Origin of the sequence: Sphingomonas sp. CFBP8993, assembly GCF_034044895.1 — a bacterium.
Taxonomy (GTDB): Bacteria; Pseudomonadota; Alphaproteobacteria; order Sphingomonadales; family Sphingomonadaceae; genus Sphingomonas.
Genome location: NZ_JAXCWU010000006.1, coordinates 173,015 through 373,147 on the forward strand (window position 1 = coordinate 173,015; position 200,133 = coordinate 373,147).

A 200,133-nucleotide genomic window follows, 5' to 3' on the forward strand; every position below is an offset into this window, starting at 1 on the left:
GGCTTCACCCGCGTTCGCATCGACGGCCAACTCCATGAGATTGACGAGGCGCCTGCGCTCGACAAGAAGTTCAAGCACGACATCGAGGTGGTGGTCGATCGCCTGGTCGTGCGCGAGGATATCGCGACCCGCCTGGCCGACAGTTTCGAGACCGCGCTTAAGCTGGCGGATGGCCTGGCCTATGTCGATCCCGCCGATCCGGTCGAACCTGCCACACCCAAATCCGCGGTGCTGGGCAACAACGCGCCTGAAGGTCGCATCGTCTTTTCCGAGAAGTTCGCCTGCCCGATTTCCGGCTTCACCATTTCCGAGATCGAGCCGCGCCTGTTCTCGTTCAACGCGCCGCAAGGGGCGTGCCCGGCCTGTGACGGTCTTGGCGAAAAGCTGATCTTCGACGAGGATCTCGTCGTCCCCAACCACGAATTGTCGATCAAGAAGGGCGCGGTCGTGCCCTGGGCCAAGTCCAATCCGCCCAGCCCCTATTATATGCAGGTGCTGGGCAGCCTGGCGCGCGAGTTCGGCTTCTCGCTGGAGACGCCGTGGAAGGATCTGGACGCTTCGGTGCATCAGGCGATCCTGCACGGCACCAAGGGCAAGGCGGTCACGCTGACCTTCGTCGACGGCAAGAAGTCGTATGACGTGAAAAAGCCGTTCGAGGGCGTGATCGGCAACCTCAACCGCCGGATGCTCCAGACCGAGAGCGCCTGGATGCGCGAGGAACTGGCCAACTACCAGTCGTCGCAGCCTTGCGAGGTCTGCCACGGCGCGCGGTTGAAGCCCGAGGCGTTGGCGGTGAAGATCGCCATGCAGGACATCAGCTATGCCACGCATCTGTCGGTGGTCGATGCGCTGGCCTTCTTCACCGGGCTACCCGAGCATCTGACCGACCAGCAGCGCGCCATCGCCCAGCCGATCCTGAAGGAAATCGTCGAGCGGCTGGGTTTCCTGAACAATGTCGGGCTCGATTACCTGAACCTCGATCGGACCAGCGGCACGCTGTCGGGCGGCGAGAGCCAGCGCATCCGGCTGGCGTCGCAGATCGGATCGGGCCTGTCGGGTGTGCTGTACGTCCTCGACGAACCGTCGATCGGCTTGCACCAGCGTGACAACGACATGCTGCTCGCCACGCTGCGGCGGCTGCGCGACCTGGGCAACACCGTGCTGGTGGTCGAGCATGATGAGGATGCGATCCGCACCGCCGATTATGTCATCGACATGGGGCCGGGCGCGGGCGTGCATGGCGGAAAGATCGTCGCGCACGGCACGCTCAAGCAGTTGCTCAAGTCCAAGACCAGCGTGACTGCCGATTATCTGAACGGCACGCGCGAGGTGGCGGTCCCGACCAAGCGGCGCAAGGGGTCGGGCAAGAAGCTGACCGTGCACAAGGCGACCGCCAACAACCTGCAGGGCGTGACCGCCAGCATTCCGCTCGGCACCTTCACCTGCATCACCGGCGTGTCGGGTTCGGGCAAGTCGAGCTTCACCATCGACACCCTCTATGCCGCCGCCGCGCGGTCGTTGAACGGCGCGCGCATCCTGGCGGGCAAGCATGAGAAGATCACCGGGCTCGACCATCTCGACAAGGTGATCGATATCGATCAGTCGCCGATCGGTCGCACGCCTAGGTCCAACCCGGCGACCTATACCGGCGCCTTCACGCAGATTCGCGACTGGTTCGCCGGGCTGCCCGAGGCGCAGGCGCGGGGGTACAAGCCCGGCCGGTTCAGCTTCAACGTGAAGGGCGGCCGGTGCGAGGCATGCCAGGGCGACGGCGTGCTCAAGATCGAGATGCACTTCCTGCCCGACGTCTATGTCACCTGCGACGTGTGCCACGGCGCGCGCTACAATCGCGAGACGCTGGAGGTGAAGTTCAAGGGGCACTCGATCGCCGATGTCCTCGACATGACGGTCGAGGATGCCGCCGAGTTCTTCCAGGCGGTGCCGCCGATCCGCGACAAGATGGCGATGCTGGTCGAGGTGGGCTTGGGTTACGTCAAGGTCGGCCAGCAGGCGACGACCCTGTCGGGTGGCGAGGCGCAGCGGGTGAAGCTGGCCAAGGAATTGTCGCGCCGCGCGACCGGCAACACGCTCTACATCCTCGACGAGCCGACCACGGGGCTTCACTTCGAGGACGTCCGCAAGCTGCTCGAAGTGCTTCATGCCTTGGTGGAGCAGGGCAATACGGTGGTGGTGATCGAGCATAATCTCGACGTCATCAAGACCGCCGACTGGATCGTGGACCTAGGGCCGGAAGGCGGCGTCAAGGGCGGCGAGATCGTCGCGGTCGGCACGCCCGAAGTGGTCGCGGCGGAACCGCGCAGCTTTACGGGCAAGTATCTGAAGCCATTGCTCGAGAAGCGGCAGGCGCAGGCGGCGGAGTGATGCTGGCCCTCTTGGACATCTGACAAACCATCCCGGTGAAGGCCGGGATCCAGTTGGGTAGGCGTCGGCGTGTTACGTTGATCGCGTTGCAACTGGACCCCGGCCTTCGACTTCGGGTGCGAGGCTAAGGGGACTCCGTCGGCATCGAGCGACGTCGAGGTGCGCGTTCTGGCCCCAAACCTGCCACCCCCCATTCCCCGCAACCCACTTAACGTATCGCAACTTTTCCCCGCGCCGCGCGCTTCTGCCCGCATCACCCACAAGGGAGGATGAAATGCGTGCACTGACCCTCGGCCTGGTTGCGGCCGCGACGCTGGTTTCCGGATGTTCGACCTATGGTGGCGGTTTTGGCGGCGGCTATGGCGGCCCCCGCTACGCCTATGACTATAATCGGCCCGACCCGGCCTATGGCGGCTATTATGCCGACCGATATTATGTCGACAACCAGCGCTATCGCGAGCGTCGCCTGAGCCGCAACGACCGCGTCTATGTCGGCCAGGACGGCCGTTATTATTGCCGCCGCAATGATGGCACCACCGGCCTGATCGTCGGTGGCATCGCGGGCGGTGCGCTGGGCGCGGCGATCACTTCGGGCGGTTCGCAGACGCTGGGCACGCTGCTCGGCGCGGCGGGCGGTGCGCTGGCGGGTCGTGCCATCGAGCGGGACAACGTGCGCTGCCGCTGACGCCTCTGCGGCACATTGGCTGATGAAGGGCCGGTCGGTCGCCTCCCATTCGGATGCGGCGGACCGGCCCTTTTTGCGTATCGGGGTGAGCCCGTGGACGATGGCCGGGTGCGCGAAGATGAACGAACCCGCCCGACTTGCGACACTTGGTGACACTTTCGTCATGTTGCTGGCATGGCTTTGGGATGAGCCGCCCCCATATTGCGGATCGGGCCAGTTTTTGCCCGCTTATCAATGGGAGTAACATCATGAAGGCCATGATTCTTGCCGGTCTGGGGATCGCCACCATCGCCGTTCCGACGGTTGCCGATGCGCAGCGCTGGACCCCGATCGCCCAGCGCCAGGGCCAGCTGAATGCCCGGATCGACCAGGGTATCCGCTCGGGCGCGCTCAACCGGCGCGAGGCGGTTCGCCTGCGTTCGCAGCTTCGCGACCTGAGCCAGATGGAGTATCGCTATCGTCGTTCGGGCGGCCGCCTCGACGTGCGCGAGCAGCGCGACCTCGATCGCCGCTATGACGTGCTGAGCCGTCAGGTCCGCTTCGAGAAGAACGACCGCAACTACCGTCGCTGATCCGTTGCGACGGCCGCGCCCGGATCGATCGGGCGCGGTCCCGTCGGCCGGTCGATCGGACGGCCGCTATCCTTCCATTTGTCGAGGATCTGCCCCGATTGCGCGAGCTTTTCGGTGATGCCCGTGGTGCCGGTCGGTGCCACGGGCGTCGTCATTTGAGCCAGTCGCCGCGCGGTGGGCGACGGAGATGCCGCCGGGGCCTGGCCGGACAAGGGCGGGACGGGCAGGCTGTTCGACATGGGCGGCAACGTCTCGGGACTGGCGGCCAAGGTCGGCTGAGGCACTGCGGCCGGAGGGGGCGGCATTTCGCCACCGGCATAGACGCGGTTCATCGCGGCCGCCGTTCCCCAATAGCCCTTCCAGCGGTGGAACAGATGCGCGCCGACCATGACGGTCATCACCATGGCCCGGTTCCAGGCCGGGGCGACGGCATAGGTGTGGTAATGGGTGGCGAGCCCGACCGGCGCGAAGACGCTGCCCGACAGGGCCGCCGCCGCGATCCGCGCGGCGCGCGACCACCCCGATGCGGCAGGCGTACGCGACAGGGCGCCGTCACACACGAAGCTGAACTGGCAATGCGCGCGCTCGACGCCCTGATAGACGACGCCGCACACCGTCGCCGGGAAGGCAGGGTGGCGGGTCCGGTTCAGCACGACCTGCGCCACGGCGCGCTGTCCATCGACGCTTTCACCGCTTGCCTCGTAATAGAGCGCCGCGGTCAGGCACTGCATGGCGCGCGCCTTGTCGATCGCGGTCGCACGACCCCAGCGGAATGGCGGTGCCGCGACGACGCCATTGTCGCTCAGCACCGCGCCCGGCGGAATGGGCAGGTCGGGGAGGGCGACCGTGCCGGTGCTGCCGTCGCTCGCGGGAAAGACCAGTGGCGCGGGCGGGGCTGCGGCGGGCGACGGTGACGTCGCGGTTGCGACGGGGCGGCCGCTACCCTGCGCCTTTGGTCGCTGCCCTCGCGCGACCAGCACCAGGCCGAACGCCAGCATCAGGCCGACCAGCACCAGCCAGCCCTGCACCATCCGCCTTACCGTTCGCTTGGCCACTCGCAAGGCGTGGGATTCCCCTGATCGTCAATATTCGCCCCAGTCCCTATACCCGACAAGGTTAAGGATTGTGCGTATCGGCCGGGCGGCATCGCCGTTCTCCGCATGGGGCAAGCCTCTGACGGCAACACCCCTCCACCTGCCTCGACGGGGTAGGTGGAGGGGGGCGCCGGGATCAGCGCAGCTTGGCCGAGTCCAGATTGACGGCGGCCGCCGGGATGACCTCGACATTGGGATGCGTGGTCTTCAGTGCGGGTAGGAACTGCTTGGCATCGCCGACGATGACGATGCTCGCCGCCTTGGGATCGAGGAGCGCGGCAGAGGCGGACTGGACCGCCGCCGGGTCGACCGCCTGGACGCGCGGGATGTAGCGGCCCAGTTCGTCGAGCGGCACACCCTGCAGCGTATAGCCCGCCAGGATATCGGCGATGCCGTCGGTCGTCTCGATCGTCCGGCCGAACCCGCCGACCAGCACCGCCTGGCGCGTCGCCAGTTCGTCCTGCGGCACGGGCGTGGAGCCCAGCCTGGACATCTCGGCATCGATCAGCCCGACGACTTCGGCGGCAGAGGGGTTCTTGGTCTGGGTGCGTGCCGAGATCATGCCGATGTCACGGCCCGCCTGCACCCCGCTGCCCGCGCCATAGGCCAGCCCGCGCTTGATGCGGATTTCCTGGTTCAGGCGCGACGAGAAGCCGCCGCCGAGCACGGTGTTGGCGACCGCCAGCGGATAATAGCGGTCATCGGCGCGGCGGATACCCGAGCGCGCGACGACGACGCCCGCCTGTCCGGCATCGGGCATGTCGACGACGATGACGCGCGGCGCGGGGAAGGCGGGTTCGGCGGGCTTTGCGGCATTGGCCGTGGCGCCGGTTACGCGCCAGCCGCCCAGGTGGCGTTCGGCCAGGGCGCGCGCCTGGGCCGGGGTGACGTCGCCGACGAACACCAGCGTTGCCTGACCGGGCTTCCAGCTGCGCGCATAGGCGGCGGTCAGGTCGGCGCGGCTCAGCGCCTTCAGCGAGGCGGGCGTGCCCGACAGCGGCTGGCCATAGGCGCGCGTGCCGTACACGACACGGTCGGCGACCATCGCGGAGAGCTGGGCGGGGTTCTTCATCGCCACGTTCAGGCCGTCGATCGACTGGGTCCGGGCGCGGTCGATCTCGGCCTGCGCAAAGGCCGGGTGAGTTGCCACATCGGCCAGGATCGTCATCGCGGTATTGGCCTGCGCCGAGGGGACCGTCATGTCGATCGTCGCACCGTCGTCCGATGCTCCGGCCGCGATCGATCCGCCCAGGCTTTCGACCGCGCGCGCGATCTCGGTCGCCGAGCGGGTCGTGGTGCCCTTGGTCATCAACTCGGCCGACAGGCTGCTGGCGCCCGCCTTGCCCGCCGGATCGGTCGCCGCGCCGCCCAGCGCGACCAGCGAAGCGGTGACGAGCGGCAGTTCGTGGCGCTCGACCGTCACGACGCGCAGGCCGTTGGCCAGGGTGGCGACGACCGGCTTTGGCAGGGTGGGGGCGATGGCGGCGCCCGGCGCGGGCGGCAGGATGCGCTGCCCTTCGGCGGCGGGGGTGACCACCGCGATATCGGCGGGCGGCGTCAGCGCGGCGACCTGCACCGTCGGCGCGATCTCGATCGGCATGACGCGAACGTTGGCGGGGCGATCCGATTCGGGAAGATAGCGGATCGTCGCGCTCTGCTCGTCCTTCAGATAGCGGCGCGCGACACGCTGGATATCCGCCGCCGTGACCGTCTGAACGGCCGCGATCTGGCGATCGGCGGCGCTGGGGTCCCCGTCGACGATCACGCCGTTGGCGATCAGGTTCGCCCGGCCCTCGGCGGTTTCGCGCTGCTTCAGCGCGGCGGTCAGCAATTCGTTCTTCGCTTCGGCCAGTTCGGCGGCTGAGACGGGCGCGTCGCGCAGACGGGCGATCTCCTTCTTCAAAGCCGCCTCACCCTCGGCGACCGGCTTGCCGCCCGCCATCATCGCATAGACGGCGAGGTTGCCGGTCGACTGCTTGGTGTCGAGGAAGGTCGAGGCCGACTGTGCCAGCTGGTCGCGGTACACCAGATCCTCATACAGCCGCGAGCTTTCTCCTGCCGACAGGATGGCGTTCAGCACCATCAGCGCGGGCGTGTCGGCGCTGCGCTCGGGCGGGATGTGATAGCTGACCAGGACGGCGGGAAGCGGGACATTCGCCTCATAGACGCTGCGGGTGACCGCCTCGGTCCGCGGCGGTTCCTGCACGGTCACGCGCGGGATCGGATTGGTGGGGCGCTTGATCCCCGCGAAATACTGGTCGACCCAGCGGTCGAGCTGCGCGGGGTCGAAATTGCCCGATACGACCAGCACGGCATTGTCGGGCCGGTAATAGGTGGCGTGGAAGGCGCGGACGTCATCGATCCCCGCCGATTCCAGTTCCTCCAGGCTGCCGATACCCGGCCGCGCATAGGGGTGCGTGGTGTAGGCGAGCTTGGGGTAATAGATGGAGAACAGCTTGCCATAGGGCTGGGCGAGCGTGCGCTGGCGAAGTTCCTCCTTCACCACGTCGCGCTCGCTGGCGAAGCTCTTGGGCTCGACAACCAGCGCGGCCATGCGATCCGCCTCGGCGAACAACAGGCGCTGCAGGTGGTTGGCGGGCACAACCTCGAAATAATTGGTATAGTCGTCGGCGGTGGAGGCGTTGTTATAGCCGCCGACATCCTCGGTCAGGCGATCCATCTGTTCGGGGACGAGGTTGCGCGTCGCCTTGAACATCAGATGCTCGAACATGTGGGCAAAGCCCGAGCGGCCCTTGGGATCGTCCTTCGATCCGACATCATACCAGACCTGGACCGAGACGTTGGGCGTCGCGGTGTCGCGAATGGCATAGACGCGCAGGCCGTTGGGCAGGGTGCGCGTGGTGAACGCGATGGGCTTCACGCTTTCCGTGCGCGCCGGACTTGGCGCGGTTTGCGCCCCGGCCAGCGAGGGAAGGGCGGCGACGCCGAGCAGGAGCGCGGCACGGAAAAGGCGCATGAAGATCCTCGTTACTGGAGACGGATTATTTGGACTTGTTGCGCGTGCCGTACAACACGGCGGCCGCGATCGCGGCCGAACCGATGCCGACACCCAGGCCGATCTTGCCCATCGGCCAGTTGCGCGTCTTTTCCTTGATCGAATCGGCGGTGGCTTCGGCGGCAGCCACGGCGTGATCCTTGGCCTCCTTGGCGGCGGCGAGGATCTCGTTGGGGGCGTCTTCGATACGATCGGTCATGTTACTCTCCTACTCGACCTGATTAATCCCGGGCAGCGTAGCGCGCTCGGAAGTCGTCCGCAAAGGCCGTGAGGCGTCCCTCGGAAATCGCGGCGCGCAGATCGGCCATCATCTGCTGGTAGAACCAGATATTATGCTCGGTCATCAGCATCGCGCCCAGGATTTCCCCGGCACGGACCAGATGATGCAGATAGGCGCGGCTCCAGGTCGAACACACCGGGCAGCCACAAGCGGGGTCGAGCGGGCCCTGATCCTCGGCAAAGCGCGCGTTGCGGATGTTGATCGGGCCCTGCCGCGTGAAGGCCTGACCCGTCCGCCCCGAGCGGGTCGGGAGCACGCAGTCGAACATATCGACCCCGCGCTCGACCGCGCCCACGATATCGGTCGGCTTGCCCACACCCATCAGGTAGCGGGGTTTGCTGGCAGGAAGCTGGCCCGGCGCGAAGTCGAGGCAGCCGAACATCGCCTCCTGCCCCTCACCGACCGCCAGGCCGCCGATCGCGTAACCGTCGAAGCCGATGTCGATCAGCGCGTCCGCTGACGCCTTGCGAAATCCTTCATCCAGCGCGCCCTGCTGAATGCCGAAGATCGCATTGTCCTCGGCATGTTGCCCGCCCGCGTCAAAGGCATCGCGGCTGCGCCTGGCCCAGCGCATCGAGCGTTCCATCGCGCTGGCCTGCACCTCGCGGGTCGAGGTGGTGGGCACCAGTTCGTCGAACGCCATGACGATGTTGGAGCCGAGCAGCCGCTGGATCTCGATCGAGCGTTCGGGGCTGAGCAGATGGCGGGTGCCGTCGAGATGGCTCTTGAACGCGACCCCATCCTCGGACCGCTTGGTCAGCTCGGCCAGGCTCATCACCTGATAGCCGCCGGAGTCGGTCAGGATCGGCCGGTCCCAGCCCATGAAGCCGTGTAGGCCGCCCAGCCGGTTCACCCGCTCCGCGCCGGGGCGCAGCATCAGGTGATAGGTATTGCCCAGGATGATGTCCGCCCCGCTGGCGCGCACATCGCCGGGCTTCATCGCCTTGACGGTGGCGGCGGTGCCGACGGGCATGAAGGCGGGGGTGCGGATCTCGCCCCGCTTCATCGAAATAGTGCCGGTGCGGGCGCGGCCGTCGGTGGCGTGGATGGCGAAAGAGAAGCGGGCGGTCATTTTCTTTTGTCTCGGGGACGCAAGGGGCCGGTGGGGCCGTTGGCGTCGACGGGGGTGGTGCGGATGGTCAGTGCCTCGGCCCGGCTGATCGTGCCGTCCTGATCGCGGTCGAAGCGCGAGAACAGGCGCGAGAAATGGGCCTGAAGCTCAGCCAGGGTGATCCGATTGTCACTGTCCTTGTCGACGTCGAACGGGCTGGGCAGCGCGTTGCGGTCGCCCAGCCAGCGCTCGGCCCAGTCGGCGAACTGGAGATAGCCGATCGACCCCTGATGGCGCGTGTCGATCAGGTCGTAGGAACGCTTGACCCCCGCCTCCATCTCGGCACGCGTGGTCTTGCCGTCGCCGTCCGCGTCGAAGGCGGCGATCATCATCGCCACCGGCTCGACAACCATGGTAGCGGGCGTCTGCGCAAAGGGGGCGGGGCGGGCGGTGACCGTCACCGTCTGGTCGCTACCCGGCGTCGCCGCCTGGAGCAGCAGCGCCAGCCACATCATGCGGTACGTTCCGGCAGCAGCAACGAGGCATCGCCATAGGAATAGAAGCGATAGTCGTTCGCGATGGCATGGGCATAACCCGCCTGCATCCGATCGAGTCCCATCAATGCGGAAACCAGCATGAACAAAGTCGAGCGCGGCAGGTGGAAATTGGTCATCAGCCCGTCGATCCCGCGAAAGCGATAGCCCGGCGTGATGAAGATCGCCGTATCACCCTCGAACGGACGGATCACGCCGTCCTCTCCGGCCGCGCTCTCGATCAGGCGCAGCGAGGTGGTGCCGACCGCGATCACGCGGCCGCCCCGCGCCTTGACGGCATTCAGCCGGTCGGCGGTCGCGGCGTCGATGCGGCCCCATTCGGCGTGCATCTTGTGGTCGACGGTGTCCTCCGCCTTGACCGGCAGGAAGGTGCCCGCGCCGACATGCAGGGTCAGCGTGGCATGGTCGATCCCGGCCGCCGCCAGCGATTCCAGCAGGCCCGGCGTGAAGTGCAGCGCCGCCGTGGGCGCGGCGACCGCGCCGGGTTCGTTGGCGAACATCGTCTGATAGTCGTCGGCATCCTGCTCGGTGATGCCGCGCTTCTGGGCGATATAGGGGGGCAGGGGCATGGTGCCCGCCCGCTCCAGCAGCAACTCGACCGGCTCGTCCCCGGCGAAGTCCAGCGCGAAGCTGCCATCCTCGGCCCTGTCGCGCGCGGTCGCGTTGACCCCGGAGCCGAAATCGATGACGTCGCCGTCACGTAAGCGCTTGGCGTTGCGGATGAAGGCGCGCCAGCGGCGCGTGCCCTCGCGCTTGTGCAGCGTCGCGCCGATCTTCGCCTCGCCGCGGATACCCTCGAGCTGGGCGGGGATCACGCGGGTGTCGTTGAAGACCAGCAGGTCCCCGGGGCGCAGGCACGCGGGCAGGTCACTCACCCGCGCATCGCGGGTGGCGGCCCCTTCCAGAACCAGCATCCGCGCCGAATCGCGCGGGGATGCCGGGTACAGCGCGATCCGCTCGGGCGGCAGCGCGAAGTCGAAAAGATCTACGTTCACTTGGTGGCCGTTGCCGCCTTCTTGGCCGGGGTGGCCTTGGGTGCGGGGCGGCGTGCGGGAAGCGGCTTGGCCGCCGCACCCGGCAACGTCACCGGTGCGCCCAGGCTGGGCGCCGCCACGGGGGCGGGGACGAAGGCGGGGGGATTGTCCGCCGCGACATAGGCGTGGATGATCTTGCTCGGGTTCGCGGGCGGCTCGCCACGTTCGATCTTGTCGACATATTGCATGCCGTCGATCACCCGGCCGAAGACCGTGTATTTCTTGTCGAGCGCGAAGCGCGGCTGGAAGACGATGTAGAACTGGCTGTTCGCGCTGTTGGGATCGTCGGCGCGCGCGGCAGCGACCGATCCGCGAACATGCGGCAGATAATTGAACTCGGCCGGGATGTTGGGCAGCGACGAACCGCCGGTGCCGTCGCCCTTGGGATCGCCGCCCTGCGCCATGAAGCCGTCGATCACGCGGTGAAAGGCCAGGCCGTCATAGAAATGCTGACGGGTCAGCGTCTTGACTCGCTCGACCATCTTGGGCGCAACGTCGGGACGCAGCCAGATCGTCACCCGCCCGCCGGTCGACAGGTCGAGCACCCACAGATTCTCCTTGTCGGTGATCGGTGGCGGCGGCAGCCGGTCCGCGACATTGGTCTCCAGCACCTGCGCCGCCTTGGCGGGGGTGCTGAACTTGGGTAGCACTTCGGCCTGTTTCTGCGCCTGCGCCGGAACGGCGATCGGGCTGGCCATCATCACGGCAAGAGCGGCGAGAACGCGCATCATTTCTCTACGACTAGGGGAAGAATGGGGAGGCTGTAGAGCATATCGCCCCTTGCGCCAATCTGAACCTTCAGGCTGATTTTCCTCCCCTGAAAGGGGCGGTGGCAGGCCGAAGGCCTGACGGAGGGGTGTCCGGTTTGGAGAGGGAGGCGTGCCTTCTGGGGCGGTGACGCCCCTTCACCATCCTTCGGTTGGTCCCCCTCCTCTTGAGAGGATCGTCGCAAAACCCGTCACACCACCCCGGCGAAGGCCGGGGTCCAGTTGGGTGGACGACAGTAAGCGACGGAAATCATTCAGCATCTGGACCCCGGCCTACGCCGGGGTGGGAGATGAAGAGTGCAAAGTCTCAAATTTCGCAGCGAACCCCTGAAGGGGAGGAATGGGTCAGGAACCCTTGCGGCCGATCTTTTCCACGCGCTCGGCAACATCCTGGCAGACGGACGGGGTGACGAACTTGGAAATGTTGCCGCCGTACATCGCGATTTCCTTGACCAACCGGCTGGCGATGGGTTGCAGCGCGACGTCGGCCATCAGGAAGACGGTCTCGACCCGCGGATTGATCTGCTGGTTCATGCCCGCCATCTGATATTCATATTCGAAGTCGGCGACCGCGCGCAGGCCCCGGACGATGACCTTCGCGCCCTCGCGCTCGGCGAAATCCATCAACAGCGAATCGAAGGCGACGACATGAATCTCGCCCGCCACACCGGCGACCTCGCGCCGGACCATCGCCATGCGTTCTTCGAGGGTGAACATGGGCGATTTCGACGGATTGGTGGTGACGCCGATCACCAGCCGATCGACCAGCTTCGCGCCGCGCCGGATGATGTCCATATGACCCAGCGTCACGGGATCGAAGGTGCCGGGATACACGCCGATGCGGGTCACCGGTCGCGCTCCACCACATAGGCGGCGATGGCGCGCAGAAGATCGGCCTCGGGACCATAGGCGCGCAGATGCTCGATCGCCTGCGCGACCAGCATCCGGCATTGTTCGCGGGCGCGCTCCACGCCCATCAGGCTGAGGAAGGTCGCCTTGCCCGCATCCTCGTCCTTGCGCAGCTTCTTGCCCGCCGTCGCTTCGTCGCCCTCGGCGTCGAGCAGGTCGTCGGCAATCTGAAAGGCCAGGCCCAGATCATGGGCATAGCCGCGCAGGTGGGTACGGCCCTCGGGCGGGACGCGGCCCAGGATCGCCCCCGCCTCAACCGCGGCGCAGATCAGCGCGCCGGTCTTCATCTGCTGAAGCCGGGTGACGGTGGCCAGATCGAACACCTGTCGCTCGGCCTCCAGGTCCATCTGCTGCCCGCCCGCCATGCCGCTGGGGCCGGAGGCGCGCGCGAGGTCGAGGATCAGCTCGGAGCGGACGAAGGGATCGGCATGGGTCGCGGGATCGGCCAGGATCTCGAACGCCAGCGCGTGGAGGCAGTCGCCCGCCAGAATCGCCGTCGCCTCGTCGAACGCCTTGTGCACGGTCGGCTTGCCGCGCCGCATATCGTCATCGTCCATCGCGGGCAGATCGTCATGGATCAGCGAATAGACGTGGATCGCCTCCAGCGCGGTCGCGACCCAGCCCGCCGTGTCGCGGTCGACCGCGAACAGACGGGCGGTGGCGAAGACGAGGAGCGGGCGCAGCCGCTTGCCGCCGCCGATCGCGGCGTGGCGCATCGCGGCATAAAGCGACGCGCGCGGATCGCCGGGATCGGCGAGCAACTGGGCAAAGCGGCGGTCGATGTCCTCGGCGACTTCGGCCAGGGCATCGGGCAGCGCGGCGGCGGTCAGCGTCACGCCTCAGCCTGCCTGAAACGGGCGGGTGCCGGCAGCCTTGCCCTCGGTATCGAGGCGGATCGCCTCGATCCGGGCCTGGGCGGCGTCGAGCCGTTCGGCACAGCGCTGGCGCAGACGATCGCCGCGCTCGTACAGGCGGATCGACTCGTCCAGCGTCGCTTCACCGCTTTCCAGGCGGCCGACGATGCGTTCCAGTTCCTTGAGAGCGTCCTCGAACGTCAGTTCTTCGATGGGCGTATCCATGACGTCGCTATGCGGCACACCCGCGACCCGCGCAAGGCGGCTCGCGCTTATCGCAGCCGGTTGACCGTCCAGGTGTAGAGAAACGAAACACCGAACAGCCCCAGATCGATCGCCGCCTGCACGCGGTGGGGAGACCGGTCGCCCAGGTCATGCGTAATCAGGCGGATATCCGCGGTCGGATGGCGACACGCGAGCGCGATCAGCGCCAGCGTCAATCCCGCCATCATGATCCGTCGTTCGCGCAAACGCCCTTCTCCCCCGCCTGACAATACGCCTGGCGCGCGATGTCGGCAAGAGCGGCGCGGCCCCGACCAGGCCGGGCGTCAGGCCGGGTGGCGGCATGGGAATGGTCGTGCCCCGGCAATGGCGGTCGCGGCCGCTCTTCTTGGCGGTGTACAGTGCTTGGTCGGTTTCGCGGTAGAGGTTGCGCCAGTCCGCCTCGTCCAGCATCGGTCCGGTGCACAGCCCCAGGCTGGCGGTGACCTTCAGCCCGGAGGGGTAGGTCGCGGCACGCAAATGGGCCAGCAGCGTCTCGGGGTCGGGCGCGCGCTCGGCATCGGCGAGCAGCGCGAACTCCTCGCCCCCGACGCGCGCGATCAATATGTCGGGGCCGACCGCTTCGCCCAGCGTGCGGGCGAAGATACGCAGCACCTCGTCGCCGCCATCATGACCCAGCGTGTCGTTGATGCGCTTGAAATGGTCGATATCGGCCAGGATCAGCATCTGCGGCCCGCTGCGTCCGATCGCCTGATCCAGGAAGGCGCGGCGATTATAGAGTTCGGTCAGCGGATCGGTATCGGCCAGCCGCCGGGCGACGCGCTCATCGGCGCGGGCCAGGTCGCGTTCGCGGCTGAGCAGATAGATGCGGTACGCCACGCCCAGGCTGGCGATCAGCGCCTCCAGGCCCATCGACAGCACGGTCGACTGGTCGATCCAGGGCCGCCACGCGATGATGTGCATGGCATGGAGCACGCGGAACATGCCCAGCGCGATCGGTATGCTCCAGGCGATGGCGAAGGCCCACAGGAAATTGCTCCGCAGCCGCGACGCGCGGACCAGCACCACGATCAGGAAGGCGAGCAGTATCAGGAAACCCATGACCACCGCCTGGTCGAGCGGTATGATCCAGCGCGGCGCGAGGATCGCGAAGGCGATGTTGGGCAACGCGATCAGGGCAAAGGTGACCGCCGCCAGCCTGTCCAGCCACCCCTCGAACACCTTGCGCTCGAAGAAGTGGCGCGAAAAGATGACCAGGGTCAGCGCGATCGCACCCAGCATGATCGCGTTCAGCCGATGTCGCTCGTTATTGTCGAGCCAGGGCAGCCACTGGCCGATCATCCCGGACGACGACAGGGTATAGCCGGTGATGACGAACAACAGCAGGCAATAGACGGGCTGGAGCGGCTGGCGCAAAGCGGGCCACAGCGCGATATTGTACACCGCCAGGCCGATGACCACGCCGATGATGACGCCGTAGACCAGCCCCAACGAGGATTCGACCGCCAGCATGTCGGCACGGATACCGATCCGCGCACCGCGCACGACGCCGCGCATATTGGCCGCCCCGTGCGCCTCCCACAGCACCCTGACCGGCTGCGTCCCCTCGCGCGGCAGCGGAACCGCGATCATCGCGCCCAGCAGCAGATACGGCGCGGTCGTCGCGCTGGTGAAGGCGACGGTGCGGATGCCGCCATCGGCATACAGGATGTGCAGCGCCGTCGCGTCCTGCCACGTACTGGCGAAGCTGACCGCCAGCAGGTCGCGCAGATCGCGGGATAGTCTGGGCAGGGGTTCGGACATCACCCAGTAATCGCCGACGCCGTAACGCGACTGGTCGTGGGTGCAGTCGAAGCCCCGCGGGCGGGTCAGCTGGATACGGGCGTCGTCGCCGGGCTGAATTCGGCGGATACAGGTCGATAGCGGCTCGCCAGCCTGCGCGTGCGCCTCCGCCAACGGCCACAGGACCGTCAGCAGCGCGAGCAGCAACGCGCCTATGGTGATCGCCCCCGGCCCCTTCATATGTCCCATCTGACGGCGCAAGGCCCCAAAATACGGTTAACGGCCTATAGTATAAATCAACTATTCCGCCCAGCCCGACCGGCGAGGCATATGAAAAAGGCCGGGTGTCGCCACCCGGCCCCATTTCGATTGCCGTCGATCCGGTCGCCCGGATCGGTCCGTCATGCTCAGTCCGCGTCGACCGAGGCGGGCTTGCCGCCCTTCTTGCGCGGCTTCTTGGGCGCGGCGGGCTCGATCGCGAAGGACAGCGCGCCGTCCTTCATCTTCACCGTCACCTCGCCGCCATGGACCAGCTTGCCGAACAGCAGTTCCTCGGCCAGCGGCTGCTTGATCTTCTCCTGGATCAGGCGGCCCATCGGACGCGCACCATAGAGGCGGTCATAGCCCTTTTCGGTGAGCCAGCTCTTCGCCGCCTCGTCCAGACTGATATGGACATGCCGGTCGGCCAACTGGAGTTCGAGCTGGAGGATGAACTTGTCCACCACCCGCGCCACGACTTCGGGCGGCAGGTAGCCGAAGGGCACGATCGCATCCAGGCGGTTGCGGAATTCCGGCGTGAACATCTTCTGCACGGCCTGCTCATCCTCGCCCTCGCGAGTGAGGTTGCCGAACCCGACCGTCTCGCGCGCCATGTCGGCGGCGCCCGCATTGGTCGTCATGATGATGATCGTGTTGCGGAAATCGACCGTCTTGCCGTGGTGATCGGTCAGCTTCCCATTGTCCATCACCTGCAACAGGATGTTGAACAGGTCGGGATGCGCCTTCTCGATCTCGTCGAGCAGCAGCACCGAATGCGGATTCTGATCGACCGCATCGGTCAGCAGCCCACCCTGGTCATAGCCGACATAGCCCGGAGGGGCACCGATCAGACGGCTGACCGAGTGACGCTCCATATATTCGGACATGTCGAACCGCTGGAGCGGGATGCCCAGGATCGTCGCCAGCTGCCGCGCGACTTCGGTCTTGCCGACGCCGGTGGGGCCGGTGAACAGATAGTTGCCGATCGGCTTGTCCGGATCGCGCAGGCCTGCCCGGCTGAGCTTGATGGCCGAGGACAGGTTCTCAATCGCCGCATTCTGGCCGAACACCACGCGCTTGAGGTCCGTCTCCAGCATTTCCAGCTGCTGGCGGTCGTCGGTCGACACGCTTTTCGGCGGGATGCGCGCCATGGTGGCGATCACGGCCTCGATCTCCTTGGGCGTGATCGTCTTCTTGCGCTTGCTGACCGGGACCAGCATCTGCATCGCGCCGACCTCGTCGATCACGTCGATCGCCTTGTCGGGCAGCTTGCGGTCGTTGATGTAGCGCGCCGACAGCTCGACCGCCGACTTGATCGCATCGGGCGTGTACTTGACCTGATGGTGATCCTCGAACGCCGAGCGCAGGCCGGCGAGGATCTTGATCGTGTCCTCGATCGTCGGCTCGTTCACGTCGATCTTCTGGAACCGGCGCAGCAGCGCGCGGTCCTTTTCGAAGTGGTTGCGGAACTCCTTGTAGGTGGTCGAGCCGATGCAGCGGATCGTGCCGCCCGACAATGCGGGCTTGAGCAGGTTCGAGGCGTCCATCGCCCCGCCGCTAGTCGCACCCGCGCCGATGACGGTGTGGATCTCGTCGATGAAGAGCACCGCATGCGGCAGCTTCTCCAGCTCGTTGACGACCGCCTTCAGACGCTCCTCGAAGTCGCCGCGATAGCGGGTGCCCGCCAGCAGCGCGCCCATGTCGAGCGAATAGATGACGGCCGGCTTCAGCACCTCGGGCACATCGCCCTCGATGATCTTGCGCGCCAGGCCCTCGGCGATGGCAGTCTTGCCGACGCCGGGATCGCCGACATAGAGCGGGTTGTTCTTCGACCGGCGGCACAGGATCTGGACGGTGCGGTCCACCTCGGGCCCGCGCCCGATCAGCGGATCGACCTTGCCTGCCTTGGCCTTTTCATTGAGGTCGACGGTGAACTGCTTGAGCGCGCTCTCGCCCTTGCCCTTTTCGGCGGGCTTGGCGGGCTTTTCCTCCTCTACGCCCTTGGGCGGGGTCGCATCAGCGGCTGCGGCACCCTTGCCGACGCCGTGGCTGATGAAGCTGACCGCGTCCAGGCGGCTCATATCCTGCTGCTGCAGGAAATAGACGGCATAGGATTCGCGCTCGGAAAACAGCGCGACCAACACGTTCGCGCCCGTCACCTCGTCGCGGCCCGACGACTGGACGTGCAGGATCGCACGCTGGACGACGCGCTGGAACCCGCTGGTGGGGGAGGGGTCGGTCGCCGCCTCGACCTTCAGCGCGTCAAGCTCGGTGTCGAGATACTGGGCGACCGTCGCCTTCAACTCGCCCAGGTCGACATGGCACGCTTCCATGACCTTCGAGGCATGGTCGTCGTCGATCAGCGCGAGGAGCAGGTGCTCCAGCGTGGCATATTCATGGCGCCGCACGGTCGCGGCTTCCAGCGCCTTGTGGAGCGTGGTCTCGAGCGCGGGGGCGAAAGATGGCATCTACGATACTCCTGACGAGGCGCTTGGGACTGGCGCTTCGTTTCGACCAATGTCGGGATGGTGGGGCCCGGCATCAAGCGGGGGTAACGCACGGCCGCTGAACAAAGCGTATCGTGCGCAAAAGGAAAAGATCGCGGCACGGCGCGGCAGGCGATCGGCGAAGCGGCGATGGCACGCCCGGCCGGTCGCGTCGCCCTCACCGCCTGAAAAGCGCGTCGGCGCTGGCGCGGTGGAGCGATGCCCGCTCGATATGGCGGCGGGTGCGATCGATCTCGCCCTGCAGCGCCGCGATCCGCGCCTCAAGCTCGGCGATCGACAGCGGATCCAGGTCGACGCGGGTCAGCGCCGTCAGGCTATCCGGGATGCGGAGGGGGGAATCATCCTGGTCCATCACGGGATGCAGCGTTGACCCCAACGCCGCCGATGTCAATAACGGTACGGAACAGGCCAGGGCAAAGGGGCGGTAATTGGTGCACGCCGATAGCGATGTGAGGACAATGACCGACATTCCCGTCAGGATGACCGCGATCGACCCGGAAACGGCGGGCGGTCCAGAGGTTCTGGTGCCGGTCGAACGCCCGACGCCGACGCCGGGCGAGGGTGAGGTGCTGGTCCGCGTGGCCGCCGCCGGGGTCAACCGACCCGACGTCATGCAGCGCCAGGGCCTCTACCCGCCGCCGCCGGGCGCACCGTCCATTCCTGGGCTGGAGATTGCGGGCGAAGTCGTCGCGGTCGGCGCGGGCGTCGGCCCGGAAATGCTGGGCCAGCCGGTCTGCGCGCTGATCGGCGGCGGCGGCTATGCGCAATATGCGATCGCGGTCGCCGACCACTGCCTGCCCGTGCCACATGGCCTGTCGATGGTGCAGGCCGCCGCTATCCCCGAGACGCTGTTCACCGTGTGGACCAACGTGTTCGAGCGCGCCTATGCCCGCGAAGGCGAGACGCTGCTCGTGCATGGCGGGACCAGCGGCATCGGCACCACGGCGATCGCACTCGGCGCGATCTTCGGGTTGACGGTAATCGTGACCGCGGGTTCGGACGAGAAATGCACGGCAGCCGAGAAGCTGGGCGCGGCCAAGGCGATCAACTACCGGACGCAGGATTTCGTCGAGGCGGTGAAGGACTTTACCGGCGGCAAGGGCGTCGACATCGTGCTCGACATGGTCGGCGGCGACTATCTGCCGCGCAACCTCCAGTGCCTGGCGGAGGATGGCCGCCACGTGTCGATCGCGGTGCAGCGCGGGGCCAAGGCCGAGATCCCGATCTGGGAAATCATGCGCCGCCGCCTGATCCTGACCGGCTCGACGCTGCGCGGGCGTGACCGTGCCTTCAAGGCGATGGTCGCTGACGAGCTGTCGCGGATCGTCTGGCCGCATGTCGAGGAGGGGCGGCTGCGCCCCGTGATCGACCGCAGCTTCCCATTTGCGCAGGTCGCCGAGGCGCATCGGCGGATGGAGGCGGGCGACCATGTCGGCAAGATCGTCCTGACCTTCGACACCTGATCCCCCGCACCCCGCTTTCCCGCGACGGACTTGATCCCGCTGCAAAAGATTGCAACGGATCGAACGACCGGATGGGTCGTTTTTCCGGCACGGAATTGGGGGTATGTCGAGCATGCAGGTTGGTGGTCGGCTGGCGATCGCAATTCTGGTCGGGACGGCGGCAGGCATGGTCGCCCCGCCGGTGCAGGCCCAATCCGCCCGCGAAATCCTGACTCAGGCCTCCTTTGCCGATAGCGACGAAGTCAGTGCGCTGCGGCGCGTGACGAGCGCCTATAACGCGGCGCAGGCCGCTTTGCGCCGGTCCCCCGACGATCATGAGGCGCTGCTGATGCGCGCAACCGCGCTCGGCTACCGCGCCAAGCTGACCGGCAATCGTAGCGACGCGGTATCGGCGCGCCGCCAGTTCGAGGCGCTGGTCGCGCAGAATCCGCGCGATGCCGAGGCGACGCTGGCGTTGGGTGCCTGGCATATCGGCGGCGTCAAGAAACTGGGGGCGATCATGGGGCGCGCGGCAATCGGGGCGCAGCGGGGCGTGGGGCTCTCCGCGCTCGACCGGGCGGTGGCGCTGGGCGGCGACCGAGCGCTGTTTCCCGGTCTGGCGGCGCTGCTCCGGCTGGAGGTCGATCCCCGCGATCCGCGCGGGCGGACCCTGGTCGAGGCGGCGGCACGGGCGGGGGTGTCGAGCCCCATCGACCGGATCATGCAGCATGCGGCGGTGGCGATCCTCACCCCGCTGCGTGCCGGCGATACCCAGGCGACCCGCAGGCTGGCCTCGCAACTGCTGCCGTTCGGGCGATTCGACGACGATAATTGAGTCCGTGGCGGGCGCGACACCGGCCGGGGTGCCACTGGACGGCGTGGTAATGCCACTCTATGGGCCAATGTTCAGGCAGTCTGTGTCGCCGCACCTTGCTCTTGAGGGCGGTTTTCACTAGATTTGACCCCATGACGGCCGCTCCGCGAGGGGCGGCCCTTTTATTTTCCGACTGGAGTGATCCCCGTGGCCCAGCCGCTCATGCCCCATGCGACCGCTTCCTGGCTGGTCGACAACACGTCGCTCTCGTTCGAGCAGATCGCGGATTTCTGCGGCCTCCACATCCTGGAAGTCCAGGCGATCGCCGACGATACGGCAGCGACCAAGCTGACCGGTCGCGATCCCGTGCGCGCTCACGAACTGGCGCAGACCGAGATCGAGAAGGCGCAGGCCAATCCCGATTATCGCATGAAGATGATCAAGGGCCCCGAGCAGGTCCGCCGCACCAAGGGCCCGCGCTACACGCCGGTCAGCAAGCGCCAGGACAAGCCGGACGGCATCGCCTGGATCATCCGCAACCATCCGGAAATCTCGGACGGGGCGATCTCGAACCTGATCGGCACCACCCGCACGACGATCGCGGCGATCCGCGACCGCAGCCACTGGAACATCGCCAACATCACCCCGAAGGACCCGGTGACGCTGGGCCTGACCACCCAGCGCGAGCTGGACTCGGCGGTGGCCAAGGCGGCCAAGGCGACCGGCGGCAATGCCGAGGCTCAGCCGACCGACACGCGCCTGGAGGGTGATCGCGAGGCGCTGCTCGCATCGCTGCGCGCCGAGCGCGACCAGCAGAGCCGCGACGTCGACTCGGTCAGCCACAATGGCGACATAATCGATCCACACTCGCTGTTCCGCAGCTGATCGACGGGCCCAGGCCTGGTGAAGGGGGCGTCCACCGACCGGGTGGGCGCCCCTTTTGCGTTGGGGGGAACGGCGGCTGGCCCATGCTGTTGAGCCTGATCGAAGGAGATCATCCATGACCGATCAGGAAAAGCGCAACCTCCAGTCCGTCGCCTCCAATCGTGGCGACAGCGGCGAAGTCTATGACCGTGCCGACGAGCGGGCGCTGGGACGGAAATTGCCTTCGGGGCGTGTCGCGCCCGAAGCCCCGGCGCCCGGTAACGGCAACGCCGGCACCGATCTGCCCGAAGACAATGGTAAGCGCGCCTCTGTCGATCCGAAGACCGGCGAGGTTCATGGCAGCGGGGCAGGGGCCGGTGGCGGAAACCCCGGTGACGAGATCGACGAGGTGGACCCCGCAACCCCGCCGGGCGTGGGTCCGCGCCCGGTGAACTAACCCCATTCCTCCCCTGGCAGGGGAGGTGGCAGGCCGAAGGCCTGACGGAGGGGTGTCCCGGTCGGTTGGGATATACGCGATCGCCAGCGGGTTGCACCCCTCCACCAGCTTCGCTGGTTTCCTTCCCCTAGCAGGGGAGGGCCGGATGCAGGCACGGAGGCCCAAACACCGCCCAAGCGATGTCGCCAAATCCAACGATATCATGAAAAGTGGCAGGAGTGCACGGACTCGAACCGTGGGCCCTCGGTTTTGGAGACCGATGCTCTACCAACTGAGCTACACTCCTGCGAGGCGGTCGCCACTAGCCCGACTGGCGGGGCGAGGCAAGGGGCAAGTTTCGGTTTTTCGTCTCGCGCTGGAAAACAGGTCCGCGGCCGGTTCTCCGGCGCGACATTGACCGCCGGGCGACTCCGGCGTATAGCCCGCCGCTGCACGAAGGCGATTTCTCGAGATTCGGGACTTATCCGTCGGGCAAGCTTGAACATTGCTGGATGCGAATGAGGGCCGGGCGAAAGCCGCGATGGCCCCTTTTTGTATTCCGAAGTGCTGTGATGGCTCCAGCAAAGTAACCTCATGGAAAGGTGAAGGCTTCAATGCCGACGATCAACCAGCTGGTCCGCAAGGGCCGCGAACTGCAGAAGGCCAAGTCCAAGGTCCCTGCAATGGAGCAGAACCCGCAGAAGCGCGGCGTTTGCACCCGTGTCTACACGACGACCCCGAAGAAGCCGAACTCGGCACTTCGCAAGGTGGCCAAGGTTCGCCTGACCAACCAGCGCGAAGTCATTTCGTACATCCCGGGCGAAGGCCACAACCTGCAGGAGCACTCGGTCGTGCTCATCCGCGGCGGTCGTGTGCGCGATCTTCCCGGCGTGCGCTACCACGTGCTGCGCGGCGTCCTCGACACGCAGGGCGTGAAGGATCGCAAGCAGTCCCGCTCGAAGTACGGCGCCAAGCGTCCGAAGTAAGCCGGTCGGGCCTGTCCGCAGGCTCCTCGACCATCCAAGGCTGAAGTTTTGTAAGGAAATACGAGAATGGCTCGTCGTCGTCGTCCCGAAAAGCGGGAAATTCTGCCGGACCCCAAGTTCGGAGATGAGGTCCTGTCGAAGTTCATGAATTCGGTCATGCTGGACGGTAAGAAGTCCGTCGCCGAATCCATCGTGTACGGTGCTCTGGAAACCGTCGAGACGCGCGCCAAGCGCGATCCGATCGGCGTGTTCCACGATGCGCTGAACAACATCAAGCCGGGCATCGAAGTCCGTTCGCGCCGCGTCGGCGGTGCAACCTACCAGGTTCCGGTCGAAGTCCGTCCGGAGCGTGCCCAGGCCCTGGCCATCCGTTGGCTGATCGGCGCGTCGCGCGCCCGTTCGGAGAACACGATGGCCGCGCGTCTGTCGGGTGAGCTGATGGATGCCGCCAACAACCGCGGCAACGCGGTCAAGAAGCGCGAAGATACGCACCGCATGGCGGAAGCGAATCGCGCCTTCTCGCACTACCGCTGGTAATGGTCTTGCGGCGGACCGGAATTATTTCCGGTCTGCCGCAGCCTTTTCAGGGTGCGGTGCCGGCGGTCTTCCGCTGGTCACGCAAACAGCCTATATAAGGGGGAGCCGGGCCAACCGGCTCCCCCCTACGCTTGAGGAAGATCGATCATGGCCCGCAGCCATCCGCTCGAGAAGTATCGCAACATCGGCATCATGGCGCACATCGATGCCGGCAAGACGACCACCACCGAGCGCATTCTTTATTACACCGGCAAGTCCTACAAGATCGGCGAAGTGCACGAAGGCACCGCCACCATGGACTGGATGGAGCAGGAGCAGGAGCGCGGCATCACCATCACGTCGGCCGCGACGACCTGTTTCTGGAACGACAACCGCATCAACATCATCGACACCCCCGGGCACGTCGACTTCACCATCGAGGTGGAGCGTTCGCTCCGCGTGCTCGACGGCGCGGTCGCCTGCTTCGACGGCGTGGCGGGTGTTGAGCCGCAGTCGGAAACCGTGTGGCGTCAGGCCGACAAGTACGGCGTGCCGCGCATGTGCTTCGTCAACAAGCTCGACCGCACCGGCGCCGACTTCTATTTCTGCGTGAACTCGATCATCGAGCGCCTGGGCGCGCGTCCGGCGGTCCTGTACCTGCCGATCGGCATCGAGGGCGGCTTCAAGGGTCTGGTCGACCTGGTCGAGAACCGCGCGATCATCTGGCTCGAAGAGTCGCTGGGCGCGAAGTTCGAGTATCAGGACATCCCGGACGACATGGCCGAAAAGGCCGCGAAGTACCGCAGCGAGCTGATCGAAATGGCCGTCGAACAGGACGATGCCATGATGGAAGCGTATCTCGAGGGCAACGAGCCGTCGGTCGCCGACCTGAAGAAGCTGATCCGCAAGGGTACGCTCGAAATGGCGTTCGTGCCCGTGGTCTGCGGCTCGGCGTTCAAGAACAAGGGCGTGCAGCCCCTGCTCGACGCGGTCATCGACTATCTGCCGTCGCCGCTCGACGTTCCGGCCATCAAGGGCGTGAAGCTCGACGGCGAGACGCCGGACGAGCGTCCTTCGTCGGACACCGAGCCCTTCTCGGCGCTGGCGTTCAAGATCATGAACGATCCGTTCGTCGGCTCGCTCACCTTCGCGCGCATCTACTCGGGCAAGCTCGAGACGTCGTCGCAGGTCCTGAACTCGGTGAAGGACAAGAAGGAAAAGATCGGTCGTATGCTGCTGATGCATGCGAACAGCCGTGAGGACATCCAGGAAGCCTATGCCGGCGACATCGTCGCTCTGGCGGGCCTGAAGGACACGACGACCGGCGACACGCTCTGCGCGCAGTCGGCTCCGATCATCCTAGAGCGCATGGAATTCCCCGAGCCCGTGATCGAGCTGTCGGTGGAGCCGAAGACCAAGGCCGACCAGGAGAAGATGGGCGTCGCGCTCAATCGTCTCGCACGCGAGGACCCCTCGTTCCGCGTGACCTCGGACGCCGAATCGGGCCAGACCATCATCAAGGGCATGGGCGAGCTCCATCTCGAGATCCTGGTCGACCGCATGAAGCGCGAGTTCAAGGTCGAGGCCAATGTCGGTGCGCCGCAGGTGGCGTATCGCGAATACCTCAAGAAGCCGGTCGATATCGACTACACGCACAAGAAGCAGTCGGGCGGCACCGGCCAGTTCGGCCGCGTCAAGGTCAAGCTGACCCCGGGCGAGCGTGGTTCGGGCTTCGTCTTCAAGGACGAGATCAAGGGCGGTAACATTCCGAAGGAATATATCCCCGCGATCGAGAAGGGCTTCCGTGAAACCGCGGAAACCGGTTCGCTGGTCGGCTTCCCGATCATCGACTTCGAAGTCCTGCTGTATGACGGCGCGTACCACGACGTCGACTCGTCGGCGCTGGCGTTCGAAATCTGTGCCCGCGGCGCGATGCGCGAAGCGGCCCAGAAGTCGGGCATCACGCTGCTCGAGCCGGTCATGAAGGTCGAAGTCGTGACCCCGGAAGACTATCTGGGCGACGTCATCGGCGACATGAACAGCCGTCGTGGCCAGATCCAGGGCACCGACACGCGCGGCAACGCGCAGACGGTCGAGGCGATGGTCCCGCTGGCGAACATGTTCGGCTATGTGAACGCGCTCCGCTCGTTCACCCAGGGTCGTGCACAATACTCGATGCAGTTCTCGCACTATGACGAAGTGCCGCAGAATGTTGCGGACGAGGTCAAGGCGAAGATGGCCTAAGCATCCCCCGCGCCTCCGGGCAGCCGGAGGCGCGGGAAGACGCTAGGGGCTGGCAATCGCTTCAAACACCCGCTATGGGGCCGCGTTCGCGTGGCCTCGGATGCGGCACCGAATTCGATTCAGAAGGTAGGAAAATGGCAAAGGCAAAATTCGAGCGGAACAAGCCGCACCTCAACATCGGCACCATCGGTCACGTCGACCATGGCAAGACCTCGCTGACCGCCGCGATCACCAAGGTTCTGGCCGAGACCACCGGCGGCACCGCTGTCGACTTCGCGAACATCGACAAGGCTCCGGAAGAGCGTGAGCGCGGCATCACCATCTCGACCGCGCACGTCGAGTACGAGACGACGAACCGCCACTATGCGCACGTCGACTGCCCCGGCCACGCCGACTATGTGAAGAACATGATCACCGGCGCGGCGCAGATGGACGGCGCGATCCTCGTCGTTTCGTCGACCGACGGCCCGATGCCGCAGACCCGCGAGCACATCCTGCTCGCCCGCCAGGTCGGCGTGCCCGCGATGGTCGTGTTCATGAACAAGGTCGACCTGGTCGACGACGAGGAAATCCTCGAGCTGGTCGAGCTGGAAATCCGCGAGCTGCTCAGCTCGTACGAATTCCCGGGCGACGACATCCCCGTCGTCAAGGGTTCGGCGACCTGCGCTCTGTCGGGTTCGAACGACAAGTTCGGCAAGGAAGCCGTTCTCGAGCTGATGAAGCAGGTCGACGAATACATCCCGCAGCCGGAGCGTCCGCTGGACAAGCCGTTCATGATGCCGATCGAAGACGTGTTCTCGATCTCGGGTCGTGGTACGGTCGTGACCGGCCGCGTCGAGACCGGCATCGTCAAGGTTGGCGAAGAAGTCGAGATCGTCGGCATCAACGACACCCGCAAGACCACGGTCACCGGCGTCGAAATGTTCCGCAAGCTGCTCGACTCGGGCCAGGCTGGCGACAACATCGGCGCGCTGATCCGCGGCGTGGCCCGTGACGACGTCGAGCGTGGCCAGGTGCTCTGCAAGCCGGGTTCGATCAAGCCGCACACCGACTTCAAGTCGGAAGTGTACGTCCTGTCGAAGGAAGAAGGCGGCCGTCACACCCCGTTCTTCGCGAACTACCGTCCGCAGTTCTACTTCCGCACGACCGACGTGACCGGCACCGTCGAGCTGCCTGAGGGCACCGAGATGGTCATGCCGGGCGACAACGTCGCTCTGGGCGTGAAGCTGATCGCTCCGATCGCCATGGACATCGGTCAGCGCTTCACGATCCGTGAAGGCGGCCGTACCGTCGGCGCTGGCGTCGTCAGCTCGATCGACAAGTAAGGCTCGGGCGAAAGCCTGAAACTGCTTAGGAAAGGGCCGCTCCCGGCGACGGGGGCGGCCTTTTTCGTTTTGGGACTGGAAAGGGCTGTCCTCACCCTTCCGGCGCTAAAGCGTCTCCCTCCCTCTTCCACCGGGGGAGGAAAGGGGCCCGCCCCCCAGCGGCGGGTGGGAAGGGTGAGGGCGGTGCTTGGCCCAAACCTCCGTTCGCATTGAGCGAAGTCGAAGTGCACGCCCGGCAGCCCGACCAGGGCATGGCCTTAGACTTCGCTCAGGCTGAACGGCGGGTGGGACTCAAGGCGTTTCGGGACGGGTTCCATCCCTCCCGACAAAAACCCGCCGCCACCCCCTTGCGGCACTCCGGGCATATGCGTATAGGCACACGCCTTGAGGGAATCGGCTGGCACCGGAAACACCGGAGTCGGCCTTTTGCTTTTAGTGAGGGCAGGGGTGGTTCGCCGCTCTTGCCGTAACCCAGAGTTTGTTTCGGCCCAGGGTCGCCTTCACGGCGGACGGTCGAGTGCCCGGTCGGATCGCCGATCGCACTCCTCGTCTATCGTGATGGAAACCGGACGGCCCGCTCTTTCGCATCGGTAGGGATCATGGACAGCAACATCCGCATTCGTCTGAAGGCGTTCGACCATCGCGTGCTCGATCAGGCGACCGGCGACATCGCCGACACCGCGCGCCGTACCGGCGCTCTTATCCGCGGTCCGATCCCGCTTCCGACGCGCATCGAGAAGTTCACGGTCAACCGTGGTCCGCATATCGACAAGAAGTCGCGCGAGCAGTTCGAGGTCCGCACCTACAAGCGGATGCTCGACATCGTGCAGCCGACCCCGCAGACCGTCGATGCGCTGATGAAGCTCGACCTCGCCGCAGGTGTTGATGTCGAGATCAAGCTGGCGTAAGAGAGCCGGCATTCCCGTGGTCGACGATTCCGTCCCACGGGATTTTGGCGTTTCCCGGCTCTGAAGCTGCCGGAAAACGCGCCGAGGTCGCTCCCGCGATCCGGCACTCTTAGGGATACCGCCCGGTGGTTTCGCGCAAGCGAGATGGTGCCGGGGCAGCGTCCCCCGTCTGACCGGTTCGCCGGTCGCCAGCCCGGGACGGGGGCTCGTTTCGCTTTAATCGGGCTGGATATGCCCCCCTTGAATGGTTCTTGGGGGCCTCTGTCGAGGAAGGAACAGGATCATGCGTACCGGCGTGATCGCGAAGAAGCTGGGGATGACCCGCCTGTTCCAGGACGATGGTCGGCACGTGCCGGTCACCGTCCTGGCGCTTGAAGGCGTACAGGTCGTCGCTCGCCGCGAGATGGATCGTGACGGCTATACCGCCGTCCAGCTTGGTGCAGGTGTCGCCAAGACCAAGAATGTTGCCAAGCCGCAGCGTGGCCACTTCGGCAAGGCCGAAGTCGAGCCCAAGCAGGTGATGGTCGAGTTCCGTGTGAACGAAGACGGCCTGCTGGACGTCGGCGCGGAAATCTCCGCCGACCACTTCGTCCCCGGCCAGTATGTCGATATCCAGGGTCGTACCCAGGGTAAGGGCTTTGCCGGTGCGATGAAGCGCTGGAACTTCGGTGGTCTGCGCGCGACCCACGGCGTCTCGGTCTCGCACCGTTCGCATGGTTCGACCGGTAACCGTCAGGATCCGGGCCGCGTCTTCAAGAATAAGAAGATGGCCGGTCACATGGGTGACAAGAACCGCACGCAGCAGAACCTGGAAATCGTGTCGACCGACGTCGAGCGCGGCCTGATCTTCGTCAAGGGCTCGGTGCCCGGCTCGAAGGGTGGCTGGCTGATCGTCAAGGACGCGGTCAAGGTTTCGCGCCATGCGGACGCCCCGTTCCCCGCCAGCATCAAGGCGGCCGCCAACAACAATGCTTCTGCCGAGCCTGCTCCGGAAGCCACCGAGAGCCAGGAGGGCTAAGTCGTGAAGGTCAAGGTTCAATCCTTCGCCGGCACCGATGCGGCGGATATCGAGCTCAACGACGAGGTCTTCGGCCTCGATCCGCGCGCCGACATCCTGCACCGCGTAGTGACCTGGCAGCTGGAAAAGCGTCGCGCCACCGCGCGCGGCACCCGTGAGCGCGCCGATGTCGCGCGTTCGGGCAAGAAGCTCGGTCGCCAGAAGGGCGGCGGTGTCGCTCGTCACGGCGATCGTCGGGCCCCCGTCTTCATCGGCGGTGGTAAGGCGCACGGCGCCCGCGTCCGCGACTTCAATCCGGGTCTGAACAAGAAGGTTCGCGCCCTGGGTCTGAAGATGGCGCTGTCGAGCCATGCCAAGGCCGGTTCGCTGATCGTGATGAACGATCTGGCGGTCGCTGGTAACAAGACGAAGACGCTGCAGGGCGATCTGGTGAAGCTCGGCTTCGGCAAGACCGCGCTGGTCATCGATGGCGACGCCGTCGAGACGTCGTTCGCACTGGCCGCAGGCAACCTGAAGGAAATCAACATCCTTCCGGCCGCTGGCGCCAATGTCTACGACATTCTGAAGCATGACACCCTGGTGCTGACGCGCTCGGCTGTCGAAAAGCTGGAGGCCCGTTTCCATGGCTAAGCAGCAGAAGGCGATCGATCCGCGTCATTACGACGTGATCGTGGCGCCGCACATCACCGAGAAGGCGACGCTCCTCAGCGAGCACAACGCCGTGGTGTTCAAGGTCGCTTCGGGCGCTACCAAGCCCGAGATCAAGGCGGCCGTCGAGGCTCTGTTCGACGTGAACGTCACCGGCGTGAACACGATCGTCCAGAAGGGCAAGACGAAGCGTTGGAAGGGTGCGCCCTATCAGCGTTCGGATATGAAGAAGGCGATCGTCACCCTCAAGGACGGTCAGTCCATTGATGTGACGACGGGGGTCTGAGGCGATGGCACTCAAGCATTATAACCCGACGAGCCCGGCCCGCCGCGGCCTGATCCTCGTCGACCGTTCGGCGCTGTGGAAGGGTGGGCCCGTCAAGGCCCTCACCGAAGGCAAGCGCAAGACCGGTGGCCGCAACAACAAGGGCCATGTGACCAGCCGCGGTATCGCGGGCGGCCACAAGCAGCGCTATCGTTTCATCGACTTCAAGCGTCGCCAGTGGGACGTCGAGGGCACCGTGGAGCGGATCGAATATGATCCCAACCGCACCGCCTTCATCGCGCTGATCAACTACGGCGCCGATGCCGAAGGCAAGGACAACGTTGCCTACATCATCGCGCCGCAGCGTCTGGCTGTCGGTGACAAGGTCATCGCGGGCAAGAAGACCGACGTGAAGCCGGGCAACGCGATGGAACTGGGCCAGATGCCCGTCGGCACCATCGTCCACAACGTCGAGATGAAGCCCGGCAAGGGCGGTCAGATCGCACGTTCGGCCGGCACCTATGTGCAGGTCGTGGGCCGCGACAAGGGCATGGTCATCGTCCGCCTGAACTCGGGCGAGCAGCGCTACATCCATGCGAACTGCATGGCGACGGTCGGTGCCGTGTCGAACCCCGACAACGGCAACACCAACCTGGCGAAGGCTGGTCGCAACCGCTGGAAGGGCCATCGTCCGCTTACCCGCGGTGTGGCGAAGAACCCGGTCGACCACCCGCACGGCGGTGGTGAAGGCCGGACCTCGGGCGGCCGTCATCCGGTCACCCCGTGGGGCAAGCCGACCAAGGGTGCGCGCACTCGTCACAACAAGGCGACGGACAAGATGATCATCCGTAGCCGTCACGCCAAGAAGAAGGGCTAACACGCAATGGCTCGTTCCGTTTGGAAGGGTCCTTTCGTGGACCTCCATCTCCTGAAGAAGGCCGAAGTGGCTCAGGACGCCGGCAGCCGCGCAGGTCCGATCAAGACCTGGTCGCGCCGCTCGACCATCCTGCCGTCGTTCGTCGGCCTGACCTTCAACGTCTACAACGGTCGCAAGTTCGTTCCCGTCTCGGTGAACGAGGACATGGTCGGCATGAAGCTCGGTGAATTCGCGCCCACGCGCTACTTCCCCGGCCACGCTGCCGACAAGAAGGGTAAGCGCTGATGTCCAAGCCCGCATCCCCCCGCAAGGTCGGTGACAAGGAAGCGCTGTCGGTCGGCACGCAGATCCGCGGTTCGGCGCAGAAGCTGAACCTGGTCGCGGGCCTGATCCGCGGCAAGAAGGTCGGCGACGCGATGAACATCCTCGCCTTCTCGACGAAGGCGATGGCCGTCGATGCGCGCAAGGTGCTCGCCTCGGCGATCGCCAATGCCGAGAACAACCACAACCTCGACGTCGACGCCCTCTTCGTCGCCGAGGCGTCGGTCGGCAAGTCGATCACGATGAAGCGTTTCGCGACGCGCGGTCGTGGCAAGTCGACCCGCATCCTGAAGCCGTTTTCGCGGCTCCGCATCGTCGTCCGCGAGCAGGAAGAAGCATAATGGGTCAGAAGAGCAATCCGATCGGCCTGCGTCTCCAGATCAACCGTACCTGGGACAGCCGCTGGTTCGCCGAAGGCCATGACTATGGCCGCCTGCTGCTGGAGGATCTGAAGATCCGCCAGTTCATCATGAAGACGCTGCCCCAGGCCGCGATCTCGAAGGTCGTCATCGAGCGTCCGGCCAAGCTGTGCCGCATCTCGATCTTCGCGGCGCGTCCGGGCGTGATCATCGGCAAGAAGGGCGCCGACATCGAGAAGCTTCGCAAGAAGCTTGGCGCGATGACCTCGTCCGACGTGTCGCTGAACATCGTCGAGATCCGCAAGCCCGAAATCGACGCCAAGCTCGTCGCACAGGGCGTCGCCGACCAGCTCGAGCGCCGTATCGCATTCCGTCGCGCCATGAAGCGTGCGGTGCAGTCGGCTCTCCGCCTGGGCGCGGAAGGCATCCGCATCACCTGCGGCGGCCGTCTGGGCGGTGCGGAAATCGCGCGTACCGAATGGTATCGTGAAGGCCGCGTTCCGTTGCACACGCTGCGCGCGAACGTCGACTATGCCGAAGCGCAGGCGCACACCGCTTATGGCGTGTGCGGCGTGAAGGTGTGGATCTTCAAGGGCGAGATCCTGGGCCATGACCCCATGGCGCAGGACCGGCTGATGATGGAGGCTCAGACCTCCGGCGTGCGCCCGGCGCGCGACGATCATCGCCGCTAAGGAACATAGAACATGCTGCAACCAAAGCGCACCAAGTTCCGCAAGGCCTTCAAGGGCCGCATCCACGGCGATGCGAAGGGCGGCACGAGCCTGAACTTCGGTTCCTATGGCCTGAAGGCCATGGAGCCGGAGCGGATCACCGCTCGCCAGATCGAGGCGGCTCGCCGCGCGATCACGCGTCACATCAAGCGCCAGGGTCGTCTCTGGATCCGCATCTTCCCGGACGTGCCCGTCTCGTCGAAGCCTGCCGAAGTCCGCATGGGCTCGGGTAAGGGTTCGCCGGAATTCTGGGCCGCCCGTGTGAAGCCGGGTCGCATCCTGTTCGAACTCGACGGTGTCGACGGCCCGCTGGCCGCCGAGGCATTCGAGCGCGCAGCGATGAAGCTGCCCATCAAGACCAAGGTCGTCGCCCGTCTGGGTGACACCTCGCACCTCGGAGGCGAGTAATGGCCAAGACTGAATATACCGGCCAGAGCGACGACCAGCTCGTCGAGGCGCTGGGCAACCTGAAGCGTGAGCAGTTCAACCTGCGCTTCCAGGCGGCCACGAGCCAGCTCGAAAAGCCCAGCCGGGTCAAGGAAGTCCGTCGCGACATCGCACGGATCAAGACCATTCAGGCGCAGCGCTCCGCTGCGGCTGCCAAGTAAGGACCGAGACACATGCCCAAGCGCGTGCTGACCGGGGTGATTGTCTCGGACAAGACCGACAAGACGGTCGTCGTCAATGTGGAGCGGAAGGTTAAGCACCCCCTCTACGGCAAGATCATCCGTCGGTCGAAGAAGTACCACGCCCATGACGAGGCGAACGAGTACAAGGCCGGTGAGACGGTGCGGATCGAAGAGACCGCCCCGATCTCGAAGCTGAAGACCTGGAAGGTGGTCGAGCGGGTCGATACCCACCTGACACCCGAGCGGGCCTCGGCCGAAGGCTAAAAGCCTTTGATTTTCGACCCCGCCCCTTCGCTACGGAGGGGCGGGGTTCGGATTGAAGGCTGCCCTTCGGGGCAAATGAGCGGATTGGTCGAAGGGCATGGCGACTCGCTTGCCTTTCGTACCAGGAGTGGCTATGGGGCCTCTCCCCCTGGCGCGGTCCTCCGCGCCGGGGGTCGTTTTTTAAGGCGGGGTCGGGTCGGTATCCACCCCAGAAGAGAGAAGGAAGCGGATCCATGATCCAGATGCAGTCCAATCTCGACGTCGCGGACAACAGCGGCGCGAAGCGGGTGCAGTGCATCAAGGTGCTGGGCGGCTCGAAGCGCCGTACCGCATCGGTCGGCGATATCATCGTCGTCAGCGTCAAGGAAGCGCAGCCGCGTGGCCGCGTGAAGAAGGGCGACGTTCACCGCGCGGTGATCGTGCGTACCGCCAAGGACATCCGTCGTGCCGACGGTTCGGTGATCCGTTTCGACGGTAACGCCGCCGTGCTGGTCAACAAGAACGAGGAGCCGATCGGCACCCGTATCTTTGGCCCGGTCGTGCGTGAGCTTCGCGGCAAGAAGCACATGAAGATCATCTCGCTGGCTCCGGAGGTGCTGTAATGGCCGCCGCCAAGATCAAGAAGGGCGATCGCGTCATCGTCCTGTCCGGCAAGGACAAGGGCAAGACCGGCACCGTGTCGGTGTCGATGCCCAAGGATGGCAAGGTCGTCGTCGACGGCATCAACGTCGCGACCCGTCACCGCAAGCCGACCCAGGCGAACCCGCAGGGTGGCCTGGAGCGCACGGCAGCTCCGCTGCACGTCTCGAAGGTTGCGCACGTGACCGCCGATGGCAAGCCGACCCGCGTTCGTTTCGAGACGCAGGATGGCAAGAAGGTCCGCGTGGCCGTCAAGACCGGGGAGAAGATCGATGGCTGATTACAAGCCCCGCATGAAGGCTATCTACGAGGATAGCATCATCAAGGCGATGACCGAGAAGTTCGGTTACAAGAACGTCAACGAGATCCCCCGGATCGAGAAGATCGTGCTCAACATGGGCGTGGGCGAAGCGACGCAGGACAAGAAGCGCGTCGACCAGGCCGCTTCCGAGATGGAGCTGATCGCGGGTCAGAAGCCCGTCATCACCAAGGCGAAGAAGTCGATCGCGCAGTTCAAGCTGCGTGAAGGCATGCCGATCGGTGTGAAGGTCACGCTGCGTCGCGAGCGCATGTACGAGTTCCTGGACCGCTTCATCACGATCGCGCTGCCGCGCGTTCGCGACTTTCGCGGCCTGAACCCGAAGTCCTTCGACGGTCGCGGCAACTATGCCTGCGGCATCAAGGAACAGATCATCTTCCCCGAAATCAACTATGACCGCATCGACAAGGTGCGCGGCATGGATGTGATCGTGACCACCTCGGCGAAGACCGACGACGAAGCGCGCGAGCTGCTGCGTCTGTTCGGCTTCCCGTTCCCCAAGGAAGACGCTGCCGACGAGAAGAAGGCAGCGTAACCGGACTGCCCCCTCTCCACGCCGGGGAGGGGGTCCTTACAGAAAGAGCTTAAGTCCATGGCGAAACTGAGTTCAATCAACAAGAACGAGAAGCGTCGTGCTCTCGTCAAGAAGTATGCGGGCAAGTACGCGAAGCTGAAGGCGATCGCGAACGACCAGAGCCTCGATGAGACCGAGCGTCTGATCGCGCGCCTGAAGATGGCCGAGATCCCCCGTAACGGCAACCCGACCCGTATCCGCAATCGCTGCGAGATCACCGGTCGTCCGCGTGCGTATTACCGCAAGTTCCGTCTCGCTCGCGTCATGCTGCGTGAACTGGCCAACAAGGGCCAGATCCCCGGCGTCACGAAGTCGAGCTGGTAAGGACCATTTGAGATGGCAGTGACCGATCCCCTGGGTGACTTGCTCACCCGCATCCGCAACGGCCAGCGCGCGCGCAAGGACTCCGTCCTGACGCCTGCGTCGAAGCTGCGCGTCCGCGTGCTCGACGTGCTTCAGCGCGAAGGCTATATCCGTGGTTACAGCGAAGAGCAGATGGGCCCCGCGGCCGGCATCCGCATCGAGCTGAAGTATTTCGAGGGCCAGCCTGCGATCAAGCATGTTGCGCGCATCTCGAAGCCTGGCCGCCGTATCTATTCGGGCGCGCAGGAGCTTCCGCGCGTTCGCAACGGCCTGGGCATCACCATCGTGTCGACGCCGCGTGGCGTTCTGTCGGACGCCGAAGCGCGCGAGCAGAATGTCGGCGGCGAAGTCCTGGCGGAGGTGTTCTGATGAGCCGCATCGGTAAGAAGGCGGTCCCGGTTCCGGCCGGCGTCACCGCAACCATCGCCGACAAGGTGCTGAGCGTGAAGGGTCCCAAGGGCACCCTGACCATGCCGCTCGCCGACGAGATCACCTATGACGTCCAGTCGGACGCCATCGCGGTGCAGCCTGCCAACGCCACGAAGCGCGCTCGCGCGTTCTGGGGCATGCAGCGCACCATGGTGCAGAACCTCGTCACCGGCGTGACCGCGGGCTTCTCGAAGAAGCTGGTCATCACCGGCGTCGGCTACCGCGCCGCGGCACAGGGCAAGAACCTGAAGCTGCAGCTCGGTTACAGCCACGACGTCAACATCGAGGTGCCGGAAGGCATCGAGGTGAAGACGCCGGACGCCACCACCGTCGAAATCAGTGGCGCGGACAAGCAGAAGGTCGGCCAGCTGGCCGCCGAGATCCGCCGCTGGCGCAAGCCCGAGCCGTATAAGGGCAAGGGCATCAAGTACGACGGCGAGTTCATCTTCCGCAAGGAAGGGAAGAAGAAGTAATGACCAAGGGTCTCTCTCTTTTCGAGAAGCGCCGTCGGCGCAACCGTACCGCGCTGCGTGCGCGTGCGGGCACCCGTCCGCGCCTGTCGGTGCATCGCTCGGGCAAGCACATCTATGCCCAGGTGATCGACGACGAGGCAGGTCGTACCGTGGCTTCGGCCTCGACGCTGGAAAAGGACGCACGCGGCCAGTCGGGCGCGAACGTCGCAGCGGCGACCGAAGTCGGCAAGCGCGTGGCCGAGATGGCCAAGGCCGCCGGCGTCACGCAGGTCGTTTTCGACCGTGGCGGCTTCCTGTTCCACGGTCGCGTCAAGGCGCTGGCCGAGGCGGCACGCGAAGCGGGATTGGAGTTCTAATATGGCTGACGAGAACAACGTAGCCGTTGCCGGTGCCGAAGGCGCCGCGCAGGACGCGACCCAGGGTCGTGGTCCCCGGGGCGGCCGTGGCCGTGGTCCGGGCGGCGGTGATCGCGGCCGCGGTGGCCGCGACGGCAACCGTGGTCGTCGCGACGATCGTCGCGGTGGCACCGAGGAGCAGGGCGAAGAGCTGATCGAAAAGCTCGTCCACATCAACCGCGTCTCGAAGACCGTGAAGGGCGGTAAGCGTTTCGGCTTCGCCGCGCTCGTCGTGGTCGGCGATGGCAAGGGACGTGCGGGCTTCGGTCATGGCAAGGCACGCGAAGTGCCGGAAGCCATCTCGAAGGCGACGGCCGCCGCCAAGAAGGCGATGGTCCGCGTTCCGCTGAAGGACGGTCGCACGCTGCATCATGATGGCAACGGCCATTTCGGTGCGGGTCGCGTGACGCTGCGTTCGGCGCCGCAGGGCACCGGCATCATCGCTGGCGGTCCGATGCGTGCGATCTTCGAGTCGCTCGGCGTGGCCGACGTGGTGACCAAGTCGGTCGGCACCTCGAACCCGTACAACATGATCCGTGCCACCTTCGAAGCGCTGGGCGACCAGTCCTCGCCGAAGGCGGTGGCGCAGCGTCGTGGCAAGAAGATCGCCGACCTTCTGGGTCGCGGTCACGGTGCCACCCAGCAGACTGCCGAGGCGGAAGCCGCGGCCGTCGTGGAGTAAGCGACCATGGCTACCATCAAGATCAAGCAGACCGGTTCGCCGATCCGCCGTACCAAGGACCAGCGCGCGACCCTCGTCGGCCTGGGCCTGAACAAGATGCACAAGGTCGCCGAGCTTCAGGACAGCCCTGAAGTCCGCGGTATGATCCGCAAGGTGCAGCACATGGTTCAGGTGGTGGACTGAGCCCTGTCGTCACGACAGACTCACATCCGTCACATTGAACAGTGACAAACACGGGGAAGGGGGCTATGCGGCCCCCTTCCTTTTATCCAGCGGTCGTGATTCTGCGGAGTGACGGCCATGCGCGAAACAAGCGAAAGCGAGTGCAAATCATGAAGCTGAACGAACTTTTCGACAACCAGGGTGCCCGCAAGTCCAAGATCCGCGTCGGTCGCGGTATCGGTTCGGGCAAGGGCAAGACCGGTGGTCGCGGCGTCAAGGGTCAGAAGAGCCGTGAGGGCGTGTCCATCGCGGGCTTCGAGGGCGGTCAGATGCCGCTCCACATGCGCCTGCCGAAGCGTGGCTTCAACAACATCTTCGCCAAGGACTATGCCGAGGTGAACCTGGGCGCGATCCAGAAGGCGATCGACTCGGGCAAGCTGAAGGCCGAGGGCACGATCGACCACGCCGTGCTGAAGGCTGCCGGCCTGGCCCGTGGCGGCAAGGACGGCGTTCGTCTGCTCGGCAAGGGTGAGCTGACCGCCAAGCTGTCGTTCGTCGTGCAGGGCGTGTCGGCCTCGGCGCGTGAAGCCGTCGAGAAGACCGGTGGTTCGGTCGACGTGCCGCACGTCGTACCCGCCGCCGAGAAGGCCGCTGCGAAGAAGGGCAAGACCCGCGCCGCGAAGCTCGCCGCCAAGGCCTGAATCGGATAATTCCGCCGCTGTTGCAGGCAAAACGCCATGACGACAGCGGCGGATTTTTCATCCGGGTTAGACAAGCGCGTCTTCGCGCCTATATGAGCGGCGGGGCGGTTAAAAACGCATCCCGCCGTTTTTCGTTTCCAGGATAACGCAACAGCTATGGCATCCGCAGCCGACCAGATGGCGCAAAGCATCAGCCTGGCGAAATTCGCCAAGGCCACCGACCTCAAGAAGCGGCTGTGGTTCACGATCGGCGCGCTGATCGTCTTCCGCCTGCTCAGCTATGTTCCGCTGCCGGGCGTCGACCCGACCGCGCTGGGCCTGCTGAGCCAGAAGACCACGGGCGGCGTGCTCGACTTCTTCAACACCTTCTCGGGCGGTTCGCTCAGCCGCATGTCGCTGATCGCGCTCGGCGTGATGCCGTACATCACGGCGTCGATCGTCGTGCAGCTCGCGACCTCGCTCAGCCCGCAGCTCGCCGCCATCAAGAAGGAAGGCGAGAGCGGTCGCAAGAAGCTGAACCAGTATACCCGCTACGGCACGGTGTTGCTGACCGCGATCCAGGGATATTTCATCGCCGCAGGGCTCGAGACGCTGGGCGCCAGCCAGGGCATCCAGGCGGTGATCGAACCGGGCATGACCTTCCGCATCGCGGCGGTCATCTCGCTGATCGGCGGTACGATGTTCCTGATGTGGCTGGGTGAGCAGATCACCAGCCGCGGCATCGGCAACGGCGTGTCGCTCATCATCATGGCGGGCATCGTCGCCCACCTGCCGACCACGCTGATCAACCTGCTGGAAGGCGGTCGGTCGGGCAGCATCGACCCGATGCGCCTGATTCTCATCATCCTGGCGGTCGTCGTCCTCGTCCTGTTCATCTGCTTCATGGAGCGCGCCCAGCGTCGCATCCTGATCCAGTATCCCAAGCGTGCGACGCAGCGGGGCATGCAGGCCGATCGCAGCCACCTGCCGCTGAAGATCAACACTGCGGGCGTGATCCCTCCGATCTTCGCCTCGTCGCTGCTGCTGATGCCGCTGACCATCTCGCAGTTCGCCGGACAGCGCGTGGCGGGCGAGAGCCGCTGGGGCGACTTCATCATCAGCCTCAACCAGTATCTGCAGCACGGCAGCCCCGTGTACATGCTGCTCTACGGCGCGGGCATCATCTTCTTCTCGTTCTTCTACACCGCGGTTGTCTTCAACCCGGAGGAGACGGCGGACAATCTGAAGCGCTATGGCGGCTTCATCCCCGGCATCCGTCCGGGCAAGAACACCGAGACCTATCTGGATTATGTGCTGACCCGCATCACGGTCATCGGCGCCGGCTATCTGACGATCATCTGTCTGTTGCCGGAATATCTGGTCTCGGCGCTTCAGATCCCCTTCTACCTGGGCGGCACCAGCCTGCTGATCGTCGTCAACGTGACGATGGACACGGTAACCCAGATCCAGAGCCATTTGCTGGCGCATCAATATGGCGATCTGATCAAGAAGGCGAAGCTGAAGGGCGGTCGCCTGCGCTGAGGCGCGGGCGGATTACAGGGTAAAGAGGGGAGAGTGACGTGGGCGTGAACATCATCCTGCTGGGTCCGCCGGGCGCGGGCAAGGGAACCCAGGCGCAGCGGCTGGTGGCCAATCGCGGCATGGTGCAGCTGTCGACCGGCGACATGCTGCGCGCGGCGGTCAAGGCGGGCAGCCCCGTCGGGCTCCAGGCCAAGGCGGTGATGGACGCGGGCGAGCTGGTGTCGGACGCCATCGTCTCTGCGCTGATCGGCGAGCGGCTGGACCAGGCGGATGCGGAAGGCGGCGCGATCTTCGACGGCTATCCCCGCACGGCAGCCCAGGCCGAGGCGCTGGACGTTCTGCTGGCCGAGCGTGGCAAGTCGCTGGACCATGTCATCGAACTGGCGGTCGACGAAGAAGCGCTGGTCGAGCGCATCACCGGCCGCTTCACCTGCGCGTCGTGCGGTGCCGGCTATCATGACAGCTTCAAGCCAACCCAGGTCGAGGGCGTCTGCGACGTCTGCGGCTCGACCGAATTCAAGCGGCGTCCCGACGACAATGCCGAGACGGTGCGGACGCGCATGGCCGAGTATCGTGCCAAGACCGCGCCGATCCTGCCGATCTATGAAGCGCGCGGCATCGTGACGCGGGTCGACGGCATGGCGGCTATGGACGCGGTGGGTGCCGAGATCGATTCGATCCTGGATCGCTGATCCGGGTTTTTCCGGATGACGGGAGGGGCGTTGCCGGTTGGCAGCGCCCCTTTTTCATTGGGGCTGCTGACCGTTTTTCGCCTGAGTGCCTTCGCGGGTTATGGTCATGTCCGGGAAGAATGGGGAGTTCGACGAGCGCTGGTCTCGGTGAGACGTCTTTCCCTCCCCCAGCCCCTCCCGCCTGCGGGAGGGGAGCGGACTGCGGCGGGTGTTGGACTTGCTGGAGGGGGTGCGTTGATCTTTCCGTCGCTCCGTTCAGCCTGACCGAAGTCGAAGGCCGCGCTACAACCTTTGGCGGGGCTCGGGTAATCGACAAGCGCTGCCTCTCGCGCTCGGCCCTTGCGTCGCCTAGACCGCTGGCATGACCGCCCTGATCGCCGACTATTACCGCCACCTCACCGTCGACCTGCGAAGGTCGGACCATACCGTCCGGGCTTATGTCACGACGGCCGAGCGGTTGTGCGGTTTCCTGAGCGAGCATTGGGGGCAGGCGGTGGATCAGGCCGCGCTGGCGCGGATCACGGCCGCCGACCTGCGCGCTTATCTGGCGCGGCGTCGGGGGGAGGGGCTGGCGGCTGCCTCGGCCGCACGCGAGTTGTCGGCGGTGCGGACCTTCCTCCATTGGACCGGGGTCGAGCCGCCCGCGCTGAAAGGGCCCCGTCGCAAGCGCAGCATCCCGCGTCCCCAGTCGCCCGCCGACATCATGGCGCTGGGCGAAGAGGTGGCGGAGGCGGCCGCCGAACCGTGGATCGCGGCGCGAGACTGGGCGGTGTTGCTGCTGCTCTATGGCGCGGGCCTGCGCATCGGCGAGGCGGTGGCGCTGCACGCCGATATCATGCCGCTGGGCGAGACGATCCGGGTGACCGGCAAGCGGGGCAAGACGCGGATCGTGCCGCTGCTCCCCGAATTGCGCGCGGCGATCGAGGCCTATGCGGCGCAGACGCCCTATCCGCTGCCGTCCGACGAGCCGCTGTTCCGGGGAGCGAAGGGCGGGCCGCTGTCGCCCGCGATCATCCGGCGTGCGGTGCAGGGTGCGCGGGAGCGGCTGGGGCTGGGCGGGCGGACCACGCCCCATGCGCTGCGGCACAGCTTCGCCACGCATTTGCTGGGGCGCGGGGCGGACCTGCGCCAGCTTCAGGAACTGCTCGGCCATGCCAGCCTGAGCTCGACGCAAATCTATACGGCGGTCGATGCCGCGCATCTGCTCGACGTGTACCGGACTGCGCATCCACGGGCGTGACGCGTTATCGCTCGCCGTGCGGCTTCCAGCGGATCACGCGCCATAGGTAACCGATCACGATCGCCACCGTCATGACGATGGCCGCCGGGCCGACATACCGGTTGATCGCTTCGAAATTGGCGCCCAGCCACAGCCCGGCATAGGCCAGGATCACGTTCCAGATGGTGCTCCCCGCAAAGGTCCAGACCAGGAACCTGGCCAGCGGCATCCGCGTGATCCCGGCGGGGAGAGAGATCAGCGTGCGGAAGGCGGGCATGAAGCGGAAGACGAAGACGACCCACCCGCCATGCCGGACGAAGAACAGGTGCAGCCGCTCGACATCGCGCCACTCCATCGTCAGCCAGCGGCCATGCTTGTCGATGAAGGGCCGGAACCGCTCGTAACCGATATAGCGGCCGACCGCGTACCAGGCGTAATTGCCCGCCGTCGTGCCCGCCGTGCCCCACAGGATCAGCGGCACCATCTCCATCTGTCCGCGCGCGACGGCCATGCCGCCCAGGCCCATGATGACCTCGGACGGAATGGGAGGGACGATATTTTCCAGCGCCATCAGGAGGAAGATGCCGAAATAGCCGCCCCAGGCGATCAGGTTCACGATGAAATCGGTCATGCGTGCAGGGATGTACCGATAAGGGGGAAGGGCGGTTCCCCTAACCCCGCTTGGGCGACGACGAAAGGGCTGGTTGGCATGTCGCGCCCCTTGACGGCGGGTGCCGCTTTGCGCGAACCCGCTGGGCATGGCCGATACCTCCCCAAAGTCGGAGACAAAGGACACGCTGCGCTTCTTTCTGAAGCTGGCGCTGTTCGTCTTCATCCTGCGCAGCTTCATCGTGACGTCGTTCGTCATCCCGTCGGAATCGATGCTGCCGCGTCTGTTCATCGGCGACTATCTCTTCGTGACGAAGTGGAATTACGGCTATTCGCGCTGGTCGCTGCCGTTCGGCGTGCCGCTGTTGCCGGGCCGTATCCTGGGGCGCGATCCGACGCGCGGGGACGTTGTGGTGTTCCGCTCGCCCGGCCCGGACGATCATGACGTCATCAAGCGCGTGATCGGCCTGCCCGGCGATACCATCCAGGTGACGAACGGCCAGGTCATCCTGAACGGCCGCCCGATCCCCAAGCAGCGCATCGCCGACTTCGTCCTGCCGCTGACGCCGAATTTCGGGTTCAAGGAATGCGGGCCGTTCGTCGACACGGTCGATGGCAAGCCCGTGTGCCGCTATCCCCGGTTCCGCGAGACGCTGCCGAACGGCAAGGCGTATGAGGTCCTGGACCAGGGCAATTTCCCCGATCGCGACGACACGGTGCTGTACACCGTGCCCGCGGGCCATGTGTTCCTGATGGGCGACAATCGCGACGACTCGGCCGACAGCCGGTTCGCGCCGCCGGAGGGCATGGGCATGATCCCGATGAACCGGCTGGAGGGACGCGCCGCGATCACCTTCTTCTCGACCGACGGGTCGGCGGAGTGGATCAAGCCGTGGACCTGGGTGTCCGCCGCGCGCTGGAACCGGATCGGAGAAGGGTTTTGAGCCCGGTCGACACGTGGCTGGCGGGCGTGTTCGGCCGTGCGCCCGGCGACCCGACGCCGTTCCACCGCGCGCTGACCCATGGCAGCCAGGCGGCCGAGAATTACGAGCGGCTGGAATTTCTGGGTGACCGGGTGCTCGGCCTCGTCATGGCCGAATGGCTGTGGGAGCAGTTCCCGGCCGAGCCCGAGGGGCAGTTGTCGCGCCGTCTCAACACATTGGTGACCGGTGCGGTGTGCGCCGATGTCGCGCGCGACCTGGGCGTGCGCGATCATCTGCGCCTGGGCAAGCAGGCGCGTGACGACGGCGCGTCGGACAGCGACAATGTGCTGGGCGACGTGATGGAGGCGCTGATCGGGGCCTGGTATCGCGAGGCGGGGCTGGACGCTGCACGCACCTTCATCCGCAAGGCCTGGGGTGACCGGGTGCACGCGCAAGGGAAGGCGCCGCAACATCCCAAGTCCGCGCTTCAGGAATGGGCCGCCGCGCACAATCGCAAGGCACCGGAATATGTGGTGACAGACCGTTCGGGGCCGCATCACGCGCCGCGCTTTACCGTGACGGTACGGATCGGGCGGACGGCGGAGGCGAGTGCGTCGGGGGCCAACAAGCAGGAGGCCGAGACGGCGGCTGCCAAGGCGTTGTTGGTGAAGTTGAAGGCTTGAGGGAAGGGGCCGGGCGTGGGCTTCCACTTCGCTCAGCCTGAACGGGGGGTAGGATTGGGCGGCTATGACAATGGCCGTTCGGCCTGAGCGGAGTCGAAGGCCAAGGGAAAGCCTCGCCCCGCTCAGGTGGAACCTGGGATCAGCGCTTGGCGGCCGCCGCTTCCTTCTTGGCCTGCGCCTTGGCCCGGTGGTGGCCGATCGCACAGCCCGCCGCCGCGCCCAGCACCGCATGCCCCTTGCCGACGAAATGTCCGCCGACGCCGCCGACCGCCGCACCCTTCAGGCAGCCCTTGGCCGAGGCCGGGCCGGCAACCGTCAACAGCGCGGCGGCCGACAATGCGGTGAGAAGGGTCTTCATGGCATCTCTCCTTGCTCGGATATCGTGGAGGAAAAATGCGCGCCCGGGCTTGGCCGTTCCGTGATCGGACCATTACATTGTGTCCATGTTGGCTGGCCGTTGCGGGAAGGGGGCAGGACCTGTACCGCTGGTCGCCATGACTGAACAACGTTGCGGCCTCGTGGCCGTCGTCGGCGCGCCCAATGCCGGCAAATCCACCCTCGTCAATGCACTGGTCGGCCAGAAGGTCGCGATCGTCAGCCCGAAGGCGCAGACGACCCGGGCCAAACTGCTCGGTGTCGCGATCGAGGGGGATGCCCAGATCCTGCTGGTCGACACGCCGGGCATCTTCGAGCCCAAGCGCCGCCTGGACCGCGCGATGGTCGCCGCCGCGTGGGAAGGCGCGGAGGGTGCCGACATCCTGGCGCTGGTCGTCGACGGCAAGGGCGGGATCGGTCCCAAGATCACCGCCATCGCCCAGTCGATCGCGCACCGGCCCGAACCCAAGTACTTGATCCTCAACAAGGTCGACATCGCCGACAAGGCGCGGCTGCTGACCCATGCCGAAAAGCTGAACGAGGTCGTCAAGTTCGACGAGACCTGGTTCGTCTCGGCCCAGACCGGCGATGGCCTACCCGAGCTGAAGGCGCATTTCGCCAAGCTGATGCCCGTGGGGCCGTGGCATTACCCAGAGGACCAGGTGTCCGACGCCACCGAACGCGCGCTCGCCGCCGAGGTGACGCGCGAGCAGCTCTATCTCCAGCTCCATGCCGAGCTGCCCTATGCCAGCGCGGTCGAGACGGAATCCTACAAGGAGCGCGAGGACGGATCGGTCGAGATCCACCAGCAGATCCTAGTCGAACGCCCCACCCAGCGCGCCATCGTGCTGGGCAAGAACGGCGTGCGCATCAAGGAGATCGGTGCACGCGCACGCGCGCAGCTATCCGAGCTGCTGGGGCACAAGGTGCACCTGTACCTGCATGTGAAGGTCAAGCCGGGCTGGGACGAGGATCGCTCGGTCTACAAGGATATCGGGTTGGATTGGGTGGATTGATGTTTGGGGGGTGGGGCTCGGTGAGACACCGGGGCCCTCCCCCATCCCAGTTTCAGGTAAACGATGCCCCGCATCGTTTAGGTCATGCCGGGGGCATGACCGACCTGAAACTCGCCTGCGGGAGGGCCGGTACTAGGCGATCACCCCGCCCAACCGCCCCAAAGCCCACTTCGCCGCCTCCACCACCACCGGATCGGCGTCCCCCAGCAACCCGCGCAACACCGGCACCAACTCCGCCGCCCCGCTATTGCCCGCCGCGATCGCCGCATTGCGCATCATGCGGTTCCGCCCGATCCGCTTGATCGGCGACCCCGAAAAAACCTGCCGAAACGCCGCATCGTCGAGCGACAGCAAATCCCTCAGCTCCGGCGCGGTCAACTCGGCACGGGGATGGAAGGCCATGTTCGCCTGCGCCGCCGCCGCGAACTTGTTCCAGGGGCACACCGCCAGGCAATCGTCGCAGCCATAAATGCGGTTGCCGATGGCCACCCGGAACTCCTCCGGAATGGGCCCCGCATGTTCGATCGTCAGGTATGAGATGCACCGCCGCGCATCCAGTTGATAGGGCGCGGGAAACGCATCGGTGGGACAGGCCCGCTGGCACGCATCGCACCGGCCGCAGGTGTCGCGCGCCACCGCATCGGGCTCCAGCTCCAGCGTGGTATAGATCGCCCCCAGGAACAACCAGCTGCCATGGTCGCGGCTGACCAGATTGGTGTGCTTGCCCTGCCATCCCAGCCCCGCCGCCTCGGCCAGCGGCTTTTCCATGACCGGCGCGGTATCGACGAAGACCTTCAGGTCGCACCCCGCTTCCTGCGCCAGCCAGCGTCCCAGCGCCTTGAGCTGACGCTTCACGACATCATGATAATCCGCCCCCTGCGCATAGACCGAGATGCGGCCGATCCGCCCGTGATCGGTCAGCCGCATCGGATCCTCCGCGGGCGCATAGCTGACCCCCAGCGAGATGATGCTCTTCACCTCGGGCCAGAGACTTGCCGGGCTCTGCCGCTGGTGCGCGCGGTCGGCCATCCAGATCATCGATCCGTGCCGCCCCTCGGCCAGCCATTGGTGAAGCCGCGCGGTCGTCTTGGGCGCGGCATCGGCATGGGTGATGCCGACTGCGGCAAAGCCCAGTTCGGCCGCCTTCGCCTTGATCCGGGTTTCCAGCTTGTCTTGCGCCACATCCGCCCGCTACCACAGGGGATTAGGGAGGGACAATCGCGTGGATCATAACGGGCGAGTGGATCATCGCTGGGCGGTCAGCGCCTCGGGCCTCGCCAAGCGATTCGGAGACCGGCGCGTCGTCGACGGCGTGGATATCGCGGTGCCAGCGGGCGCGGTGTACGGGGTTCTCGGCCCCAATGGTGCGGGCAAGACGACGACATTGCGGATGCTGCTGGGCATCATCGAGCCGGACGAGGGGCAACGCAGCCTGCTGGGTTATGCCCATCCGCGCGATGCCAGCGATCTGGTCGGCTATCTGCCCGAGGAGCGCGGCCTCTATCCGGCGATGAAGGCGCGCGAGGCGATCGCCTTCATGGGCTCGCTGCGTGGTCTCGACTGGAAGACCGGGCGGGTCCGCGCGGGCGAACTGCTCGAACAGGCCGGGCTCGGCCATGCCGCCGACAGCAAGATCCGCAAATTGTCCAAGGGCATGGCGCAGCTCGTCCAACTGCTCGGCTCGGTCGTGCACCGGCCGAAGCTGCTGGTGCTGGACGAGCCTTTTTCCGGGCTCGACCCGGTCAACCAGGAACGGCTCGAGGCGCTGATCCTGGGCGAGCGCGACCGGGGGGGGACAATCCTGTTCTCCACCCATGTCATGGCCCATGCCGAACGTCTGTGCGACCGGCTGGCCATCATCGCCGGGGGGCGCCGCCGGTTCGAGGGGACGGTGGACGAGGCGCGCGGCACGTTGACCGCCCGCGTGCGCTATCGGCCGCGCGACCCGGACCGGGTGACGCCCGAACTGCTGCCCGCCGATGCGGTGCGCGAGGGCGGGGACTGGCGTTTCCCGATGCCCGATGAGGGGATCGAGCCGGTGCTCGGTCGCTTGCTGGCGGCGGGGGCGGGCATCCTGAACCTGTCGATCGAGCGGCCCAGCCTGCACGAAGCCTTTGTCCGTATCGTCGGCGAACAGCCGCAACAGGAGATCGCGGCATGAGCCCGACCCGCCGTCTGATACGTCAGACCATGACGATCGCACGCCGCGATTTCATCGCGACCGTCTTCACCCCGATCTTCCTGCTGTTCCTGTTCGCGCCGCTGATCATGGTTGCGTTCAGCACCATCGGCGCGATGGGCGCGGCACAGGCGGCGGACCATGGCACCGACCGGGTGCGGATCGTCGCGATCGTGCCGGGCACGGCGGCCACCGCCTTCGTCGCCGCCGATCGCGAGGCCCGCACCATCTTTCGCCGCGACGAGGAACCGCCCGAGCTGGTGACCCTGGCCCCGTCGCGCGATCCGGCGGCACAGGCGCGGGCGGCGTTCGAATCGCGTGATTACGACGCGACCGCCGTCCTTTATGGTCCACTCGATCGACCGACCATCCTCTACGGCGCACGGGGTGCCCGCGCGGCGGATTATCTGGTGGTGCTGGCCGGTGATGCGCTGTCGGCCGAACGGCTGGGCGGCGCTTTGCCCAAGGTCACGCCGCAGAAACTGTCTTTCTCGCGCCAGCGGGCGACGTTGGGCGGGCAGAATCAGACCGCCTTCCTGGCGGTGTTCGGCGTGTTCTTCCTGACCCTGTTCCTGGCGGGGCAGGTCGTCGGCACCATGGCGGAGGAACGGTCGAACAAGGTGATCGAGGTGCTGGCCGCCGCCGTACCGCTGGAGGCGGTGTTCCTGGGCAAGCTGCTCGGCATGTTCGGCGTCGCGGTGCTGTTCATCGGTTTCTGGGGCACGGTGCTGGGCCAGGTGACGAGCGTGCTGCCGCCCGCCTTTGCCGGGATGGTCGGCGAATTGTCGCCCGCCATCGGCCTGCCGATGTTCACCGTGCTGTTCGTCACCTATTTCACCATGGCCTATCTGCTGCTCGGCTCGGTGTTCCTGACGATCGGTGCACAGGCCTCGACGATGCGGGAGATCCAGATGCTCTCGCTGCCCATCACCATCGTGCAGGTGGGCATGTTCACCCTGACCCTGAGCGGCCTGTCGCAGCCGGGTAGCTGGCTGGCGCTGGTGGCCGAGATATTCCCGCTCTCGTCGCCCTTTGCGATGGCGGGGGTGGCGGCGGCCAGCGATACATTGTGGCCCCACGCGGTGGCGTTGGCCTGGCAGGCGTTGTGGGTGGCGCTGTTCGTGACGCTGGGCGCGCGGCTGTTCCGGCGCGGGGTGCTGCAATCGGGGAGCACGCGGCCCTTCTGGCGGCGCAAGGGGGCGTAACAGTTCATTCCTCCCCAAGCCCTGCTTGGGGAGGAATGAGAGTTGGGGCCTTATCTAGCTGGCATGGCCTTCCTATCTTCTGCCTATGACCGCATCGCCTTCCGATCGCCGCGCTTTTCTCTCGCTGATGGGGCTTGGTGCCCTAGGCGCGGGGCTGTCCGCCTGCGGGCGTGAGGCGGAAGCGGCGGAGCGCTTTCCCGTTGCGATGAGCGATGCGGCATGGAAGGCGAAGCTTGGCCCGGCGGCCTATGATGTCCTGCGCAAGGAAGGGACCGAGCGACCCTATTCCAGCCCGCTCAACAGCGAGCATCGCAGCGGCATCTTCGCGTGCAAGGGCTGCGCGCAACCGCTGTTTTCGTCCAAGACCAAGTTCGAGAGCGGCACCGGCTGGCCCAGCTTCTGGGCACCGCTGCCCCGTGCGGTGGGCACGCATAGTGACCGTTCGTTGATGATGGAGCGGGTCGAGGTGCATTGCAGCCGCTGTGGCGGGCATCTCGGCCATGTCTTCGACGATGGGCCCAAGCCGACGGGCAAGCGCTATTGCATGAACGGCGTGGCGATGACGTTCCGGGCGGGCGGCTAGGTTTTCCGTGGCCTTCGACCACGCTCAGGCTGAACGGAGTTTGGGGATTATGGGCGGAGGGGCATCGTTTGCCGCCAGTCTCGACCGTCGTTCACGCTGAGCAAAATCGAAGCGCACATTCCGCGCTATGGGCTGGGCGCTCTCGATCCCGCCGGGAAAAACGCGAAACTTACTGGATCGGCGCTGCGAAGGTCAGGACGCCCGAGACGCGGCCGCTGTCGCGCGAGGCGATCTGGGTGGCGGGCAGGTCGGCGACGCCGCTCTTGTGGCCCGAATAGATGAAGCCCTTGGTCGGATAGGCCGAAGTGCCCAGGCCGCCATTGGGACCGTACCAGACCTTGACCATCGACCAGTCGTTGTTCGGCGAGACGTCGACGGCGCGGACGTCGCGCTCGATACCGCCGCGGCGCGACCAGTTGGCGTGGGTCAGGAGCACTTCGCGGTCGCTGACGACCTTGCTGACCATCGCGACATGGCCGACGCGCATCCGGTGGGTGGCGTCGAAGGCGAGGACCGAGCCTTCCTGTGGGGTGTGGCCACGCTCGTATCGACCCTCGGCCTGGCCCCACCAGGTGTTGGCGTTGCCGTGAAGATCGATGCCCGAGACTTCGCGGGCATAGGGTGCGCACTGCCAGAACTGGGCGGCAGCGGGAGCGGCCATCATCAGGCCGCACGATGCCATCAGCGCGAATCGCACTGCAAATGCCTTGAACTTCACGGTGACCCCCCGGTCGGAATGTCGGTGTGAGTGTCGATTAACCGGGGCTAAACGAGATGGAAAGGTGGCCGGGAACCATATCCGGTGAACGGTGTTGCGGCGGCGGTGACCCGAAAAATCGACGGCGAAACGAGTTTTTGGTTCCTCGTTTCGCCGCCGACAGGGCTCGGTTTATCGTCCTAGCAGGCGATCCACCGTTACCTGCGTCACCGAATGATAGCCGGGCCGCGCCTCGTCATAGATTCGCTTGGCCAGCGTCTGGCCCCATTCGCCCTGTCCCTGAAGCTGCTGGAACAGTGGCGCGACGAACTTGCGGCGTCCCTGCGATGTCAGGAACTGCTCGGCCGACGCCTCGGCGGGCGGATAGCGATTGGCGAGCGCGAGGCGCAGCCAGGCGAAGCGGATTTCGCTATTGCCCGTCTCGTTCCAATGGAACCGGCCGTCGAGTGTGGCGAGCCGTTCGGCGGACAACCGGCGGGGCAGCTGGTCGAGGAAGCGGACATATTCCTGCGTCGTCACCTTGTCCGGCACTGCCGAGACGGGGCCACCGGCGGCGAACGCCTTGGCCGCCGCATCGATCGCGGGGAAGGCGTCGGAACGGACATGGACCGCATTGGCGGGGATGCCGGGCTGATAGACCCATTGGTCGACGCCGATCCTCGCGTCCTCACCGGGCTTCAGCAAATTCTTGCGCAGGTCGGCCAGGAAGCCCGCGCTGGTCTGCGGCTGGAAGGCGTGACGATCGAAATAGCCGCGCAGATAAGCGTCCCAGCGGGCGCGGCCGACGACCGATTCGATGGTGCGCAGGAACGTCGCGCCCTTGTCATAGGCGATCTGCGTCATGCCGTCGTCGGGATCGCGCTTCGCATCCAGATCGAGGTGCAGCTTGGTGTCGGGAGACTGCGGACCACCGGCTTCCTTCACCGCGTTCTGCATGTCGGTCCAGGCCAAGTCGGCCTCCATCGCGGCGCGGCGCTTGCCGTACATCGACTCCATGATCCGGTTCTCGAAATAGCTGGTAAAGCCTTCGTTGAGCCAGAAATCGTCCCAGGTCGCATTGGTGACGAGGTTGCCCGACCAGCTATGCGCCAGTTCATGCGCGATCAGGCTGACGAGACTGCGGTCGCCCGCCAGGACGGTCGGCGTGGCGAAGGTGAGCATGGGGTTTTCCATGCCGCCGAACGGAAAGCTGGGTGGCAGGACCAGCACGTCGTAGCGGCCCCAGCGATAGGGGCCGTACAGCCCTTCGGCCGCGGTCACGAACTTGTCGAGCCCGGCAAATTCCCATGCGGATTTGTCGAGCATGGCGGGCTCGGTCCAGATGCCGGTATGCGCGCTGAGCGGCTTGAACTTCAGGTCGCCGATGGCGAGCGCGATCAGATAGGGGGCTACGGCCTTGTCCATGCGATAGCTGGCGGTGTGGCGGCCATCCGCGCAGGGCGTCTCGCCGGTCCGCTCGCCACTCATGACGACGGTCAGTGCGCAGGGGGCGTTGACGGTTGCGTCCCAGGTCTGGCGGATGCCGGGGGAGTCCTGGGTCGGGATCCAGCTGCGGTTGAGGATCGCCTCACCCTGGCTGAACAGATAGGGTTGTTTCTTACCCGCCGTCTGTTCGGGCGACAGCCATTGCAGCGCCTTGGCACCGGGCGCAGAGGCATAGGCGATCTTGACCGTGCGATTGCCGTTCAGTGTGATGGTCAGCGGCGCACCGTGCACCTTGTCGGCGGCACCGACCATGTAGGGCAGGGGGCGGTTCTGCGCGTCGGTCACGGTGACGATGCGCAGGCCATTGTCGTCGACGACCAACTGCTTGGCGTCGGGCTTGGCATCGACCGACAGGGTCGCGATCCCGCGCATCACGTGCGTTTCGAAATCGGCATAGAGGTTCAGCGAGACATGCGTGACCCGCGCCTCCAGCGGACGGGCATGGCTGTGTACGTCGCGCGCATCGGGGCTGGTCAGGATCGGTGCGACAACAGGCGCGGGCGCAGGGGATTGGGCGGCGAGCAGCATCGCCAGGGAAGCCAGGGACATGGGCACTCCGAATGGGACAGGATGATTGCACCATAGCCGGATTGCGGGCGAATGGGAGGGCTCTGGAACGGCCCGGCCGTCATCACCAACTAAGGCAGATGGACGAGATGACATTGGCGGTGGTCGGGATCGACTTTCCCAACGAGGACAAGGCGCGGAGCAATCGGCGGTTCGAACTGCTGGCGTCGGCGGCAGGCGATCCGGTCAGCCTGCGTCTCGAACCGCGCAATCGGCACGATCCCAATGCGGTCGCGGTGTTCAGCGCACGCGACGTGCAGGTCGGTTATCTCTCGGCCGAGCGCGCGCCGATGGTCGGCGCACGAATCCGGCGCGGGGAGGCGGTCGCGGCGATCCATCAGGGGATCAGGGGATCGGTCGCCTATATCCGGGTCCGCTTCGGTGGACGTATGCCCACCTTGCCGGAGATGGTCGAGGCGCGATCGGAGCCGGTCGCGCCGGAGGAAGACTTTCATCCCGATCCCGATGGACCCGAATGGGGCGCATGAACACGACAACAAAAAAGGGAGCCGAAATCGGCTCCCTTTCCCTCCGCCGGAGCGGTGAAGGTCCGGGCGGGGGGAGGCCCCCGCCCGCGACGATCAGTTGCTGTCCGCGTTGTCGTCCTTGACGATCGCGACGACACCGATGGCAACGACGCCAGCAGCGATCAGGGCAGCCAGGATGCCACCGCCGGCGAGCTTGTTGCCCTTGGCGGTCGGAGCCGACGCGCGGACCGACTTCGAAACCGACAGGCTGGCAGCCGGGTTGGTCGGAGCAGCGGCAACCGGAGCAGCAACCAGAGCCGTAGCAGCGACGGCAGACAGGAACTTCATCATACTCATTCTCCCATGGCGAACGACCGCCAAGACGCGGCGTTGTTCGTCGTCCCACTAGCGCATACGCACGTGCACGTAAATTTGTTCCTGCGCTGCACCATTTTTTTTGAAACAACCGGGAACATTTTGCCACAGTCGGATTGTGTTAACCAATGCGTCAGCCGCAGCGCCCGTATCTATCGGCGGACCGCCCCGACCTCACCTAGATGCATCGCGCCTGTCCATTTCGACAGGCCGAACGGCGGGGGCGATGGTCGGGAACGTGCCCAGGCCCGCCACACCCGCGATCGCGGCGAGCGTGCTAACGACCATCAATCCCGCGGCGAAAAAGGCGATCCGGAGATCGCCGCGTATCAGCGCCCGCCGTCGCGCCGGGTCAGGGCCGCGACACAGCTTGCCCGGTCGATCGCGCTGCCGTCGGGCTCGCGTGCGTCGATATAGGTCACGCGCGGCTCGGCCCCGTCCTTGGGATAAAGATAGGCGTCGAGGACGCAGAAGCTGCCCAGGAACTGTAGCTTGCGCGCGGTGCCCTCCCGCACATCGGCATCCGGCGTGCCGAACAGTTTGGTCAGCGCGGCCGCGTCCTGGCCGATGACACGTTCCAGTCCGACATTGGTATAGGGGACGGGCACCGGGGCCATGCCGCCGCGCACCGGGGCGGCGGTCTGCGGCACGGTACAGCCGCCAAGGATGAGCAAGGGGATCAGGGCAAGCGCCGGAATGCGGATCACGCCTGTCGTCTCCTGTGAAAATAATGGGTCGCCATGCTGGCTCCCAGGACGGGGGCCAGCAGATTGAGCACCGGAACCACGAACAGGGCCGCCGCGGCAAGCCCCAACAGGAAGCGCGACGGACCGGTCGCCTTGCGCCAGCGTCGCATCGCCGCACCGTCCATGTGCCGCGCCGCGACCATGTCGCCCAGATCGCGCGACAACAACCACGCATTGACCAGCAGGAACGCCGCCGCCGTGCCCACGCCGGTGACCAGCAGGGCGATATAGAGCGGCAGCAGGATCAGGTTGACCGCGACGACTCGCAAGGCCGAGCCCAGTCCCATCGCCATGCCCCGGACGACGGGCACCGGCCGGGCCTTGGCGAGGGCATCGGGATAGTGGCGCGCCTCGACCGCCGCGACGATATCGTCGGCGAAGACGCCGACCACCGCCACCGCCACGGCGCGAAACGCCAGCCACAGCGCCAGGAGCTCGACCACCAGCGTCAGCGCCGCCGACCATTCGCCCGCCTGCGCGCCCAGCCACTGGCTCAGCGCGGCGCGCACCGCCCACCACAGCCCGGCGCCCGCCGCGGCGAACAGCGCGAAGGTGACGGCCAGCGAACGGAGCAGCACCCGTCGGATCGCAGGATCGCCAAGCTGGCCGATCGACAGGAAAAAGGCGTGGAGCATGGTCCACGGGATGACGCCGGGCGGGTGGCAAAGTCAATGCGCGGGGAAGGGGTGCGACAGGGGGCTCCGAAGGCCAGCTTGCGCGGGGGATGCGCCCTGACTAGGGCGGCGACATCACAGCCATTTTTCCCGGAGCCCCTTCCTTGACCAACCCCACTTACGACGTGGTGGCGATCGGCAATGCCATCGTCGACATCCTGAGTTCCGCCGAGGACGATTTCATCGCCGAGCAGGGCATGACGAAGGGCGCGATGCAGCTCGTCTTCTCGACCGAAGAGGCCGACGCGCTCTATGCGAAGATGGGTCCGGGACGCGAGATTTCCGGGGGCTCGGCCGCCAACACGCTGGCGGGCATAGCCGCGCTGGGCGGCAAGACCGCGTTCATCGGCCAGGTCGCCGACGACCAGCTGGGCGACGTCTTCGCGCACGACATCCGTGCGGCGGGCGTCAAGTTCGACACGCCGTCGCGTCCCGGCCAGCCGACCACCGCGCGCTGCATGATCTTCGTCAGCCCCGATGGCCAGCGCACGATGAACACCTTCCTGGGCGCGTCGCACTATCTGCCCGCCGAAGCGCTCGACAAGGCGCTGATCGCCGATGCGGCGTATCTGTACATCGAGGGCTATCTCTGGGATCCCGAAGAGCCGCGCGCCGCGATGCGTGCCGCCATCGACGTTGCCCGCGCGGCGGGTCGCAAGATCGCCTTCACCGCCTCGGCCGAGTTCGTGATCGACCGTCACCGTGCCGACTTCCACGCGCTGATCGAGGGCGGCATGATCGACGTGATCTTCGCCAACGAAACCGAGATCGTCGCGCTGACCGAAACGGCCGATGTCGAGGCCGCCATCGCCTCGCTGAAGGACAAGGTCGAGACGCTGGTCGTCACGCTGGCCGAAAAGGGCGCGCTGGCGCAGCAGGGCGATGTGCGCGTGACGGTGCCTGCCCAGCCGGTCGACAAGGTCGTCGACACCACGGGCGCGGGCGACCTGTTCGCGGCGGGCTTCCTCTATGGCCAGACGCATGGCCAGGACCTGAAGGGCTCGCTGACCCTGGGCGCGGCTTGCGCGGCGGAAATCATCAGCCACTTCGGCGCACGGCCCCAGGTCGACCTGAAGGCGCTGGCCGCCAGCCTCTGAACGTCGATCCTCCCCAGGCGCCGCTTGGGGAGGGGGACCATCCCAAGGATGGTGGAGGGGCAGGGCCCCAGACGAAAAGGCCCGGAGGATCGCTCCTCCGGGCCTTTTCTCGTGCCTTGCGTCGGTCGATCAGCGATCGAGCGGCTTGGCGACTTCCGGCTGCATCGCGGGATCGTCGACCACGTCGATGATGCCACGCCCGACATAGCTGCGGCGACGGCTATAGCCGAAATAGATGACCAGGCCGATCGCGCCCCACACCGGCAGGACCAGGATCGAGCCCCAGTCGAGCGAGAGGAACAGATACAGGCAGCCGACGATCGCGAGCGGCGCGACGATCCACACCAGCGGGGTGCGGAAGGGGCGGCGACGATCCGGATCGGTCCGGCGCAGCACCAGCACCGATACGGCCACCATCAGGAAGGCGAACAGCGTGCCCGAGTTGGAATAATTGGCCAGCTTGCCGACCGGCAGGAAGGCCGAGGCGAAGGTCGCGGCCAGGCCGGTGACGATCGTGACCACATGCGGGGTCTTGTACCGGGGATGGACCTTGGCGAAGGCCTGCGGCAGCAGGCCGTCGCGTGCCATCGTGAAGAACACGCGGGTCTGGCCGAACATCATCATCAGGACGACCGAAGGCAGCGCCAGCGTGGCGGCCAGGCCGATCAGGTTGCCGATCTTTTCCCAGCCGATGGTGCGCAGGACATGCGCCAGCGCCTCCTTCGAGCAGGACAGCGGCTCCGCCACGCCGCCCGCGACGATCGCCTGGCAGCGCGCGGTCAGCTCCGACGTGCCGGGCGACAGCACGACACCGGCGGCATCGCGCACCGGCTGCGCGCCCAGCGGCGAGCCGATCGCCCCGGCCGAGACGAGCAGATAGAAGACGGTGCAGAACATCAGCGAGGCGATCAGGCCGATCGGCACGTTGCGCTGCGGGTTCTTGGTTTCCTCGGCGGCGGTCGACACCGCGTCGAAGCCGACATAGGCGAAGAAGATCGAGGCGGCGGCGCCCGCCACGCCGGTCAGGCCGGTGGGCATGAACGGGTGGAAGTTTGCACCGTTGATCACCGGCACCGACAGCGCGATGAACAGGGTCAGCGCGGCGACCTTGATGGCGACCAGGATGGCGTTGACGCGCGCACTCTCGGTCGTCCCGACGACGAGCAGCCAGGTAACGAGCAGCGAGATGATGACGGCGGGCAGGTTGATGTAACCGCCCGACGACGGGCCGTTGACCCACTCCATCGGCACGTCGATGCCCAGCAGGCTGCGGATCTGCCCCACCACATAGCCCGACCAGCCGACCGCGACGGCGGAAGCGCCGACCGCATATTCCAGGATCAGCGCCCAGCCGACCATCCAGGCGAGCAGCTCGCCCATGACGGCATAGGTATAGGTATAGGCCGAGCCCGCGACCGGCACCATCGAGGCCAGTTCGGAATAGCAGAGCGCCGCCACCGCGCAGACGAAGCCCGCCAGCACGAAGGACAGCATCATGCCCGGCCCCGCCTTCTGCGCGGCTTCGGAAGTGAGAACGAAGATGCCGGTGCCGATGACGGCGCCGACACCCAGCATGGTGAGCTGGAACGCGCCTAGCGATCGTTGCAGCCCCTTCTTCTCGGCGGTCGCCAGAATGGCGTCCAGAGGCTTAACGCGCCCGAAAATCATGAATGTCCAATCCCCCCGAGGGAAGGGCGGCCCCGACATGGAGCTCGCCCGGCGTTTCGTGAATGATCCGGGAAGTTAGCTGCAATTTTATTACGTGCAATCCCTAAGACGCAGGGGATGCGGTAAGGGGAGGAGAAAGGCGGTGATTGCCGCCCCCTTCTACCGTCAGCACTGAGGAATGGGATCACCAATCCATCTCGTGGCAAGCCCCTCCCGCAGGCGGGAGGGGTTTGGGGAGGGCATCGGGCCTCACCGAGCTCGTCGCCCGTGGCTTTCCCTCCCCCATCCCCTCCCGCCTGCGGGAGGGGCGTGCCAAGAGGCGATTTTAGCGCGCCAGCATCGGGCCCAGCGGCTTGCCCGCCAGGATATGCACATGGAGATGCGGCACTTCCTGCCCGGCATCCGGGCCGACATTCGCCAGCAGCCGATACCCCGGCTGAACCACGCCCGCCTCGCGTGCGACATGGCCGACCGCGCGGACGAAGCCGGCGATCTCCGCGTCGCTGGCCCGCGCAGAGAAATCGTCCCAGGATACATAGGGGCCGCGCGGGATCACCAGGATATGGGTCGGCGCGTGCGGTGCGATGTCGTGGAAGGCGACCGCCCATTCGTCTTCATAGACGCGGCTGGACGGAATCTCGCCGCGCAGGATCTTCGCGAAGATATTCTGGTCGTCATAGGGAAGCGTGGCGTCGATCGGCATCGATGGTCTCCGTCGGATTCAGCGCGGGCGCGCGGCCTTTTCGTCATGCCCCGACACGCCCTCGCGCCGCGCCAGTTCGGCGCGGACGTCGTCCAGCGTGTGGCCGGTATCGGCCAGAAGGACGATCAGGTGGAACATCAGGTCGGCCGCCTCGGACACGATCTTGTCGGGTTGGGCCATGGCGGCGATGACGGTTTCGACCGCTTCCTCGCCCAGCTTCTGCGCGATCTTCGGCCGCCCCTTGGCGAACAGGCTGGCGGCATAGGAGGTGGCGGCATCGCCTGCGTCGCGGCGTGCGCGGATCGTGGCTTCGAGGCGGTCGAACATGTCCATACCGGGCTGGGTGGCGCGACGCGGCGTCCGCGTCAATCCTTGCGGTTCCGGCGGCGCAGCGCACGACGCAGCAGCCAGATCGCGCCGATCGCGAAGACGAACAGCGCGATGTCCGACAGTTCCGGGTGGGTGCGGACGCGGATGATGCCGCTATGGCCGTTGGCGGGGGTCATGATCGCTAGGGGCATGGGGCGAGTTTATCAGCGTCCGCCCGCCCGGTCATCCCGGGGATTTTGGTTCGCGCGGAGGCGCGGACGCGCGGAGAGTCTGGTTTCTTGGCGGATGTTCGCCTGCGTTTTTTTTAGAAGGGAATGTCTCCCGATCGAAGGCTCGTGCCCGACAACCCAACCGCCGTTCAGCCTGAGCGAAGTTTAAGGCCAAGGGGATCCGGTTAGACAAGGGGCGGGGCGTGCGCTTCGACTTCGCTCAGCGTGGACGGAGTGGGGCGAGCGCCACGATCGGGAGACGAAAACGTCCCTTGGCTTACCCAGCCACTCGCCCCTTACCCAAACTCTCCGCGCCTCCGCGCCTCCGCGCGAACCAAAAACCTTCGCGTCCTCGCGGCTTCGTACGAAACTCAATGCGCCCGAACGGGCACCCCCGCCGCCGCGAGGGCCCGGTGTGCATCCGCGATCGAGGCATCGCCGAAGTGGAAGATCGACGCCGCCAGTACCGCCGAGGCATGACCGTCGCGCACCCCTGCGACCAGATCGTCCAGCCCGCCGACGCCGCCGCTCGCCACCACCGGGACGCTGGTCCGGTCGGCGATGGTGCGAATCAGGTCGAGGTCATAACCGCCCCGCGTGCCGTCGCGGTCCATCGAGGTGATCAGCAACTCGCCCGCGCCCAGCTTGGTCAGCCGCAAGGCATGTTCGACCGCGTCGATGCCGGTCGCGCGCCGCCCGCCATGGGTGAACACCTCCCAGCCAACCGCCGTGCGTCGCGCGTCGACACTGGCGACGCAGCACTGGCTGCCGAATCGCTCGGCGATGTCGGAGACGACTTCGGGACGGCTGACGGCGGCGGAGTTGACCGCCACCTTGTCCGCGCCCGCCAGGAGCAGCGCGCGCGCATCCTCCGCCGTGCGCACCCCGCCGCCGACGGTCAGCGGCATGAAACACACCGCCGCCGTCCGCCGCACTACGTCCAGGATGGTGCCGCGCGCCTCGTGGCTGGCGGTGATGTCGAGGAAGCAGAGTTCGTCCGCGCCCGCCGCGTCATAGGCGCGCGCCTGTTCGACCGGGTCGCCCGCGTCGATCAGGTCGACGAAGTTGACGCCCTTGACCACCCTGCCATTGGCGACGTCCAGGCAGGGGATGACGCGCGCGCGGACGGTCATGCGGACGCCGCCACCGACAGTGCCGCCGCGAGGTCGAGCCGCCCGTCATAGAGGGCCCGGCCCGTGATCACGCCCTCGACCCCGTCCTGATGATGGAGCGCCAGCATATGAATGTCGCCGATCCCCGCCACGCCGCCGCTGGCGATGACCGGAATCCGCACCGCGCGGGCGAGGTCGACGGTCGCGGACACGTTGCAGCCCTTGAGCATTCCGTCGCGGCCGACATCGGTGAACAGCAAGGCGGCGACGCCCGCATCCTCGAACCGGCGCGCCAGATCCTCGACCGACACGGTCGACACGTCCGCCCAGCCGCGCGTGGCGACCATGCCGTCCTTGGCATCGACCGCGACGACGATGCCGCCGGGATAAGCCTTGGCCATGTCGCGCACGAAGTCGGGGTTCTCCAGCGCCGCGGTGCCGATCACCACGCGCGACACGCCCAGATCGAACCAGCGCTCGACATTCTCCGGCTTGCGGATGCCGCCGCCCAGCTGAACATGACCGGGAAAGGCTTTGACGATCGCCTGCACTGCTTCGCCATTGACCGATTCGCCCGCGAACGCGCCGTCCAGGTCGACGACATGGAGATGCTGTGCACCGGCCTCGGCGAAGAGCATCGCCTGATGGGTGGGGTCGTCGCCATAGACGGTGGCGCGGTCCATATCGCCCTCGGCCAGACGGACCACCTGGCCACCCTTCAGGTCGATGGCGGGGAAGACGATCAAGCTCACGGATGCCACTCCAGGAAACGGGTGAGGAAGGAGAGGCCATAACGCTGGCTCTTCTCGGGATGGAATTGCGCGCCGACCATCGTGTCGCGGCCGATCGCGGCGGTGACGGGGCCATCATGGTCGGTGGTCGCCAGCACATGCTGACCGGTAAAGGCGTAGCTGTGCAGGAAATAGGCCTCGCCCGGCACGATCAGCGGGTGGTCGCCGACGGGCCGGACATCGTTCCAGCCCATATGCGGAACCTTGGCCGAGGGATCGGTAGGCGCGAGTCGGGTCACGCGACCGGGAATCCAGCCCAAGCCCCGATGTTCGCCCATCTCGTCGCTGGCATCGGCGAGAAGCTGCATACCGACGCAAATGCCCAGGAAGGGCCGCGCGCGGGTGAGGGCGGCGTCGCGCAACGACTCTTCCAACCCGTCGACGGCGCGCAGGTTCGCCGCGCACGCCCCGAACGCGCCGACACCGGGCAGGACGATCCGGTCGGCACGCGCGATCACGTCCGGATCGGCGGTGATGACGACATCCTTCGCCCCCGCCGCGCGCAGCGCATTGTCGACCGAGTGGAGATTGCCCGACTCGATATCGATCAGCGCCAGCGTCACAGCATGCCCTTGGTCGATGGGATGGCGTCCGCTTTGCGCGGGTCGATCTCGACCGCCATGCGCAACGCACGGGCCAGGCCCTTGAAGATGCTTTCGGCGATGTGATGGTTGTTGTGGCCGTGCAGCAGCTCGACGTGCAGCGTGATGCCCGCCTCCTGCGCGAAGCTGTGGAACCAGTGCTCGATCATCTCGGTCTGGAGCGTGCCCAGCATCGGATTGGTGAACGGCACCTTCCACACCAGCCAGGGGCGGCCCGAAATGTCGAGCGCGGTGCGGGTCAGCACCTCGTCCATCGGCGACAGCGCCTCGCCATAACGAGTGATGCCGCGCTTGTCGCCCAGCGCCTTGGCAAAGGCCTGTCCGATCGCCAGCGCGCTGTCCTCGGTGGTGTGGTGCCCATCGATATGCAGGTCGCCCTCGACCTTGACCGACAGGTCGATCAGCGAGTGTCGCGACAACTGGTCGAGCATGTGATCGAGAAAGCCGATCCCGGTGGCGTTCTGATAGACGCCGGTGCCGTCGAGATTGACGGTGACGTCGATGACGGTTTCCGCGGTGGCGCGGTGGACGGTGGCAGTGCGCATGGCCTCCCCATAAACACCTATCCGTCCCATGCAATCTTGACCCGCGATCAAAGGCCGCTAGTCCAAGGGGCATGACCGAAGGATTGCCCGACAGCCTCATCCCCTATGACGACATCGTGCAGGAGGCCCTGCGCGCCGTGGTGGGGCGTGTGCTCGGCCCGGTGGCGGAGACGGGGCACCTGCCCGGCACGCACCATTTCTACATCACGTTCAAGACGCAGGCGCCCGGGGTGGACATCCCGCAGCGGCTGGTCGAGCGATTCCCGGACGAGATGACCATCGTCCTGCAGAATCGCTTCTGGGACCTGACGGTGGACGAGAATCGCTTCTCGGTGGGGCTCAGCTTCAACCAGGTGCCGTCGAAGCTGGTGATTCCCTATTCGGCGATCACCCGTTTCCAGGATCCCGAAGTCCAGTTCGAACTGGGCTTCCACGTCGCCGACGATCCGCAGAGCGATCCCGATCCGCACGGCTCGGCCGAGAATGACGAGCCGGTCGCCAAGCCGGTCGAGGACGGCAGCAACGTCGTCGCGGTGGATTTCAAGCGCAAGAAGTAAGGGGCTGCTGCTCCCCAACGGGAGGGGCCCCTCCGCCTATTCCTCCCCTGCAAGGGGAGGTGGCGCGCGAAGCGCGTCGGAGGGGTGTCCCGCTCTCGAGAGGGTGATACCCCTCCGTCAGAACTGGCGCCCTGCCACCTCCCCGTAAAGGGGAGGAATTTACATTTTTCCAGATAACGGACCGAAGCCCGGCGGCGATCAGCCCCGGCCTTCCTCGCGCGCACCGCGACCGCGGCGTTCACCGCGGCGTTCCTTGCGGTACTGCTTGGCATGGGCCTTGGCGCGCTGCTTCAGCACTTCCTTGGGCGGCGGGCCGCGATCCTCGTCCTGCGGCAGGACGTCGCCGCGAATCTCGTCGAAGCCCAGCTGGTTCATCGATTCGGCGAAGTGGGTGGGCAGCTCGGCGGTCTGGTCGATGCGGCCGCCATCGGGATGGTCGACGCGGATGCGCCGCGCATGCAGGTGCATCTTGCGGCTGATCCCGCCGGTCAGGAACGCCGCGGCCCCGCCATATTTGCCGTCGCCGACGATGGGGTGGCCGATCGCCGCCATATGCACGCGCAGCTGGTGGGTGCGGCCGGTGAAGGGCTGCAACTCGACCCAGCAGCAGCTGTTGCCCGCGCGCTCGATCACGCGGTAGCGCGAGCGGGCCGACTGGCCGTTTTCCTCGTCGACATGCATCTTCTCGCCGCCGGTGCCCGGCTGCTTGCCGATGGGCAGTTCGATCGTGCCATCGTCGATCGACGGCACGCCGATGACCAGCGCCCAATAGATCTTTCGGGCGGTGCGCCCCGAAAACGCCTTGGCGAAGAACGCCGCCGACCGCGCGTTGCGCGCGACGAGCAGCGCGCCCGAGGTATCCTTGTCGAGTCGGTGGACCAGCTTGGGCCGCCCCTCCGCCTCGAACTGGAGGGCATCGAGCAGGCCGTCGACATGGGTGGTGGTCTTGGTCCCGCCCTGGGTCGCCAGGCCCGGCGGCTTGTTCAGGACCAGCGCGTCGCGATCCTTGTGGATCACCATCTCGCGCGCGAACGACTCCTCGTCCTCGGACAGGACGTTGCGCGGGCGCATCGTCGGCTTGCTGTTCGCGACCAGGGCCGGTTCGGCCGGGGGCACGCGCAGCACCTGGCCCGCCGTGATCCGGTCACCCGGCGTCGCGCGCAGGCCATCGACACGCAACTGGCCGGTGCGTGCCCATTTGGCGACGGTGGTGAAACTGGTGTCGGGCATGTGCCGCTTGAACCAGCGATCCAGCCGGATGCCGTCATCGTCATAGCCGACCGTGAATTGGCGGACAGAGTCCGTCATGCGAAAATCCTCGTTATCCAGAGCCCCGCCCACAGCGCGGCCAGCGAACCGAACAACGAGAGCGCGACATAGGCCAGGGCCCATGTCACCTGACCGCGTTCGATCAAAGTGATGGTATCGAGCGAGAAGGAGGAAAAGGTAGTATAGCCCCCCAATATCCCGACACCGATGAACATGCGCCACCCTTCGGCCCCGCCCGTCCGCGCCAGCACCCCGGCAAGGATGCCCATCGCGAGACAGCCGACCCAGTTGACCGCAAGCGTGCCATAGGGAAAGCCGGGGCCGAGCGCATCGGTGAGCACCCGTCCCGTCAGATACCGCCCCCCCGAGCCCAGCGCGCCGCCCAGCATCACGAGAAGAAGTGGTGTCATGATCCTGTCGCCCTTAGCGCAACCGGGCTCGCTGCGCAAAGGACAAGCGATGGGGCAGGGGACGCCCCGGAATCGCTCCAGGCCAGGGCAGGGAAAAGGCTATCCGCCCCGCACCACCAGGTCGATGTCGGTGCCGCCGTCGCGTGGTGTAGCATAGACGATATAGGCCCCGTTGCCGCCGGTGCCGCCCAGCACATGCTGCGTGCCGTCCATCTTGTGCTCGGCCGACAGGCCTGCGCCGCTGGCCTTGGTATAATAATAGTCGATCACCTTCGCGGGCGGTGCGGGGGTGCGCAGGCTGACGATCCGCAGCGCGCAGCCGTTGGCGTCGTTGCCCGCCGCCTCCGCCACCTGCGCGCCGGGATAGGGGGGCAGGGCGGCGGGCAGGCGCTGGGCCCATCCGGCGGAGTAGCGCAGGCCCGACAGGCACGCGGCATTGGCGGCTTGCTGCCCCGCCTTGGCCGCCAGCGTATAGGCAATGGCCGAGGCGCGGCATTCCGGGCAGTCGCGAGCCGCCGCGGGTGCCGATTTCAACGTGCGGGCATCGACCGGATCGGCGGGCGGCGGTGTCGAGGGCAGCTGGTCGCTGGGCGGCCGGTTCGGCGGGCGCAGCGCATTGGCGTTCGATGTCTGGGTCAGGCCGGGATCGACCATGATCTGCCCCGCCAGCGCCTCGCGCAGTTGCGGATCACGCGCAGGATTGCCGTCGTTCATCGCGGCGAGTTCGTTGTCGAGCGCATTGAGCTGCGCATCGTCGTCCGGCCTGCCCCCGCATCCACCAAGGACCAGGCAAGCCAGCAAGATCAGAGTCGGTCGCATCCGGGCCATCATGGGGCGACCATAGCATGGGGATGCGACCCGTTCCTTAACGTTTCCCCGATCGCGGCGGTCGAATCGCGATGAATGGAGCGCGGGCCGAACAACTTACGGCCGAACCGGTGCTTGTGCATCGCCGTGGCGGTTGCCATCTTGGGCGACATGCTGAACCTCTTCTCGATCCTTATCGGCCTGGTCGCGCTCGTTCTCGGGATCGTGCCGTTTCTGCCCTTTTTCGCCTGGGGCTATTGGTTCGTCATTCCGATCGCCGTGGTCGGCGCGGCGGTCGGCGCATTGTCGTCACGCGATACCGGGCGAAACCTCAACCTGATCCTGATCCTGATCTTCGGCCTGCGCCTGATGCTGGGCGGCGGCTTCATCTGATCAACGAAGGCCTGATGGTCTCCGCACGCGAAACGGCCCGGCGGGTTTCCCCACCGGGCCATGCCCTTCGTCGAGCGGCCGTTTAGCGGCAGCGTACCTGGCCGCGGTCGATCTGCTGGCCCAGCAGCGCGCCGCCGCCCGCACCGATTACGGTGCCCAGCAGGCGCGAACCGCCGCCCGCGATCACATTGCCCAGCGCGCCGCCCGCCAGACCGCCGATGACCAGACCGGTCGTGCCGTCATTGCGGCGGCAATAATAGCGCCCGTTCATGCCGCGATAGATGCGGTCGTTGCGACCGAGCGCACGCGGCTGGTAGTAGCGGCCGTCGCGATAATAACGCTCGGGATAATAGCCGCGCTGGCCCGGCTCGAACCGGTTATAGTCGTAGTTGCGCCAGCGGACATTGCGCATATCCTTGCGATAATCCTGGCGGGCATCGCGAATATCCTCGCGATATTCACGGCGCGCCTCGCGCACGTCGCGCGGTGAGTCGGCCCTGCGGACGTCGCGATTATAGTCGCGACGGGCGTCGCGAACGTCCTCGCGATACTCCTGACGAGCTTCCCAGCCATTGCGCTGCGCCTCGGCAGGAATGGCGGTGAAGGCGGTGGCGACGATGGTCGCCGACAAGAGAGCGATACGCATTACTATACTCCCGGTGATGATGGTTGTTAGAATGCGTGGTGATCGTTGTTGTTGCGTGAACGCAAAACTACTTGCCGTTCACCGGGCAGACAGCCGTTTTTGTTTGTTCTTGGGAAACGGAAGCTGAAAAAGAAAAGGGCGCCACCGTAAGGTGACGCCCCGTCTTTCCCACGCGTGGGATGATTGCCTTAGCGGCAGCGGCGGTTGCTGGTGCTGCGCTCGACCTCGCGACCGGCCAGCGCGCCGACGGCGGCGCCACCCAGCGTGCCCAGCGTACGGTCGCCGCGCGTGTCGATCGTACGACCCAGCAGCGCGCCCGCGACGCCACCCACGACCAGACCGGTCGTGCCGTCCGGCTTGCGGCAGCGGACGCGGCCGCGATCGTCACGCCATTCGCGGTACTTGTAGCGGCGCTGCGCGTCGGCGGCGGTGGCGGGCAGGACCAGCGAGGGAACGACCATGGCGGTGCACCCCAAGGCAAGCATCAATTTGCGCATATGGAACTTCCTTTCGAATTGATCTGATGCCGTAACGTCCCAATTCTACTGTCCGTTGCATGAACAGAAGATAACGTCGCGTTCATGTTCGGGACGCCCTTTCCGCAGGGGCAAAGCCGCTTTAGGGTCGCTCCCGATGCTGCCTCAACCCACCGCCATGCTGCCCGCCGTGATGCCCTGGCTCGACTTGGCGGGACTGGCCGTCTTTGCGGTGTCGGGCGCGCTAGTCGCGGCCAAGCATCGCCAGACGATGGTCACGCTCGTCTTCTTCGCGCTCATTACCGGGGTCGGCGGTGGTACGTTGCGCGACCTGTTGATCGATGCGCCGGTCTTCTGGGTCCATGACGCGCGTGTGCCGATCGTCTGCCTGGTGGCGGCGGTCGCGGTCTGGATGACCCCCGCACGCTGGTGGCGGGGCAGCGCGCTCGACTGGTTCGACGCGGTCGGGCTGGCGGCCTATGCGGTATACGGCGCGGCCAAGGCCACCGGCTATGGGATACCGCCGGTGGCCGCGGCGATGCTGGGGGTCGTCTCGGCCTGTGTCGGCGGCATCATTCGCGACGTGATCGCGGGTGAGCCGTCGATCCTGATGCGGCCCGAACTCTATGTCACCGCCGCCGCGCTGGCCTCGACCAGCTATGTGGCGCTGATGCTGCTCGGCGTGCCGGGGGCGGGGCCGATGGCGGCACTGGCCGGGTTCATCCTGCGCGGGGCGGCGATCCATTACCGGATCGCCTTACCTGCGTATCCCGCCAAGGAGCGAGACGGAGGGTGATGGCCTTGGGCTTCGACTTCGCTCAGCCTGAACGGGGGTTCGGGAAAACTACCCCCACGCTCCGCTCAGGATAAACTTCGGCGCACAGCGCCGAAGTCGAAGGCTACGCCCGAAACCTCACCGCCCCAGCATCAATTCCGGCCGCACCACCCGGTCGAAGGTCGCCTCGTCGACCAGCCCCAGTTCCAGTCCCGCTTCCTTCAGCGTCTGCCCCTTCTGGTGCGCGTGCTTGGCGATCTTGGCGGCATTGTCATAGCCGATCTCGGGCGCCAGCGCGGTCACCAGCATCAGCGACCGGTCGAGCAGATCGGTGATCCGGTCGCGATTGACCGTCATCCCCTCGACCGTTCGCTCGGCGAAGCTCTCCATGCCGACCGCCAGCAGATGCACCGACCGCAAGACATTCGCCCCGATCAGCGGCTTGAAGACGTTCAGCTCCAGATGTCCCTGCAGACCGCCGACCGTGACGGCGGCGTTGTTGCCGATCACCTGCGCGGCGACCATGGTCAGCATCTCGCACTGGGTGGGGTTGACCTTGCCCGGCATGATCGAGCTGCCCGGCTCGTTGGCGGGCAGTTCCAGCTCGCCCAACCCCGAGCGCGGCCCAGAGCCCAGCAGACGGATATCGTTGGCGATCTTGGTCAGCGCCACCGCCAGCACGTTCAGGGTCCCGTGCAGGTCAACCAGCCCGTCATTGCTGGCCAGCGCCTCGAACTTGTTGGGCGCGGTCACGAAGTCGATACCGGTGGCCTCGGCGATTTCTGCCGCGATCGCCTCGGCAAAACCGTTGGGCGCGTTCAGTCCGGTGCCGACGGCCGTACCGCCCTGCGCCAGCGGCAGGATATTGCGGTGAAGCGTCCCCTCGATCCGGTCGCGGGCATTGGCCAGTTGCTGGACATAGCCGGAGAACTCCTGACCCAGGGTCAGCGGGGTCGCGTCCTGCAAATGGGTGCGCCCGATCTTGACGATGTCGTCCCACGCCTTCGCCTTTGCGTCCAAGGCGGCGTGGAGGCGGTCGAGCGCCGGAAACAACTGCTTCGTCACCGCCAGCGCGGCGGCGACATGGAGCGCCGTCGGGAAGGTGTCGTTCGACGACTGGCCGCGATTTACGTCGTCATTGGGGTGAACCGGCGACTTGCCGCCACGCGTGCCGGTCAGCATCTCGTTCGCGCGACCAGCGATCACCTCATTGGCGTTCATGTTGGACTGGGTGCCAGAGCCCGTCTGCCAGATGACGAGCGGGAACTGGTCGTCATGCCGCCCGTCGATCACCTCCTGCGCCGCCGCTTCGATGGCGTCGGCCTTTTCGCCGGAGAGGCCGTGGCCGCGATTGATCCGCGCAGCGGCCTTTTTCACGATGGCCAGCGCATGGACGATGCCGATCGGCATCTGCTCGCGCGCGCCGAACGGAAAATTCTCGAGGCTGCGCTCGGTCTGGGCGCCCCAATAGGCGCTGGTGGGAACCTCGATCGGGCCGATCGAATCGGTTTCGGTGCGGGTCTGGGTCATGGAGTGAGGGACTCACCGGCGCGCGATGGGTTCCGTACGAACAAAAACCCCGCCGACCGAGGTCGACGGGGTTTTGAAGCCAGGGGAGGGGACTTGCGGCCCCATCCCGTTAGCGGCGGCAATAGCCGGGGTTGTTCGACTTTTCGATCGCGTTGCCGGCCAGGGCGCCTGCGCCACCACCCAGGATCGTGCCGAGCGTACGGTCGCCCCGCGTGTCGATGGTGCGGCCCAGCAGGCCACCGGCGATCGCGCCGACGATGGTGCCCGTGGTGCCGCTGTTGCACCGCTGCGGACCGCGATAGGCATAGCCGCGCTGGTCGTAATAGCCGCGATCACTACGATAGCCGCGATCGTAACGCGGGCCACGGTTGTAGCCGTCGGCATAGGCATCGCCATAAGCGCGGCTGTCGCCATAGCCACGATCATAATAGCGCTGTGCCGAGGCAACGTTCGGAACCATGGCCGTGGCGCCGATGGCAAGGGCGGCGGCAGCGAGCGAGAGCTTCTTGAACATCACAATCTCCCTTGATCTTCAAACCGGCGGCGGCGGGATGATTCCCGTCGTCGTTGAAGAGCTTTTGCCCGATTCGCGATGTTTCAATGCTGAATGCGCTTGTTAGCTGTTGTTCATGCGAAACGTCATGCTTCCCCCGCCACGCCCTTGCCGATAGGAGGGGGCGATGACGCGCCCGCGCCTTGCCCTGTTCGATTGCGACGGCACCCTGGTCGACAGCCAGGCCAATATCTGCCTCGCAGCGGTCGAAGCCTTTCAGCTGTCCGACCTGACCCCGCCACCCGCCGCGGCGATTCGCCGGATCGTCGGCCTCAGCCTGGTCGAGGCGATGCGCGTGCTGGCCCCCGATACGACCGACGCCGTGCACCACCGGCTGGCGGCGGATTACAAGGCCGCCTTCTTCCGCCTGCGCACGGCGGGCGCGATGGAGCCCGAGCCGCTGTTCGAGGGGATCCCCGCGCTGCTCGACCATCTGGCGGGTCAGGGCTGGCTGATGGGCGTGGCGACGGGCAAGTCCGATCGCGGGCTGGCACGGGTGCTGGCCGAACATGGGCTGACGCATCACTTCGTCACCTTGCAGACCGCCGACCGGCATCCCTCCAAACCCGATCCGTCGATGGTCCTCGCGGCGATGGCGGAGGCGGGGGTCGCGGCGGGCGACGTGGCGATGATCGGCGATACCAGCTTCGACATGGCGATGGGCAAGGCGGCGGGCGCGTTCGCGGTCGGCGTCGCATGGGGATATCATGACGTGCACGATCTGGTGAACGCGGGCGCCGACGTCGTCGCGCAAGAGGTGGCGGACTTGCCCGCCCTGCTGGTGCGGACATGAGCGGCGGCGACCGCACGGCACGGCGCCACTGGTTCATCATCATGGCCGTCCGCCTGGTCGGCGTGGCGGGTGCGCTGTTCGGCGTGGTGCTCGCCTCGCGCGGGGTCACCTGGCCGCAAAAGGCGTTGGGGGTGGCGATCATCTTCTCCGCGCTGGGCATGATCGCGATCGTACCGGCCGGGCTGGCGCATCGCTGGCGGAGTGGCGGGGAATGAGGCGGTTCTGGACCGACGTGACCGTCGATGCCGAGCGCGTCGTGCGACTGGACGACAAGCCGGTGCGCACGCCCGGCCGCGTGCCGCTGGCCCTGCCGACGCCCGCGCTGGCCGAGGCGGTGGCCGGTGAATGGCGCGACGTGACCGAGACGGTGGACCCGCGCGCCATGCCGCTGACCGGCCTCGCCAACGCCGCGATCGACCGGATCGCCGCCGATCCCGCGCCCTTTGCCACCGGGCTGGCGCGTTATGCCGAAAGCGATCTGCTCTGCTACCGCGCCGATTCACCGCCCGAACTGGTGGAGCGGCAGGATGCGGTGTGGAACCCGCTGCTCGACTGGGCGCGCGATCGCTATGACGTGCATTTCACGCTGGTGACCGGCATCATGCATCAGGCGCAGCCGCCCGCGACCGTCGAGCGACTGGCGCAGGCGGTGGCGGCGCTCGATCCGTTCCGGCTCGCGGCGCTGTCGCCGGTGGTGACGATCACCGGCTCGCTGGTGCTGGCGCTCGCGCTGCTGGAGGGCGCGGCGGAGGCGGACGCGATCTGGACTGCGGCGCATGTCGACGAGGATTTCCAGGCCGAGATATGGGGTGAGGATTATCTCGCCATCGAGGCGCGCGAGGCGAAGCGGCGCGAGTTCGACGCTGCGGTCCGGTTCCTGGGCGCGCTTGGGTAAGACGGGTGCGGGATCGGGTTCTGGCTTCGATTGCACCGGGCATTCCTCGGCAAGCCTGAAGCCCTCCCCCCATACCGGCCGCCACACATGTGCCCGTTCCGCTCACACTGAGCGCAGTCGAAGTGTACGGGATGCGCTTGGGGCCAGGCTCTCCCCTGGGCTTCGACTTCGCTCAGCCTGAACGGAAGGGGGGTGAATCAGTGAGGGGTGGGGCGGCTCACTCGATATGCGACTTCACCGATGCACTCCTTCGTTCGCACTGAGCGAAGTCGAAGTGTATGGGACAGCGCTCGCCGCCTCTCTTACTTCGTCGTCAGCTTGCGGATGAACCCGATCAGCCCGGTCTGGCGCGAGCGCTTCAGGCGTTCGGCCTGCAGGATGGTCTTCACCCCCTGGAAGCACTGCTCGACATCGTCATTGACCAGGACATAGTCATAGCCGTCCCAGTGGCTGACCTCGTTGGTCGCGCGTGCCATGCGGGCGTCGATCACCGCGACCGTATCGGTCGCGCGACGCTCGAGGCGCTGGCGCAGTTCTTCCATCGAGGGCGGGAAGATGAACACGCGGACCACGTCGCCGCCCGCGATCTGGAACAGCTGTTGCGCGCCCTGCCAATCGATATCGAACAGCACGTCCTTGCCCGCCGCCAGCATCGCCTCGACCTGCGCGCGCGGGGTGCCGTAGCGGTTGTCGAAGACATGCGCCCATTCGAGGAACTCGTCATTCGCCACCATGCGGCGAAATTCCTCGAGATCGACGAAATGATAGTCCTTGCCGTCCACCTCGCCCGGCCGGATGCCGCGCGTCGTGGCCGACACCGACATTTGCAGGCCGTCGTCATCGGCCAGCAGCTTGCGCGCGATCGTCGACTTGCCCGCGCCCGAGGGTGAGGACAGCACGAACAACATGCCGCGGCGCTTCAGCTTGTGGAGATCGTCGGGGTGGGCGTGCGAGTTGGGCATGTCTGCCTTTGACGCACGCAGTCGCAGCGCGTCAAGAGATGCTTGACGCGCTGCGACATAAGCTGGCCGAGAGGCGAGGCTTAGAAGCGGTCGCCCGTGACCTTGCTCGCCTTGCGACGGTCATAGGCCTTCTTGGCCGCATAACCGCCACCGAGCAGCAGGCCGAGCGGACCCAGGCGACGCATGCCGCCGACGGCCAGCGCACCCAGCGCCGCGCCCTTCAGGCCGTTGTTGCCGTCGCGGCGGCCGACTTCACGCCCGACGAGCGCGCCAATGATACGTCCGATCATGCTGTCTCTCCGAATAGCTGGTTCTTGATCTCGCCCGCGCCGCGCAACACCGCCCAGCCCACCGCATAGGTGATGGCGAGCGGCAACACGACTTTCAGGACGTTGGCGGTCACCGCGCCGATGATCGCGCCGTCGGCGACACCGTCTTCGCCCGACATACCGTCGATGGCGGCGCCCACCATGGCGCCGATGGTCGTTGCACCCATTGCCTATGCCCTTCGTTGCTCAGGGCGAACAAAGCATGGAAGGGGCGATGGGTTCCGTCGATCATATCCTCCCCGGCACGGGGAGGTGGCAGGGCGAAGCCCTGACGGAGGGGGCGTGCGGCATAGGAAGTCCTTTGCGGCAATGCCCCTCCACCACCGCTTCGCGGAGGTCCCCCTCCCCAAGCATAGCGTGGGGAGGAATATGTTCAGCCCTTGGCCGCGACCTTGGCCTCGATCGCGTCCCAGATCAGGCCCGCCACATCGGTGCCGTCGAACTTTTCGATCGCGACGATGCCGGTGGGGGAGGTGACGTTGATTTCGGTCAGCCATTCGCCGCCGATCACGTCGATGCCGACGAACAACAGCCCGCGCCGCTTCAACTCCGGCCCCAGCACCGCGCAGATCTCGCGCTCGCGCTCCGTCAGTTCGGTCTTTTCCGCCGATCCGCCGACCGCCAGGTTGGAGCGGATCTCGCCCTCGCCGGGCAGGCGGTTGATCGCACCGGCGACCTCGCCGTCGATCAGGACGATGCGCTTGTCGCCCTTGGCCACCGCCGGAAGGAAGGCCTGCACCATATGCGGCTCGCGATAAGCGGTGTTGAACACCTCGATCAGCGCCGACAGGTTCGCACCGTCGCGGCCGACCTTGAAGATCGCCTTGCCGCCATTGCCGTGCAGCGGCTTGATGACGATCTCGCCATGCTGCGCCAGAAACGCGCGCGCCTCGTCCAGCGAGCGAGTGACCAAAGTCGGCGGCATGAACTGCGGATAGTCGAGGACGAAGACCTTTTCCGGCGCGTTGCGCACGCTGCGCGGATTGTTGACGACCAGGGTCTTCTCGGCGACCCGCTCCAGCAGATGAGTGGCGGTGATATAGCCCAGGTCGAAGGGCGGGTCCTGCCGCATCAGCACGACATCGGCCTCGTCGCCCAGATCCAGCTTCACCGGTTCGCCGAAGCGGTAGTGATCGCCCGTAACGCGCTGCACGGTGACGGGATGCGCTTTGGCCCACAGATGCCCGTCCGACCAGTTGAGGTCGCCCGCATCATAATGGAACAGCCTATGCCCGCGCGCCTGCGCCGAAAGCATCAGCGCGAAGGTCGAGTCCCCGGCGATGTTGATCTGGTCCATCGGGTCCATCTGGACGGCGACGGTCAGCGGCTTGGACAGCGGCTCGGACATGGGGGTTTCCTTCGTTCGGACGGGTCTTGGCCACGGCAGGTAATCGCTCCCCCGGCCGCTGTCACCCGCACCATGCGTTTTCGATGTGACGGGGCCGCGTGCCCGGCGCGAGCAGGATGACGTCGACCCGGATATCGTCGCCCGGCCCGACATAGCTCGGCATCAGCACCTCGGCCGCCGCCGCCACCCGCGCCAGCCGCCGTTCGTCGATCGCGAAGTCGAGCTCGGCGGCGGTCTTGCGCGTCTTCACCTCGACAAAGGCGACCAGCGACCCGCGCCGCGCGATCAGGTCGACCTCGCCAGCGGGCGTCCGCACGCGGCGGTCGAGGATCGACCAGCCCTTGAGTCGCAGCCACCAGGCGGCGAGACGCTCGCCACGTCGGCCCGCCGCTTCGGCTCCGCGTCGCTGCACGCTATTGCGCATCCGTCATCCCCAGCATCTGGCGTGCAGATAAAGGGCAAGTTCGCGCGCATGTCGACCCCAATGGGGGAACAGCAGACGGAACGACCATGCGGCATCGTCCGCGCCTAAATTTGTAGCGTGCCACACGACTTCGCGCAGATCGCGGGTGATGTCGGCCAAATCGTCGATCGCATCCGCCATCATCAACGCCTCGTCGATCGAGGCCAGCGGATCGGTGACACGGTACAGGCCCAAATCTGGGAAACGCTGAGCCACGTCACGATATAGCGCCGCGCCATCGACGGGCGGGGGATCGTGGTCTTCGTCCGCGCAGTCCGCCATCGGGACGTCATGCGACCGAGCCAGCAGTCGATCGAGCGCCTGGGCCAGGGCCTCGATTGTCGGCACCTCGTCGCCCCACAACACAGACAGGAAATCATGCGCGACCTCGGCGGCGGATGGTGCATGACCAGGCTCAGGACGAGGCGTCATGCCGGGATTACGCTGACCATAGTGTCGATGGGTTCAGCATTGCGATGACCATCGGCGCTATGGCTGAAGCGGAAGCGTGGCATCCGATAGGCTTGCTACCGGACTATCCCGCCGACAAGTCCAAATCGGGAAGGGCGCCAGGTTGGTTGATGGCCACTTATCGTCAGGACCGAAGGTGCGGCTTGACGCCTTCCTATACGATGGGGGCGAACCGACGTCTGAATTATAGGTGGTCGTTCATTGTTGGCTAATAATCGGCGATTGACGCCGAGGCCATGTCGATCAGGCTGCCATTTCCTCCGGCGCGGTCAGCCAGGCCAAGCTGTCCTCGGCATTGTCGAAGACCCGCAGATAGGGTTGGGTCATCAGGCGTCGGATTTGTTGCCGCCCGATTGCGCTGCGGTTGACCATCGCGATGCGGCTGGCGCGGGGGAAGCCTTGCAGGGCGTGGTGGACCGTCATGATCGCATCCTTGGGCTGAACGGTCGTCGCGTTCATGTCGATGCGCAGGCGATAGCCGGGCCGAAAGCCGCTGCGCCGGAACGCATCGATCAGTTCGCGGGCATAGCGTGTCGCGATCTCGGGCGTGAACAAGCCGGTCCACTGGATGTCGAGCAGGTTGATGTCGTGACGAAATTCAAAGGCGTACAAGATGCGGCTCCCCAGTCCCATCCTGGACCGGGAAGCCTTGAGAAATCGCTAACGCCGCGCGGCCTGTTAGTCGGACTTGCCGTCCTTCATCGCCAGCGCGCGCGTGTAGAGCGTCTTGCGGTCGAGCCCCAGCGCCTTGGCAACCTCGCTCGCCGCGCGGCCGACGGGCAGGCGGGTCAGCGCTTCCGCCAGCGCGGCGTCGGCGTCCTGTTCGGTGGCGGGCGGCGCTTCGCCCGGCGGCGCGACGACGATCGCGATCTCGCCCTTCGGCCCGCCCTCGGCATAGCGGGCGGCGAGGCTGGAGAGCGTGCCGGTCACGGCCTCTTCGAACTTCTTGGTGATCTCGCGAGTGACCGCCGCCTCGCGGTCGCCCAGCCCTTGCGCCAGGGCGGTCAGCGTCGCGGCCAGGCGGGGGCCTGATTCATAAAGGACCAGGGTGGCGCGGATCGACGCGATCTCGGCGATGGCGTCGGCGCGGGCCTTTTCCTTGGAGGGCAGGAAACCGGCGAACAGGAAGCGGTCGGTGGGCAGCCCCGCCAGCGTCAGCGCGGCAATGGCGGCGCACGGGCCCGGGATCGTCACCACCATGTGCCCCGCCGCGCGGGCATCGCGCACCAGCTTGTAACCGGGGTCGGAGATCAGCGGCGTCCCCGCGTCCGACACCAGCGCCACCGCCTGGCTGGCCATGCGCGCGATCAGGCCGGGGCGGACATGCTCGGCATTATGATCGTGATAGGGCTGCATGGGCCGCTTGATGCCGATGTGGCGGAGCAGTCCGGCGGTCACCCGGCTGTCCTCGACGGCAATGAGATCGGCGTTCGTCAATATGTTGGCCGCCCGCGGCGACAGATCGCCGAGATTGCCGATCGGGGTCGCGACGATGTACAGGCCGGGTTCGAGAGTGTGTTTGGTTTGGGTCACGGGGATCGTCATGACAGAGGCAAGGCTGTTCGTACAACCGGGGGCCGCAGATTCGGGCGCTCCCAAAATCCGGCTGCAGCCTCTGGGGCGCAGCCTGGCGCTGGCCGCCACGCTGTTCCTGGGTGCGTGTCAGACGATCGTCCCGCGCGGGCCCGTCGAGCCGCAGCCGACCGGGCCCAGCTCGGCCACGCCGCGTCCCTCGCGCGATGTCGAGGCAGGCCTGCCGCGCGATACCGCCCGCCACCGCGTCGCGCTGCTCGTGCCGCTGTCGGGCAGCAATGCCGGGGTCGGCCAGTCGATCGCCAATGCCACGATGCTGGCGCTGCTCGACGCACAGGCCGACACGATCCGAATCACCAATTACGACACAACGTCCGGTGCGGCGGCGGCGGCGCAGAAGGCGATCGCGGAAGGTGCGCAACTGATCCTCGGGCCGCTGCTGTCCGAGGATGTCCGCGCGGTCGCCCCCGTCGCACGCGCCGCGCGGGTGCCGGTCATCAGCTTTTCCAACGATATCGGCGTGGCGGGCAATGGCACCTACCTGATGGGCTATACCCCGGCCCAGTCGATCGAGCGGGTCGTCGATTATGCACGCGGGCGCGGCGTCACGACCTTTGCGGGGCTGGTGCCCAACGGCCTGTATGGCGAGCGGGCGTCAACCGCCTTCCTGCGCGCGGTCGAAGGGGCAGGGGGGCAGGTCGTCTCGCTCCAGCCCTATGGCCGGGTGGCGGGCGGCATTGCCTCGGCGGCGCAGCGCCTGACCGCCAAGGCTCCTTATGATGCCGTGCTGATCGCCGATGGGGGCGCGACGGCGGCGGCGGCGGCCCCGATCCTGAAGCGCGGGGCGGGCGCACGGACCCGGCTGCTCGGCACCGAATTGTGGAATTCCGAATCCGGCATCGCCGCGCGTGCGCCGCTCAACGGGGCCTGGTTCGCCAGCGTCTCGAACAATCTCTACCGCCAATATGCCACCAAATATCGTGCCCGGTTCAGGGCGGCGCCTTATCGGTTGTCGAGCCTGGGCTACGACTCGGTCCTGCTGACCGTACGCATCGCGCGCGACTGGCGGATGAACGCACCCTTCCCGGAAGCGCGACTGCGCGCGTCGGACGGTTTCTCCGGCATCGACGGCGCGTTCCGCTTCGGCCGCGACGGCGTGGCCGAGCGCGCGCTCGAGGTGCAGGAAATCCGCGATGGTAGCGCGGTGACGGTCAGCCCGGCGCCGAGCGGCTTCGACGGCTGAGCGCGGTTTACTCGAATCTGGCAGGTAAAAAAACAGGCCGGGATGACGAAGCATCTCGGCCCAAGTCGAGGGACGTCCGGGCCGACCGGCTTTTAGCGCTCGTCGTGTCGGCCGTTGCGAAGTTGTCAGGGCTCGACAGGCTCAGGACATGGAGCACGGACAAGCGCAATGTGCCGGTCGAATATCGACCGGGATGTTCCTTGATCTGTCGATGTCGGCGGTGGGGAGGCGGCGACCAACAATGCGTCCCCCCCCCCCCCGGTCAGACCACCAGATCGCGCAGGATCGCGTCGAGAAGCAGGGCTCCTGCATCGGTCACGATCAGGCGGTCGGTTTCCTGACGGACAAGGCCCTGTCGCGACAGACGGGCGAGCGCGTCGGCGTCCACCATGATGCGTCCCTCCGCCAGCGCGGTGATGCGCGCCATCTCGACGCCCTCCGTCAGGCGCAGGCCCATCACCAGCGCCTCGGTCGCGCGGGTGACGGGGGCGAGGGTTTCCTCCGCTTCGATGCCATGGCCGTTGCGATCCACCGCGGCCATCCAGTTTTCAGGCTTCTTGCGCCGGACGGTCGCCGTGCCCTGACGGCGGCCATGTGCGCCTGGGCCGATCCCGGCATAGTCGCCGTAGCGCCAATAGGTCAGGTTGTGGCGGCTCTCCGCGCCGGGCCGGGCGTGGTTCGACGTCTCATAGGCGGGCAGGCCGGCCGCGGCGGTGATGGCCCGCGTCGTCTCGAACAGGTCGGCGGCGGCGTCGCCGTCCGGGATGACCAGCCGCCCGGCGGCCGCCTCGGTATGGAAGCGGGTGCCCGGCTCGATGGTCAGCTGGTAGAGCGACAGATGCTCGGTGCCATAGCCGATCGCGCGGGTCAGTTCCGCCTCCCAATCCGCCAGTGGCTGGCCGGGGCGGGCGTAGATCAGGTCGAAGCTGACGCGGCCGAACACGCTTTGCGCCGTCTGCAGCGCGCGGAGCGCCTCGTCGACACCGTGCGCGCGGCCCAGGAAGTGCAGGGCCTCGTCATCGAGCGCCTGCACGCCCAGCGAGGCCCGGTTGACCCCGGCGCCCGCCAGGTCGGCGAAGCGGGCCGCCTCGACCGAAGAGGGATTGGCCTCCAGCGTGATCTCGATCCCCTCGGCAAAGCCCCAGTGGCGCTCGGCCGCGTCCAGGATCGCCGCGACCGTGGACGGCGGCATCAGCGAGGGGGTGCCGCCACCGAAGAAGATCGACGTCAGCCGCCGTCCGGGCAGCATCGTGGCTTCATGCGCCAGATCGGCGAGCAGCGCGTTTGCCCAGGCGGCCTGGTCCACCGACTCGCGGACATGGCTGTTGAAGTCGCAATAGGGGCATTTGGAAACGCAGAAGGGCCAATGGACGTAAAGGGCGAGGGGCGCGGCGGTCGGTGATATTGCGGAGGACATGATGTGCTCCGATATGGCCGTGATGCGTGCGCTTCGCCATCTCTTATCGCTTTGCCTGCCCGCCCTGCTCGCGGCGTGCGGGCCCCTTGGGGCGTCGGAGGCGGTCCGCGCCGAGGAGCAGCCTCCGCGTGTCGTCGAGGAAATGGCCTCGGGCGTGGCGGCGCCGCGCGGCGTCGGCCTGCTGCGCCAGGCGATGATGGACGGTCATCGCGGCGCGCGCACAGCGCTGGGGCAGGCGCCGTTGCGGTGGGACGAGGGGCTGGCCGCCAGCGCGCTGACCTATGCGCGGGAAATGGCGCGGACCGGCCGGTTCGAACATGCGCAGCAACCGCAGGGGCCGACGCGGCAGGGCGAGAATCTGTGGACCGGCACGCGCGGCGCGTATCGTTACGACGAGATGATGGGCCATTGGCTGGCCGAGCAACGGCTGTTCACGAACCTGCCCGTGCCGCAGTCCAGCCGGACCGGCAAGTTCGGCGATGTCGGCCATTATAGTCAGATCGTCTGGGCGCGCAGCACGGCGGTCGGCTGCGCGATGGCCAGCAACAGGCGCGACGACTTCCTCGTTTGCCGCTATAGCCCCACGGGCAACGTCTTTGGCGAGCGGGCTTTCTGATTTCGCCGGGACGGACGAAAGGTGTGACGCACATGGCGAATCCGTATGACCCGATGGCATGGCTCGCCTTCTGGACCGCACCCGCCCGTTTCGCGGTGATGGCGGGTGAGGCGATGATGAGTGCGCAGAGCGTGATGGCGACCCGGATGGAGGCGATGGCGACCGGCACCTCGTCGGCGGCCGAGATGACGCTGATGGTCAGCGAGAAGGTCAAGGCGTTCGACCAGTCGGCCAGGGTCTGGAATCGCGACCAGGCGGCGCTGTCGAAGCTGTCGCGTCGCGATCCGCGGGGCGGGATGCTCGACGTCTGGGAATCGATGGCACGTGCGATGCTGATCGGCGCGTCGATGCCGGTCCAGGCGATGACGCCGGTGCACCGGACGGTCACGGCCAACCAGAAGCGGCTGGCCAAGCGGTAAAATCTCTCCCTCCCCGGAGCGGGGAGGGAGACCAGCGGCAGGCTGGTGGAGGGGGATCACTGCAAAGGGTTCACCTCGCGGAAGCCCCCCTCCGGCAGGCCTTCGGCCTGCCACCTCTCCGAAGCGGGGAGGATGTTTTTAGAACACCGCCTTCACCATCTGTCCGAATGCGTCGGCGCGGTGGCTGATGCGGTTCTTTTCGTCCTGGTCCATCTCGGCGAAGGTTTCGGTCCCGCCGATCGGCTGGAAGATCGGGTCGTAACCATGGCCCTTGTCCCCGCGCGGCGGCCAGACGATCGTGCCGTCGACGCGCCCCTCGAACCATTCGACATGGCCATCGGGCCAGCCGACCGCGAGTGCGCAGACGAAGTGCGCGGCCCGGCTCATGTCCGGCTCCTCGTTCAGCCGGTCCTCGACCGCGCGCATCGCCATGGCGAAGTCCTTTTCCGGCCCCGCCCAGCGTGCCGAGAACAACCCCGGATCGCCGCCCAGCGCCTCGACGCACAGGCCGCTATCGTCCGACAGGGCGGGCAGGCCGGACAGGTCGGCGGCGGCCAGCGCCTTCAACTCGGCATTCGCCACGAAGGTCGTGCCGGTTTCCTCGGGCTCGGGCAGGTCGAGGTCGCCCGCCGCGATCACCTCCATGCCGTAAGGTGCCAGGAGTTCGCGAAACTCGACGATCTTGCCCTTGTTGTGGCTGGCCAGCACCAGCTTGCCGGGCGTCAGCTTGCGGATCGCCTGGCGGCCATTGCCTTCGCCGCTCATGCGCGGATCGCTTGCTCTTGCGCGGCGAAGATCTCGGTGCAGCCCATGCGCGCCAGACGGAGCAGGCGGAGCAGCGCTTCCTCGTCATAGGTCGCGTTCTCGGCGGTCGCCTGGACCTCGGCGATGTGGCCGTTCTCGATCAGGACGAAGTTCGCATCCGCGTCGGCGGCCGAATCCTCGATATAGTCGAGGTCGAGGACGGGCGTGCCCTTATGGATGCCGCACGAGACGGCCGCCACCTTGTTGCGGATCGGGTCGCTGGTCAGCTTGCCCTCGGCCATCAGCTTGTTGACCGCCATGCGCAGCGCGACCCACGCGCCCGAAATCGCGGCGGTGCGGGTGCCGCCATCGGCCTGGATCACGTCGCAGTCGATGGTGATCTGACGCTCGCCCAGCGCCTTGAGGTCGCAGACGGCGCGCAGGGAACGGCCGATCAGCCGCTGGATTTCCTGGGTGCGGCCCGACTGCTTGCCCTTGGCGGCTTCGCGGCTGCCGCGGGTATGGGTGGCGCGGGGGAGCATGCCGTATTCGGCGGTCACCCAGCCTTCGCCCTTGCCGCGCAGGAAGGGGGGCACGCGCTCTTCGACGCTGGCGGTGACGAGCACCTTGGTATCGCCGAACCCGATCAGCACCGAACCTTCGGCGTGGCGGGTGAAGTTCGGCGTGATGGTGATGGGACGCATCTGGTCGGGCATCCGGCCGGACGGGCGCATAGTCTTCTCCTTGTTCCTTGGCGACTGCCCTAACCGCCCCCCGCGCGATGCGCCAGAGAGGACGGCGGCGATCGGAAGACGACGACCTTCTTCTCTGCGTCCTCTGCGCCTCTGCGCGAAATTTTCTCACGCGGAGACGCGGAGCCGCGGAGATTGTTTGGTTCTTCCTCCGCGTCTCCGCGCCTCCGCGTGAACCAATCTTTCCTTTTGCGCGCAGAGGCGCAGAGGACGCAGAGAGAAGAGTGTCTTCCGATTGCTTGAGCGGGCGGGCTGGCAACCCTACATTCGCGTCATGGCCACCCCACCGATCACCGAGTTGACCGACCGGGCGCGCGATATCTTTCGCGTGGTGGTCGACAGCTATCTGACCAGCGGCCAGCCCGTGGGGTCGAAGACGATCGCGCTGTCGGGGATCAACCTGTCGCCCGCCTCGATCCGTAACGTCCTTCAAGAATTGGAGGAGCGCGGGTTGCTGGCGGCGCCGCATACCAGTGCGGGGCGGATGCCGACCGATGTCGGATTGCGACTGTTCGTCGACGGCATGATGCACGCCATGGAGCCCAGTGCGCAGGAACGCGCCGCGATCGAGGCGCGGGCGGCGCGCACCGGCCCGGTCGAGGAGGCGCTGGCGGCGACGACGGCGGTGCTGTCGGGCCTGTCGGCGTGCGCGGGACTGGTGATGGTGCCCAAGCGCGAGATGAAGCTGCGCTCGATCGGCTTCGTGCCGCTCTCGCCGAGCCAAGCGCTGGCCGTGCTGGTCGCGGAGGACGGGGCGGTCGAGAACCGGGTGCTGGAATTGCCGCCGGGCATGACCGGCTCGGCGCTGATCGAGGCGGGCAATTATCTGTCCGCGACGCTCTCCGGGCTGACGCTGGCCCAGGCGCGCGAGCGGCTGGAGCGTGAGCTGGCGGCGGGGCGCGCGGCGCTGGACGGCGCGGCGCGGGCGCTGGTCGAACAGGGGCTGGCGGTCTGGAGCGAGGATGGCGAGCGGCGCCCGATCCTGATCGTGCGCGGGCAGGGGCGGTTGATCGATGCCGCCGCCGCTGCGGACCTGGAGCGGGTCCGCGACCTGCTCGACGATCTGGAGGGCAAGCAGGAGGTGGCGCACCTGCTAGATTCGGCGCGGGCCGGGGATTCGACGCGAATCTTCATCGGCGCGGAGAACAAGCTGTTCGCGCTGTCCGGATCGTCGGTGATCGCACGACCGTTTCGTGGCCTTGACGGCCAGGTGGTCGGTGTGGTCGGCGTAATCGGGCCGACGCGGTTGAACTATGCCCGCGTCGTGCCCATGGTGGATTTCACGGCGGCAACGCTCGCCCGCATGATGGGCTGAACAGGGATTATGATGAGCGACAATACGACCAACGAGACCCAGGACCTGCGCGAAGAGACGGCAGAGGCCGCGCCGGAAGTGGCGGTGCAGGACCGAGTGGCCGAGCTGGAGAACCAGCTGGCCGAGGCCAAGCAGCAATATCTCTATGCCCAGGCCGAGAACCAGAATGTCCGCCGCCGCGCCGAGAAGGAAGCGGTCGACGCACGCAACTATGCCGCGACGTCGTTCGCGCGCGACGTCCTGTCGGTCGCCGACAATCTCCAGCGCGCGCTGGCGGCGATCCCGGCCGATCTGCGCACCGACGACAAGTGGAAGGGGCTGGTGACCGGCCTGGATGCCACGGGTCGCGAGATGGACAGCGTGCTGGGTCGTCACGGCATCACCAAGATCGAGGCGATGGGCCAGGCGCTCGACCCCAACAAGCATCAGGCAATGATCGAAATGCCCTCGGACCAGGAGCCGGGCACGATCGTCCAGGAAATGCAGGCGGGCTATATGATCAAGGACCGACTGCTGCGCCCCGCGCTGGTTGCGGTGGCGAAGAAGCCCGACTGATCGGGCGTTCGTCGGCAAAACACGAAAGGGCGGTCCGATGGGCCGCCCTTTTTTTATTGGTTGAGCAGCTTCAACACGTCTTTCTGGCTTTGCTGTGCTTGGGCCAGCATGGCGATCGCCGATTGCGACAGGATCTGTTCGCGCGCCAGATTGACCGACTCCTGCGAAAAATCGGTGTCGGTGATGCGCGACCGCGCTTCGGACAGGTTCGTCGACGCATTGCCCAGATCATTGGCCGCCGATTGCAGCCGTGTCGCGCTGGCGCCCATCTGCGCCCGCACCTCGCTGACCGTGCCCAGCAGCGCGTCGATGCGAGTCAAGCTGTTGTCGATCCGGTAGCGATTGGTGACGTTCAGCTCCTCGGCCATCGTGAAATGCCGCCGCTCGGCATATTCCGCCGTGCTCTGCTGGGAGAAGTAGCCGCCCTTTTCCGGATCGTACCACCGCGCCCCGCTGAGGTTCAGGACGGTCGTGCCGATATCCTCTCGCTGGATGGGACGACCGTTGAAATCGCCGCCCGCCATATAGTCCTGCGCGGTCACGACATGCGACTGGGGCGGAATGGTGGCGGATTCGAACGACAGATAACGGCTGTCGTTATTGTCCACGCGGGTCGGATCGAACCACTGGTCGCCATAATTCTGCGAAACGGTGGTGCCGATATCGTCCCATGTGACCGGCCGTCCGGCGACCTTGGCCTTGGCCATGAAATCCTCGACCGTGATGGCGTGAAAATTGGTGGGGGAGATGGTGGTCGAGGGTGATGTCAGCAGGAAGGGAAACTGCTTCGCCGCGCCATCGGGGTCGTGCCACTGGTCGCCGATCTGTTGGGTCACGGTGGTGCCGATATCGTCGCGGGTGATCTCGCGCCCGGCGATCTTGCCCTTCGCCATATAGTCATCGAACGTCACCAGATGGGTCTCGGTCCCCGCCGCCGTGGCGGGACGGGTCAGGAAGATGCTGACTTCATAGCCCGGCCCCGGATCGCGCGAGGCGTGGAGCAGCGGATAGTCCCAGGTCTTGGCGGTCTTGTCGCGATCGAACTCGGTCGACACGGGATTGATGACCAGGGGAACGGTATTGGCCGCACCCGGCCCCCCCTGGATATCGAGCCGCACGGCATTGTCGATCACCTGGCCCTGGTCATCATAGACCGGCGCCTGGGTCCGGAACAGCGAGATGCCGTTGAACGAGGCGTTCTTGAGCGTGGCGTCGATATGGCTCGACAGCGCGGACATCTCGGTCTGGATCGCCAGCCGGTCCTTCGGCCCGTACGTGTCCGATCGCGACTGGATGGTCAGTTCGCGCAGGCGCTGGAGGATGTTGGTCGTCTCCGCGAGAAAGCCGTCGGCGGTCTGGACCATCGAGATGCCGTCCATCGTGTTGCGCACGCCCTGGGCCATGCCCATGATCTGCGCGGTCATCGAATTGCCGATGGCCATCCCGGCGGCATCATCCTTGGCGGAGGTGATCCGCTGGCCGCTCGACAGTCGGGCCATGACGTCGCTGATCGAGGTGTTGGCCCGCTGTGACGCCGCCAACGCCCGCAGCGCCGCACCGTTGGTGTTGATGACCGTCATCGCTCTTCGCATCCCCAACTCGCACGCGCCTTGCGCGTGAGGGCCCAATTCGCACGCGTACCGCGCGTGAGAGGATGGTGATGACGGCGTTAACCAAGGTTCTGCAATCCGGGGAAATTCCGGCCGGGTTTTTCCCGGATATCAGGGGCCTGGAAAAGGGATCAGGCTGTCATATTGGGCTTTCGGCGGCGCGCCCGCGACCCGCACGCCATGGGCCAGCAGAAAGGCATGGCGCACGATCTCGGCCTGCTGCTCCAAGCCATAGCGGCCGAAACCCTGGCCCGGCTTCAGCGCATAGCCATAGCGGCAAAAGGGATGGCGCTTCAGCGGCAGGAAGATGCCCTGCTGATGCTGCCAGATATGGACCATCTCGTGGATGAAAAGCCCCTGTTCGTGGAGCGGGCAGGCGCCGAAATCCTCCCGCCACAACCCGCCATCGGGATGGAAATGGATACAGCCGGTCGGCGCCATCACCGTGTCGCGCGGCTGGAAGAAGATCCATTTGGTCGGCGACAGGCGGACCTTCGCGTAATCGATCGCATCGCCGAAGACGCTGCGCGACAGGGCTTCCTCGGCCGGGGTGAGGGGGCGTTTGGTCATGGCGGCGGCGATCAGCTTTCCGGCGCGGGATCGCCCGCCGCGATCACCCGTGCCCCCTGGCGCAGGCGCGTGCCGTCCGAGAAGGTGAGCAGCAACGACAGGATGCGTCCGGGCTTCACGCCCGGATTCATGTTGTAGAACATCACATGCCGCCCGCCCGGCTGAAAGGTGACGGTGCCGCCCGCCGGGATGGGCACCGCATCGACCTTTTTCATGGCCATGCCGCCCTCGTGCATCTCGCTGCCGATCGCAACGTCGCTGCTGACGTCGATCAGGCTGACCGGCCTGGCGCCGCCCTTGATGGTGAAATAGGCGGCCGCAGGGCGTCCCGCCACGGCGGGCAGGCGGACCCAGCCATTGTCGCTTTCCAGCTTGGGCTGGGATTGGCACCCGCCCAGCAGGGCCGCGGCCGACATGGGCAAAAGCCCCCAAAAAAACGCTAGCCGCATGGCAAACCCTCCCGTTTCGGCAAATCCTGAGGCGACCCTAGGTTCCATCCAATCTTGCGGCAACAAATCGCCCACCTATATCCGGCTTCGTGAACGGGGTTTTCGGTTGCCGCTTTCGGGGCCGACGGGCCCCGGCATCTGACTTCCAGACTATGTTCTTGAGGGGCATTTAGAGACTTATGGCAAAAGTGATCGGCATCGACCTCGGCACCACCAACAGCTGCGTCGCTGTCATGGAGGGCGGCAAGCCCAAGGTCATCGAAAACGCGGAAGGCGCGCGCACCACGCCGTCGATCGTCGCCTTCGCCAAGGATGGCGAGCGCCTGATCGGCCAGCCGGCCAAGCGCCAGGCGGTGACGAACCCCGACAACACCATCTTCGCGGTGAAGCGCCTGATCGGTCGTCGCTTCGACGACCCCGTCACCAAGAAGGACACCGAGCTGGTTCCGTATTCGATCGCGCGCGGTCCGAACGGCGACGCGTGGGTCAATGCGGGCGGCAAGGATTACAGCCCGTCGCAGATCTCGGCCTTCACGCTCCAGAAGATGAAGGAAACCGCCGAGAGCTATTTGGGCGAGACGGTGACCCAGGCGGTCATCACCGTGCCTGCGTACTTCAACGACGCACAGCGCCAGGCGACCAAGGACGCCGGCCAGATCGCGGGCCTCGAAGTGCTGCGCATCATCAACGAGCCGACGGCGGCGGCGCTGGCGTACGGCCTGGAGAAGCAGGACGGCAAGACGATCGCGGTCTATGACCTTGGCGGCGGCACGTTCGACATCTCGATCCTCGAGATCGGCGACGGCGTGTTCGAGGTGAAGGCGACCAACGGCGACACCTTCCTGGGCGGCGAGGACTTCGACAACAAGATCGTCGAGTTCCTGGCGTCGGGCTTCCAGAAGGACGAGGGTATCGACCTTGCCAAGGATAAGCTGGCGCTCCAGCGTCTGAAGGAAGCGGCCGAAAAGGCGAAGATCGAGCTGTCCTCGGCCCAGTCGACCGAGGTGAACCTGCCCTTCATCACCGCCGACCAGAACGGCCCGAAGCACCTGGTCAAGACCATCACCCGCGCCGATCTGGAGCGTCTGGTCGAGGACCTGATCCAGCGCACGCTGGAGCCCTGCAAGAAGGCGCTCGCCGATGCGGGCATGAAGGCCGACGAGATCGCCGACGTGGTGCTGGTGGGCGGCATGACCCGCATGCCGCGCGTCCGTGAAGTCGTGAAGAACTTCTTTGGCAAGGACCCGCACACCGGCGTCAATCCGGACGAAGTCGTCGCCATGGGTGCCGCGATCCAGGCGGGCGTGCTGCAGGGGGACGTCAAGGACGTGCTGCTGCTCGACGTGACCCCGCTGTCGCTGGGTATCGAGACGCTGGGCGGCATCATGACCAAGATGATCGACCGCAACACGACGATCCCGACCAAGAAGAGCCAGGTCTATTCGACCGCCGACGACAACCAGAACGCGGTGACGATCCGGGTTTTCCAGGGCGAGCGGGAAATGGCGCAGGACAACAAGATGCTGGGCCAGTTCGACCTGGTCGGCATCCCGCCCGCGCCGCGCGGCGTGCCGCAGATCGAGGTCACGTTCGACATCGACGCCAACGGCATCGTCAACGTCTCGGCCAAGGACAAGGGCACCGGCAAGGAGCAGCAGATCCGCATCCAGGCATCGGGCGGCCTGTCGGACAACGACATCGACCAGATGGTGCGTGACGCCGAGAAGTTCGCCGAGGACGACAAGAAGCGTCGCGCCGAGGCGGAGGCCAAGAACAACGCCGAGTCGCTGATCCACACGACCGAGCGCCAGCTGGCCGACAATGGCGACAAGATCGACGCGTCGCTGAAGTCGGAGATCGAGGCGGCGATCGCCGAGACCAAGACGGCGGTCGAGGGTGGCAACCCCGACACCATGAACGAGAAGGCGCAGGCCCTCGCCCAGGTCGCGATGAAGATGGGCCAGGCCATCTACGAGAAGCAGCAGCAGGCCGAATCCTCGCCCGCTGCCGACGCTGGTCAGACCAAGCAGGACGATGTGGTCGACGCCGAATTCTCGGAAGTCGACGACACCAAGTAAGACCATCGGCCCGGTCCGCCTTCGGGTGGGCCGGGCCTCTGGCTGTTATTGCGAATACCGCCCCGGCATTTCCTCGGGGCATGAAGTGGCGAAGCGCTTGGGCGGTCGCTCCGTCCGGCCTGACGGCACGGTCGGCGGCCGCACCATCCACCAGCGCAGGGGCGAGACCGGGCATGAGCACGACGATCGACTATTATGAACTGCTCGAATGCGAGCGCACGGCGGACGATGCGACGATCAAGTCGCGCTACCGCAAGCTGGCCATGCAGTACCATCCGGACCGCAATGCGGGCTGCAAGGACTCCGAGGCCAAGTTCAAGGCGATCAGCGAAGCCTATGACTGTCTGAAGGACCCGCAGAAGCGCGCCGCCTATGACCGCTACGGCCATGCCGCGTTCCAGCAGGGCATGGGCGGCGGTGGCGGCGGCCATGGCGGCCAGGACTTCGGTGCCTTCTCCGATATTTTCGAAAGCGTCTTTGGCGAATTCATGGGCGGCGGACGCGGCGGCGGGCGGCAATCGCCCCGGCGCGGCGCGGACCTGCGCTACGACATGGAAATCACGCTGGAAGAGGCGTTTCACGGCAAGCAGACGGAGATCACCGTCGACGTCTCAGCGGCGTGCGACACCTGCGACGGCACGGGTGCCAAGGCCGGGACCAGCGCCAAGACCTGCCAGCAGTGCGGCGGTCATGGCAAGGTGCGCGCGCAGCAGGGTTTCTTCGTGGTCGAGCGGACCTGCCCGGTCTGCCAGGGCGCAGGGCAGATCATCGCCGATCCGTGCCCCGATTGTCGCGGCGAGGGGCGCGTGGAAAAGACCAAGACGCTGGCCGTCAACATCCCGGCGGGTGTCGACGAGGGCACCCGCATCCGCCTGTCCGGCGAGGGCGAAGCGGGCGCGCGTGGCGCCCCGGCGGGCGACCTTTACATCTTCCTCCATGTGAAGCGGCACGCCATCTTCGAGCGTGAGGGCACGACCCTGTTCGCGCGCGCGCCGATCAGCTTCACCACGGCCGCGCTGGGCGGTTCGCTGTCCATCCCCGGACTCGACGGGCGCACGCACGAAATCAAGATCCCCACGGGCATCCAGTCCGGCAAGCAGCTTCGCCAACGGGGTGCGGGTATGCCCGTGCTGCAAGGACGCGGCACCGGCGATCTGGTCATCCAGATCGAAGTCGAAACCCCGACCAAGCTGTCGACCCGCCAGCGCGAATTGCTCGAACTCTTCCGCGAAACGGAGACGGGTGACGAATGTCCTGAAAGCCAAGGCTTTTTTGCTAAGTTGAAGAGTGTCTTCGCGGGCGAGTGAATGGTGTTGGCAAGAGGGTCAGGCGGCTGTCGCGCTCGCGGCGCGCGTCTTGGCTCTTTGTCGATAAACACCCCAGGCCATCATGAGGGCAAACGGCGTACCGGCGGCAAAAAAAATAAGATTGATGACGAGCACGAAACCCCACATTTTGCGGGGAGATGCCCTGTTCGCGATTTCATCGCGCCAGAAGAACATGGCACGGCTTGGATCGCGGGCATCATATAGGATGGGCACGACGTTCGTTGCCGTCACATAATCATATTGCTCATGGTCGCGATGGCTGGTCGACAAGCTCAGCCTGCCCTCGACCGATTGACTTTGCCCGCGCGGGGTAAACCGATAGACGACCTTCTGGGTGCATGCCGCTTTGCCGCAGCCCGCCGTGAAGCTGCGGACGAGTTGCGCATTGGCGGCCACGCCATGGGCGACCAGATCCGCCGCCAGCTTTTGATCGAGTATGGTCGGTATGATGATCCAAGCCTCCGCAATGACGACGATCGCGCCGATGATCGCGAGGCATCCGTAATTGAAGGTCCGCGCCGGATCATGGGTACGGGCGTACATGGCGGTCAGTTTCAGGCCCATGCTGAGGACGAGGAGCAAGACCATGATCCCGGCCGGAAACAGAAGCGCCGTGCCCTGTATGAGGTCCGACCAATGCCGGTTCTTGGCAAACAGGATCGGCAAGGCGCCTTGGCCAAATGCCATGATGCCGCCGACGAGCGGCAGCATGAGGGCTTGTTGAAACGACCCCTTCTTGCCCAACAGACGCTCCGATACGGGGGGATCTTCGTCCATCGGTGTCACTCCACGACACGCGACCATGGCGTGTCGGACGAGGTGTGGCAGGTCGAAGATCACAGGACGCTGACGGACGGATGACGCGATCGGCGGCAAGTGCTGGTTCTTGCCCTCGGAGCATGGAAAACTTCCGGTTTGTGCGTCACATAAGAGCATCGCTTGCCATGGCAGCAGGCTTGAGGAACATTTGCGTCCTGCCTTTCATAGGGAATGCCTCCATGTCCTATCGTTTAGTGATCGTCCCGGCGCTTGCCGTCATCGCCATGATCTCGACCGCCGCCGGACCGGTTGCCGCGCCGCGTGTCGGCATCGCCAGCTTCGAGGCGTTGGCCAAGCCGTTGCCGCTGCCTTATCACGCCGGGGACGCCAAGGCGGCGATCGCGGCGGCGCGGGTGCGGGCGGTCAAGGCGCACAAGCGGGTGTTGATCGATCTAGGCGGCAACTGGTGCCTCGACTGCCGTTTGCTGGCGGGCGTGATGGAAACGCCGCAGATGCGGCCCTTCGTCGCGAAGCATTTCGAGGTGGTGACGGTCGATGTCGGCCGCTTCGACCAGAATATGGATATTCCGGCATCCTATGGGATCAAGGGGCGCCTGGCGGGTGTGCCCGCCGTGCTGATCGTCGATCCGAAGACGAACAGGCTGGTCAATGCCGGGCGTGAGACTGCGTTGGCCGATGCGCGGGCGATGACGCCGCAGGCGGTTGCGGACTGGTTGGCCGGTTGGGTGGGATGAGGATCACCGGCCGGTTGATTTTCGTCTGACCGAGTTCCCTCCCCCAGCCCCTCCCGCCTGCGGGAGGGGAGAGGTTATGGGAAAGCGGTTCCCTATATAACTCCCCTCCCGCAGGCGGGAGAGGTTGGGGGAGGGGAGTCCGCTTCCAGCGTCACGACGCCATCGGGACTCCCCAAAACGTCACGACTCGCCGAACACCCGTGCGAAGATCGTGTCGACATGCTTGTAATGATAGCCAAGGTCGAAGCGCGCCTCGATCTCGTCCACCGACAGCGCCGCCGTCACGTCGGCATCGGCCTTGAGCAGCTCCATCAGTGACAGCTCGCCGTCGGACTCCCAGACCTTCATCGCGTTGCGCTGGACCAGGCGATAGCTGTCCTCGCGGCTCACGCCCGCCTGGGTCAGGGCGAGCAGAACGCGCTGCGAATGGACGAGGCCGCCCATCTTGTTGAGGTTCTTCTCCATCCGCGCCGGATAGACGACCAGCTTGTCGATCACGCCGGTCAGGCGGGCCAGTGCGAAGTCGAGGGTGATGGTCGCGTCGGGGCCGATATAACGCTCGACCGACGAGTGGCTGATGTCGCGCTCATGCCACAGCGCGACATTCTCCAGCGCCGGGGTGACGTAGCCGCGCACCATGCGGGCCAGGCCGGTCAGGTTCTCGGTCAGCACCGGGTTGCGCTTGTGCGGCATCGCCGACGAGCCCTTCTGGCCGGGCGAGAAATACTCCTCGGCCTCCAGCACTTCGGTGCGTTGCAAATGACGGACCTCGGTGGCCAGGCGCTCGATCGAGCTGGCGATCACGCCCAGCGTGGCGAAGAACATCGCATGGCGATCGCGCGGGATGACCTGGGTCGAGACGGGCTCGACGCTCAGCCCCATCTTCTCGGCGACATGCGCCTCGACGCTGGGGTCGATGTTCGCGAAGGTGCCGACCGCGCCCGAGATGGCGCAGGTGGCGACATCGGCGCGCGCCGCGACCAGACGGGCGCGGTTGCGATCGAACTCGGCATAGGCCTGGGCCAGTTTCAGGCCGAAGGTGACGGGCTCGGCATGGATCCCGTGGCTGCGCCCGATGGTCGGGGTCAGCTTGTGCTCCAGCGCGCGGCGCTTGATCACCGCGAGCAGTGCATCCAGGTCCTCGATCAGGATGTCGGACGCCCGCGCCAGCTGTACCGCCAGGCAGGTGTCGAGCACGTCGGACGAGGTCATGCCCTGGTGCAGGAAGCGCGCTTCCGGCCCGGTCCGCTCGGCGACATGGGTCAGGAAGGCGATGACGTCGTGCTTGGTCTCCGCTTCGATCGAATCGATGCGGTCGATGTCGAAGTCGCCGGCGGCCTTGTCGGCTTCCCAGATGCGCGCGGCGGCTTCCTTGGGAACGACGCCCAGTTCGGCGAGCGCGTCGGTGGCGTGGGCCTCGATCTCGAACCAGATGCGGAAACGGGTCTGCGGATCCCAGATCCGGGTCATGGGGGCTCGGGAATAGCGCGGAATCATGGGGTACCTCTGGTCGTGGAATCGGCACGGGCGACCGTGCATCCCTTCGCGGAATCACGGTGTGCCGTGCCGTTAGCAGGGACGAGCCGAGCCTTCAAATCCGAAGATGCAATGCCCATATGGCATAATGTCGAACGGAATCGTATCACTAACGTTGTAGATGCGTGACCGATCTTCACAGTCATCGATCGAACCAGATCAAGGGAGAGACGAGATGATGAAATATGCTTTTCTTGCCGGCGCCATGATGGTGTCTGCCCCGGTGCTTGCGCAGGTCGCTCCGACGCCAGCCCAAACCACACCGGCGGCGCCACAAACCGCACCGGCAACCGCCGCTGATCCGACGCAGACTGCGCAGCCAGCCGCAGGTGCCGCCACGCCGACCCAGGCGGCCCCGGCCGATGGCCAGGTCCAGGCGACGGGCAGCCAGATCGCACAGGTCGTGGACACCCAGTTCCCGACCTATGACAAGGATGGCGACGGCAAGCTGAACAAGACCGAGTTCGGCCAGTGGATGGTCGCGTTGAAGTCGCAGACCGATCCGTCGACCAAGGCCGATGCCCCCGCGACCAAGAAGTGGGTCGGCACCGCCTTTGCGCAGGCTGACACGGACAAGGACAAGGAAGTGTCCAAGACCGAGCTGACCGGCTTTCTGAGCCAGGGTCAGGGCTGATCGGCCTGACGACATCGGAACACCCCCTCCGTTCTGACCATCCCTGATCCGACAATTTTTGGGCGGGGATGAACGGGGCCGTCGGACCGAGAGGTTCGGCGGCCCTTTTGCCTCTCGCACCCTCCAAATCCTCCCCATCGCCGGCGCGATGGTCCCCCTCCCCAAGCGAGCTTGGGGAGGATTTGGGCACGAAAAAGGGCAGGGGCGTCGCCGCCTCCTGCCCTTCCTCTATCGTCCGTGCTCCCGTGGGGAGCAGCGACCGGCAATTACGCCTTGTCTTCGTCCGACTCGCCTTCGGCCGCAGCCTCGGCTTCGTCAGCGGCCTGCGCCTCGGCGTCGATCGCCTCGTCCTCGGCGGTCAGGACCGTCGGCGGAACGATGGTGGCGATCGCGAAGTCGCGGTCGTCGATGGCGGGCTCGGCACCCTTGGGCAGCTTCACGTCCGAGATGTGGATCGAGTCGCCGACTTCCAGGCCCTTCAGCGAGATCGTGATCTCGGTCGGGATATTCGCGGCGTCGACCACCAGCTCGATCTCGTGACGGGTGACGTTCAGAACGCCGCCAGCCTTCTTGATGCCGGGGCATTCGTCTTCGTCAGCGAACACGACGGGCACGGCGACCGTGACGGTCTCGTGCTCGCCGATGCGCAGGAAGTCGACGTGCAGCGGGCGATCGGTGACGGGATGGAACGCGACGTCCTTCGCCAGCGTGCGCTGGCCGTCCACCATGATGACCGAGGTGAAGAAGTGACCGGTCATCAGCGCCTTGACGAGGGCCTTCTCTTCGAGATGGATCGACGCGGCGGCCTTGTTCTGGCCATAGATCACGGCGGGGACGCGGCCTTCACGACGCAGCGAACGGGAGGCTCCCTTGCCAACCTGATCGCGCGTCTCGGCGGCGAGCGTAAGGGTGTCGCTCATTCCAGTTACTCCGAAACAAAATGAATAGGATTTCCCGACCACGCCTCCAGGGATGACCATGACCGGAAGCGGAGGCGCTTAGCGGCAACACATGCAAAAGGCAAGCTGTGCGCTTGCCATGCAACGGTCTTGCGGGGCAGACTGTTCGGCAGACGATCACGGCAAGGGAGAAGGCCATGTTCGCTTGGGTCTCGGCATTGATGCTGGTGCAGACGGCACCGGCCATTCCCTCTTCGGAAATCCTGGTGCGCGGCGAACGCGCGGAAAATGCCTTGGCCAAATGCCTGAGCCGGTCCTGCACGGTGCCCGACGACGTGCGCCTGAGCATGGCGGTGGCCGAGGCCCAGTTCGGGCTCGGCCGATACCACGACGCGCGCGAAACGCTCCGCCGGTCGCTTGCCCGGACGCAAGGAGAGGTCGCGCGCTATCCTCGGCTGGTGGCCGCGCTGCATGAGGCGAATGCTACCGTCAATCGTCATATCGGCGACCAGGAAGCGTATAGCAGCGCGGTCGCCGCCCAGGCCGCTACCCTGCGCCGTTACCTGCCCGCCGACGACATGCAGCGTCGGCTGCTGCCGCTGACCCTGGCCGATGCATGGCTGGAGCGGGGCAATGTGAAGGCTGCGATGGGGCTGTACGGAGATGCCCAGCGACAGTTCACCAAGCAAGGCGACACGCGTCTGGCGGCCATGGCGGGATTGCGTCGCGTCGCCATTTTGTTGGGGCAGAAAAAGGTGACAGAGGCTCGGAATGCCCTGGCAGCCTTGCCCGACGATGCGGTGGAGGATTCCTCGATCAAGGCGGTGCACGCGGTCCTGGCGTCCCGCATCGCGAAAGCCATGGGCGACGAGAGCGGCATCGACCGGCTGATCGGAACGCTGCGCACGGCCTCGGGCGAGGCTCCGATCCTGGTGCGCGAGGGACCTCCGGTTGCCGACCTGCGGGTGCAACCGCGTGACCGACAGACGCCGTTCGATCTGTCCGTCGACCAAGGCGCCGCCGTATCGAGTGATCCGATCCGCTGGGTGGACATCGGCTATCTCATCCGCCCCGACGGCACGGTCGGCGATGCCCAGATCCTGCGCGGGAAGGGCGATAGCGGCTGGGCTGAGCCCTATATCGAGTCCCTTACCCAGCGTCGCTATGCGCCGCCGACGCTGACCGATGGCCGCCCCGGCCTCTACCGGGTGGAGCGGCTGACCCGGCGAGCCAGGCTGATTGTGCCGACCGGCAGCTTCATTCGCCAGCCTGTGGGCCCGGTGACGGTCGAGCGGCAGGACCTGACCTATCCGGAAGTCGCCAGCAAATAGCCGGGGCAGGCCATCCGTCGCTCATGCGGGCGGCGGATGGCCTCGACCGGTCGACAGGCCCGGTCAATAGGCGATACGCTGTGCCTTGATGCCTTGCTTGGCGAGTTGCGCCTGGACGCTGTCGCTGCCCGCCAGATGGCCCGCGCCGACGGCGATGAAGATGGTGCCGGGCTTGGCCATGCGCTCCTTGATCCACGTCGCCCAGCGGGCGTTGCGGTCGGTCAGCAGCGTCTTGGCGACCTCGGGCGAGTCCTTCAGGCTTTCGTTCATCGTCTTGGCCAGCGCGTCGGGATCGCCCTTGGCCCATTCGTCGACCATCTCGGCCATTTCCTCGCCCGCCTTGGGCAGGTCGTCGACCGTCGAGGTCAGGAAGTCGATCTGCGCCTTTTGCGACAGGCCGTTGAAATAGCCGATCTGCTGCTCGGCGGTTTCCAGCCCCGCGACCGGCTTGCTCGCCGCCTTGGCCGCGTCGGCCAGCACCGTCTCCGGCCCGTTCTTCGGATCATAGCCCAGCTTTTGGATCGGCATGAGCGACAGGGTGACGCCGGCGAGCCACGGCTTCATCCGGTCGAACGCCTGGGGCGGCAGGCCTGCGTCGGTCACCGCCTTGAGATACGCGCCGCGCTTGTCGGCGGGCAGCTGTTCGGTCAACGACGGACCGGACGTGATGATCCCGTTCTTCAGCACGATCTGCTGCATCGTTGCCTGGTCGGGCTGCACCATCTCCAGGACCAGCTGGTCGGACTTGTCGAAGGCGGTCTTCACCGCCTCGTCGAACCAGGAAAGGCCGGGTTTCAGGACGTGGACGGTGCCGAACAGATAGATGGTCGTGTCGGCATCCTTGACGACCCACAGGGCGGGATCGGCGTCGTTGGCGGCGGGCTTGCTCTGGGCGCAGGCGGGCAGGGCCAGCATCAGCGCGAGCGAGGTGAGGGCGGCTTTCATGATCGTCTTCATGGGATCAGGCTTTCGGAAAAGGAAGGGGCCGGATGGGAGGAAAGGCCGCAAGGGATAGGGGCGAGGGATCAGGCGTATTTGCGCCACAGCCAGACGATACTGCCAACCGTAAGCATCGCGCCGTACACCCAATCGACCTGAACCGGGGGCAAGACACCGCCGCGCCACAGGAGCCACCAGACGGGCACGCCCAGCCCGACCGTGTAAAAGCTGGCGACCGCGCCGTCGCGATAGGCCTGGCGCTCATGCTCGTCGACCACCCGGTGCCAGCGCCACGAGATGATCGGTATGACAACGCCCCATAGTAATGCCATCACGATGGCGAACCAGAGCGGCAGTGGCGAGGTCCAAACGGCATGGTCGTCAAGTTTCCGGCCGTGGGGCATGGACAGAAGCGATACGGTCGCCAGCGCCAGACCGATCAAGCCACCCACGCCTCCCGAAAGTACGAGCAACCGGTGATTGGCGCGTTCGCTCGGGCCACGAGTGTCGCTTTTGCGGCTGTCGCGTTGGGATAGGTCGGTCATGGCCGTACCTCGATGGAAAGATGAACGGAGACATGCGGAATGATGGCCTCGCGCGCCACGATGCTGGCGGCCGGGATGTCGGCGGGGAGCAGGTGAACCGCCACCTCGCCCAGGCGACCGGTACCCCAGCCGAGCAGCGACAGCGCGATGCCGCCGCCGATCGCCATATGGGTCAGGCGGCAGCTCATGACCGCACCCGCCGGATGACGTAGAAGGCCAGCCCGATCATGACCGAGACACCCCAGCTATAGTCCTCGAAATCGGTCTGGCCGGTCTGCGCGCCGATGATGGTCAGCAGCGGGTGGAGGACGAAGTTCGCCACCCCGATCATGGCCCAGGTCTCAATCGCCAGCCGTCGCTGCATCTCATCCGTTTCGCGCCAGTTTCGCCACGTCACGATACCGCCGACGATCAGCATGACGACGGCGGCAACCTGAGGCATCGGCCGGGGCAAGGGGGCCCGGGGACGATGGAGGAACCCGTCGATGAATCCCTCCAGAAAGGGCAGGCCGACCACTATCATGATCGCCACGGCGATCAGCAGCATCCGCCGCCGCGTCCGGCGTGCCGCCCGCGCGGCCTCGCGGCTCTCGCCCCACAGGGCCTGCGCCTCACTCACCGTCTTGCTCGTCATCGAAAATCTCCTCGATCGGCATGTCGAACAGCCGTCCGATGCGAAAGGCGAGCGGCAGCGAGGGGTCGTACTTGCCCGTCTCGATGGCGTTCACGGCCTGGCGCGACACGTCCAGCCGCCCGGCAAGCTCCGCCTGGCTCCAGTTGCGTTCGGCGCGCAGCACTTTGAGGCGATTTTTCATGTCCACCTCCTCTTGCATGGTTGGCCTCCCTTGTCATCATTCCATGACCTTATGTCAGGTGACCATGACAAAGTGACAGTGAGTCGCGACTATGTCAACAACACCTGACAAAATATCATGGGTGGCTGACCATGCTCCGGGTGGCGCGGCGGCTCGCCTTGACCGCGAAAGGACCATCCGCCAAAGCCTGCCCCCATTATGCAGACCCGAAACGGAACCCCGGAAGGACCCCAGAGCGGGCCCATGTCCTTCCAGCGCATGATCCTCACCCTCCATGATTATTGGAGCGAGCGGGGATGCGTGATCCTGCAACCTTACGACATGGAGATGGGGGCGGGCACCTTTCACCCCGCGACCACGCTGCGCGCGCTGGGCCCGGACAGCTGGAACGCCGCCTTCGTTCAGCCGTGCCGCCGCCCGACCGACGGCCGCTATGGCGAGAACCCGAACCGGCTCCAGCATTATTACCAGTATCAGGTGATCCTGAAGCCCTCGCCCGCCGACCTGCAGGACCTGTATCTGGGCAGCCTGGCGGCGATCGGTGTCGACATGACCAAGCACGATATCCGCTTCGTCGAGGACGATTGGGAAAGCCCGACGCTGGGCGCCTGGGGCCTGGGCTGGGAGGTCTGGTGCGACGGGATGGAGGTGACGCAGTTCACCTATTTCCAGCAGATGGGCGGATACGACATGAAGCCGGTCGCGGGCGAGCTGACCTATGGGCTCGAACGGCTGGCCATGTATATCCAGGACGTCGACAATGTGTACGACCTGCGCTTCAACGATGCGGGCGTGAGCTACGGCGACGTCTATCTCGAAAACGAGAAGCAGATGTCGAAATGGAATTTCGAGATCGCCGACACCGACACGCTGTTCGACGCCTTCCGCAAGGCGGCGGCGGAGTGCGAACGCTGTCTGGAGGCCAAGCTGCCCATCCCCGCCTATGAACAGGCGATCAAGGCCAGCCACACCTTCAACCTGCTGCAGGCGCGCGGCGTGATCTCGGTGGCGGAGCGCCAGGCCTATATGGGCCGCGTCCGCGACCTCGCGAAGGGCGCATGCGGCGCCTGGATGGACAAGAACGGCTGGGCCGCGTGATGACCGATTTTCTGCTCGAACTCCGCTCCGAAGAAATCCCCGCCCGGATGCAGGCGGGCGCGCGGGAGAACCTCGCCAAGCTGTTCGCCGCCGAACTGGCGAAGGCCGGACTGTCGGCGGGTGAGATCGTCACCTATGCGGGCCCGCGTCGCCTGGCCCTGATCGCGCGCGGCCTTCCGGCTGCCACCGAAGCGGTGTCCGAGGAAGTGAAGGGCCCGCGCGCTTCGGCACCGCCGCAGGCGCTGGAGGGCTTCCTGCGCAAGACCGGGCTGACCCGCGAGCAACTGACCGAGCGGGACGGCGTGCTCTTCGCGATCACCGAAAAGCCGGGCCGCGCGACGGCGCAAGTCCTGGCCGAGGCGATCCCCGCGATCGTCCGCGCCTTCCCCTGGCCCAAGTCGATGCGCTGGGGTGCCGAGTCCACCTCGACCGAGTCGATGCGCTGGGTGCGTCCGCTGCACGCCATCGTCGCGCTGTTCGGCGGTGAGGTCGTGCCGTTCGAGGTCGCCGGGATCACCAGCGGCAACACGACGCGGGGTCATCGCTTCCATGCGCCCGCCGAGATCGCGCTGACCGGTGCCGATACCTATGTCGAGCAGCTCCGCGCCGCCAGAGTGCTGGTCGATCAGGACGAACGTGCCGCGATCATTCGCGAGCGCGCCTCCGCACTGGCCGCCGAGGCCGGGCTGGAGCTGGTCGAGGACGAAGGGCTGGTCGCCGAGAATGCCGGACTGACCGAATGGCCGGTGCCGTTGCTCGGCCGGTTCGACGAAGCGTTCCTCGACGTGCCGCCCGAGGTCATCCAGCTGACCGCGCGGGTGAACCAGAAATACTTCGTCTGCCGCTCGGCCGACGGAAAGCTGGCGAATGCGTTCGTCTGCACCGCCAATATCGAGGCGACCGATGGCGGCGCGAAGATCGTCGAGGGCAATGGCAAGGTGCTCGCCGCCCGCCTGTCCGACGCGCGCTTCTTCTACGAGACCGACCTGAAGACGAAGCTGGACGATCTGCGGCCCAAGCTGGAAAAGATCGTCTTCCACGAAAAGCTCGGCACCGTTGCCGACAAGGTCGAGCGAGTGGCGAAGCTGGCCAGCTGGCTGGTCGAAGAGGGCATCGTCACCGAGTCCCCCTCCCGCAGGCGGGAGGGGCTAGGGGAGGGCAGTGCCTCAGGCGACGTCGCTCGTGGCGAGGTCCCCCCCCCATCCCCCCCCGTTTACGGGGGGGGCGAGCTTGCCGATCTGGCGGAGCGCGCCGCGTACCTGGCGAAGGCCGATCTCGTCACCGGCATGGTCGGCGAGTTCCCCGAATTGCAGGGCCTAATGGGCGGTTACTATGCCGCCGCGCAGGGCGAAGACTCGCGCGTCGCGGAGGCGGTGCGCGATCACTATAAGCCGGTCGGGCAGGGCGATGATGTTCCCACCGCACCGGTTACGGTGGCCGTGGCGTTGGCGGACAAACTGGATACGCTAGTGACCTTCTTCTCGCACGATATGCGGCCGACGGGATCCAAAGACCCATTTGCTTTGCGTCGTGCTGCGCTCGGGGTCATTCTTACGTTAACGGGAAGTGGCGTTCGTCTCCCGATCCGGGCGTCGATCTTTGAACGAGTGATCGATTGGAAAGACCCAGAGTACGGCGATCTGCATGATGCCCTGGCAAACGAAAAAGATGCCGATGAACGCGCAGCAATCCAAACGGAAATTGCAGTTCGTGCCCAAAGGATTGACTCGAAGATCCTCGACTTCTTCGCCGACCGCCTAAAGGTCCAGCAACGCGAAGCAGGCGTCCGTCACGACCTGATCGACGCGGTGTTCGCGCTTGGCGGTGAGGACGATCTCGTTCGCCTGCTCGCCCGCGTCCGTGCGCTGCAAGCCTTCGTCACCACCGACGACGGCACCAACCTGCTCGCCGGCTATAAGCGCGCCGCGAACATCCTGAAGAAGGAAGGTGTCGAGGGCGACCAGGGCTGGACCGCGCCGACCTATACCCCCGAGCCCGCCGAGGCCGATCTGATCGCCGCGCTCGACGCGGCCGAACCAAAGGCGGCGGACGCGGTGAAGGCCGAGGATTTCGAGGCCGCCATGGCCGCGCTCGCGTCGCTTCGCGCGCCGATCGATCGGTTCTTCGACGATGTGACCGTCAACGACGCCGACCCGGCCAAGCGGACCGTGCGCTTGGCGCTGCTCGCCCGTGTTCGGGCCGCCGTCCACACGGTCGCGGACTTCTCGCGGATCGAGGGATGAACAGAGCCGGATCGGGAGACGGGTGCAGACGTTCCTGTCTTCCTATCCGGCAATATCGCCTTATTAACACCGACGCCTGTGTCCCCAGGGCGTCGGACGTGACGACCAGTAAAGGATCGAACCGATGACCTATGTGTACCGCTTCGGCGGCGGCGTTTCGGACGGCGGCAAGGGGGACAAGAATCTGCTTGGCGGCAAGGGCGCGAACCTGGCCGAGATGGCCTCGATCGGCCTGCCGGTGCCGCCGGGCTTCACCATCTCGACCGCGATGTGCACTCGCTATTACGAAGATGGCGAGCAGTTCCCGCAGGAACTGCGCGACGAGGTCGCCGACGGCATCGCGCATATCGAGGCGGTGACGGAAAAGCGCTTCGGCGATCCGGAAAATCCGCTGCTGGTCTCGGTCCGCTCGGGCGCGCGCGTGTCGATGCCGGGCATGATGGACACGGTGCTGAACCTGGGCCTTAACGACGAAACCGTCGAGGGGCTGGCCAGGAAGGCGGGCGACGAGCGTTTCGCCTGGGACAGCTATCGCCGATTCATCCAGATGTATGCCGATGTGGTGCTGGAACTGGATCACGGTGCTTTCGAGGAAGCGCTGGAGATCGCCAAGGAGGATAACGGCTTCACCCTCGACACCGAGATGTCGGCCGAGGACTGGAAGAAGCTGGTCACGGCCTATAAGGGCTTGGTCGAGGAACAATGGGGCAAGCCCTTCCCGCAGGACGTGCATGACCAGCTCTGGGGCGCGGTCGGCGCGGTGTTCGGATCGTGGCAGTCGGAACGCGCCAAGGTCTATCGCCGCCTGAACGACATTCCCGCCGACTGGGGCACCGCCGTCAACGTGCAGGCGATGGTCTTCGGCAATATGGGCGACACTTCGGCGACGGGCGTGGCCTTCACGCGCGATCCGTCCAAGGGCGACCGCGCCTATTATGGCGAGTTCCTGATCAACGCGCAGGGCGAGGACGTGGTCGCGGGCATCCGCACGCCGCAATACCTGACCAAGGCCGCGCGCGAGGAAGCGAACGCCAAGCCCGCCTCGATGGAAGAGGCGATGCCGGAGGTTTACGGCGAGCTGGCGGCCGTCTTCGACCAGCTCGAAACCCATTACCGCGACATGCAGGACATCGAGTTCACGGTCGAACAGGCCAAGCTCTGGATGCTCCAGACTCGATCGGGCAAGCGCACCGCCAAGGCCGCGCTGAAGATCGCGGTCGACATGGCCAATGAGGGTCTGATCACCCGCGAGGAAGCGATCGCACGTGTCGATCCGGCGGCGCTCGACCAGCTGCTTCACCCGACGCTCGATCCGAATGCGCACCGCGACGTGCTGACCAAGGGCCTGCCCGCGTCGCCGGGCGCGGCGTCGGGCAAGGTGGTGTTCGACGCCGATGCCGCCGAGCGCGCTTCGGCGGCGGGCGAGGCGGTGATCCTCGTCCGCGTCGAGACGTCGCCGGAAGACATTCACGGCATGCATGCGGCCAAGGGCATCCTGACCGCGCGCGGCGGCATGACCAGCCATGCGGCCGTCGTGGCGCGCGGTATGGGGCGCCCCTGCGTCTCAGGCGCAGGCTCGCTATCGATCGACAACAAGGCCAAGCTGCTCCGCGTCGGCAGCCGCGAAGTGCGTGAGGGCGACATCCTGACGCTCGATGGTTCGACCGGTGAGGTGATGGTCGGCGCGGTTGCGACGGTGCAGCCCGAACTGGCGGGCGATTTCGGCACGCTGATGGAATGGGCCGACCAGGTCCGTCGCCTGAAGGTGCGCGCCAATGCCGAGACTCCGCTCGACTGCCGCACCGCGCGCGAATTCGGCGCGGAAGGCGTGGGGCTGTGCCGCACCGAGCATATGTTCTTCGACGCCGCGCGGATCACGGCGGTGCGCCAGATGATCCTGGCCTCGGACGAAGCGGGCCGCCGTGCCGCGCTTGCCAAGCTGCTGCCCGAGCAGCGCGCCGACTTCACCGCGATCTTCGAGGTGATGGCGGGCCTGCCGGTCACGGTGCGGCTGCTCGACCCGCCGCTGCACGAATTCCTGCCGCAGCAGGAGGCCGAATTCGCTGAGGTCGCCACGGCGGCGGGCGTGGACGTCGACACGCTGAAGCGCCGGGCCAACGAACTGCACGAGTTCAACCCGATGCTCGGTCATCGCGGCTGCCGCCTGGGCGTGACCTATCCGGAAATCTACGAGATCCAGGCGCGTGCGATCTTCGAGGCGGCGCTGGATGTCGCGGAAAAGTCGGGTGAGGCCCCGATCCCCGAGGTCATGATCCCGCTGGTCGCCACGCGGCGCGAGCTGGAGCTGATGAAGACGGTGGTCGACAAGGCCGCGCAGGCGGTCTTCGCCGAGCGCGGCAAGACGGTCGAATATCTGGTCGGCACCATGATCGAGCTGCCGCGTGCCGCATTGAAGGCCGGTGAAATCGCCGAGGTGGGCGAGTTCTTCTCCTTCGGCACCAACGACCTGACCCAGACCACGCTGGGCGTCAGCCGCGACGATGCGGCGCGATTCCTGGGCGCCTATGTCGAGAAGGGCATCTACGCTAAGGACCCGTTCGTCAGCCTGGATGTCGAAGGTGTCGGCGAACTGGTCAGCCTGGCCGCCGAGCGTGGCCGGGCGACCCGGCCGGGCATCAAGCTCGGTATCTGTGGCGAGCATGGCGGCGATCCGGCGTCGATCGCCTTTTGCGAGCAGGTCGGCTTGGATTACGTCTCGGCCAGCCCGTACCGCGTGCCGATCGCGCGGCTGGCGGCGGCGCAGGCGGCGTTGAAGGCGCGGTAACGGGGGCTCCTGCGTTTATGGGGGCGGGGGAGTGTGACGGCGGCGTTCGCTTGTGGCTCTCCCTCCCCCATCCCCTTCCGCCTGCGGGAGGGGTGTGCCCAGCGGTAATGGAATCTGAGTATTGTCCTGACTTCTCCCCTCCCGCAGGCGGGAGGGGTTGGGGGAGGGCAGGGTGTCTCACCGACCTTGTCGCTCGAGGCGTGCCCCTCCCCTATCCCCTCCCGCCTGCGGGAGGGGTATGCCCAGCGGCAAGGGATCGTGCCGTCACGGGCAGATCGACTCGTTCGAGTAGGAAGGGAAAGCGCCTGCCTCCCATCTCTCTCCTCCCGCAGGCGGGAGGGGCCGGGGGAGGGCAGGGTGTCTCACCGAGACCATCGCTTGTCGCACTCAACTACCCAAAGCCAAGCAAATCACCCGTGGGTCGAAACCCGGTTCCCGAAATCGAACCACCCACGACGCTCGCCAACCGGATAGGCCGGACGCGCCGCGCTTGCCGCCGCCGGCCGATAGGCCGGGGCGCGGTCCACCACGGGCGTGGCAGCGACCGGCTGCGCCGTCGCCAGGCGCTGGTTTTCGCGTTCCAGCTCGGCGATGCGGGTTTGCGCCACCGACAGCTTGCCCTCGGTATCCTTAACCTGCGCGGCATGGGCGTCGCGCTCGGTGGCGTAGCGGGTGCGCCATTTGCGCCCGCCCGGATGGCTGGCTAGGCCGAACAGCCAACCGGCGATCAGGACCAGCCCCAGCACGGCGAATTGCGTGGTCGTAGTGAACAACATCGCGTCGATCCCATTCTGTTGAGTCAGGTCTGTTACGACTGATCAACGACTATCGGCTCGGCTGGTTGCGCGACGGCACTCATTGCCCGGTGATGAGCGTATCCTTGATCGAGCAGGCGGCCGGACCCAGGATCACGACGAACAGCGTGGGCAGGATGAACAGGATCAGCGGCACGGTCATGATCGCGGGCAGGCGCGCGGCCTTTTCCTCGGCGCGCATCATGCGTTCGTTGCGGAACTCGGCCGACAGGACGCGCAGCGCGCTGGCCAGCGGGGTGCCGTATTTCTCGGTCTGGATCATCGTGGTGACGACGCCGCGCAGCGACTCGAGGTTGACGCGCATCGCCAGATTCTCCAGCGCCTGTCGCCGGTCGGTCAGGAAGCCCAGCTCGACCGAGGTCAGCTGAAATTCGTCGCCCAGTTCGGGATAGGCGCGGCGCAATTCGCGCGACACGCGGGCAAAGGCGGCATCGACGGTCAGGCCAGCCTCGGCACAGATGACCATCAGGTCGAGCGCATCGGGCAACCCCTTGCGGATCGCGGCGGTCCGCTTGTCGATACGGTTCTTCAGCGCGAGGTCGGGCGCCTTGTACGACAGGATCAGCGTGCCCGCGACGATCATGTAGCGGCTGAACCCGCTCCAGTCCTTGAAGCCGTCGGTCCCATAGACCCACAACGCCATCAAGCCACCGAGCACGATCGGCATCGCCAGGCGGCCGAAGATGACGGCGACCGCCAGATCCTTCGAGCGGATGCCGGCCTGGAGCAGGCGGGTCTGGACCGACTTGACCTGTTCGTCCTGCAGCATCTTCAACGAGCCGAGAAGCTGGCGCATTCGCTCCAGCATGTCGGCCCGGTCGATCAACTGCGCGCGGCGGCGGCGGGCGGGGGTGGCGATCCCCGCCTTCAGATGCTCGCGCCGTTCGTTGAGCGCGCGGACACGCCGGGTCATCGGATCGCGGCTGCCGACCAGCAGATAGCCGGCGACCAGCAGCGCGAAGACGCACACGCCCCAGAGCAGCGGAACCAGGGTCATCGCATCGAAGCCGAGGATCGTGGGGGAAGACGAGGCGGGGGTGCTCATTTAGATCTCGAAGCTGATCATGCGGGACATGATGAACGCGCCCAGGCCCAGCCACACAAAGGCGCCGACGCCGATGATCATCAGGCGCGGATCGACGAAGAAGCGCGCCATATAGGGCTGGTTGATCATCCAGATGATGCCGAACACGAAAAAGGGCAGCGAGCCGACGATATAGGCCGAGGCCTTGGATTCGGACGACATCGCCTTGATCTTCAGCTTCATCTGCGCGCGCTTGCGCAGCACTTCGGCCAGGTTGGACAGGGTTTCGGCCAGGTTGCCGCCCGTCTCGCGCTGGATGGCGATGGCGATGACGAAGAACTGAAATTCGGCGATATCGAGCCGGTCGGCGGTTTCCTGCAACGCGGCGTCCATCGTGCGGCCGATCCGCATCCGGTCGGCGACCGCGCGGAATTCCTCGCCGACGGGGCCGGGGACCTCGTGCGAGACGATTCCCATCGTCTCGGTGACGGGAAGGCCCGAGCGCAGGCCGCGCACCAGCAGTTCGATGGCGTCGGGAAAGCGCGCGATGAACTTGCCGACGCGCCGGGCGATCAACCGCCCGACCACGATATGCGGCAGCCACAGGCCCAGTCCGATGGCAAGGAGCAGCGCCAGGAAGAAGGGGATATGCAGGAACAGGCCGACGAACAGGAAGGCCAGCGCCACCGCGGCACAGGCCAGGCCGAACTGCCCCACCGTCCAGTCGCGCCCCGTACGGTCGAGCATCTTGCCCAGCCGCGCCGGGTTGGGCAGCAGCCGCCCGAAGGCCTTGTCCATCTTCGTATCGGCGGCCAGCGCGATCCCGCGCGAGGCGGCGACGGCGGCGAAGCCCGGCTTGTCGATGTCGAGCGAAACGCGGTTGCGCAGCCCGGTCAGGCGACGCGCCTGCGCCCGCGACCGTCGGGGCGCGGAAAAGGCGGCGATCACCAGGACCAGCGACAGGAAGACGCCGGTCGCAAAGATCAGGGTCGCGAGCATCGACATCGCGGTCAGTCGTCCTTGGGCCGCTTGGGCATCAGGGCGCGGAAGTCGAACCGGTCGAGCAGCCCGCGCCGCGTCGGGGTCGCATTCGCCGTCCCCTCGACCGAGGCGCAGATACGCTGGGCCAGGTCGATCAGCGGTGCGACGGTGCGCGACGAACGACCCTGCTCGGCCACCGTCTTGCCCATCTTGGCGGCCTGGACCATCAGCTTGAGGTCATAGGGGACCAGAATGTCGACCGGCCGCTCGATCGATCCCTCGAAGTCGGTCTGGGCGATTTCGGCCAGGGCGGCGGGCTGGACCCGGTTGGCGACGGTCAGCACGGTCGACTGGGGGGCGTGGATCTTCAGCCAGGAGAGCAGGCGGATCGTGTCGCGTGCCGCCGCCAGGGTGAATTCGGTGACCAGCACGATGGTCTGCGCGGCGGATACCAGCATCGGTTGCTGGATCATCATCCCGCGTGGCAGGTCGACGATCGTCGTCTCGAAATTGGCGCGCATCTCGTCCTGCAACTGCGCGAAGGCCATGCCGTCGGTCATGATCGGCGCGCCGATCGGGGCCTCGGCGGACAGGATGGCCAGCTTTTCGGACGCCTTGACCATGGCGCGTTCCAGGAACAGCCCGTCGATGCGACTGGGATTGTCGATCGCATCGACCAGCCCGCGCCCCGGTTCGAGGTCGAGCGAGAGGGCGGCGGTGCCGAAATGCACGTCGAGGTCGAGGATCGCGGTGCGCCGCTCGAGCCGGTCGGCCATTAGCCAGCCGAGCGAGGTCGCGACCGTCGAGGTGCCGACGCCGCCGCGCGCGCCGACCACCGCGACGCTGCACGGGGTCTTTTCGGGAGTGCTGTCCGTCAGGCGCGGTGCGTGCACGATGGTGCGCGCCTGGGCGATGGTATCGCGCAGCTGGTCCGCGCCGATGGGCTTCAGCAGATAGTCGTGCAGGCCGCTGCTCATCAACATGCGGTACAGCCGCACGTCATTGACCTGGCCGACCGCGATCACGACCGTGCCGGGCTCGCACACCTCCGCCAGATTGCCGATCTCGGTGGTCGGGTCGGCCGTCTCGCTGAGGTCGACGAGCAGGATCTGCGGGCTGGCGGACACCGCCAGCGACTGCACCGCACCGCGCAGGCCGCCCTTGACGACGCGGTCGGGCGACCAGCCCTGTTCGAGGATCAGCGGGCGGATCGCCTCGGCAGTCCAGTCGTCGCAGACATAGGCCTGGAACGGATCGCGGATGGTCATCATGCCGGGTTTCCAGGGGGCGTTCACTGGCCCACCCCGCCGCTTGTCGGAGCGCCGCCGATGCCCGCCCCGCTGTTCACCGCACTGGCGTTGAGCAAGCGGGTGCCGCCATTGCCGGTGGGCGGCGCGGCGCGCAGCGCGTTGACCGCGCGCGACGCCATCGCCGGATCGGATGTCGCCGGGCCGTCCGTCCCACGGACTAGGTCGGCCGGATTGGCAACCATCGCGGCCAGGTTGCGATTGATCGCGCAGCCATGGTTGGACGAGGTCTTGCCCTCAAAATCGGGCGACGTCTCGCTGCGCAGGTCGGGGCAGCCGGGCACGACCGCGCGCGACCGGGTGACGATGACGCGCATCGTCGCGGGCGATACCGGGCTGCGCGGGATCGACGATACCGGACCGGGCAGCAGGCCATAGCGGCCGATCACCTGCGCGACCTCGCGATAGGCGGCGGGGCCTTCGCCTGCCGGATCCTCGATCGTCACCCGGTCGCCATAACCCAGCCGCAGGTTGCGGGCCCAGCCGTCGAGCCGCCGGTCCTCATCCGCCGCCAGCCGTCCGCCCGACAGGCCGAGGTCGAGCGCATAGTCGGTCTGGGACACCACCGGTTGCCGCGCCGATTCCAGGTCGGGCTGGCCATGACCCATGCAGCCACCCGTCATCAGCAGGAGGCCGATCGGCATCAGGGAAAGCGGGGAAGGGCGCATGGGACGCGATATCCTTGGACGAGCGATCATTCGGAAAAGCCCGGAGTCGGGGTGGTCTTGCGGCCATGCGGGGCGACCGGCACCGCGGCGTGGGAACCCGCGACCGGGCGTTTCTCGACCGGGCGGCCCTGCACCGGCGGGGCCATGGTCGGCACCGGACGTGGATCAGCGCTGCCCGCGCCCATCCGGCCGAGCAGCACGCGCTCGGCATCGTTGGGCGAACGCTGGCCATCGGTCGGCAGCGCGATGTCGGACGGCGCGTTGACCGGCTTGACCAGATAGGGGGTGATGATGATGACGAGCTCGGTTTCGTTGCGCTTGAACGCGTTCGAACGGAACAGCGCGCCGATCAGCGGCAGGTCACCCAGCCAGGGTGTCTTTTCGATCGTGTTGTCGCGCGAGTTGGACAACAGGCCGCCGATCATCATGCTCTGGCCCGAACCGAGCTCCAACGTCGTCTCGGCGCGGCGGGTGGTCAGCGCGGGGATGGTCGTCCCGCTGATCTGGACCGAACCCAGCGACGTGATCTGCGACACTTCGGGCCGGACACGCAGCGAGATACGACCATCGGCCAGCACCGTCGGCGTGTAGGACAGGCTGACGCCGTAAGGCTTGTATTCGACCGATGTCGCACCGAACCCGCTCGCCAGCGGAATGGGAATCTCGCCACCCGCCAGGAAGGTCGCGGTTTCGCCCGACAGCGCGGTCAGGTTGGGGTTGGCCAGCGTCGAAACCTGGCCCAGCGTCTCGCCAAGCTCGATCGTACCAAGCAAGTCCATGCCGAGCGCGCGACCCGCCAAGGCCAATGTCGTGCGCTGTACGCCGGTCGTGTAGGTGGTGTTGGTGACGGGGTTGCCCGCCGCATCCACCCCAGCTGTGATCGACCCGGGGTTCCGGCCCGACGAAACACCGAACATGAAGCCGCCGCTGGTGTCGCGGTTCAGCAGGTTGACACCGATCTGCTTGATGAAGCTGCGATTGACCTCGGCGATGCGGACCTGGAGATTGACCTGAAGCGGGGTCGCGGTCTTCAGGCGGCTGATGACCTTGGTATCCTTGCCGACATAGGCCTGGACCAGCCGTTCGGCCTCCGCGACGTCGTCGGGCGCCGCGACCGTGCCGGTCAACAGGATCAGGCCGTTCATCGGCGTGGCGGCGATCGTCGCCTCGGGCATGGCCAGCCTCAGCATGCGACCGATCGAATCGAGATTGTTGCCGACCCGCACCGTCGCCGCATAGACGACCGCGCCACCGCGTCCCGTCGCCGAGACGGTCGTCTCGCCGGGCTTCTTGCCGAAGATATAGAGCTGGGTCGGCGAGCGGACCTGCACGTCGGCGATGCTGTCGTCGGCGACGAACAGGTCGGTCATCGGCCGGGGCAGGGTGATCAGGCGCGCCCGCCCGGTGTTGATCTCCAGCGCGCCGGAGCCGTCGCTTGCGGCCTGCGCATCACCCGCCCCCGCAGGAGCAGGCGCAGCGCCCGCATCGACCGGTGCCAGGATCAACGGCGCCAGCACCAGCGCAAAGGCCGAGGTGCGCAGCGCGCGCCGCAGGATGGATCGGTGGCGCATCATCAATTCCTGACCCCCACGGGCGTGACGGTGGTGGTGTTGCCACGAGCAACGCGGACGGCGGGGCCCCGGAAGGCGGCGGCCTGGCCCGTCGCACCGGGCTGCACCATGGGCTGGCCGCCCTGCTGACCGGCCATCGCGACGGCGGCGTTGTCGGTGCCCACGCTCATTCCGGCGGCACCCTGCTGGCGTCCGGGTACGGTGCGTCGCTGATAGCGGGAGATATCGCCACCGGTGACGTAGGAGGCGCGGTCGGCGGCGGGCTGCGCCGTGGCCCCGCCCTCGTCCTGCTCGGCAAGGGCGCGCAGCGACAGCGACAGCGTACCCACCGTCTGCGCGACGGCCAGTTGCTCGGCCATCTTGGGTGTCGTCTCGACGGTGACCGTGGTGAAGGTGTGGACGGCGATCTTGCCCTGTTCGCTGGTCGGTCCGTCCGTCCGCTGGTCGGTCGCCAGCACGCGCACGTTGCGCAGGATCGTCTCCGACACCTTCAGCGGCGGACCGTCGCCCCCACCCGCCACGTCCTGGGTCAGGACGACGTCGATGCGGTCACCCGGAAAGACGAAGCCCGCCACCGCCGTCTGGGCGGAGACGGGGACCGTCACCGCGCGCATCCCCGGCGTCAGCGCGGCGGCCATGAAGCCCCGGTCGCCCGGCTTGACCACCGACCCTTGCGTCAACGGCTGCCCGGCGGTCACGGCATAGCGCAGGACGGTGCCCTGCAGCTTGGTCGGATCGGTCTGGCCCTTCACATAATAGGCACCGGCAACCATGTCCTTGGGCCAGGGCTGGAACTTCAGGGCGGAGGGGTCGATGATCGTGCCCACCGGCAGGGTGCGGGTGGCGACCAGAACCTCGACGCGCGGTTCGGCGGGCTGGACGATCACGGCGGCCTCGGCCTGCGGCACGCTGCTGCCCGATGTCAGCGTCCGGGCGAATAGGGCGGTGATCCCCGCGATCATCAGGGCCCCGACCAGCAGTAGAATTTTGCGACTGTCCATCCTGCGTTCTTCGGCCTTGCCGCCAAGCCGGTATGCTTGGCTCTATCGGCCGTTAAGTATGCTGGAATGGGTTAAATATCGGTTCCCGCAGGACCAGGAGCGCCGCGACCGCGATGGCGACGCCGTAGGGCACTTCGATTCCGGGCGTCTCGCCCTCCTCCCCGGTTCGCGCCTGGGGACGGCGCAATCGCTGGCCGATCATCATGGCGATCGTGACCACGCCGCCCGCGATCGACATCAGCAGGATCATGCGGAACAGCGACGGCAGGGGCAGCCACAGGGCGATGGCGGCGATCATCTTCACGTCGCCGCCGCCCATCATGCCGATGCGAAAGGCTTGCGCGAATAACAGGAAGACGCCGATGGCCACCACGATCCGAAGCACCATGTCGGGCCAGACCGGCACGCCGCCAGCCCACCACCACAGCGGGGCGATCAGGGCGATCGCGATATTCTTGCGATCGGCGATCTCGCGGGTACGCGCATCCTCGATCCCCGCCGACAGCAGCAGCAGGACGAACGCGGCGAGCAGCCCGATGCGGACGATGGTCCAATCCATGCGACAAGTCCCTAGACGGCGGGGCTTTCGAAACCGTAACCGGATGGGGAATGACCGATCGCTTCGCCCTTCGCCGTACCTTTCCCGCCGCCGCGACCCTGTCGCGCTGGCGGGCGCCCGATGGCTGGGATCATCGCCGCTTCGACTGGCAGGCGGATGCGCCGGTCGGGAGGCTGCTGTTCCAGACCGGCCGCGCCGATGTGATCGAGAAATATCTGGAGGTCTTCGCGCATCTGGTCGCGCTGGGGTGGAGCGTCACCGCCTTCGACTGGCGCGGGCAGGGGGGATCGGGGCGGCTGCTGGCCGACCCGCATGTCGGGCATGGCGGCAATTTTGCGGGGCTGGTCGGGGACCTGCGCGCCTTCTGGCAAGACTGGCGGGGCGAGGACGCCAGCGGCTTGCCGCATGTCCTTCTGGGGCATTCGATGGGCGGGCATCTGGGCCTGCGGGCGGTGGTGGAGGGGGCGGTCGATCCCGACGCGCTGATCCTGGTCGCGCCGATGCTGGGACTGAAACTGCCCACGGGGATGCTGCTGGGTACGGGGATCATCCGCCTGATGACGCTGCTCGGTCGGTCGGAGCGGGGCATCTGGGAGGCGAAGGACGGGCCGGGCCTGCACACCCGGCAGCGCAACCTGACCCATGATGTCGAACGCTTCGAGGACGAGGCGTGGTGGTATGCCAAGGCGCCCGAGCTGGCGCTGGGGCCGCCGAGCTGGGGCTGGCTCGATTCGGCGATGCGCTCGACCCGCGCGCTGCTGTGCGATCCGCGACTGGACCGGGTGGAGGTGCCCACGCTGATGCTGGTGGCCGAGGCCGACCGGCTGGTCGATCCGCGTATCGCCATGCGCGTCGCCACCCGGATCGGGGCGCGGGTCGAGCGCTTCGGGCCCGAGGCGGCGCACGAATTGCTGCGCGAGGCCGACCCGGTGCGCCTGCGCGCGCTGGCCGCGATCGATCGATTCCTGGACGGGGTGCCCGCGTGATTCACGATATCGCGATCATCGGTGCGGGCATGGCGGGTGCCAGCCTGGCCGCGGCGATCGGGGGACGGGCGCGGGTCATCCTGATCGAGGCGGAGGATATGCCGGGGCGGCACGCGACCGGGCGCTCGGCGGCCTTCTGGTCGGAAACCTATGGTGGCCCGGCGGTCCAGCCCCTGACCACCGCGTCCGGCCCGGTGCTGCGCGAGGGTGGGTATCTGACACCGCTGGGCTCGCTCCATATCGGGCGCGCCACGGACGCGGCGAAGGCCGATCACTTGCTGGCCGATTTCGAGGGCAGCGGCGTCGACCTTTCGCGCGTCGATCCGGCGACGCGTATCCCTGGCCTGCGCCCCGAATGGGTGCATGGCGTCTGGGAGCCGAGCTGCGCCTATATCGATGTCGCCGCGCTCCATGCCGATTTCCTGGCGGTGGCGCGGGGGGCGGGGGCCGTCCTGCTGACCGACGCGGCATTGCTGGCGGCCGAGCGTCGGGACGGCGTCTGGCGTCTCGACACGCGCGCCGGGCCGGTGGCGGCGCGGGTGGTTGTGAATGCGGCGGGCGCCTGGGCGGACCAGGTCGCCGCGCTGGCGGGTGTCCGGCCGATCGGCATTACCCCCTATCGCCGGACCATGGTGCAGCTGCGCACCGATCCGCCCGTGCCCGAAGGATTGCCGCATGTCGTCGACATGGCGGGCGGCTTCTACTTCAAGCCCGAGGCGGGCGGGCGGCTCTGGCTGACCCCGCATGACGAGAGCCCGAGCGTGCCCTGCGACATCGCGCCGGAGGAATGGGACGTGGCGGTGGCGATCGACCGACTGGAAAAGGTGGTCGACTGGCGCATCGCGGCGGTCGAGCGCCGCTGGGCAGGCCTGCGCAGCTTCGCCCCCGATCGCGCGCCGGTCTATGGCTTCGACGCGGATGTGCCGGGTTTCTTCTGGTGTGCCGGGCAGGGCGGCTTCGGCATCCAGACCGCGCCTGCGGCGGCGGCACTGGCGGCGGCGCTGCTGCTGGGTGAGGGGGATATGCCCGGCGGTGTCGATCCCGACCGCTATGGCGTGGGGCGTTTTTCCGCTAAGGGATGATCACCCTTTCGAAGGAGAGATCATCATGGCGCACAGCTTTGCGATCGAGAAGAACAAGCGGGCGAATATGTCGCCAAGTTCCGCTACAACAGCGAACTGATCTGGTGGACCGAGGGCTATGCCAGCAAGGCGAGCGCCCGCAACGCCATCGAGTCGGTGCTGAAGAACGGCCCCAACTCGCCGATCCACGAACTGGAATAGGGCGTCTGGGCGAAGAGGTGCTTGGTGTCGTGGTACTTTTGTATTCGGACTGAAGCGCTAACGTTGCGGCATGAGCGATTTTCCCCAACCCGTACTCGACTATTGGCATCGGACCTTTGCCGCCGATAACGCCAGCGTTCACGGAACGCTCGCCTTCGCCGTGAGCGCGACCCTGAACCCCAAGCGCCCTGCCATGATGCTGGAAAGGCAGGACGGTTCGGTTCTTGCCGCCGTCAGGCCGGAGATAGCCGAACGCCTAATTGGCATGGAATGGGACGGGTGTTCAGCCGACCTCTTCAAGCGCCGATGCGAAGCGGCCGGCGTCATGCTGCATGACACGGATTATCTGTTCTACCGTCCGGCCATCTCCGGAACTGAGTCGGACGGGCGATTGAGTCCGCGTCGACTGACCGAGGCTGATCGAACCGTCTTCGACATTTTCTACCATACCGCATCCGAACAGGATCGGGAGGACGCCTGGGTCGAATTGGATCACTGGGCGGTATTCGGGTGCTTCGACGGCGACAGGCTCGTCAGTGCCGCCAGCATGAACCTTTGGGACGATGGCCCCATTGCCGATCTGGGCGTGCTGACCCTTCCCGATGCGCGCGGGAAAGGCTGTGCGCGGGCGGTTGTCGAAGCGATCAACCGATATACCCGGCAGCAGGGCCGCGAGCCGCAATATCGGTGCCAGCTCGACAATGTGGCATCGGTGGCGTTGGCGCGATCATGCGGCTTTGCGTTGCTCGGGCAATGGGTGGTCGCTGCCGATAGGCCCTGATCGGGAGGGCTGAGGGTCGGACCTCACCGACCCGCCGCCCCTATTTCCGAAACGTCTCCGCCGCATCGCTCGCCAGCTTGTCGGCGCGTTCGTTGTCGGGGTGACCGGCATGGCCCTTCACCCATTTCCATTCGATCTGGTGCCGCTCGGCCGCCGCGACCAGCGCCTGCCAGAGTTCGGCGTTCTTCACCGGCTTCTTGTCCGCCGTGCGCCAGCCATTGCGTTTCCAGCCGTGGATCCACTTGGTCAGGCCGTCCATCACATAGCGGCTGTCGGTCGACAGCGTGACTGCGCAGGGGCGCTTGAGGGCGTTCAGCGCCTCGATCGCGGCCATCAATTCCATGCGGTTGTTGGTGGTCAGCACCTCGCCGCCGGACAATTCCTTTTCGTGCGTGCCCGAGCGGATCAGCGCGCCCCAGCCGCCGGGACCGGGATTGCCCTTGCACGCGCCGTCGGTGGCGATCTCGACGGGCGTCACAGTCCGGCCTTTCCATCGCGATAGGCGATATAGCGCCGCCAATAGGCCAGCGGGTCCTTGCGCGTCACCAGCGCGTCGGCGGGCGTGTTGAGCCAGTCCCAGGCGCGCGACAGGGCAAAGCGCAGGCACGCGCCCATGGCCAGCCGGGCGAACGCCGCGCGCTCTGCCTCGCTCAACGGGAAATGACGCCGATAACCCTCGACCAGCGCCGCGCCGATTTCGGGCGTGTAGGTTTCGCCGCTGGCGTCGAAGCTCCAGGCCGAATGCATGACGGCCAGGTCGTAGATGCGGTAATCGGTGCAGGCGAAATAAAAGTCGATCAGCCCCGTGACCCGATCGCCCAGCACCAGCACATTGTCGGGGAACAGGTCGGCATGGATGACGCAGGTGTCGAGGTCCTGCGCGTCCCAGCCGTCCAGCACGCCGTCCAGCGCCTCGCCCATGGCGTCGTGCAGGCCTGGTTCGATCCGGTCGAGGTCATGGCCGCATTGTTCGAACAAGGGCCGCCAGCTGGCATGGCCCATCGAGTTCTCGCGGTTCAGCGGGAAGTCGGCGACCGCCCGGTGCATCGCGCCCATCGCATCCGCCGCCGCCAGCGCCTGGGCCGGGGTCGGATGCGACAGCGACACGCCGGTCAGGAACTGGATCAGGCAGGCGGGGCGGCCCGCCAGTTCCTGGATTTCCACGCCCTGCCGGTCCTTGATCGCGGGGGGGACGGGCAGGCCCTTGGCCGCCAGATGGTCGAGCAGCGCGAGGAAGAAGGGCAGGTCGCCCGCCGCGACGCGCTTTTCGTACAAGGTCAGGATGAAGCGCGCGGTCGTGGTGTCGACCAGATAGTTGCTGTTCTCGACCCCCTCGGCGATCCCCTTGGCGGAGATCAGTTCGCCAGCGTCATAGCGAGCCAGAAACGCGGACAGCGCCTCGGCCGAAACCTGCGTATAGACGGCCATGGTTCAGGCGGCCGCTTCCAGCCCGCGCGGCAGCTTGAAGGCGATCGTCTCGCGCGTCGTCTCTTCCTCGCGCTCGCTGACGGTGAAGCGCTCCGACAGGCGATCGACCAGCTCGCGGACCAGCAGCTCGGGCGCGGAGGCCCCGGCGGTCAGGCCCAGCGTCTTGACGCCGTCCAGAAACGCCCAGTCGAGTTCGGCGGCGCGCTGGATCAGCATGGCGCGCTTGCCCGCACGCTCGGCCACCTCGACCAGGCGTAGCGAGTTGGAGGAATTGGGCGCTCCGATCACCAGCACCGCGTCGCACTCGGCGGCGATCGCCTTGACCGCGGCCTGGCGGTTCGAGGTGGCGTAGCAGATATCCTCGCCGCGCGGGGCCAGGATGTTGGGGAAACGACGCTGCAACGCCTCGATCGTGGCGGCGGTGTCATCGACCGATAGGGTGGTCTGGGTCAGGAAGGCGAGGTTGTCGGGATCGGCGGGCGCGAACGCCTCGACATCCGCGACCGTCTCGACCAGCGACATGGACCCTTGCGGCACCTGGCCGAAGGTGCCGATGACCTCGGGGTGGCCGGCATGGCCGATGAAGACGATGTGGCGACCCATCTCGACCAGCCGCTCGGCCTGGCGGTGGACCTTCGACACCAGCGGGCAGGTGGCGTCGAAATAGGCGAGGCCCCGGTTTTCGGCATCGGCGGGCACCGACTTCGGCACGCCGTGCGCGGAGAAGACGACATGCGCGTTGGCGGGCACCTCGTCCAGTTCCTCGACGAAGATCGCGCCCTTCGCCTTCAGGCTGTCGACGACGAACTTGTTGTGGACGATCTCATGCCGGACATAGACCGGGCTGCCATGCTTTTCGAGCGCCAGCTCGACGATGCGGATCGCGCGGTCGACGCCTGCGCAGAATCCGCGCGGGGCGGCGATCAACAGGTCGAGCGGCGGCTTGGTGGCATCGGTCATGGCTGGGGTCATGGCTGGGGTCGCGGCTGGGGTCATGGGACATGGCTCTACGCCATTGCTTGCGCGCGTCCAACCCGGTTCCTATGCTGGCGACCAAACCGGCATCCTGCTTCGGCATATAGAATAGGCGTTTCGACCTGTGAAAGCACCGCTCCCCGTTCTCGTCCTTGCGCCCGTCGCCCTTGCCCTTGGTCTGGGCGGTTGTGCCCGCACGGGTGAGATCGACGCCTCGGGCGGCATCACCGCCGTCCGCTCGGCATGCCCGATCGTCGGCGTCGCGGCGGGGACCGGCGACATCACGCTGTTCAAGACGCCCGGCGCCACCGACGAACGCTCGATCGACCTGGTCGCCAACCTGACCGACGTTCGCGGCAACTGCAGCGATGCGGCCGCGGACATCGTGACGACGGTCAGCTTCACGGTCGAGGCCCGCCGCACCGATACGGCGGCGGCGCGCGACGTGCTGCTGCCTTATTACATTGCGATCGTGCGCGGCGGCACGAACGTCGTCGCCAAGCGGGTCGGCCGCGTGAACGTCCACTTCGACGCAGGCCAGGCACGCGGTCAGGTGGCGGGCGAGGCCTCCACCACCATCTCGCGCGCGGCGGCGACCCTGCCCGAGGACGTCCGCGAAAAGCTGACCCGCCGCCGCAAGGCGGGGGACGAGGATGCCGCGGTCGATCCGCTGACCAACCCCGAAGTGCGCCAGGCGGTGGCCAGCGCCAGCTTCGAGGCGCTGGTCGGGTTCCAGCTGACCGATGCGCAGCTGCGGTATAACGCGACTCGGTGATCGAGTGTGCCCCGGCGAAAAGGCCGGGGCCCAGATGCGGTGAAGCTGGTGGTGCGCCATGTCCTGGCGTGGGAGGCTCACTGATGACTCGCTTTTGCCTCCCACGCTGCGTGCCGGCGCGCTTCGTAAGTGTTGGCGACTGGGCCCCGGCCTTCGCCGGGGAACACAGGCGAGTTGGCGTGCCGAGCCCCGACCGACGCCACAATCCACAACATTGATTGCACCCCCCACCGATCCCCGATTGACTTGGCCCCACCCGCCCGGCAGAGGGCGCGGCGTCGATGTCGGACATGTCCGACATAGGCGCGCGCGGGAGAGCGCCGGGTTCATCTTTCAGGTGACGAAAACCCGGCCGCCGAAGGAGCAACCACCCCGGAATCTCTCAGGCAAATGGGACCGCGCGATCGCCATCGACACTCTGGAAAGAGTGCCCGGCCTTCGGCCTTGGGCGCCACCGAAGGGGTAAGCCGGAATTTCCGGCGAAAGCTCTCAGGTTCCGTGACAGAGGGGGATCGGATCGGGTAAGGACATTTGCGTCCCTAGCCGACACCCTTTTGACGGAGACCGGCCCCGTGAGCGACACCGCAGACCTGAACGTAGAAGACGCCCCCGAGGGTCAGGAGATCATCCAGACGCTGCCGCTGGACGCATGGCATCGTGCGCGCGGCGGGCGGATGGTGCCGTTCGCCGGATACGAGATGCCGGTCCAGTATGAAGGCATCATGGCCGAGCATCTCTGGACCCGCGAGTCGGCCGGGCTCTTCGACGTCAGCCATATGGGCCAGGTGGTCTTCACCGGCGAGAACGGCCTGGCGCCGGTCGTCACCGCGCTGGAAAAGGTCCTGCCGGGCGACATCGCGGGCCTTGGCGACCGCAAGAACCGCTATTCGCTGCTGCTGAACGAAGAGGGCGGCATCCTCGACGACCTGATGGTGACGAAGCGCACCCTGGATGGTGCCGAGGAACTGTACATGGTCGTCAATGGCGCGACCAAATATGACGATATCGCCTATCTGCTCGACTTCATCCCCGACGACGCGACGCTGAATCTGCTCGACGAGCAGGCGCTGCTGGCGCTCCAGGGGCCGAAGGCGGTCGATGCGCTGTCGCGGATCGTGCCGGGCGTCGAGGCTTTGGTGTTCATGACCGCCGCCGACTTCACCTGGAACGACGTGCCGCTGTGGATCAGCCGCTCGGGCTATACCGGCGAGGACGGTTACGAGATTTCGATCCCGGCCGAGCACGCTGCCGCCTTCGCCGACCTGCTCTGCGAACAGGCGGAAGTGAAGCCGATCGGCCTGGGCGCGCGCGACTCGCTGCGCCTGGAGGCGGGCTTGCCGCTCTATGGCCACGACCTTGATCCCGAGACGACGCCGGTGATGGCCGATCTGGGCTTCGCGCTCGCCAAGAAGCGCCGCGAGGCGGCCGACTTCCTGGGTGCCGAGCGTATCCTGTCGGAGCGCGAGAACGGCCCCGCCGTAAAGCGCGTCGGCCTGACCGTCGCGGGTCGCCAGCCGGTGCGCGAAGGCGCGTCGGTGGTCGCCGAGGACGGATCGGTCATCGGCCGCGTCACCAGCGGCGGCTTTGCCCCCTCGATGGGCGCCCCGATCGCCATGGCCTATGTCCCCACCGAGCTGGCGACGCCCGGCACGGTCCTCAAACTGCTTCAGCGCGGCAAGACCCATGACGCCACCGTCACGGCGATGCCGTTCGTCCCCCATCGTTACGTTCGTTCAGGAGCCAAGTGACCATGAGCCGCTATTTCACCGAAGATCATGAGTGGATCGACGTCGACGGTGATGTCGGCACGGTCGGCATCTCCGATTATGCACAGGGTGCGCTGGGCGACATCGTGTTCGTCGACGTCCCCGAGGAAGGCCGCGAGCTGACCAAGGGCGACGAGGCCGCCGTGGTCGAATCGGTCAAGGCCGCGTCGGACGTGTACGCGCCCGTCTCGGGCACCGTGATCGAGGGCAACGGCCAGCTGGCCGACGAGCCTGCGCTGGTGAACAGCGATCCGGAAGGCGAGGGCTGGTTCTTCAAGATCACGCTGTCGGACGCATCCGAGCTGGATGCCCTGATGGACGAAGCCGCCTACGCCGCGTTCGTCGCGAAACTCTAATTTTCTAGCCCCCCTCCCGCCTGCGGGAGGGGCTGGGGGAGGGGACTCGCTCTCCCCCAATCATCAGGCTTGTTGAAGCCGACTGCCCTCCCCCGACCCCTCCCGCCTGCGGGAGGGGAGAAGAAGGGGGGCGATGACCCCTCGATCCGCGAGGTTTTCGGGGTGAGGGGCGGAGAAATGGAACGCATGCGCTACCTGCCGCTTACTTCGTCCGACCGTGCCGAGATGCTCTCGGTCATCGGTGCGGGCTCGGTCGACGACCTGTTCGTCGATGTGCCCGAATCCGCCCGCCTGTCGGGCCCCATCGAGGGTTTGCCCGCCCACGCCTCCGAACTGGCGGTCGAGCGGCACATGACCGCGCTGTCCCGCAAGAACATGGTCGCGGGCGACGTGCCGTTCTTCCTGGGCTGCGGCGCGTATCGGCACCATGTCCCCGCCAGCGTCGATCACCTGATCCAGCGCGGCGAGTTCCTGACCGCCTATACGCCCTATCAGCCGGAAATCGCGCAGGGCACGTTGCAGATGCTGTTCGAGTTCCAGACGCAGGTCGCGCGTCTGCTCGGCACCGATGTCGCCAACGCCTCGATGTATGACGGCTCGACCGCCTGCTGGGAAGCGATCGGCATGGCGCGGCGCATCACCAAGAAGTCCAAGGCGATCCTGTCGTCGGGCTTGCACCCGCATTATGTCTCGGTCGCCAAGACCATGGCGAAGTACACCGGCGACACGCTGGAGACCGGCACGCCCGTCCTGACCGCCGAGACCGACATCGACCAGATGATCGCGGCGATCGACGGCGATACGTCGTGCGTCGTCGTCCAGTATCCGGATATTCTGGGCCGTATCGCCGACCTGACCCCGCTGGCCGAGGCCTGCCACGCCAAGAAGGCGCTGCTGATCGCGGTCGTGACCGAGCCGGTCGCGCTCGGCGCTATTCGCTCGCCGGGTGAGATGGACGCCGATATCGTGGTGGGCGAAGGCCAGTCGCTGGGCGTCGGCCTCCAGTTCGGCGGGCCCTATGTCGGCCTGATGGGCTGCAAGGACAAGTATATCCGCCAGATGCCGGGCCGCTTCTGTGGCGAGACGGTGGACGCGGACGGCAAGCGCGGCTTCGTGCTGACGCTGTCGACCCGCGAGCAGCATATCCGCCGCGAAAAGGCGACGTCGAACATCTGCACCAATTCGGGGCTGTGTGCGCTCGCCTTCTCGATCCACATGACGCTGCTGGGCGAGGCGGGTCTGCGCCGGATGGCGGGGATCAACCATGCCAATGCCTGCCGCGCGGCGGATCGTCTGGCGAAGGTGCCGGGCGTCAAGCTGGTCAACGACGTGTTCTTCAACGAGTTCACGCTCGACCTGGGCCGTGAGGCGCGTCCGATCGTGCGCACGCTCGCCGATCGCGGCGTGCTGGCGGGTGTGTCGCTCGGCCGGCTCTATCCGGGCGAGGATGCGCTTCAGAACGGACTGGTGGTGGCGGTCACCGAAACGGTGACGGCGGAGGATATCGAGACGCTTGCCCAAGCGCTTGAGGAGGTGCTGGCATGACGATCAACCAGAGCGGCTGGAAGCCCACGAGCCCCGAAGCCAATGAAGCGTCGGTCCCGGCGACCTTCACCGGCAACCGCGCGCTGATGCTGGAAGAAAAGCTGATCTTCGAGATTGGCGACGACAAGACGACCGGCGTCGACTTTGCGGACGGCGATGTCGCAGGTTCGCGTCTGGGCGATCTGTCCCGCAAGGATTCGATCGGCCTGCCCGGCCTGTCGGAGCCGGAGACGGTGCGTCATTACACCCGCCTGTCGCGTCAGAATTACGCGATCGACCTGGGGCTGTTCCCGCTGGGTTCGTGCACGATGAAGCACAATCCACGCCTGAACGAGAAGATGGCCCGCCTGCCGGGCTTCAGCGACGTTCACCCGCTCCAGCCCGTCGACACGGTGCAGGGTGCGCTGGAGGTCATTCACCAGCTGGCGCACTGGCTGGTCACGCTGACCGGCATGACCTCGGTCGCGATGAGCCCCAAGGCGGGCGCGCATGGCGAGCTGTGCGGTATCTTGGCGATCAAGGCGGCGCTGGAGAAGCGCGGCGAGGGCGCGCGCAAGGTGATCCTGGTGCCGGAATCGGCGCACGGCACCAACCCGGCGACGGCGGCGTTCGCGGGCTTCTCGGTCGAGGATATCCCTGCGACCGCGGACGGCCGCGTCGATACTGCGGCGCTGAAAGCGCGGCTGGGGCCGGACGTGGCGGGCGTGATGATCACCAACCCGAACACCTGCGGCCTGTTCGAGCGTGACCTGAAGGACATTTCCGACGCGGTCCATGCGGCGGGCGGCTATGTCTATTGCGACGGTGCGAACTTCAACGCCATCGTCGGGCGCGTGCGTCCGGGCGACCTCGGCGTCGATGCGATGCACATCAACCTGCACAAGACCTTCTCGACGCCGCATGGCGGCGGCGGGCCGGGTTCGGGGCCGGTGGTGTTCTCGGAGGCGCTGACGCCGTTCGCCCCGCTTCCCTTCGTCGAGAAGACGGGCGAGGGCTTCCGCCTGGTCGAGGAAGAGAATGCCGACGACCATCATGCCGACAGCTTCGGCCGCATGGTCGCCTTCCACGGCCAGATGGGCATGTTCACCCGCGCGCTGACCTATATCCTCAGCCACGGCGCGGACGGTCTGCGCCAGGTCGCCGAGGATGCGGTGCTGAACGCCAACTACGTCCTGCGCAGCCTCGAGAACACGCTCGACGCGCCCTTCGCCAAGAGCGGCCCGTGCATGCACGAAGCCATCTTCTCGGACGAAGGCCTGGCCGAGGGCTTTTCGACGATCGACGTCGCCAAGGCGCTGATCGACGAGGGTTTCCACCCGATGACCATGTATTTCCCGCTGGTCGTCCACGGTGCGATGCTGGTCGAGCCGACCGAAACCGAATCGAAGGCGGCGCTCGACCAGTTCATCGGCGCGCTGGCGTCGGTCGCGGAGCGTGCCAAGGCGGGCGACCCGTCGCTCAAGACCGCACCCCATTTCGCGCCGCGCGCGCGCCTCGACGAGACGCTGGCCGCGCGCAAGCCCGTGCTGGTGTGGAAGGACAAGGCGGCTTGATCCCGTAGCTGCCCTCACCCTTGATCTTCCCTCTCCCGGCGGGAGAGGGAGGGAGGTGCGAAGCGCCGGAAGGGTGAGGGCAGTTTCTCGGTTAGAGTGCCGTAAACAGACAGATTCCGCCCAGGATCACCCCGGGCGCATTGGCGAACACGATCGGCCAGTCCCGCTTCTCGCGCAGAAATCCGTACGCGACCCAGAGCGAACAGTTTATCATCGTCGCCAGCGGCTGAATCATCGACCCCTTGTGTCCCGCCAGATTGCGCTGAATCTGGTCGATATAGGACAGGTACATGGCCACGGCGGTTGCGGTGGCGATCCAGCCGAGCAGCATCAATTTCCGTTCGCTCACGGTATCGGAATCTCCTTAAATGGCTGATAAATCGATTGAAGCCTCGTCGCCTAACGCGCAACCCTGCGCGGATGCTCCCGTGTCCGGGCAGGAGCAGCGGGTGATGCGGTTCGACAGGGGGCAGGCGTCGACACTGGAGGCGATCCTGCGCTGGCGGCGCGACGTCCGCCACTTCCGAACCGATCCGATCGCCGAGGATGTCCTGGCGCGCCTTTCCGAGGCGATGGCACTGGCGCCATCGGTCGGCAATGCGCGGCCCTGGCGGGTTATCCGGGTCGAGGACCCCGCATTGCGCGCGGCGGTCCGCGCCGATTTCGAGCGTTGCGACAAGGAGGCCGCAGCCGATTATCGCGACGAACGAGCCGCCGCCTATGGCGCGCTCAAGCTCGCCGGGCTGGACGCCGCGCCGGTGCAACTGGCGGTCTTCACCCATATCGACCCGGCGGCGGGCCATGGCCTGGGCCGCCGCACCATGCCCGAGACGCTGCGCCAGTCGACAGCAATGGCGATCCATACGCTGTGGCTGGCGGCGCGCGCGGCCAATCTGGGGATGGGCATGGTGTCGATCCTCGACCCCGCTGAGATGGAGCGGATATTCGCAGTGCCGAACGACTGGGCGTTCACCGCCTATCTGTGTCTGGGCCATGCCGAATGGGATGACGACACGCCGCTGCTTCACCGGGCGGGCTGGCAGGAAAATGCCCCGACGCTGTGGGAAGTGCGATAGCCAGATTCCTCCCTTGGAGGGGGAGGAATAATGGAGGATCAATCCTCCGCCGCAGCCGTACTCGTCTGCTGCTTGCCCAGCCTCTGCTCGCGCCAGACGATGAACAACCCGCTGGCGATGATGACCGGCGCGCCGTACCAGGTGCCCGCCGTGGGCAGCACCCCGAAGATCAGCCAGCCATAGACGGTCGCCCAGATCAGCCCCGAATAGTCCATCGGCACGACCGCTGCGACCGGTGCCAGCCGCGACGCGCCGGTCAGTGCCAACTGCCCCATGCCGCCCGCCAGCCCGATCGAGACCAGCACCACCCAGGTCAGCGGATCGTGCGCCTTCAGGTGAAAGGCATAGGGCACGGCGATGAAGGGCAGGGTCAGGATGGTGAAGTAGAAGACGGTCGTCGTCGCGGGCTCGTCGCGCAACTGGCGCAGCACGATCGCGACGATGGCGACGAACATCGCCGCCATCAGCCCGACGCCCGCCCCGAACAGCGACATGTCGCTCGCCCCCGGCCGCACGACGAGCAGCACCCCCGCAAACCCGACCAGCACCGCCGCCCATCGCTGGATCCCCGTCCTCTCGCCCAGTACCAAGGCACCCAGCAGCGTGGCGAAGATCGGCACGGTGAACTGGAACGTCGTTGCCTCGGCCAGCGGTAACAGCATGACCGCGCCGAAGGTGAAGACCATGCCGACCAGACCGACCATCGCCCGCTTGGCATGGCCCTTCAGCCGGGCGGTGCGCAGGGATGCCAGCCCCGGTCCCGCCAGGACAAAGGCGAGCACCACCGGCAGCGCGCAAAGCTGTCGAAAGAACATGGTTTCGGACAAGGTCGCCCCGCGCGACTCGGCCAGCTTCACGAAGGCCGACATGGTCGACAGGAAGAAGATGGCGATCAGGCGCAGGCCGATGCCTTTGAGCACGCGGTCGCCGGTCATGCGGCGGTCCCTAACCTCTGCTGCACCGCGAAGAAACCCCGAACGCGCCCGCCCTCTTGGCGAAGGCGGGTCTTTGCCGCTATCGGGCGGGCATGAAGCATGCTCTGACCGTCACCCGCGACGCGGATTTCTCCGCCTGGTATCAGTCCGTCATCGCCGAGGGCGATCTGGCCGAGGAGTCCGGCGTCCGTGGCTGCATGGTCATTCGCCCCTGGGGTTATGGCATCTGGGAGCGTATCCAGCGGCTGCTCGACGATCGCATCAAGGCGACGGGGCATGAGAATTGCTATTTCCCGCTGTTCATCCCGCTCAGCTATTTCGAGAAGGAGGCCGAGCATGTCGACGGCTTCGCCAAGGAGATGGCGGTCGTCACGCATCACCGGCTGATCGCGGACGGCAAGGGCGGCCTGGTCCCCGATCCCGAGGCGAAGCTGGAAGAGCCGTTGGTCGTTCGTCCGACCTCGGAGACGGTGATCGGCACCGCCTTTGCCCGCTGGGTCCAGTCGTGGCGCGACCTGCCGGTGCTGATCAACCAGTGGGCCAATGTCGTCCGCTGGGAAATGCGAACCCGCATGTTCCTGCGCACCGCCGAGTTTCTTTGGCAGGAAGGTCATACCGCCCATGCCACGGTGGACGAGGCGCGGGCCGAGACGATCCAGATGCTGGAGGTCTATCGCAGCTTCGCCGAGGATTGCCTCGCCATGCATGTCATCGCGGGCGAGAAGCCCGAGAATGAGCGCTTCCCCGGCGCGGTCGAAACCTATTCGATCGAGGCGATGATGCAGGACGGCAAGGCGCTGCAGGCCGGGACCAGCCACTTCCTGGGCGACAATTTCGCGCGCGCGCAGAATATCCGCTTCCAGAATGCCGAGGGCGGGCTGGATTATGCGCAGACGACCAGCTGGGGCGTGTCGACCCGGATGATCGGCGGCATGATCATGGTCCACGGCGACGATGACGGCATGCGCGTGCCGCCCAAGGTCGCGCCGTGGCAGGTGGTGATCGTGCCGATGCTGCGCGACCAGCCCGAGGACGAGGCGCTGCTTAGCTATTGCCGCGATCTGCAAAAGGAACTGGTGGGTGGGGCCGCGCTGGGCGAGCCGATCCGCGCCATGGTCGATGCGCGCGCGCAAAAGGCCGCCAACAAGCGCTGGAGCTGGGTCAAGAAGGGTGCACCGGTCGTCATCGAGGTTGGCGGCCGCGACATGGCGGGCGGCAACGTCTCGGTCATCCGCCGCGACCGGCTGTACCGCGCGGACGGCAAGCTCGACTCGGTCGTGCAGCCGCGTGGTGATTTCGTGAGCGGCGTCGCCGACCTGCTCGCCGACATCCAGGGCGAACTGCATCGCCAGTCGGCCGAGCGGTTGAAGGCGCAGATCGTACCCGTCGACGACTGGGCGAGCGTCGAGGCGCATTTCGCGGACGGCATCAAGAACCCTGGCTGGGTCGATGTCCGCTGGGCCAAGCCGACGGGCGACGAACTGGCGCAGGTGGTCGAGAAGCTGAAAGCCCTGAAGCTGACGATCCGCAATGCGCCGATGGGGCAGACGGGCTGTGATGACGGGCCCTGCATCTTCACCGGCCGTGAAGCGGTGGAGCGCGTGCTGATCGGTCGGGCGTACTAAGCAAGCTCCCCCTCCCGCAGGCGGGAGGGGGTTGGGGGGAGGGAAGGCCACAAGCGGCGGTTTCCGTGAGACGCCATGCCCTCCCCAAACCCCTCCCGCCTGCGGGAGGGGCTTAAGATTTAAGATTAGGTCCGCACCAATCCCGCCCAGGGCAAGTCCGGCCCGGCCGGCACGATGCCGGTCGGGTTCAGCTCCAAATGGCTGGCATAGTAATGCGTCTTGATGTGATCGAGATGCACCGTGTCCGCGATCGCCGGGATCGCCAGCATCCGCTCGAGCAAGCCCTCCAGCGCCGGATAATCCTGCACCCGCCGCACATTGCATTTGAAATGCCCGTGATAGACCGCATCGAAGCGGACGAGCGTGGTGAACAGGCGGATATCCGCCTCGGTCATCCGGTCGCCGACCAGCCATTCGCGCCCCGTCAGCCGTTCCTCCAGCGTATCCAGTTCGGCAAATAGCGGCCCGACCGCTTCGTCATAGGCGTCCTGGCTTTGGGCGAAGCCGCATTTATAGACGCCGTTGTTTACCCGGTCATAGACGGTCGCGTTCACCGCATCGATCTCGTCGCGATGCTCTGGCGGATAATAATCGCCCTCCCGCGCGCCGAGCCCGTCGAACGCGGTGTTGAACATGCGGATGATCTCGGCCGATTCGTTGCTGACGATCGTGTCGCGTTGCTTGTCCCACAGGACCGGCACCGTCACCTTGCCGCTGTAACCGTCGCGCGCGCGGGCATAGAGCTGCCACAGATAGTCCGAGCCGTGCATGGGATCGCCGGTGCCGCCATGCGTCGTGGCGAACGTCCAGCCATTCTCGCGCATCAGCGGATCGACCACCGACAGGTCGATCATCGACTCCAGGCCTTTGAGTGCGCGGACGATCATCGTGCGGTGCGCCCACGGGCAGGCATAGGAAACATAGAGGTGATAGCGGCCCGGCTCGGCACGGTGGCCGGTCCGGCCTTCGGGGCCGGGCTCCCCGTCCGCCGTCACCCAGTCGCGGAAACCGGAATCGGGGCGTTTGAAGCTGCCCTTCTCGTCCGACTTGAACAGACCATCGGCGTGCCAGACGCCGTCCACCATATTGCCCATGCGTGATCCTCCTATGGGGGGAGGTACGCATGGGGGTGGGGGAGCGATCCCACTTTTCCGCCCCTGCAAGGGGAGGGCGACCGCCGCGAAGCGGTGGTGGAGGGGCCGCAAAGGACATCCGTTGCCGAAGCCCCCCTCCGTCAGCGCTGGCGCGCTGCCACCTCCCCGTACCGGGGAGGATTTACCGCCGCTTGCCGTTGTGGCGGATGTTCGCGGGTCGCCCGCGCCGTTTCAGCACGCGGCGCGGCTCGGGCTTGGCGCCCTTGCCGTCGGGCAGCTCGAAGCGCAGCGCCCCCGATACCGGATTCGCCTCGGCCAGGCGCAGCGGCAGGCGCTGGCCCAGCTTGTAGATTTCGCGGCTCTTCTCGCCGAGCAGTTGCTGCGAGCCTTCGTCATAATGGAAGTAATCGCCGCCCAGGTCGCGGATCGGCATCAGGCCGTCGCCGCCCACGCCGTCGACGGTGGCGAAGAAGCCGAAATTGGTGACGCCGGTGATCCGCGTCTCGACCACCTGCCCGACATGCTCGGAGAGATAGGCCGCGACATAGCGGTCGATCGTCTCGCGCTCCGCCTCCATCGCGCGGCGTTCCATCTGGCTGATCGCAGTGCCCAGCCGCTCCATCTCGTCCCCCTCGGGCAGAAGGCCGCCTTCGCCCAGCTTGTATGCACCGACCAAGGCACGGTGGACGACGAGGTCGGCATAGCGCCGGATCGGCGAGGTGAAATGCGCATAAGAGCCCAGCGACAGGCCGAAATGCCCCTGATTGACCGGCGCGTAATAGGCCTGGGTCTGTGACCGCAGGATCTGCTCCATCACCTGCGGCTTGAACTCCGCATCGCCGATCTTGTCGATGATCCGGTTGAAGGTCGCCGGACGGATCACCTGTCCCATGGCGAAGGGAATGTCGAAGGTTTCGAGATAGTCCTTCAGTGCGACCAGCTTGGTGCGGCTGGGCACCTCATGGACGCGGTACATGACCGGGGCCTTCTTGGCCTCCAGCGCCTTGGCGGCGGCGACGTTGGCGGCGATCATGTAATCCTCGATCAGCCGGTGCGCATCCAGCCGCGCACGGGGTGCCACCGACAGGATGCGGCCATTCTGGTCGAGCACCACCCGCCGCTCAGGCAGGTCGAGGTCGAGCGGCTCGCGATCATCGCGCGCCTTGGCGAGTGCGGCCCAGCAATCCCAGAGCGGGCGCAGCGCGGTCTCGGTCAGCGGGTGCGACAATTCGCCGTCGATGGCGGCCTGCGCATCCTCATAGGCGATGTTCGCCGCCAGCCGCACGACCGCGCGGGTGAAGCGGAACCCCTTGAGCTTGCCGTCCTTCGTGACCTGAAGGTGGCAGGCGAGCGCGGCGCGGTCCTCCCCCTCCTTCAGCGAACAGACATCCGCCGACAGGATTTCGGGCAGCATCGGCACGACCCGGTCGGGGAAATAGACCGAGTTGCCCCGCCGCCGCGCATCCTTGTCGATCGCCGAGCCGGGGCGGACATAGAAGCTGACATCGGCGATGGCGACGATGGCGCGCCATCCTTCCGGATTGGCCGGGTCGTCGTCGGGCGCGGCCCAGACCGCATCGTCATGGTCGCGCGCATCGACCGGATCGATCGCGACGATCGGCAGGTCGCGCAGGTCCTCACGGTCGTCGCCCAGCGGCTGGCGCGCGACCCGCTCGGCTTCCTCCAGTGTCTCGGGCTGGAAGCGGTCGGGAATCTCGAACTTGTGGATCGCGATCAGCGAGAAGCTGCGCGGGGCGAAGGGGTCGCCCAACCGCTCGACCACCTTCGCGGTGATGCGCGGCGGACGGCCCGCCTTTTCGGCCAGCACCAGGTCGCCCGCCTCGGCATCGCCGGTGTCCGACACCAGCATCTCGCGCCGGTCCTTCTTGTCGACGGAGGTCAGCCAGAAGCGCCCCGCCTCCTCGCGCAACACGCCCAGCACCTGTTCGGAAGCGGGCGCGATCGTCTTCATGACATGCGCGATCCAGCCGCCGCCCGCTTCTTCGGTGCGCGCCAGCACCCGCTGGCCGATGCCGAGCGACCCGCGCTTGCGCTCGCGGATGCGCAGGCGGGGGATGGGGATGCCGTCCGCTTCCCAATGCTCGGGCTGGCCCCAGACATTGCCGCCGTCATCGACATCGACGATGCGCAGCACCGTCACCTTGGGCAGTCCGCCCATCTTGTGAAAGGCGCGGCCCGGTGCGCTGTCGATCAGCCCTTCGTCTGCCATGTCCTTGAGCAACGCCTTCAGCCCGATCTTCTCCTGCGCGGACAGACCGAAAGCCCGCGCGATCTCGCGCTTGCCTGCCGGCTGGTCCGACTGTTCGATGAAGGCGAGGATTTGCTCACGGGTCGGCAGACCCGGCTGGGGTTTTTTCATGGGGGAGAGATAGGGGGTAGGGCGGGCGGCGTCACCCCTACAATCCTCCCCGGTACGGGGAGGGGGACCAGCAAAGCTGGTGGAGGGGGTGCTCGACACAGCGAACCCTATCAGGCGATCCCCCTCCACCACCGCTTCGCGGCGGTCCCCCTCCCCTTGCAGGGGAGGATTGCGTCGCACGTCTTATCATGATCCAATGTAATACCAGTATGGCGTAGCGGGACGGGCAGAGCATGATGACTTTATGGGCTTCGGCCGCGATCCTGGCGGCGGCTCCCGCCACGCAGGCCGATCTGGACCGGCTCGCGGCCACGCTCGGCTATCGCTACACCATCCTGACCAACCGTCCCGCGTCCTGCCCGCCCGGCACGCCGCGCTGTTTCGAGGCGGACATCGCCATCGCCGTGCCGTCGGACGCGCCCGCCCTGCCGGTCGAAATCCGCTACAGCCTGGTCAATCCGGTGTTGAAGGTCGAGAGTGAAACCTTCGACAATCGCACGATCAACGGCGACCTGAACGTCCTGACGCTGAAGCCCGGCCGGTCGTTGACGCCGGGGCAAGTCTATCACGTGAAGCTGACCGGGCTGGGTGCGTTTTTCTCGCGCAACCATATGATGCCCAACGCGATGCTGGCGGTGGCGGGACTTGCGCCGCGCGTGATCGCCGCGACCCGGACCGGGACAGACGCCGAGACGGGGCTGGAAACCTTGCCCTTCGTGGCCCCCATGACCGACGAGGCGGCGCTGGCCCGCAGCGCGCCCGACGACCAGACCATGTGGCGCACGCCCGAGCGCGCCTTTGCCCTCTATGCCGAGCGCGGCGCGGCGACGCCGGTCGATGTGGCGATTCTGCCCAGGCCGACGAAGGTCACGCGCCCGGTCGGTGCGCCGCTCGATCTGTCCAGGGGTTTGCGGGTCACCACCGACGGCTTTGCCCGCGCCGCCATCGCGCCCGCACTGGCCGGATTGCCGGTGGGTACGGTGCCGCTGACCATCCGCAGGCAGGCCGGGATCGCGGCGGAGGGGTATCGCCTGACCATCGGCCAAGGCGGCGTAACCATCGCGGCGGCGGATGCGGCGGGGGCGTCCTATGCCTTGCGCTCGCTGGCGCAGCAGATGGCGGCGGAGGGCACGACGCTCCGCCCGCTGATCGTCGAGGATGCGCCGCGCTACGGCTTTCGCGGGCTGCATATCGACTTGGCGCGCAACTTCCACAGCAAGGCCGAAATCCTGAAGCTGGTCGAGCAGATGGCGGTGTACAAGCTCAACACACTCCACCTGCATCTGGGCGATGACGAGGGCTGGCGCTTGCAGATCGCGAGCCTGCCCGAACTGACCGAGGTGGGGGCCTATCGCTGTGCCGACCTGACCGAGAAGACCTGCCTTTCGCCGCAGCTTGGCGCGGACCCGTCCAGGGAGGCGCCGACCAACGGCTATCTGAGCGCCGCCGACTATTCGGAAATCCTGCGCGCCGCCGCCGCCCGGCATATCGACGTCATCCCCTCGTTCGACATGCCGGGCCATTCGCGCGCCGCGATCCGCTCGATGGAAGTGCGCTACGACCGGCTGATGGCGAAGGGTGACAAGGCGGGGGCCGAGCGTTTCCGGCTGGTCGAGCCCGGCGACACCACCCGCTATTCCAGCGTCCAGCATTATGACGACAACACGCTGAACGTGTGTATCGACAGCACCTATCGCTTCATCGACGCGGTGATCGACGACATTGCGGCCCTGCACAAGGCGGCGGGGGTGCCGCTGACCACCTATCATATCGGTGCGGACGAGACCGCCGGGGCCTGGGTCCAGTCGCCCGCCTGCAAGGTGATGATGGCGAAAACGGGCATGCAGCCCAGGCAGCTGGGGGCGTATTTCATCGAACGGATTTCGGCCGACCTCGCCAAGCGCGGCATCGCGGTCGCGGGGTGGAGCGACGGGCTGGGCCATACCGACCCGGCCAGGATGCCGCCCAAGGTCCAGACTAATATCTGGAGCAACCTGCACGCAGGGGGCGTGGCCGAGGCGCATGGCCAAGCCAATCGCGGGTGGAAGACGGTGCTGTCGATCCCCGATCTCGGCTATTTCGACATGCCCTATGCCGCCGACCCGAATGAGACCGGCTATGACTGGGCCTCGCGCGGGGTGGACAGCTTCCAGGTGTTCGGCTTCATGCCGGGCAATCTGGCCGCCAATGCCGCGCTGATCCCCGATATCCTGGCCCAGCCCAAGGCGATCGCCGACGCCGTACCGCTCCAGCCCGGTCGCAGTATCGCCGGAATCCAGGCGCAGTTGTGGAGCGAGACGGTTCGGCGCGACACCCAGGTCGATTACATGCTGTTCCCCCGCCTGCTGGCGCTGGCCGAACGCGCCTGGAGCAAGCCGGACTGGGAGCCTGCCTATGCCGCAGGGACGGGCTATGTGCCGAACGATCCGCGCGTCGACCGCGCTCGGCTGCTGACCGGATGGCAGGATTTTGCGGGCCGCATGGGTGTGCAGATGCGCCTGCTCGACCGGGCGGGCGTGACCTATCGCCTGGCCCCGCCGGGCGCGCGGATCGCGAACGGCAGGCTGGAGGCCAATGCCGAGTTCTCCGGCACACCGATCGAGTATCGCACCGGTGGCACGGCGTGGCGGCGCTATGACGGGCCGGTGGCGGTGACGGGGGCGGTCGAGCTTCGCACCCGCACCCCCGATGGCCGCCGCGCCAGCCGGACGGTTACGGTTTCGCCGTAACCGCGATCAGGCCGGGCGCATCGGCGATGAACCGGTCGAGCACGCCATCGGCGATCTTGATCGGCCCGTCGAAGCGCACCGCGCCCTTGATGCTCTGCACGGCGGCGGCCTGCGCGGCGATCCGCCTGGCATCGGCGAAGTAGCGCGCCGCAGCGGCATTGCCGTGGTCGGCGGCGTCCAGCCCGGCGGCGGTCTGCCCGAGCGCGCGGCCCCAAAGCTGCATCGCCTCCAGCCACGGGGCGGCCTGTTCGGCAAAGGCCGGATCGACCACGCCGGCGCGGATGGTGTCGGGCGCATCGGCCAGCGCATCGGCCATGGCGTGCAACGCCGCCAGCGCCGCCCGGCGTTCGCTCTCGTCGCCATTGGCCAGCGCCTCGCGCATATGGTCGAGCAGCGCCTTCAGCCTCGGGGCCTGTTCCTGCCAGGGCTGGCTGCCGAAGGTGGGGGCCAGATGCTGGGTATCGAACAGCTCCAGCAGCGCCGCCGTCGCACGGGGCTCGCCCCCCGCCAGATCGCGCGCGGCATAATGCCAGGTGCGGTCGGCATCATAACCCTTGTCGTTCCAGCCGAACGCCAGCACGCCCGTGACCGCGACCCGGCTGGGCGCTTCCTGGTTCATCGGGTTGGACAGGATACCGGTCAGCTCGGACGACAGCCCCGCCTCGCGCTTGGCATAGGGCGCGAGCAGCAGCCGCCCGGCCGAACTGGCATAGTCGTTGACCGGATAATTGTCCCACAGCAGCGTCTTGCGACCGAACGCCTTGGTCGCGGCCTTGGCGTCGGGGATCGAGATGGCGGGGGGCACGACGTCGGTGCCGGTCCACTGCACGACGATGCGCGGGTTCAGATTGGCGCGGAGAGCGGCCTTATAGGGGCTTTCCTTGGCATCATAATATTCGGTCGGCACCATGATCAGCGGGCGCGAGGCGGGGTCCTGTTTCAGCAGGTCGGCCTGTACCGCATTCAGCAGCTTCGACTGGGCGACCCCGGCGGCCTGCGCACCCGAGGGGCCGAACGCGGCCTTGTCCGCCTCGCAATTCCACTTCTGATATTCGATGTCGTCGAGTGCGACATAGAAGCTGTGCACGCCGATCCCGCGCAAGGCCGCGAATTTGCGAAGCAGCGCCTGCTCGTCCGCCGGGTCGGAGAAGCAGATGCTCGGCCCCGGCGAGATGGCATAGACGAAATCGACATGGTTCGCCTTGGCGCGCGCGGCCAGCGTCCCCAGCGCGTCCAGCGTCGCGGCGGGATAGGCCTCGCGCCACTTGTCGCGGGCGAAGGGATCGTCCTTGGGGCTGTAGACATAGGTGTTGGCCTTCATCTGGCCAAGGAAGTCCAGATGCTTGGTGCGGTCGGTCATCGACCAGGGCTTGCCGTAGAAACCCTCGATCGTGCCGCGGATCGGCATGGCGGGATGGTCGCGGATGGTCAGCGCGGGGATAGTCTTGCGGGTCAGCAACTGGCGCAGGGTCTGCGCGGCGTGGAACAGGCCGTCCGCGTCATGCCCCGCCAGCGTGATGAGGCCGCCGGTCCCCGAGGCGAGGGCGGTCAGCGTATAGCCCTCGCGGGCGTCATCGGCGCTGGCCTTGCTGCGTGACAGGGCTTCGCGGACCAGGGCGGCGCTGTCCGGGCCGATCACGATGGTCGGGCTGTCGAACGAGGCGGGCAGTCGCTTGGCCGTGGCGATCTCGGTGATACCGGCACGGGTCAGCAGGTCGTGGACCAGCGTGGCGGTCTCCGGCTCGGTGCCGGGCGCGACGATCAGCGTGACGGCACGGCCGAGCGGGACTTCGCCGGTGCCGAGTGTCATCGTGGCCGGGGCAGGGAAGATGGCGGGGAGGGTAACCGGGTTCGCCTGCACCGCCGGGGCCAGCATCGCCAAGGCGATCGCCGCGCCCGTCCATCTGTTTGCCGCCCGCATCATCCTCGATCTCCGGTATTTAACTGGTATTGTCGAAGCCTAGGGGAGAGGGTGGCGGTCTGCAAGCTTCATTACCGGCGGTATTCCAGTGGCTTGGGGGAGAAATGGAGCGTGGCCTTCGACTTAGCGTAGGCTTTGCCGAACAAGGGTGGAGGATTTTGCCCGGACCCCCGTCCAGCCTGAGCGAAGTCGAAGACCAAGGGAAATCCCCACCCCAATGGTGTTAAACCGGCTCCATCAATCGTGAAACTGAAGGCTCGCCAACCGGGCATAGAGCCCGCCACCCGCGATCAGTTGCGCATGTCGTCCCTGCTCGACGATCCGCCCGCCATCCATCACCACGATCCGCTCGGCCGCGCGCACGGTCGCCAGCCGGTGCGCGATGACCAGCGTGGTCCGGTTCGCCATCAGCCTTTCCAGCGCCTGCTGGACCAGCTGCTCGCTCTCGGCATCCAGCGCACTCGTCGCCTCGTCGAGCAACAGGATCGGCGCGTCGCGCAACAGCGCGCGGGCGATGGTGATCCGCTGGCGCTGCCCCCCCGACAAGCGTGCGCCGCCCTCACCCAGGAAGGTGTCCAGTCCCTGCGGCAGCGCGCGCAGGAATTCGGCGGCGTTGGCGGCTTCGGCGGCGGCCCAGAGTTCGTCGTCACTCGCCTCCCACCGGCCATAGCGCAAATTGTCGCGCGCCGAGGCGCCGAAGATGACCGTCTCCTGCGGCACCATCGCGATGCGCGCCCGGATCGCCGCCGGATCGGCATCGCGCAAGCTCACCCCGTCGAGCGAGATATTGCCCGATTGCGGATCGTAGAAGCGCTCGGCCAGCTGGAACAGCGTCGACTTGCCCGCGCCCGACGGGCCGACCACCGCCACCGTCTCGCCGGGCCGGATGTCCAGCGAGAAGTCGCTCAGCGCCGCGACCTCGGGCCGGGTCGGATAGTGGAACACGACATTGTCGAACCGCAGCGCGCCCATCGGGATGACCGGCAGGACGGCGGGGGCAGGCGGCGGTGCGATTTCCGGCTCTTCGGCCAGCAACTCCGCCAGACGCTGCGCCGCGCCCGACGCGCGCAATATGTCGCCCCATACCTCGGTCAGCGCCTGGAACGAGCCCGCCACCAGCATCCCCGTCACGACGAAGGCGGTCAGCGACCCGCCCGACAGCCGTCCGCTGGCGACGTCGGCCACGGCTTCCCACAGCAGGAGCGTCAGCCCGCCGAAGAACAGGCCGATCACCATCGCGGTCATCACCGCGCGCAGCAGGAATCGCTTGCGCGAGGTGGCGAAGCCGTTGCTGACCGCCAGCTCGAACCGTTCCGCCTCGCGGCGTTCCTGCCCAAAGGCCTGGACGACCTTCATCGCCCCCAGCGTCTCGACCGCCGTCGCGCCGATGTCGGCAAGCCGGTCCTGGCTGTCGCGCGAATAGCTGCGCACCCGCTTGCCCAGGATCACGATCGGCAGGACGATGAGCGGGATGCAGACGAGGAGCGACAGGGTCAGCTTGGGCGACAGCGCGAACAGATAGATCGTGCCACCGATCCCGATCACCGTGTTGCGCAACGCGATCGACACGGTCGAGCCGACCACCTGCTCGATGATCGCGGTGTCGGCGGTCAGGCGGCTGGCAATCTCGGAAGGGCGGTTCTCCTCGAAATAGCGTGGCGCCAGGCGAAGCAGATTGGCCTGCACCGCGATCCGGATATCCGCGACCGTCCGCTCGCCCAGCCAGGAGACGAAATAGAAACGGAAGGCGGTGGCGATCGCCAGCACGACGACGACCGCCAGCAGCCCCTGGAAATAGGGCGCGATATCGCCGGTATCGGTGACGTTTCCGAAACCGTGGTCGATCACCTTCTGGAAGGTGCGCGGGATGAACAGGGTCGCGAGCGCCGCGACCGCCAGCGACAGGGCGGCGGCCGCCAGATGTCCCGGATAGCGCAGCGTGTAGCGCCAGACCATCTTCAGGTTGCTGAGGCGGCGGCTGGCCGGAACGGAGGGTTCGGCGGATTTGCGGGACGCGGCGGATCTGGCCATGCCGGGGGCCTAGCAGCGTGGCGGCATCCGCTCAACGCCGGGCAGGACCCTGAACGCATCGTTTGGGCGCATTGGTGCGTTCTCCTGCTGACATGGCCGGCATCACCCCGTCATCGATGGCGCACTATGACCGATCGGCCATATTCTGGTCATCATGCGCAAACGGTTTCGTGGTAGATGGACGGCGATCATGGCTCCGTCCGGCGGAGCGCAGGGGAATCGACGATGCTGTACGACGCCTATGAAATGCAACGCTCGATGCTGGCGGGGGCCAGCGCCTTGGCCAATTTCGGCGCCGGGCTGCTCCAGAACCCGGCCAACCCCTTCGCTTATCTGGGTGGCGGCGCGATCATGGGATCGGCGCTGGAGGTCTTCGCCCACGCCGCCGCCCCGCGCGGCAAGCCCGCTTTCGGCCTGACCAAGACCGAGATCGACGGGCGTGAGGTGGCGGTCCATGAGGAGATCGTGCTCCGCAAGCCCTTCGGCCAGTTGAAGCGTTTCCGCCGCGAAGGTGTTGAGGACAGCCCCAAGCTGCTGATCGTCGCGCCCATGTCGGGCCATTATGCCACGCTGCTGCGCGGCACCGTGCAGCGGATGCTGCCGTCCTGCGAGGTGTACATCACCGACTGGCGCGACGCGAAGCTGGTGCCGCTGTCCGAGGGGCGTTTCACCTTCGACGATTATGTCGATTACATCATCGACTTCCTGACGGAAATCGGGCCGGGCGCGCATGCGCTGGCGGTGTGTCAGCCATCGGTGCCCTGCTATGTCGCGGCCTGCGTCATGAGCGCGGACAAGCATCCCTGCACGCCGCGCACCCTGACCCTGATGGGCGGCCCGGTCGACACGCGCGAGGCACCGACGGCGGTGAACCTGCTCGCCACGGAGCGGCCCCATGCCTGGTTCGAGCAGAATGCGATCGCGACCGTGCCGATGACCTATCCGGGTGCGGGTCGGCGGGTCTATCCGGGCTTTCTCCAGCTGGCCGGATTCATGTCGATGAACCTGGGCAATCACATGATTTCGCACTGGGAGATGTTCAAGCATCTGGTCCAGGGCGACGGCGAGAGCGCCGACTCGACCAAGCGTTTCTACGACGAATATCGCGCGGTGTGCGACATGACGGCGGAATTCTACCTCCAGACTGTCGAGCTGGTGTTCCAGCGCCACGCCCTGCCCAAGGGCGAAATGTACCATCACGGCAAGCATGTCGATCCGGGTGCGATCACCGATATCGGCATCCTGGCGATCGAGGGCGAGCGCGACGATATCTCCGGCCTGGGCCAGACCCGCGCCGCGCTGACGCTGGCGACCAACCTGTCGGACGAGAAGAAGCGGTATTTCATGGCCGAGAAGGTTGGCCATTACGGCATCTTCAACGGATCCAAATGGCGCAACCGCATCGCGCCGGTGGTCGAGGAGTGGATCAAGGCCAACGGGTGAGGACGGCTTCCATCCTTCGCTCAGGCTGAACGGGCTTTGAAGGGATAGGGAAACGCCCGGAAGCCATGGCCTCCGGGCGTTTCGCATTCAGGTTTTCGCGATTTACGCGACCGAGCCGACCACCGCATGGCTGGAGGACTCGTCCGAACGGATCGTGCCGCCGAACAGCATCTTCACCCGGCCCGACAGCGAAATGTCGGTTTCCCACAGCTCGGCCGAACTGATGTCGAAGCGCAGCAGCGTCAGGTTGGGGTCCGACTTGCCCTGCGGGAACCAGGCCTCGACCTGATTGCTCCACAGCTTGTCGATCTGCTGGGGATCATTGTCCTTCGACACATGGCCCGCCAGGCACGCGAAGAAGTCGTGTCCCTTGCCGACGAACTGCGCCATCGCCTCGCCACCGCCAGCGATGCGGTTGTCGCGGCCGGCGAAGAAGAACAGCGTGTTGGGCTGATCGTCGTCGATCTGCGCGGTCATCGGTTCGGAATGCTGGCCGTCGTTCAGGCCGATCATGACGAACGGGCTGCTCTTCAGCTTGTCGAGGAACTTGGCGGCGATTTCCTGGGGGCTGTCGTCGGCCATCATGGCTCTCCTGTTCTTGGGGTTTGATTGGAAGAACGATGAGAGGGCCAGGATGGTTGCGGCGGTCCGCTCTTGTAGAATGGCTTTCTACAAGAGCGGCGCCTGTCACCAAATCAGCCGCTTGGTCAGAAGGGGTGGGCACGGCCTTGGTGCCGCGCTGTTACACAAAGGACCTTCTAATGACGATCAACGCGATCCTACAATTTCTACGCATCCTGCTTCAATTTGCGGAGTTAATCCTCCAAATCGTGGAAATGGTTCACTAGTGACATGCCGGCTGGGACTCGGGTAGCAGCCCGAGCCCCAGGGCTGTGAGCCTAGACTGCGGCAACGGTCAGGTGCACAGGAATGGCGGATGTCCGTCACCCATCATGTCATACCAAATGTGAGAGTTAATTTCCAAACTGGATTGCCACGCCCCACCTCGTATCAAACGATACCCATTCCCCACATTTCCCGCTAAGCGCTGGTCCATCACAGCATCGTAATGCGGTTCGCGGCGCACCTCGGTCGCGCCGGGCCGCTCGACCGGAACTTGGACCTATGACCTCTGCCGTTACCGCCGACGCGCGTAAGACCATGAAATCGCTGTATCGCGCGCCCGAGCCCGATGTCCTGAAGCCGCTGCTCGACCGCGCCGCCGCCACGCCGGAAGCGCGCGAGCGGATCATGGGCCATGCCTCGGGGCTGCTCGCCGATCTGCGCGCCGCGCAGAATCGCGGCTGGGTGAACCAGTTCCTCCAGGAATATCGCCTCAACTCGTCCGAGGGCGTGGCGCTGCTGAGCCTGGCCGAGGCATTCCTGCGCGTGCCCGATCCCGAGACCGCCGACCTGCTGATCGCCGACAAGTTGGGCGAGGCGGACTGGCGCGCACACACCGGGCGCTCGGCGTCGAAGCTGGTCAACTCGGCCACCTGGGGCCTGGTCGTCGGTCGCGCGTTGGTGGGCGAGGGCGAGGCGGGGCCGCTCAAGCGGCTGTTGTCGCGCGCGGGCGAGCCGTTCGTGCGTCAGGCGGTCGGTGCCGCGATGCGGATGATGGGCGAGATCTTCGTGATGGGCCGCACCATCGAGGAAGCGATGCGCCGCATGAAGAAGCCCGAGAACAAGGGTTTCACCGCCAGCTTCGACATGCTGGGCGAGGCGGCGCGGACGCATGAGGATGCCGAGCGCTATTTCGACGCCTATGTGAAGGCGATCGACGCGGTGGGATCGGACCCGGCGGCGGGCCATTCGATTTCGGTCAAGCTGTCGGCGCTCCACCCGCGCTACGAACTGCCGCGCGCCTATGAATGCGTGCCCGCGCTGACCGACATGCTGGCGCAGCTGGCGCGGCAGGCGGCGGACAAGGGCATTGCCCTCACCGTCGATGCCGAGGAGTCCGAGCGGCTGGAGATGAGCCTGGACATCATCGGCGGTGTCGCGGCGCTCCCGGCGCTGAAGGGTTGGGACGGCTTCGGCATGGCGGTGCAGGCCTATGGCAAGCGTGCCCGTGCGGTCATCGCCTGGGCCAATGGCCTCGACCGGATCATGAACGTGCGTCTGGTCAAGGGCGCCTATTGGGACAGCGAGATCAAGCGTACCCAGGTCGAGGGGCTGGCCGACTATCCGCTGTTCACCCGCAAGGCGGCGACCGACGTGTCCTATCTGGCGGTGGCCAAGGACATGCTGGCGGCCGAGAATATCCGCCCCGCCTTCGCCAGCCACAATGCGCTGACCGTCGCGACCATTTTGGAATGGGCGGGCAACAGCCACGATTTCGAGTTTCAGCGGCTGCACGGCATGGGCGACGGCCTGTACGAGCGGCTGGTGCGCGAACATGGCCGTAAGTGCCGCATCTATGCGCCGGTCGGCGGGCATCGCGACCTGCTGGCCTATCTGGTCCGCCGGTTGCTGGAGAATGGCGCGAACTCCAGCTTCGTGCACCAGCTCGCCGATGCGCGGCTGACCGAGGCGGAGATTCTCGCGGATCCGGTCGCCAAGATCGCCGCCGTGGGCGGTGCGCGCCACCCGAGCATCCCGCTGCCGATCGACCTGTTCGCGCCGGGCCATCGCAACTCGTCCGGCATCGACCTCAGCGATATCGCGACGCTGGACGCGACGGTGAAGGCGGTCAATGCGCCCGCCGTGACGCCTGTGGCCGCCACGGCGGACGTGGCCTCGCTCGTCGCCCGCGCCCATGCGGCGTTTCCGGCGTGGAACGCGACGCCGCTCGACACCCGTGCGAACGTCCTGGAAAAGCTGGCCGACCTGCTGGAGCATGATCGCGAGCGGCTGATGGCGATCCTGGTGCAGGAGGCGTTCAAGACCATTCCCGACGCCATCGGCGAGGTGCGCGAGGCCGCCGATTTCTGTCGCTATTATGCGCAGCAGGCGCGTGCGCGGCTCGGCTCGGTGGAACTGCCGGGGCCGACGGGTGAGCGCAACACGCTGCACCTCGAAGGGCGCGGTGTCTGGGCGACGGTCGCGCCGTGGAACTTCCCGCTGGCGATCTTCCTCGGCCAGACGGTCGCCGCGCTCGTCACCGGCAACACCGTCATCGCCAAGCCCGCACCGCAGACGCCCGCCATTGCGGCGGCGGCGGTCGAGCTGGCGTACCGGGCGGGCGTGCCGCGCGACGCGCTGCTGCTCGCGGTCGGTGGGCCGGATGTGGGCCAGGCGCTGACCGAGGATCACCGCATCGCGGGCGTGGCCTTCACCGGATCGACCGCCACCGCCAAGCGGATCGCACGGACCCTTGTCGCCGACGACGACCGCCCGATCGTACCGCTGATCGCCGAGACCGGCGGCATCAACGCGATGATCGTCGACTCGACCGCTTTGCCGGAACAGGTGGTGGCGGACGTCATCACCTCGTCCTTCCGCTCGGCGGGGCAGCGTTGCTCGGCGTTGCGGCTGCTGCTGGTGCAGGCCGATGTCGCCGACAATGTCATCGCCATGCTGAAGGGCGCGATGGAGACGCTGGTGCTGGGCCCCACGGGCAATCCGGCGACCGATGTCGGCCCCGTGATCGACCAGGCGGCCTATGACAAGCTGATGGCGTACCGCGCCGAGATGGTGACGCAGACGATCAAGACGCTCGACACGCCTGTCGAGGGCCTGTTCGTGCCGCCGACGCTGATCCGGCTCGACCGCGTGGAGGACCTGACCCAGGAATGGTTCGGCCCGATCCTGCATGTCGCGACCTGGGAAGCGGGCACGCTGTCCGAGACGATCGCGAAGGTGAACGCCAAGGGTTATGGCCTGACCATGGGCCTGCACAGCCGCATCGCGCGCGCGGGTGAAGTGGCCGAGGCGGAAGCGGCGGTCGGCAATCTCTATATCAACCGCTCGATGATCGGTGCGGTCGTGGGCAGCCAGCCCTTTGGCGGCGAGGGCCTGTCGGGCACCGGGCCCAAGGCGGGCGGGCCGCATTACCTGTACCGCTTCTGCGCAGAGCGCGCGGTGTCGGTCGACACGACCTCGGCAGGCGGCAACGCCACGCTGTTGTCGCTGGACGAAGGCGGGATCTGACGATTATCCTCCCTCGTCCGCCACGGGAGGGCGGGCAAGGGGGGAATGATGAATTTGCGGGGAACGGGCGCCATTGCGATGGCGCTGATGCTGGCGGTCGGGGGTTGGTCGTGTGGGGCCATTGCCGCCGATCCGACGCCGGTGGCGAACAATGCTGAGGCGCAGATCAACGCCTTCGAACAGGGACTGCACAAGCAGACCGGCGATGTCGTGATCGGTCCGGCCAAGGCGACGCTGCATCTGGGCGACCGTTATTATTTCCTTCCCGCCGAAGACGCCAAGAAGGTGCTGACCCAGATTTGGGGCAACCCGGCCGATGCGGTCAGCGATGTACTAGGCCTCGTCCTGCCGACCGGAACCACGGCGTCGGACAATGTCTGGGGTGCGGTCGTGACCTATGAGGACACCGGCTTTGTCAGCGACAAGGACGCCCACGCACAGGATTACGACAAGGTCCTGTCCGACATGCGCGAGGGTGCGGCGGAACGGAACGAGGAGCGCCGCAAGCAGGGCTTTTCGACGGTCCAGATCGTCGGTTGGGCGCAGCCGCCCTCCTATAATGCGCAGGACCATTCGCTGGTGTGGGCGCGACAGCTGAAATTCGGCGACAGCAAGGGGCCGGATTCGCTCAATTATGATGTGCGCCTGCTCGGGCGGCGCGGGGTGCTGAGCCTCAACATGGTATCCGACATGGCGCATCTGGACGAGGTGCGTGCGGCGGCGGCGCAATTCGGTCGCGCGGCCAGCTTCGACCGGGGCGAGGCCTATGCCGACTATGATGCCTCGACCGACAAGACCGCCGAGTATGGCCTGGCGGGGCTGGTCGCGGCGGGGGCGGGCGTGGCGGCGGCCAAGAAGCTGGGCCTGCTTGCGATCGTGCTGGGATTCGGCAAGAAATTCATCGCACTGATCGTCGTGGCCGGGCTGGCGGTGGTCCGCTGGGGCAAACGCCTGCTGGGCCGCAAGGAAGAGCAACCGGTCGAATCCTTAGAGGAGGCTCCGCTTGAAAAGCCCGCCGGGGATCAGCCCCCGGCGGTGTGATGCACCTCGACCGGCTGGACCTGGGGATAGGGCATGACCAGCGTTCCGTCGGGCGCGGCGGTGTAGGTTGTTTGAGTGGGGTAGGGGATGGAAATCCCCTCCGCCGCGAACCGCTTCATCAGCGTGACCAGCACCCGGTTGCGCGTGGCGTGGGCGGTGGTCCAGTCGTCGCCGGGCACGTCGAATTGCAACACGAAGTCCAGGCTCGACGCGCCAAAGCTCTCGAAGCTTGACCGGGCGACCTTGCCGCCTTCGGCCTCGACGATCTCGGTCAGCATCTGCGGCACGCGGGCCAGCGTTTCGGGCGGCGTTTCATAGGCGACGCCGATGGTCAGCGACAGGCGGATATGGTGGCGCACCGTCTGGTTCTGGATTTCCTTGTCCAGCAGGTTGCGGTTGGAGATGATGCGCAACTCGCCGGTAAAGGCGCGGATACGGGTGGACTTCAGGCCGATCGCCTCGATGATGCCGGTCGTATTGTCATAGGCGATCTTGTCGCCCCGCCGGAACGGCCGGTCGAAGATGATGGCGAGCGCGGCGAACAGGTCGCCGAAGATGCCCTGCGCCGCCAGACCGATGGCGATGCCGCCGACGCCCAGACCCGCGACCAGTCCCGTGACGTTGACGCCCAGATTGTCGAGCACCACGACCAGGGCGACCGCGAACAGCACCGCGGTCACCAGCAGGCGGATCAGCCCCATGGCAGAGAGCAAGGCTTCGCCCGAATAATGCTCCGACTGGGTGCGATGCTCGATCGCGCCGAGGATCAGTTCGCGCGCCCAGATTGCCGCCTGGAAGGTGGTGGCGATGGTGAACAGGAAGCTGATCGTCTTGGCGACTTCGCCCGGCGCGCCCGCATAGCCGGACACCAGCTGGGCCGCGAGGGTGACGATGAAGAACAGGTTGGTGCGCGCGATGGCATGGCCCAGGATCACGCCCCAGCCGCCCGCGAAAGAGGGGCGGCTGCACAGCCGGTCCCCCAGCCTGCGCACCCATAGCAGCGCCAGCACGATCACCACGCCGAAGCCGATCGCGATCAGTACCTTCAGCCAGTAATCCTGCACCCATTGATAGGTGGCGTTGACGATGTCCCCGACCTGGTCGGGGATGCGGGAGCCGTCGAAGATCGGCGCCTTGGGCGAGGATTTCGCCATGGGGACTCCTTGGAATTCGGGGCGGTCAGGCCGCCTTGGTGGCCGGGGTGCCGGCTTCGAGAAATGCGATCAGCCCGCATTCGACGCGGGAAAGCCCGGAGCGGGCACGGGGCAGGCGCAGCGTCTTGCGAAACGCTGCCTGGCCCTCTTTGACGAGCGCGATCAGCGAAGGGTGGACATAGGATTTGCGCGCGATGGCGGGGGTGTTGCCGAGCTTCTCGACCACTGGTTCCAGCATCGCTTTCAGGCTGAGGTCCGCCTCGGCCAGTGCCAGCGCTTCGAACGCGGCGACGCTGGCGGCCCAGGTGCGGAAATGCTTGGCGGTGAAGTCGCATCCCGTCGCCTCGCGGATATAGGCGTTGACGTCCGACGAGGAGACGGGGTTCGCCTCGCCGTCCTCGTCTACCCAGGCGAAGAGATGCTGTTCGTCCAGGTCCTGGCAGCGCTTCACGAAGCTGGCGAGCGAACGGTCGGTCAGGGTCAGGTCGCGCATCTTGCCCGACTTGCCCCGATAGCGCAGGCGCAGCGTCGTGCCTTTCACCTGCCCGTGCCGCTTGCGAAGCGTGGTCGCGCCGAAACTCTTGTTGCTTGCGGCATAGGCCTCGTTACCGACGCGAAGATGGCCGTTGTCGAGCAACCGGACGACGGCGGCGACCGCACGGTCCTTGCACAGGCCACGTTTCTTCAGGTCGGCCTCGACGCGCTTGCGAAGCCGGGGCAGGGCATGGCCGAACGCGGCGCAGCGCTCATATTTGGCGGCGTCCTGGGCCTCGCGGAAATCGGTGTGATAGCGGTATTGCTTGCGGCCCTTCTCATCCCAGCCGACCGCCTGGATATGGCCGTTGGCGCGCGGGCAGAACCAGGCATCCTTATAGGCGGGGGGCAGACCGATGCCGTTCAGCCGGTCGATCTCTTGCGGCTCGGTGATCCGCTCGCCCTCGGCATCCCAATAGGCCCATTTGCCCCGAACCTTGGTCCGGGTGATGCCGGGTTTGCTGTCATCGCAATAGACTAGACGGGTGGCCATCGCTCTCTCTCAGGTCATCTTTGCAAATGCGTCGCTGGTCGCTTCGTTCCGGAACGGCCGATGCGGTCATGGGTTCTGATGCTGGCTCCCCCAAGCCTTTCCCCGACAGGAGTTTTTCATCATGGCCGATCTTTCCCAGGCACGCGTCCTGATGCTCGCCGCCGACGGCTTCGAGACCGTCGAGTTGTTCAAGCCTCGCCAAGCGCTGGAAGACGCCGGCGCGAAGGTGACCTTGGCCTCGCTCAAGATGGACCCGATCCAGGGCATGGAGGGCGACATCAACAAGGCCGAAACCGCGACGCCCGACCTGACCGTCGATGAGGTCGACACCGACGATTACGACGCGCTGGTCCTTCCCGGCGGCACCTGCAACCCCGACAAGCTGCGCCTGAACGAGCGCGCGGTCGAGATCGTCACCGAGTTCATGGAGGACGACAAGATCGTCGCCGCCATCTGCCACGGCCCCTGGCTGCTGGCCGAGGCGGACGTGATCGACGGTCGTCGCCTGACCAGCTACCCCTCGATCCGTACCGACCTGTCCAATGCGGGCGCGGATGTGGTGGACGAGGAGGTCGTGGTCGACGGCAACCTGATCACCAGCCGCAATCCGGACGACATCCCCGCCTTCAACAAGGCGATCCTGACCGCGCTGGAAGAAGAGCTGGCCGACGAGGACGAGACCGAAGAGGCGTAATTCGCCTATCCCGTCACGGGACGATCACGGGCGTCGCATCCTGGCCATAGGCATGGCAGGATGCGGCGTCCGTTTGTTTTTCAGGAAGATATCATGCGCCTGGCACCCCTGCTGCTCCTCGGTCTGGCCTCCACCGCCGCACTTGCGCAAGGGGCATCGGGTCCGTTCAGCGTGGGCGGGCGCGGCTTCGGATCGCTTCAGGATGCGATCAACGCGATCGGCGAGGGCGAGGGCATAATCCGCGTCGCGCCGGGCACCTACCGCGAATGTGCTGTCCAGAATGCGGGCCGCATCACAATCGCCGCGACCGAGCCGGGCAAGGCGATCTTCACGCGCATCGCGTGCGAGGGGAAGGCGGCGCTCGTCATTCGCGGGCGCGGCGCGACGATCGACGGCATCGTCTTCAGCCATATCGAGGTGGCCGACGGCAACGGCGCGGGCATCCGCATCGAAAAGGGGCCGTTGGTGGTCAGCAATTCGATGTTCCTGGACAGCCAGTCGGGCATATTGTCGGCGGAGGACCCGAACGGGACGGTCGTCGTCGATCACTCGACCTTTTCGGGCCTGGGCCATGATCCGACCGGCACCGGCGCGCACGGCATCTATATGGGCAAGTATCGCAGCCTGCGGGTCGTCGCCTGTCGTTTCGAACACGGGCAGGGTGGCCACTACGTCAAGACGCGCGCGCCTTATGTCGAGGTGCTCGACAGCAGCTTCGACGACAGCAAGGGCCACTCGACCAACTACATGATCGATCTGTCCAATGGGGCCAAGGGGCGGATCGCGGGCAATGAATTCGTCTTCGGCCGCGACAAGGACAATCATTCGACGCTGATCACCGTCGCGCCGGAGGGGGCCAAGAACGACTCCTCGGGCCTGGTGGTCGAGAATAATCGCGCGCGCCTGGCGCCGGGGGCCGATTTCAAGCCGGTGTTCGTGGGCAACTGGGCGGGCGAGCCGCTGGTGATCCGGGGCAATATCCTGGGTGCCGGGATCACACCGACGGCGCGGAAATGGTAGGATCGCCCGTGCGCAGTTGACGCCGGGGCGTCGGCTTGACCCGTCCCTCACGCGTGCGGCGGGCGAGATAGGTGTCCAGCCCGATCTGCGCGGCCATCATCTGATAGAGGAACGGGTTGAACGCGATCCCGACGAACGCGCCGCCCAGCAGATAGATCAGGTGGCCGTGCTGGAGCGCCCCCGCCAGTTGCCCGCCCCAATGGAGCGGATCGTCGGGCTTGCGATAGCGCCGGCGCAGCGCCTCCATGCGGAGGAGCCCCGCGACGTTGATGCCCAGCCACAGGAACAGCCCCGGCCATCCCTGTTCGCCCAGCATCTCGAAATAGCTGGAATGATAGGCGCGGGCGCGGTCGGTGGTGACCTGCTTTTCGACCGAGGCATTCTGCGCCGACCCCTCGACCTTGGTCAGGTCGTAGCGGACATTGTTCTGGAGATAGGCGTTGAAGCCGCCGCCGAACGGGTTGGACGTGGCATAGTCGAGCGTCCATTTCCACACCGCCAGCCGGGTCGAGGCGGACTCGTCGCCCTGATAGGAGCGGATGGTGTCCATCCGCTTGGTATAGGAGGAGGGCAGGAGCGGGACGACCGCCACCCCGGCCAGGCCTATCGCGCAGATATACAGGACGCGCCGCTTCACGTCGCGCAGCATGAGGATGGCAAGCAGGCCGATGCACAACAGGCCGGTGCGGGCCGTGGTGCCGACCGGGATCAGCAGGCAGGCGAAAATCAGCCCCGCGCCGAACAGGCGCACCCGGGCATCGGGGGGAAAGATCGTGCCGTGCTTCATCAGCCACAGGATGACCGGAATGACCGAAATCGCGACCGCCGAGATGATGCTCCCCTCGTACAGGCCGGTGTTGTTGGTCACCATCAGGTTCAGCTCGCCGTAACCGCCGCCCGAAAAGATCGTCTTGATGCCGCCGACGATGACGATCGAGGCAAGCGACAGGATCATGAACAGCAACAGCGCCTCGATCCGCAACCGGGTGCGCAGGGTCAGCGGCAGGAAGACGGCAAAGGCCAGCGCCTTCCACACCCAGCTCCATTTTTCCTGGGCCTCGACCGGGAAATCGGCCCCGAAAAAGGTGGTGAGCGCGCAGTAGAGCAGCAGCAACAGGATCGCCCCCTGCCGCGCGGTGAACCGGCTGTCGCGCTTGTCGTCGACCAGCGCCCAGGCCGCGACCGCCGCGACCGCCGCGATCAGCGAGATCGGCACGGTGTTCAACAGGTAATAGGTCAGCCGCTGGGGCGAGACGATGTCGATATAGATATAGGCGAGGACGAACAGGAACGGTCGCCTCAGGCCCATGGCGAACAGGCTGAACAGAAATCCGATCAGGAACAGGTCACGCATCGCGGTGCCACCGCGCATCGTCGGGCCGCTTGCGGTCGAGCGTGCGGACGTCGCCCTCCTTGTCCAGGTCGCGCCGCGCCAGCAGCCGCCAGGCGGCCAGCAGCATCAGGCCATGGCTGACCAGCAGGGCAAAGGTATCGATCATTGCCCGTCCTTTCCCTGGCCGACCCGTATCGCTTCGGGGCATGCTTATAAACCGGCGGTTGACGCCACGTTAAGGGCTGGCATGACAGGTGCAACATCATGCGCATCCTGCATATTCTCGATCACGGCCTGCCGCTACAAAGCGGTTACAGCTTTCGCACCCGCGCCATCCTGAAGGCGCAAGGGGCAGAGGGACATGAGGTCGCGGCCGTCACCGGGCCCAGGCAGGGAGCCGGGCCGGGTGGTGTCGAGACGGTCGACGGGTTGACCTTCCATCGGACCCCCGCCGCCGAACGCAACGCGCCGCGTGGGGCCCTGGGCGAACTGGTAGGACTTGCCGGTCAGGTCCGGGCGATCGAGCGTGCCGTGGCGGCATTCCGGCCCGATATCCTCCATGCCCATTCGCCGGTGCTTGACGCGCTGGCGGGGCTGGTCGTCGCACGGCGGCGAAGGCTGCCGCTGGTCTATGAAATCCGCGCCTTCTGGGAAGATGCGGCGGTCGGCAACGGCACCGGCGTCGAGGGCAGTGTACGTTACCGCGTCACCCGTGCGCTGGAAGGCTGGGCCTGTGCGCGTGCCGATGCGGTCGCGGTCATCTGCGAAGGGTTGCGCGGTGACCTGATCGCGCGGGGGCTACCCGCCGACAAGATCGTGGTGTCGCCCAATGGCGTCGATTTGACCCTGTTCGGCCAGCCCGCCCCGCGTGACGAAGCGCTGGCCCGGCAATGGGGGCTGGAAAACGGGGCCGAGGTGATCGGCTTCATCGGCAGCTTCTATGATTACGAAGGGCTGGACGACCTGATCTCCGCCATGCCCCGGCTGGTTCAGGCACGCCCCCGCGCCCGGTTGCTGCTGGTCGGTGGCGGGCCGATGGAGGCGGCGCTGCGCGCGCAGGCCGAACGCTCGCCGGTCGCCGACGCGATCCGCTTCGTCGGGCGCGTGCCGCATCACGAGGTCGAGTGTTATTATGGCCTGGTCGATATCCTGGCCTATCCGCGCAAGAAGATGCGGCTGACCGATCTCGTCACCCCGCTCAAGCCGCTGGAGGCAATGGCGCAGCGTCGACTGGTCGCCGCGTCGGATGTCGGCGGCCACCGCGAACTGATCGAGGACGGGCGCACCGGCACGCTGTTCCCGCCGGACGATCCGGCCGCGCTGGCCGATGCGCTGGCGGACCTGCTCGGAAATCGCGATATCTGGGACGCGCGACGGGATGCGGGCCGGGCCTTTGTCGAAAAAGAGCGGAACTGGGCGTCGAACATTCGGCGTTACGAACCTGTTTACCAGCGATTGCTACGGGAAGGGCGGACCGGAAACCTATGACCTTCACCGCCACGCCCTCTCCCTACCGCTTTGCTCCCGCCTGGATCGGCGGCGGGCTTGGTCTGTTGCTGGCCCTGATGGTGATGATCGTGCCCGACTGGCGACTGGAATCGCTGGTCGGCCAGTTGGGACTGCCTGAAATCCTGTCGGCCGCGCAGCCGCCGCTGGGCTTGAAGGCGCGGGTGCTGCTCGCCGTGGTGGCGGGTGCCGGTGCGGGTGCGGTCGGTTGGGCCGCCGCCTATCTGCTATGGGGACCGGGCGGACTGCTCGCCGGGCGCGTCGCCGCCGATCGGCCGGACGACGAGGATTATGTGCCCAGCGTCCGCCGTTCGGACCGCCACCCCGACGCCCCGCCGCGTCGCCCGCTCCATGCCGCCGAACTCGGTGCACCCCCGCCGCCGCCGGTCGAGGACGATATCGTCGAGCGCCCGCTGCCCGCCGATCTGGACCAGCCGCTATCGGCATTCGACCCGGATGCGATCCTGTCGGCCCCGCGCGAACCGGCGCGTGCCGTCAGGCCACCCGAGCCCATGCCCCTGCCGCCGATGCGCGAATCCGCGCCGGAGGACCGGGGCGCCGCACTGCCGCTGCCCGACCTGAAGGACGAGTCGATTGAGACGCTGCTCGACCGGCTGGAACGCGAAACCGCGCTGCGCAAGTCGAAGCGGGCGGACTGAAGGAACGTCCCTCTTTCACTGTGTCGTTCCGCCCCGGCGGAGGCCGGGGGCCAGTTGCGGTACGTGAAAAGCTGTCACCGCCGATTGCCCAGCCGGATCCCGGCGTTCGCCGGAATGGTGGGGATTCATAGAGCAGGAAAAGGTCGCTCGCGCAGAGGCACCGAGAGTCTGCCTTTGCCGCGCCAGCGGCCCTTCATTCCCAACCTGCCAAAGATATCAGCTCGCTGCATCGCTGACTGTATCTCCGCGTGTCCGCGCCTCTGCGTGAACAAACCTTTTTCGCGGCATCGCGCCATCGCAGCACACGAAAAAGCCCGCCCGGATCGCTCCGGACGGGCTTTTCTGCCTTGTGACGGGTGTTACGCCGCCAGGTTGCGCAGCACGTACTGCAGGATGCCGCCGTTCAGGAAATATTCCAGCTCGTTGACGGTATCGATGCGGCACTTGGTCAGGAAGGTTTCGGTCGAGCCGTCCTTGCGAGCCAGGATCACTTCGACGTCCTGACGCGGACGAAGGTTCGCCACGCCCTGGATGGTGAAGCTCTCGCTGCCGTCCAGCTTCAGCGTCTCGCGGGTCACGCCCTCGGCGAACTGCAGCGGCAGGACGCCCATGCCGACCAGGTTCGAACGGTGGATACGCTCGAAGCTCTCGGTGATGACCGCACGCACGCCGAGCAGGTTGGTGCCCTTCGCCGCCCAGTCGCGCGACGAGCCGGTGCCATATTCCTTGCCCGCGACGATGACGAGCGGCGTGCCGTCGGCCTTGTGACGCATCGCGGCGTCATAGATCGGCATCACTTCGCCCTCATAGCGGGTCATGCCGCCTTCGATACCCGGCACCATTTCGTTCTTGATGCGGATATTGGCGAAGGTGCCGCGCATCATCACGTCGTGGTTGCCGCGACGCGCGCCATAGGAGTTGAAGTCCTTCTTCGCGACCTGATGCTCCTGCAGGAACGTGCCTGCCGGGCTGTCGGCCTTGATCGAACCGGCCGGGCTGATGTGGTCGGTGGTGATCGAGTCGCCCAGGATGGCGAGCGGCTTGGCCTCGATGATGTCGGTGACGGGCTTCGGCGTCATCTCCATGCCCTCGAAATAGGGCGGGTTGGCGACATAGGTCGAACCCGTCGGCCACGCATAGGTGTCCGAGCCGGTCACTTCGATCGCCGACCACTTGGCATCGCCCGCATAGACGTTGCCGTAGCGCGAACGGAACATCTCGTCGTCGATGTTCGCATCCATCAGGGTGCGGACTTCGTCGTTGGTGGGCCAGATGTCCTTCAGATAGACGTCCTGCCCGTCCTTGCCCTGGCCGATCGGCGTCTCACGCATGTCCTGCGTGACGGTGCCCTTCAGCGCATAGGCGACGACCAGCGGCGGCGAGGCGAGGAAGTTCGCGCGCACGTCGGCCGACACGCGGCCTTCGAAGTTGCGGTTGCCCGACAGGACCGAGGCCGCGACGATGTCGTTGCCGTTGATCGCCTTCGAGATCGGCTCGGCGAGCGGGCCCGAATTGCCGATGCAGGTGGTGCAGCCATAGCCGACCAGGTTGAAGCCGATCGCGTCGAGGTCTGCGGTCAGGCCCGCCTTGTCGAGGTAATCGGTGACGACTTGGCTACCGGGGGCGAGCGAGGTCTTGACCCAGGGCTTGGGCTTCAGGCCCAGCGCGTTCGCCTTGCGCGCGACCAGGCCAGCGGCGACCAGCACGCTCGGGTTCGAGGTGTTGGTGCAGCTGGTGATCGCGGCGATCACGACGTCGCCGTCGCCGATGTCATGCGCACGATCCTCGACCGCGACGCGGACGGCGGCGTCCTTCTTGTACACCTTGGTGAGGTCGGCGTTGAACACGTCGTCCACTTCGGTGAGGATGACCTTGTCCTGCGGACGCTTGGGCCCTGCCAGCGACGGGACGACCGTCGACATGTCGAGTTCCAGCGTGTCGGTGAACAGGGGGTCGGCGGCATCGTCATGACGCCAGAAGCCGTTGGCCTTGGCATAGGCCTCGACCAGCGCGACATTCTCGTCCGAACGCGCGGTCAGGCGCATATAGTCGAGCGTCTTGTCATCGATCGGGAAGAAGCCGCAAGTCGCGCCATATTCCGGCGCCATGTTGGCGATCGTCGCACGGTCGGCGAGCGTCATCGACGACAGGCCGGGGCCATAGAACTCGACGAAGCGGCCGACCACGCCCTTGGCGCGCAGCATCTGGGTGATGGTCAGCACCAGGTCGGTGGCGGTGATGCCTTCCTGCAGCTTGCCGGTCAGCTTGAAGCCGACGACTTCGGGGATCAGCATCGACACGGGCTGGCCCAGCATCGCGGCTTCCGCCTCGATCCCGCCGACGCCCCAGCCGAGCACGCCCAGGCCGTTGATCATCGTGGTGTGGCTGTCCGTGCCGACCAGCGTGTCGGGATATGCGATCGTCGCACCGCCCTTGGCATGGTCGCCCGTCTCGGTCGAAGCCCAGATGGCCTGGCCGATATATTCCAGGTTCACCTGGTGGCAGATGCCGGTGCCCGGCGGAACCACCGAGAAATTGTCGAGCGCCTTCGATCCCCACTTCAGGAACTCATAGCGCTCCATGTTGCGCTGGTACTCGAGGTCGACGTTATCCTCGAACGCCTGCGGCGTGCCGAACTCGTCGACCATGACCGAGTGGTCGATGACGAGGTGGACGGGAACCTGCGGATTGATCTTGGCCGCGTCGCCGCCCAGCTTGGTGATCGCGTCGCGCATCGCGGCGAGGTCGACCACGCAGGGAACGCCGGTGAAGTCCTGCATCAGCACGCGGGCCGGGCGATACTGGATCTCGCGGTCCGAACGCTGGGTCTTCTGCCAGTCGACGATCGCCTGGATATCCTCGCGCGTGACGGTCTTGCCGTCCTCGAAGCGCAGCAGGTTTTCCAGCAGCACCTTCATCGAGAAGGGCAGGCGGCTGATATCGCCAAGCTGCTCAGAGGCCTTGGCGAGGCTATAGTAGTCATAGGTCTTGCCCCGCACGTCGAGCGTCGAGCGGGTGTTCAGGCTGTCCTGGCCTATCGCAGTCATGGGCGTCCCTTCTTGGTCGAGCCGGGCACGCCCAGTGGGACACGGCAGCATGCAGCCGCGAGCGGGCGCGCCGGGGATAAATCCGGTTGACGAGGGCGCCTTAGCAAGGGGTGGGCCGACAGGGAAGGGCGCGGCGTGCGGAATCGGGGATTTGCGCCAACCATATGGTGTCCCGTCGCAACCGTGGAAAAAGCGTGGAACAGGCATGACGAATGACGGGTTGAGCCGTCATGATGGGAGTTCGGACAATGTACGGCGTCACGGATATGCGATCCTCCGCCCTTGCGGATACCGCGCAGCGCGGGCCGGCGGGATGTGATCCCATGCCCGGCGGTCCAGTCGCCGTGATCGGGCGCCCGGCCCGCCTGCGGTGGTGCCAATGACACAGCACCCGCCGCGCACGCCCCGTCGCCCGGACCAGATCGTCGCGGTCGGCCTGTTGACCCAGCGCGACCTCGACGTGTTGGGCTCGGGCTTTCGCCGGTCCTTCCCGGTCAGCGAGGATACGGCATTCGACGACCTGCTCCATGCGCTCGATTCGATCGAGGCGATACAGGTCCCGAATCGTCGCGACTGATCGTTCTGATCGATTAACCATGATCTTGGCCGCCCGATCGCCTTCGGATCGGATGTGGAAGCGCTTGGCGGTAGAGCCCTGTCCCGGCTAATGCGGCATTCATGCCTGGACGGATCCTCCGGCACAGCCGGAAAACACAATGACCCCCGAACGCTTCGCCCTCCTCACGCGCCGCCACCGCGAATGCCTGCGCGGCGTCAAGGCACTCAAGGGCTCGAAGGAAATCGCGATCGAGCTGGGCTTGGGCAAATCCACCGTCGACAGCTATCTCGCCGAGGCCGTTCGCCTGCTCGGCGCACGCAATCGTCGCGATGCCGCGCTTGCCCTGGCCGAGCATGAAGCGGTGGAGGGGGCTCCGGCATCCGACCAAGTCCCTGAAATCGAAGAAAACCCTACCCCCGATAAAATCATACCCAATTCTGCGGGGCTGGTTTTCGAACCGGCCGCCATGCCAGTGACGATCTCACCGGATGGGAGTACGGTCGGCGGGGCGGTGAAGGACGGCCATGTCCAGACATCGTCCCGCTTGCTCCTTCCGATCCGGCGGCGAGGTCAGACCCGCAACGAGATGACGGTGGCCGAAAGGCTGCTCTGGGTTCCCACGATCGCCATCGCGCTCGCCATCGGCTTCGGCATGCTGGCGACGGGGCTTGACGTGATGACCCGCGTGATCGGGCGTGTCTCCCACCTTGCCGGTTGAACAATACCCGCAAACGCTTGGGCGGCGGGGGGCGCGGAGTATGAACAATGACGGCAGAGCATGAGGCGGCGGTCCAGGTGACCCAGCTGTTGTGGAAACTCGAAAACGAACTCGACGCGGCCTTTGCGACGGCGGGCGCACTGGCAACGGCATTGCCGCGTGCGCGGTCCGAGGCGCGGCTGTCGGCCGTGGTAGGGCAGCATGCCTTCGAACAGCTCAGCCAGGCTCTGATGGCGATCGGCCAGGCGCGCGGCCATGCCGTACAGAGCCACCGCGTTCTGGAGAAGGTGGGCAAGACGATCGGGTTCGACGCCGACGACTATGGCGACACCCGTCCCAAGCCGCCGTCGGTCACGGCCGACATCGTTCCCGTTCCCCTGCGCGTCGCGGCCTGACGGGGCACTTGGCGCATGTCCGTTCCGGTCATTCCTTCGCGGCGTGCGCCATGATGCATATTTATATTTTTCATATCCTTCAGGGCTTGGTGTGTCTTTACGCGCTGACCTTTGGGGGGCGGCCGGAAAGAGTGACGGCGATCATGTTGTTCCTCGCCTCGATCGCGACCTGGCTGTTGCCGTTCAATCCCTTGACCAGTTTCCAGCGGGTCGAGAGCTTCGAGCTGGCGATCGACCTGACCCTGATGGGGGGGCTGATCACGGTCGCGCTGCTGGCGAACCGGTTCTGGCCGCTATGGCTGGCCGCGCTGCATCTGCTGGCGATCGGCATACACGGGGTGCGCGGGTTCGATGCCGGACTGATGCCGTGGATGTATGCCGCGGCGGGCGGCAAGCTGGCCTATCCGATGATCGCGCTGCTGGCGGCGGGCGTGCTGCGCCATCGCCAGCGCCTGGCGCGCTATGGCAAGGATGCGGACTGGATCCTGCCGTGGCGGGGGGTACGATCGTGACCGACCTGCGCCTGCTGCACTGGCCCGAACAGGATCGCGCCAGCTTTGCCCATTTCACCACCGTCATGACGGACGTCCAGGCGCGGATCCGGGCGATCTCGGGCGAGGTCGGGGGCGTCCCCGTGCCGCGCCCTCCGCGTGTGCCGACGCCGCGCGAATGCGCCGCGATGATCCTGAAGCATCGCCGCGACGTGCGTGGGCTGGCGGGTGACGATGGCGAGTTGTTCGGCGATCCGGGCTGGGAGATCACGCTGGCCGTCTATGATGCCGAGGGGGCGCTCGACGATGCCGCCATCCTGGAGCGGGCTGGGCTGTCGCCGACGGGTACGGTCGGGCCGCGCTGGATCGCCCTGTTGATCCAGCGCGGTTGGATCGTGCGGGATGCAGGATCGTCCGACGGGGCGGGGCATCTGCGTGCCACCGAAAAGGCCGAGACGATCCTTTCCCGCTATTTCGCACGGCTGTGATTTCGCCCTGCACGGTGGCCCCGTGCAACTCCCCGGCGGGCCAATGGTTCAAGCCGAACGGCAGTTCACGAGGAGAGTATGCAATGGCCGAGGATATGGGGAATGGCGGCGGCGCCGGCGCGATCGGTGGCGACATGGGCGCGGGTGCCTTTGCCGACCGGATGAAGGGCGCGGGCGAGGCGATGCAGGCATCGGGCCAGAAGATCGCCGAGGGCGGATCGGCCGTCACGATGAAGATGCTCGATCAGGCCGAAACCAATGCCCGCGAAGCCTTTGCGGCGATGCGCGAGGCCGCCTCGGCCCGCGATCTGTCCGAGGTGATGCGGATCCAGGCGGAATTCATGCGCGAACAGGGCAATCGCTCGATGTCGCAGGCGCGCGAGATCGGCGAGATGATTGTCCAGTTCGGCCGCGACTCGATCGGCGCGGTGCGCGGGTCGAAGCAGGACTAAGCGCGTCGCCATTCCCTCCCCAAAAGGAAGGGTGGCAGAGATGGCGGAGGGGTGTCCCGTCCGGTAAGTTGGGCTTACCTCAGGATCGGGAACACCCTTCCACTAAAGTTTGATCCACCAGATCAGACCTGTTGCGTTACCACCCCGGCGGAGGCCGGGGGCCAGTTGCGAAGGCTTCATTGATGGAGCGAGCCGGATCATCATCACGCCACCTCCGACTGGACCCCGGCCTTCGCCGGGGTGGCGCTCCGGATTGGATGGATCCAAACTCCAGGTTTTGCCTGGCTCCTCTTGTAGCGAGGGCCTAAGCCGAACGTCAGTTGCCCGGGCTTACCGGCACCGGGCCGTTGGGCGTCGCCTCCAACAATGAATCTCCGCCCAGCACGCGGTACAGCGTCACGCGATTGCTGGCGGCGGTCAGCTGGGTTGCGACCACGGTACGCTGTGCCGAATAGAGCGAGCGCTGCGCGTCCAGCGTGTTCAGGAACTGCGTCACCCCGCCGCGATAGCTGGCATCGGTCAGCCGATACGTGTCGCTCGCGGCGTTCAGGAAGCGGCGATTGGCACCGAGCTGGTCATCGATCGTGCCCTGCCGCGCCAGCGCGTCGGCGGTTTCCTGGAATGCGGTTTGGATCGTTTTTTCATAGGTCGCCAGCGCGGCATCGCGCTCCGCCTTCGAATATTCGACGTTCGCCACGCCTGCCCCAGCCTGGAAGATCGGATAGCTGACCGACGGTGCCACCGAATAGTTGAAGCTGCCGCCCGAGAAGAGTGAGGTCAGTGCGGTGCTGGCAAAGCCGACCAGGCCGGTCAGCGAAATGCGCGGGAACAGCGCCGCCCGCGCCGCGCCGATCTGGCCATTGGCGGCGCGGAGCAGATACTCCGCCTGCACCACGTCCGGACGGCGCAGCAGGATCCCCGAGTCCAGCCCGGCGGGAAGGGTCGCGACGGTGGGCGCGGCTTCCTCGATCGAGCGGGGCAGGAGCGCGGTGTCGATCGGCGCACCGACCAGCAGTTGCAGCGCGTTGACGTCCTGCGCGACCGCGGTCTTCTGTTGCGCCAGATCGGCCTGGGCGGTCGCCAGCACCTGTTCGGCCTGGCGCAGATCGGTGCGCGGCGCGATGCCGCCCTCCAACCGGGCACGGGTCAGCGTGACGCTGCGCTCGGCACTGCTCGCGGTCTGTTGCGCGATGGCGAGCAGGCTCTGGTCGGCACCATAGGTCAGCCACGCATCGGCGATGTCGCCGACCAACGTCAGCCGCGTGGCGCGTGCCGCCGCCTCGGTCGCGAAATACCGGTCGAGCGCGGCACCGGTCAGCGAACGGATGCGGCCGAACAGGTCGAGTTCGAAGGCGGTCGTGCCCAGATTGACCGACCAGGCGCTGCCCGACCCGCTCGTGGTGGAAACCGCGCCGCCGGTTCCGGTGCCGCCGGTTCCGACGCCCGTGCCGACACCGGTCCCCGTCCCCGTACCCGTACCCGTGCCGCCGGTGCCGGTCCCGTTACCCGTACCGCCGCCGGTATTGCCGATGGCCTGGCTGGCCGCGCCGCCCGAGCCACGGTCGGTATAGCTGTAGCGGCCCGTCGCATCGACCTGCGGGAACAGGCTGCCACGCTGGATGCGGTACTGCGCGCGGGTCGAGGCGATGTTGGCCGCCGCCAGCCGCAGGTCGCGGTTGTTGGCCAGCGCCTGGGTGATCAGCCGCTGCAACCGGGTGTCGCGGAAGACGTCGCTATAGCGCACCGTGGGCAGCGCGGCTTCTGACTGGCGGAGATAGGCGTCGCCGACCGGCCAGGACGGCGGCACCGGGGTGGCCGGGCGGACATATTTCGGGGCCAGCGAGCAGGCCGACAGCGCGGTCGCGCCGAACAGTAGTGCGAAGGAGGGGGACAGGATACGCATCAGGCCTTCTCGGCTCCGCTTTCGGGGGCAGGCTTATGGCCCGCGCCATGCTCGCTCATCGGCTGTCCGCGCAGGCGCGCCAGGCCGTTGCGGACCGACCGACGGACCAGCACGAAGAACAGCGGGATGTAGAAGATCGCCAGGACGGTCGCGGTCAACATGCCGCCGATGACGGCGGTGCCGATCGCGATACGGCTGTTGGCGCCCGCGCCGGTCGAGATGGCGAGCGGCAACACGCCGAAGATGAAGGCGAAGCTGGTCATCAGGATCGGCCGCAGACGGATCTTGGCGGCCTCCAGCGCGGCGTCGATGACTCGCTTGCCCTGTTTCTCCGCCTGTTCGGCGAACTCGATCATCAGGATCGCGTTCTTCGCCGCCAACCCCATCGTCGTCAGCAGACCGATCTGGAGATAGACGTCGTTGGTCAGGCCGCGCAGCGTCACGAACGCGACCGCCCCGATCAGGCCGAGCGGAATGATCAGCAGCACCGCGAACGGGATCGACCAGCTTTCATACAGCGCGGCCAGGCAGAGGAAGACGACCAGGATCGACAGGCCGTACAGGATCGGTGCCTGCCCGCCCGACAGGCGTTCCTGATAGGACAGGCCCGCCCAGGCGATGGAAGTGCCGGGGATTTGCGAGGCCAGCTCGGTCATCCGCTTCATCGCATCGCCCGAGCTGTAGCCCGGCGCGGCCGATCCCTGGAATTCATAGGACGGGATGCCGTTGAACCGCGACAGGGTGGTCGGCGCCACGCCCCAGTTGATCGTCGAGAAAGACGAGAAGGGCGCCATCTGCCCGCTCGACCCGCGCACGAACCACTGCTTCAGGTCCTCGGGCTCGGCGCGGTACGGGGCATCGCCCTGGACATAGACGCGCTTCACGCGACCGCGATCGATGAAGTCGTTGACATACTGACCGCCCCAGGCGGTCGACAGGGTCGAGTTCACCTGCGCTTGCGTCAGGCCCAGCGCGGACAGCTTCTGCTGGTCCAGGTCGACGCGCAGCGTGGCGATATCGGGCAGTTCGGTCAGGCGGACGGAGGCGAGCAGCGGATCGGCATTCGCCTTGGCCAGCAACTGGTCGCGGATCGCCTCGAACTTCTCCAGCGGCATGCCGGAGATGTTCTGCAACTCCATGGTGAAGCCGTCCGACTGGCCCAGGCCGCGAATGGCGGGCGGGACCAGCGCGAAGATCTGCGCGTCGCGAAGGCCGCGGAAGGCGCCCGAGGCACGCGCGGTGATCGCGTCCGCCGCGTTTTCCTTGCCCTTGCGGTCCTTCCAGTCGACGAAGTTCATGAAGCCCTGGCCGGTATTCTGGCCGCTGGTGCCGCCACCGCCACCGCCAGCGACCGTGAACAGGACCGAGACGTTCTTGCCTTCGTTCTTGGCGAAATACTGCTCGACCTGACGCTGCACCTCCATGGTGCGGGCCTGGGTGGCACCGGCGGGCAGGCGGAACTGGATCAGCGCCGATCCCTGGTCCTCGGTCGGCAGGAAGCCGGTGGGCAGGCGCAGGAACAACACCGCGAGCAGCGCCACGACGCCGGCATAGATCAGCAGGAACAGCCATTTGCGGTCGACGACGGTGCGCACGGCGGAGGTGTATTTCTCCACCGTCCATTCGAAGCGCGAATTGAACCCGTCCTTGGCGCGTTGCAGCCCATGCGCCACGCGCGGGAACTTGCGATCGAGCCAGGCGCCTTCCTCGGCCTCCTTGGACTTCTGCTTCAAGAGGGTGGCGGTGAGCGCGGGCGACAGGATGATCGCGACCAAGACCGACAGGATCATCGCCGAGACGATGGTGATCGAGAACTGGCGATAGATCACGCCGGTCGATCCGCCGAAGAACGCCATCGGCAGGAACACCGCCGACAGGACGAGCGCGATGGCGATCAGCGCGACGCTGATCTCGTTCATCGACTCGATCGTCGCCTGGCGCGGCGTCATGTCGGGATTTTCCTCGAGCAGACGCTCGACATTCTCCACGACCACGATCGCGTCGTCGACCAGCAGGCCGATCGCCAACACCAGTCCGAACAGGGTCAGGGTGTTGATCGAGAAGCCGGCCAGATAGAAGACCGCGAAGGTCCCCAGCAGCACGACGGGCACCGCGATCGTCGGGATCAGCGTGGCGCGCCAGCTTTGCAGGAAGACGAACATGACGATGACGACGAGGATGATCGCCTCGACCAGCGTCTTGACCACCTCTTCGATCGACAGCTTGATGAACGCGGTGGAGTCGTTGGCATAGGCGACCTTCAGGCCCGCCGGAAAGCCCTTGGCCACACGGGCGACCTCGGCCTTGACCAGCTCGGCGGTCTTCAGCGCGTCGGCGCCCGGTGCCATCAGCACGGCGATGCCCGCACCCGGATGCTGATTGATCCGGCTGACCGCGGCATAGCTTTCCGCGCCCAGTTCGATCCGCGCCACGTCGGACAGCTTGACGGTCGCGCCGTTGTTCAGCGTCTTGACGACGATCTGGCGGAACTGCTCGGGCGTCTGCAGCCGCGACTGCGAGGTCACGGTCGCGTTCAGCATCTGGGTCGATGCCGACGGGGTGCCGCCGACCTCACCGGCTGCGACTTCGGTATTCTGGTTCTGGATCGCGGTGATGATGTCGGATGGCATCAGCTGATAGGAGGTCAGCTGCTGCGGGTTCAGCCAGATGCGCATCGCATATTGCGACCCGAAGACGTTGGTGTCGCCGACGCCCTGGATACGGCCCAGCGGGTCCTGGAGATTGGAGACGAGATAGTCGGCGACGTCCTGGTTCGTCATCCGGTCCGTCTCGTCATAGACGCCCGCGATCAATAGGAAATCGGGGTTCGACTTGCGGACGACCAGGCCCTGTTGCTGCACCTGTTGCGGCAGGCGAGCGACCGATTGCTGGACCTGGTTCTGGACCTGCACCTGCGCGATGTCGGGATCGGTGCCCTTGGCGAAGGTGGCGGTGATCGTCACCGAGCCCCGGCTGGACGAGGACGACTGGAAATAGAGCAGCCCGTCAATGCCGGTCAGCTGCTGTTCGATGACCTGCGTGACCGAGTTCTGCAGCGTCTGGGCGGATGCGCCGGGGAAGGTGGCGCGGATCGACACCTGGGGCGGTGCGACGTCCGGGTATTGCGCGATGGGCAACCCCATGATCGCGCCGACGCCCGCCAGCATGACGATGATGGCAAGGACCCAGGCGAAGATGGGACGATCGATGAAGACGCGGCTGAGCATTGTCCGGTCAGCCTGCCTTGCCCTTGGCGGCTTGCATCTTTTTCATCTGCTCGGGCGAGGGGGGCTGGACCTTTTGCGGGCTGTTGGCGGGCACCGCGCGCACGCTTTGGCCGGGGCGCAGATTGGCCAAGCCCTGGGTCACGATCCTGTCGCCGGGCTTCAGCCCGTCGGTCACGACCCAGAAGGCGCCTTGCGTCCGTTCCGCCCTGACCGTCTTCTGCTGAACCTTGTCGTTCGCGCCGACGACGAACAGGGTCGCATTGCCTTTCGCGTCGCGCGCGATCGCCTGTTGCGGGACCAGATAGGCGCTGGTGTCGATCGCCTGCGCGAACTGGGCACGCACGAACATGCCGGGCAACAGCAGCCCTTGCGGATTGGGGAAGCGCGCACGCAACGTGACCGTGCCGGTCTGCTGGTCGACGACCGCTTCGGCGAACTCGACCCGGCCGGTCTGGCCATAGTCCGTACCATCCTCCAGCTTCAGCTTCACGTTGGCGCTGGCCGGGATCAGGCCGTCGCGCGCCGACAGGCTGCGGCGCAGCGACAACAGGTCGCCGGCCGATTGCTGGATATCGACGAAGATCGGGTCGAGCCGCTGGATCTGCGCCAGCGGATCGGTCTGGCCCGAGCTGACCAGTGCGCCGACGGTGAACAGCGAACGGCCGATGCGGCCCGTGATCGGGGCGGGGACGGTGGTGAACTGCAGGTTGACGCGTGCCGTCTCCAGCGCGGCACGGGTCTGCGCCACTTGGGCAGCGGCCTGGCGGGCGCTCGCCTGGGCGTTGGTCAGGTCCTGCTTCGAGATCGCCTCGATCTGCGCCAGCGGGCGATAGCGTTCGGTAAGCGTGCGCGTGGCCTCGGCATTGGCCTGCGCGCTTTGCAGGTTGGCGGCGGCCTGGTTGACCGAAGCCTTGTAAAGGCGCGGGTCGATCTCGTAGAGCGGCTGGCCGCGCTTGACGAGCGTGCCCTCGGTAAAGAAGCGGCGGCGGATGACGCCGGTCACCTGCGGGCGGACGTCCGAGCTTTCAAAGGCGGTGGTGCGTGCGGCGAGTTCGGTCACGATCGGGGCGTTGGTCGGCTGGACGGTGACGTAACCGACGGTCGGCGTCTGCTGCTGGCCACCGGCACCCTTGCCCTTGGCCCCGTCCTTGTTTCCGCCGCCACACGCCGATACGCTCACCAATGCGAGAGCCATGGCCGTACCGGCAAGCACCGGGCGCCCGCGAAAACCTGCAAAGTTCAATTCGTTCACCTGCCTGAGATTTGCCGCGGATACGGCCCGCGCCTTAATGCGCGAACCGGCAAAACGTTGCTGACGCGTGTCAAATTGCACGATCGAGGCTCGAAAAGGCAAGTCATGATGACCTGTCGGACCCGCCTTAATTGTCGCAACTTGTCGCGGTGCGGCAAAAGCGCGAACCTGTCGGTCATTCGCGGAGCCTTTGGGTTTCCGAAGCATTTTCAAAGGGACATGACGACGCCCGACACCGATAAACGCCTGGCCGCGGCCGCCGCGGTCGATGAAGTGTGCGACAATATGCTTGTCGGCCTGGGCACGGGGTCGACCGCCGCCCACGCCATCGCGCTGCTCGCCGAGCGCCGCCTGAACATCGAGACGGTGGCGACCTCGCAAGCCAGTGCCGACCTGGCAACCAGGTTGGGCCTGAAGGTTCGCCCGTTCGATGCGGTCGCGCAGATCGATCTGGCGATCGATGGCGCCGATGCGATCGACGGCCGGTTGCGCGCGGTGAAGGGTGCGGGAGGTGCGATGCTGCGCGAGAAGGTCGTCGCGGCATCGGCCGACCGGATGATCGTCATCGCCGACGGATCGAAGCGGAACCGGCGGCTGGGCGCGACGCCCCTGCCGGTCGAGGTTTTGCCTTTTGCGCGGGGTTTTGCCTCGCTGCGGCTGGCGCAGATCTTCGTGCGCTGTGTCGAGCGGCCCGATTACCGGACCGACAATGGCAATGTCGTGATCGACGGACATGGCTGGGACGACAGCGCGCCGCGCAGCCTGGCCGATGCGTTGATGGCGATCCCCGGCGTCGTCGGCCATGGACTTTTCCTGAGCGAGGTCGATGCCGCCTATATTGCGGATCAGGGGATCGTTACCCGGCTGGAACGGGGATCGAACCCGCGCTAAGGCGACCCACGAATGGCAACCAGAGCGAGCGCGGAAGCGTTCGATCGCACTTATAGAGGATGAGGCCAGTTTCATGACCGATGCCACCACCACCGCCGTGGCCGACAGCCATCTCCATGAGGACGGCTCGATCGAGCGCCTGACCATCGACACCATTCGTACCCTGTCGATGGACGCGGTGCAGCAGGCCAATTCGGGCCACCCCGGCACGCCGATGGCGCTGGCCCCGGTCGGTCACACCATCTGGTCCAAGTTCCTCCGTTACGACCCCGCGCACGCCGACTGGCCCAACCGCGACCGCTTCGTGCTGTCGGTCGGCCATGCCTCGATGCTGCTCTATTCGCTGATCCATCTGGCCGGGATCGAAGAGATCGACGCCGAGGGCAAGAAGTCGGGCAAGCCCGCACTGAGCCTGGAAGACCTGAAGGGTTTCCGCCAGCTCAACTCGAAGACGCCGGGCCACCCCGAATATCGCCACACCACCGGCGTCGAGACGACGACCGGTCCGCTGGGTGCCGGTTGCGGCAACTCGGTCGGTATGGCGATCGCCGAGCGCTGGCTGGCGGCGCATTTCAACCGCGAGGGTTTCCCGATCTTCGACCATGACGTCTATGTCGTGTGCGGCGATGGCGACATGATGGAGGGCGTGGCGTCCGAGGCCGCCTCGACCGCCGGGCACCTGAAGCTGTCGAACCTCTGCTGGATCTACGACTCGAACCAGATTTCGATCGAGGGCAGCACCGAGATCGCGTTCGACGAGGATGTGGGCAAGCGGTTCGAGGCCTATGGCTGGAACGTCATCCATGTCGACGACGCCAACGACGTCGCCGCGCTGACCGCCGCGCTCGACACCTTCAAGGCGACCACCGACAAGCCGACCTTCATCGTCGTGAAGTCGGTGATCGGCTATGGCAGCCCCAAGGCGGGCAGCGAAAAGGCGCATGGCGAACCGCTGGGCGACGACGCGATCCGCGCCACCAAGAAGGCCTATGGCTGGCCCGAGGACGCCAAGTTCCTGGTGCCCGACGGCGTGTGCGATGCGTTCCGCAGCGCCATCGAGGGCCGTGGCAAGCCGCTGCGCGACGAGTGGGTCGCGATGGTCGACAAGTACCGCACCGAATATCCCGAGCTCGCCGCCGAGCTGGACGCGATGCTCGCCGACAAGCTGCCCGAGGGCTGGGATGCCGACATCCCGGTGTTCGAGGCGGACGCCAAGGGCGTCGCCAGCCGCGATTCGGGTGGCAAGGTGCAGAACGCCATCGCCGCCAAGGTGCCGTGGCTGATCGGCGGCTCCGCCGACCTCGCGCCTTCGACCAAGACGCTGATCAAGGACGGCGGCTCGTTCCAGGCGGGCAGCTATGAAGGCCGCAACATGCACTTCGGTGTGCGTGAGCATTCGATGGGCGCGATCGTCGACGGCATGGCGCTGTCGCACCTGCGTTCGTACGGCGCGACCTTCCTGGTCTTCTCCGACTATATGCGCGCGCCGATCCGTCTGGCCGCGATCATGGAACTGGGCGCGACCTTCGTCTTCACGCACGATTCGATCGGCGTGGGCGAGGATGGCCCGACCCACCAGCCGATCGAGCATCTGGCGACGTTGCGCGCGATCCCCGGCCTCGACACGATCCGCCCCGGCGACGCGAACGAGGTTGCCGAGGCCTGGCGCTGCGCCGTCGAGTCGGCCAGCCACCCGACCGCGCTGATCTTCTCGCGTCAGGCGCTGCCCACGCTCGACCGCAGCAAGTATGCACCGGCCTCGGGCGTGAAGAAGGGCGGTTATGTGCTCGCCGATTGCGACGGCACGCCCGACCTGATCCTGATCGCGACGGGTTCGGAACTGTCGCTGGTGGCGGATGCCTATGAGACGCTGACGGCCGAGGGCAAGAAGGTCCGTGTCGTCTCGCTGCCCAGCTGGTATCGGTTCGAAATGCAGGACGCCGCCTATAAGGACAGCGTGCTGCCCAAGACCGTGACCAAGCGCCTGGCGGTCGAGCAGGCCGGGTCGATCGGCTGGGACCGTTATGTCGGGTTCGACGGCCGGACGATCACCATGTCGACCTTCGGTGCCTCGGCACCGCTCGCCAAGTTGCAGGACAAGTATGGTTTCACCCACGACAATGTCGTGAAGGTGGCCCGCGAAATGCTGGAGACCAAGTGATGAGCAAGCTGTCGGAACTGGGCGCCAAGGGCTGCGCCCCCTGGCTCGATTTCGTCGATCGCAAGTTCCTCGAGGCGAAGGGGCTGGAAAAGCTCGTCGCCGAGGACGGGCTGACTGGCGTCACCTCCAACCCGTCGATCTTCGAAAAGGCGATGGGGCATGGCGACGCCTATGACGCCACGCTCGCCGCCTTCGACAAGGAGAACCCCGGCGCGGCGACCATCGACCGGTACGAGCATCTGGCGATCCAGGACATCAAGGCGGCGGCGGAAACGTTGAAGCCCGTCTACGACAAGCTGGACGCCAAGGATGGTTATGTCAGCCTGGAGGTGTCGCCCTATATCGCCGACGACACCGACGCGACCATCGCCGAGGCCGAAAAGCTGTGGCACGCGGTCGATCGCCCCAATTTGATGATCAAGATTCCGGGCACCGATGCGGGCGCGCCTGCCATCTCGGCAACCATCGCCAAGGGCATCAACGTCAACGTCACGCTGCTCTTCTCGGTCGACGCCTATATCAAGGTGGCCGAGGCCTATGCCGCAGGTCTGGAAGAACGGGTGAAGGCCGGGCAGCCGATCGACAAGATCGCCAGCGTCGCCAGCTTCTTCATCAGCCGTATCGACTCGGCGATCGACAAGAAGATCGACGATCGCCTCGCCGCCGGTGACGCGGAGTCGGACGCGCTGAAGGCCGTGCGTGGCAAGGTCGCCATCGCCAACGCCAAGATGGCGTATCAGTGGTATCTGGACTTTCTGAAGTCCGACCGCTGGCAGGCGCTGGCGGCCAAGGGCGCGCAGCCGCAGCGTCTGCTTTGGGCGTCGACGGGCACCAAGGACCCGTCCTTCCCCGACACGCTGTATATCGACACGCTGATCGGGCCAGACACGGTCAACACCATGCCGCCCAAGACCATGGACGCCTTCCGCGACCATGGCACGGTGGCCGAGACGCTGACCGCCGATATCGACGAGGCCAAGCATGTTCTGGCCGAGGCCGAGCGACTGGGCCTGGACCTGAACGGCGTGACCGACACGCTTGTGGCCGAGGGGGTCGCCTCCTTCGTCAAGGCGTTCGACGATCTGCTCGGCGCGATCGGGCAAAAGCAGCCGGCGGCCTGAGCCTCCCGGCGGCCCCCTCCCCAGATACGGGGAGGGGGCCTTTTTACTTTCTCATGTCAGTAATGGAGTTCCCGCATGAAGATCGGTCTGGTCGGCCTTGGCCGCATGGGTGGCAATATCGCGCGTCGCCTGATGCAGGCCGGGCATCAGGTGGTGGCCTGGGATCGCAGCGACGAGGCGGTGCAGGCCCTCGCCAAGGACGGCGCGGAAGCCGCGACCGGTCTTGACGACATGGCCGGAAAGCTTGCCGACCCCAGCCTATCTTCTAGGGCGATCTGGTGGGTGATGCTGCCCGCCGGTGGCCCGACCGAGGACACGATCGCGCAGATCGCCAAGCTCGCGCGTGACGGTGACGTCATCATCGACGGCGGCAACAGCTTCTACAAGGACGATATCCGCCGCGCCAAGATGCTGGCCGAACAGGGCATCCATTATGTCGATGTCGGCACCTCGGGCGGCGTCTGGGGCCTGGAGCGCGGTTATTGCATGATGATCGGCGGCGACAAGGAAACGGTCGATCACCTCGACCCGATCTTCGACGCGCTGGCGCCGGGGCTGGGCGACATCGTCCGCACGCCGGGCCGTATCGCCGACAAGGTCGATGAGCGCGCCGAGAAGGGCTATATCCATGCGGGCCCCGCGGGCGCGGGTCACTTCGTCAAGATGATCCACAACGGCATCGAATACGGCCTGATGCAGGCCTATGCCGAGGGTTTCGACATTCTGAAGTCGAAGAACAGCGACAAGCTGCCCGAGGACGAGCGTTTTGACCTGAATCTGACCGACATTGCCGAAGTGTGGCGTCGCGGCAGCGTGATCTCGTCCTGGCTGCTCGACCTGACCGCGATCGCGCTGGCCAAGGATGAGATGCTCGACCAGTTCTCGGGCCATGTCGCGGACTCGGGCGAGGGCCAGTGGACGATCGACGCGGCGATGGAGGAGAAGGTCCCGGCCAACGTCCTGACCGCCTCGCTCTTCGCGCGCTATCGCAGCCGGGTCGAGCATACGTACGGCGACAAGGTGCTGTCGGCGATGCGCTTCGGCTTTGGTGGCCACACCGAAATCCCGCAATGAGCGATCCGGTTTCGGGGCCGATCCGGCTGGTCGTGTCGGACGTCGACGGCACGCTCGTCGACCCCGACAAGAAGCTGCGCGCCGCCACCATCGCCGCCGTCAGGCGGCTGGAGGCGGCGGGCGTGGGCTTCACGATCATCAGCGCCCGGCCGCGTTCGGGGCTGGGCTGGCTGGCCGACGAACTGGCGATCGATGCGCCGATCGGGGCGTTCAACGGCGGCACCGTGTTCCGTCGCGACGGCTCGGTCGATGCGCGGTTCCGCGTGCCGGTCGAGGTGATCAGGGATGTGCTGGCCATGGCGGCGGACAATCCCGTCGCCATCTGGGTCTTCGCCGACGATCGCTGGTACGCCAGCAATGCTGAAGGCACCCATGTCGAGCATGAGCGCAAGGCCTCGTCGCAGGAGCCGGTGATCACGCAGGACTTCGCCGCGCTGGTCGACAAAGTCGACAAGATCACGCTGGTCAGCGACGACGCCGAACTGCTGCGCGGCCTCCATGAAAAGGCGAACGCCGCGCATGGTTCGGCGGCGACCATCGCCCAGTCGCAAACCTATTATCTAGACGTGACCGCGCTTCAGGCCAATAAGGGCGACGGCGTGGCGACGCTGGCCAAAGCATTCGGCGTCTCGCTGGAGGAAGTGGCCGTGCTGGGCGACCAGGCCAACGACCTTCCCATGCTGACCCGCGCTGGGTTACCAATTGTCATGGCGAATGCACCGGACGCTGTTAAGGAACAGATCTCGGTACACACCCGTTCCAATGCCGAGGATGGCGTAGCCTATGCCATCGACACCATCATCATGCCCAGAATCGGAGTGTCTTCATGAAGCAACTGGTTGCGTTCGACCTCGACGGTACGCTGGCCGAAAGCAAGCAGCCCCTGGGCGAGCCGATGGGGGAGGCGCTGGCCGACCTGCTCGACGTCGCGCATGTCGCGGTAATCTCGGGCGGTGACTGGCCGCAATTCGACAAGCAGGTCGCGAGCCGCCTGCCGGAGCGCGCCGACCGTACCAAGCTGTGGCTGATGCCGACCACGGGCACGAAGCTCTACACCTATCAGGACGGCAAGTGGACCCCGGTCTATGCCGAGTTGTTCGACGACGCGACCAAGGCCAAGATCCTCGAGGCGTTCGACGCCTCGCTCGAGGCGACCGGCTTCGTGCCGGAACAGACCTGGGGCGAGCGGATCGAGGATCGCGGCAGCCAGATCACCTTCTCGGCGCTGGGCCAGCAGGCTCCGATCGACGCGAAGGAACATTGGGATCCCAAGTTCGAGAAGCGCAAGATCATCCAGGCCGATCTGAAGCAGCGCCTGCCGGGCCTGTCGATCAACATGGGCGGCGCGACCTCGATCGACATCACCCGTGAGGGCGTCGACAAGGCCTATGGCCTGAAGAAGCTGCGGGATGCGAGCGGCATCGAACTCGACGCGATGATGTTCATCGGCGACGCGATCTTCCCGGGCGGCAACGACTATCCTGCCAAGGAACTGGGCCTCGACACGGTGCGCGTGCGCGACCCGGAAGAGACGTTGGCGGTCATTGCGGGGATCGTCGCCTGCCTGAAGTGAGTGACAGCGCCTCCACCGCCCTGCGCGCCCGGACCGGTCCCGCGCATGAGGCGGTGGATGCCGCCTACGGCGCCTATCGGCTGGGCGATCGGGAAAGCTATGCGGCGTTCCTGATCGCCCACGCACGCGCGCTGCCCGCCGTCGAGGGATGGCTGGCGGATCACCAGATCGGGTTTGCATGGCGCGCCCGACGGGATGCCCTGTCGGCGGACCTAGCGGCGATGGGACGGGACATGCCCGACCCCCTGCCTTTCGATCTGGCCGATGACGAAGCCGCTCGCTGGGGCGCGCTTTATGTGACCGAAGGCTCGCGACTGGGCGGCGTGATGCTGGCCCGGCAGGTGGGGGAGGGGTTGCCCAAGGCCTATCTGGAGTCCGGCTTCGGGCCCGGCGAGTGGCGGGACTTTCGCCATGCGCTGGACGCGGCGGCGGAGGATGACGCCTGGATTGGCCGAGCGGTGGAGGCAGCGGAGCAGGTCTTCGCGTTGTACGGGAAAGCCGCATAACCAAACCTGCCGTTCAGCCTGGGCGAAGTCGAAGGCCAAGGGCGACCACCCTCACCCTTCCGGCGCTTCGCGCCTCCCTCCCTTTCCCATCGGGAGAGGGAGGGGGCCCGTCTGCGATAGCGGGTGGGAAGGGTGAGGGTGGTACGGTCTTCCCTCAATCCGCGATCGGCGCGATCACGATCGCTCGCAGGCCGGGCTGGTTGTCGTCATATTCGATCGACCCGGACAGCCGCTGCATCATCGCCGCCATCATCCGGCTGCCGAACCCGCGTCCCTGGCTGGGGTCCTCGGCCGCCTTGCCGCGACCCTCGTCCGCGACGATCAGGCGCAGGCGGTTGCCATATTGCTCCAGCGTGATGGTCACCGGACCGGCTGCGCCGTCATAGGCATATTTGGTCGCGTTGATGATCAGCTCGGTCGTCACCAGTCCCAGGTTGATCGCCCGGTCGGTCGGCATCAGCACGGGGGAGAGGTCGAGCCGCATCATCGCGGCCCATTCGCGGCCCATCGACTGTTTCATGTCGCCGACCAGATCTTCCAGATAGCGCGCCAGGTCGACGGTCTGGATCTGGTCGTCGCGGTACAGGCGACGATGGACCAGCGCCACGGCGGCCAGCCGCGCCTTCGCCTCGTTCAACTGTTCGCGCACACGGGAATCGTCGGCCGCCTTGGCCTGGAGAGACAGGAAGGACGAGACGAGCTGGAGGCTGTTCTGGACCCGGTGGTCCACCTCCTTCATCAGCACGTCCTTCTGGACCAGCAATGCTTCCTTGTCGTCCAGTGTCCGCTGGAGCGCGGCGTTCAGGCCGCGCAGGCGGTGGTTCTGCGCCGCGTCGTGAAGCGCGCGGCGCAGGCGATGCGCGGCCTCCACCTCTTCCATCGTCCAGCGCCGCGAGCGGCCGCACACCGTCTCGCGCCAGCTCTCGAACGAGGTGCGCGGGTTCAGCGTGGCATCGGGGGTCAGCGCGACCGACTTGTGCGGATTGCCCGCCCATTCGACCTCTTCGACATGTTCGGCGCGGAACCAGAGCAAGGTGACGCCGCCATCGACCAGCGGCAGTGCCATCACCCCGGCGGTCGTCGCCGCCAGCGGCGCGGCCTCGGGCATCAGCTTGGGCAGTTCGTGCGTGAAATATACGTCGCCGCCGCCCCGGATCGCGGTCCATCCGGCGATGTCGAGGATCGCCAGTTCGGGCGGGCAGGTGCCGTGGGACTGCACCTTGCCCCGATCGACGATCGCAAAGCCCGTCGCGCCCATCATCGCCATCATCTCGGGCATCAGGCGGCGGATGGCGGGGACCAGGTCGCCCATGCCGATGATCCGCGGCAACAGGTTGTCTTCCGCCGCGCGCAGGCGCAGGCGCTCGCGGTAGAGTTCGGCCTCTTCCTTCGCCCGGACCTGCCGTGCCAGCGCACTTGCCAACCCGGCGGCGGCGGCACGCAGTTCGGGCGACAGGCGGCGGGGAGTGTAGTGATGGCACGCGATCATGCCCCACAACAAACCGTCCTTGACGATCGAGATCGACGCCGACGCCGCCACGCCCATATTCTTCAGATAGCGGACATGGACAGGCGATACGCTGCGCAGGCTGACATCGCTCAGGTCCAGCGTCTCGAACCCGTCCGGCCGGATCGGGGCGGGGACGTAATCGACATCGGGGATGCTGCGCGTCTTGTTGCGGACATAGAGCGCGCGCGCCTGTTTCGGAATGTCGGACGCGGGGAAATGATGGTGGAGAAAGGACGGAAGGTTCGCCGACCGCGCCTCGGCCACGACACGCCCGGCATCCTCGTCCAGGAAGCGATAGAGCATGACCCGGTCGAACCCGGTCAGCATCTGGAAGGTGGTCGCGGCCCGGTCGAACAGCATCGGCAGGTCCGCGGTCCGCTCGAAGCTGGTGACGGCGGCGTCGATCCAGCTGAGCGCGCTGCCCTTGCCCCAGGGGGCATCGACGATGCCCGGTTCCAGCTCGATCAATACCCGCTCGCCCGCGACCCGGTGCGCGGTCACCGAAAAACGCTGGGCGATGCCGTCGACCGGCACGCCGGCGACCGCGGTGCCGGGGCCGATCGGCATGGTGGCCACCATCTGTGCGACTTCGTCGCCCAGCAGAGCGGCGAGCGGTCGACCAAGCCATTCGGGCGCCAGCCGATCCTCGATGGCGCCAGCTCCCGCGATCACGTCCAGGGTCCTGGCGTCCACCACCAGCATCAGGCCGTGGGGCTGAATAGCCCCGGGGATATGAATGGGCTCCCGATCGCAGGCGGTGATATCCAGGCTTGGATCGGTCGTGACGGAGCGCGTGGCCATCAGGCGAATAATTCCTCTCGCCCGATCACATGCCGGGTTTCATACGGGGTTGCAAATACTTGGAACGTGCAAACGATCCGATTTGGGATTGGTCGTGATCCCGTGTCGGACGATGGAACGAAGGATGGAACGAAGATTGCGCGTTTGGGTAATTTCCGTTTAAGGCAAGGCAACGGACTCAAAGAGCCGCTTGGAGAGGACATGATCGAAGATTTCGACTTCGCGCTGGGCGAAAGCGCGGACATGATCCGTGAGGCGACGCGCCGTTTCGCAACCGACCGGATCGCACCGCTTGCCGTGCGGATGGACGCGGAAGACTGGTTTCCCCGTGACATATGGCCCGAAATGGGCGCGATGGGCCTGCACGGCATCACGGTTGCGGAGGCCGATGGCGGGCTGGGCCTGGGCTATCTGGAACATGTCGTCGCGATCGAGGAAGTGTCGCGCGCTTCCGCGTCGCTTGGCCTGTCCTACGGCGCGCACTCCAATCTGTGCGTCAACCAGATCAGCCGCTGGGGCAATGCCGAACAGAAGGCCAGATATCTCCCCGGCCTGATCTCGGGCGAGCATGTAGGCAGCCTGGCCATGTCGGAGGTATCGGCAGGGTCGGACGTCGTGTCGATGAAGCTGCGCGCGGTGAAGGCCGAAGGCGGCTGGGTGCTGAACGGCACGAAATTCTGGATCACCAACGCGGCCTATGCCGAGACTTTGGTCGTCTATGCCAAGACGGGCCAAGGAGAGGGAGGGGGCGGAAGCCGGGGCATCACCGCCTTCCTGATCGAAAAGGACATGGCCGGGTTCGCCATCGGGCAGAAGATCGACAAAATGGGCATGCGCGGCAGCCCGACCGCCGAGCTGGTCTTCAACGACTGTTTCGTGGGCGACGCGCAGGTGATGGGCCCGGTGAACGGCGGCGTCGGCGTGCTGATGAGCGGGCTGGACTATGAGCGCGCGGTACTGGCGGGGATTCAGCTGGGCATCATGCAGGCGTGCCTCGACGTGGTGGTTCCTTACGTCCGCGAGCGTCGCCAGTTCGGCCGGGCGATCGGGGAGTTCCAGCTGATCCAGGCCAAGATCGCCGACATGTATGTCGCGCTCAATTCGGCGCGCGCCTATGTCTATGCGGTGGCGCGGTCCTGCGATGCGGGACGGACGACGCGGTTCGACGCGGCGGGCGCGATCCTGCTGGCGAGCGAGAATGCGGTGAAGGTTTCTCTCGAGGCGATCCAGGCGCTGGGCGGGGCTGGTTATACCAAGGACTGGCCGGTCGAACGCTTTGCGCGCGACGCCAAGCTGCTCGACATTGGCGCGGGTACGAATGAAATTCGCCGGATGCTGATCGGGCGCGAGTTGATCGGCAAGCTCGAAAAGGTGGCGCAATGAGCACGATTTCATTCCTCCCCAAGCTTTGCTTGGGGAGGGGGACCATGCGAAGCATGGTGGAGGGGCAAGCCCCTCGCCCCTCCACCACCGCTTCGCGGCGGTCCCCCTCCCCATCAGAGATGGGGAGGAATTGATGGGGGCAGTGATACCCTCGCGGCTGTCGCGCGACGATGCGGCGTTCCGTACCAACGTCGATCACAATCGCGCGCTCGCCGAACGTTTGCGTGCCGACGTCGCTAGGGCCGGCCTGGGCGGCAACGAAGCGTCGCGCGAGCGCCATGTCGCGCGCGGCAAGCTGCTCCCCCGCGACCGGGTGGAACAGTTGCTCGACGCCGGTTCGCCTTTCCTCGAGATCGGCCAGCTCGCCGCCAACGGCCTGTACGACGATGCCGTCCCCGGCGCGGGCGTGATCGCCGGGATCGGCCGGGTCCATGGCCGTCAGGTGATGATCGTCGCCAATGACGCGACGGTGAAGGGCGGCACCTATTACCCGCTGACCGTCAAGAAGCATCTCCGCGCGCAGGAGATCGCGCTCGAGAACCGGTTGCCCTGCATCTATCTGGTCGACAGCGGCGGTGCGAACCTGCCGCATCAGGCGGAGGTCTTTCCCGACCGCGATCATTTCGGCCGCATCTTCTTCAACCAGGCGCAGATGTCGGCGGCGGGCATTCCCCAGATCGCCTGCGTCATGGGGAGCTGTACCGCGGGCGGCGCATACGTCCCCGCCATGTCCGACGAGACGGTGATCGTGCGCGGGCAGGGAACGATCTTCCTTGCAGGGCCCCCGCTGGTGAAGGCGGCGACGGGCGAGGTCATCTCCGCCGAGGAACTGGGCGGCGCGGACACGCATGGCCGCAAGTCGGGCGTGGTCGATCATGTCGCCGAGAATGACGATCACGCGCTGTCGATCGTCCGCGATATCGTGGAGACGCTGCCGCCGCAGGTGATGCCCGACGTCAACCTGGCCGAGGCGGACGAACCGCTCTATCCGGCCGAGGAACTGTACGGCCTGATCCCGCAGGACGTGCGTGCGCCTTATGATGTGCACGAGGTAATCGCGCGGCTGGTCGACGGATCGCGCTTTCACGAGTTCAAGGCGCTGTACGGTGCCAGCCTGGTCTGCGGCTTTGCGCATGTCCATGGCAAGCCGGTCGCGATCCTGGCGAACAACGGCGTGCTGTTCTCGGAAAGTGCGCAGAAAGGCGCGCATTTCATCGAACTGGCGTGCCAGCGGCGTATCCCCCTGCTGTTCCTCCAGAACATCTCCGGCTTCATGGTCGGTGGTCGCTATGAGGCGGAGGGCATCGCCAAGCACGGCGCCAAGCTGGTGACGGCGGTGGCGACGGCGCAGGTGCCCAAGATCACCATGCTGATCGGCGGCAGCTTTGGCGCCGGAAATTACGGCATGTGCGGGCGGGCTTACTCGCCCCGCTTCCTGTTCACCTGGCCCAATGCGCGGATCAGCGTGATGGGCGGCGAACAGGCGGCGAGCGTGCTGGCGACGGTCCACCGCGATGCCGACAACTGGACGCCGGACGAGGCGGAGGCGTTCAAGGCCCCCATCCGCCAGCGTTACGAGGACGAAGGCAACCCCTGGTATGCGACCGCACGGCTGTGGGACGACGGTATCGTCGATCCGGCCCAGACGCGGGACGTGCTCGGGCTGGCGCTGGATGCGTGCCTGAACGCGCCCGTGGCGGAGGCACCCCGTTTCGGGGTGTTCCGGATGTAATGGTGATGGATTTGACCATCGACGGCGCGACCGTGGTGGACGAGGCCGATTTCCATGCCCGTATCCGCGAAGCCTCGGGCGTCGAGTGGTATGGCGGCAGCCTGGATGCGCTGTTCGATTTGCTGGTGGCGGTCGTGAAGCCGCCGATCACGCTGTCTATCACCAACGCGGCGGCCGCACGCAAAGTGATCGACGCGCGGTTCGATCGTATCCTGACCGTGATCCTCGACGCGGTCGCCGAACGGCCGGGTGCCATCATGTTGAAGCTGGAATCCTGATGATGAAGAGCCTCCTCATCGCCAATCGCGGCGAGATCGCCTGCCGCATCATCCGCACCGCGCGCGAAATGGGCCTGCGCACCGTCGCCGTCTATTCCGAGGCCGATGCACAGGCGCTGCACGTGAGGCTTGCGGACGAGGCCATCCTCATCGGCCCGGCCCCTGCGCGGGAAAGCTATCTCGACGCCGCGCGCATCCTGGCCGCCGCGAAGGACAGCGGGGCCGAGGCGATCCATCCCGGCTATGGCTTCCTGTCGGAGAATGTCGAGTTCGCCGAAGCCGTAATCGCCGCCGGGCTGGTCTGGGTCGGGCCCAACCCCGACAGCATCCGCGCCATGGGCCTGAAGGACGCGGCAAAGGTGCGCATGATCGCGGCGGGCGTGCCGGTGACGCCGGGCTATCTGGGCGAGGACCAGAGCCCCGACCGCCTCGCCGCCGAAGCCGATAAGGTCGGCTATCCTGTCCTGATCAAGGCGGTCGCGGGCGGCGGTGGCAAGGGAATGCGGCGGGTCGACGATCCCGCCGCCTTTGCCGAGGCACTGGCCTCCTGCCGTCGCGAGGCGGCATCGTCGTTCGGCGACGACCGCGTGCTGATCGAGAAATACATCCTGTCGCCCCGCCATATCGAGGTGCAGGTCTTCGGCGATCGCCAGGGCCGGGTCGTCCATCTGTTCGAGCGCGACTGCTCGCTGCAACGCCGCCACCAGAAGGTGATCGAGGAAGCCCCAGCGCCGGGCATGGACGATGCGACGCGCGACGCGGTGTGCGGTGCCGCCGTCCGCGCCGCGCAGGCGGTCGATTATGTCGGAGCGGGCACGATCGAGTTCATCGCCGACGCCTCGGAAGGCCTTCGCGCCGACCGGGTCTGGTTCATGGAAATGAACACCCGACTCCAGGTCGAGCATCCCGTCACCGAAGCGATCACCGGCATCGATCTGGTCGAATGGCAGTTGCGTGTCGCGGCGGGCGAGCCCCTGCCGATGGCGCAGGGCGACCTGTCGATCAACGGCCATGCGATCGAGGCGCGGCTCTATGCCGAGGATCCGGCTAAGGGCTTCCTGCCCGCGATCGGCACGCTGGAGGTGTTCGACCTTGGCGACGACCCCGCCATCCGCATCGACACGGGTGTCGAGGAAGGCGCGGAGATCACCCCCTGGTACGACCCGATGATCGCCAAGGTCATCGCCCATGCCGCCACCCGCGACGAGGCGCGCGAGGCGCTGGCCGATGCGCTGGACGAGGCGGTGATCTGGCCGGTGCGCACCAATGCCGGGTTCCTGGTCGAGGCGCTCGACCATCCCGATTTCGCGAGCGGCAATGTCGACACCGGCCTGATCGCACGTGAGGGCGAGGCGCTGATGCCGCCAACCGAACCGTCCGAGGAGGCGCTGGCCGAGGCGGCGGCGGCTTTGGTCGGGGCGGACGCCCTGTCCGGCTTTCGCCTCAACGCCGCCCCGAAGCGGACCGGCCGCTTCCTGCTCGACGGGCAGGCCATCACCGTCGATTTCAGCGAGGCGGGCGAGGTGCCCGCTTCGCCGACCGACGAGGTGCTGATCTCCGAAGGTGGGCAGAGCTGGTCCTTCACCCGCTGGCGCGCCGACGGGCTGGCGGCGGGCGGCGCGGGCGACGGTGCCATCCTGTCGCCCATGCCCGGACGCATCATCGCGGTCGCGGTCGCCGAGGGTCAGGCGGTGGGTGCGGGCCAGCCGCTCGTCACGCTGGAGGCGATGAAGATGGAACATGTCCTGACCGCGCCCTTCGACGGCATCGTCACCGACCTGACGGCCGAGACGGGCGGGCAGGTGGCCGAGGGCGTGGCGCTGGTCCGTATCGTTGCGGAGGATGCGGCATGAGCGGACGCTTCTTCGACGAATGGGTGATCGGCGACCGGATCGAGCACCCGATCCGCCGCACCGTCACCGAGACGGACAACCTCCTATTCTCGACCATGACCCATAATCCGCAGCCGCTGCACATCGACGCGGAGGCGGCGAAGGCCAGCGAATTCGGGCGGATCCTCGTCAACGGCACCTTCACCTTCTCGCTGATGGTCGGCCTGTCGGTGGGGGAGACGACTCTGGGCACGCTGGTCGCGAACCTGGGCTATGACGAACTGGTCATGCCCGCACCGGTGTTTCTGGGCGACACGCTGCGTGCGACGAGCGAGGTGACGGCCCTGCGCGAGAGCAAGTCGCGGCCCGGTGCGGGGCTGGTGACGTTCCGGCACGAGGCGCTGAATCAGCGCGACGAGGTGGTGTGCCGGTGTTTGCGGACGGCATTGGTGAAGAAGCGGGGATAGGGTGGGGCGTGGCCTTCGACTTCGCTCGGGCTGAACGGTCGGTTGGAATAGACAAACTCCCAAAACTCCGTTCAGCCTGAGCGCAGTCGAAGGCCAACGGAAACCCTCACAACCGCGTCCGAACCCCGATCCACACGGTGCGCGGCGTCGCCCGCTCGATCAGCCCCGCGCCGCTATACGCCGCTTCCACCCGCGCATCGGCGAGGTTCTCCGCCCGCGCCTCGATCAGCCAGCCACGAAACGCCGGCACCGCCGCATAGGCGTCCAGCGTCGTCGCGGGGGCCAGCGAGCGGATATTCTGATCGTCCTCGAACTGTCGACCGACATGGCGCAGCGTCCCGCTCAGCACCGCACCGCGCCGCTCGATGGCGAGCGTGCCGGAAAACTGGTCGCGCGGAGTCTGTGCCGGGCGAAGGCCGTCGAGCGGCGCGGCTGTGCCCGACGCCTCGACCCGCGCGCCGATATGCGACCAGGACGCGCGGGCGCTGACCGGGCCGGCCGCTGCATTCGCCTCCAGCTCGAAGCCCTGCGACCGGATCGCGTCCAAATTTTGCCGCATCCGATAGACCCCGTTCGCCGCGACGAAGCCGACGCCGGGGAACGTCCCCGGCCCACGCCCCATCGTCACATTGGCGATCGCATCGGTCAGCCGGTTGAAGAAATAGGTGCCCGACAGCCGCAGGCCTGCCGCCGGGGTCAGGTCGAACCCGCCCTCGACGCCTTCGACCCGCTCGGGGTTCAACGCAGCGTTGGCGCCGGTCGCGTCGGCTCCGGCGCGAAAGGGCCGGTATAGTTCGTTGAGCGTCGGCAAGCGCCACCCGCGATAGGCCGCCGCGCGCAGGGTCAACGGCGCGATTGGACGTACCGCCGCGCCCAGCCGTCCGGTGAATTCCTGCCCCGACCGATCGGGGAAATCAGTATCGGTCAGCACCGCGCCGGTCGCCAACACGCCCTCGTCCAGCCGACCGTTGCGGATGCGCCAGTCGTCCACCCGCGCTGCGGCGGTGACGGTCAGCACGCCCGCCTCCACGCTGCCGTCCGCGAACAGCCCCATGGTCCGCGTCGCGCCGCCCGCTTCGCGCCGCCGGGTGGGGAGGCCCGCGACATAGGTATAGAGTTCCTGCGTCCGCCCGCTGGTGTCGCGAACATCGCCGCCCAGACGCAGCTTCACGGCATCGCCGAGCGGCGGCGACACCTCGATCCGACCGCCCAGCCCGGTGGCGGGGACGCTATACTGGTCGAGCGTGAGCGTCGCCGCCGTGCGCGCGGCATTGACGCTGGCATAGCGCGAGGCGAATTGCCGCGTCTGGACATAGGCCAGTGCCGACCAGCCCCAGGCCCCGCGCCCGACCAGCCGCACGCTGGCATCCGCACCGTCCGAGCGGTTGTCGGTAAAGTCCGTCCCCCGGTCGCGCGCATCGTGGAAGGCGGCCAGCGTCATCTGCAATTCGGTCGAGGGTGCGATCCCGACGACGCCGCGCGCCGCCCCCGAATATTGTTCATAAGGGGCGGGTCGGTCGGCGGGGCCGCGCTGTTCCCGGACGATGGGCGTGAAGCCATCGCCGCGCGCATAGGCGCCCGAGACGGTCAGGAAGCCGCCGTCGCGAACCAGCGAGGCCGAGCCCTGCGCATCGACCGAATCGCGGCTGCCATAGGAAAGCGCGAGATCGAGCGGGGAGAGCTGGTCGGGCGTTGCGCTGTCCATCTCGATCGTCCCGGCCAGTGCGCCCGGGCCCCAAAATCCCGAACCGCCCCCGCGCGTCATGCGGATGCGGCCGAGCCGCCCGGTCGCATAGGCGGGAAAGACCACCCAGCCACCGAAAGGATCGGCCTGCGGTACGCCGTCCAGCACCAGCAGCGCCCGACTCGACGCATTGCCGCCCAGGCCGCGCAGCGTGATCCCCTGCGACGTGGGATGCGCCGAGCGGCTGTCCGAACGGCGAAACTGCTGCAGCCCGGCGACATCGGACAGGACATTCTCCAGCCGTTGCGAGGCGTTCTGCGTGATCCGGTCGCGGTCGATCGTCACGACGTCCAGCGCCCGGTCGCCCGGCTGGTCGGCCAGGCCCCGGCCGGTGACGATGATGGTGTCGGTGGTCTGGGCGGGGAGGGTGGCCGGGGCGAGAATGAGGGCGAGCAGAGGCAGGCGGTGGATGGCAGGCATGGTGTGTGGTGGTCCCCTTTGCTCCCTTAATAGGGATGTCACGGAGTGAAGACGAATAATGACGTCAACAGGTCCACGGATGTGTGACCCACGCCCCTCCCGCAAGCGGGAGGGGATGGGGGAGGGAAAGCCACAAGCGACGGTCTCGGTGAGACTTCATTCCCTCCCCAAACCCAGTTTCAGATAAACGATGCCCCGAATCTTTTAGGTCATGCCGGGGGTATGACCGACCTGAAAGTCGCTTTCGAGAGGGACGTGAAGAAGAAGGGAGAAGGCGGATGACGCGCTCGAAAAACCCCCTTACAGTCCCGTCATCGTGGCCACCCTACACACCCTTGCCAACCCTGCGCGTTTCCTGAAGATCGCTCGTCCGCTGACCGGGATTTTCCTGGGGCTGGGCATCGTGCTGATCGCGGTTGCGGTCTGGGCGGGGCTGGCGCTGACGCCGCCCGATTATCTTCAGGGGGAGACGGTGCGAATCCTCTACATCCATGTGCCCGCCGCCTGGCTGGGCATGGCGGGGTGGAGTGGGATCGCGGTTGCCAGCCTGTCGCTGATCGTGTGGCGGCATCCGCTGGCGCAGGTCGCCGCGCGCGCCATCGCCTGGCCGGGCGCGGTGTTCGCCGCCCTGTGCCTGGCGACCGGATCGATCTGGGGACGGCCGACCTGGGGGACGTGGTGGCAATGGGACGGGCGGCTGACCTCGATGCTGCTGCTGCTGTTCGTCTATCTCGGCTATATCGCACTCGCGCGCGCGGATGCCGACCGGGGTGGCGACGGGCGGATCCCGGCTTTGTACGGACTGGCGGGGACTGCGCTGCTGCCGGTCATTCGTTATTCGGTGGTGTGGTGGAACACGCTGCACCAGGGCCAGTCGATCGGGCTGACCGGCTCCAGCATCGACAAGTCCCTGCTCTGGCCGCTGCCCATCGCGCTCGCCGGCTTCACCTTCCTGTTCGCGGCCATCGTGCTGATGCGGATGCGCACCCTGCTGGCGCAGGCCAAGGCCGAGGCGCGGATGCGGCGGATGGCGCGCGCATGAACCAGATGGCCTTTGTCGCGGCGGCCTATGCGGTCATGCTGGGTGGCACGGGTGCGCTCACCCTGATCAGCTATCTGGCGATGAAGCGCGCCGAGAAATGACGCCCAAATCCCAACGCCTCACGCTGGCGCTGCTCGCGCTGGCCGCGATCGTCGCGGCGGTGCTGCTCGCCATGTCGGCGATGAAGGATCAGGCGGCGTTCTTCTACACCCCCTCCGATGCGAAAGCGCAGGGATTGCCGCTGGGCAAGGCGGTGCGGCTGGGCGGCATGGTCGAGGCGGGGTCGGTCCACCGCGCCGCCGACGGCGTGACGGTGCGCTTCGTCGTGACCGACGGCCGGGCGACGACCCCGGTGACCTTTGCCGGGATCACGCCGGACCTGTTCCGCGAGAAGTCGGGCGTGGTGGCGGAGGGACAGTTCCAGCCCGATGGCGGCTTCGTCGCGACCAACCTGCTCGCCAAGCATGACGAGAAATACATGCCCCCCGAAATGGCGGGCAATATGCACGAGAGCCGGAGCCTGGAGCCATGATCGCCGAGGCGGGCCTCGCCGCACTGTGGTTCGCCGCGATGCTGGCGGGGTTGCAGCTGTTGCTGGGCGTGCTGGCGCTGCGGCATAGGCACGCGGCGGGCGAGCAGGCGATGGCGGCGATCGGCCCGGTCGCGATCGTACAGGGCGCGCTGGTCGCCATCGCCATGGCCGCGTTGATCGCGGTGTTCCTGAACACCGATTTGTCGGTCAAGCTGGTCGCCGAGAACAGCCATTCGGCCAAGCCCTGGATCTACAAGTTCGCCGGGGCCTGGGGCAATCACGAAGGATCGATGCTGCTCTGGGTGACGATCCTGGGCGCGGGCGGCGCGCTGGTCGCGTGGAAGGAGCGGACGCTCGACCGGGCGACGCATGTCGCGACGCTGGCGGCGCAGGGCGCGATCGCGCTGGGTTTCTATGCCTTCCTGCTGTTCGCCTCCAACCCGTTCGCGCGGTTGAACCCGGCGCCGATCGAGGGGCAGGGGCTGAACCCGCTGTTGCAGGACCCCGGTTTGGCCTTCCATCCGCCGACGCTCTATGCGGGTTATGTCGGGCTGTCGGTCGCCTTTTCCTTTGCGGTCGGCGCGCTCGTGACGGGGCAGGTCGGCCCGGCGTTTGCCCGGGCGATGCGGCCCTGGGTGCTGGGCGCATGGGTGCTGCTGACCATCGGCATTACGGCGGGGTCGTACTGGGCCTATTATGAACTGGGCTGGGGTGGCTGGTGGTTCTGGGACCCGGTCGAGAATGCCTCGCTGATGCCGTGGTTGGCGGCCACCGCCTTACTCCATTCCGTCAATGTGCTGGCGGCGCGTGATGGGCTTCGCGCGTGGACGGTGATGCTGGCGGTCGTCGCCTTCTCGATGTCGATGATCGGCACGTTCCTGGTGCGCTCGGGCATCCTGACCAGCGTTCATGCCTTTGCCGTCGATCCCCGGCGCGGGGCGTTCATCCTGGCGCTGCTGGGTCTGTATATCGGCGGGGCGCTGGCACTGTTCGGCGCTCGGATCGGGCAGGTGCGGGCGGGGCGCAGCTTTGCCTTTGTCAGCCGTGAGGGCGGGCTGGTCGTCAACAACCTGCTGCTGTCGGTCATCCTGGGCATCGTGCTGATTGGCACGCTCTATCCGCTGATCGCCGCCGGGTTCGGCGTGCGCCTGTCGGTCGGGCCGCCCTTCTTCCACGCCGCCGCCGGGCCGATCGCGCTGGTGCTGGTCGCCGTCATGGCGGTGGGGCCGATGCTTCGCTGGCGGCAGGATCAGGCCGAGGCGGTGTTGATCCGCATGTTGTGGCCGATGGTCGCGGCGGCGGGGACGTTCGCGCTGCTGCTGACGTTGAGCGGGGGGATGAGCGTCCTGTCGCTGCTCGGCCTGTCCTTGGGCGTCGGGCTGGTGGTGGCGAGCGTCCTGCCGATCACCCGGCGCAACTGGCGGCGTACGCCGCTGCCCATCTGGGGCATGGTCATCGCCCATGCCGGGATCGGCGTGAGCATGATCGGCATGGCGTGCGACAGCGCCTTCACCGCCGAGCGGCTGGTCGCGCTCTATCCGGGGCAGGCGACGGTCGTCGGGCCGTGGCGGGTGCAGCTCGACCGCATCTATCCCAATGTCGGCCCCAACTGGTCCGCGCTGGGTGCCAAGCTGACCGTGGCCCGCGACGGCGCGGCCGAGACGCTGCGCCCGCAACAGCGTTTCTTCACCGATCCACCCACCACCACCAGCGAGAGTGCCATCGCGACGCATTGGGACGGGCAGCTCTACACGGTGCTTGGGCAACAGGATGCCGCGACCGGCCGCTGGCAGCTTCGCCTGTGGTGGAAGCCGTTCGTGACGATGATCTGGTTCGGCGGCATCATGATCGCGCTGGGCGGCGCGCTGGCGCTGTTCGGCCGCTGGTTCAAGGGCTGGCAGCAGCGCCGTCGGGAGGCGCTGTGGGGATGACGTCCGGGGGCAAGACGCGCTGGCTGATCTGGGTGCCGCTGGCGGCGTTCGCGATCCTGTTCGTGGTGGTCGCGACCGGGCTGATGCGCCCGTCGGACACGACCGTCCATTCGACGCTGGTGGACAAGCCGCTGCCCGATTTTCGCCTCGACCCGATGGTGCCGGGCAAGCCGGGCTTGGCGAGCGCGGACTTCGGCAAGGGCACGCCGCGCCTGCTCAACGTCTTTGCCAGCTGGTGCATCCCCTGCATCGCCGAAGCGCCGCAGCTGATGGCGCTGAAGGCCCGGGGGGTGACGATCGATGCCATCGCGATCCACGACAAGGGCCCCGCCATCGCCGATTTCCTGCGCCGCCACGGCGATCCCTATGCCGCCATCGGCGACGATGCACGCAGCCGGGTCCAGCTGTCGCTCGGCTCGTCGGGCGTGCCCGAGACGTTCCTGATCGACGGGCGCGGGCGGATCGTGCGGCAATATATCGGCGACATCCGTGCCGATCAGGTCGACCAGATCGTCCGCGACGTGAAGGCGGCGCGATGAGTCTGTCGCTCGCCTTGCTGCTCGCTGCGGCTGCGCCCGCACCCGATTACGGCAACACCCAGCTGCCCGACCCCCATGCCGAGGCGCAGGCCCGCGCGCTGATGGGCGAGCTGCGCTGCGTGGTGTGCCAGGGCCAGTCGATCGCCGACAGCGACGCCGACATGGCCGCCGACATGCGCGCGCTGGTCCGCCAGCGTATCGCGCGCGGCGAAAGCCCGACCGCGATCCGCAACTGGCTGATCGAGCGTTATGGCGATTATGTCAGCTATGATCCGCCGCTGTCGGGGGCGACCGCGCTGCTCTGGGCCACGCCGATCCTGTTGCTGGCGCTGGGCGCATGGATCGCGCGGTCGACATTCCGGAGGCGGCGCTGATGGGCTGGTTGATCCTGTTGGCCCTTGCCGCAGGTGCGGTGGTGCTGGCGCTGGCCTTGCGTTTCCCACGGCCGCTCTGGACGATGCTGGGCGCGGCGCTGGCGCTGGGCGGCGTCGGTTATGCCTGGCAGGTGCGGCCGACGCTGATGGCGGCCGCGCCTCAGCCGCGCCCCGATCCGCTGCGCGATGACGATGCGATCGCCGATCTTCGCAACCAGTTGATCGGCCGTTTCGGCGAACAGGCGCAGATGTTCATCGCGGCCGATGCGCTGTCCCGATCGGGCGACAAGCGGACAGCGGTGAAGATCATGCTCGGTGCGGTCGGCGGAGCGCCCACCAGCGTTCCCTATTGGACCGAGCTGGGCAATGTCCTGTTCGCGCATGACGGCTATCAGATGTCGCCAGCCGCGCAGTTCGCGTTCCGTCGTGCCCGGCGGCTGGGGCCGAACGATCCCACGCCGTTCTTCTTCGAGGGGCTGGCCTGGATGCGGGCCGGCGACTTCCGCAAGGCGCGGCTGCTCTGGGGCCTCGCACTGCAAAAGTCGCCCGCCGATGCCACCTACCGTCCGGCGATCGAGCAGCGGGTGATTCTGCTCGATCAGGCGATACGGATGATGGAGCGATAGGGGCTTACTGGCCCCGGCCGGTCTTTTCCTGCAGCGCGTCGATACGCTTGGAGGCATCCGCCTTGGTCAGCGTGTCGTCGAACGCCTCGCCGGCTTCCTCGGACAGGGTCTTGAGGTAGCTGGCTTGGGCACCGGTCATCTTCTCGTCGCCGGTGGTCCAGTCGTCCGGGTCCTTCTCGGCGTTGGAGAAGGGTTCGCTCTTGGGGTTGTCGGTCATGGGGTGATCCTTTCGACGGGATCAACGATGACGTTCGCTGTACGTTCCGGGGTAATAGTGGGAAAGGGCAGGACGTGCATTTCGACGTCGCTCGGTGAAACGGGGAGTGGCCACCCGCGAATCGCCCATTCAGCCTGAGCGAAGTCGAAGGCCACGGACGCGCCGATGTGGCGGAGGTCCGGGCATGCACTTCGACTTCGCTCAGTGCGGACGGAGCTTGGCCGGGGTGTTTAGCCCGCCCAAGCCTCGAACGGCAGGTCGAGCGCTTCGGCGACGGCGGCGTGGCGGATCTTGCCGCCAGAGACGTTCAGGCCGCCCGCCAGATGCGGGTCCGCCTTCATCGCGGCCTCGGCACCCATGTTCGCCAGCTTGACCGCGAAGGGCAGGGTCGCGTTGTTCAGCGCGAAGGTCGAGGTGCGGGCGACTGCGCCGGGCATGTTGGCGACGCAGTAGTGGATCACGCCATCGATCTCGAACACCGGGTCCTGGTGGGTGGTGGCATGGCTCGTCTCGAAGCAGCCGCCCTGGTCGATCGCGATGTCGACCATCACCGAGCCGCGCTTCATCGTCTTCAGCATGTCGCGGGTGACGAGCTTGGGCGCGGCCGCACCGGGGACCAGCACCGCACCGATGACGAGGTGCGCATTCTTCACCGCCGCCGCGATCGCCGCCTTCGACGCATAGGCGGTCTTGATCTGGCTGGAGAAGAACATGTCCAGCTCGGCCAGGCGGTCGTTGTTGATGTCATAGATGGTGACGTCGGCGCGCAGGCCCACCGCCATCTGCGCCGCGTTCACGCCCGAAACGCCGCCGCCCAGGATCGCGACCTTGGCAGGCGCCACGCCGGGCACGCCGCCGAGCAGGATGCCACGGCCGCCCTGCTGCTTTTCCAGATAATGCGCGCCGACCTGCACCGCCATGCGGCCCGCGACTTCCGACATCGGCTTCAGAAGGGGCACGCCGCCACGGGGCGAGGTGACCGTCTCATAGGCGATGCAGGTCGCGCCCGACTTCATCAGGCCCTCGGCCTGCGGCTTGTCGGCGGCGAGGTGGAGATAGGTGAACAGGACATGGTGCGGACGCAGCATCGCGACCTCGACCGCCTGCGGCTCCTTGACCTTCACGATCATCTCGGCCTGGTCGAAGACTTCCGCCGCGGTGGCGACGATGCGTGCGCCCGCGTCGATATAGTCCTGGTCCTCGAAGTCGATGCCGGTGCCCGCCTTGGTCTCGACGATCACCTCATGCCCGGCGGCGACCAGCTCGGCGACCGATGGCGGGGTCAGGCCGACGCGATATTCGTGGTTCTTGATTTCCTTGGGGACACCGACGCGCATGGGACTCTCCGTTAGAATGTTGGACCGATAGTAGCGCCGAACGGGCGGGAGAGGTGTGCAAAGCTGTCCCATACGCCTGCGTCATTCGGGATTTTCTTGCGCCTTGCGGCGGTGTAGCAGGATCAAATGTCCGACGCGATCGACCGCCGCATCCTGGCCCAGCTGGCCCGCGATTCCGACCTGACCAGCGCCGCGCTGGGCGAAAAGGTCGGCCTGTCCGCCAGCGCCGCACATCGGCGGGTTTCCCACTTGCGCGAAAGCGGGGTCATCACCGGCTATCGCGCGATCCTCAGCCACGAAGCGCGTGGGCGGCCCTCGACCGTCATGGTCAACGTCACGCTGAAGGACCAGCGGCAGGAAACGATGGCGGCGTTCGAGCGCGAGATATTGCGCTGTCCCGAGATCGTCGAATGTTTCCTGATGAGCGGCGAGGCCGACTACATGATCCAGGTCGAGGTTCGCCGCGACGACAGTTACGAGCGTATCCACCGCGAGACGCTGGCCCGCCTGCCGGGGGTGACGCGGCTGGCCTCGCACTTCGTCATTCGCGAGGTGGTGCGGCGGTCCTAGGATCCTCCCCGGCACGGGGAGGGGGACCAGCCACAGGCTGGTGGAGGGGGCGTGCGGCAAGGGGCGTCCTTTGCGGCAAGCCCCCCTCCGTCAGGGCTTCGCCCTGCCACCTCCCCGCGAGCGGGGAGGATCGTTACCCACCTTCCCACCCGGCGCGACACCCGATAGGGATCGGCCCATGGTAAAGCTGGCTTTCTCGTCTCGCATTCTCCGTACCGCGCTCACCGTGCTGGCGATCGCGCTCACTCCGGCGGCGGCATTGGCCGAGGCGCTGATCGACAATGTCACCGGGCTGACGCTGGACAAGGACGGCAAGGTCGTCCGTTTCACCGGGCTGCTCCTGACCCCGGACGGCAAGGTCGTGAAGCTGCTGTCCGCCAAGGACAAGCGCCCCGAAAAGCTCGACTGGCGCGCCGATATGAAGGGGCGGGTGATGCTGCCCGGCTTCGTCGATTCGCACGGGCATGTGATGGCGCTGGGCTTCCGCCAGATCGAGCTGGACCTGGCCCCCACCAAGTCGCTTGACGAGGCGAAGGGGCGGATCGCGGCCTATGTCGCGGCCAATCCGGAGCGGAAATGGATATTGGGCGGCGGCTGGAACCAGGAAAGCTGGGCGCTGGGTCGCTTCCCGACCGCCGCCGACATGGATGCCGCCGTCTCCGACCGTCCGGTCGTGATGGAGCGCGCCGACGGCCACGCGCTCTGGGCGAACAGCGCGGCGATGAAGGCGGCGGGGATCACCGCCAAGACCGTCTCGCCCGCCGGTGGCCGGATCGAGAAGGTCGGCGGCCAGCCCTCGGGCGTGTTCGTCGATGCCGCGATGGCGCTGATCCAGAAGGCCATCCCGCAGCCGCTGGCCAAGGATCGCAACGCCGCCTTCCTGAAGGCGCAGAACGAGTTGCTGGCGCATGGCATCACCGCGACCGCCGATATGGGGACGACGCTGGACGAGTGGATGACCTATCGCCGGATGGGCGACGCCGGGAATCTGCGCGTCCGCATCATGAGCTATGGCGGCGGTGTCGAGGATACGGTGCGGATCGGCGGCACCGGGCCGACGCCGTGGCTCTATAACAACAAGCTGCGGCTGGTCGGCGTGAAGCTGTACGGCGACGGCGCGCTGGGGTCGCGCGGCGCGTGGCTGAAGCAGCCCTATGCCGATGCGCCGGGCCAGACGGGCCTGGGCTTCATGAGTGACACCGTCATCCGCAACCTGATGAGCCGCGCGGCGATGGACAAATATCAGGTCGCCGTCCACGCGATCGGCGACCGTACCAACGCGCAGGTGCTCGACGCGATCGACGAGCTGGCCGAGACGTACAAGGGCGACCGGCGCTGGCGGATCGAACATGCGCAGGTGGTCGATCCGGTCGACCTGCCGCGCTTCGGCAAGCACGGCATCGTCGCCTCGATGCAGCCGGTGCACGAGACGAGCGACCGCCAGATGGCGGAGGCGCGGCTGGGCCCTGCGCGGCTGACCGGTGCCTATGCGTGGAACACCATGTTGAAGAACGGCGCGACGCTGACCTTCGGTTCGGACTATCCGGTCGAGAGCCCCGATCCCTTTGCGGGCTGGGCCGCGGCGATCACGCGACAGGGCCCGGACGGCCAGCCCTATGGCGGGTGGCAGCCGCAGGAGATCATCGGTCGCGAGGCGGCATGGCGCGCCTTCACCATGGACGGTGCCTATGCCGGGTTCGCCGAGGATCTGTTCGGGCGACTGGGCGCGGGGCAACAGGCCGACTTCATCATCGTCGACCGCAATCCCCTGGACATCGCGCCCAGCGAGTTGCGTGCCACCCGGGTCGAGGAAACGTGGATCGGCGGACAGAAGGTGTGGGAGCGCCGCTGACATGATGCCGGCGCGGCGGCGGGTGCTGATGCCCCTGATGCTGTCGCTGGTGGGGGCGAGCGATCCGCCGCCCGTCGTGCGGGAGGTGCCGGCCGATGCCCGCGTGACGATCACCGTCGATGGGCACGAAGTGCCCGCGCGGCTCGGCCCCGGTCTGCCGAGCTTTTTCTACCTGCCGCACGCGCGGGCCCAGGCGCTGTTTGGGGATGACGCCAGGATCGGCGGCAAGGGGTTCACGCTCTTTTCCGTCGGTCCGGCCTCTTCGGCGCGGATCGGGCCGGTCGTGGTGCCGGGGCGGGCGCGGCGCGCGTCCATCGGGGCGGCCGGTGCGGCGGCGCAGGTCAACTGGGTCAAATGGTTCGAAACCGACGCCTATCCCGGTGACGAGGCCTTGGGCGGTCCGTTCGCCCTGCCCGAGCCGATCATCCGCTTCACCCTGCGCCCCGCGCAGCCCGGCGAGGTAGAAGCGACGCTGCCGCTCGCGGCCCGCTATAATTGGTGGCTGGCCAGCGTCGAGCAGGTGATCGGCGGCCATGACGTCCTGTTCGCCTTCGCCCCGCAATTTCCCCGCACCGTCGCCAGTGCAGCGGCGGGCGCGGCGATCGGCCGGGCCCAGGGGGCGCGGTTCGACGGTGCCGTCGAGCCGATCCCGATCTCCCACGGCGTTCGCCGACCCGCACGGCCGGTGCAACTGGCCCAGACGCTGGCGCTGGGGCCGCTGCGGATCACCAGCCTGCTGGTCCGCACCCATGACTATGGCGCGGCGACCGACATCGATCCCAGTGAGGCGGACGGTCTGGACGCCGACAATCGCGACGTCGTGGTGAAGGGCAAGCGGACCAAAAGCCGTCCGTCCTATGTCGTCTATGTCGGGGCGGATGTCCTGAACGGATGCTCGTCGATCACCTATGACAAGCCGGGGCGGGCGGTGACGCTTCGTTGCCGGGTGGTGAGGTAGGGCTGGGGCGTCTCTTTAGAACGCGATGCAGGAGGTTGATCCGAAGAAAGCCCCTCTCCTTTAGGGGAGGGGTTGGGGTGGGGCATCACCCCAAGGTTTGTCGTTTGTGGAAGCGCCCCACCCCTGAAGGGGAGGGGTGGGGCAAGCTGACGTCATCGTGCTCTAGGTTTACGCGGGGGTATGGATTCCCTTACCCCCGTTCAGCCTGAGCGTAGTCGAAGGCTACGGTAAGACCTGCGCGGCAGGGGGCAGGGCATACGCCTCAACTTCGCTCAGGGTGAACGGGGGTGGGGTTGTGTCCCGCCCGAAAATGACCGCACCCTGCCAGCACCCAACAAAAAAGGCCGATCCTCGCGGACCGACCTCCCTCGCAACGGATGGTGAAATCAGGCGACTTCGGCCTGCTCCACCTCGTCGGGTTCGCGCAGGACATAGCCGCGGCCCCAGACGGTCTCGATATAATTCTCGCCCTCGCAGGCCAGGCTGAGCTTCTTGCGCAGCTTGCAGATGAAGACGTCGATGATCTTCAGTTCCGGCTCGTCCATCCCGCCATAGAGGTGGTTCAGGAACATTTCCTTGGTCAGGGTCGTGCCCTTGCGGAGCGACAGCAGCTCCAGCATGGCATATTCCTTGCCGGTCAGGTGGACGCGGGCATTGTCGACCTCGACCGTCTTGGCGTCCAGGTTGACCGCCAGCTTGCCGGTGCGGATGATCGACTGCGAATGGCCCTTCGACCGGCGGACGACCGCGTGGATGCGCGCGATCAGTTCTTCGCGGTGGAACGGCTTGGTGACGTAATCGTCGGCGCCGAAGCCGAAGCTGCGCACCTTGGAGTCCATCTCGTTGATGCCCGACAGGATCAGCACCGGGGTCGCGACCCGTGCGACGCGCAGGCGCTTCAGCACGTCATAGCCGTGCATGTCCGGCAGGTTCAGGTCGAGCAGGATGATGTCGTAATCATACAGCTTGCCGAGATCGAGGCCTTCCTCGCCCAGGTCGGTCGTGTAGACGTTGAACCCTTCGCTGCCGAGCATCAGCTCGATCGCCTTGGCCGTGGTCGGTTCGTCCTCGATCAGCAATACGCGCATCGACAGTCCCCATTTGCGAGTGATCGCCCCCATGCCCCGGCGACCTTGTCCCTGATTCATTAACCAACGTGGATGTGAACGCAAAAGGTTAATTCGTCCCTAACTCGGACTCTTCTCCTCCGGCTCGACCCGTGCGCCGGGGCCCAGAAGGCTTTGATGTTCCACCGCTGGAATGTCCTCGCCCAGCACCTCGCGCAGATACAGGCTGCGGATCAGGGTAAAGGCGACGATCAGCAGCGCGGCGGAGAAGAACAGGCCGAACAGGCCGAAGATCGTGCCGATGCCGATGATCGCGAACAGGGTGACGGCGGGCGGGATGGCGACGACCCGGCTGGTCACATAGGGTGTGATCGCATTGGTCTGGACCAGCCGGACGACCGCGAAGGTGATCAGCGTGCCGATGATCGCGCCGTTCCCCCCTTGCGCGGCCAGGCCCAGCGCGGGCAGCATCGCGGCGATCGGCCCGACATAGGGGACGAACTCGCTGAGCCCGGTCAGCAGGCCCAGCGCGGCGGCCGACGGCACCCCCGCGATCGCCAGGCCGACGCCGACGAGCACGCCCATCGTCGTCATCTGGATAAGCTGCGCGCGCAGCCACAACCGCAGCGTCGATCCGGTGTCGAACAGCGCATCCTCCATGGCGGGACGCATCGACCGGGGGATCAGCAGCAGGAAGCCGCGCTCATAGACCTTGGGATCGGCGGCGAAGAACAACGCGCCGACCAGCAGCAACAGGCAGTTGAGGACGAACTCGCCCGCGCCCGAGACGATGCCGCCAATATCCTGCGCGACGCGACTGCCCGCATAGGCGGCACGCACGGCATCGACGATCTTGGCCCCGACCGGGGATTGCGAGGCCCAGGCGGCCAGCTGGTCGATCAGCATCGGCAGTTGCGTGACCAGCGTGTTGAGCTGCTGGCGAAAGGCGACGCCGAACAGCCAGGCCAGGAAACCCAGGATCGCCAGCACCGTCGCGATCGACAGGGTCAGCGATCGCTTCGGCCCGATGGGCAGGTGATCGGCATAGAGATCGGCGATGGCATGGATGACGATCGCCCCCAGCACCGATCCGAAGGCCAGGATCAACAGGTCGCCCGCCCGGAACAGCGCGGCGGTGACGCCCAGGATCAGCAGGGTCAGGACGATGCGGCGGATGAAACGCGCATCGCCATCATCGGGGTGCAGCCGGTTCATCGGGCTGTCTTCGCCGCCTGGGCGAGGATGCAGGGGTCGCGCACCCGGTCGGCGAGCCACGTGATCAGCGCCTCGACCCGCGCGGGCCGCAAGGGGCTAGGCGGGGTCAGAAGATGAAGGCCGACCGGCGGCGGGGTCCAGTCCTCCAGGATCGCGACCGCCCGGCCTGAGGCGAGATGCGGCCCGATGATAAATCCGGGAAGCCGCGCGATGCCCAGGCCGGCCAGCACGGCGGGGACCAGCGCATCGCCGCTATTGGCGGTCAGCGGCCCTTGCGCGCGCACCGAAACCTCCGCCCCGTCGGCGCGGCGAAACCGCCAGGGCCCGGTGATGTTGGCATAGCCGAGCAGCCGGTGCTCACCCAGTTCGTTGGGATGGGTGGGCGTGCCATGCTCGGCCAGATAGCCAGGCGAGGCGACGACATGCGTCGAAATCCCGCACAGCCGCCGCGCGCGCAGCGAGCTGTCGGGCAGGTCGGCGATGCGCAGCGCGATGTCATAGCCTTCCGCGACGATGTCGACCCGCGCATCGGATAGACTGAGTTCGATCTCGATGCCCGGATGCGCAATCAGGAAGTCGGCGATGACCGGCGCGATGTTGGTCACCCCGAACGACATGGGCGCGGCCAGCCGGATACGCCCGGCCGGGGCACTGGCGGCGTCGCGCGCGGCCTCCTCGGCGGCGCGCGCCTCGGCCAGGATACGCGCGGCGTGCTCGGCCAGCGGCTTGCCCGCCTCGGTCAGCGCCAGGCGACGCGAGGTGCGGTGGAACAGCGACTGGTTCAGCTGCGCCTCCAGCCGGGTGATCGCCTTGGAGACGGTCGCCTTGGACAGGCCGATCGCATCGGCGGCGGCACTGAACGAGCGATGTTCGACCACGGCGGCAAAGATCGCCCAGGCTTCCAGATCCGGTAGACGCATCGACACCCCTCATGCCTGTCGCGCGACCCGGCAGCGGTTCGGCTTCGCGCTACAATGAACGTGGAAACGATCGGTTTCCAGCGTTTCCGTTTACGTACCCCCAATCGCCCCTATCTTGTGGTCAACCAAGGGAGAAATTCCATGACTGCCGTCACTGCTACTGCCGAGAAGGGCATCGACCGCCGCAGCTTCGAAAGCCTGGGCCATGCCAATCATGGCTGGCTGGACGCGCGGCACCATTTCTCGTTCGCCAATTATTATGATCCCGCCCGGATGGGCTGGGGCGCGATCCGGGTATGGAACGACGATGTCATCGCCCCGAATTCGGGGTTCCCGCCGCATCCCCATGCCGACATGGAGATTATCACCTATGTCCGCACCGGCGCGATCACGCACCAGGATTCGATGGGCAATGTCGGCCGCACCGCGGCGGGCGACGTGCAGGTGATGAGCGCCGGTTCTGGCGTCCGCCATGCCGAATATAATCTCGAGTCCGAGCCGACGACGCTCTTCCAGATCTGGATCGAGCCGCGCAGCCGGGGCGGCCAGCCGAGCTGGGGTGCCAAGCCCTTCCCCAAGGGCGAACGTTCGGGTCGGTTCGTGACACTGGCCAGCGGGTTCGAGGAGGATGGCGACGCGTTGCGCATCCGTGCCGAGGCGCGTGTCCTGGCCGCGACGCTGCGTGCCGGGGAAAGCGTCGAGCATAGCGTTGGCGAGGGGCGTCACGTCTATCTCGTCCCTGCCACCGGCCGGATCGAAATCGACGGTGTGCCGTTCGCGGCACGGGACGGTGCGGCACTTTCGAGTGGCCGGACCGTGACGATCACCGCGGTCGAGGATGCCGAGATCGTCCTCGTCGATTCCGAATAAGTTTCAATTTTCTACAAGGGAGTATCTGACATGGCGAAGGTTCTGGTCCTGTATTATTCGTCCTATGGCCATATCGAGCAGATGGCCGACGCCATCGCCGAGGGCGCACGCGCCGGTGGTGCCGAGGTCGATATCCGCCGCGTCGCGGAAACCGCGCCGGCCGAGGTGGTCGCCGCCGCGCACTTCAAGACCGACACCGCCCACCCCGAGATCGAGGGACCCGACGCGCTGGTGAACTATGACGCGATCATCGTCGGCACGCCGACCCGTTATGGCCGGATGGCTAGCCAGATGGCGTCCTTCTGGGACACGACCGGCGGCGTGTGGGTGAGGGGCGGTCTGGTCGGCAAGGTCGGCGGTGCCTTCACCTCGACCGCCAGCCAGCATGGCGGGCAGGAAACCACGCTGTTCTCGGTCCTGACCAACCTGATCCATCACGGCATGACAATCGTCGGCCTGGACTATGGTTTCCAGGGGCAGATGGGCGTCAAGGAAGTCCATGGCGGCACGCCTTACGGCGCCTCGACGCTGGCGGACGGCGATGGCAGCCGCCAGCCGAGCCAAGTCGACCTGGACGGCGCCCGCTATCAGGGCAAGCGTATCGCCGAGACGGCCGCCAAGCTGTTCGGTTGATTTAAGGAACGGGGGTGCCGAGAGGTGCCCCCGTTTTCCCATTTGGTGGGGGCGGAACATGGCCTTCGACTTCGCTCAGGCGGAACGGCTGTTGGGAGTAATCCCCGCCCCCAACCTCCGTTCAGTCTGAGCGAAGTCGAAGGCCACGCCCAACCCTATCGCCGCATACCCCGCTTCTTCACCGGCGTCGGGGGAACGACCACCGGCACCACCGGAACCGGCGGCTGGCTCGTCATCATGACCTTCAACGGATCGCGGATACCCGGATTGGCCGGAAACTGCGCGCGAGCCCTGGCGAACACCGCTCGCGCCTGCGCCGCTCCCGGTTCGGTGAGGCTGGTGCCGACCCAGCGCCAATGCCACGGCTCCCATTTCACCCGCTGCGTATTGCCCGCCGGGAAGCTCATTTCGAAACCGAAGCGTGGCGCATTGGCGATCAGCCAGCGGGCGGCCGGGGTCGCGGCCATGCAGGCCTCGGCATCCGGGCAGCCGCGCGCCGGGCGCACCGCGAAGTCGATCGCATAACCCGTCGCATGTTCGCTATGTCCGGCCGGGGCAACCGACGCGGCGCGCTCGGCCGCCGACACGCTGGCGTCGCGGCAGAAGACGTTGCGCTGGCGCGCGACCTCGCGGTGGCAGGACAGGCCGCGCAGCGTGCCGCCGACCGACGGATCGGCCCGGGCGGCGTTCAGCAGCCGCTGCAGGTCGGCGATCATCGCGCGGTGCAGGCGGCAATAGGGCTTCAGCCCGAAACCGGCGGGGGCGGGGACGATGTCGCCCGGTCCGGCATCGGCATAGGGGAAATGCCCGGCCACCCGTCCGTCGGGACCGGGCGGCGGCAGCGCGCCGTCGCAGGTCTGCGCCTGCGCGACGACCGGCATCGCGGCGATCGAAAAGAGTGCCAGCAGGCGCGGGAAAGCGGCGGTAATGGTCGGCATGACGCGTGGGGCTCTGGCATGTCGGCGCTGGCGGTGGCAAGGGAGCGTGATGCACGGAGATCGCGTTCTATTCATCGACGGCGAAGCGCTGGTGATCGACAAACCAGCGGGCTTGCCCGTCGACCGGCCCCGCAACGGGTCGATCAGCCTCGAAAATCATCTGGAGTCGCTGAAATTCGGCTTCAAGCGCTGGCCCCATGCGGTCCATCGGCTGGACCGCGACACCAGCGGCTGCCTGCTGCTGTCGCGCAATCCCAAGGCGCATGCGCGTTTCCAGCAGGCGTTCGAGGCCGGGCTGGTCGAGAAGCACTATCTGGCGGTGCTGAACGGCCTGGTCGAGGGGGAAGGGATGATCGACCTGGCCCTCGCCAAGGTGTCGACGATCGAGGAAGGCTGGCGGATGGTCGCCGATCCGGCGGGCAAGGCGGCTCGTACGGCCTGGCGGGCGCTGCGCCATGAGGATGGCCGCACGCTGGTCGAATTCCGCCCCGAGACCGGGCGTACCCACCAGATTCGCGTCCACGCCGCCACCGGCCTGGGCGCGCCCGTCGTCGGCGATCCGGTATACGGCGCGGGCGAGGAGGGCGGGATGTTGCTCCACGCCGCCAGCCTGACCGTGCCACGTGGCGAGAAGGACCCGATCACCGCGGAAGCACCGATCCCCGAACGCTTCGGCATCTTCCAGAACTGAGGCCTGCCCTGCGATGGCGCTGATTCCCGTCACCCGCGCCATCGCGATCGACGAGCGCGAGATCGCCGAAAGCTTCACCCGCGCGTCCGGGCCGGGTGGTCAGCATGTGAACACGACCGACAGCGCGGTGCTGCTGCGGTTCGACGTGGGCGGCTCGCCGAACCTGCCGGAAGCGGTGAAGATGCGCCTCGCGGTGCTGGCGGGCCAGCGCCTGACCAAGGACGGTGTGCTGACCCTGCGCGCCGATGCCAGCCGGTCGCAGGAAATGAACCGCCGCGAGGTGCGTGAACGGTTGATCGACCTCATCCGCGAGGCGACCATCGTGCCCAAGAAGCGGCGGCCGACCAAACCCACGCGCGCCTCGCAGACCCGGCGGGTGGATGCCAAGAAGGGGCGCGCCCAGGTGAAGGCCGGGCGGGGGAAGGTCCGGTTCGACTGAGGGTTGGGTATCGAGCCCTGAGGGGCGCGTTCTCAGATGGAGGCGGCGCCGAGCCTCGAACCCCGTTCAGCCTGAGCGAAGTCGAAGGCCACGCCCTGTTCCTCCCCAAGCTCGCTTGGGGAAGGGGGGCATTCCCGCTTCCGCCACCGGCGACACCCCTTCGTCAGGCCCAACACAAAAAAAACGGGCCGACGAAATCTCGCCGACCCGCTTTCCTGATCCCGAAGGATGCGTCCTTAGCGGCGGACATCCTCGCCCGCGCGGACCAGCGCGTTGCCGGTCGCCTGGCGGGCATTGTCCGCGCCGTTTTCGATCTTGTCACCGGCGCGGTCCAGATTGCGGTCCAGTTTGTCGCCCGCACGGTCGGCCTGCACGGCGGCGCGGTCACCGGCGCGGTCGAGCTTGTCACCCGCCCTGTCCATCGCGTTCTCGGCGGAATTCAGCGCCTTGGCGGTCGCGGCCTGAACATCGTCGGTGGCATTCTGGGTCGTCGCCTTGGCGTCTGCGGCGATGGCGTCGGCGGCCTGCTCGGTCTGCTTCTGGCTGTTTTCGCTGCATGCGGCCAGCGACATCGCGGCGGCGCCCGTCAGGGCGAGGATCATGGCCTTCTTCATCGCAAACACTCCCGTTTCAACTGTTGATCGGCGTGCCAACGCAGATCAACCATTTCGGGTCCGTGCCGGGTGAAATGAGTTCGCTCCGTTGACCGCATATAAAGATATCTTTATATCGTGATCCATGGCCAATGCGCTCGAAATCTTTCGCGCCCTCAGCGATCCGACACGGCTGCGCATCCTGGCGCTGCTGCGGTCGATGGAGCTGTCGGTGGGCGAACTGGCGCAGGTGCTGGGGCAGAGCCAGCCGCGTGTCAGCCGCCATGTGAAGATCCTGGTCGATGCCGAACTGGCCGAGCGGCGCAAGGAGGGCAGTTGGGTCTTCGTGGCGCTGGGCGACCGCGAGGCGGTGGAGCCGATGGTGGCCGCGATGGATCGCTGGACCGCCGGGACGCCCGACCCCTGGGTCGTGGCCGATGTCGCGCGGCTGGCGGCGGTACGCGCCGACCGGGCGGCCAGTGCGGCGGCCTGGTTCGAGGACCATGCGGGCGAATGGGACGCGATCCGCTCGCTCCATGTCGCGGACAGCGAGATCGAGGAGGCGATGGCGGGCCTGATCGGCGACGGCGATCTGGGCACGCTGATCGATATCGGCACCGGCACCGGGCGGATGTTGGAGCTGTTCGGCGACCGCGCCGATGCGGCGCTGGGCATCGATCGCTCGTCGGAGATGCTGCGCCTGGCCCGCGCCAAGCTGCACGGGCGCGCCAATACCGAGTTGCGGCAGGCGGACCTCTATGCGCTGCCCATGGGCGACGGCGCGGCGGATATCGCGATCCTGCACCATGTCCTGCACTTCGCGCAGCAGCCGGGGGCGGCGATCGCGGAGGCGGCTCGGGTGCTGGGGCCGGGCGGGCGGTTGCTGATCGCCGATTTCGCGCCGCACGATCGCGAGGAATTGCGGCAGAAGGCGGCGCATAGCCGCCTGGGCTTTGCCGACGAGCAGATGGCCGGCTGGTTCGGCCCCGCCGGGCTGGCTTTGGCCGATACCAGGACGCTGGAGGGCGGTGAACTGACCGTCAAGCTGTGGCTGGGTGTGAAGAAAGGGCTTCGGCCCGTCGAGACGAATAGGGTGAAGGCGGCATGACGAACACGATCCTGACTCAGGGAGAGGCTGCGCTGGCGCATGAGGAACCGCTGTTCGCCAATGTCGGCGGCGATATCGCGGTCAGCTTCGAATTTTTCCCGCCCAAGACGGAGAAGATGGATGCGCAGCTATGGGACGCGATCCGCACGCTGGAGCCACTGGACCCGCGTTTCGTCTCGGTGACCTATGGTGCGGGCGGCACGACGCGGGAGCGTACCCATGCGACCGTCGCGCGTATCCAGCGGGAGACGACGCTGGCGGCGGCGGCCCACCTGACCTGTGTCGAGGCGACCCGCGAGGAGATCGATCAGGTCGCGCAGGAATATTGGGCGGCGGGCGTGCGGCATATCGTGGCGCTGCGTGGCGATCCGCCTGCCGAGGGCGCGCGCTTCGTCAGCCATCCGGGCGGGTATGAAAATGCCGCCGATCTGGTCGCGGGCCTGAAGAAGCTGCACCCGTTCGAGATTTCAGTCGCGGCCTATCCCGAATGCCACCCGGAATCGACCGACCAGTCATCCGACCTCGACAATCTGAAGCGCAAGATCGATGCCGGGGCGACCCGTGCGATCACGCAGTTCTTCTTCTCGCCCGAAGCCTATTTCCGTTTCCGCGATGCGGCGGCGGCGGCGGGGATCACGGCCGAGATCCTGCCCGGTATCCTGCCGGTGTCGAACGTCGCGCAGACGCGCAAGTTCGCCGCGATGTGCGGGGCGAGCATCCCCGACTGGATGGACCGTCTGTTCGAGGGGCTGGACGATCATCCCGCCGCGCGCCAGCTGGTCGCCGCCACCATCGCCGCCGAGATGTGCCGTCGGCTGTATGCGGGTGGGGTGAAGGGGTTCCATTTCTATACCCTCAACCGCGCCGAACTGGCCTATGCGATCAGCCATTTGCTGGGCGTGCGCGGCAAGAAGGTCGAGGCCGTCGCGGCCGCGTGATGTTAATTCTTCGGGGGTTGGGGGGCGATACGACGTAGGGTGTCGCTTGCGGCTTTCCCTCCCCCGGCCCCTCCCGCCTGCGGGAGGGGAATGATGAAATTGAGGGGCGGGGTCGGCGAAAGCGCATGACCAACGACCAAGGCACGCCCCTCCCGCAAGCGGGAGGGGATGGGGGAGGGTAGGCCACAGGCGAAGGCGCTTGAGGTCCTTCACTTCGGACGAAACGCTCGCACCGAGCAGGAGCAAGACGATGACGACCCGCGACACCTTCCTGGCCGAAGCCGCCAAGCGCATCCTGATCACCGACGGCGCGTTCGGCACCGAGATCCAGAACTGGAAGCTGGACGAGGCGGCCTATGCGGGCACGCTGGGCCTGACGCATGACCAGAAGGGCAACAACGACATCCTGGCGCTGACCAAGCCCGAGGTGCCCGAGTCGATCCACCGCGCCTATTTCGAGGCGGGGGCGGACATCGCCGAGACCAACACCTTCTCCGCCAACCGGATCAGCCAGGCCGATTACGGGGCCGAGCATCTGGTGCGCGAGATCAATGTCGAGAGCGCGAAGCTCGCCCGTCGTCTCGCCGACGAATATCAGGCAAGAGATGGCCGTCCCCGCTTCGTCGCGGGCGCGATCGGGCCGACGAACAAGACGCTGTCGCTGTCGCCGGACGTCAACGATCCGGGTTTCCGCGAGATCGACTTCGATTACCTCAAGGACGTGTACCGCGAACAGATCGACGCGCTGGTCGAGGGCGGCGCGGACTTCATCCTGATCGAGACGGTGTTCGATACGCTGAACGCCAAGGCCGGGATCATGGCGGTGATCGAGGCGGGCGAGGCGCTGGGCCGCGAGATTCCGATCATGCTGTCGATGACGCTGACCGACCTGTCGGGCCGCAACCTGTCGGGCCATACGGTCGAGGCCTTCTGGCACGCGGTGCGCCATGCCAAGCCGCTGACCATCGGCCTGAACTGTTCGTTTGGCGCGGAGCAGTTGCGCCCGCATGTGAAGACGCTGAGCGAAATCTGCGACACGCTGATCATGATCTATCCCAATGCCGGGCTGCCCAACGAATTGGGCGCCTATGACGAGGCGCCCGTCACCACCGCCGGGCTGGTCGGCGAATGGGCGGTCGAAGGGCAGGTCAATGTGCTGGGCGGCTGCTGCGGCTCGACCCCTGCGCATATCAAGGCGATCGCCGACAAGGTGAAGGGCATGCGCCCCCGTACCATCCCAACCCCGCCGGTCATCACCCGCCTGGCCGGGCTGGAGCCGTTCACGATGGCGGCCTGAAGATCCTCCCCGGCACGGGGAGGGGGACCAGCCGGAGGCTGGTGGAGGGGGGTCTCCACTAGCGACATCATTTGAGGAGACCCCCCTCCACCAGCTTCGCTGGTCCCCCTCCCCGCGAGCGGGGAGGATTTGAGAAGACATCATGACCCAGACCGCCTCCTCCACCAATTTCGTCAATGTCGGCGAGCGGACCAACC

Annotated in this window: 207 protein-coding genes, 1 tRNA gene, 1 pseudogene and 1 riboswitch (1 of these 210 running past the window's edge); of the genes and pseudogenes, 115 read left to right on the plus strand and 94 right to left on the minus strand. The window is 66.6% G+C overall.

Translation table 11 applies throughout. The annotated features are described in order from the left end of the window. From uvrA to SOM26_RS13905, 3 genes are all read left to right on the plus strand, one after another. Positions 1-2,382 carry the 3' portion of an excinuclease ABC subunit UvrA gene (gene uvrA / locus SOM26_RS13895; RefSeq protein ID WP_320453322.1) on the plus strand. Its footprint begins 519 nt before the window's first position, so 2,382 of the gene's 2,901 nt are visible here — the last part of the coding sequence; its start codon lies beyond the left edge, outside the window; its stop codon occupies positions 2,380-2,382. A gap of 274 nt (positions 2,383-2,656) precedes the next feature. After that, positions 2,657-3,067, plus strand: a complete 411-nt coding sequence (locus tag SOM26_RS13900; protein WP_320453323.1) for a glycine zipper 2TM domain-containing protein — start codon at positions 2,657-2,659, stop codon at positions 3,065-3,067. Positions 3,068-3,315: 248 nt separating this feature from the next. Continuing rightward, complete coding sequence (locus SOM26_RS13905) at positions 3,316-3,639, plus strand: hypothetical protein (protein ID WP_320453324.1); 324 nt, start codon at positions 3,316-3,318, stop codon at positions 3,637-3,639. Here the strand turns inward: SOM26_RS13905 and SOM26_RS13910 are convergent. The 13 genes from SOM26_RS13910 to SOM26_RS13970 form a co-directional block, all read right to left on the minus strand. Further along, complete coding sequence (locus SOM26_RS13910; RefSeq protein ID WP_320453325.1) at positions 3,627-4,694, minus strand: cell wall hydrolase; 1,068 nt, start codon at positions 4,692-4,694, stop codon at positions 3,627-3,629. The genes SOM26_RS13905 and SOM26_RS13910 overlap by 13 nt on opposite strands. Positions 4,695-4,869: 175 nt before the next feature. Beyond that, positions 4,870-7,710: a M16 family metallopeptidase gene (locus tag SOM26_RS13915; protein WP_320453326.1), complete on the minus strand. Its 2,841-nt coding sequence runs from the start codon at positions 7,708-7,710 to the stop codon at positions 4,870-4,872. A 25-nt stretch (positions 7,711-7,735) separates the two neighbouring features. Further along, complete coding sequence (locus tag SOM26_RS13920) at positions 7,736-7,948, minus strand: hypothetical protein (protein WP_320453327.1); 213 nt, start codon at positions 7,946-7,948, stop codon at positions 7,736-7,738. Positions 7,949-7,970: 22 nt separating this feature from the next. Then, complete coding sequence (tgt, locus tag SOM26_RS13925) at positions 7,971-9,101, minus strand: tRNA guanosine(34) transglycosylase Tgt (RefSeq protein WP_320453328.1); 1,131 nt, start codon at positions 9,099-9,101, stop codon at positions 7,971-7,973. Further along, positions 9,098-9,595: an EF-hand domain-containing protein gene (locus SOM26_RS13930; protein ID WP_414712064.1), complete on the minus strand. Its 498-nt coding sequence runs from the start codon at positions 9,593-9,595 to the stop codon at positions 9,098-9,100. The genes tgt and SOM26_RS13930 overlap by 4 nt, the downstream gene beginning before the upstream one ends. After that, positions 9,592-10,629 (minus strand): tRNA preQ1(34) S-adenosylmethionine ribosyltransferase-isomerase QueA, encoded by a 1,038-nt coding sequence (queA, locus tag SOM26_RS13935; protein WP_320453329.1) that lies wholly within the window; start codon positions 10,627-10,629, stop codon positions 9,592-9,594. Before queA ends, SOM26_RS13930 begins: the two co-directional genes overlap by 4 nt. Next, positions 10,626-11,369, minus strand: coding sequence for a peptidylprolyl isomerase (locus SOM26_RS13940; protein WP_414712069.1), 744 nt, complete (start codon positions 11,367-11,369; stop codon positions 10,626-10,628). Before SOM26_RS13940 ends, queA begins: the two co-directional genes overlap by 4 nt. 411 nt (positions 11,370-11,780) lie before the next feature. Continuing rightward, complete coding sequence (gene coaD, locus SOM26_RS13945) at positions 11,781-12,284, minus strand: pantetheine-phosphate adenylyltransferase (protein ID WP_320453330.1); 504 nt, start codon at positions 12,282-12,284, stop codon at positions 11,781-11,783. After that, positions 12,281-13,180, minus strand: coding sequence for a polyprenyl synthetase family protein (locus SOM26_RS13950; RefSeq protein ID WP_320453331.1), 900 nt, complete (start codon positions 13,178-13,180; stop codon positions 12,281-12,283). The genes coaD and SOM26_RS13950 overlap by 4 nt, the downstream gene beginning before the upstream one ends. Positions 13,181-13,183: 3 nt before the next feature. Beyond that, a complete protein-coding gene (locus SOM26_RS13955; RefSeq protein WP_294204664.1) occupies positions 13,184-13,423 on the minus strand; it encodes an exodeoxyribonuclease VII small subunit in 240 nt (79 codons plus the stop codon). A gap of 147 nt (positions 13,424-13,570) precedes the next feature. Further along, complete coding sequence (locus SOM26_RS13960; protein WP_320453332.1) at positions 13,571-15,451, minus strand: sensor domain-containing diguanylate cyclase; 1,881 nt, start codon at positions 15,449-15,451, stop codon at positions 13,571-13,573. Positions 15,452-15,609: 158 nt separating this feature from the next. Then, the gene (gene clpA / locus SOM26_RS13965; RefSeq protein ID WP_320453333.1) at positions 15,610-17,928 is read right to left on the minus strand and encodes an ATP-dependent Clp protease ATP-binding subunit ClpA; all 2,319 of its coding nucleotides are present in this window, start codon (positions 17,926-17,928) and stop codon (positions 15,610-15,612) included. A 196-nt stretch (positions 17,929-18,124) separates the two neighbouring features. Next, complete coding sequence (locus tag SOM26_RS13970) at positions 18,125-18,319, minus strand: DUF1192 domain-containing protein (RefSeq protein WP_320453509.1); 195 nt, start codon at positions 18,317-18,319, stop codon at positions 18,125-18,127. Between the two features lie 106 nt (positions 18,320-18,425). On the opposite strand from SOM26_RS13970, the gene SOM26_RS13975 reads away from it, so the two are divergent. The 4 genes from SOM26_RS13975 to SOM26_RS13990 all read left to right on the plus strand — a co-directional run bounded on the left by SOM26_RS13975 (position 18,426) and on the right by SOM26_RS13990 (position 21,544). Further along, entirely contained in the window at positions 18,426-19,430 is a 1,005-nt protein-coding gene (locus tag SOM26_RS13975) for an NAD(P)H-quinone oxidoreductase (protein WP_320453334.1), read from the plus strand. 103 nt (positions 19,431-19,533) lie between these two features. Beyond that, a complete protein-coding gene (locus SOM26_RS13980; protein ID WP_320453335.1) occupies positions 19,534-20,244 on the plus strand; it encodes a hypothetical protein in 711 nt (236 codons plus the stop codon). A gap of 186 nt (positions 20,245-20,430) precedes the next feature. Beyond that, positions 20,431-21,108: a DUF1013 domain-containing protein gene (locus SOM26_RS13985; protein ID WP_320453336.1), complete on the plus strand. Its 678-nt coding sequence runs from the start codon at positions 20,431-20,433 to the stop codon at positions 21,106-21,108. Between the two features lie 115 nt (positions 21,109-21,223). Further along, positions 21,224-21,544, plus strand: coding sequence for a hypothetical protein (locus SOM26_RS13990; RefSeq protein ID WP_320453337.1), 321 nt, complete (start codon positions 21,224-21,226; stop codon positions 21,542-21,544). Between the two features lie 210 nt (positions 21,545-21,754). Here SOM26_RS13990 and SOM26_RS13995 read toward each other — a convergent pair. Next, positions 21,755-21,830: transfer RNA gene (locus tag SOM26_RS13995), tRNA-Trp, on the minus strand. A gap of 307 nt (positions 21,831-22,137) precedes the next feature. Here SOM26_RS13995 and rpsL point away from each other — a divergent pair. The 28 genes from rpsL to SOM26_RS14135 all read left to right on the plus strand — a co-directional run bounded on the left by rpsL (position 22,138) and on the right by SOM26_RS14135 (position 40,804). After that, complete coding sequence (gene rpsL, locus SOM26_RS14000) at positions 22,138-22,509, plus strand: 30S ribosomal protein S12 (protein ID WP_058716507.1); 372 nt, start codon at positions 22,138-22,140, stop codon at positions 22,507-22,509. Between the two features lie 66 nt (positions 22,510-22,575). Beyond that, a complete protein-coding gene (gene rpsG, locus SOM26_RS14005) occupies positions 22,576-23,046 on the plus strand; it encodes a 30S ribosomal protein S7 (protein ID WP_320453338.1) in 471 nt (156 codons plus the stop codon). A gap of 147 nt (positions 23,047-23,193) precedes the next feature. Then, entirely contained in the window at positions 23,194-25,269 is a 2,076-nt protein-coding gene (gene fusA, locus SOM26_RS14010) for an elongation factor G (protein WP_320453339.1), read from the plus strand. A gap of 134 nt (positions 25,270-25,403) precedes the next feature. After that, a complete protein-coding gene (gene tuf, locus SOM26_RS14015; protein WP_320453340.1) occupies positions 25,404-26,594 on the plus strand; it encodes an elongation factor Tu in 1,191 nt (396 codons plus the stop codon). Between the two features lie 599 nt (positions 26,595-27,193). After that, entirely contained in the window at positions 27,194-27,502 is a 309-nt protein-coding gene (gene rpsJ / locus SOM26_RS14020) for a 30S ribosomal protein S10 (protein ID WP_007406109.1), read from the plus strand. 283 nt (positions 27,503-27,785) lie between these two features. Further along, entirely contained in the window at positions 27,786-28,520 is a 735-nt protein-coding gene (rplC, locus tag SOM26_RS14025) for a 50S ribosomal protein L3 (RefSeq protein ID WP_320453341.1), read from the plus strand. A gap of 3 nt (positions 28,521-28,523) precedes the next feature. Then, positions 28,524-29,150, plus strand: a complete 627-nt coding sequence (rplD, locus tag SOM26_RS14030) for a 50S ribosomal protein L4 (RefSeq protein WP_320453342.1) — start codon at positions 28,524-28,526, stop codon at positions 29,148-29,150. Then, entirely contained in the window at positions 29,143-29,454 is a 312-nt protein-coding gene (locus SOM26_RS14035; protein ID WP_320453343.1) for a 50S ribosomal protein L23, read from the plus strand. Before rplD ends, SOM26_RS14035 begins: the two co-directional genes overlap by 8 nt. Positions 29,455-29,458: 4 nt before the next feature. Next, the gene (gene rplB / locus SOM26_RS14040) at positions 29,459-30,310 is read left to right on the plus strand and encodes a 50S ribosomal protein L2 (protein WP_320453344.1); all 852 of its coding nucleotides are present in this window, start codon (positions 29,459-29,461) and stop codon (positions 30,308-30,310) included. 6 nt (positions 30,311-30,316) lie between these two features. Continuing rightward, positions 30,317-30,595, plus strand: a complete 279-nt coding sequence (gene rpsS / locus SOM26_RS14045; protein WP_320453345.1) for a 30S ribosomal protein S19 — start codon at positions 30,317-30,319, stop codon at positions 30,593-30,595. Beyond that, complete coding sequence (rplV, locus tag SOM26_RS14050; protein WP_320453346.1) at positions 30,595-30,972, plus strand: 50S ribosomal protein L22; 378 nt, start codon at positions 30,595-30,597, stop codon at positions 30,970-30,972. Before rpsS ends, rplV begins: the two co-directional genes overlap by 1 nt. Further along, positions 30,972-31,682: a 30S ribosomal protein S3 gene (gene rpsC, locus SOM26_RS14055; RefSeq protein WP_042491175.1), complete on the plus strand. Its 711-nt coding sequence runs from the start codon at positions 30,972-30,974 to the stop codon at positions 31,680-31,682. Before rplV ends, rpsC begins: the two co-directional genes overlap by 1 nt. Positions 31,683-31,694: 12 nt before the next feature. Beyond that, complete coding sequence (gene rplP, locus SOM26_RS14060) at positions 31,695-32,129, plus strand: 50S ribosomal protein L16 (RefSeq protein WP_007406071.1); 435 nt, start codon at positions 31,695-31,697, stop codon at positions 32,127-32,129. Beyond that, on the plus strand, positions 32,129-32,329 hold the full coding sequence (rpmC, locus tag SOM26_RS14065; RefSeq protein WP_267435509.1) for a 50S ribosomal protein L29: 201 nt from the start codon (positions 32,129-32,131) through the stop codon (positions 32,327-32,329). The genes rplP and rpmC overlap by 1 nt, the downstream gene beginning before the upstream one ends. Before the next feature lie 12 nt (positions 32,330-32,341). Then, on the plus strand, positions 32,342-32,614 hold the full coding sequence (gene rpsQ / locus SOM26_RS14070; RefSeq protein ID WP_294235109.1) for a 30S ribosomal protein S17: 273 nt from the start codon (positions 32,342-32,344) through the stop codon (positions 32,612-32,614). 233 nt (positions 32,615-32,847) lie between these two features. Next, positions 32,848-33,216 carry a 50S ribosomal protein L14 gene (rplN, locus tag SOM26_RS14075; protein WP_007406105.1) on the plus strand — a complete coding sequence of 123 codons (369 nt, stop codon included), beginning with the start codon at positions 32,848-32,850 and terminating at the stop codon, positions 33,214-33,216. After that, positions 33,216-33,533 (plus strand): 50S ribosomal protein L24, encoded by a 318-nt coding sequence (rplX, locus tag SOM26_RS14080; RefSeq protein ID WP_320453347.1) that lies wholly within the window; start codon positions 33,216-33,218, stop codon positions 33,531-33,533. The genes rplN and rplX overlap by 1 nt, the downstream gene beginning before the upstream one ends. Continuing rightward, positions 33,526-34,107 (plus strand): 50S ribosomal protein L5, encoded by a 582-nt coding sequence (gene rplE, locus SOM26_RS14085; RefSeq protein WP_058716513.1) that lies wholly within the window; start codon positions 33,526-33,528, stop codon positions 34,105-34,107. Before rplX ends, rplE begins: the two co-directional genes overlap by 8 nt. A gap of 57 nt (positions 34,108-34,164) precedes the next feature. Further along, on the plus strand, positions 34,165-34,470 hold the full coding sequence (rpsN, locus tag SOM26_RS14090; RefSeq protein ID WP_042491166.1) for a 30S ribosomal protein S14: 306 nt from the start codon (positions 34,165-34,167) through the stop codon (positions 34,468-34,470). A 12-nt stretch (positions 34,471-34,482) separates the two neighbouring features. Beyond that, complete coding sequence (rpsH, locus tag SOM26_RS14095; RefSeq protein ID WP_320453348.1) at positions 34,483-34,878, plus strand: 30S ribosomal protein S8; 396 nt, start codon at positions 34,483-34,485, stop codon at positions 34,876-34,878. Further along, the gene (gene rplF / locus SOM26_RS14100; RefSeq protein WP_320453349.1) at positions 34,878-35,411 is read left to right on the plus strand and encodes a 50S ribosomal protein L6; all 534 of its coding nucleotides are present in this window, start codon (positions 34,878-34,880) and stop codon (positions 35,409-35,411) included. The genes rpsH and rplF overlap by 1 nt, the downstream gene beginning before the upstream one ends. Beyond that, positions 35,411-35,767, plus strand: coding sequence for a 50S ribosomal protein L18 (gene rplR / locus SOM26_RS14105; RefSeq protein WP_056430739.1), 357 nt, complete (start codon positions 35,411-35,413; stop codon positions 35,765-35,767). The genes rplF and rplR overlap by 1 nt, the downstream gene beginning before the upstream one ends. A 1-nt stretch (position 35,768) precedes the next feature. Continuing rightward, entirely contained in the window at positions 35,769-36,488 is a 720-nt protein-coding gene (gene rpsE, locus SOM26_RS14110; protein WP_320453350.1) for a 30S ribosomal protein S5, read from the plus strand. A gap of 6 nt (positions 36,489-36,494) precedes the next feature. Then, complete coding sequence (rpmD, locus tag SOM26_RS14115) at positions 36,495-36,671, plus strand: 50S ribosomal protein L30 (protein ID WP_307103004.1); 177 nt, start codon at positions 36,495-36,497, stop codon at positions 36,669-36,671. A 149-nt stretch (positions 36,672-36,820) separates the two neighbouring features. After that, entirely contained in the window at positions 36,821-37,351 is a 531-nt protein-coding gene (rplO, locus tag SOM26_RS14120; RefSeq protein ID WP_320453351.1) for a 50S ribosomal protein L15, read from the plus strand. A gap of 156 nt (positions 37,352-37,507) precedes the next feature. Then, complete coding sequence (gene secY / locus SOM26_RS14125; RefSeq protein WP_320453352.1) at positions 37,508-38,872, plus strand: preprotein translocase subunit SecY; 1,365 nt, start codon at positions 37,508-37,510, stop codon at positions 38,870-38,872. 44 nt (positions 38,873-38,916) lie between these two features. Then, positions 38,917-39,564, plus strand: coding sequence for an adenylate kinase (locus tag SOM26_RS14130; protein WP_320453510.1), 648 nt, complete (start codon positions 38,917-38,919; stop codon positions 39,562-39,564). A gap of 361 nt (positions 39,565-39,925) precedes the next feature. Continuing rightward, positions 39,926-40,804, plus strand: coding sequence for a tyrosine recombinase XerC (locus SOM26_RS14135; protein ID WP_320453353.1), 879 nt, complete (start codon positions 39,926-39,928; stop codon positions 40,802-40,804). Between the two features lie 4 nt (positions 40,805-40,808). On the opposite strand, the gene SOM26_RS14140 is transcribed toward SOM26_RS14135, so the two are convergent. Beyond that, the gene (locus SOM26_RS14140; protein WP_320453354.1) at positions 40,809-41,414 is read right to left on the minus strand and encodes a DedA family protein; all 606 of its coding nucleotides are present in this window, start codon (positions 41,412-41,414) and stop codon (positions 40,809-40,811) included. 127 nt (positions 41,415-41,541) lie between these two features. On the opposite strand from SOM26_RS14140, the gene lepB reads away from it, so the two are divergent. After that, complete coding sequence (gene lepB, locus SOM26_RS14145) at positions 41,542-42,336, plus strand: signal peptidase I (RefSeq protein ID WP_320453355.1); 795 nt, start codon at positions 41,542-41,544, stop codon at positions 42,334-42,336. Beyond that, the gene (gene rnc / locus SOM26_RS14150; protein WP_320453356.1) at positions 42,333-42,998 is read left to right on the plus strand and encodes a ribonuclease III; all 666 of its coding nucleotides are present in this window, start codon (positions 42,333-42,335) and stop codon (positions 42,996-42,998) included. The genes lepB and rnc overlap by 4 nt, the downstream gene beginning before the upstream one ends. Before the next feature lie 139 nt (positions 42,999-43,137). Here the strand turns inward: rnc and SOM26_RS14155 are convergent, their stop codons facing one another. Then, the gene (locus SOM26_RS14155; protein ID WP_320453357.1) at positions 43,138-43,356 is read right to left on the minus strand and encodes a hypothetical protein; all 219 of its coding nucleotides are present in this window, start codon (positions 43,354-43,356) and stop codon (positions 43,138-43,140) included. A 136-nt stretch (positions 43,357-43,492) separates the two neighbouring features. Here SOM26_RS14155 and era point away from each other — a divergent pair, with 136 nt between their 5' ends. Next, positions 43,493-44,389, plus strand: a complete 897-nt coding sequence (era, locus tag SOM26_RS14160; protein WP_320453358.1) for a GTPase Era — start codon at positions 43,493-43,495, stop codon at positions 44,387-44,389. Positions 44,390-44,521: 132 nt separating this feature from the next. Here era and queG read toward each other — a convergent pair whose 3' ends face one another. Further along, complete coding sequence (gene queG / locus SOM26_RS14165; RefSeq protein WP_320453359.1) at positions 44,522-45,571, minus strand: tRNA epoxyqueuosine(34) reductase QueG; 1,050 nt, start codon at positions 45,569-45,571, stop codon at positions 44,522-44,524. Between the two features lie 58 nt (positions 45,572-45,629). On the opposite strand from queG, the gene SOM26_RS14170 reads away from it, so the two are divergent. The 3 genes from SOM26_RS14170 (at position 45,630) to msrB (ending at position 48,356) form a co-directional block, all read left to right on the plus strand. Continuing rightward, on the plus strand, positions 45,630-46,550 hold the full coding sequence (locus SOM26_RS14170) for an ABC transporter ATP-binding protein (protein ID WP_320453511.1): 921 nt from the start codon (positions 45,630-45,632) through the stop codon (positions 46,548-46,550). Next, positions 46,547-47,773, plus strand: coding sequence for an ABC transporter permease (locus SOM26_RS14175; protein WP_320453360.1), 1,227 nt, complete (start codon positions 46,547-46,549; stop codon positions 47,771-47,773). Before SOM26_RS14170 ends, SOM26_RS14175 begins: the two co-directional genes overlap by 4 nt. 85 nt (positions 47,774-47,858) lie before the next feature. Next, positions 47,859-48,356: a peptide-methionine (R)-S-oxide reductase MsrB gene (msrB, locus tag SOM26_RS14180; protein WP_320453361.1), complete on the plus strand. Its 498-nt coding sequence runs from the start codon at positions 47,859-47,861 to the stop codon at positions 48,354-48,356. A 169-nt stretch (positions 48,357-48,525) separates the two neighbouring features. Here msrB and SOM26_RS14185 read toward each other — a convergent pair whose 3' ends face one another. After that, a complete protein-coding gene (locus SOM26_RS14185) occupies positions 48,526-49,038 on the minus strand; it encodes a CHAP domain-containing protein (RefSeq protein WP_320453512.1) in 513 nt (170 codons plus the stop codon). 207 nt (positions 49,039-49,245) lie between these two features. Next, on the minus strand, positions 49,246-51,108 hold the full coding sequence (locus tag SOM26_RS14190) for a M1 family metallopeptidase (RefSeq protein ID WP_320453362.1): 1,863 nt from the start codon (positions 51,106-51,108) through the stop codon (positions 49,246-49,248). A gap of 98 nt (positions 51,109-51,206) precedes the next feature. Here SOM26_RS14190 and SOM26_RS14195 point away from each other — a divergent pair, with 98 nt between their 5' ends. Beyond that, positions 51,207-51,614: an HIRAN domain-containing protein gene (locus SOM26_RS14195; RefSeq protein WP_320453363.1), complete on the plus strand. Its 408-nt coding sequence runs from the start codon at positions 51,207-51,209 to the stop codon at positions 51,612-51,614. Between the two features lie 93 nt (positions 51,615-51,707). Here the strand turns inward: SOM26_RS14195 and SOM26_RS14200 are convergent, their stop codons facing one another. The 3 genes from SOM26_RS14200 to SOM26_RS14210 all read right to left on the minus strand — a co-directional run bounded on the left by SOM26_RS14200 (position 51,708) and on the right by SOM26_RS14210 (position 53,349). Continuing rightward, positions 51,708-51,944, minus strand: coding sequence for a hypothetical protein (locus SOM26_RS14200; protein ID WP_058746830.1), 237 nt, complete (start codon positions 51,942-51,944; stop codon positions 51,708-51,710). A 353-nt stretch (positions 51,945-52,297) separates the two neighbouring features. Continuing rightward, entirely contained in the window at positions 52,298-52,675 is a 378-nt protein-coding gene (locus tag SOM26_RS14205) for a hypothetical protein (protein ID WP_414712065.1), read from the minus strand. After that, a complete protein-coding gene (locus tag SOM26_RS14210) occupies positions 52,672-53,349 on the minus strand; it encodes an EI24 domain-containing protein (protein WP_320453364.1) in 678 nt (225 codons plus the stop codon). Before SOM26_RS14210 ends, SOM26_RS14205 begins: the two co-directional genes overlap by 4 nt. 143 nt (positions 53,350-53,492) lie before the next feature. Between SOM26_RS14210 and SOM26_RS14215 the strand changes: the two genes are divergently transcribed. Further along, positions 53,493-54,485 (plus strand): adenosine kinase, encoded by a 993-nt coding sequence (locus SOM26_RS14215; RefSeq protein WP_320453365.1) that lies wholly within the window; start codon positions 53,493-53,495, stop codon positions 54,483-54,485. A gap of 129 nt (positions 54,486-54,614) precedes the next feature. Here SOM26_RS14215 and SOM26_RS14220 read toward each other — a convergent pair whose 3' ends face one another. The 8 genes from SOM26_RS14220 to hisB form a co-directional block, all read right to left on the minus strand. After that, positions 54,615-56,153, minus strand: a complete 1,539-nt coding sequence (locus SOM26_RS14220) for an amino acid permease (RefSeq protein ID WP_320453366.1) — start codon at positions 56,151-56,153, stop codon at positions 54,615-54,617. A gap of 325 nt (positions 56,154-56,478) precedes the next feature. Beyond that, positions 56,479-56,856 (minus strand): histidine triad nucleotide-binding protein, encoded by a 378-nt coding sequence (locus SOM26_RS14225; RefSeq protein ID WP_320453367.1) that lies wholly within the window; start codon positions 56,854-56,856, stop codon positions 56,479-56,481. A gap of 18 nt (positions 56,857-56,874) precedes the next feature. Continuing rightward, positions 56,875-57,189, minus strand: coding sequence for a phosphoribosyl-ATP diphosphatase (locus SOM26_RS14230; RefSeq protein WP_058752128.1), 315 nt, complete (start codon positions 57,187-57,189; stop codon positions 56,875-56,877). 32 nt (positions 57,190-57,221) lie between these two features. Beyond that, positions 57,222-57,377 (minus strand): hypothetical protein, encoded by a 156-nt coding sequence (locus SOM26_RS14235; RefSeq protein ID WP_320453368.1) that lies wholly within the window; start codon positions 57,375-57,377, stop codon positions 57,222-57,224. Positions 57,378-57,766: 389 nt separating this feature from the next. Beyond that, entirely contained in the window at positions 57,767-58,528 is a 762-nt protein-coding gene (gene hisF, locus SOM26_RS14240) for an imidazole glycerol phosphate synthase subunit HisF (protein WP_320453369.1), read from the minus strand. Next, complete coding sequence (gene hisA / locus SOM26_RS14245; RefSeq protein ID WP_320453370.1) at positions 58,525-59,259, minus strand: 1-(5-phosphoribosyl)-5-[(5-phosphoribosylamino)methylideneamino]imidazole-4-carboxamide isomerase; 735 nt, start codon at positions 59,257-59,259, stop codon at positions 58,525-58,527. Before hisA ends, hisF begins: the two co-directional genes overlap by 4 nt. Continuing rightward, positions 59,256-59,861: an imidazole glycerol phosphate synthase subunit HisH gene (gene hisH / locus SOM26_RS14250; protein ID WP_320453371.1), complete on the minus strand. Its 606-nt coding sequence runs from the start codon at positions 59,859-59,861 to the stop codon at positions 59,256-59,258. Before hisH ends, hisA begins: the two co-directional genes overlap by 4 nt. Beyond that, complete coding sequence (gene hisB, locus SOM26_RS14255; protein ID WP_320453372.1) at positions 59,858-60,445, minus strand: imidazoleglycerol-phosphate dehydratase HisB; 588 nt, start codon at positions 60,443-60,445, stop codon at positions 59,858-59,860. Before hisB ends, hisH begins: the two co-directional genes overlap by 4 nt. A gap of 71 nt (positions 60,446-60,516) precedes the next feature. Between hisB and SOM26_RS14260 the strand changes: the two genes are divergently transcribed. Beyond that, positions 60,517-61,002 carry an SspB family protein gene (locus tag SOM26_RS14260; RefSeq protein ID WP_042486441.1) on the plus strand — a complete coding sequence of 162 codons (486 nt, stop codon included), beginning with the start codon at positions 60,517-60,519 and terminating at the stop codon, positions 61,000-61,002. A 198-nt stretch (positions 61,003-61,200) separates the two neighbouring features. On the opposite strand, the gene SOM26_RS14265 is transcribed toward SOM26_RS14260, so the two are convergent. The 3 genes from SOM26_RS14265 to SOM26_RS14275 all read right to left on the minus strand — a co-directional run bounded on the left by SOM26_RS14265 (position 61,201) and on the right by SOM26_RS14275 (position 63,500). Then, entirely contained in the window at positions 61,201-62,310 is a 1,110-nt protein-coding gene (locus SOM26_RS14265) for an RluA family pseudouridine synthase (RefSeq protein ID WP_320453373.1), read from the minus strand. Then, positions 62,307-62,681: a fluoride efflux transporter CrcB gene (crcB, locus tag SOM26_RS14270; RefSeq protein WP_320453374.1), complete on the minus strand. Its 375-nt coding sequence runs from the start codon at positions 62,679-62,681 to the stop codon at positions 62,307-62,309. The genes SOM26_RS14265 and crcB overlap by 4 nt, the downstream gene beginning before the upstream one ends. Positions 62,682-62,780: 99 nt before the next feature. Continuing rightward, a complete protein-coding gene (locus tag SOM26_RS14275) occupies positions 62,781-63,500 on the minus strand; it encodes a hypothetical protein (protein WP_320453375.1) in 720 nt (239 codons plus the stop codon). Between the two features lie 135 nt (positions 63,501-63,635). Between SOM26_RS14275 and SOM26_RS14280 the strand changes: the two genes are divergently transcribed. After that, complete coding sequence (locus tag SOM26_RS14280; RefSeq protein ID WP_414712066.1) at positions 63,636-63,881, plus strand: hypothetical protein; 246 nt, start codon at positions 63,636-63,638, stop codon at positions 63,879-63,881. An 82-nt stretch (positions 63,882-63,963) separates the two neighbouring features. Here SOM26_RS14280 and SOM26_RS14285 read toward each other — a convergent pair whose 3' ends face one another. Both SOM26_RS14285 and SOM26_RS14290 read right to left on the minus strand, forming a co-directional pair. After that, positions 63,964-64,527: a glycine zipper 2TM domain-containing protein gene (locus tag SOM26_RS14285; RefSeq protein ID WP_320453376.1), complete on the minus strand. Its 564-nt coding sequence runs from the start codon at positions 64,525-64,527 to the stop codon at positions 63,964-63,966. Between the two features lie 188 nt (positions 64,528-64,715). After that, a complete protein-coding gene (locus SOM26_RS14290; protein ID WP_230481270.1) occupies positions 64,716-65,024 on the minus strand; it encodes a glycine zipper 2TM domain-containing protein in 309 nt (102 codons plus the stop codon). 136 nt (positions 65,025-65,160) lie between these two features. Here SOM26_RS14290 and SOM26_RS14295 point away from each other — a divergent pair, with 136 nt between their 5' ends. Beyond that, on the plus strand, positions 65,161-65,799 hold the full coding sequence (locus tag SOM26_RS14295) for a trimeric intracellular cation channel family protein (protein WP_320453377.1): 639 nt from the start codon (positions 65,161-65,163) through the stop codon (positions 65,797-65,799). Between the two features lie 117 nt (positions 65,800-65,916). On the opposite strand, the gene fumC is transcribed toward SOM26_RS14295, so the two are convergent. Beyond that, complete coding sequence (fumC, locus tag SOM26_RS14300) at positions 65,917-67,308, minus strand: class II fumarate hydratase (RefSeq protein ID WP_320453378.1); 1,392 nt, start codon at positions 67,306-67,308, stop codon at positions 65,917-65,919. A gap of 109 nt (positions 67,309-67,417) precedes the next feature. Next, complete coding sequence (locus SOM26_RS14305; RefSeq protein WP_320453379.1) at positions 67,418-67,822, minus strand: glycine zipper 2TM domain-containing protein; 405 nt, start codon at positions 67,820-67,822, stop codon at positions 67,418-67,420. Positions 67,823-67,988: 166 nt separating this feature from the next. Between SOM26_RS14305 and SOM26_RS14310 the strand changes: the two genes are divergently transcribed. The 3 genes from SOM26_RS14310 to SOM26_RS14320 are packed head-to-tail and all read left to right on the plus strand — an operon-like array spanning position 67,989 to position 69,549. Next, positions 67,989-68,654: an HAD-IA family hydrolase gene (locus SOM26_RS14310; RefSeq protein WP_320453380.1), complete on the plus strand. Its 666-nt coding sequence runs from the start codon at positions 67,989-67,991 to the stop codon at positions 68,652-68,654. Next, positions 68,651-68,869 (plus strand): hypothetical protein, encoded by a 219-nt coding sequence (locus SOM26_RS14315; RefSeq protein ID WP_320453381.1) that lies wholly within the window; start codon positions 68,651-68,653, stop codon positions 68,867-68,869. Before SOM26_RS14310 ends, SOM26_RS14315 begins: the two co-directional genes overlap by 4 nt. Then, positions 68,866-69,549, plus strand: a complete 684-nt coding sequence (locus SOM26_RS14320; RefSeq protein WP_320453382.1) for an ATP12 family chaperone protein — start codon at positions 68,866-68,868, stop codon at positions 69,547-69,549. Before SOM26_RS14315 ends, SOM26_RS14320 begins: the two co-directional genes overlap by 4 nt. Before the next feature lie 302 nt (positions 69,550-69,851). Here the strand turns inward: SOM26_RS14320 and gmk are convergent, their stop codons facing one another. From gmk to rsmI, 8 genes are all read right to left on the minus strand, one after another. Continuing rightward, complete coding sequence (gene gmk / locus SOM26_RS14325; protein WP_320453383.1) at positions 69,852-70,511, minus strand: guanylate kinase; 660 nt, start codon at positions 70,509-70,511, stop codon at positions 69,852-69,854. 80 nt (positions 70,512-70,591) lie between these two features. Continuing rightward, positions 70,592-70,801 carry a hypothetical protein gene (locus SOM26_RS14330; RefSeq protein ID WP_320453384.1) on the minus strand — a complete coding sequence of 70 codons (210 nt, stop codon included), beginning with the start codon at positions 70,799-70,801 and terminating at the stop codon, positions 70,592-70,594. After that, positions 70,798-71,007, minus strand: a complete 210-nt coding sequence (locus tag SOM26_RS14335) for a hypothetical protein (protein ID WP_320453385.1) — start codon at positions 71,005-71,007, stop codon at positions 70,798-70,800. The genes SOM26_RS14330 and SOM26_RS14335 overlap by 4 nt, the downstream gene beginning before the upstream one ends. 206 nt (positions 71,008-71,213) lie before the next feature. Beyond that, positions 71,214-72,188: a glutathione synthase gene (gene gshB, locus SOM26_RS14340; RefSeq protein ID WP_320453386.1), complete on the minus strand. Its 975-nt coding sequence runs from the start codon at positions 72,186-72,188 to the stop codon at positions 71,214-71,216. Between the two features lie 61 nt (positions 72,189-72,249). Then, positions 72,250-72,612 carry a YraN family protein gene (locus SOM26_RS14345; RefSeq protein ID WP_320453387.1) on the minus strand — a complete coding sequence of 121 codons (363 nt, stop codon included), beginning with the start codon at positions 72,610-72,612 and terminating at the stop codon, positions 72,250-72,252. Between the two features lie 3 nt (positions 72,613-72,615). Continuing rightward, positions 72,616-73,083 (minus strand): hypothetical protein, encoded by a 468-nt coding sequence (locus SOM26_RS14350; RefSeq protein ID WP_320453388.1) that lies wholly within the window; start codon positions 73,081-73,083, stop codon positions 72,616-72,618. Positions 73,084-73,365: 282 nt separating this feature from the next. Beyond that, entirely contained in the window at positions 73,366-73,734 is a 369-nt protein-coding gene (locus SOM26_RS14355) for an STAS/SEC14 domain-containing protein (RefSeq protein WP_320453389.1), read from the minus strand. A gap of 66 nt (positions 73,735-73,800) precedes the next feature. Continuing rightward, positions 73,801-74,667, minus strand: coding sequence for a 16S rRNA (cytidine(1402)-2'-O)-methyltransferase (gene rsmI / locus SOM26_RS14360; protein WP_320453390.1), 867 nt, complete (start codon positions 74,665-74,667; stop codon positions 73,801-73,803). Here rsmI and SOM26_RS14365 point away from each other — a divergent pair. Further along, positions 74,666-75,898 carry a penicillin-binding protein activator gene (locus SOM26_RS14365; RefSeq protein ID WP_320453391.1) on the plus strand — a complete coding sequence of 411 codons (1,233 nt, stop codon included), beginning with the start codon at positions 74,666-74,668 and terminating at the stop codon, positions 75,896-75,898. The two genes, rsmI and SOM26_RS14365, sit on opposite strands and share 2 nt — an antisense overlap. Before the next feature lie 262 nt (positions 75,899-76,160). Here SOM26_RS14365 and hemW read toward each other — a convergent pair whose 3' ends face one another. Next, positions 76,161-77,315, minus strand: a complete 1,155-nt coding sequence (hemW, locus tag SOM26_RS14370; protein WP_320453392.1) for a radical SAM family heme chaperone HemW — start codon at positions 77,313-77,315, stop codon at positions 76,161-76,163. 13 nt (positions 77,316-77,328) lie between these two features. Here hemW and SOM26_RS14375 point away from each other — a divergent pair, with 13 nt between their 5' ends. Both SOM26_RS14375 and SOM26_RS14380 read left to right on the plus strand, forming a co-directional pair. After that, positions 77,329-77,931 (plus strand): CAP domain-containing protein, encoded by a 603-nt coding sequence (locus SOM26_RS14375; protein WP_320453393.1) that lies wholly within the window; start codon positions 77,329-77,331, stop codon positions 77,929-77,931. Between the two features lie 32 nt (positions 77,932-77,963). Further along, positions 77,964-78,350: a hypothetical protein gene (locus tag SOM26_RS14380; protein WP_320453394.1), complete on the plus strand. Its 387-nt coding sequence runs from the start codon at positions 77,964-77,966 to the stop codon at positions 78,348-78,350. 138 nt (positions 78,351-78,488) lie between these two features. Here the strand turns inward: SOM26_RS14380 and rdgB are convergent, their stop codons facing one another. After that, a complete protein-coding gene (gene rdgB, locus SOM26_RS14385; RefSeq protein ID WP_320453395.1) occupies positions 78,489-79,115 on the minus strand; it encodes an RdgB/HAM1 family non-canonical purine NTP pyrophosphatase in 627 nt (208 codons plus the stop codon). Continuing rightward, positions 79,112-79,828 carry a ribonuclease PH gene (gene rph, locus SOM26_RS14390; protein ID WP_320453396.1) on the minus strand — a complete coding sequence of 239 codons (717 nt, stop codon included), beginning with the start codon at positions 79,826-79,828 and terminating at the stop codon, positions 79,112-79,114. Before rph ends, rdgB begins: the two co-directional genes overlap by 4 nt. Positions 79,829-80,120: 292 nt before the next feature. Here rph and hrcA point away from each other — a divergent pair, with 292 nt between their 5' ends. Both hrcA and grpE read left to right on the plus strand, forming a co-directional pair. Beyond that, entirely contained in the window at positions 80,121-81,161 is a 1,041-nt protein-coding gene (gene hrcA / locus SOM26_RS14395; protein ID WP_320453397.1) for a heat-inducible transcriptional repressor HrcA, read from the plus strand. 12 nt (positions 81,162-81,173) lie between these two features. Continuing rightward, entirely contained in the window at positions 81,174-81,716 is a 543-nt protein-coding gene (gene grpE, locus SOM26_RS14400) for a nucleotide exchange factor GrpE (protein ID WP_320453398.1), read from the plus strand. A 53-nt stretch (positions 81,717-81,769) separates the two neighbouring features. On the opposite strand, the gene SOM26_RS14405 is transcribed toward grpE, so the two are convergent. The 3 genes from SOM26_RS14405 to SOM26_RS14415 form a co-directional block, all read right to left on the minus strand. Continuing rightward, positions 81,770-83,296, minus strand: coding sequence for a flagellin N-terminal helical domain-containing protein (locus tag SOM26_RS14405; protein ID WP_320453399.1), 1,527 nt, complete (start codon positions 83,294-83,296; stop codon positions 81,770-81,772). Between the two features lie 141 nt (positions 83,297-83,437). Continuing rightward, positions 83,438-83,896 carry a vgr related protein gene (locus SOM26_RS14410; protein ID WP_320453400.1) on the minus strand — a complete coding sequence of 153 codons (459 nt, stop codon included), beginning with the start codon at positions 83,894-83,896 and terminating at the stop codon, positions 83,438-83,440. An 11-nt stretch (positions 83,897-83,907) separates the two neighbouring features. After that, complete coding sequence (locus SOM26_RS14415) at positions 83,908-84,312, minus strand: copper chaperone PCu(A)C (protein WP_320453401.1); 405 nt, start codon at positions 84,310-84,312, stop codon at positions 83,908-83,910. 212 nt (positions 84,313-84,524) lie between these two features. On the opposite strand from SOM26_RS14415, the gene dnaK reads away from it, so the two are divergent. Beyond that, positions 84,525-86,423: a molecular chaperone DnaK gene (gene dnaK / locus SOM26_RS14420; protein ID WP_320453402.1), complete on the plus strand. Its 1,899-nt coding sequence runs from the start codon at positions 84,525-84,527 to the stop codon at positions 86,421-86,423. A 173-nt stretch (positions 86,424-86,596) separates the two neighbouring features. Continuing rightward, complete coding sequence (dnaJ, locus tag SOM26_RS14425) at positions 86,597-87,730, plus strand: molecular chaperone DnaJ (protein WP_320453403.1); 1,134 nt, start codon at positions 86,597-86,599, stop codon at positions 87,728-87,730. Between the two features lie 18 nt (positions 87,731-87,748). On the opposite strand, the gene SOM26_RS14430 is transcribed toward dnaJ, so the two are convergent. Further along, a complete protein-coding gene (locus SOM26_RS14430; RefSeq protein ID WP_320453404.1) occupies positions 87,749-88,528 on the minus strand; it encodes a hypothetical protein in 780 nt (259 codons plus the stop codon). 221 nt (positions 88,529-88,749) lie between these two features. Between SOM26_RS14430 and SOM26_RS14435 the strand changes: the two genes are divergently transcribed. Beyond that, on the plus strand, positions 88,750-89,265 hold the full coding sequence (locus SOM26_RS14435) for a thioredoxin family protein (RefSeq protein ID WP_414712067.1): 516 nt from the start codon (positions 88,750-88,752) through the stop codon (positions 89,263-89,265). 180 nt (positions 89,266-89,445) lie between these two features. On the opposite strand, the gene purB is transcribed toward SOM26_RS14435, so the two are convergent. Next, a complete protein-coding gene (purB, locus tag SOM26_RS14440; protein WP_320453405.1) occupies positions 89,446-90,762 on the minus strand; it encodes an adenylosuccinate lyase in 1,317 nt (438 codons plus the stop codon). Between the two features lie 244 nt (positions 90,763-91,006). Between purB and SOM26_RS14445 the strand changes: the two genes are divergently transcribed. After that, positions 91,007-91,435, plus strand: a complete 429-nt coding sequence (locus SOM26_RS14445; RefSeq protein ID WP_320453406.1) for an EF-hand domain-containing protein — start codon at positions 91,007-91,009, stop codon at positions 91,433-91,435. A gap of 266 nt (positions 91,436-91,701) precedes the next feature. Here SOM26_RS14445 and SOM26_RS14450 read toward each other — a convergent pair whose 3' ends face one another. Then, complete coding sequence (locus tag SOM26_RS14450) at positions 91,702-92,355, minus strand: 50S ribosomal protein L25/general stress protein Ctc (RefSeq protein ID WP_320453407.1); 654 nt, start codon at positions 92,353-92,355, stop codon at positions 91,702-91,704. A 176-nt stretch (positions 92,356-92,531) separates the two neighbouring features. Between SOM26_RS14450 and SOM26_RS14455 the strand changes: the two genes are divergently transcribed. After that, positions 92,532-93,665 carry a hypothetical protein gene (locus SOM26_RS14455; RefSeq protein WP_320453408.1) on the plus strand — a complete coding sequence of 378 codons (1,134 nt, stop codon included), beginning with the start codon at positions 92,532-92,534 and terminating at the stop codon, positions 93,663-93,665. A 63-nt stretch (positions 93,666-93,728) separates the two neighbouring features. Here the strand turns inward: SOM26_RS14455 and SOM26_RS14460 are convergent, their stop codons facing one another. The 5 genes from SOM26_RS14460 to SOM26_RS14480 all read right to left on the minus strand — a co-directional run bounded on the left by SOM26_RS14460 (position 93,729) and on the right by SOM26_RS14480 (position 95,964). Further along, entirely contained in the window at positions 93,729-94,610 is an 882-nt protein-coding gene (locus SOM26_RS14460) for a TraB/GumN family protein (protein WP_320453409.1), read from the minus strand. 80 nt (positions 94,611-94,690) lie between these two features. Continuing rightward, complete coding sequence (locus SOM26_RS14465) at positions 94,691-95,056, minus strand: hypothetical protein (protein ID WP_320453410.1); 366 nt, start codon at positions 95,054-95,056, stop codon at positions 94,691-94,693. 89 nt (positions 95,057-95,145) lie between these two features. Further along, positions 95,146-95,337, minus strand: coding sequence for a hypothetical protein (locus tag SOM26_RS14470; protein WP_320453411.1), 192 nt, complete (start codon positions 95,335-95,337; stop codon positions 95,146-95,148). Next, positions 95,334-95,783: a hypothetical protein gene (locus SOM26_RS14475; RefSeq protein WP_320453412.1), complete on the minus strand. Its 450-nt coding sequence runs from the start codon at positions 95,781-95,783 to the stop codon at positions 95,334-95,336. The genes SOM26_RS14470 and SOM26_RS14475 overlap by 4 nt, the downstream gene beginning before the upstream one ends. Next, positions 95,761-95,964, minus strand: coding sequence for a helix-turn-helix transcriptional regulator (locus SOM26_RS14480; RefSeq protein ID WP_320453413.1), 204 nt, complete (start codon positions 95,962-95,964; stop codon positions 95,761-95,763). Before SOM26_RS14480 ends, SOM26_RS14475 begins: the two co-directional genes overlap by 23 nt. A gap of 258 nt (positions 95,965-96,222) precedes the next feature. Between SOM26_RS14480 and SOM26_RS14485 the strand changes: the two genes are divergently transcribed. From SOM26_RS14485 to ppdK, 3 genes are all read left to right on the plus strand, one after another. Further along, positions 96,223-97,062: a glycine--tRNA ligase subunit alpha gene (locus SOM26_RS14485; protein WP_320453414.1), complete on the plus strand. Its 840-nt coding sequence runs from the start codon at positions 96,223-96,225 to the stop codon at positions 97,060-97,062. Then, positions 97,062-99,305: a glycine--tRNA ligase subunit beta gene (glyS, locus tag SOM26_RS14490; protein ID WP_320453516.1), complete on the plus strand. Its 2,244-nt coding sequence runs from the start codon at positions 97,062-97,064 to the stop codon at positions 99,303-99,305. Before SOM26_RS14485 ends, glyS begins: the two co-directional genes overlap by 1 nt. Positions 99,306-99,429: 124 nt before the next feature. Continuing rightward, a complete protein-coding gene (ppdK, locus tag SOM26_RS14495) occupies positions 99,430-102,090 on the plus strand; it encodes a pyruvate, phosphate dikinase (RefSeq protein WP_320453415.1) in 2,661 nt (886 codons plus the stop codon). A gap of 410 nt (positions 102,091-102,500) precedes the next feature. On the opposite strand, the gene SOM26_RS14500 is transcribed toward ppdK, so the two are convergent. The 8 genes from SOM26_RS14500 to SOM26_RS14535 form a co-directional block, all read right to left on the minus strand. After that, complete coding sequence (locus SOM26_RS14500; RefSeq protein WP_320453416.1) at positions 102,501-102,866, minus strand: hypothetical protein; 366 nt, start codon at positions 102,864-102,866, stop codon at positions 102,501-102,503. A 79-nt stretch (positions 102,867-102,945) separates the two neighbouring features. Then, positions 102,946-103,950 (minus strand): type II secretion system F family protein, encoded by a 1,005-nt coding sequence (locus SOM26_RS14505; RefSeq protein ID WP_320453417.1) that lies wholly within the window; start codon positions 103,948-103,950, stop codon positions 102,946-102,948. After that, a complete protein-coding gene (locus SOM26_RS14510) occupies positions 103,951-104,934 on the minus strand; it encodes a type II secretion system F family protein (RefSeq protein WP_320453418.1) in 984 nt (327 codons plus the stop codon). A gap of 5 nt (positions 104,935-104,939) precedes the next feature. Further along, complete coding sequence (locus SOM26_RS14515) at positions 104,940-106,205, minus strand: pilus assembly protein CpaE (RefSeq protein WP_320453419.1); 1,266 nt, start codon at positions 106,203-106,205, stop codon at positions 104,940-104,942. After that, positions 106,202-106,861, minus strand: a complete 660-nt coding sequence (locus tag SOM26_RS14520) for a CpaD family pilus assembly protein (RefSeq protein WP_320453420.1) — start codon at positions 106,859-106,861, stop codon at positions 106,202-106,204. The genes SOM26_RS14515 and SOM26_RS14520 overlap by 4 nt, the downstream gene beginning before the upstream one ends. Before the next feature lie 50 nt (positions 106,862-106,911). Beyond that, positions 106,912-108,459 (minus strand): type II and III secretion system protein family protein, encoded by a 1,548-nt coding sequence (locus tag SOM26_RS14525; RefSeq protein ID WP_320453421.1) that lies wholly within the window; start codon positions 108,457-108,459, stop codon positions 106,912-106,914. After that, positions 108,459-109,457 carry a Flp pilus assembly protein CpaB gene (cpaB, locus tag SOM26_RS14530; protein ID WP_320453422.1) on the minus strand — a complete coding sequence of 333 codons (999 nt, stop codon included), beginning with the start codon at positions 109,455-109,457 and terminating at the stop codon, positions 108,459-108,461. Before cpaB ends, SOM26_RS14525 begins: the two co-directional genes overlap by 1 nt. A 52-nt stretch (positions 109,458-109,509) precedes the next feature. Continuing rightward, entirely contained in the window at positions 109,510-110,016 is a 507-nt protein-coding gene (locus SOM26_RS14535; RefSeq protein ID WP_320453423.1) for an A24 family peptidase, read from the minus strand. 50 nt (positions 110,017-110,066) lie between these two features. On the opposite strand from SOM26_RS14535, the gene SOM26_RS14540 reads away from it, so the two are divergent. The 4 genes and pseudogenes from SOM26_RS14540 (at position 110,067) to SOM26_RS14555 (ending at position 113,066) form a co-directional block, all read left to right on the plus strand. Continuing rightward, on the plus strand, positions 110,067-111,002 hold the full coding sequence (locus SOM26_RS14540) for an alpha/beta fold hydrolase (RefSeq protein WP_320453424.1): 936 nt from the start codon (positions 110,067-110,069) through the stop codon (positions 111,000-111,002). After that, the gene (locus tag SOM26_RS14545) at positions 110,999-112,084 is read left to right on the plus strand and encodes an NAD(P)/FAD-dependent oxidoreductase (protein ID WP_320453425.1); all 1,086 of its coding nucleotides are present in this window, start codon (positions 110,999-111,001) and stop codon (positions 112,082-112,084) included. The genes SOM26_RS14540 and SOM26_RS14545 overlap by 4 nt, the downstream gene beginning before the upstream one ends. Before the next feature lie 25 nt (positions 112,085-112,109). Continuing rightward, positions 112,110-112,285 (plus strand): annotated as a pseudogene (locus tag SOM26_RS14550) (YegP family protein). Between the two features lie 70 nt (positions 112,286-112,355). Then, the gene (locus SOM26_RS14555) at positions 112,356-113,066 is read left to right on the plus strand and encodes a GNAT family N-acetyltransferase (RefSeq protein ID WP_320453426.1); all 711 of its coding nucleotides are present in this window, start codon (positions 112,356-112,358) and stop codon (positions 113,064-113,066) included. A gap of 40 nt (positions 113,067-113,106) precedes the next feature. Here SOM26_RS14555 and rnhA read toward each other — a convergent pair whose 3' ends face one another. The 3 genes from rnhA to ispH are packed head-to-tail and all read right to left on the minus strand — an operon-like array spanning position 113,107 to position 115,454. After that, the gene (gene rnhA / locus SOM26_RS14560) at positions 113,107-113,544 is read right to left on the minus strand and encodes a ribonuclease HI (RefSeq protein WP_320453427.1); all 438 of its coding nucleotides are present in this window, start codon (positions 113,542-113,544) and stop codon (positions 113,107-113,109) included. After that, positions 113,541-114,494 (minus strand): homoserine kinase, encoded by a 954-nt coding sequence (thrB, locus tag SOM26_RS14565; RefSeq protein WP_320453428.1) that lies wholly within the window; start codon positions 114,492-114,494, stop codon positions 113,541-113,543. Before thrB ends, rnhA begins: the two co-directional genes overlap by 4 nt. A gap of 3 nt (positions 114,495-114,497) precedes the next feature. Beyond that, positions 114,498-115,454, minus strand: coding sequence for a 4-hydroxy-3-methylbut-2-enyl diphosphate reductase (gene ispH / locus SOM26_RS14570; RefSeq protein ID WP_320453429.1), 957 nt, complete (start codon positions 115,452-115,454; stop codon positions 114,498-114,500). Positions 115,455-115,593: 139 nt separating this feature from the next. Here ispH and SOM26_RS14575 point away from each other — a divergent pair, with 139 nt between their 5' ends. The 5 genes from SOM26_RS14575 (at position 115,594) to gcvPB (ending at position 121,464) form a co-directional block, all read left to right on the plus strand. Beyond that, entirely contained in the window at positions 115,594-116,244 is a 651-nt protein-coding gene (locus SOM26_RS14575) for a hypothetical protein (RefSeq protein ID WP_320453430.1), read from the plus strand. 300 nt (positions 116,245-116,544) lie between these two features. Further along, positions 116,545-116,653, plus strand: a riboswitch (glycine riboswitch). Between the two features lie 163 nt (positions 116,654-116,816). Next, positions 116,817-117,992: a glycine cleavage system aminomethyltransferase GcvT gene (gene gcvT / locus SOM26_RS14580; protein ID WP_320453431.1), complete on the plus strand. Its 1,176-nt coding sequence runs from the start codon at positions 116,817-116,819 to the stop codon at positions 117,990-117,992. A 2-nt stretch (positions 117,993-117,994) separates the two neighbouring features. Continuing rightward, a complete protein-coding gene (gcvH, locus tag SOM26_RS14585) occupies positions 117,995-118,366 on the plus strand; it encodes a glycine cleavage system protein GcvH (RefSeq protein WP_320453432.1) in 372 nt (123 codons plus the stop codon). 186 nt (positions 118,367-118,552) lie between these two features. Continuing rightward, on the plus strand, positions 118,553-119,911 hold the full coding sequence (gene gcvPA, locus SOM26_RS14590) for an aminomethyl-transferring glycine dehydrogenase subunit GcvPA (protein WP_320453433.1): 1,359 nt from the start codon (positions 118,553-118,555) through the stop codon (positions 119,909-119,911). After that, positions 119,908-121,464 carry an aminomethyl-transferring glycine dehydrogenase subunit GcvPB gene (gene gcvPB, locus SOM26_RS14595; RefSeq protein ID WP_320453434.1) on the plus strand — a complete coding sequence of 519 codons (1,557 nt, stop codon included), beginning with the start codon at positions 119,908-119,910 and terminating at the stop codon, positions 121,462-121,464. The genes gcvPA and gcvPB overlap by 4 nt, the downstream gene beginning before the upstream one ends. Before the next feature lie 91 nt (positions 121,465-121,555). Here the strand turns inward: gcvPB and SOM26_RS14600 are convergent, their stop codons facing one another. After that, a complete protein-coding gene (locus SOM26_RS14600) occupies positions 121,556-121,813 on the minus strand; it encodes a SemiSWEET family transporter (protein WP_320453435.1) in 258 nt (85 codons plus the stop codon). A gap of 79 nt (positions 121,814-121,892) precedes the next feature. Here SOM26_RS14600 and bluB point away from each other — a divergent pair, with 79 nt between their 5' ends. Beyond that, complete coding sequence (gene bluB, locus SOM26_RS14605) at positions 121,893-122,540, plus strand: 5,6-dimethylbenzimidazole synthase (protein ID WP_320453436.1); 648 nt, start codon at positions 121,893-121,895, stop codon at positions 122,538-122,540. 38 nt (positions 122,541-122,578) lie between these two features. Here bluB and SOM26_RS14610 read toward each other — a convergent pair whose 3' ends face one another. Beyond that, a complete protein-coding gene (locus SOM26_RS14610; protein WP_320453437.1) occupies positions 122,579-123,475 on the minus strand; it encodes a DMT family transporter in 897 nt (298 codons plus the stop codon). A gap of 92 nt (positions 123,476-123,567) precedes the next feature. Between SOM26_RS14610 and proS the strand changes: the two genes are divergently transcribed. Then, positions 123,568-125,100 carry a proline--tRNA ligase gene (proS, locus tag SOM26_RS14615; protein ID WP_320453438.1) on the plus strand — a complete coding sequence of 511 codons (1,533 nt, stop codon included), beginning with the start codon at positions 123,568-123,570 and terminating at the stop codon, positions 125,098-125,100. A 125-nt stretch (positions 125,101-125,225) separates the two neighbouring features. On the opposite strand, the gene SOM26_RS14620 is transcribed toward proS, so the two are convergent. Both SOM26_RS14620 and rnr read right to left on the minus strand, forming a co-directional pair. Then, positions 125,226-126,194 (minus strand): glutathione S-transferase family protein, encoded by a 969-nt coding sequence (locus SOM26_RS14620; RefSeq protein ID WP_320453439.1) that lies wholly within the window; start codon positions 126,192-126,194, stop codon positions 125,226-125,228. A gap of 181 nt (positions 126,195-126,375) precedes the next feature. Beyond that, positions 126,376-128,574 carry a ribonuclease R gene (gene rnr, locus SOM26_RS14625; RefSeq protein WP_320453440.1) on the minus strand — a complete coding sequence of 733 codons (2,199 nt, stop codon included), beginning with the start codon at positions 128,572-128,574 and terminating at the stop codon, positions 126,376-126,378. A gap of 233 nt (positions 128,575-128,807) precedes the next feature. On the opposite strand from rnr, the gene SOM26_RS14630 reads away from it, so the two are divergent. Next, positions 128,808-131,303: a family 20 glycosylhydrolase gene (locus SOM26_RS14630; RefSeq protein ID WP_320453441.1), complete on the plus strand. Its 2,496-nt coding sequence runs from the start codon at positions 128,808-128,810 to the stop codon at positions 131,301-131,303. On the opposite strand, the gene SOM26_RS14635 is transcribed toward SOM26_RS14630, so the two are convergent. Together SOM26_RS14635 and SOM26_RS14640 are read right to left on the minus strand one after the other, a co-directional pair. After that, entirely contained in the window at positions 131,287-133,227 is a 1,941-nt protein-coding gene (locus tag SOM26_RS14635) for a glycoside hydrolase family 84 protein (protein ID WP_320453442.1), read from the minus strand. The two genes, SOM26_RS14630 and SOM26_RS14635, sit on opposite strands and share 17 nt — an antisense overlap. Positions 133,228-133,461: 234 nt before the next feature. Next, on the minus strand, positions 133,462-135,255 hold the full coding sequence (locus SOM26_RS14640) for an ABC transporter transmembrane domain-containing protein (protein WP_320453443.1): 1,794 nt from the start codon (positions 135,253-135,255) through the stop codon (positions 133,462-133,464). Positions 135,256-135,480: 225 nt separating this feature from the next. Between SOM26_RS14640 and SOM26_RS14645 the strand changes: the two genes are divergently transcribed. After that, the gene (locus SOM26_RS14645) at positions 135,481-136,698 is read left to right on the plus strand and encodes a polyhydroxyalkanoate depolymerase (RefSeq protein ID WP_320453444.1); all 1,218 of its coding nucleotides are present in this window, start codon (positions 135,481-135,483) and stop codon (positions 136,696-136,698) included. A gap of 102 nt (positions 136,699-136,800) precedes the next feature. Here SOM26_RS14645 and SOM26_RS14650 read toward each other — a convergent pair whose 3' ends face one another. Next, the gene (locus tag SOM26_RS14650; RefSeq protein WP_320453517.1) at positions 136,801-137,280 is read right to left on the minus strand and encodes a pyridoxamine 5'-phosphate oxidase family protein; all 480 of its coding nucleotides are present in this window, start codon (positions 137,278-137,280) and stop codon (positions 136,801-136,803) included. Positions 137,281-137,859: 579 nt separating this feature from the next. Between SOM26_RS14650 and SOM26_RS14655 the strand changes: the two genes are divergently transcribed. Next, complete coding sequence (locus SOM26_RS14655) at positions 137,860-140,790, plus strand: L-glutamate gamma-semialdehyde dehydrogenase (RefSeq protein WP_320453445.1); 2,931 nt, start codon at positions 137,860-137,862, stop codon at positions 140,788-140,790. Between the two features lie 45 nt (positions 140,791-140,835). After that, positions 140,836-141,831, plus strand: coding sequence for a DUF2167 domain-containing protein (locus SOM26_RS14660; RefSeq protein ID WP_320453446.1), 996 nt, complete (start codon positions 140,836-140,838; stop codon positions 141,829-141,831). On the opposite strand, the gene SOM26_RS14665 is transcribed toward SOM26_RS14660, so the two are convergent. Then, positions 141,813-142,985: a mechanosensitive ion channel family protein gene (locus tag SOM26_RS14665; RefSeq protein WP_320453447.1), complete on the minus strand. Its 1,173-nt coding sequence runs from the start codon at positions 142,983-142,985 to the stop codon at positions 141,813-141,815. The two genes, SOM26_RS14660 and SOM26_RS14665, sit on opposite strands and share 19 nt — an antisense overlap. Before the next feature lie 25 nt (positions 142,986-143,010). Continuing rightward, a complete protein-coding gene (locus SOM26_RS14670; protein ID WP_320453448.1) occupies positions 143,011-144,012 on the minus strand; it encodes a DNA topoisomerase IB in 1,002 nt (333 codons plus the stop codon). 121 nt (positions 144,013-144,133) lie between these two features. On the opposite strand from SOM26_RS14670, the gene SOM26_RS14675 reads away from it, so the two are divergent. Both SOM26_RS14675 and SOM26_RS14680 read left to right on the plus strand, forming a co-directional pair. Next, positions 144,134-144,706 carry a type 1 glutamine amidotransferase domain-containing protein gene (locus SOM26_RS14675; RefSeq protein WP_320453449.1) on the plus strand — a complete coding sequence of 191 codons (573 nt, stop codon included), beginning with the start codon at positions 144,134-144,136 and terminating at the stop codon, positions 144,704-144,706. A gap of 93 nt (positions 144,707-144,799) precedes the next feature. Then, positions 144,800-145,726 (plus strand): right-handed parallel beta-helix repeat-containing protein, encoded by a 927-nt coding sequence (locus SOM26_RS14680; protein WP_320453450.1) that lies wholly within the window; start codon positions 144,800-144,802, stop codon positions 145,724-145,726. On the opposite strand, the gene SOM26_RS14685 is transcribed toward SOM26_RS14680, so the two are convergent. Further along, a complete protein-coding gene (locus SOM26_RS14685; protein ID WP_320453518.1) occupies positions 145,701-147,080 on the minus strand; it encodes a putative O-glycosylation ligase, exosortase A system-associated in 1,380 nt (459 codons plus the stop codon). The two genes, SOM26_RS14680 and SOM26_RS14685, sit on opposite strands and share 26 nt — an antisense overlap. Beyond that, positions 147,073-147,225, minus strand: a complete 153-nt coding sequence (locus SOM26_RS14690) for a hypothetical protein (protein ID WP_320453451.1) — start codon at positions 147,223-147,225, stop codon at positions 147,073-147,075. Before SOM26_RS14690 ends, SOM26_RS14685 begins: the two co-directional genes overlap by 8 nt. 98 nt (positions 147,226-147,323) lie before the next feature. On the opposite strand from SOM26_RS14690, the gene SOM26_RS14695 reads away from it, so the two are divergent. Both SOM26_RS14695 and SOM26_RS14700 read left to right on the plus strand, forming a co-directional pair. Next, positions 147,324-148,547, plus strand: a complete 1,224-nt coding sequence (locus SOM26_RS14695) for a TIGR04063 family PEP-CTERM/XrtA system glycosyltransferase (RefSeq protein ID WP_320453452.1) — start codon at positions 147,324-147,326, stop codon at positions 148,545-148,547. Further along, on the plus strand, positions 148,544-149,224 hold the full coding sequence (locus SOM26_RS14700; RefSeq protein WP_320453453.1) for a hypothetical protein: 681 nt from the start codon (positions 148,544-148,546) through the stop codon (positions 149,222-149,224). The genes SOM26_RS14695 and SOM26_RS14700 overlap by 4 nt, the downstream gene beginning before the upstream one ends. A 359-nt stretch (positions 149,225-149,583) precedes the next feature. Here SOM26_RS14700 and acnA read toward each other — a convergent pair whose 3' ends face one another. Then, positions 149,584-152,271: an aconitate hydratase AcnA gene (gene acnA, locus SOM26_RS14705; protein WP_320453454.1), complete on the minus strand. Its 2,688-nt coding sequence runs from the start codon at positions 152,269-152,271 to the stop codon at positions 149,584-149,586. A gap of 379 nt (positions 152,272-152,650) precedes the next feature. Here acnA and SOM26_RS14710 point away from each other — a divergent pair, with 379 nt between their 5' ends. From SOM26_RS14710 to SOM26_RS14735, 6 genes are all read left to right on the plus strand, one after another. Beyond that, complete coding sequence (locus SOM26_RS14710) at positions 152,651-152,848, plus strand: hypothetical protein (protein ID WP_320453455.1); 198 nt, start codon at positions 152,651-152,653, stop codon at positions 152,846-152,848. A gap of 139 nt (positions 152,849-152,987) precedes the next feature. Next, on the plus strand, positions 152,988-153,548 hold the full coding sequence (locus SOM26_RS14715; protein WP_320453456.1) for a helix-turn-helix domain-containing protein: 561 nt from the start codon (positions 152,988-152,990) through the stop codon (positions 153,546-153,548). A 47-nt stretch (positions 153,549-153,595) separates the two neighbouring features. Then, positions 153,596-153,943, plus strand: coding sequence for a hypothetical protein (locus SOM26_RS14720; RefSeq protein WP_320453457.1), 348 nt, complete (start codon positions 153,596-153,598; stop codon positions 153,941-153,943). Between the two features lie 131 nt (positions 153,944-154,074). After that, positions 154,075-154,455 carry a hypothetical protein gene (locus SOM26_RS14725; protein WP_320453458.1) on the plus strand — a complete coding sequence of 127 codons (381 nt, stop codon included), beginning with the start codon at positions 154,075-154,077 and terminating at the stop codon, positions 154,453-154,455. Then, positions 154,434-154,922, plus strand: coding sequence for a hypothetical protein (locus tag SOM26_RS14730; RefSeq protein WP_320453459.1), 489 nt, complete (start codon positions 154,434-154,436; stop codon positions 154,920-154,922). Before SOM26_RS14725 ends, SOM26_RS14730 begins: the two co-directional genes overlap by 22 nt. An 83-nt stretch (positions 154,923-155,005) precedes the next feature. After that, positions 155,006-155,374 (plus strand): phasin family protein, encoded by a 369-nt coding sequence (locus tag SOM26_RS14735; protein ID WP_320453460.1) that lies wholly within the window; start codon positions 155,006-155,008, stop codon positions 155,372-155,374. Positions 155,375-155,690: 316 nt separating this feature from the next. Here SOM26_RS14735 and SOM26_RS14740 read toward each other — a convergent pair whose 3' ends face one another. Genes SOM26_RS14740 through SOM26_RS14750 form a run of 3 tightly spaced genes read right to left on the minus strand, consistent with a single transcriptional unit; the run spans position 155,691 to position 161,699 of the window. After that, entirely contained in the window at positions 155,691-157,277 is a 1,587-nt protein-coding gene (locus SOM26_RS14740) for an efflux transporter outer membrane subunit (protein WP_320453461.1), read from the minus strand. Then, positions 157,277-160,504 carry an efflux RND transporter permease subunit gene (locus SOM26_RS14745; protein WP_320453462.1) on the minus strand — a complete coding sequence of 1,076 codons (3,228 nt, stop codon included), beginning with the start codon at positions 160,502-160,504 and terminating at the stop codon, positions 157,277-157,279. Before SOM26_RS14745 ends, SOM26_RS14740 begins: the two co-directional genes overlap by 1 nt. 7 nt (positions 160,505-160,511) lie before the next feature. Continuing rightward, entirely contained in the window at positions 160,512-161,699 is a 1,188-nt protein-coding gene (locus tag SOM26_RS14750; RefSeq protein WP_320453463.1) for an efflux RND transporter periplasmic adaptor subunit, read from the minus strand. A 276-nt stretch (positions 161,700-161,975) separates the two neighbouring features. Between SOM26_RS14750 and rpiA the strand changes: the two genes are divergently transcribed. The 7 genes from rpiA to SOM26_RS14785 all read left to right on the plus strand — a co-directional run bounded on the left by rpiA (position 161,976) and on the right by SOM26_RS14785 (position 169,082). After that, positions 161,976-162,647, plus strand: a complete 672-nt coding sequence (rpiA, locus tag SOM26_RS14755) for a ribose-5-phosphate isomerase RpiA (protein ID WP_320453464.1) — start codon at positions 161,976-161,978, stop codon at positions 162,645-162,647. 73 nt (positions 162,648-162,720) lie between these two features. Further along, positions 162,721-164,808, plus strand: a complete 2,088-nt coding sequence (gene tkt / locus SOM26_RS14760; RefSeq protein WP_320453465.1) for a transketolase — start codon at positions 162,721-162,723, stop codon at positions 164,806-164,808. After that, positions 164,808-165,929 (plus strand): transaldolase, encoded by a 1,122-nt coding sequence (gene tal, locus SOM26_RS14765; protein ID WP_320453466.1) that lies wholly within the window; start codon positions 164,808-164,810, stop codon positions 165,927-165,929. Before tkt ends, tal begins: the two co-directional genes overlap by 1 nt. Positions 165,930-166,004: 75 nt before the next feature. Continuing rightward, positions 166,005-167,003 (plus strand): phosphogluconate dehydrogenase (NAD(+)-dependent, decarboxylating), encoded by a 999-nt coding sequence (gnd, locus tag SOM26_RS14770; RefSeq protein WP_320453467.1) that lies wholly within the window; start codon positions 166,005-166,007, stop codon positions 167,001-167,003. After that, positions 167,000-167,833, plus strand: a complete 834-nt coding sequence (locus tag SOM26_RS14775; protein WP_320453468.1) for a Cof-type HAD-IIB family hydrolase — start codon at positions 167,000-167,002, stop codon at positions 167,831-167,833. Before gnd ends, SOM26_RS14775 begins: the two co-directional genes overlap by 4 nt. Continuing rightward, on the plus strand, positions 167,830-168,576 hold the full coding sequence (locus tag SOM26_RS14780; protein WP_320453469.1) for an HAD-IIB family hydrolase: 747 nt from the start codon (positions 167,830-167,832) through the stop codon (positions 168,574-168,576). Before SOM26_RS14775 ends, SOM26_RS14780 begins: the two co-directional genes overlap by 4 nt. After that, entirely contained in the window at positions 168,573-169,082 is a 510-nt protein-coding gene (locus tag SOM26_RS14785) for a biliverdin-producing heme oxygenase (RefSeq protein ID WP_320453470.1), read from the plus strand. The genes SOM26_RS14780 and SOM26_RS14785 overlap by 4 nt, the downstream gene beginning before the upstream one ends. 154 nt (positions 169,083-169,236) lie before the next feature. Here SOM26_RS14785 and SOM26_RS14790 read toward each other — a convergent pair whose 3' ends face one another. Continuing rightward, entirely contained in the window at positions 169,237-171,393 is a 2,157-nt protein-coding gene (locus SOM26_RS14790; protein WP_320453471.1) for a histidine kinase dimerization/phosphoacceptor domain -containing protein, read from the minus strand. A gap of 201 nt (positions 171,394-171,594) precedes the next feature. Between SOM26_RS14790 and SOM26_RS14795 the strand changes: the two genes are divergently transcribed. The 5 genes from SOM26_RS14795 (at position 171,595) to SOM26_RS14815 (ending at position 177,085) form a co-directional block, all read left to right on the plus strand. After that, entirely contained in the window at positions 171,595-172,776 is a 1,182-nt protein-coding gene (locus tag SOM26_RS14795; RefSeq protein WP_320453472.1) for an acyl-CoA dehydrogenase family protein, read from the plus strand. A 133-nt stretch (positions 172,777-172,909) separates the two neighbouring features. Beyond that, positions 172,910-174,508 (plus strand): carboxyl transferase domain-containing protein, encoded by a 1,599-nt coding sequence (locus tag SOM26_RS14800; RefSeq protein WP_414712068.1) that lies wholly within the window; start codon positions 172,910-172,912, stop codon positions 174,506-174,508. A 5-nt stretch (positions 174,509-174,513) separates the two neighbouring features. Then, on the plus strand, positions 174,514-174,786 hold the full coding sequence (locus tag SOM26_RS14805; protein ID WP_320453474.1) for a barstar family protein: 273 nt from the start codon (positions 174,514-174,516) through the stop codon (positions 174,784-174,786). Beyond that, the gene (locus SOM26_RS14810) at positions 174,786-176,639 is read left to right on the plus strand and encodes an acetyl/propionyl/methylcrotonyl-CoA carboxylase subunit alpha (RefSeq protein ID WP_320453475.1); all 1,854 of its coding nucleotides are present in this window, start codon (positions 174,786-174,788) and stop codon (positions 176,637-176,639) included. The genes SOM26_RS14805 and SOM26_RS14810 overlap by 1 nt, the downstream gene beginning before the upstream one ends. After that, entirely contained in the window at positions 176,636-177,085 is a 450-nt protein-coding gene (locus SOM26_RS14815) for a MaoC family dehydratase (protein ID WP_320453476.1), read from the plus strand. The genes SOM26_RS14810 and SOM26_RS14815 overlap by 4 nt, the downstream gene beginning before the upstream one ends. A gap of 106 nt (positions 177,086-177,191) precedes the next feature. Here SOM26_RS14815 and SOM26_RS14820 read toward each other — a convergent pair whose 3' ends face one another. After that, entirely contained in the window at positions 177,192-179,249 is a 2,058-nt protein-coding gene (locus SOM26_RS14820; RefSeq protein WP_320453477.1) for a TonB-dependent receptor, read from the minus strand. A gap of 316 nt (positions 179,250-179,565) precedes the next feature. Between SOM26_RS14820 and ccmC the strand changes: the two genes are divergently transcribed. The 6 genes from ccmC (at position 179,566) to SOM26_RS14850 (ending at position 184,293) form a co-directional block, all read left to right on the plus strand. Beyond that, a complete protein-coding gene (ccmC, locus tag SOM26_RS14825) occupies positions 179,566-180,291 on the plus strand; it encodes a heme ABC transporter permease CcmC (protein WP_320453478.1) in 726 nt (241 codons plus the stop codon). Between the two features lie 97 nt (positions 180,292-180,388). After that, entirely contained in the window at positions 180,389-180,823 is a 435-nt protein-coding gene (gene ccmE / locus SOM26_RS14830; RefSeq protein WP_320453479.1) for a cytochrome c maturation protein CcmE, read from the plus strand. Then, positions 180,820-182,754 carry a heme lyase CcmF/NrfE family subunit gene (locus SOM26_RS14835; protein ID WP_320453480.1) on the plus strand — a complete coding sequence of 645 codons (1,935 nt, stop codon included), beginning with the start codon at positions 180,820-180,822 and terminating at the stop codon, positions 182,752-182,754. The genes ccmE and SOM26_RS14835 overlap by 4 nt, the downstream gene beginning before the upstream one ends. After that, positions 182,751-183,293: a redoxin family protein gene (locus SOM26_RS14840; RefSeq protein WP_320453481.1), complete on the plus strand. Its 543-nt coding sequence runs from the start codon at positions 182,751-182,753 to the stop codon at positions 183,291-183,293. The genes SOM26_RS14835 and SOM26_RS14840 overlap by 4 nt, the downstream gene beginning before the upstream one ends. After that, entirely contained in the window at positions 183,290-183,667 is a 378-nt protein-coding gene (locus SOM26_RS14845; RefSeq protein WP_320453482.1) for a cytochrome c-type biogenesis protein, read from the plus strand. Before SOM26_RS14840 ends, SOM26_RS14845 begins: the two co-directional genes overlap by 4 nt. Continuing rightward, positions 183,631-184,293 (plus strand): tetratricopeptide repeat protein, encoded by a 663-nt coding sequence (locus tag SOM26_RS14850; protein WP_320453483.1) that lies wholly within the window; start codon positions 183,631-183,633, stop codon positions 184,291-184,293. The genes SOM26_RS14845 and SOM26_RS14850 overlap by 37 nt, the downstream gene beginning before the upstream one ends. A gap of 4 nt (positions 184,294-184,297) precedes the next feature. Here SOM26_RS14850 and SOM26_RS14855 read toward each other — a convergent pair whose 3' ends face one another. Both SOM26_RS14855 and ald read right to left on the minus strand, forming a co-directional pair. Further along, a complete protein-coding gene (locus tag SOM26_RS14855) occupies positions 184,298-184,510 on the minus strand; it encodes a DUF3072 domain-containing protein (protein WP_320453484.1) in 213 nt (70 codons plus the stop codon). Between the two features lie 230 nt (positions 184,511-184,740). Continuing rightward, positions 184,741-185,847 carry an alanine dehydrogenase gene (gene ald, locus SOM26_RS14860; RefSeq protein WP_320453485.1) on the minus strand — a complete coding sequence of 369 codons (1,107 nt, stop codon included), beginning with the start codon at positions 185,845-185,847 and terminating at the stop codon, positions 184,741-184,743. A 126-nt stretch (positions 185,848-185,973) separates the two neighbouring features. On the opposite strand from ald, the gene SOM26_RS14865 reads away from it, so the two are divergent. From SOM26_RS14865 to SOM26_RS14875, 3 genes are all read left to right on the plus strand, one after another. Further along, on the plus strand, positions 185,974-186,417 hold the full coding sequence (locus SOM26_RS14865) for an Lrp/AsnC family transcriptional regulator (RefSeq protein ID WP_320453486.1): 444 nt from the start codon (positions 185,974-185,976) through the stop codon (positions 186,415-186,417). 178 nt (positions 186,418-186,595) lie between these two features. Further along, the gene (locus SOM26_RS14870; protein ID WP_320453487.1) at positions 186,596-188,269 is read left to right on the plus strand and encodes an amidohydrolase; all 1,674 of its coding nucleotides are present in this window, start codon (positions 186,596-186,598) and stop codon (positions 188,267-188,269) included. Between the two features lies 1 nt (position 188,270). Next, positions 188,271-189,227, plus strand: coding sequence for a hypothetical protein (locus tag SOM26_RS14875; protein WP_320453488.1), 957 nt, complete (start codon positions 188,271-188,273; stop codon positions 189,225-189,227). 386 nt (positions 189,228-189,613) lie between these two features. Here SOM26_RS14875 and ctrA read toward each other — a convergent pair whose 3' ends face one another. The 3 genes from ctrA to SOM26_RS14890 all read right to left on the minus strand — a co-directional run bounded on the left by ctrA (position 189,614) and on the right by SOM26_RS14890 (position 192,429). Beyond that, positions 189,614-190,315: a response regulator transcription factor CtrA gene (gene ctrA / locus SOM26_RS14880; RefSeq protein WP_320453519.1), complete on the minus strand. Its 702-nt coding sequence runs from the start codon at positions 190,313-190,315 to the stop codon at positions 189,614-189,616. Positions 190,316-190,414: 99 nt separating this feature from the next. Beyond that, the gene (locus SOM26_RS14885) at positions 190,415-191,509 is read right to left on the minus strand and encodes an AI-2E family transporter (RefSeq protein ID WP_320453489.1); all 1,095 of its coding nucleotides are present in this window, start codon (positions 191,507-191,509) and stop codon (positions 190,415-190,417) included. After that, positions 191,506-192,429, minus strand: a complete 924-nt coding sequence (locus SOM26_RS14890) for a LysR family transcriptional regulator (protein ID WP_320453490.1) — start codon at positions 192,427-192,429, stop codon at positions 191,506-191,508. Before SOM26_RS14890 ends, SOM26_RS14885 begins: the two co-directional genes overlap by 4 nt. 141 nt (positions 192,430-192,570) lie before the next feature. Between SOM26_RS14890 and SOM26_RS14895 the strand changes: the two genes are divergently transcribed. Next, positions 192,571-193,299, plus strand: a complete 729-nt coding sequence (locus SOM26_RS14895) for a pirin family protein (protein WP_320453491.1) — start codon at positions 192,571-192,573, stop codon at positions 193,297-193,299. A 30-nt stretch (positions 193,300-193,329) separates the two neighbouring features. Then, positions 193,330-193,932 carry an NAD(P)H:quinone oxidoreductase gene (gene wrbA, locus SOM26_RS14900; protein WP_320453492.1) on the plus strand — a complete coding sequence of 201 codons (603 nt, stop codon included), beginning with the start codon at positions 193,330-193,332 and terminating at the stop codon, positions 193,930-193,932. Between the two features lie 155 nt (positions 193,933-194,087). Here wrbA and SOM26_RS14905 read toward each other — a convergent pair whose 3' ends face one another. Continuing rightward, entirely contained in the window at positions 194,088-194,870 is a 783-nt protein-coding gene (locus SOM26_RS14905) for a M15 family metallopeptidase (protein WP_320453493.1), read from the minus strand. Positions 194,871-194,919: 49 nt separating this feature from the next. Between SOM26_RS14905 and SOM26_RS14910 the strand changes: the two genes are divergently transcribed. Both SOM26_RS14910 and arfB read left to right on the plus strand, forming a co-directional pair. Then, complete coding sequence (locus SOM26_RS14910; RefSeq protein WP_320453494.1) at positions 194,920-195,561, plus strand: RluA family pseudouridine synthase; 642 nt, start codon at positions 194,920-194,922, stop codon at positions 195,559-195,561. Positions 195,562-195,574: 13 nt separating this feature from the next. Continuing rightward, positions 195,575-196,000: an alternative ribosome rescue aminoacyl-tRNA hydrolase ArfB gene (arfB, locus tag SOM26_RS14915; RefSeq protein ID WP_320453495.1), complete on the plus strand. Its 426-nt coding sequence runs from the start codon at positions 195,575-195,577 to the stop codon at positions 195,998-196,000. 236 nt (positions 196,001-196,236) lie between these two features. Here arfB and SOM26_RS14920 read toward each other — a convergent pair whose 3' ends face one another. Beyond that, positions 196,237-196,614, minus strand: coding sequence for a hypothetical protein (locus tag SOM26_RS14920; RefSeq protein ID WP_320453496.1), 378 nt, complete (start codon positions 196,612-196,614; stop codon positions 196,237-196,239). Positions 196,615-196,738: 124 nt separating this feature from the next. Between SOM26_RS14920 and SOM26_RS14925 the strand changes: the two genes are divergently transcribed. The 3 genes from SOM26_RS14925 (at position 196,739) to SOM26_RS14935 (ending at position 199,936) form a co-directional block, all read left to right on the plus strand. Further along, complete coding sequence (locus SOM26_RS14925) at positions 196,739-197,701, plus strand: ArsR/SmtB family transcription factor (protein ID WP_320453497.1); 963 nt, start codon at positions 196,739-196,741, stop codon at positions 197,699-197,701. Next, a complete protein-coding gene (metF, locus tag SOM26_RS14930; RefSeq protein WP_320453498.1) occupies positions 197,698-198,639 on the plus strand; it encodes a methylenetetrahydrofolate reductase in 942 nt (313 codons plus the stop codon). The genes SOM26_RS14925 and metF overlap by 4 nt, the downstream gene beginning before the upstream one ends. A gap of 250 nt (positions 198,640-198,889) precedes the next feature. Then, entirely contained in the window at positions 198,890-199,936 is a 1,047-nt protein-coding gene (locus SOM26_RS14935; RefSeq protein WP_320453499.1) for a homocysteine S-methyltransferase family protein, read from the plus strand. Positions 199,937-200,133 lie beyond the last annotated feature (197 nt).

Excerpts from the sequence above, each read along its gene's own strand:
- SOM26_RS13900 (WP_320453323.1), top strand. The coding sequence starts at position 2,657 with ATGCGTGCACTGACCCTCGGCCTGGTTGCGGCCGCGACGCTGGTTTCC.
- SOM26_RS13905 (WP_320453324.1), top strand. The coding sequence starts at position 3,316 with ATGAAGGCCATGATTCTTGCCGGTCTGGGGATCGCCACCATCGCCGTT.
- SOM26_RS13915 (WP_320453326.1), bottom strand. The coding sequence starts at position 7,710 with ATGCGCCTTTTCCGTGCCGCGCTCCTGCTCGGCGTCGCCGCCCTTCCC.
- SOM26_RS13920 (WP_320453327.1), bottom strand. The coding sequence starts at position 7,948 with ATGACCGATCGTATCGAAGACGCCCCCAACGAGATCCTCGCCGCCGCC.
- tgt (WP_320453328.1), bottom strand. The coding sequence starts at position 9,101 with ATGACCGCCCGCTTCTCTTTCGCCATCCACGCCACCGACGGCCGCGCC.
- SOM26_RS13930 (WP_414712064.1), bottom strand. The coding sequence starts at position 9,595 with ATGATGTGGCTGGCGCTGCTGCTCCAGGCGGCGACGCCGGGTAGCGAC.
- SOM26_RS13940 (WP_414712069.1), bottom strand. The coding sequence starts at position 11,369 with ATGATGGCCAGCCCGATCGCCGTTCCGGCGCAGGCGCAGAAACAGGCC.
- SOM26_RS13955 (WP_294204664.1), bottom strand. The coding sequence starts at position 13,423 with ATGGATACGCCCATCGAAGAACTGACGTTCGAGGACGCTCTCAAGGAA.
- SOM26_RS13960 (WP_320453332.1), bottom strand. The coding sequence starts at position 15,451 with ATGGGACATATGAAGGGGCCGGGGGCGATCACCATAGGCGCGTTGCTG.
- clpA (WP_320453333.1), bottom strand. The coding sequence starts at position 17,928 with ATGCCATCTTTCGCCCCCGCGCTCGAGACCACGCTCCACAAGGCGCTG.
- SOM26_RS13970 (WP_320453509.1), bottom strand. The coding sequence starts at position 18,319 with ATGGACCAGGATGATTCCCCCCTCCGCATCCCGGATAGCCTGACGGCG.
- SOM26_RS13975 (WP_320453334.1), top strand. The coding sequence starts at position 18,426 with ATGACCGACATTCCCGTCAGGATGACCGCGATCGACCCGGAAACGGCG.
- SOM26_RS13980 (WP_320453335.1), top strand. The coding sequence starts at position 19,534 with ATGTCGAGCATGCAGGTTGGTGGTCGGCTGGCGATCGCAATTCTGGTC.
- SOM26_RS13990 (WP_320453337.1), top strand. The coding sequence starts at position 21,224 with ATGACCGATCAGGAAAAGCGCAACCTCCAGTCCGTCGCCTCCAATCGT.
- rpsL (WP_058716507.1), top strand. The coding sequence starts at position 22,138 with ATGCCGACGATCAACCAGCTGGTCCGCAAGGGCCGCGAACTGCAGAAG.
- rpsG (WP_320453338.1), top strand. The coding sequence starts at position 22,576 with ATGGCTCGTCGTCGTCGTCCCGAAAAGCGGGAAATTCTGCCGGACCCC.
- fusA (WP_320453339.1), top strand. The coding sequence starts at position 23,194 with ATGGCCCGCAGCCATCCGCTCGAGAAGTATCGCAACATCGGCATCATG.
- tuf (WP_320453340.1), top strand. The coding sequence starts at position 25,404 with ATGGCAAAGGCAAAATTCGAGCGGAACAAGCCGCACCTCAACATCGGC.
- rpsJ (WP_007406109.1), top strand. The coding sequence starts at position 27,194 with ATGGACAGCAACATCCGCATTCGTCTGAAGGCGTTCGACCATCGCGTG.
- rplC (WP_320453341.1), top strand. The coding sequence starts at position 27,786 with ATGCGTACCGGCGTGATCGCGAAGAAGCTGGGGATGACCCGCCTGTTC.
- SOM26_RS14035 (WP_320453343.1), top strand. The coding sequence starts at position 29,143 with ATGGCTAAGCAGCAGAAGGCGATCGATCCGCGTCATTACGACGTGATC.
- rplB (WP_320453344.1), top strand. The coding sequence starts at position 29,459 with ATGGCACTCAAGCATTATAACCCGACGAGCCCGGCCCGCCGCGGCCTG.
- rpsS (WP_320453345.1), top strand. The coding sequence starts at position 30,317 with ATGGCTCGTTCCGTTTGGAAGGGTCCTTTCGTGGACCTCCATCTCCTG.
- rplV (WP_320453346.1), top strand. The coding sequence starts at position 30,595 with ATGTCCAAGCCCGCATCCCCCCGCAAGGTCGGTGACAAGGAAGCGCTG.
- rpsC (WP_042491175.1), top strand. The coding sequence starts at position 30,972 with ATGGGTCAGAAGAGCAATCCGATCGGCCTGCGTCTCCAGATCAACCGT.
- rplP (WP_007406071.1), top strand. The coding sequence starts at position 31,695 with ATGCTGCAACCAAAGCGCACCAAGTTCCGCAAGGCCTTCAAGGGCCGC.
- rpmC (WP_267435509.1), top strand. The coding sequence starts at position 32,129 with ATGGCCAAGACTGAATATACCGGCCAGAGCGACGACCAGCTCGTCGAG.
- rpsQ (WP_294235109.1), top strand. The coding sequence starts at position 32,342 with ATGCCCAAGCGCGTGCTGACCGGGGTGATTGTCTCGGACAAGACCGAC.
- rplN (WP_007406105.1), top strand. The coding sequence starts at position 32,848 with ATGATCCAGATGCAGTCCAATCTCGACGTCGCGGACAACAGCGGCGCG.
- rplX (WP_320453347.1), top strand. The coding sequence starts at position 33,216 with ATGGCCGCCGCCAAGATCAAGAAGGGCGATCGCGTCATCGTCCTGTCC.
- rplE (WP_058716513.1), top strand. The coding sequence starts at position 33,526 with ATGGCTGATTACAAGCCCCGCATGAAGGCTATCTACGAGGATAGCATC.
- rpsN (WP_042491166.1), top strand. The coding sequence starts at position 34,165 with ATGGCGAAACTGAGTTCAATCAACAAGAACGAGAAGCGTCGTGCTCTC.
- rpsH (WP_320453348.1), top strand. The coding sequence starts at position 34,483 with ATGGCAGTGACCGATCCCCTGGGTGACTTGCTCACCCGCATCCGCAAC.
- rplF (WP_320453349.1), top strand. The coding sequence starts at position 34,878 with ATGAGCCGCATCGGTAAGAAGGCGGTCCCGGTTCCGGCCGGCGTCACC.
- rplR (WP_056430739.1), top strand. The coding sequence starts at position 35,411 with ATGACCAAGGGTCTCTCTCTTTTCGAGAAGCGCCGTCGGCGCAACCGT.
- rpsE (WP_320453350.1), top strand. The coding sequence starts at position 35,769 with ATGGCTGACGAGAACAACGTAGCCGTTGCCGGTGCCGAAGGCGCCGCG.
- rpmD (WP_307103004.1), top strand. The coding sequence starts at position 36,495 with ATGGCTACCATCAAGATCAAGCAGACCGGTTCGCCGATCCGCCGTACC.
- rplO (WP_320453351.1), top strand. The coding sequence starts at position 36,821 with ATGAAGCTGAACGAACTTTTCGACAACCAGGGTGCCCGCAAGTCCAAG.
- secY (WP_320453352.1), top strand. The coding sequence starts at position 37,508 with ATGGCATCCGCAGCCGACCAGATGGCGCAAAGCATCAGCCTGGCGAAA.
- SOM26_RS14135 (WP_320453353.1), top strand. The coding sequence starts at position 39,926 with ATGACCGCCCTGATCGCCGACTATTACCGCCACCTCACCGTCGACCTG.
- SOM26_RS14140 (WP_320453354.1), bottom strand. The coding sequence starts at position 41,414 with ATGACCGATTTCATCGTGAACCTGATCGCCTGGGGCGGCTATTTCGGC.
- lepB (WP_320453355.1), top strand. The coding sequence starts at position 41,542 with ATGGCCGATACCTCCCCAAAGTCGGAGACAAAGGACACGCTGCGCTTC.
- SOM26_RS14155 (WP_320453357.1), bottom strand. The coding sequence starts at position 43,356 with ATGAAGACCCTTCTCACCGCATTGTCGGCCGCCGCGCTGTTGACGGTT.
- era (WP_320453358.1), top strand. The coding sequence starts at position 43,493 with ATGACTGAACAACGTTGCGGCCTCGTGGCCGTCGTCGGCGCGCCCAAT.
- SOM26_RS14175 (WP_320453360.1), top strand. The coding sequence starts at position 46,547 with ATGAGCCCGACCCGCCGTCTGATACGTCAGACCATGACGATCGCACGC.
- msrB (WP_320453361.1), top strand. The coding sequence starts at position 47,859 with ATGACCGCATCGCCTTCCGATCGCCGCGCTTTTCTCTCGCTGATGGGG.
- SOM26_RS14185 (WP_320453512.1), bottom strand. The coding sequence starts at position 49,038 with ATGGCATCGTGCGGCCTGATGATGGCCGCTCCCGCTGCCGCCCAGTTC.
- SOM26_RS14190 (WP_320453362.1), bottom strand. The coding sequence starts at position 51,108 with ATGTCCCTGGCTTCCCTGGCGATGCTGCTCGCCGCCCAATCCCCTGCG.
- SOM26_RS14195 (WP_320453363.1), top strand. The coding sequence starts at position 51,207 with ATGGACGAGATGACATTGGCGGTGGTCGGGATCGACTTTCCCAACGAG.
- SOM26_RS14200 (WP_058746830.1), bottom strand. The coding sequence starts at position 51,944 with ATGATGAAGTTCCTGTCTGCCGTCGCTGCTACGGCTCTGGTTGCTGCT.
- SOM26_RS14210 (WP_320453364.1), bottom strand. The coding sequence starts at position 53,349 with ATGCTCCACGCCTTTTTCCTGTCGATCGGCCAGCTTGGCGATCCTGCG.
- SOM26_RS14220 (WP_320453366.1), bottom strand. The coding sequence starts at position 56,153 with ATGATTTTCGGGCGCGTTAAGCCTCTGGACGCCATTCTGGCGACCGCC.
- SOM26_RS14225 (WP_320453367.1), bottom strand. The coding sequence starts at position 56,856 with ATGCCGATCGACGCCACGCTTCCCTATGACGACCAGAATATCTTCGCG.
- SOM26_RS14230 (WP_058752128.1), bottom strand. The coding sequence starts at position 57,189 with ATGGACATGTTCGACCGCCTCGAAGCCACGATCCGCGCACGCCGCGAC.
- SOM26_RS14235 (WP_320453368.1), bottom strand. The coding sequence starts at position 57,377 with ATGCCCCTAGCGATCATGACCCCCGCCAACGGCCATAGCGGCATCATC.
- hisF (WP_320453369.1), bottom strand. The coding sequence starts at position 58,528 with ATGACCGTCCGCGCGCGCGTCATCCCCTGCCTGGACGTCGCCAATGGC.
- hisB (WP_320453372.1), bottom strand. The coding sequence starts at position 60,445 with ATGCGCACTGCCACCGTCCACCGCGCCACCGCGGAAACCGTCATCGAC.
- SOM26_RS14260 (WP_042486441.1), top strand. The coding sequence starts at position 60,517 with ATGACCGAAGGATTGCCCGACAGCCTCATCCCCTATGACGACATCGTG.
- SOM26_RS14265 (WP_320453373.1), bottom strand. The coding sequence starts at position 62,310 with ATGACGGACTCTGTCCGCCAATTCACGGTCGGCTATGACGATGACGGC.
- crcB (WP_320453374.1), bottom strand. The coding sequence starts at position 62,681 with ATGACACCACTTCTTCTCGTGATGCTGGGCGGCGCGCTGGGCTCGGGG.
- SOM26_RS14275 (WP_320453375.1), bottom strand. The coding sequence starts at position 63,500 with ATGCGACCGACTCTGATCTTGCTGGCTTGCCTGGTCCTTGGTGGATGC.
- SOM26_RS14285 (WP_320453376.1), bottom strand. The coding sequence starts at position 64,527 with ATGCGTATCGCTCTCTTGTCGGCGACCATCGTCGCCACCGCCTTCACC.
- SOM26_RS14290 (WP_230481270.1), bottom strand. The coding sequence starts at position 65,024 with ATGCGCAAATTGATGCTTGCCTTGGGGTGCACCGCCATGGTCGTTCCC.
- SOM26_RS14295 (WP_320453377.1), top strand. The coding sequence starts at position 65,161 with ATGCTGCCTCAACCCACCGCCATGCTGCCCGCCGTGATGCCCTGGCTC.
- fumC (WP_320453378.1), bottom strand. The coding sequence starts at position 67,308 with ATGACCCAGACCCGCACCGAAACCGATTCGATCGGCCCGATCGAGGTT.
- SOM26_RS14305 (WP_320453379.1), bottom strand. The coding sequence starts at position 67,822 with ATGTTCAAGAAGCTCTCGCTCGCTGCCGCCGCCCTTGCCATCGGCGCC.
- SOM26_RS14310 (WP_320453380.1), top strand. The coding sequence starts at position 67,989 with ATGACGCGCCCGCGCCTTGCCCTGTTCGATTGCGACGGCACCCTGGTC.
- SOM26_RS14315 (WP_320453381.1), top strand. The coding sequence starts at position 68,651 with ATGAGCGGCGGCGACCGCACGGCACGGCGCCACTGGTTCATCATCATG.
- SOM26_RS14320 (WP_320453382.1), top strand. The coding sequence starts at position 68,866 with ATGAGGCGGTTCTGGACCGACGTGACCGTCGATGCCGAGCGCGTCGTG.
- gmk (WP_320453383.1), bottom strand. The coding sequence starts at position 70,511 with ATGCCCAACTCGCACGCCCACCCCGACGATCTCCACAAGCTGAAGCGC.
- SOM26_RS14330 (WP_320453384.1), bottom strand. The coding sequence starts at position 70,801 with ATGATCGGACGTATCATTGGCGCGCTCGTCGGGCGTGAAGTCGGCCGC.
- SOM26_RS14335 (WP_320453385.1), bottom strand. The coding sequence starts at position 71,007 with ATGGGTGCAACGACCATCGGCGCCATGGTGGGCGCCGCCATCGACGGT.
- gshB (WP_320453386.1), bottom strand. The coding sequence starts at position 72,188 with ATGTCCGAGCCGCTGTCCAAGCCGCTGACCGTCGCCGTCCAGATGGAC.
- SOM26_RS14345 (WP_320453387.1), bottom strand. The coding sequence starts at position 72,612 with ATGCGCAATAGCGTGCAGCGACGCGGAGCCGAAGCGGCGGGCCGACGT.
- SOM26_RS14350 (WP_320453388.1), bottom strand. The coding sequence starts at position 73,083 with ATGACGCCTCGTCCTGAGCCTGGTCATGCACCATCCGCCGCCGAGGTC.
- SOM26_RS14365 (WP_320453391.1), top strand. The coding sequence starts at position 74,666 with ATGACAGAGGCAAGGCTGTTCGTACAACCGGGGGCCGCAGATTCGGGC.
- rsmI (WP_320453390.1), bottom strand. The coding sequence starts at position 74,667 with ATGACGATCCCCGTGACCCAAACCAAACACACTCTCGAACCCGGCCTG.
- hemW (WP_320453392.1), bottom strand. The coding sequence starts at position 77,315 with ATGTCCTCCGCAATATCACCGACCGCCGCGCCCCTCGCCCTTTACGTC.
- SOM26_RS14375 (WP_320453393.1), top strand. The coding sequence starts at position 77,329 with ATGGCCGTGATGCGTGCGCTTCGCCATCTCTTATCGCTTTGCCTGCCC.
- SOM26_RS14380 (WP_320453394.1), top strand. The coding sequence starts at position 77,964 with ATGGCGAATCCGTATGACCCGATGGCATGGCTCGCCTTCTGGACCGCA.
- rdgB (WP_320453395.1), bottom strand. The coding sequence starts at position 79,115 with ATGAGCGGCGAAGGCAATGGCCGCCAGGCGATCCGCAAGCTGACGCCC.
- rph (WP_320453396.1), bottom strand. The coding sequence starts at position 79,828 with ATGCGCCCGTCCGGCCGGATGCCCGACCAGATGCGTCCCATCACCATC.
- hrcA (WP_320453397.1), top strand. The coding sequence starts at position 80,121 with ATGGCCACCCCACCGATCACCGAGTTGACCGACCGGGCGCGCGATATC.
- grpE (WP_320453398.1), top strand. The coding sequence starts at position 81,174 with ATGAGCGACAATACGACCAACGAGACCCAGGACCTGCGCGAAGAGACG.
- SOM26_RS14405 (WP_320453399.1), bottom strand. The coding sequence starts at position 83,296 with ATGACGGTCATCAACACCAACGGTGCGGCGCTGCGGGCGTTGGCGGCG.
- SOM26_RS14410 (WP_320453400.1), bottom strand. The coding sequence starts at position 83,896 with ATGACCAAACGCCCCCTCACCCCGGCCGAGGAAGCCCTGTCGCGCAGC.
- SOM26_RS14415 (WP_320453401.1), bottom strand. The coding sequence starts at position 84,312 with ATGTCGGCCGCGGCCCTGCTGGGCGGGTGCCAATCCCAGCCCAAGCTG.
- dnaK (WP_320453402.1), top strand. The coding sequence starts at position 84,525 with ATGGCAAAAGTGATCGGCATCGACCTCGGCACCACCAACAGCTGCGTC.
- dnaJ (WP_320453403.1), top strand. The coding sequence starts at position 86,597 with ATGAGCACGACGATCGACTATTATGAACTGCTCGAATGCGAGCGCACG.
- SOM26_RS14430 (WP_320453404.1), bottom strand. The coding sequence starts at position 88,528 with ATGGACGAAGATCCCCCCGTATCGGAGCGTCTGTTGGGCAAGAAGGGG.
- SOM26_RS14435 (WP_414712067.1), top strand. The coding sequence starts at position 88,750 with ATGTCCTATCGTTTAGTGATCGTCCCGGCGCTTGCCGTCATCGCCATG.
- purB (WP_320453405.1), bottom strand. The coding sequence starts at position 90,762 with ATGATTCCGCGCTATTCCCGAGCCCCCATGACCCGGATCTGGGATCCG.
- SOM26_RS14445 (WP_320453406.1), top strand. The coding sequence starts at position 91,007 with ATGATGGTGTCTGCCCCGGTGCTTGCGCAGGTCGCTCCGACGCCAGCC.
- SOM26_RS14450 (WP_320453407.1), bottom strand. The coding sequence starts at position 92,355 with ATGAGCGACACCCTTACGCTCGCCGCCGAGACGCGCGATCAGGTTGGC.
- SOM26_RS14455 (WP_320453408.1), top strand. The coding sequence starts at position 92,532 with ATGTTCGCTTGGGTCTCGGCATTGATGCTGGTGCAGACGGCACCGGCC.
- SOM26_RS14460 (WP_320453409.1), bottom strand. The coding sequence starts at position 94,610 with ATGAAAGCCGCCCTCACCTCGCTCGCGCTGATGCTGGCCCTGCCCGCC.
- SOM26_RS14470 (WP_320453411.1), bottom strand. The coding sequence starts at position 95,337 with ATGAGCTGCCGCCTGACCCATATGGCGATCGGCGGCGGCATCGCGCTG.
- SOM26_RS14475 (WP_320453412.1), bottom strand. The coding sequence starts at position 95,783 with ATGACGAGCAAGACGGTGAGTGAGGCGCAGGCCCTGTGGGGCGAGAGC.
- SOM26_RS14480 (WP_320453413.1), bottom strand. The coding sequence starts at position 95,964 with ATGAAAAATCGCCTCAAAGTGCTGCGCGCCGAACGCAACTGGAGCCAG.
- SOM26_RS14485 (WP_320453414.1), top strand. The coding sequence starts at position 96,223 with ATGATCCTCACCCTCCATGATTATTGGAGCGAGCGGGGATGCGTGATC.
- glyS (WP_320453516.1), top strand. The coding sequence starts at position 97,062 with ATGACCGATTTTCTGCTCGAACTCCGCTCCGAAGAAATCCCCGCCCGG.
- ppdK (WP_320453415.1), top strand. The coding sequence starts at position 99,430 with ATGACCTATGTGTACCGCTTCGGCGGCGGCGTTTCGGACGGCGGCAAG.
- SOM26_RS14500 (WP_320453416.1), bottom strand. The coding sequence starts at position 102,866 with ATGTTGTTCACTACGACCACGCAATTCGCCGTGCTGGGGCTGGTCCTG.
- SOM26_RS14505 (WP_320453417.1), bottom strand. The coding sequence starts at position 103,950 with ATGAGCACCCCCGCCTCGTCTTCCCCCACGATCCTCGGCTTCGATGCG.
- SOM26_RS14510 (WP_320453418.1), bottom strand. The coding sequence starts at position 104,934 with ATGTCGATGCTCGCGACCCTGATCTTTGCGACCGGCGTCTTCCTGTCG.
- SOM26_RS14520 (WP_320453420.1), bottom strand. The coding sequence starts at position 106,861 with ATGCCGATCGGCCTCCTGCTGATGACGGGTGGCTGCATGGGTCATGGC.
- SOM26_RS14525 (WP_320453421.1), bottom strand. The coding sequence starts at position 108,459 with ATGATGCGCCACCGATCCATCCTGCGGCGCGCGCTGCGCACCTCGGCC.
- cpaB (WP_320453422.1), bottom strand. The coding sequence starts at position 109,457 with ATGGACAGTCGCAAAATTCTACTGCTGGTCGGGGCCCTGATGATCGCG.
- SOM26_RS14535 (WP_320453423.1), bottom strand. The coding sequence starts at position 110,016 with ATGGATTGGACCATCGTCCGCATCGGGCTGCTCGCCGCGTTCGTCCTG.
- SOM26_RS14540 (WP_320453424.1), top strand. The coding sequence starts at position 110,067 with ATGACCGATCGCTTCGCCCTTCGCCGTACCTTTCCCGCCGCCGCGACC.
- SOM26_RS14555 (WP_320453426.1), top strand. The coding sequence starts at position 112,356 with ATGAGCGATTTTCCCCAACCCGTACTCGACTATTGGCATCGGACCTTT.
- thrB (WP_320453428.1), bottom strand. The coding sequence starts at position 114,494 with ATGGCCGTCTATACGCAGGTTTCGGCCGAGGCGCTGTCCGCGTTTCTG.
- ispH (WP_320453429.1), bottom strand. The coding sequence starts at position 115,454 with ATGACCGATGCCACCAAGCCGCCGCTCGACCTGTTGATCGCCGCCCCG.
- gcvH (WP_320453432.1), top strand. The coding sequence starts at position 117,995 with ATGAGCCGCTATTTCACCGAAGATCATGAGTGGATCGACGTCGACGGT.
- gcvPA (WP_320453433.1), top strand. The coding sequence starts at position 118,553 with ATGCGCTACCTGCCGCTTACTTCGTCCGACCGTGCCGAGATGCTCTCG.
- gcvPB (WP_320453434.1), top strand. The coding sequence starts at position 119,908 with ATGACGATCAACCAGAGCGGCTGGAAGCCCACGAGCCCCGAAGCCAAT.
- SOM26_RS14610 (WP_320453437.1), bottom strand. The coding sequence starts at position 123,475 with ATGACCGGCGACCGCGTGCTCAAAGGCATCGGCCTGCGCCTGATCGCC.
- proS (WP_320453438.1), top strand. The coding sequence starts at position 123,568 with ATGAAGCATGCTCTGACCGTCACCCGCGACGCGGATTTCTCCGCCTGG.
- SOM26_RS14620 (WP_320453439.1), bottom strand. The coding sequence starts at position 126,194 with ATGGGCAATATGGTGGACGGCGTCTGGCACGCCGATGGTCTGTTCAAG.
- rnr (WP_320453440.1), bottom strand. The coding sequence starts at position 128,574 with ATGAAAAAACCCCAGCCGGGTCTGCCGACCCGTGAGCAAATCCTCGCC.
- SOM26_RS14630 (WP_320453441.1), top strand. The coding sequence starts at position 128,808 with ATGATGACTTTATGGGCTTCGGCCGCGATCCTGGCGGCGGCTCCCGCC.
- SOM26_RS14635 (WP_320453442.1), bottom strand. The coding sequence starts at position 133,227 with ATGATGCGGGCGGCAAACAGATGGACGGGCGCGGCGATCGCCTTGGCG.
- SOM26_RS14640 (WP_320453443.1), bottom strand. The coding sequence starts at position 135,255 with ATGGCCAGATCCGCCGCGTCCCGCAAATCCGCCGAACCCTCCGTTCCG.
- SOM26_RS14645 (WP_320453444.1), top strand. The coding sequence starts at position 135,481 with ATGCTGTACGACGCCTATGAAATGCAACGCTCGATGCTGGCGGGGGCC.
- SOM26_RS14650 (WP_320453517.1), bottom strand. The coding sequence starts at position 137,280 with ATGGCCGACGACAGCCCCCAGGAAATCGCCGCCAAGTTCCTCGACAAG.
- SOM26_RS14655 (WP_320453445.1), top strand. The coding sequence starts at position 137,860 with ATGAAATCGCTGTATCGCGCGCCCGAGCCCGATGTCCTGAAGCCGCTG.
- SOM26_RS14660 (WP_320453446.1), top strand. The coding sequence starts at position 140,836 with ATGATGAATTTGCGGGGAACGGGCGCCATTGCGATGGCGCTGATGCTG.
- SOM26_RS14665 (WP_320453447.1), bottom strand. The coding sequence starts at position 142,985 with ATGGCGAAATCCTCGCCCAAGGCGCCGATCTTCGACGGCTCCCGCATC.
- SOM26_RS14670 (WP_320453448.1), bottom strand. The coding sequence starts at position 144,012 with ATGGCCACCCGTCTAGTCTATTGCGATGACAGCAAACCCGGCATCACC.
- SOM26_RS14675 (WP_320453449.1), top strand. The coding sequence starts at position 144,134 with ATGGCCGATCTTTCCCAGGCACGCGTCCTGATGCTCGCCGCCGACGGC.
- SOM26_RS14680 (WP_320453450.1), top strand. The coding sequence starts at position 144,800 with ATGCGCCTGGCACCCCTGCTGCTCCTCGGTCTGGCCTCCACCGCCGCA.
- SOM26_RS14685 (WP_320453518.1), bottom strand. The coding sequence starts at position 147,080 with ATGCGTGACCTGTTCCTGATCGGATTTCTGTTCAGCCTGTTCGCCATG.
- SOM26_RS14690 (WP_320453451.1), bottom strand. The coding sequence starts at position 147,225 with ATGATCGATACCTTTGCCCTGCTGGTCAGCCATGGCCTGATGCTGCTG.
- SOM26_RS14695 (WP_320453452.1), top strand. The coding sequence starts at position 147,324 with ATGCGCATCCTGCATATTCTCGATCACGGCCTGCCGCTACAAAGCGGT.
- SOM26_RS14700 (WP_320453453.1), top strand. The coding sequence starts at position 148,544 with ATGACCTTCACCGCCACGCCCTCTCCCTACCGCTTTGCTCCCGCCTGG.
- acnA (WP_320453454.1), bottom strand. The coding sequence starts at position 152,271 with ATGACTGCGATAGGCCAGGACAGCCTGAACACCCGCTCGACGCTCGAC.
- SOM26_RS14710 (WP_320453455.1), top strand. The coding sequence starts at position 152,651 with ATGACACAGCACCCGCCGCGCACGCCCCGTCGCCCGGACCAGATCGTC.
- SOM26_RS14715 (WP_320453456.1), top strand. The coding sequence starts at position 152,988 with ATGACCCCCGAACGCTTCGCCCTCCTCACGCGCCGCCACCGCGAATGC.
- SOM26_RS14720 (WP_320453457.1), top strand. The coding sequence starts at position 153,596 with ATGACGGCAGAGCATGAGGCGGCGGTCCAGGTGACCCAGCTGTTGTGG.
- SOM26_RS14735 (WP_320453460.1), top strand. The coding sequence starts at position 155,006 with ATGGCCGAGGATATGGGGAATGGCGGCGGCGCCGGCGCGATCGGTGGC.
- SOM26_RS14740 (WP_320453461.1), bottom strand. The coding sequence starts at position 157,277 with ATGCGTATCCTGTCCCCCTCCTTCGCACTACTGTTCGGCGCGACCGCG.
- SOM26_RS14745 (WP_320453462.1), bottom strand. The coding sequence starts at position 160,504 with ATGCTCAGCCGCGTCTTCATCGATCGTCCCATCTTCGCCTGGGTCCTT.
- SOM26_RS14750 (WP_320453463.1), bottom strand. The coding sequence starts at position 161,699 with ATGGCTCTCGCATTGGTGAGCGTATCGGCGTGTGGCGGCGGAAACAAG.
- rpiA (WP_320453464.1), top strand. The coding sequence starts at position 161,976 with ATGACGACGCCCGACACCGATAAACGCCTGGCCGCGGCCGCCGCGGTC.
- tkt (WP_320453465.1), top strand. The coding sequence starts at position 162,721 with ATGACCGATGCCACCACCACCGCCGTGGCCGACAGCCATCTCCATGAG.
- tal (WP_320453466.1), top strand. The coding sequence starts at position 164,808 with ATGAGCAAGCTGTCGGAACTGGGCGCCAAGGGCTGCGCCCCCTGGCTC.
- gnd (WP_320453467.1), top strand. The coding sequence starts at position 166,005 with ATGAAGATCGGTCTGGTCGGCCTTGGCCGCATGGGTGGCAATATCGCG.
- SOM26_RS14775 (WP_320453468.1), top strand. The coding sequence starts at position 167,000 with ATGAGCGATCCGGTTTCGGGGCCGATCCGGCTGGTCGTGTCGGACGTC.
- SOM26_RS14780 (WP_320453469.1), top strand. The coding sequence starts at position 167,830 with ATGAAGCAACTGGTTGCGTTCGACCTCGACGGTACGCTGGCCGAAAGC.
- SOM26_RS14790 (WP_320453471.1), bottom strand. The coding sequence starts at position 171,393 with ATGGCCACGCGCTCCGTCACGACCGATCCAAGCCTGGATATCACCGCC.
- SOM26_RS14795 (WP_320453472.1), top strand. The coding sequence starts at position 171,595 with ATGATCGAAGATTTCGACTTCGCGCTGGGCGAAAGCGCGGACATGATC.
- SOM26_RS14800 (WP_414712068.1), top strand. The coding sequence starts at position 172,910 with ATGGGGGCAGTGATACCCTCGCGGCTGTCGCGCGACGATGCGGCGTTC.
- SOM26_RS14805 (WP_320453474.1), top strand. The coding sequence starts at position 174,514 with ATGGATTTGACCATCGACGGCGCGACCGTGGTGGACGAGGCCGATTTC.
- SOM26_RS14810 (WP_320453475.1), top strand. The coding sequence starts at position 174,786 with ATGATGAAGAGCCTCCTCATCGCCAATCGCGGCGAGATCGCCTGCCGC.
- SOM26_RS14815 (WP_320453476.1), top strand. The coding sequence starts at position 176,636 with ATGAGCGGACGCTTCTTCGACGAATGGGTGATCGGCGACCGGATCGAG.
- SOM26_RS14820 (WP_320453477.1), bottom strand. The coding sequence starts at position 179,249 with ATGCCTGCCATCCACCGCCTGCCTCTGCTCGCCCTCATTCTCGCCCCG.
- ccmE (WP_320453479.1), top strand. The coding sequence starts at position 180,389 with ATGACGCCCAAATCCCAACGCCTCACGCTGGCGCTGCTCGCGCTGGCC.
- SOM26_RS14835 (WP_320453480.1), top strand. The coding sequence starts at position 180,820 with ATGATCGCCGAGGCGGGCCTCGCCGCACTGTGGTTCGCCGCGATGCTG.
- SOM26_RS14840 (WP_320453481.1), top strand. The coding sequence starts at position 182,751 with ATGACGTCCGGGGGCAAGACGCGCTGGCTGATCTGGGTGCCGCTGGCG.
- SOM26_RS14845 (WP_320453482.1), top strand. The coding sequence starts at position 183,290 with ATGAGTCTGTCGCTCGCCTTGCTGCTCGCTGCGGCTGCGCCCGCACCC.
- SOM26_RS14850 (WP_320453483.1), top strand. The coding sequence starts at position 183,631 with ATGGATCGCGCGGTCGACATTCCGGAGGCGGCGCTGATGGGCTGGTTG.
- SOM26_RS14855 (WP_320453484.1), bottom strand. The coding sequence starts at position 184,510 with ATGACCGACAACCCCAAGAGCGAACCCTTCTCCAACGCCGAGAAGGAC.
- ald (WP_320453485.1), bottom strand. The coding sequence starts at position 185,847 with ATGCGCGTCGGTGTCCCCAAGGAAATCAAGAACCACGAATATCGCGTC.
- SOM26_RS14865 (WP_320453486.1), top strand. The coding sequence starts at position 185,974 with ATGTCCGACGCGATCGACCGCCGCATCCTGGCCCAGCTGGCCCGCGAT.
- SOM26_RS14870 (WP_320453487.1), top strand. The coding sequence starts at position 186,596 with ATGGTAAAGCTGGCTTTCTCGTCTCGCATTCTCCGTACCGCGCTCACC.
- SOM26_RS14875 (WP_320453488.1), top strand. The coding sequence starts at position 188,271 with ATGATGCCGGCGCGGCGGCGGGTGCTGATGCCCCTGATGCTGTCGCTG.
- ctrA (WP_320453519.1), bottom strand. The coding sequence starts at position 190,315 with ATGCGCGTATTGCTGATCGAGGACGAACCGACCACGGCCAAGGCGATC.
- SOM26_RS14885 (WP_320453489.1), bottom strand. The coding sequence starts at position 191,509 with ATGAACCGGCTGCACCCCGATGATGGCGATGCGCGTTTCATCCGCCGC.
- SOM26_RS14890 (WP_320453490.1), bottom strand. The coding sequence starts at position 192,429 with ATGCGTCTACCGGATCTGGAAGCCTGGGCGATCTTTGCCGCCGTGGTC.
- SOM26_RS14895 (WP_320453491.1), top strand. The coding sequence starts at position 192,571 with ATGACTGCCGTCACTGCTACTGCCGAGAAGGGCATCGACCGCCGCAGC.
- wrbA (WP_320453492.1), top strand. The coding sequence starts at position 193,330 with ATGGCGAAGGTTCTGGTCCTGTATTATTCGTCCTATGGCCATATCGAG.
- SOM26_RS14905 (WP_320453493.1), bottom strand. The coding sequence starts at position 194,870 with ATGCCGACCATTACCGCCGCTTTCCCGCGCCTGCTGGCACTCTTTTCG.
- SOM26_RS14910 (WP_320453494.1), top strand. The coding sequence starts at position 194,920 with ATGCACGGAGATCGCGTTCTATTCATCGACGGCGAAGCGCTGGTGATC.
- arfB (WP_320453495.1), top strand. The coding sequence starts at position 195,575 with ATGGCGCTGATTCCCGTCACCCGCGCCATCGCGATCGACGAGCGCGAG.
- SOM26_RS14920 (WP_320453496.1), bottom strand. The coding sequence starts at position 196,614 with ATGAAGAAGGCCATGATCCTCGCCCTGACGGGCGCCGCCGCGATGTCG.
- SOM26_RS14925 (WP_320453497.1), top strand. The coding sequence starts at position 196,739 with ATGGCCAATGCGCTCGAAATCTTTCGCGCCCTCAGCGATCCGACACGG.
- metF (WP_320453498.1), top strand. The coding sequence starts at position 197,698 with ATGACGAACACGATCCTGACTCAGGGAGAGGCTGCGCTGGCGCATGAG.
- SOM26_RS14935 (WP_320453499.1), top strand. The coding sequence starts at position 198,890 with ATGACGACCCGCGACACCTTCCTGGCCGAAGCCGCCAAGCGCATCCTG.